Below are 167321 nucleotides of genomic sequence, written 5' to 3' on the forward strand. Positions count from 1 at the left end.
ATCCGAAGACCGACGAGGATAATTTGGCATTTGACAAGTGCACGCTGTTGAGTTCTCAAGGATCGGATGCTCCTCCCGCTCGGCTTCTCAGCTCTGCTCGAAGGGCAACTTCTCTATCTTACCCGGCGCGATCTCTGTGTCAAATCGGCCGAAGCGGAGTGACGAGATACGCCGGCCTCTTCCTTCCATGACAGAGGTCATGTTCTGGAGGAGGTGTTCGATGCTTGAGGGGGGCGCTCGGTGATCCCGGCGCTCGCTTCCCTTTGGGGCGAACAAGAGATAACTTACGCGGGATCCGGGGGTCGGGCAAATCTGGCCGCTCCCCCGGGCGTGTCGCGCTGCGACGAGACGACGTCGTCCAGGAAATCGCGGGTTGCAGCGAGGACGGACGCCGCGACGTCCACCACCGTTCTGCGGTCTCTCGACCGCTCGAACGAGTGGTCCGCGCCGTCCATCCACGCGATCGACGCGGCAGGACACGTCTCGACGATCGCATCCCAGCGCTCGGCCGGAAGGATGAAGGGGTCGCGACTCCCCGACACGAACAACTGGGGCACGGTGATGAGCGGAAGGTGCGCGGCGCGTTCCTTCTCCGGACGGCCGGGAGGGTGGAGGGGGTAGCCGAGGTAGACCAGCGCGTCGGGGTCGATCGTGTCCTCCGCCGCCGCCATCGACGCCATGCGTCCTCCGTAGGACTTGCCCATGGCGACGATCGGGGCGGTGCCACTCTCCAGTCGCGCGTGCTCGAACACCGCCGCCCACGCGAGGATCGAGTGCGAAGCGGGTCCCGGCATCCGTCGTCCCAGGACGCGGTAGGGGAAGTCGAACCGCACCGCGGTCATCCCGATGGCCGCGATCGCCGCGGCCATCGCGGCCATGAATGGGTGTGCGGCACCGGCCCCTGCACCGGGCGCGAGGATCACCGTCGCCCGGGGCGCCGGTGGCTCGACCCGCAGGACCGGAAGGGAGAGAGCTCCGGAGGGCAGCTCGACCACGCACGTCCGCGTGGATTCGACCGCCCTCACTTCGCTCATTCGCGCCGCCGCACGCCGCGCATCAGGCGCGGTCGTCGTCCGCCGCGGCCTCGGTGGATGCCGGCGGCGACGGCGTTACCCGTTCGCCGTAGCGCGGCGGCTCGGAATCCGCGGTGGGACGTGGGCCGACCGGCGCGGCAGCCCCGACTCCGAGCGCGTCGCGTGCGCGTGCGAGATCGGATGCCGGGACGGTCACGTCGTAGTGGTCGGCGACGACCTGGATCACCGACGCGTAGTCGCGCCTCTTCCGCACGAGCGAGTAGGTCGTCAGGCTCAGCAGCATCCCCAGGGCTATTCCCACGAAAAGGACACCCACGAAGACGGGAATCGGAAGCGTCGGAGACCCGATCACGAGTACCGCCGCGAAGAGCAGACCCAGGAGGAGACCGTTGACCGCTCCCGACCGGGCGGCGGTGGCGTAGCCGAGCCGCCCGGTCACGCGCTCGACCGAGCGCAGACCGGATCCGACGATGGCGATGTGACGCGCGGGGATGTCGGCCCCGATCAGCGTCGACACGGCTTTCTGCGCCGCCTCGTAGGTGCTGTAGCCGGCCACGGTCTGACCGACGTCGCCGGCGGACATCGCCGCCCTGCCGCCGAACATGCTCATCGCTCCATCCTCCCACGGGCCCGGGGCTACGCTGGGACGTGTGAGCACGCAAAGGGTCTTCGTCGCGCGTCTCGCGGGCTGCGCGGTGTTCGATCCGGCCGGGGACCGTCTCGGGAAGGTCCGCGACGTCGTGGTCATCTACCGCAAGGACGATCCCCCGCGCGTGGTGGGGCTCGTGGTGGAGATCCCGGGTCGTCGCCACGTGTTCGTCTCGATCGGCCGCGTGACCTCGATCGCCACCGGTCAGGTCATCACGACCGGCCTCATCAACGTCCGTCGCTTCCAGCAGCGCGGCGGAGAAGTCCGCGTGATGGCGGAGATGCTCGGCCGCACGGTGTACCTCCGAGACGGATCGAGTCGCGCCGTCATCGAAGACGTCGCCATCGAGCGCAGTCGCCTGGGCGAGTGGGACGTCGGCCAGCTCTTCCTGCGCCGGCCGCGTACGAGCGCCTCCCCCTTCGCCAAGGGGCCCACCACATTCGCGTCCTGGGCCGAAGTCCGCGAAGAGCAGACTCCGGGGCAGGCGCAGTCGGCGGAACAGCTCGTCGCCACGTTCTCCGACCTCAAGGCGGCGGATCTGGCGAACACGCTGCTCGACCTCCCCGAAGAGCGGCTGCTCGAAGTCGCCGAAGAGCTGCCCGACGATCGACTCGCCGACGCGCTCGAGGAGATGCCGGAGGACGAGCAGGTGCACATCCTCGAAGCCCTCGGCGACGAACGCGCCGCCGACATCCTGGACCAGATGGAGCCGGACGACGCCGCCGACCTTCTCGGGCAACTCCCCGAGGCGCGCTCCGAGGAGCTCCTCGACCTGATGGAGCCCGAGGAGGCGGAGGACGTGCGCGCCCTGCTGAAGTACGGGCCCGACACGGCCGGGGGCCTGATGACGAGCGAGCCGATCGTGCTCTCCGCCGACGCGACGGTCGCGGAAGCGCTCGCGCTCATCCGCCGACACGAGCTGCATCCCGCGCTGGCCGCCGCGGTCTTCGTCACCCTGCCGCCGTACGAGACGCCGACCGGACGCTTCCTGGGCACCGTCCACTTCCAGCGGATGCTGAGATATCCCCCGCACGAGCGGCTCGGTGCGATCATCGACGACACGCTGGAGCCGATCTCGGCCACCGCCAGCGCCGCCGAGGTGGCACGCATGCTCGCCAGCTACAACCTCGTCTCGGTTCCGGTGATCGATCAGGCCCGACGCCTGGTCGGAGCGGTGAGCATCGACGACGTGCTGGATCACCTGCTTCCCGATGACTGGCGCTCCAGCGACATCCCCGAGCCTGCGCGCGCCCCGTCGACGGCGGCCGTGCCGATCACTCCGAGGCGGCGATGATGGCCCGTTCCACGAAGCGACCGTCCCTGGACGCCCCTCGCGGCCGCGGGGGGATGCTCGCGCGCACCCCGCAGCCTTCCCGAGATCGATTCGGTCGGTTCACCGAATGGATCGCGCGGAACATGGGGACGCCGCTCTTCCTCCTGGCCCTCACACTCTTCTGCGTGGGATGGATCCTGTGGAACACCACGATGCCGGAGCCGTGGCGTTTCGACGACGCGGCGCTCGGCTTCACCGCCCTCACCCTCGTCCTCTCGCTCCAGGCGTCGTACGCCGCGCCGCTGATCCTCCTGGCGCAGAACCGACAGGACGACCGCGACCGGGTTCAGATCGAGCAGGATCGCCAACGGGCCGAGCGCAACCTCGCCGACACGGAGTACCTCGCCCGGGAGATCGTCGCCCTGCGGATGGCGCTGACCGACATCTCCGGGGACGTCGTGACCCGAGACGTCCTGCGCGCCGAGCTTCGAGCGATCCTCGACCGTCTCGACGGTGTGGCCCCCGACTCCGAGGAAGAGCGTCGATGACCTCGAGCACCGTCGCCGCGGTCACCGCCGCCGTCGGCGCGGTGATGGATCCCGAACTGCGGCGCCCGCTCTCCGAGCTCGACATGCTCCGCGCCATCAGCGTCGACGACGGCGTCGCCCGCGTCGAGATCGCCCTCACCATCGTCGGATGTCCGGCATCCGACCGCATCAGAGCGGATGTCGAGCACGCTGCGTCAGCCGTCGCCGGCGTGTCGGGCACCGACGTCTCACTCACCGTCATGACGCCCGACGAACGTCGCGCCCTTACGGATCGGCTTCGCGGTGGACGCGCCGCCCGCACGATGCCCTTCGGCGCCGACTCCCTGACGAGGGTCGTCGCGGTGACCAGCGGCAAGGGCGGCGTCGGAAAGTCCACGCTCACGGCGAACCTCGCCGCCGCCCTCGCGCAGCGCGGGTTATCCGTCGGTCTGATCGACGCGGACGTGCACGGCTTCTCCATCCCCGCTCTCCTGGGACTCGTCGATGACCGCGGCCGAGCGCCCTCCCCCACCCGGATCGACGACGTGATGCTGCCGCCGGTGGCGCACGGCGTGAAGGTGATCTCGATCGGAATGTTCCTGCGCCGCGAGGGCGAGGAGGGCGTGCTGCCCGCCGTGGCCTGGCGTGGTCCGATGTTGCACCGCACGGTGTCGCAGTTCCTGACGGATGTCCACTTCGGCGACCTCGACGTGCTCCTGCTGGACATGCCACCGGGAACGGGCGACGTGGCCATCTCCGTCGGCCAGCTCCTCCCCCACGCCGAGGTGCTCGTCGTGACGACGCCGCAGACGAGCGCCTCCGATGTGGCGGTCCGCAGCGGCCTCGTCGCACGCCAGACCGGTCAGCGGGTGATCGGTGTCGTGGAGAACATGGCGGCCATGACCCTCCCGGACGGGTCGGTCATGGAGGTCTTCGGCTCCGGCGGCGGCGCCGCTGTGGCCGCCGCGCTGTCGGTCGATCAGACCTCCGACGTTCCCCTTCTGGCGTCGGTGCCGCTCAGTCCCGCGCTCCGCGCGACCTCGGACGCCGGTTCTCCCATCGTGCTCGCCGCCCCGGACGAGCCGGCCGCACGTGCCATCGCGGCGCTCGCGGACGAGCTCGCCGGCGCTCGGCGCGGTCTGGCCGGTCGCTCCCTCCCGCTGCGGACGCGCTGACGCGGGACCATCCGGGAGCCGCCGGGATCCGCTCAGGTGGCCTCGTCGTCGAAAGGCGCCGTCTCACCCGCCGCCAGCCGTGACGGTACGGCGCGCTCCTCGCGATGCGCCTCGCCGGCAGCCCCCATGGCGGCGACGGCTCCGGCCGCCGCGGCCGCCTTCACCGTCGGGACCGGGGTGTCATCCAGCAGAGCCTCGCGGATAATGCGACGGGGGTCGTACTGACGAGGATCGAGCGTCCGCCAGTCGACGTCCTGGAAATCCTCACCCATCTCGTCGCGCACGCGCGTCTTGGCCGTGTTCATCCAGTCCTTCACCTGCCGGGTCAGGCGCCCGAGACCCTCCGCGTAGCGGGGAAGCCGTTCGGGTCCGATGACGAAGGCCGCGATCACACCGATCAGCAGAAGCTTCTCGATCGTGAGCCCGAAGAACATGCCTTCACATTACCGTCGCGCCTGCAGGCTGACGCCCGGGAGCGCCCCTAGGGTTGAACCGGAGGAACACCCATGGCAGGTCATGACGCGAACCAGAGGTTCGCCGACGAATCGACGCTCGAACCCGAGCACATCGCGCGTGCGCGCGCACACGCCCTCGAGCTCGGAGCCGCGCCTATCAGCGCCCCCGTCGGGGCTCAGTGCGCCGTGATCGCGGCGGCGTCGCAGGCGCTGAACATCGTCGAGATCGGAACGGGCGCCGGTGTGTCCGGGCTGTGGCTCCTGCACGGTTCTCCTCGAGCGACACTGACCACCATCGACAAGGAGCCGGAGCACCTCGGCGCCGCGCGTCAGGCATTCTCCGACGCCCGCATACCGGCCGCGCGTGCACGGTTCATCACGGGTCGCGCGGCGGAAGTGCTTCCCCGCATGAACGAGGCGTCCTATGACATCGTCCTCGTCGACGCGGACCCGGACGGCGTCATCGAGTACGTCGAGCACGGGCTCCGTCTCGTCCGCGCGGGCGGCACGGTCCTGGTGCCGCGCGTGCTCGGCCACGGTGCGGTCGCGGATCCGGTGCGTCGCGACCCCGTCACGAGCGCCTACCGCTCGCTGATCCAGGAGACGCAGAGCTCCCCCGCCGTCATCGGAGCGCTCTCCATCGTCGGCGAGGGTCTCCTTCAGCTCACCACGGTTCCCGCAGCCTGATCAGCGGCAAAGACGAACGGCCGGTCCCATGACCGGCCGTTCGTCTTTCCTGCTGATCAGGCTGCGCTGACGACGCCCCCCAAGACGTCATGAAGCTCCTTGGCCTCAGCGTCGTTCACGGAGACGACGAGTCGCCCACCCCCCTCGAGCGGCACGCGCACGATGATGAGGCGACCCTCCTTCACGGCCTCCATCGGCCCGTCTCCGGTTCTCGGCTTCATGGCTGCCATTGCGGCTCCTTTTCATCGATGTTCTGCGAAGCCAAGTTTATCCCTGAGCGGAGCCTGTGCCCGAACCCCGTCTACAGAACGTGACATCGCGTGCCAGTCACGGAACCTGCCAGGTCATGTTCCCGAGGCCGTACATGTTGTAGATCCACCACCACTGCCCGACGAGACAGGCGGCCAGGACGCTCCAGCGCCACGTGCGCGATCGCGGAACGGCGAACGCTCCCCACAGGGGCGAGAGCGGAACGAGAAGGCGGAAGATGCTGGACTGCGGGAAGAAGACGAGCAGCAGGTACACGATGTAGCCGACCGACCACAGTCGGATCTCGACCCCGAGTGCCCGCACCGGCTTCGCCCACAGCAGCAACGCGGCGATGGCGGCCACGAGCGCGACGAGAAGGACGTATCCCACAAGGGGATCGACTCGCCACATCCGGCCGAACCAGAACTCCACCGCCTCGAGGAAGCCGTGGAGGGGGACGAAGTCGGCCTCCCCCGGCATCCATATCCTGCGCCAGGCGAGCTCCGTGGCGAGATACGCGTCGGACCGGCCCGTCACGACGGCGGCGATGATCTGCCAGGCGAACCCGACGGCGGCTGCCAGCAGACCCGTGGCGATGATGTGGATGATCTCGCGCACCGGCAGCGGGTCCCTCTTGCGCTGCACCCACCGCCAGATCCCGTAGAGGGCGAGCATCAGGGAGAAGGCGAGGATACCGGGACGTGTGAAGCCCATGAGAGGGATGAGGACGTACAGCCACCCCCATCGCCGACGGATGAGCGCCCAGAGCGCGAGGAACAGCCAGAGGAGGTTCAGTGTCTCGGCGTACCCCACCTGGAACAGTGCGGCCAGCGGTCCGCAGGCGAAGAAGACCACGGCCCAGGTGGCGGCGATGACGCTCAGGCGGGTGCGCAGAAGGCGATAGAGGACGTAGCACGCGGCGTAGCCGGCGACCAGCGAGACGAGCAAGGCCCCCGCGGCCCAGTGCCCGAACGGCAGGCTCACCGTCTGCGCCAGGAAGGGGTAGACGGGCAGGAACGCCCACGCGTTCTCCGCCACGAGTCCGTCGTCCGTCAGCGGCAACGTGGTCGGGTACCCGACGACGGCGATGATCCAGTACCACCGCGCGTCCCACCCCAGGACGAGATCGCCGAGCGCAGGAGCGTCGCCGAAGCGCGAGGACGGGGTGGACAGGGACGCCGCGAGGATGAGGAAGGCTGTCGTGACCGCTCGCGCCGCGAGATAGAGGATGCCGATCCACAGGGCCGGCTGCACCGCGACGCGCGCGGCGAGAGCCCCCGGACGCACCGTCAGCCGGCGCTCAGCCACGCGCGCAGGCCGCGTTCGACCGCTTCGATCTGCGCGATCGGCACCCGCTCCTCGTCGTGGTGCGCCAGGTGCGGGTCCCCGGGGCCGTAGTTGACCGCCGGCACGCCGAGAGCGCTGAACCGCGCGACGTCCGTCCAGCCGTACTTCGGGCGCGGCTCGGCGCCGACGGCTCGGACGAAGTCCTGGGCCAGTTCGGCGTCGAGTCCCGGGCGCGCCCCTTCGGCGAGATCGATGATCTCGACGTCGAAACCGGAGAAGGCGTCCCGCACCACGCGTTCCGCCTCTGCGGCATCACGGCTCGGGGCGAACCGGTAATTGACCTCGACTCGACACTCGTCGGGAATCACGTTGCCCGCGATCCCGCCGGAGATCCGCACGGCGTTGAGCCCCTCGCGATACACCAGCCCGTCGACGGTGATCTCTCGGGCACGGTGCTCGGCGAGTCGGGTGAGGATGGGCGCGGCCGCATGGATCGCGTTCTCCCCGACCCAGGACCGGGCGCTGTGCGCGCGGACGCCCGTCGTGGTCACGAGCGCCCGCAGGTTGCCGTTGCACCCGCCCTCCACCTCGCCGTTGGAGGGCTCACCCAGGATCGCGAAGTCCGCTGCGAAGAGATCGGGGCGCGTCCGGGAGAGACGGGTCAACCCGTTGAGCTCGGCATCCACCTCTTCGTGGTCGTACCACATCCAGGTGATGTCCACCGTCGGATCGGTCAGTTCGGCCGCGAGCACCAGCTGGACGGCGACGCCGGCCTTCATGTCGACCGTCCCTCGCCCCCAGAGGACCTGCTGGCCGTCCACGACGCGATCCTGCGTCGGCACGTTGCCGTTGATCGGAACGGTGTCGATGTGCCCGGCGATCGCGACGCGCCGGTCCCGCCCGAGGTGGGTGCGGGCGACGATGGTGTCGCCGTCGCGATAGACCTCCAGGTGCTCGAGCGCCGACACGGCCTCATGGATGAGGTCGGCGAGCGTGGTCTCCTCACCGGACACGCTGGGGATGTCGCAGATGACGCGCGTGAGGTCGACGGAGGATTGCGTGAGATCGAGCGCGGGCATTGTCGAAGTCTACCGAGGGCGCGACGGGGATCTCCGAGGACCGTCCCCGACCGCTACCGTGGAGGCATGAGCGATGCGCGGTACATCTGGGGATGCGGTCTGGTCACGACGTCCGAGGACGGCACCGTCCTGGACACGTGGTACCCGCAGCCCGCGGAGGGCCGCATGCCCCGCGGCCGGCAGCCCGCACTGGTCTCGGGCGACCTCGAGCGGCATGCCGTGCCGGACCCGCGACGCGCGGTGGAGCTGGACGTGCGTGTCGTCGAGATCGATCTGGACGCGCCCCCTGCCTCGACGCCGGACGCCTACCTGCGCCTGCATGCCCTCTCCCATCGCCTGGTGGCTCCGAACGCGCTGAACCTCGACGGCATCTTCGCGCACCTGCCGATCGTCGCGTGGACGACGGCGGGGCCCATGCACCCCGATGACGCCACGCGCCTGCGCCCCTTCCTCCTCCGCGAGGGGATCCAGGTGCAGAGCCTGGACAAGTTCCCCCGTCTGCTCGACTACGTCTCCCCGGTCGGAGTCCGCATCGCCGACGCGTCGCGGGTGCGACTGGGGGCCTATCTCTCCCCCGGGACCACGGTGATGCACGAGGGCTTCGTGAACTTCAACGCCGGAACACTCGGGGCGAGCATGGTCGAGGGCCGCATCTCCCAGGGCGTGGTCGTGGGTGACGGCAGCGACATCGGTGGCGGCGCCTCGATCATGGGCACCCTCTCCGGCGGCGGCGCCCACGTCGTCTCCGTCGGTGCGCGCACGCTCCTCGGCGCCAACGCGGGCATCGGCATCTCCCTCGGGGACGACTGCGTCGTCGAAGCCGGACTGTATGTGACCGCAGGCTCCAAGATCGTCCTCGCGGACGAGGCCCCGGGCGACGACGGTCGCCGTCCGAGCGTCAAGGGTGCTGCGCTCTCCGGCCGGAACGGGATCCTCTTCCGGCGCAACTCCCTCACGGGTGCGGTCGAAGCCGTCCGGCGTGCCGGCGCCGGGGTGACGCTGAACGAAGCCCTCCACGCCTGATCGGCGTTCGATCGAAGGAGATCCCATGTCGGCGCGACTGTCGAAGAAGACGTACGAAGCCGAGCTCGCCCGACTGCAGGCGCGCCTCGTCGACATGCAGGCCTGGGTGCAGCACACCGGCGCCCGGATCGTGGTCATCTTCGAGGGACGGGACGCCGCGGGCAAGGGCTCGACGATCAAGCGCGTGGCCGAGTACCTCAATCCGCGCGTGACGCGGGTCGTGGCCCTGCCGACGCCGAGCGAGCGCGACCGGACGCGGTGGTACTTCCAGCGGTACGTGCCGCATCTGCCTGCCGCCGGCGAGATCGTCTTGATGGACCGCTCCTGGTACAACCGCGCCGGCGTCGAGCACGTCATGGGCTATTGCACGCAGGCCGAGTACCACCGATTCCTCCACCAGGCCCCCATCTTCGAGCGGATGCTGGTGGAAGACGGCATCGTCCTGCTGAAGTACTGGTTCAGCGTGTCGGATGTCGAGCAGGAGGCACGCTTCCGTTCGCGCTCGGAGGATCCGATGCGCCGATGGAAGCTCAGTCCCAACGACGTCCTGTCCATCACCAAGTGGGAGGACTACTCGCGCGCCAAGGACACGATGTTCATCCACACGGACATCCCCGAGGCCCCCTGGTTCGAGGTCGACAACGAGGACAAGAGGCGCGGACGGATCAACATGATCCACCACCTGCTGTCACGGATCCCCTACCGGGAGGTGGAACGGCCGGCGATCGAGATCCCGCCGCGACCGGCATCCGGCGGGTATGAGCGGCCGCCACGCGACGATGCCGGGCAGGTGCCCGACTACGCCGCGACCCTCGGCTGAGACCGCCGGATCAGCCGAGGCCGGGGTAGCCGCGCTCCGGCGAGCCGGTGTACAGCTGCTGAGGGCGGCCGATCTTGGTCTGCGGGTCGGTGACGGCCTCGCGCCACTGCGCCAGCCATCCGGGCAGCCGCCCGATCGCGAACAGCACCGTGAACATGCGCGTGGGGAAACCCATGGCCTTGTAGATCACGCCCGTGTAGAAGTCCACGTTCGGATACAGCCGGCGCTCGCGGAAGTAGTCGTCGCTCAGGGCGATCTCCTCGAGCTGCTTCGCGAGATCCAGGAGCGGGTCGTTCACGCCCAGGGCCTCGAGGACCTCGTCCGCGGACTCCTTGACGAGCTTGGCCCTCGGGTCGTAGTTCTTGTACACCCGGTGCCCGAAGCCCATGAGCTTCACGCCGTCTTCCTTGTTCTTGACCCGCTCGACGAACCGCTCGACGCTTTCGCCGGAGTCGCGGATGCGGCCGAGCATCTCCAGGACGGCTTCGTTCGCGCCGCCGTGGAGGGGTCCGTACAGGGCGTTGATCCCTGCCGAGATCGAGGAGAACTGGTTGGCGCCCGTGGAGCCCACCAGCCGGACCGTCGAGGTCGAGGCGTTCTGCTCGTGGTCCTCGTGGAGGATGAGCAGCCGCTCGAGGGCCCGCGACATCACCGGGTTGATCTCGTAGATCTCGCTCAGCACGCCGAAGTTCAGCTTGAGGAAGTTGTCGACGAACCCGAGGGAGTTGTCCGGGTAGAGGAAAGCCTGACCGATGCTCTTCTTGTGCGCGTAGGCCGCGATCACCGGGAGCTTCGCCAGCATCCGGATGGTGTTCAGCTCGACGTGCTCGGGGTTGTGGGGGTCGGACTCGCCCTCGTAGTACGTCGAGAGCGCCGCCGTCGCCGCCGACAGCACCGACATCGGGTGCGCGTTGTGCGGGAGCGCGGAGAAGAAGCGCTTCAGGTCTTCGTGGAGAAGCGTGTGACGACGGATCCGACCGTCGAACTCCGCCAACTGGTCTTCGGTCGGCAGCTCGCCGTAGATCAGCAGCCACGCGACTTCGAGGTACGTGCTGTTCTTCGCCAACTGCTCGATCGGATACCCGCGGTAACGGAGGATGCCCTCGTCGCCGTCGATGTAGGTGATCGCCGACTTCGTCGCCGCCGTGTTGACGAAGCCGTAGTCGAGCGTCGTGTGGCCGGTCTGGCGGGTGAACGTGGAGATGTCCACGCTGGGGATGCCGTCGGTACCGTGCAGGACGGGGAATTCCGCCGTGCGGTCGCCAATCGTGAGAGTGGCCTTGTCCTGTGTGGTGCCCGCTTCGCTCACGGCGCCTCCTCGCGATTGGTGATCGTGCCGGGGGTTCGCATACAGCCTAGTAGCCGCGCGCGCCTACTCCGGACATCGCCAATGCGAAGCCGGATCCGATGGAGGAACCCTCACAGATGAGCGGGCGCCGCGTGGCGAAGTCGTTCCGCCGCCGCCGCGATGCGCTCGTCGGAGGCCGTCAGGGACACGCGGACGTGCTCGGGAAAGTGCGGTCCGTAGAAATGCCCCGGCCCGGCGAGGATGCCGAGTTCGGCCAAGCGCGCCAGCGAGTCCCATGCGTCGCGTCCCTCGGTCGCCCACAGGTACAGACCCGCCTCGCTCCGATCCACGCGGAACCCGGCGCCCTGCAGTGCCGGCAGGAGCAACGCGCGGCGCCGTCCGTACAGGTCTTTCTGGATCCGCACGTGCTCGGCGTCGCCGAGCGCCGCGGTCATCGCCGCCTGCACGGGCGCGGGCACCATGAGGCCGAGGTGCTTCCGCGCCGCGGTCAGACGAGACACGACCGCCCGGTCGCCCGCGAGGAATGCCGCCCGGTACCCCGCGAGATTGGACTGCTTGCTGAGGGAATACACCGACAGCAGGCCCGAGAACGATCCATCGCGGACACGGTCGTCCAGCACCGACGGGATCGGCGCGCGATCCCAGGGCGCCTCCCACCCGAGCTCGGCGTAGCACTCGTCTGCGACGAGGAGCGCGCCCAGTTCGCGAGCCCGCGCGACCGCGGCGCGGAGCTCGGGGACGCCCCAGACCCGACCGTCGGGATTGCCGGGAGAGTTGATCCAGATGATCGCCGCGCCCTCGGGCCAGGCGGCCGGCTCATCGGCGGCCACCGCCGTCGCCCCGCACACCGTCGCCCCGACCTCGTAGGTCGGGTACGCCGCGCGCGGATGGACGACGATCTCACCCGGCCCGACGCCGAGGAGCAGGGGAAGAAGTGCCACCAACTCCTTCGACCCGATCGTCGGCAACACGTCCTCAGCCGCGAGCCCGGACACCCCGCGGCGCCGCCGATACCACTCGGCGACGGCCTCCCGCAGGGCGGGTGTGCCGATCGTCTGCGGGTAGGCGTGTGCATCCGTCGCACGCTTCAGCGCCGAGGCGACCACGTCCGGGGTCGGATCCACCGGCGATCCGATGGAGAGGTCGACGATGCCGCCGGGGTGCTCCTTCGCGCGCCGGGCGTACGGCGCGACGGCGTCCCACGGGTAGTCCGCGAGCTCGGTGACTCCCATCAGCGGCTCCGTCGTCGGATCAGTGGTCCTGCGGCGGCAATGCCGAGATCACGGGGTGGTCCTTGGCGATGACGCCCACCTTCGCCGCGCCCCCGGGAGACCCGATGTCGTCGAAGAACTCGACGTTCGCCTTGTAGTAGTCCTGCCACTCGCCCGGCAGATCGTCCTCGTAGTAGATCGCCTCGACCGGGCACACCGGCTCGCAGGCGCCGCAGTCCACGCATTCGTCGGGGTGGATGTAGAGCGAGCGCTCCCCCTCGTAGATGCAGTCGACGGGGCACTCGTCGATGCACGCGCGGTCTTTGACATCCACACAGGGCAGGGCGATCACGTACGTCACGGGTCGAGTCTAGTCCGGGAGGGCTCGGCCCGGATCCGTTCCGAAGCGCGCCGGCCACCCGGTGACCACCGCCACCACGAGCGGAAGTGCGAGAGTCCAGACGGTCCCGAGGATGCTCTGCGGAACGATCACCGATCCGCCGGGTCCTGCACCGGAGAAGACCAGTGCCGCCGTCATCATCCCGAGCCCCGCGGCCAGGGCGCCCCAGCGGTCGCCGGTCAGCAACCGGATCGAGGCGAGCAGGGCCGCGCACCCCAGAAGCGCGAGGACGAGTCCGAGCGGGACGGGCCCGAGCATGAACGCGTGCGCGATGGTCCCCGCCGAGCCGTAGACCATCCCGACGGCGGCGGCGATGAGCCAGCTGCCGAGGCGCGACCACGAGAATTCCACCGGGCAAGTGTACGGGCCTCAGACCATCAGGCCCGCCAGCCGCAGGAGCGCCGCCGTCGCCGCCGCCGCCACGACCACCACGAGGAACGGCGCGCGAAGCAAGAGCAGAACGGCGGCCACCAGCAGCGCGGGGATACGCGCATCGACGACGATCGCCTGGCCCGCGCCGACGGCTTGGACGCCGACGAGGGCGGCGAGGAGGGCGACGGTGAGCAGATCCGCCGTCCGAGAGGCGCGCGGCCCCTCCATCCACGACGTCGGAACGAGGTAGCCCAGGAGCTTAAGGGCGACACAGCCGAGCGCGGCGATGAGGATCGCGTTCCACAGGGTCACGGAAGCCCCTCCCGTTCGGGGACGTCCTCGGGTTCGGTGTCGGGAGCCGCACCCTCGCCGAAGAGATTCGTGAGTCCGACGACGACGGCGACCGACGCCGCGACGAGCACAGGGATGCCGGGCATGAGGGCGGGGGTCAGGACGGTGGCGACAATGGCCGCCGCACACCCCACCGCGATCGCCTGCCGTCGCCGCAGGCGCGGCCACAGCAGCGCGAGGAACGCGGCCGCCGCCGCGGCGTCCAGTCCGTAGGCGCGGGGATCGCCGAGGACATCGCCCAGGAGTGCGCCGGCCAGGGTCGAGACGTTCCATCCGATCCAGATCCCCACGCCCGTCACCCAGAACGCCACGCGACGAGCCCGCGGGTCGTCCTGCGCGAGGGCCACCGCGGTCGATTCGTCGATGGTGAACTGCGCGGCGGCGGCTCGGCGCAACGCACCCCCGCCCACCACCGGCGCCATCCTCACGCCGTACGCGACGTTTCGGACCCCGAGGAGGACGGACGACGCGATCGCCGCAGGTGCCGCGGCGATTCCGCCAGCGCCCACGACACCCACGAACGCGAACTGGGAGCCCCCGGTGAACATCACCAGGCTCAGGATGCAGGTCTGCCAGACGTCCAGACCCGCAGCGACCGCCAGCGCACCGAACGAGACCCCGTACGCGCTGGTCGCCAGGGCGACGCCGAGCGCCTCACGCCACGCGCGACGGACGGCATGGTCATCAGGCGGCTCGTCAGGAGATCGTGACAGTGAACGCACGTTCACTATTCTGAACGGCTCGATCACCGCGGTCAAGGCCGGGACGTTTGCCAGAATGAACGAGTGAGCACCATGGGAGCACGCATCGCCGACGCCGTGCGTCGGGAACGGGCACGTACGGGCCTGTCAGCCGCCGAGGTCGCGCGGCGTGCGGGTGTGTCCAAGGCGACGCTCTCACAACTGGAGTCGGGCTCGTCCAACCCGGGCGTTGAGACATTGTGGGCGGTGGCCACCGCCCTCGGCGTCTCCTTCGCCACGCTCGTCGACGCGCCCGCCACCGGTCCGACCCTCATCCGCGCACGACAGGAGGACGGCATCCGCGCCGCCGAAGCGCCGTACGAGGCCCTGCTGCTCTCCGCGGCGGCGCCCGGCGTCCGACGGGACCTCTACATCATCCGCGCCGAGCCCGGCAGCCCGCGCCTGTCCGATCCCCATCCGTCCGGCACCACCGAACATCTCGTGCTCCTCACCGGGCGGGCACGCGTCGGCCCCACCGATGCGCCGTACGATCTCGAACCCGGTGACTATCTCCGCTACCCCGGAGATGCTCCCCACGTGTTCGAAGCACTGGAATCTGCGACATCAGCCGTCCTCATCTCGGAGATGCGCTGAGCGGCGGAGAAGAACGACCCCGTGAGACAGCGACGACGACCGCGTCGGTCCGCGATCCTGATCGCCGCCGGGCTGTGCCTGACCCTCCCCGCGTGCACGGCCGAACCGGCGGCACCGGTCTCCACCGAGAGCGCGCCCGATCCTCTCGCCGCGGTCTTCGGCGCCGCCGTCGAGGAGGCGGACGTCCCCGGCGGTGCGATCGCCGTGCGGAGGGACGGCGAAACGCGGGTCGTCCCCGTGGGTGTCGCCGACGAGGCCGGCGCAGCCGTGACCGAGGACACCCTGTTCGCGTACCGCAGCGTGACGAAGTCGCTGGTGACCACGGTGGTCCTCCAGCTCGCCGACGAGGGGGTGATCGACCTCGATTCCCCCGTTCCCACAGCCGGAACAGGAGTCGACGGCGACGCGAGCGTCTCCGAGCTCGCGACGATGACCTCAGGCATCCCGAACTACTCCGCGCAGCCGGGTCTGGGTGGACTCCTGACCGCGCAGTGGGATCGGAGCTGGACGGACACCACCCTGTACGCGCTGATCGACGGGGTCCCGGCCTCTTTCGCGCCGGGGTCGAGCTACCAGTACTCCAACACAAACACCGTGCTCCTCGGTCAGCTCATCTCCGACCGTTCGGGCCGAGGGTGGGACGAAGCCGTCGCCGAGCGCCTGACCGACCCCTACGAGATGGACTCCGTCGTGTATCCGGGAGACCGGCTTCCGCCGCCGGGAACCGCGACGGGCTTCCAGATCGACGAGGACGGTACGGCCGAAGCCCTTCCGCCCGTCCGCGCCAGCGCGTTCTCCGCCGCCGGGGGTATGTTCGGAACGGCCGCCGACCTCGCGACCTGGGCGGAGATTCTCGGCACCGGTGCGGCGGTGTCCGCCGACGCCCACCGACTGCGCACCGAGGCGCTGGCCCCGACCGACGCGGATCCCGCGAGCCCGGAGTACGACGCCTACGGGTTCGGCATCGGTCGGCTCGACCGCTGGATCGGGCACACCGGCAGCGGGCTCGGGTTCCAGTCCCTCGCGATGTACCACGGCGACACCGGGACGGCGGTCGCGATCGTCGTCAACGCCACCGGGCCGGATTCCGATCTGCCTGCGCGCATCCTGCAGGATCTCGAGGAGGAGATCCTGCAGGAGCGCTGACGACTCAGACCGCGGCGTCCTGGCGCTTCAACCGCGAAGCCGCGCGCCCGCGCTCGGTGGCGTCGAGGACCACCTTGCGGATGCGCACCTTCTCGGGGGTGACTTCGACGCATTCGTCGTCCCGGGCGAACTCCAGGCTCTCCTCGAGGGTCAGGATGCGCGGGGGCGTCATCGACTCGAAGGAGTCCGAGGTCGACGAGCGCATGTTCGTCAGCTTCTTCTCCTTGGTGATGTTGACATCCATGTCGTCGGCGCGCGAGTTCTCACCGATGACCATGCCCTCGTAGACCTCTTCGGTCGGCTGGACGAAGAAGCTCATGCGCTCCTGCAGGGCGATCATCGCGAACGGCGTGACCACACCCATGCGGTCGGCGACGATCGATCCGTTCTGACGAGTCGTGATGGACCCGGCCCAGTCGTCGTAGCCGTGCGAGATCGCGTTGGCGATGCCGGTGCCGCGCGTGATGGTGAGGAACTCACTGCGGAATCCGATGAGGCCGCGCGAGGGCACGATGAACTCCATACGCACCCAGCCGGTGCCGTGGTTGGTCATGTTGTCCATGCGGCCCTTGCGGGCGGCCATCAACTGGGTGATCGCACCGAGGTACTCTTCGGGGGCATCCACCGTCAGGTGCTCGAACGGCTCCTTGAGCTTGCCGTCCTCACCGCGCCGGGTCACGACCTGCGGCTTGCCGACCGTCAGTTCGAAGCCCTCGCGCCGCATGTTCTCGACCAGGATCGCCAGAGCCAGCTCACCGCGGCCCTGAACCTCCCACGCATCGGGACGCCCGATGTCGACCACCTTGAGCGAGACGTTGCCGATCAGCTCGCGGTCGAGGCGGTCCTTCACCATCCGCGCGGTCAGCTTGTGCCCCTTGACCTTCCCCATGAGGGGCGAGGTGTTGGTGCCGATCGTCATGGAGATGGCGGGGTCGTCGACCGTGATCGCCGGGAGCGGGCGCACATCCTCCGGGTCGGCGATGGTCTCGCCGATGGTGATGTCGGGGAATCCCGCGATGGCGACGATGTCGCCGGGGCCGGCGTCGTCCGCCGGGTAGCGCTCCAGCGCCCGGGTCTTCAACAGCTCGGTGATGCGGGCGTTGCTCGTGGTGCCGTCCGCGCGCACCCAGGCCACGGTCTGGCCCTTCTTGAGAGTTCCATTGAAGACGCGCAGGAGCGCGAGCCGTCCGAGGAACGGGCTGGAGTCGAGGTTGGTCACCCACGCCTGCAGCGGCGCCTCGTCGTCGTAGGCCGGCGCGGGAACGTGCTCGAGGATCGCGCCGAAGAGCGGCTCGAGGTCGTCGTTGTCCGGAAGGGCGCCGTTCTCGGGCCGCGTGAGGGATGCCGCGCCGGCACGACCGGAGGCGTACACGACGGGCACGTCGAGCAGGGCGTCGACATCGAGGTCGGGGACGTCGTCGACGAGATCGGACGCGAGACCCAAGAGGAGATCGTGCGCCTCCTCCTCGACCTCGGCGATCCGGGCGTCCGGACGGTCGGTCTTGTTCACCAGCAGGATCACGGGAAGTTTGGCCTCGAGCGCCTTGCGGAGGACGAAGCGGGTCTGCGGGAGCGGGCCTTCGCTCGCGTCCACGAGCAGCACGACACCGTCGACCATCGACAGACCGCGCTCGACCTCGCCACCGAAGTCGGCGTGGCCCGGGGTGTCGATGACGTTGATCGTCACGGGCACGTCCGAGTGCGCGCCGTTGTACGTGATCGCGGTGTTCTTCGCGAGGATCGTGATCCCCTTCTCACGCTCGAGGTCGTTCGAGTCCATCGCGCGCTCTTCGACGTGCGCGTGCTCGCCGAAGGACCCCGTCTGACGCAGCATCGCGTCGACGAGAGTCGTCTTCCCGTGATCGACGTGCGCGACGATCGCGACGTTTCGGAGATCGGGACGGAGGGCGCGCGCCATGAGGGAATCCTTGATGAGTGAGGGGTGCACCCGGAACCGGGTGCACCCCATTCTACGCGCAGGCTGCGTGTAGCACGTTTCCGCCCGTCGGCGACGCGGATCAGCTGGCTTCGCGGTCCACCATCGCCGCGCGCGCTTCACGCCGCAGGCGCTGCTCCTCCGGGTCCGGAACCGGGACGGCCGAGATCAGGCGCTGCGTGTACGGATCCTTCGCCCCGCGCAGGATCTGATCGCGCGTACCGGTCTCGACGATCTTCCCGTGGTGCATCACACTGATGCGGTGGGCGAGGATGTCGACGACGGCGAGGTCGTGGCTGACGAACAGACACGCGAACTGCAGCTGCTGCTGCAGTTCCTGCAGGAGATCGAGGAAGCGGGCCTGGACCGACACGTCCAACGCGGACGTCGGCTCGTCGGCGACGAGAAGCTCCGGCGCGAGCGCGAGAGCGCGGGCGATGCCGACGCGCTGGCGCTGGCCTCCGGAGAGCTCATGCGGGAAGCGGTTGCGGTAGGAGGCGGGGAGCTCCACCTGGCTGAGGAGCTCCTCGACGCGACGATCAAGATCCTTCCCCTTCGCGACCCCCGCGAGGAGGATCGGCTCGCCGATGGACTGGCCGATCGGCATCCGGGGATTGAGGGAGGAGGCCGGGTCCTGGAACACGATGCCGGTACGACGGCGGATCGCGAACAGATCCTTCTGCGTGGCATCCGAGATGTCGGTGCCGACCGTCGTGAGACGCCCCTCCGCAATCGGGATCAGACCGATGGCCGCGCGTCCGATGGTGGTCTTGCCCGAACCGGACTCGCCGACGAGACCCATGATCTCGCCGGGATATATCTGCAGATCGATGTGCTCCGCAGCGCGGAAGGCCGGGATACGCCCCCGCTTCGGGTACTCGATCGCGACGTCCTCGAACGACAGCACCGGTGTGCGGGCCTCGGCGGGCCCGCCCGCGTCGCTCGCGCGCTCACGGATCGCCGAGATGGTCGGCACGGCGGATGTGTCGGAGACGACCTCCTCGGGCGCGTCGGCGTCGACGGGCTCGAGGACGCCGAGACCGAGGTGCGGGACCGACGCCAGCAGCTGCTGGGTGTAGGGGTGCTTCGGCGCGTGGAAGATCTCCTCCACACTTCCGGCCTCGACAACGACGCCGTTCTTCATCACCATGATGCGGTCTGCGAGGTCGGCCACGACCCCCATGTCGTGCGTGATCAAGATGATCGCCGAATCGAGCCGCTTGTGCAGGTTCCGCAGCAGATCGAGGATCTCGGCCTGCACCGTGACATCGAGGGCGGTGGTCGGTTCGTCGGCGATGAGCAGCAGCGGGTCGCACGAGATCGACTGGGCGATCATCGCACGCTGCCGCTGCCCGCCCGAGAGCTGATGGGGGTACTTGTGGAACGACTGCTCCGGGTTGGGCATCTCCACGAGACGCAGCAGCTCGATCGCTCGCTCCTTCGCGGCCGACGGAGCGAGCGCGCGGTCGTGCGAGCGCAGCGCCTCGGTGATCTGGAATCCGATCGTGTAGACCGGGTTCAGCGCCGTCATCGGCTCCTGGAAGATCACCGCGATGTCACCGCCGCGGAGCGCGCGGATCGTCGCGGGATCCGCGCCGCGGAGCTCACGGTCGAGGAGCTTCACCGAACCGGTGACGCGGGCATTCTCGGGCAGGAGGCCGAGCAGGGACATCGAGCTCGTGCTCTTCCCCGAGCCGGACTCGCCGACGATCGCGAGCACCTCGCCGCGGCGAACGGTGTAGTTCATGTCGACGGCGGCGGGGTAGAACTCCCCCTCGACCCAGAAATCGACGTTCAGACCCTTGACCTCGAGGATCGTCTCGGGAAGAGCCTCGTGCGAGGGGCGGCCGCCGGCGGCGGCATCCGTGGTGTCAGTCATGCGTGTGCATCCGATCTGGAAAGCTGGAGGTCATGTCGTTCCAAGAGGTCCACTATCGTCCGGCCTTCGGCCGTGTCCTCTCCGTCGTGACCATGGTGTTGTGTGCCGCGGCGATCGGCGCCCTCATCTGGGACGATCCGCTCAGCGCGTTGCGATACGCGTGGCCGCTGGTGTTCGTGGCGATCCTGGCGTGGGCGCTCTTCTGGCGTCCGGAGCTGCATGTCGAACCGCACGGGGTGACGGTCGTGAACGTGCTGCGCACGCACTTCCTGCCCTGGCCCGCGGTGCAGTCGATCGATACGCGGTTCGCGCTGACCCTGCAGACGCGGACGCAGCGTGTCCCCGTCTGGGCGACGCCCGCACCCGGCCGCCACCGCGCGCTCGGCCTTGCGAGCAAGGACTTCGACGGCGTCGGCGCCTCGGCGCGCGGACCGCTGGGGGAACTCCGTCCGAGCGACGCGGTGTCCACGCCGAGTGGGAACCTCGCCCAGACGATCCGCGGCCAGTGGGAAGAGCTTCGCGACGCCGGTCTTCTCGCCGCCGGGGAGGAACCCGGCGGCGAGAAGACGACGTGGCATGTCGGCACGATCATCGCCCTGGTACTCACCGCGGCGGCCGCAGTGCTGGGACTCGCGCTCTGAAGGACTCATCCTCAGCGCTCCGGGTCGAGCCGTCCGTGACCGGCGTCACCGGGCTCTTCGGGCCGCGGGTCGTGGTAGTTCTCCACGTCTCCCGTGTAGACCGCTTCGCCGGCGACCGTGACGGATGCCGAACCGGTGGCGCCGGCATCCTGGATCGGACCCGCAGGCGTCGACGAGCGACCCGCCCGGGCCATCGCCCGCTCGCTCGGCATCTTCTTCTGGCGGGGGTCGAACGCGTCGCGCAGACCGTCGCCGATGAAGTTGACGCAGAGGGCGATCGTGATGATGAAGATGCCGGGCCACCAGAACAGCCAGGGACGCGTGGAGAACGCGGCCTGGTTGTCGGAGACGATCTTCCCCAGTGACGTGTCGGGCGACACGACACCGAAGCCGAGGAAGCTCAGAGCCGACTCGAGGAGGATCGCGCCCGCCATGAGCAGCGTCGCGTTCACGACGATCACGCCGACCGCGTTCGGCAGGATGTGGCGGAAGATGATCCGCCGGTCCCGAGCACCCGAGACGCGCGCGGCATCCACGAACTCCCGCTCGCGAAGGGTCAGGAACTCACCCCGCACGAGACGCGCGAGTGTCGTCCACGCGAACAGACCGATCACGACGCCGAGGACGGCGGCGCCGAGATTGCCGAGCGCGTTTCCGAGCACGGCACCGATCACGATGAGCGGGATGGTGATGATGATGTCGGTGAAGCGCATCAGGACCGCGTCGGCGGCCTTGCGGTAGTAGCCGGCGACGGCGCCGATGACGACGCCGATCGCCGTCGCGACGACACCGGCGATGACCATGACCATGAGCGACTGCTGCGCCCCGCGCATCACGACCGCGAACGTGTCACGGCCGACCTCGTCCTGTCCGAACGGGTGGTTGCCGAACGCGAGACCCGCTCCCCCGAGGAACTCGGGGATGAGCGAGAGGGTCGGCACGCCGCGGTTCTCGATCGGCGGGATCTGACGCCAGTCGTACTGCCACCACCCCGGGATGCGGATCCCCCACAGGTCGATGCCGACCGAGGTGAAGGACAGGATCACGATGAAGGCGAGCACGATCATCGAGACCACCGCGCCGCGGTGTCGGAAGAAGCGGCGCCGAACGATCTGGCCTTGGCTCAGACCCTCCGTCTCGCGTTGCTCGATGGAGATCTCGGCGGTCGCCGAGGCCTCGCGGTTGTCGGTTTCTTCGGGAGCGTTGTTCACTCAGCTCACCTTGATTCTCGGGTCGAGGGCGGCGTAGATGAGGTCCGCGATGAGGTTGAAGAGGACGGCGAGAGTGCCGGTGACGACGAAGAACGCCATGATCGGGTTCGGATCCGACACACGGAGCGCGTCCACGAAGAGCCGGCCCATGCCGGTCCAGCCGAAGACCGTCTCGGTGACCACCGCCCCGCCGACGACCGCGCCCACGTCGAACGCGATGATCGTCGTGATCGGGATCAAGGCGTTGCGGAACGCGTGACGGACGACGACCGTGCGTTCGGTCAGACCCTTCGCCCGTGCAGTGCGGATGTAGTCCTGGTTCATGACCTCCAGCAGGCTCGCCCGCGAGTAGCGCGTGTACGACGCGAAGGAGATCAGGATGATCGCGATGGTCGGGAGGAGCAGGTGGGTGTAGAGGTCGATGCCCTGCACCCAGAAGTTCCCGCCGAGTCCCGGCGTCGACGCGCCGACCGTGGCGATCGGCCGACCCCGGATGCGGCTGGAGTTGGCGTAGACCTCCCAGTACGACATGTACTTGTCCAGCGCGATGAGACCGGCGGTCAGGATGCCGGTGAGGATGGCGGTGCGGATGACCGGCCCCCGATCCGGGCTGCCGAAGAACCAGCCGATGACGCCGGTGACGACGATCGTGAGCACGATCAGCAGGACGAACAGCCCGAGGGTCATCCCGTTGAGGATGCCGTTCATCATCGGGAAGTACAGCGCAATGCCGAGGACCGCCACCGTGAGCGCCGCGTAGAGCGACTTCCGGTTGCGAAGGCCTGTGGACACCGCGGTCACACCGATCGCGATCCCGATGGCGAGCGCCGCGTACACGACGATCCCGATGCTGGGATCGGCGAACCACTGCGTGACCGACAGATAGGTCAGCACGCCCGCGGTGGCGAGCGTCGCCGCCGCGAGGACGATGAGTCGCCTCTTCCATCTCCCGCCGATCAGCGACATCCACAGGACGCCCGCGATGAGGGATATCGCGATGATCGCCGGAACCGCGATCGTCGGATTCGCCAGCCAGCTGTTGAGCTGGATGGCGCCGTACTGCTTCAGCAGCACCGCGACCCAGAAGATCGGGAGGGAGAAGAAGAGGAAGGAGATGAGGGTGACGGTGTAGTCGAATCCGCTGTACTGGCGCAGTGCGGAGACGATACCCACCGAGATGCCCAGCACGATCGCCACGACCGTCGCCGTCGTCACCAGCGTCAGCGTCGACGTCAAGGCGTTGGCGAGGAGGGCGTTGACCGGCTGGTTCTGGATGCTGATACCGAAGTCTCCGCGGAAGAGTCCGCCGAGCCAGAGGAAGTACCGCAGCGGTGCGGGGACATCCAGGTTCAGAAGCCGCGTACGGGCTTCCATGAGCTCCGCCTTGTTGGGAGCGTTGGACTGGGCCAGCTCTTCCAGGGGGTCACCTGAGAGCGAGACCAGGATGTACATCAAGAAGGTCGCGGCGAAGAGCACGAACACAGACGCGATCAGTCGCCGGATGATGAATGAAGCCATGGTGTGGCTGCCTGCCAATCGATGAATCGGCCGGGCGCGCGGGAGCAGTTCGGTTCCGGCTCCTTCGCGCGGCCGCCGCGGAGTGAAGTCTAACGTGCGAGGGGTGCAGGTCCCCGAAAGGGACCTGCACCCCTTTGACCGTGGCGCGTGTCGGGATCAGACCCGACTCAGGCTGCGGTCGAGACGATCACTCAGCGGCGGCGTCCGTGACTTCCCAGTCCCACGCGTTCCAGAAGATGGTCGGCGCGAGAATCGACGGGTCGATGTTGGTCACTCGGTCGCTGAACGCGGTGACCTCGGGGAACTGGTAGATGGTGACGCCGTAGAAGTCCTCCCACAGCAGACGGTCCATCTCCACCTGAAGCTCGATCTGAGCATCCGCGTCGAACGTGGTGTTCAGCTCGGAGATGATCGAGTCGACCTCCGGGTTCGAGTAGAAGTTCAGGTTGTTGATTCCACCGGTGACGAACGTCGGCAGCGAGTTGGTCACACCGAGGCTCGTGGACTGCCAGCCGAACAGCGAGGCGTCGTAGGCGCCGGGGGTGCCGAGCAGGCCGCCCCAGTCCTCGGAGCCACAGTCGGTGACATTGAAGCCGGCCTCGTTCGCCGACTGCTGGATGAGGGCGAACTCGTTGACGCGACGCGGGTTGTTCGAGGCGTACAGGACGCAGACCTCGGTGTTGGTGACACCCGACTCCGCGAGGAGTGCGGCGGCACCCTCGATGTCGACGGCTGCATAGTCGGCCGAGGTGTTGTTCGCGGCGGCCTCGTCGTATCCGGCGGCACCGGGGACGAAGAGCTGCGAGTCACGGAGGATCGCGTCGTCACCGATGATCGGCTTGATGAGGGTGTCGACGATCTCCTGACGCGGGATGGTCTTCATGAACGCCTCGCGGACGAGGGGGTTCGAGAAGATGTTCTCCGGGTTGCGACCGTTGTCGAACTGCAGGTCGATGTGCTCGTAGGTTCCGCCGAGACCGGTGGTCACGGTGATGCCGTCGATGCCCTCGAGCGCCGTGGTGATGTCGGCGGTGGCCTGCGGCTGGATGATGTCGACCTCACCGTTCTCCAGGGCCTGGACCGCGGCGAGCGGGTCCGGGATGAAGCGGATGGTGATCTCCTCGATGTTCGCGGTGTTGTCACCGGCGTACTCGGGGTTGGCCGTCAGGGTGATGAACTGGTCAGCCTGGAAGTCGCTGATCATATATGGGCCGCTGGCGGTGACGAGCTCGAGGTCGTCGGGCATCGAGGTGAAGTTGAAGCCCGAGTTCCAGAACGAGGCCATCGGCGCGAGGGCCTCGGCGTCGTTGCCCTCGATCGCGTCGAGGACGGCCTGCTTGGCCTCGGCGTTGTCCTCGATGCCGAGGGCCTTCTTCGCCACGATGTGCGCGGGAAGCGGCGCGGTGAACACCAGGTCCCAGTCCACGAAGGGCTCGTTGAACGTCATGGTGATCGAGCGGCCGTCTTCGCCGACCTCGGGCGTCTCGGAGACGAGGCCCATGCCGGACTCGGGGGTCGCACCGGAGTCGAAGTAGACGACGTCGGTCGGGAACGCGTCGGTGAACTCGCCGGTCTCGGGGTCCGTGAAGTCGCCCGGGTTGAAGTCCGGGGTGTCCAGCGCGCGCGAGAGCGCAGCCCAGTTGAGCATGAGGTCGGCGGCGTCGATCGGCTCACCGTCGGACCACACCGCGTTCTCGTTGACCGTGTAGGTCACCGTGAGCGGGTCCTCGTTGACGAGCTCGTACGTGCCGAACGAGGTGTTCTCCACCAGCTCCGGGACGTTGTTGTAGTAGTTGAAGCCGTCGAGCACCAAGTAGTTGATGTTGTTGTTCGCGGTGGCGTTACCGAACGACGTGTTGCCGTTCATCGAGTAGAACGCCTGGTTCCACGCGGCCGTGATCGAGGAGCCCTCGACGAGACCGGAGTCGTCGCCGCCGTCCTCTGCCGGGGTGCACCCCGAAATCACGAGTGCGCCGACTGCGGCGAGTCCCACCGCGGTCGAGATGCGCTTCATTCTCACTGTTCCTCCTGTGCAGGTAGTGCGTGCACGCCCAGCAGAGCAGGACGGCGCGCGGATACCGAAACCCTAAGCGGGGGGTCTGGGATGGTCAAAACAGTGGTGGAAAACGTTACAGAGCCTTAACTCAACGCCGTCGGGATGTGACAATCTGACAAGGTGACCGCGATGGAACCCCCGATCGATGTGCGGAATCCCACGGATCCGCCGCGGGTCCGTCTGTGGTGGGAGATCGGTATCGTCCTGGCGCTCACAGTGGGACAGTCGGCGATCTACAGCGTGCTGTCGTTCGTCCGGACCGTACAGCGCGCCCTCGCGGAGAACGCCGCGATCGGTGATCAGAGCACGCAGCTGAATCCCTCGCGCGACGCCGCCGCTTTGTGGGATCTCACGTATCAGCTGCTCGGCATCTTCTTCTCGCTCTGCCTCGTGGCGCTCGTGGTGTACCTCTTGTGGGAACCCGGCTCGAATGCGCTGCGACGGATCGGCCTGGACTTCCGTCGCTTCGGCGGAGACCTGGGTCGCGGCATCCTGCTAGTGATCGTGATCGGTGTGCCGGGTCTGGCGCTGTATCTCGTCGGACGCGCCCTCGGGATCACGGTGGAGGTCGTGCCCTCGCCGCTCGACGCCGCGTGGTTCACCGTGCCGGTGCTGGTGCTCGCGGCGGTGCGCGCGGGCCTCCTCGAGGAGGTGATCCTCCTCGGGTACCTCTTCGACCGTCTCCGTCGCCTCGGCTGGTCGTGGTGGAGCATCATCATCGCCACCGCCCTCCTGCGCGCGGCCTACCACGCCTACCAGGGCGTCGGTGCGATCATCGGGAACTTCGTCATGGGCCTGGTGTTCGGCTGGTGCTACCGCCGGTGGGGCCGGGTCATGCCGCTGGTGATCGCGCACACGCTGATCGACGTCGTCGCTTTCGTCGGCTACCCCCTCGCCGTCGGCCTCTGGCCCGCCCTCTTCGGCCCTTCCTGACCGCCCCCTTTTCCCTCCCCCTGACCGCGAGACTGCATCCTCCCGTCGAGACTGCACGCGCCGCACGCCGTTTCGGCGGGAGGATGCAGTCTCGGTGACAGAGAGAGGGCGCGGCGAGCGTCCTCCACAGACGACGAGGGCGGGCTTCGCGCGCGAGGATGTCCACAGAATGCCGGGGATGCGGCATCCGCCCGACACGGCGGAGCCACACTCGGGCGATGGACCCCGTACTGACGCTTCCGTCACCTCCGCTCGCGCTCCACAGGGCCGCCGACCTCCACCGCCCGGCGGCGGCGGCGGCACGAGGGCAGTTGCACCGCGTCCGAGATGGCATCTACGCGGATGCCGAGGAGTGGGCGGAGCTGACACCGTGGCGCCGCTACCTCGCCCGCGTCCAGGCTGTCGCGATGACGCGCCCCGACGCGGTGTTCTGCCTGGAATCAGCGAGCGCTCTCCTCGGCCTCCCGGTCTTCGGCGACCCTCTCACCGTCCACACGCTCGGCGGCGCGACGGCCACGGGTCGGGAGTGCGGCGGGGTCCGGGTCCACGCGGGGTGCGGCGACAGGCGGCTCGTCTCCGCCGGCGGACGCACCGTGACATCGCTCGCTGACACCGCGGTCGACCTCGCGCGGCACCGGCATCCGGCCGTGGGCGTGGCGACAGCGGATGCCGCGCTGCGGCTGGACCCCACGCTGAGCACCGACATCCTGACCGCGATCAACGAGCAGCGCGAGAGCAGCCGCGGGCGTCGACGCGCGCGCGACCCTCTCCGCGAGGCCGACGCCGCGGCGGAGTCGCCGCTCGAATCGGTGAGCCGGTGCGTGATCCGCTGGCTCGGCTTCGCGCCCCCGATCCTCCAGAAGGTGTTCCGGACCGACGGTGTCCTCGACCGCGGCGACTTCTGGTGGCCCGAGTCGTCGGTGCTCGGAGAGGCGGACGGCGATCTGAAGTACGACGGGTCGCTCGGGGATCCGCTGCGCGCGCTCCGGCAGCGTCGCGATCGCGACATCCGCCTGTCCCGCCATGTCCGCACCGTCGCCCACTGGTCGTGGACGGAGGCGACGACGTTCGCCCCGCTGCGCGCCATCCTCCTCGGACACGGCATCCCGCTGGTGGCGGGGGAAGACACCGCCTCCCTCCTCACCCTGCGCCGCGCGCTCGCCCCGCGCTGACGCCCCCCTCCCCCTCCTAGATCAACGAGACTGCATCCTCCGGTCGAGAAGGCACACTCAGCACGCAGTCTCAACCGGAGGATGCAGTCTCGCGGTCAGCAGGAAGGCCGAAGGGTCAGGCGAAGGCCTCGAGGGGAGGGCAGGCGCAGACGAGGTTCCGGTCTCCGTAGGCCTGGTCGATCCGGCGCACGGGGGGCCAGTACTTCGTGCGCACCAGGTCCCGTTCGGGATAGACCGCCACCTCGCGCGAGTAGGCGTGATTCCATTCCCCCTCGATGACGGATGCCGCGGTGTGCGGCGCGTTCACCAGGGGGTTGTCCTCCGCCGGCCACTCCCCCGCGGCGACCCGATCCGCTTCCGTGCGGATCGCGACCATCGCGTCGACGAACCGGTCGATCTCGGCCAGATCCTCGCTCTCGGTGGGCTCGACCATGAGCGTCCCGGCGACCGGGAACGACATCGTCGGCGCGTGGAAGCCGTAGTCGATCAGCCTCTTGGCGACGTCGTCGACGGTGACACCGGTCTGCTCGCGAAGCGGCCGGAGGTCGAGGATGCACTCGTGGGCGACCAGCCCGCCGTCGCCCGCGTACAGGACGGGATAGTGGTCCTTCAGCCGCGCCGCGACGTAATTCGCCGCGAGCACCGCGGCCCCCGTCGCCTGGCGGAGGCCCTCAGCGCCCATCATCCGCACGTACGCCCACGAGATCGGCAGGATGCCGGCCGAGCCGGAGGGCGCCGACGACACCGGGCCGCCCGCGAAGACGGCCCCTCCCGCGTGCACCTCGGCCTGCGCGAACGGATGCCCGGGGAGGAAGGGCGCGAGATGCGCCTTCGCGGCGACCGGGCCCACCCCGGGTCCGCCACCCCCGTGCGGGATCGCGAAGGTCTTGTGCAGGTTGAGGTGCGACACGTCGCCGCCCAGGTCACCGAAGCGGGCGTAGCCGAGGAGCGCGTTGAGGTTCGCTCCGTCGACGTAGACCTGGCCGCCGGCGGCATGGACGGCGTCTGTGATCTCCACCACGTCATGCTCGTACACACCGTGCGTGGAGGGGTAGGTGATCATCAGCGCGGCGAGGTCCCCGGCGTGCGCGGAGATCTTCGCGCGCAGATCGTCCAGATCGACGTTGCCGGCCTCGTCGCACGCCACGACGACCACGCGCATGCCCGCCAGCACCGCCGATGCGGCGTTCGTTCCGTGTGCGGACGAGGGGATGAGGCAGACGGTGCGCCCCTCGTCCCCGCGCGAGCGGTGGTAGCCGCGGATCGCCAGGAGGCCGGCGAGCTCACCCTGCGAGCCGGCGTTCGGCTGCAGCGAGACGGCGTCGTACCCGGTCATCTCCGCCAGCCACCCCTCGAGCTGGTCGATCAGCGCGAGGTAGCCCCGGACATCGTCGGCGGGCGCGAACGGATGGACGCGCGCGAACTCCGGCCACGACACCGCGGCCATCTCGGTCGCCGCATTGAGCTTCATCGTGCAGGACCCGAGCGGGATCATGCCGCGATCGAGGGCGTAGTCGCGGTCCGCCAGCCGTTTGAGGAAGCGCATCATCGCGGTCTCGGAATGGTGGGAGCGGAAGACGGGGTGCGTGAGGATCTCGTCGTCCCGATGCATCTCGGCCGCGACGCCCGCGAGCGCCGGGGCCTCCTCCCAGGCCAGGCCGACCCCGAGTCCGCCGCCGTCCATGCGGCCCGCGATCGCCGCCGCGACCGCGGCCAGATCCCGTGCGTCCGTGGTCTCGTCGACGGAGACCGCGACCGTCATCCCATCCGCCGCCCAGAGCTGGTAGCCGCGTTCGCGGGCACGCGCGACGACCGCCGCCGCGTCGTCGACACGGACCCGAACCGTGTCGAAGAAGGCATCGCTGACCACGTCGACGCCGGCGTCCCGGAGCGCCGACGCCAGCGTCTCGGCCTTCCGCGCCACCGCCGATGCGATCCCGCGAAGGCCGTCCGGGCCGTGGTAGACCGCGTACATCGCCGCCATGACGGCCAGGAGCACCTGGGCGGTGCAGATGTTGGACGTCGCCTTCTCGCGTCGGATGTGCTGCTCGCGGGTCTGCAGCGACAGGCGATACGCCGGCTGCCCGGCGGCATCCTGCGAGACGCCGACGAGACGTCCCGGAAGCTGGCGTTCGAGCCCTGCGCGGACGGCCATGTACCCGGCGTGGGGACCGCCGAAACCGAGCGGCACGCCGAAGCGCTGCGTCGTGCCGACGGCGATGTCGGCGCCGAGCGAGCCCGGCGACCGCAGCAGAGTCAGGGCGAGCAGGTCGGCGGCGACGACACCGAGCCCGCCCGCCAGATGCGCCGCCTCCAGCACACCGGACGGATCCCACACCCGCCCGGAGGCACCCGGGTACTGGATGAACACCCCGAAGAGCTCGTCGGGCAGCGTCTCACCCGCCGCGAAGTCCCGCTCGAGGATGCGGATGCCGAGGGGCTCGGCCCGCGCATCGAGGAGCGCCCGCGTCTGCGGGAGGGCATCGGCGTCGACGACGAAGACGTCGCTGGCGACACGGGAGGCCCGGCGGGCGACCAGCATCCCCTCGACGACGGCCGTGGACTCGTCGAGCATCGACGCGTTCGCCGTTGAGAGCCCGGTGAGGTCGGCGACCATTGTCTGGAAGGTGATCAGCGCCTCCAGGCGCCCCTGGGAGATCTCCGGCTGGTACGGGGTGTACGCGGTGTACCAGGAGGGGTTCTCCAGCACGTTCCGCGAGATGACCGACGGCGTGATCGTGTCGTAGTAGCCGAGCCCGATCATCGGACGGGCGGACCGGTTGCGTCCGGCGAGCGCGCGCAGTTCGGCGAGGGCCTCGCTTTCGGATGCCGCCGGCGGAATGCCCGAGCCGTCCGTGGCGCGCTGTCGGATGGCGGCGGGCACCGCGCGGTCGACGAGCGCGTCGACGCTGTCGTAGCCGACCGCGTCGAGCATCGCGCGCTGAGCGGCGGCATCCGTGCCGATATGACGGTCGACGAAGGATGCCGGTGCCGACGGCAGGGAACGGTCGCTCACGCGTCGCCACCGGTCAGGGCGACGTAGGCGTCCCGGTCCATCAGGTCGGCCACGGTGGCGGGATCCACGCGGAGCCGCAGCAGCCACCCCTCGCCGAACGGGGCCGAGTTCACCAGCGACGGGTCGTCCACCACCGCGTCGTTCACCTCGAGCACCTCCCCGTCGAGGGGCGCGTAGAGCTCGCCGACGGACTTCGTCGATTCGATCTCGCCGCAGACCGCTCCCGCGGTCACGGGCGAGGCGACGGCGGGGAGTTCGACGAAGACGACGTCACCGAGCTTGTCTGCGGCGTAGTCGGTGATGCCGATCGTGGCGACGTCGCCGTCGAGGGCGACCCACTCGTGCTCGGCGGTGTACTTCAGTGCGGCGATGTCGGTCATTTCTTCCTCCGGTAGAAGGGCAGGGCGGTGACGGTCGCGGGGATCCGCGTCCCGCGGACGTCGATGGTCAGGGACGTGCCGGGCGCACTCCGCTCCGGCGAGACGAAGGCCATCGCGATCGGATGCCCGAGGGTGGGGCTCAGGGCGCCGCTGGTGATCTCGCCGACGCGATCCTCGTCGTCCAAGACGGCGTACCCGGCGCGACCGGCGCGGCGTCCCTCCGAGACGAGGCCGACCAGGACGGGCAGATCCTCGGACGCCGCCTCCAGCGCTTCCTTGCCGACGAAGTCCTGCTTGTCCGTCGCGACGGTCCGCCCGAGCCCTGCCTGAGTGGGCAGGACGTCCTCGGTGAGCTCGTGTCCGTGCAGGGGCATCCCCGCTTCGAGGCGCAACGTGTCCCGCGCGGCGAGGCCGGCCGGAACGAGCCCGAGCGGTGCGCCGGCGAGCGCGAGTGCGTCCCACAGCTCCGCGGCATCCTCGTTCGCCACGAGGAGTTCGAATCCGTCCTCCCCCGTATAGCCCGTGCGGGCGACGAAGAGAGGGCTTCCCTGGAACGCGGCCGTCGAGAAGGCGTAGGAGGGAAGGTCCGTGAGCGCCGGGCTCATCTGCTCGATGCCCCGCGTCGCCGCGACGATCTCCACGGCAGCGGGCCCCTGCACCGCGATGAGGCTCATCGTGTCGCTGATGTCGTCGATGGAGAGCTCCGTGGACGACGGCGCACGCGCGGGCAGCGCCTCCGCGACCGCCGCGCGGTTCCCGGCATTGGAGATCACCAGGAAGTGATCCTCCGTCAGGCGGTACGCGATCACGTCGTCGACGATCCCTCCCTGCGGGTTCAGCAGGAGCGAATACTTCGCCTTGCCGATCGGCATCGTCGAGAGTCGACCCGCGAGCGCGGCGTCGAGGAATGCTCCGGCATCCGCGCCGGTGATGCGGAACTCGGCCATGTGCGAGATGTCGAACAGGCCCGCGGCGGTGCGGACGGCGTGGTGCTCGGCGAGGTCGGAGCTGTAGCGGACGGGCATCGACCACCCGCCGAAGTCGGTGAAGGTCGCGCCGAGCGCGACGTGGCGGTCGTAGAGGGCGGTGCGCAGATCGGTCATGAGTTCTCCCGGCGTCGGGCGGGCCGACGTCGGATGACGCCGTCGAACTCCCCCTCTGTCATGAACCTGAGAGTTTCGCGCGACCCGCGCGAGGCGGGACCGTGCTTTCACCGTCGGCGGACCCCGCGGGCGGGATCGCTTTTCAGAGTCGGCCGACCGGGACGGTACGCGTACCTGAGAGATTGGCGGGGAGGCTTGCTCCTTCGGTGCCTGGCCGAAGCCAGGGCTCTCCCGTCCGGGTCGTGGGCCGGATGTGCAGTTGTGCGGCCAGCATAGCGCTCAGGTCGTGCAGCGTCCGGACGAAACGGCATCCGCGAGTCCCGGTGCCGCGTTGATCACGGGCGTGAGCTCGGTCATGGTCACCGCGTATCCGCGTTCGGCGTCGTCCTCGCCGCGGGCGAACACCACGCCGGCGACCTGTCCCTGCGCGTCGAGGAGCGGCCCGCCCGAATTCCCGGGACGCACCGCCGATTGCAGCGAATAGATGTCCCGGGGCGCGGAGCTGTCGCCGTAGATGTCGGGCACCGGCACGGTTCCCACCGACAGGACGCCCGCGCTGATCATCGTGAAGGGCCCGCCGAGCGGGTAGCCCTGCACGACCGCCGCCGATCCGGGGCTCAACGTGTCGACGGTCGGCAGCGGCGCCACCCCGAGGTCGTCGACGGCGATGACGGCGAGGTCGTCGACGGGGTCGAACCACACGATGCGTCCCTCCCGCGCGGCGATGCCGGGGAGCTCCACCACCGGCGCGTCGACGCCGGCGACGACGTGCGCGTTCGTGACGACCCGGTCGGGCGCGATGACGAACCCGGTGCCGGTTGAGCTGGTGCCGCAAGCGTACGCGGTGCCCGATACCCGAGCGACGGATGCCGCGGCCCGCGCGAGCTCGGGATCGTCGAGGTCCACCGGGGGCACGCTCGGCGGCGCCGTGACCTCCAGGAGCTCCCCGAGCCGCGGGAGGCCCTCATCCACGACGAGCCCACGGAGCTCCGCCATCGCCGCTGAGACGGGCTGCGGGGTGAGGCGGTCGATGGTGCGCAGCACGGCGGAGGACGAGACGGCGGAGGAGACCACCGGCATGCCCGTGGCCGCGATCGTCCCGCCCGCGAGGGACAGCGCGAGCGCGCCGACGAGCACGCCGGTGGCGGCACCGAGAAGCCGATCGATCGCGCGCAGCGGGGTCCGGTCGACGCCGCGTCGGACGAAGGCGCCGAGGGCGCCTCCGATGCTCGCGCCGAGGACCAGCACGAGCACGGTGCTCACGATGACGACGAGCGAGCGCCACTCCTGCCAGGGCCAGATGTCGTTGACCAGCGGGACGAGCCAGTATGCGCCCACTCCTCCGGCGGCGAGCCCCAGGAGCACGCCGACGCTTCCGGAGAGGCCGCGCGCCGCGCCGCCGATGAGGGCCGCGATCAGCAGCGCGATGAGGATGACGTCGACGACGATCATGGTCTCCTCCTGCACGCCGACGGAGAGCCCAGGGTACGCATGGAACCTGTGACGTTGCCGCACCGGCACCCGCGTTTGACCTTCTGGTCATGGCGACACTAAGATGATCGCGGAGATAGGGTCAAAATGACAAGAACTACCGTCGAAGACACGCCCGCCGTCGACGCCACCGCGGGCGATGCCACGCGTGTCGCCGTGTCGACGGTGATCTTCGCACTGCGCCCGGTCGAGCCCGACGGCCCGCTCGCCGTCACGCTCCCCCTCGTCCGGCGGACCCGCGATCCGCACGAGGGGCAATGGGCCCTCCCCGGCGGATGGCTCGATATCCGCGAGAGCCTCGGCTCCGCCGCGTCGCGCACCCTCGCCGAGACCACGGGCCTCGCCCCGAGTTACTTGGAACAGCTCTACGCGTTCGGCGCCGTCGACCGGTCCCCCACCCGTGTCGTGTCCATCGTCTACTGGGCCCTCATCCGCCCCGACGAGATCGTCGAGGACGGAATCGAGAACGTCGGCTGGTTCGGCGCGGAGGGACTGCCGCCGCTCGCCTTCGACCACAACGAGATCGTCGACTACGCGCTGTGGCGGCTGCGGAACAAGGTCGGCTACAGCCGCATCGCGCACGGCCTGCTCGGCGACGAGTTCACCCTCGCCGAACTGCGCGAGGTCTACCAGACGATCCTCGATCGCAAGCTCGACCCCGCGAACTTCCGACGCCAGGTGGAGAACTCCGGAACCCTCATCCCGACCGACCGCTACCGCACGGGGAGCCACCGCCCCGCACGGCTCTACCGCTACAACCAGGACGTCGAACTGGCCGATCGCGGCCCGCTGTCGACCCCGCACTGAAGAGAGCACGACATGCCCGCCGTCAACATCGCCCTGACGCCCCCGCCCGCCGGCCAGCCCTCCGTCGATCACCTCATCCAGGCGATCGTGTCGGGGGAATCCCTCGATCAGACGTGCAACACCGATCTGGCCGCCGCACCCTGGGATTTCGACGCGCGACCCGGCTACGGCCCGGGTTCGTCGATGGGGGACGTCATCCCGACGGATGCACCGCGCCAGGGAGAGCTGCCGGCCTCCTACCGGGACGCTTCGGAGGAAGAACTCGACGAGCGGATCCGCGCCGCCAAGGAAACCCTCGGCGACCGGGTCGTCGTGCTCGGGCACTTCTACCAGCGTCAGGAGGTCGTGCGCCACGCCGACTACGTGGGCGACTCTTTCCAACTCGCCAACGCCGCTCTGGAGCACCCGGACGCCGAGGCGATCGTCTTCTGCGGCGTGCATTTCATGGCCGAGACGGCGGACCTGCTCTCCCGACCCGACCAAGCGGTGATCCTCCCGAACCTCGCCGCGGGCTGCTCGATGGCCGACATGGCCGACATCGACCAGGTCGAGGAGTGCTGGGAGCAGCTCGAAGAGGTCTACGGCGACCTCGAGGCCGTAGACGCGACCGGGCGCGTCCCGGTGATCCCCGTGACCTACATGAACTCCTCCGCCGCCATCAAGGGATTCGTCGGTCGTCACGGCGGCATCGTGTGCACCTCCTCCAACGCGCGCACGGTCCTGGAGTGGGCCTTCGCCCGCGGCCGGCGCGTGCTGTTCTTCCCCGACCAGCACCTCGGTCGCAACACCGCGAAGGCGATGGGCGTGCCCCTCGAGCAGATGCCGCTGTGGAACCCGCGCCGTCCGTTCGGCGGCTCTGACACCCGGACCCTGGAAGACGCCCGCGTGATCCTCTGGCACGGGTTCTGCTCGGTGCACCGCCGGTTCTCCGTCGAACAGATCGCCGCGGCGCGGCGCGACCACCCGGGCGTGCGCGTCATCGTCCACCCGGAATGCCCGATGGACGTCGTCGACGCCGCCGACGAGGCGGGCTCCACCGATCACATCCGCCGCGCCATCGCCGCCGCCACAGAGCCGACGACCTTCGCCATCGGCACCGAGGTCAATCTGGTTCAGCGCCTGGCTGCCGACCACCCGCAGCACACGATCTTCTGCCTGGACCCCGTCGTCTGCCCGTGCTCGACGATGTACCGCATCCACCCGGGTTACCTCGCGTGGGTGCTCGAGGGCCTCGTCGCCGGGGAGGTGCGCAATCGGATCACCGTGACCGGCGAGGTGGCAGAGCCCGCACGGGTCGCTCTCGAGCGGATGCTCGCCGCCAAGCCCGCGGCGGCGTCTCCGGAGGTCGCCGCGGGGTGGGAGAACGCGTCATGACGTCCGGGCGGGCTCCGGTGCGCGTGGTCGTCGTCGGGTCCGGAATCGCGGGGCTGACCGTGGCCCTCCACGCCGCCGACGCCGGATGCCGGGTGACCCTGGCGACGAAGGACGTGCTCGAACACGCCAACACCCGCTACGCCCAGGGCGGCATCGCCGGGGTGATGTTCCCCGACGATCGCGCCGATGCGCACCTGCAGGACACCCTGATCGCCGGCGCCGGCCTCGGTGACCCGGCTGCCGTCCGCGTTCTCGTCGAGGAGGGTCCGGCCCGCATCCGTGAGCTCATCGCCCTCGGGGTCGCCTTCGATCGCGCCGCCGACGGCACGCTCGTCAAGGGCCTCGAGGCTGCGCACTCGTACCCGCGGATCCTGCACGCGGGCGGCGACGCCACGGGCACCGCGATCGAGCGGGCCCTCGTCGCAGCCCTCCGCACCGCCGAGATCCGCATCCTCGAGCACGCCTTCCTCGTCGACCTGATCCGCGACGGGGACCGCGTCGTCGGCGTCGACCTCCTCATCGGGGAGACGGACGACGCCGAAGGCCACCGACTGCGGCTGGATGCGGATGCCGTCGTCCTCGCCACCGGGGGCGCCGGCGAACTGTACGCCCATTCGACCAACCCCGACGTGGCCACCGCCGACGGCATCGCCGCGGCGCTCCGGGTGGGAGCGGCGGTCGCGGACCTGGAGTTCGTCCAGTTCCACCCGACGACCATCGCGGTCGGCACCCCGTTCCTCGTCTCGGAGGCGGTCCGCGGCGAAGGGGCGATCCTCATCGACGACGACGGCCGCCGGTTCGTCTTCGACGCCCACCCCGACGGCGAACTCGCACCCCGCGACGTCGTCGCCCGGGCGATCGCGCGTCGGATGGAGGAACAGGGGGGTCGTCCGGTCCTCCTCGACGTCTCGCCGCTGCACCCGTGCGACGCCAGCGCCCGAGCGTCGTACCTTGCGCGTCGCTTCCCCACGATCGACGCCGCCGTCCGCGAACGGGGCCTCGACTGGTCGCGCGAACCGATTCCCGTCACCCCCGCGGCGCACTATCTGATGGGCGGCGTCGTGACGGATCTCCACGGTCGTACGAGCGTTCCGGGGCTGTACGCGGTCGGCGAGACCGCGCGCACCGGCGTCCACGGAGCCAACCGCCTCGCGTCCAACTCGCTCCTCGAGGGTGCCGTCTTCGGCGCCCGCGCCGGCGACGTGATCGCCGGCGACGCCGACGAAGACGCGTGGACGGGACCGGGGATCGCGCCCGCGCCCGCAGCATCCGACTCCGCGGCATCCGACCCCTCGTCGTCGCCGTTCCCCGACCCCGTCCCGGCGTTCTCCCGTCCACTGCTGCAGCGAGCGATGTGGGACGGAGCAGGACTCGTCCGGGACGACGGCGGGCTCGCGCACACGGCGGCCCTCATCGCCGCGTGGCGCGCCCAGCCGAGAACGCCCCGCCGCGAGAAGGAGTACGAGGACGAGAACCTGCTCCTCGTCGCCGCCCACCTCGTCGCGGCGGCGCGGGCGCGCACCCTCTCGGTCGGAGCGCATTATCGTCGCGACACCGCGCCCACGCCCCGATCGCCCGCACCGAACCTCGTCGTGGAAGGAAGCAGCTGATGCTCACCCGATCGGTCATCGACCGCGCCGTCGCCCTCGCCCTGGAGGAGGACGCCCCCTGGGGCGACATCACGAGCGCGTTCCTGATCCCGGCGGACGCGACCGCGACAGCCGAGCTCGTCGCACGGGAAGGAGGCGTCTTCTCGGGTGGAGAAGTCTTCCGCGCCGCCTTCGCCCTGACCGATCCGCTTGTGACGGTCGACCTCCACATCTCGGACGGCGAGGCGTTCGAGGCCGGCGCTCACTTGGCCACCGTGACCGGCCCCGCGCGCGGGATCCTCACCGCCGAGCGCGTCGCGCTCAACTTCACCCAGCGGATGAGCGGCATCGCCACCCTCACCGCGCAGTACGTCGCCGAGACCGCGCTCACCGGCGCGCGGATCGCGGACACACGCAAGACCACTCCGGGCCTGCGGGCATTCGAACGTCACGCGGTGTCGTGCGGCGGCGGCCACAATCACCGGAGGACCCTCTCGGACGCGGTGATGGCCAAGGACAACCACCTCGCCGTCCTCCTCGCGGAGGGCCTGTCGGTCACCCAGGCGCTGCAGCAGATGATCGCCCGCCTGCCGCACACCACGCACGTGGAGGTGGAGGTGGACAGTCTGGATCAGATCGAGGCGGTGCTCGCCGCCGGGATCGGCACGATCATGCTCGACAACTTCTCTCTGGACGACCTCCGTCGGGGGGTCGAGATCGTCGGCGGCCGCGCGACCGTCGACGCGAGCGGCGGCGTGACCCTGGAGACGGTGCGGGCGATCGCCGAGACGGGCGTCGACGTGATCTCGGTGGGGGCGCTCACGCATTCCGCCCGCGCCCTCGACCTCGGGTTGGACGTCCGGGTCGATCGCGCCCCGGAACCGGTCTGAGGTGCTCTACCTCGACAACGCCGCGACGGCTCCCGTCCGCCGTGAGGTGCTCGAGGCGATGCTCCCCCACCTCGCCCACGGATTCGGGAACCCCTCCAGCCATCACACCGTCGGCGAGCGCGCCGCCGGTGTGCTCGCCGACGCCCGCGCGCGGGTGGCCGGGGTACTCGGCGTCCGCGCCGGCGACATCGTGTTCACCTCCGGCGGCACCGAGGCGAACAACCTCGCGGTGAAGGGGATCTCACTCGCCGCCCTCGCGCACCGCGAGCGCCGCCATCTGATCACCACGACGATCGAGCACGAGTCGGTGCTCGCCTCCGCGGATCACCTGCGACGCTTCCACGGATTCGACGTCACCTCCGTCACCGTGGGGGCCGACGGTCGCGTGGATCCTGATGCCGTCCTCGCGGCCGTCCGGGCGGACACGGCGCTGGTCACCCTCGGGTACGCCAACAACGAGATCGGCACCGTGCAGGACGTCCCGTCCGTGGCGTCGGCGTTGGCGGCGCGCGGCATCCCCCTCCATGTGGATGCCGTCCAGGCTGCCGGGTGGCTGCCGATCGACCGCCCGACGACCGGAGCGGACGCCCTGTCGCTGTCGGGCCACAAGATCGGCGCCCCCCAGGGGACCGGGGTCCTGGCGGTCCGCGGGCGTATTCCGCTCGAGCCCGTGCTGCACGGCGGAGGCCAGGAGCGCGGCCGTAGGAGCGGAACGGAGAACGTCGCGGGCGCCGTGGCGATCGCGACCGCCCTGGAGCTGGCCGAACGCGAGAGGGCGACGGATGCCGCGCGGGTGGGTGCCGCCCGGGACGCCCTCATCGCCGGTGTGCTCGACACCGTGCCGGCCGCGCGCCTCACCGGCCACCCGCACCACCGTCTGCCGGGCACGGCGAGCTTCGTGTTCCCCGGGTCGAGCGGCGAGGCGGTCCTGCTCGAATTGGAGCGGCGCGGCATCGTCTCCTCCAGCGGATCCGCGTGCGCGGCCGGCAGCGACGAGCCGTCCCACGTCCTCACCGCGATCGGTCTGGACGCCGATGTCGCCCGTACGGCCGTCCGCATCACCCTGCCGCACGGATTCACCGCCGCGATCCCCCCGATCGTGGATGCGGTGGCGGCGTCGGTGACGGCCGTACAATCGGGCGCGTGAGCCGCCCTCTCGTCACCGTCGTCGTCCCCGGATTCGACGTCGCCGACTTCGCCGCGGAGGCGGTGGCCTCTCTCGAGGCCCAGGAGATGCCCGCCTGGCGTGCGATCCTCGTGGACGACGCCTCCCGCGACGCGACCGGGGCGATCTTCGATGAGGCCGCCGCGCGCGATGCGCGGTTCACCGTGATCCGCCACGCGAGGCGACAGGGCCTGGGTGCGGCGCGCAACGCCGGGATCGACGCGGTGCGCACGCCCTTCCTCGCCTTCCTCGACGCCGACGACCGGATGACCCCGTCCGCCCTCCGCCGGTGGATCGAGACGCTCGAGCGCACCGGCAGCGATCTCGTCGTGGGGGCCTACGTGCGCCTGCGCCCCACCGCCGCCGGCGGGTATACGCCGGGCACGGTGCAGCCGTGGGTCGCACGATCGACCGTGCCCGCGCGCGAGGCTGTCAGCCTGCGCGAGCACCCGGACGTCTCGGGCAACATCGTGGCCTGGTCCAAGGCGAGCCGGACGGAATTGTGGCACCGCACCGGCATCCGTTTCCCCGTCGGACGGGCCTACGAGGATCAGGTCGTCGCCCAACAGCTCTACACGCGCGCGCGGACGATCGATGCGATCCCGGACGTCGTGGTGGAGTGGCGCGAGCGCGCCGACGGGAGTTCCATCACGCAGCGCAAGGACGCCTTGCCGATCCTGCGCGACTACCTCGACGCCCTCGGAGGCGGGCTCGACGTCCTCGCGTCCGCGGGCCAGACGGCGGCGATCCGCGCCCGCGTCGACCTGATCCGGGAGCTCGATCTGCCCCCGCTGATCGAGATTGCGCGCATTCACCCCGATGACGCCTACCGACGGCACCTCGGAACGTTCGTCCGTGCCCTCGATGACCGGATGGCGGTACCGCGGAGCACGGATGCCGCACGCGAGCGCGCCCTCGACGCAGCGCGCCTGTGGTGAGACGCAGACGCGGGAGACGACGAGCGACTCAGGCGCCGGGAACCGCCGGCGGAACCCACGCCGGCTCGGGACCATCCGCCGCGACGGACTCCGGCGCCGGGCTCTCATCGGTCCGCCCCTCCGGAGGTCGGTCCGCACGACGGTCCGGATGGTCCGCCGGTGCCTCCGCCTCCTCCGCCGCGAGGATGCGGGATGCGGCGAGCTGCTCCGCGGCGAGCTCCGCGTAGAGCCCTCCCGCCGCGATCAGCGACGCGTGCGTCCCCGACTCGACGATCCGTCCCCCCTCGACCACGTGGATGACGTCGGCGCCGATCACGGTGGACAGCCGATGCGCGATCGACAGTGTCGTCCGCCCGCGGGCGGCGGCGTCCAGCGCCTCTTGGACGACCCGCTCGCTCACCGTGTCCAGCGCCGACGTGGCCTCGTCGAGGAGGAGCACCGGCGGGTCCTTCAGCAGCACCCGCGCGATCGCGATCCGCTGCTTCTCGCCACCGGACAGCCGGTATCCGCGCTCGCCGACCACCGTGTCGTACCCGTCGGCGAAGCCCGAGATGACGTGGTCGATGTTGGCCGCACGACAGGCCCGGACGAGCTCGTCGTCGGTGGCGTCGGGCTTGGCGTACCGGAGGTTCTCGCGGATCGTGGCGTGGAAGAGGTACGTCTCCTGCGAGACGATGCCGACACTGTCGATGATCGACTCCTGCCGCAGCGCACGGACGTCCATCCCCGCGAAGAGGACCGCGCCCGCAGACGCCTCGTACATGCGGGGCGTGAGGTAGAGGATCGTGGTCTTGCCCGCGCCCGACGGGCCGACGAAGGCGACGTGCTGGCCCGGTTCGGCGACGAAGTCGATGCCCCGGAGCGTCGGGCGCGCGTCGGGAGCGGCATCCGGATAGCGGAAGACGACGTCGCGGAACTCGATACGCCCCACCGGCCCCGGCGCCTCGGCGACGTCACGGGCCTGCGGGGCGTCCCGGATCGCGGGGACGAGGTCGAGATACTCGAAGATCCGGGCGAAGAGCGCGGCCGAGGTCTGAAGGTCCAGCGCCACCCGCATGAGGCCCATCAGCGGCTGGAGCAGGCGGGCCTGCACGGTCGTGAAGGCGACGATCGTACCCGCCGTGATCGTGTCGTCGACGGAACCGGTGACGAGATATCCGGCCACCAGGTAGACCACGGCCGGGACGCTCGCCATCAGCACCTGCACGACCGCGAAGAAGCCCTGGCCGCTCATGGCGCGCCGTACCTGCAGGCGCACCTGGTTGCGGTTCTCCTCGGTGTAGCGCGCCGACTCGGTGCGCTGACGGTTGAAGGACTTCGACAGGAGGATGCCGGACACGCTCAGCGTCTCCTGCGTGATCGCGGTCAGCTCCGACAGCGATTCCTGCGTCTCGGCGGCGATCCGTGCCCGCACCTGTCCGACACGACGCTGGACGATCACGAGGAAGGGCATCAGGACGACGGCGATGATCGTGAGTCGCCAGTCGATGATGATCATCGCCACGAGGGAGGCGATCACGGTGACGACGTTGCCGAGGATGCTGGTGACGGTGTTGGTGAGGACGCCGGACACCCCGCCGACGTCGTTCTGCAGGCGCGACTGGATCACGCCGGTCTTGGTGCGGGTGAAGAAGCCGAGCTCCATCGCCTGGAGATGCTCGAACAGCCGCACCCGCAGGTCTCCGGTCACCCGATTGCCCACGGTCGAGGTCAGCCAGGTCTGCACGACGCCGAGCGCCGCCGACAGCAGGAACATCCCGACCATGATCAGGACCAGCCGCCACAGCAGCGGCACATCGGGTCCGCCGCCGGCAACCGGGAAGAGGGCATCGTCGAAGATCCGCTGCACGATGAGCGGCGGGACGACGGCGATCGCCGCACCCACGATGACCAGCACTCCGGTGAACAGGATGCTCCACCGGTACGGGCGGAAGAGGGCCACCACGCGCCGGCCGAGGTCGGGGATCTTCGGCGCCTGCGCGTTCGCCCGGCGCTGCGCGTCGGTGTCGATCGGCCGGAAACCCGGTCCGCCGCCGCGCATACCCATACTCACGGCGTCAGCCTAGTCACCGCGGATTCACCCGAGGTCGAGGACGAGATTCACCACCGTTCCGATGATGACCGCGCCGAACATGTACGCCAGCAGCGCCTGCGGGATGACCAGCCGTCGGATCTCGTTCGACCGGACACTCGTGTCCCCCACCTGGTAGCCCATCCCGACCCCCAGCGAGAAATAGGCGAAGTCCGAGTAAGCCGGATCCTCGCTCTGGTTGAAGTCGATGCCCGCCACCGGATCCGAGTAGTAGAGGTGGGCGACGCGCAGCATGTAGTCCGTCTGGATCAGCAGCCACGACGCCGCCACGCTCAGGAGGGCGATGGCCGCGAGGATCCACGAGGTCACCTCCCCCGCGCGATCGGTCTGCACGAGCACGACGGCGACCGCACCGAGACTGGCCACGCTTCCGACGAGGGCGGCGACCCGGGCCACCGACCGACCGGGATCCTCGGTCGTCGCGTGCGCGCGCGTCGCCGCGGCATCCATCGGCCACACGACCAGCACGACCCAGACGACGGCGGTGGCCGCCAGCGCCGCCCACCCGGCGAGGAGCGCGGCGGCGATCCCCAGCACGGGGACGAGGGCGACCGTGATCAGGATGCCGATCCCCGCGGCGGTCGACAGCCGGAGCACCACGGTGTGATGCGGGCGCAGATCGCTCATGGTTCGCATCGTTCCACGGATCCGGGAATGCCGTGTCGGAGCACGCCGTTATCCTGGGGGCTTGCCATCTCCGGGTGGCCCCGACGATCTCGAGGAGTTCCCGATGGCCGCACCCGCGACCGCCCCCGTCGCCGCGCCCGCGTCGGGTGCGACGATCACCCGTGAAGAGTCGCGCGTCATCTGGCTGCTGCTTGCGGCGGCGTTCGTCGCCATCCTCAACGAGACCACGATGGGGGTGGCGATCCCCCACCTGATCGACGACTTCGGGATCACCGCCGTGGCCGCGCAGTGGCTCACGACCGCGTTCATGCTGACGATGGCCGTGATCATCCCCATCACAGGCTTCCTGCTGCGGCGTTTCCCCACGCGGGTGATGTTCATCGCGGCGATGGGCCTGTTCTCCCTCGGCACCCTCATCGCCTTCCTCGCGCCCGGCTTCCCGCTCCTGCTCATCGCGCGCGTCGTCCAGGCCTCGGGCACCGCGATCATGATGCCCCTGCTCATGACGACGATCATGAACGTCGTGCCCGCCCACTCCCGCGGCCGCATGATGGGGCGAGTCAGCATCGTGATCTCGCTGGCGCCCGCCATCGGTCCGACCATGGCGGGGCTCGTCCTCGACACCGTCGGATGGCGCTGGATCTTCGGCATCGTCCTGCCGATCGCCCTCCTGGCGCTGGCGGCCGGAGCGATGTGGATCCGGAACCTGGGCGAGACCACGCGCGTCGCCATCGACATCCCCTCGGTCATCCTCTCCGGCTTCGGCTTCGGCGGTCTCGTCTACGGCCTCAGCCTGCTCGGGGGAGGCGGACACGGCGGAGCGGAAACGGCCGAGAGCGCCGCCGCCGACGCCACGACCGCGTCACTCACCCTCGCCGCAGCCCTCGGAGTCGGCAGCCTCTCGCTCGCCGCGTTCGTCTGGCGGCAGATCCGCCTGCAGCGGACCGACGATGCCCTGCTCGATCTGCGGGTGTTCCGCTCGCTCAACTTCTCCCTGTCGATCACGCAGATGGCGATCATGTCCCTGGCCTTCTTCGGGGCGATCACCGTTCTGCCCCTCTACCTCCAGCGCGTCGTCGGGATCTCCGCCCTCGAGACCGGCCTCATCGTGCTCCCCGGTGCCCTGGCCATGGGCCTCGCCGGGCCGATCATCGGGCGGATATACGACCGCTTCGGAACGCGGATCCTGCTCGTGCCGGGGGCCGTCATCACGAGCGCGATGCTGTGGACGTACACGACCTACACCGAGACCACCCCGGTGTGGTTCATCGCGGTCGCCCAGACGGTGCTGTCGCTGGGCCTCGCGCTGTCCTTCACGCCGCTGTTCACCGCCTCCCTCGGCTCGCTGCCGCGACGGTTCTACTCCTACGGCTCGGCGATCGTCGGCACCATCCAGCAGGTGGCGGGTGCGGCCGGAATCGCCCTCCTCATCGGGATCATGTCCGCCGTCACCGCCGCAGGCGTGTCCGCTGGGCTCGAGGAGGCGGCCGCAGGCGCCGCGGGCACGCGCGCGGCGTTCCTCGTGGCGGCGGTGCTCTCGCTCCCGCTTCTCATCGGCGCATTCCTCATCCGCAAACCCGCGGACGAGATCGCGGAGGACGCCCCCGTCATCGCCACGCACTGAGCCGGTCTTCGCCGCACCGGCGGATCGCGCCGGCTGGTGATCAGTGGTGGATGATCGCCTTCAAGAGGATGATCGCGCCGCCGAAGCCCGCTGTGATGGTCGCGCTCAGCAGACGCGTGTACCAGTGGTGGGTCCATTTGGCGACGGCGAGCCAACCCAGGATGCCGAGGATCACGGCGCACATCACGAGTGCCGTCCAGATGGCCAAGGTGTCATCGATCACTTCGGTGACACCCAGCAGAAGCACCACGAGCGGTCCCGCGGATGCGACCAGCATCCCCGCTGACTGTCGCGCCGCGGCTCGCAGGCTCCGGCGCATTCCGGAACGTCCGTCGGTCGCGGCGAGCCGACCCAGCGTCCCCGCGTACACGTGGGCGATGTAGAAGACGACGACCGTCACGGCGACGGTGAGGAAGGCGTTCACCGAGGTTCCGATCACCGATCCGCTGACGACGATCATCCCGGAGACGAGGATCAGTCCGTAGATGGCCTCCTCCGACATCAGAACGCGCGCGAGGCGCGGAGTGATCTGCAGTTGCGCGTCGGTCATCGCCGGAAGGCGGAGAAGGTCAGTCGCCGCTGGTGCCGCAGGCGCTTCCGCCGCAGCATCCGCCGCCGCCGGAGATGACGGCGAGGGGGGTCTTCTCATCCGCGTCGGTCGACGGGACGGAGGTGGTGGGGGTGGTGTCAGCACGCATCCCGCCATGCTACCCGCGGTCCCGGCGATCTGCATCCGTACCCCTTGATGTGGTCTGACCACAGGAGTAGCCTCCGATCAGGACGGCGTACGGCCGTCGGAGGATGTGAGTGACATGACCACGATGACGATCCCGGCACCCCGCGACGAGCGAGGGGTGCACCCCGAGGGCACGATGCGCGCCGCCGTGGTCGTGGCGCCAGACGCACCACTGGAGATCCGCGATGTGCCGATCCCCCGCCCCGGACCCGGCGAGGCGCTCGTCCGGGTCCTGACGAGCGGCGTCTGCCACACCGACCTCCACGCCGCGCGCGGAGACTGGCCCGTCGCCCCGAAGGCCGACCTGATCCCCGGACATGAGGGGTGCGGCGTCGTCGTCGAACTCGGCGACGAGGTGGACAGCCTGCGCGTGGGCGACCGCGTCGGCAACGCGTGGCTGTGGAGCGCGTGCGGCGCGTGCGAGTTCTGCCGGACAGGCAGGGAGACCCTCTGCCCGCACCAGCGCAACGGCGGCTATTCGGTGGACGGGAGCTTCGGCGAGTACATGCTCGTCGATGAGCGCTTCGCGGCGAGGATTCCCGACGGCGTCGACAGCGCCGACGTGGCGCCGATCCTGTGCGCCGGGGTCACGGTGTACAAGGGACTGAAGATGACCGAGACCGCGCCGGGCCAGTGGGTGGTCATCTCGGGGATCGGTGGACTCGGACACATCGCCGTACAGTACGCCCGGGCGATGGGAATGCGCGTCGCCGCCGTCGACGTCGACGAGGCGAAGCTGACCCTCGCGCGACACCACGGCGCCGAGGTCACCGTCGATGCCCGCCACACGGATCCGATCACAGCGATTCAGCAGCAGACGGGCGGAGCGCACGGAATCCTCGTGACCGCCGTGCACCCCGGCGCGTTCGCCCAGGCGACGGGGATGGCGCGCCGTGGCGGGACGGTCGTCTTCGTCGGACTTCCTCCGGGTGATTTCCCCGCGGACATCTTCGATACTGTGCTGCGCGCCATCACGATCCGCGGATCGATCGTCGGAACGCGCCAGGACATGGTCGAGGCACTGGACTTCTTCGCGCGCGGCGAGATCCACCCGACCGTGAAGACCGAGCATCTGGAAGACGTCAACGACATCTTCGCGCGCATGGAACGCGGTGCAATCGAGGGACGGGTCGTGATGCGCTACGCCGAGGATTGATCCGGATCGATCTGACCGCGCCGCGGATCGTCGCGCCCGGAGGACCCTAGGCTGAAGCCGGGCGCCGCCGCGGAAGGCTGACGCTCGTTCCGATGACGGGAGAACAACGATGCGCGCAACGATGAACGGTGTCGTCCTGGCGGACGCGCCCGAGGACCGGCTCCTCAAGATCGAGGGCAACTGGTACTTCCCGCCGGACACCGTGGACTTCTCCCTCCTCGCCGAGAGTCCGACGCCGTACACGTGCGCGTGGAAGGGCGAGTGCCAGTACTACTCGATCGTCCACGGCGACGACGTCCTCGCCGACAAGGCGTGGGCCTACCCGCATCCGTACCCGAGCGCGTTCGAGCGCGTCGGGACCGACTTCTCCGGCTACGTCGCCTTCGACCGGAGCGTGTCCGTCTCCGAGTGAGTCACCCCAACGCGTCGTCGGCGGTGCCGGAGCGCACGACGCCGTCGAGGTAGTACCAGCGGCCGCCCTCACGGACGAACCGCGAGCGCTCGTGGAGGACTCCGAGGTGCCCGGCCTCGAGATAGGTGGCGCGGAACTCCACGATCCCCTCGTGGTCGTCCGCGCACCCGCCGACGGTGTCGACGATCTGCAGGCCACGCCACCGCGGATTGCCGTCGAGGTCGAGGGACGCGGGCCTCGTGGAGGGATGCCAGGTCCGCAGCAGCCAGGACGCGTCGTCGGCACGGAACGCGGCGAAGCGCGAGCGCATCAGCGCCTCCGCCGTCGTGGGCTCCTCGTCTTCCACGCGACAACTCTCGCACGTCCGCCTTACACGTTCTGCCGCACGGGCGCATCCCGTTGACCCCGCCGGGTCCGGGTGGTGGTCTGGTCGGGACAGTGGCGTCCACGCGTGCGACGTCCGGAGAAGGAGCTCTCATGCCAGACCTGCCCCGCCCCGCTGACGACGAGACCGTGGCGACCGCCCCGTCCGCCGAAGCCGCCCTGGGCTCCACGACGGACACCGGCGCACCGGCGCCGAGTGATCGCAACAGCCTCACCGTCGGCGCCGACGGTCCGATCGTCCTGCACGACGTCCACTTCCTCAACCAGATGGCGCACTTCAACCGCGAGCGCATCCCCGAGCGGAACGTCCACGCGAAGGGATCCGGCGCCTTCGGCACGTTCGAGTGCAGTGGGATTTCTGGAGCCTCAACCCCGAGTCCGCGCACCAGGTCACCTACCTCATGGGCGACCGCGGCATCCCCGCCTCCTACCGCCACATGAATGGATACGGCTCGCACACCTACATGTGGGTCAACGCCGCCGGAGAACGGTTCTGGGTCAAGTACCACTTCCACACCGCGCAGGGGGTGAAGGGGCTGACGGACGCCGATGCGACGAAGATCGCCGGAGAGGATGCCGACGTCCATCGTCGGGACCTGTTCGAAGCGATCGAGCGTGGAGACTTCCCGTCGTGGCGCCTGTCGGTGCAGGTCATGCCGTACGAGGAAGCCGCCGGCTACCGGATCAATCCCTTCGATCTCACCAAGGTGTGGCCGCACGCGGACTACCCGCTCATCCCCGTCGGCACGATGACGCTGAACCGCAACCCGGAGAACTTCTTCGCCCAGATCGAGCAGGCCGCATTCGAGCCTTCGGCACTGGTTCCGGGCATCGGCTTCTCGCCCGACAAGATGCTCCTCGGGCGCGCCTTCGCCTACGCCGACACCCACCGCCATCGCATCGGCGCGAACTACCTGCAACTACCGGTCAACCGGCCGCGCGTGGAGCTGAACTCCTACACGCAAGACGGCCCCATGGCCTACGAGCACCGCGGAGACGACCCGGTGTACGCGCCGAACTCCTTCGGTCGCGGCTACGCCGACAACGTCGGCGTCGTGGATCCCGGGTGGGAGTCCGACGGCCCGATGGTCCGGGCCGCCTACACGCCCCGTTCCGACGACGACGACTTCTCCCAGGCCGGCGCCCTCGTCCGCGACGTGTGGGACGACGCGCAGCGGCAGGCGTTCGTCCGCACGGTCGCGGGCCACCTCCTCGGCGGCGTGAAGGGCGACGTCCTTCAGCGGGCGTTCGCGTACTGGAAGGCCGTCGACGAGAAGACGGGTGCCGAGATCGAACGCCTCGTGCGCGCGGATGCGGACCTCGGCGGTCCCGGCGGCCAGGACGATGCCGCGAAAGCGGACGCCGCGGCCCCCGTCGTCGAGCACGATACGCACGCGCGCGACTGATTGGAGCACGGCACTGCGCGCGGATCCGCCGTGAACGGTCCCCGGCGGGTCCACGCGCGCCTACCATCGGGCTGTGGGCATCGATGCGCGGGACGAACTCGCGGTGCTGCGTGCACGGGCGTACGGACCGGATGCGGATATCGCAGAGGACCCGGAGGCGCTCGCCCGGCTTCGCGAGCTCGAAGACGGTCTCATCGGCCCTGCGGCGCCACCGACCTCACCCGAGCACGCATCCTCCGACCGGGAACCCCCTCCGGATGCGGACGTCCCGCGGCCGGAGGGGACGACCGAGCACGACGCCCCCCACAAGCTCGGCCCAGGCGTCCGCGCGGTCCCCGAGGAAGAACCTTCGACGGAGGAGGGCCACCCGCGCACGCGTCGGCGCCGCGTCGCCCTGATGTGGACGGCATCCGTCATCGTGGCGGCGATGGTCTCCGCTGCCGTCGCCGTCTTCGCCACGAGGCAGTTCCAGGACGACACCGGCGGCGTCGCGACCCTCGGCCCGGACACCGAGTTCGTCTGGCCGCGGGCGTTCGGCGGCCCCGAACGCGCCGGCGATGCGTACGAGGTGTTCCACGGCATCCGTCCCCTCACCACGGACGACGCGCGGCGTACCGGCGCGAGCGACGAGTGCTTGTTCCTCCTGAGCGACGATCTGATCGACGACTCGGACTACTACTCCGGATCGATCTGGGGTTCAGGATGCGGTGCCGGCGCCTTCCCCGCCGTGGTCGCCATGAAGGTCACCGCCGGCATGCCGGAGGAACTTCGGGCCCGATTCCCCATCGGCACGTCCCTGCAGTTCACTCTCGTCGATGGCGAGATCTCGGTGCAGCGGGCCTGGGGTCCGGTGTCCTACTTCGGCGACCCGGATCCCGCCGAGACCCGCTGAACGGTCACCCGTTGTCCGACGACCCCGAGGACCTGTCGGGCAGGTACGGCTCGATCGCCGCGGCGAGCTTCGCCGGCGTCATGGACTGCAGCCACACGTGACCGGGACCGTGCAGCTGCGCAAGGAAGAGCGAGTCGCCGAAGACCCGGAGTTCGCGGATCGTGCCGGGCAGCTGTGCGGCGAACGCGACGAATCCGCCGCCCGGACCGGCGGTGTACTGCGTGAGGAAGAGCTGACCGCCGGTCGATCGTCGGTGCGTCTACGCCGATCTGCGGACGACATCACGACGGGTCGGGATCATCCCCTCTCGACCACGCGATGGCGATCAGGCGACGGAGGACGTCGAGGTCGATGTCGTCGAGTCGTCGGACGTAGACGCACCCGGCGCCCTCGGTGTATCGGCCGAGGGCGGGCAGGAGCCGCTCACCGTCCGGGAGATCCTTCAGCCCGTAGAGGGAGAGACTCGCCTTACGGGGCGAGAACGCGACCTTCGGCCAGACTCCACGGGTGCGCGGGTTGACGGGCGAGCGATAGGCGAAGCTCCCGAAACCGATCATCGACGGTCCCCACATCACCGGAGCGACGCCGGTCACCTCGGCGAAGATCTCCACGAGCTTCTCGCCGTCCTCGCGTCTGCGCACGGGGGTGACACGTCGGAGGAAGTCATCGACAGGTTCGTCGGTCGGTTGCGTCGGCATGCCTCGACAGTAGAGGCTCCGGCCGACACTCCCCCTCCCTTCCGACTAGCCTGGGAGAGCCCGCCCGGGCGACCACGACGACGGCAGGACGGCATCCGTGAAGCTCACCGATCTTCGACGATTCGTCGCTGTCGCCGAGACGCTGCACTTCCCGCGCGCGGCCGAGAGTCTCGGCGTCGGACTCCCCGCGGTCTACTCGGCCGTGGACCGGCTGGAAGAGGAGATCGGGCATCCGCTCTTCGAACGGAACGTCACGCCGACGCGGATGACGGCGGCGGGGGAAGCGCTGCTTCCGGAGGCACGCGCTCGGATCGCGGCGGCGCCGACGGCTCCATCGACACCTGCTCCCGCGGGAGGGAAGGCGAAGGCCTCCAAGGGCAAGGGGCGCGCGCCGATCGTCAAGGGCCAGCCGAAGCCGTACAAGAAGCGCCAGGGTCGCTGAGGGGTCAAGACCGTTCCTGCCTCCCACCCCCTACGCTGAGGCCCATGCGATTCGTCGCGTTCCTCCGGAACGTCAACCAAGGTCAGCACGGACAGCCGACCACAGACGACATCCGCGGCGCATTCGAGGACGCCGGATGCCGCGACATCCGAACCTTCCAGAGCAATGGAACCGTTCTGTTCGACGCGGACGATCCGGCGAGCGTCGTGCAGGTCGCCGAGGTCGCCGTCGCGGAGCGGTCGGGTCACGCGCGCGAGATCTTCTGGATTCCGCTCGGGCGTCTCACCGAGATCGCCGCGATTGCGGATGCGGATGCGCCCGGGCTCTACGAGGTGACCCTCCACAGCGGTGGGGACATCGCGGCGCACAGGAGTGGGGTTGCCGATCAGGCCCGCCGTCGACGCTGCACCGTCGTCGCCACCGGTGACGGGTGGGCGCTCGTCCGCAACGACGTCGTGCACCAGGGGAACGCGACACCGCTCATCGAGGCGGCCACCGGCGCCCGGGCGTCCTCGCGCGGCCTGCCGACGGTCATCCGCCTCATCGACCGCTTCGCCCGGTGAATCTGCTCGGCAGTCCGCTCAGTCCCAGTCGAGGTACTCCTCGATGATGACGGCCGTTTCGACAGGCTCCATCATCGGGAAGAGGTGCCCGGCACCCGGCAGCGTCTTCACGCTGGCTCGCTCCGGCGCCGTGGCCTGCAGGGTCTCGCCCGCTGAGGGGGGCGTCACGTCGTCGTCGGCACCCTGGATGATGAGGACCGGGATGACCGGCGCCAGCGCGACGTCGACGTCTTCGACGCCGAGGAGGAGGAGCCCGTTGAGGCGATCGGAGTGCGCCGCCGCGATCCGGCGAGCCAGCGTGCCACCCGCCCCGTGACCGCCGATCCACGTGCGCTCCAGCCCCACGTGGTCGATGACTGCCAGCGTCGACGCCACCGCGTCCGGCGCTTCGGGGTCGACGCCGATGCGGACGATGTGGAAGCCCGCCTCCTCGGCGAGGTAATGCGAGACCACACCGAGCGGGTTGCCGTCGAGTCCTCGTTCGGGGATCAGGACGAGCGAGACGGGTCCGTCGCCCTCGACGGCGAACGGGATCGCACGCCCCTCGGGATCGAAGATCTGGGTGTCGCTCACGGATGGTCCTCTCGGTGGGTGTGGATCTGGACGGGAGAAGGTCGCGTCAGTTGTTGAAGCGGAACTCGACGACGTCGCCGTCCTGCATGATGTAGTCCTTGCCCTCCAGGCGAGCCTTGCCCTTCGCCCGGGCCTCCGCGACCGACCCCAGGGCCACGAGGTCGTCGAAGGAGATCACCTCGGCCTTGATGAAGCCCTTCTCGAAGTCGGTGTGGATGACGCCCGCCGCCTGCGGCGCCTTCCAGCCCTTGCCGATCGTCCACGCGCGGGATTCCTTCGGACCGGCCGTGAGGTAGGTCTGGAGGCCCAGCGTGTCGAAGCCGATGCGCGCGAGCTGGTCGATACCCGACTCCGTCTGCCCGGTCGAGGCCAGGAGCTCGGCGGCGTCTTCGGGGTCGAGGCCGATCAATTCGGACTCGATCTTGGCGTCGAGGAAGACGGCGCGGGCCGGCGCGACGAGCGCTTCGAGCTCGGCGAGGCGCGCGGCATCCGTCAGCACGGCTTCGTCGACGTTGAAGACGTAGATGTAGGGCTTCGCGGTCATGAGACCGAGTTCCTTGATGGGTGCCAGGTCGAGACCGGCCTGCGAGAGCAGGACGCCGCGCTCCAACGCGTCCTTGGCCGCACCCGCGGCCTCGAGGACGGCCGGATCGGCTTTCTTCGTCTTGACCTCCTTCTCGAGGCGGGGGATCGCCTTCTCGAGGGTCTGGAGATCGGCGAGCATCAGTTCGGCGTTGATCGTCTCGAGATCGTTCTTCGGGTTCACCGCGCCGTCGACGTGCACGACGTCGTCGTCGGAGAACCCGCGGACGACCTGCGCGATCGCGTCGGCCTCGCGGATGTTGGCGAGGAACTGATTGCCGAGCCCCTCCCCCTCGCTGGCCCCCCGGACGATGCCGGCGATGTCGACGAACGAGACGGTGGCCGGCAGGATGCGCTCGCTGCCGAAGATCCCGGCGAGCGTCGTCAGCCGCGGGTCGGGCAGGCTCACGACCCCGACGTTCGGCTCGATCGTCGCGAACGGGTAGTTCGCCGCGAGCACGTCGTTCTTGGTCAGGGCGTTGAAGAGGGTGGACTTGCCTACGTTGGGCAGGCCGACGATGCCGATAGTGAGAGCCACGGGCGTCAAGTCTACGTGCGAGTCGCGCGCGCCCTCGTGCGCGTCACGCGCGGATGCCGCGGAATGCCTCCGTGCGGTATGGGAGGTCCACGACCTCGATCCCCGCTTCGCGGCGGCACTGCGCGTCGAACAGGTCGCTGACGCGATCGAGGATCGCCGTTCGCTCCTCCACGGATGCCGCGATCACGCGGCTCCGGGAGGCGACCATGTCGAGCAGCGTCTCACGGGTGAGGGTGCGCTCCCACCGCCACGTCCGCCGCTCCCACGGCCCGATGGGCGCGCCGGCGCGGACGTCGCCGGTCGCCAACATATCCTCCGCGTGGCTCCCGCCCATCGCCGCGGTGAGGGCGGCGACCCAGGCCACGGCATCCTCTCGGATGTTCCAGACCAGCCCCAGAACTCCGCCGCTGCGCAGGATCCGCCCCACCTCCGCGGCGGCCTCCGCCGGGTCGACCCAGTGCCATGCCTGGGCCATCACCACCGCGTCGACGGAGGCGTCGGGCAGCGGCATCCGCTCGGCGGCGCCCTGGAACGTGGGGACCCCGGGCACGCGGACACGCAGCTCGGCGAGCATGGCCGCGTCCGGGTCGACTGCGACGACATCGGCACCCGCCTCGCGCAGCACCCGGGTGAGCTTGCCCGTGCCGGCACCGAGATCGACCACGCGGGCGGTCCGCATCGGGCTCGCGACCGGCTCCAACAGCCACTGCGCGACCTCGAGCGGGTAGCCCGGGCGACCGGATTCGTAGACGCCCGCGACCGCGCCGAAGGAACGTGCGAGCGCATCATCGGCCATCCGCCGAGCCTACGGGTGATCCCCGCGCGGTTCAGGACCAGCGCGGCGCGCCTGTCGGGATCCGGCCGTCTCGCCGGAGAGGGTGAGGACGTGCCCCTGGACTTCACCGCGATCGACTTCGAGACGGCGAACTCCTCGAATGCGTCCGCGTGCGCCGTCGGCCTCGTCCGCGTGCGGGACGGCGAGGTGGTCGCGCAGACGGGATGGCTCATCCAGCCCCCGCCGGGACATGAGCGATTCTTCGAGCTGAACATCCGCATCCACGGGATCACTCCGGAGGACGTCGTCGACGCTCCGACGTGGAGCGCGCAGCTTCCGGCGCTCGCGTCCTTCATCGGCGACGACGTCGTGGTGGCCCACAACGCCGGATTCGACATGGCCGTCCTCCGGCGTGCGTGCGAGGCGACCGGAGACGACTGCCCGCCCCTGCGCTACGCGTGCAGCCTCCAAGTCGCCCGCAAGGTCTACCGGCTGGATTCCTACCGCCTGCCGTTCGTTGCTGCGGAGGCGGGATTCGCGGAGTTCGCGCACCATAACGCCACCGCGGACGCGCTCGCCTGCGCGCACGTAATGATCGACGTCGCCCGTCGCGTGGGAGCCGACGACGTCGAGGGTCTCGCCGTCGGTGCCGGCGTGTCGCTCGGTCGGATCGACCCGGCCCCGCGCACTCCCGTCCTCGCGCCGGTCTGACCCGCGGATGTCGGACCCCCCGGCCACGCTGGAACCATGGACGCATTCCTGATCTCCGCGGCGATCCTGATCGCCGTCCTCGTCGGCGCCGCCGTGGGATGGGCGGCCGGCGCCGCGCGCGCCCGAGACATGCTGCGCACGCGCGTCGCGACGGCGGAGGCGGAAGGATCCGCCACCCGTGCACAGCTCGAAAATCAGACCCGGCTCTACCGGGATCTCCTCGCTCAGGCCCGGACGGACCACGCGGCGCGCGAGGAGCGCGAACGGCGCGAGCAGTCGGTCCTGCGGGCCCTCGCCCCGGTCCAGGACACCCTCACCAGCATGCAGGCCAAGGTCGACACGCTCGAACGCGACCGCCAGGAGCAGTTCGGTGCCCTCGCCGAGCAGCTGCGGCGCGCTCATGAGTCCGATGAGGCCCTGCGCGCCACGACGGAGTCGCTCGCCGGGGCGCTCCGCTCCGGCGCCACGCGCGGTGTCTGGGGCGAGACGCAGCTGCGGCGCGTGGTGGAGGCGGCGGGACTGACCAGGCACATCGACTTCGATCTCCAGGCCTCGACGGACACGGATGCCGGGGCGGGGCGCCCCGACATGATCATCCGACTCCCCGGCGACAAGGCGATCACGGTGGACGCGAAGGTTCCGCTCGACGCGTTCCTCGAGGCCACCGCGCTCCCGGTGACCGCGACCGGTGACCAGGCCGCGCAGCGTCGACGCCTCATGGCCGCCCACGTGCGCGCCGTCCGGGCGCACGTGGACGCACTGTCGAAGAAGACGTACTGGGCGGGGGTGTCGTCGAGCCCGGAGTTCGTCGTGTGCTTCCTTCCCAGCGAGTCGCTTCTCGCTACGGCTCTGGACGAAGACCCGACGCTGTTGGAGTACGCCTTCGGTCGACGCGTCGCCCTGGCCTCCCCGGTGAACCTCTGGGCCGTGCTCAAGACCGTCGCCTACACGTGGACGCAACAGGATGTCTCGACCGAAGCGCGTGCGCTGTTCGACCTCGGCACCCAGCTGCACGAGAGACTGGGTGCACTCGCCGGCCACAGCAACGACCTGCGCCGCGCCATCGAGCGCACCGTCGACAGCTACAACCGATTCGTCGGTTCGCTCGAATCGCGGGTGCTGGTAACCGCTCGGAAGTTCCCCGGCATCGACGAGACCAGACTCGAGGCGCTGCAGGCGCCGCCGGTCGTCGATGCGTCACCGCGGCGCTTCACCGCGCCGGAGATGCTCGACGATGTGCCGTCTGCCGAGTCGGCGGCGGCCGTCGCCGACCTCGGAGACCTCCGTCGCCGACTGGCCGTCGACGGCGAATGATCCGGCGACCACGCCCCGGACGATGTCCTCAGGCGCCGCCGGGGACGAAGCTCAGGAGAGCGACCACGGCGAGAGAGACGCCGACGAAGGCACCCACCATCCACCACGGGCTGATCTCATGCCCCTCGGCGCGACGCACCCGCAGCAGGACATCAGGGCGACGCGCCGGATCGACGGCGTCGGCGATGACCGCGTGAGCGCCGGTTTGCGGCGCAGAACTCCCGGTCTGGATCGACATCGGCAACTCCCTCTGGGCTGTGAAAGATCGTTGCGTCCCCTTTGACACCGATCCCCATTGTTCCAGACGAGTCTGTGCGTCGCCGTCACGAAACAGTCACGACTGCGAGATCGCGATCAGAGCCACTTCGAGACGAGGTGCTCCGACGAGATCCGGCGGAGGGTCCCGGAGGTCCCCCGCAGCACGACGCTCTCGGTATAGACGTAGCCGCCCTCGCGGCGGACGCCCTTGACCAGCTCACCGTTGGTCACGCCGGTGGCCACGAAGATGGTGTTGCTGCCGGTGACGAGCTCATCGGCCTCGTAGACATGGTCGTCGAGCTTCAACCCGGCATCCCGTCCCTTCTGCTTCTCCTCGTCGTCGCGCGCCCACAGTCGTCCCTGCATGTGACCGCCGAGGGCTTTGATCGCGCACGCGGTCACGATCCCCTCCGGGCTGCCGCCGATACCGACGCACATGTCGGTCCGCGCGTTGTGACGAGCGGCGTTGATGCCGCCTGCGACGTCGCCGTCGCTCATGAGTCGCGTCCCCGCGCCCGCGTCGCGGATGTCCTGGATGAGCTGCGCGTGGCGAGGTCGATTGAGGACCGAGACGACGAGTTCGTCGACGGGCTTGCCGAGGGCCGCGGCCAGGCGGCGGATGTTCTCTCCGATGGGGAGCCGGATGTCGACGACGCCCACACCGGCCGGACCGGTCACGAGCTTGTCCATGTAGAACACCGTGGAGGCGTCGAGCATCGTCCCGTGCTCCGAGACGGCGATGACCGACAGCGCGTTGTTGCGGCCCTCCGCCGTGAGGGTGGTGCCGTCGATCGGATCGACGGCGACGTCCGCTCGGGGCCCCGTGCCGTTGCCGACGCGCTCCCCGTTGTAGAGCATCGGAGCCTCGTCCTTCTCACCCTCGCCGATGACGATCCGGCCGTCGAAGTTGACGGTGGTGAAGAACGCGCGCATCGCATCGACGGCCGCCTCGTCGGCGGCCTCCTTCGCGCCACGCCCGATGAACGGGACGGCGCGGATGGCGGCGGCCTCTGTCGCACGTACGAGTTCCAGCGCGAGGTTGCGGTCGGGATGCAGCGGGCTCATGTCAGCGGTCAGACTCACCATGGGTTCACCTTAGTCAGCGGGATGCTCGGAATCGGGGGCGGATCGACCGCGGGAGCACAAAGGATCGGCGATTCTTACGCAATCGCTCATTCTCGTGTTCCGCGGCCGTCCTGGCTCAGCCCGTCGCGGAGACCACGGCCCAGACGACGCTCGCCCCGGCGAAGCCGGCCAGTCCCAGCACCGTGGTGAGCACGGTCCAGCTGCGGAGCCCATCGGCGACGCTGAGACCGAGGTATCGGGTCACGACCCAGAAGCCGGAGTCGTTCACGTGAGAGAGCCCGAGCGCGCCGAAGGCGATCGCGAGTGTGATCGCGACGATCTGCAGAGAGGAGTAGCCGCCGTCGACGACGGCCTCGGAGAGGAGGCCCGCGGTCGTGAGGATCGCGACCGTCGCCGAGCCCTGTGCGGCGCGCAGGGCCAGCGACACCAGGAACGCCAGCAGCATGATGGGCAGCCCCGTCGCCAGCAGCGTGTCCGCCAAGGCCGTGCCGATGCCCACCGTGACCAGGAGAGCGAAGATCGGAGCGCCGATGAAGCCAAGCACGTCGCGGTGAGAGGATGCGCCGACGTGATGTCAAGGATGTGATCGTCGCCCGCCCGGGGCTCAGCGGGCGAGAACGAAGGCGTGCAGGTCGTCCATGGTCTGCTGCATGTGATGGTCCATGGCCGATCGGGCGCGATCGGGGTCTTCCGCCCCGCTCCGCATCCGCTCGACGCACTCCGCCAGCTCGTCCAGAGCGGCCGCGGTGAGGCGCCCCGCCGCCAATGCGGCGGCCTCCGTCTCGAACATCCGCCGCACCGACAGCAGCTGGGTGGCGACATCGCCGTCGTCCCCACGCGCCGAGCGGTACCGCAGGATCGCCGGGAGCGACTGCCACTGCTCGAGCGGCGTCACGATCGAACCGATCCCGGACGTCACGCGGACGATCCCCTGGGTCGTGAGGACCCGCAGCGCCTCCCGGACGGTGACCCGACTCACGTCGTAGGTCTCCCCGATCTCCGCCTCGCTGGGCAGCGCCGCGCCGACCTCGAGGTCGCCGGAGACGATGCGGTCCAGCAGCGCGTCGGCCACCTCGGCCACGAGCGACTTCCGCGCCATCCGGTGTCCCCTCTCGCCCGATCCGGTCGTCGTAGCCTACTGCCCGCACGCCGGACGCCGCGGTCGCGCGGTCGGGATCGCTACACTCGGGACCGTACCCTCACCTGCCGCACCCTTGAAGGAGCCGCCATGCCCGTCGCCACCCCGGAGCAGTATGCCGAGATGCTCGATCGCGCGAAGTCCGGTGGCTTCGCCTACCCGGCGATCAACGCCGCGAGCTCCCAGTCCGTCAACGCCGTCCTCCAGGGCCTGACCGAAGCGGGCTCCGACGGCATCCTGCAGGTCACGACCGGCGGTGCCGACTACTTCGCCGGCCACACCGTCAAGGCCCGCGCCACCGGCGCTCTCGCGTTCGCCGCGTACGTCCACGAGGTCGCCAAGAGCTACCCGATCACGGTGGCCCTGCACACCGACCACTGCCCCAAGCCCGCCCTCGAAGACTTCGTCCTGCCGCTCATCAAGGCCTCCGAGTCGGTCGTCGCGGACGGCGGGAACCCGATCTTCCAGTCCCACATGTGGGACGGCTCGGCCGTGCCGCTGGATGAGAACATCGACATCGCCAAGGAGCTGCTGCCGCGCCTCAAGGCCATCAACGCCATCCTCGAGGTCGAGATCGGCGTGGTCGGCGGCGAAGAGGACGGCGTGAAGCACGAAGGCTCCAACGACGCCCTGTACACCACCACGGCCGACGTCGAGAAGGCGGTCGACGCCCTCGGCCTCGGCGACCAGGGCCGCTGGCTCGCCGCGCTCACCTTCGGCAACGTCCACGGCGTGTACAAGCCCGGTAACGTCAAGCTCCGCCCGGAGCTGCTCGGCGAGATCCAGGAGGGCATCGCCGCGAAGTTCGGCACCGGCCCCAAGCCGCTCGACCTCGTCTTCCACGGCGGATCCGGCTCGACCGATGAGGAGATCGCCCTCGCCGTTGCCAACGGCGTCGTCAAGATGAACATCGACACCGACACGCAGTACGCCTTCACCCGCTCGGTCGCCGGTTTCATGTTCCAGAACTACGACGGCGTCCTCAAGGTCGACGGAGGGGTCGGGAACAAGAAGGCCTACGACCCCCGCGCGTGGGGCAAGATCGCGGAGTCCGCGATGGCCGCGCGCGTCGTCGAGGCCACTCAGCAGCTCGGCTCGGCCGGCAAGAGCCTCGCCGCCTGACCGCTTCCGAAGACGGATCGACCCGCGGCGCGCTTCAGCGCCGCGGGTCGATCATCGTCAGCCCCGCGGGCCGGGCATCCGGCATCCGCGGAAGGAGCTGTGCCGCCTCCGCGAGACCGACCGTGCGCTCGATGAGGTCCTGCGGGCGCAGCCGCCCGTCGCGGATGAGGGCGAGCATGCCCGGATAGTCCGCAGCGGCCATCCCGTGGCTCCCCAGCAGGTCGAGCTCCCATGCGATCGCGCGCGCCATCGGCACCGCGGAGAGCCCGGATTCCGAGGGGAGCAGCCCGATCTGCACGTGCCGTCCGCGCCGTCGGAGGCTCAGCACGGCGTCCGCGCACGTGGTTTCGCTCCCCACCGCGTCGATCGACACGTCCGCACCCTCGGACACCAGGGCGCGCACCGCATCCGGGATGCTCCGCCCATCGGCACGCACCGTGTGTCGGGCCCCGAAGCGCGCGGCGGCGTCGAGCGCCTCCTCCGTGCGGTCCACGGCGATCACGTGCGCCCCGAGGGCTCGCGCGATCATCACCGCGCTGAGTCCGACGCCCCCGGCGCCGACCACGACCACCCACTCCCCCTCCGCGACGCAAGCACGTGCGGTCAGCGCGCGATACGCGGTGGCGAAGCGGCATCCGAGCGCTGCGGCGGCCTCCATCGACACACCCTCGGGCACCGCCACCAGGTTCGTGTCCGCGGCGTGCAGCACCACGCGCTCGGCGAAGGAGCCCCAATGGGTGAATCCCGGCTGCTCCTGCTCGGGGCAGACCTGCGCCTCACCCGCCCGGCACCAGCGGCACCGCCCGCACCCGCAGACGAACGGGACCGTCACGCGATCCCCCACGCGCCACGTCCGCACCCCACCACCTACCGCGCTGATCACGCCGGCCAGCTCGTGCCCGGGGACGTGCGGGAACCGGATGTCGTCGTGACCCGCCCACGCATGCCAATCACTGCGGCAGAGACCCGTCGCGTGCACGTCGACGACGACGCCGCCGACCGGCGGCGCGGGCTCTTCGACGTCGCGCACGACGGGGGCGGCACGGACGTCGTCGACGACGACCGCCCTCACGGCGCGCGGTAGATGTCGAGCACCGTCGGCGCGCCCGCGGGCCGATCCAGGACGACGACGTCGTCGCCCGCCGTGATCGACCCCGTCCGTCGCACCCGAAGGTAGACGCCGAGACGTCGCTCGTCGGAGAAGCGTCGAACCCAGCCCCGCTCGTCGGCACCACCCACCCAGCGGGCGAATGTCTGACAGGGCGTGCGAGGCGACGTGACCTCCACCTCGACCCGGTCGCCGATGCGCCACCGCTCCCCCACGACACTGGCGTTCACATCGATGCCTTCGGTCCGGAGGTTCTCCCCGAAGAATCCGGGTGGGAGGTCCCGGCCCAGCGCGTCCGCCCAGTACGCGGCGTCCTCGTCCGCGTAGGCGTAGAGCGCCTTGTCGAGCCCGCCATGATGCTTGCGGTCCACCTGGACATCCCCGCGCGCACCGTAGGAACCGATCTTCACCGGCCCGGGCTGCGGGGTCTTGTCGATGGCGGTGACTCCCATCGAGCCGGCATCGCGGCGGAGTTCACGGACGGCACAGACGGCGAGCAGACGCGGCATGCGCCCAGCCTACGATCAGGGACCGCCGACGCCCACCAACGAGGACCAGAGAGCGGCGTCCGACATGAGCGGGACCATGACGAGAGCGCCGGCGGTGAGGCTGAACACGACGCCGCCGACGAGCGAAATCCACCATGACACCCGTCCTCGACGCATGGTCGCCCACGTCACGGCCGCCGTCAGCAGCCATCCGCCGATGAGGACGACCGCCGCGGCGATCCCCCAGGGCCGACCGGCATCCGCGTCACCGATCTCGGCGTCCACGCCCATCAGCTCGAACACCGACGTCATGTACGCGGCGTAGTCGACGAGGGCCGGTGCGGCCGAGATCACGTTGACGAGGCCGTAGGCCAGCAGGGCGAACGCCACGATCCGGTCGACGAGTCGCCCTCGCCCCGGAGACGTCGACGTCGCGCCTGCGGTCGGAGCCGCCGGAGCCGCCGTGGCCGACTCCGCACCCGCGGGAGCCACCCCCGCGTCGAGGCGTTCGGTCACGTCGGGCTGGCGGATGCGCGCGCGCTGCTCCTCGGCGGAGGCGTACTCTCCGAACTGCGGTCGGGGGCGTTCGTCCGTCACGCGCGCGTCCGACCGCCCAGGGCGCGCGGGTCGCGTTCGCCCTTCAACGGGGTCCGGAGCTCCTTGGGGAGGGAGAACATGAGGTCCTCCTCCGCGGTGCGCACCTCTTCCACATCGCCGTAGCCGGCCAGGGCCAGATCGCGCAGCACTTCCTGGACGAGCACCTCGGGGACCGAGGCGCCGCTGGTCACGCCGACGGTCTCGACCCCGTCGAGCCACGCCTGCTCGATCTCGTCGGCGTAGTCGATGCGATAGGCCGCCTTCGCGCCGTACTCAAGGGCGACCTCGACCAGGCGGACGCTGTTGGAGGAGTTCGCCGATCCGACGACGATGACGAGATCGGCATCCTTGGCGACCTTCTTGATCGCGACCTGACGGTTCTGGGTCGCGTAGCAGATGTCGTCCGACGGCGGATCCTGCAGCTGCGGGAAGCGTTCGCGGAGCCGACGCACCGTCTCCATGGTCTCGTCGACGGACAGGGTCGTCTGCGACAGCCACACCACGCGGGACGGGTCGCGCACCTCGACGGTGTCGGCCTCCTCGGGCGAGTTGACCACGGTGACGTGATCGGGCGCCTCACCGGCCGTCCCCTCGACCTCCTCGTGCCCCTCGTGGCCGACGAGGAGGATCTCGAAGTCGTCGCGGGCGAAGCGCACGGCTTCACGGTGCACCTTCGTCACGAGAGGGCATGTGGCGTCGATCGCCTGCAGGTTCCGATCCGCAGCCCCCTGCACAACCGCGGGAGAGACACCGTGGGCACTGAACACGACGTGCGCGCCCTCGGGGACCTCGTCGACCTCCTCGACGAAGATCGCCCCCGCCTGCTCGAGCTCTGTCACCACGTGGATGTTGTGGACGATCTGCTTGCGGACGTAGACCGGAGCCCCGTACCGCTCCAGCGCCTTCTCCACAGCGATGACGGCGCGGTCGACCCCGGCGCAGTATCCCCGAGGAGCGGCCAGGACGACGCGTTTGCGCCCGGGCACGGCGATATCCTGAAGCGGTTCCCGCCTCCGCGGTACGCGTGGGACGGGCATGCTCACAGGGCTGCGGCCGACGGTGCTGGTGCTCACCCCATGATTCTACGGGGACCGCGTCTGCACGGACCCCGAACGGATGCCGCACACCGGCGGAAGGACCCCATGACGAGCTTTCAGGCAGCCGACGCGGTACGGCCTCGCGACTCCTCGGCGGAGGCGCCCACCTCCGTCGCCCGCCTGAACGAGACGATCCGCGACTTCATCGCCTCCTGGGGCTCGGTGTGGGTCGAAGGAGAGATCACGGCGTGGAACGTCCGCGGCGGCGCGGTGTTCGGTCGCCTGAAGGACCTCTCCGGCGACGCGCAGATCTCCTTCCGCATCTGGTCGTCCACGCGCGCCCGCCTGCCCGCGGATCTGAAGGTCGGCGATCACGTGGTGGCGTGCGTCAAGGCCGACTACTACCCCAAGGGCGGCGACCTCTCCTTCGGAGTGTCGGCCATGCGGCACATGGGGCTCGGCGATCAGCTCGAACGGCTCGAACGCCTGCGCGCCACCCTGCGGGCCGAGGGGCTGTTCGATGCCGCACGCAAGAGGCCCCTTCCCTTCCTTCCGCATGTCGTGGGCCTCATCACCGGTGAGCGGTCGGATGCCGAGAAGGACGTGCACCGCAATGCCGAGCTCCGCTGGCCCCAGGTCCGCTTCCACACGCGCCACGTGGCCGTCCAGGGGGATCGCTGCGTCCCCGAGACCATCGCAGCGCTGAAGGCGCTGGATGCCGACCCGGAGGTGGACGTCATCATCATCGCCCGCGGCGGCGGCGACCCGCAGACGCTGCTCGGATTCAGTGACGAGCGTCTCGTGCGCGCGGTCGCAGCCGCGACGACCCCGGTGGTCAGCGCCATCGGGCACGAGAACGACCGACCGCTCCTCGACGATGTCGCCGACCTCCGCGCCTCGACACCCACCGACGCGGCCAAGCGGGTGGTTCCCGATGTCACCGAACAGCGCGCGCTGGTGGGCCAGTTGCGCAGCCGCCTGACGTCGCGCCTCACCCAGCGCATCGGGCACGACATCGCCCAGCTCGAGCAGCTCCGTTCCCGTCCGGTGCTGCGCGATCCGGCGGGCATGCTCGCCGGACGGGCGCACGACGTGGAACTCCAGGTCGCGCGCGGGCGCGAGCGGGTGCAGCGCGGCATCGACGTGCACGCACGGCGGATCGCGGAACTGCGGGCCACGTTGCGGGCCCTCTCCCCCGCGGCCACCCTGGCGCGTGGCTACGCCATCGCACATCGCGACGACGGCGTGATCATCCGCGACGCGGCGCAGGCTCCGAGCGGATCGACCATGGCCGTCACCGTCGCCCGCGGCACCCTCCGGGTGCGCTCGGAGGGTGAGATCCCGGAGGCGTCGGCGGCGGACATGAGCGACCGGGAGCGGATTTAGGATGGACCCCATGACCGAGACCACCGTCGCCGACGTGGCCGAGCTCTCCTTCGAACAGGCTCGTGACGAGCTGGTCCGCGTGGTCGCAGAGCTCGAGCAGGGCGCGCCGACGCTCGAGAAGTCCCTCGCGCTGTGGGAACGGGGCGAAGCCCTCGCGGCGCGCTGCGAAGAATGGCTGATCGGCGCGAAGCGCCGCCTGGACGCGGCGCGCGACGGCGCGGACGCGGAAGGGGCCGCGTGATGGCCGGCCGCCCGAATCGCGTGGTCGCCGAGATCGGCCGACCCGAGACCCCGCAGGAGACCGCGGACCGCAAAGCGGCGGCGTCGCGCACCTACCGCGCCAGTCAGACCACCCGGAACCTGATCGCCGCGTTGCTGGTCACCCTGGCGGTGGTGGCGGTGATCATCTTCATCGTGCCCCGCGGGCAGGTCCCCGAGCGACCGCCGATCGACGTCCCCGCCGCCGCGGCGAGCGCGTCGGCGGCCGAGGAGCGCCCCGTGATCGCTCCTGCCACGCCGCAGGGCTGGCGGGTCAACGTCGCCGCCGTCGAGGGGAACCTCCCCCGCGCCTGGACGATCGTCTACGCCACCGAGACCGGGTTCGTCCGCGTCGAGCAGGGGTTCGACGCCGACCCGGCCTGGCCGTCGCGCGAGCTCGCCGGTTCCGCCGTGGACGGCACGGTCGACATCGGCGGCATCACGTGGGACCGCTACGTGATCCGCAACCCCGAACGCGCGGGGAACATCACCTCCGCGATCTCGACCTCGGTGGGCGAAGACATCGTGATGGTGTTCGGTGCCGCCGATGACGAGACGATCCGCATCGCGGCCGAGGCGGTCGCCCCCGAGATCCTCACCCTTGCCGAGGAGGCGCAGTGACCCAGATCGACCCGTCCCCCACCCCCCGGCAGGTGTGGCGGGAGATGAAACGCGGAAACGCCCGGTTCGTCGCGGGCGAACCGCGGCACCCGCGACAGGACGTCGACCGTCGGCATGAGCTGGAAGGCGGACAGCGGCCGCGCGCAGCCCTGTTCGGCTGCTCCGACTCGCGCCTGGCCGCGGAGATCATCTTCGACAAGGGCCTCGGCGACCTGTTCGTCGTCCGCAACGCCGGTCAGGTCATCTCCGACTCGGTCGTGGGGAGCCTCGAGTACGCCGTGGCGGTCCTCGAGGTTCCGCTGATCGTCGTGCTCGGCCACGACGCGTGCGGCGCGGTGAACGCCGCGATCGAATCCACCGCCGCCGACGCGCCCGCCCTCCCCGCGCACATCTGGCGCCAGATCGCCCCCATCGTCCCCGCGGTGCGTCGCGTCATCCGCAACAGCGCCGGTGATCCGCAGGAACCGTCCGGGATCGACGCGGAAGAGGTCGGACGCGAACATCTGAAAGACACGATCGGCGAGCTCCTGCACTCCTCCGAGTTGATCAGCCTCGCCGTCGCCGACGGTCGGCTGGCCATCGTCGGCGCCAACTACCGACTCGGGGAAGGCACCGCCGTCCCCTCCGTCATCGTCGGCGACGCCGGCGACGACGAGTGACCCATCGACCATCGACCATCGACCATCGACCATCGACGACAGGAACAATGACGTGACCGACCTCGAGTACCGCATCGAGCACGACACCATGGGCGAGGTGCGCGTGCCCAAGAACGCGCTCTACGCCGCGCAGACCCAGCGCGCGGTGGAGAACTTCCCGATCTCCGGCGACAGCCTCGATCCCGCGCAGATCGGCGCGCTGGCCCGCATCAAGAAGGCCGCCGCGCTGGCGAACAAGGAGCTCGGAACCCTGGATGCCGCGATCGCCGATGCCATCGCCGCGGCCGCCGACGAGGTCATCAGCGGAATCCACGCCGATCAGTTCCCGATCGACGTCTACCAGACCGGCTCGGGCACGTCCTCGAACATGAACATGAACGAGGTGCTCGCGACGCTCGCGTCGGCGCGCCTGGGGGCGCGCGTGCACCCCAACGATCACGTCAACGCCTCCCAGTCCTCCAACGACGTCTTCCCGACCTCGGTCCACGTCGCCGTCACGCAGGAACTCATCGACGATCTCATCCCGTCGCTCGACCACCTCGCCGTCGCGCTCGAGGAGAAGGCGGAGCTGTGGAAGGGCGCGGTCAAGGCGGGTCGTACGCACCTGATGGATGCCACGCCCGTCACCCTCGGGCAGGAGTTCGGCGGGTACGCCCGCCAGATCCGACTCGGCATCGAGCGGGTGCAGTCCGTGATCCCTCGGGTCGCCGAGGTGCCGCTCGGCGGCACGGCCGTGGGCACGGGCATCAACACCCCTCCCGGGTTCCCGCAGAAGGTGCTGGAGATCCTGGTCGCCGAGACCGAACTGCCGATCACCGAGGCGAAGGACCACTTCGAGGCTCAGGCGAACCGCGACGCCCTGGTCGAGGCATCCGGCGCCCTGCGCACGATCGCGGTGTCCCTGACGAAGATCAACAACGACCTGCGCTGGATGGGCTCCGGCCCCAACACGGGCCTCGGCGAGCTCCACATCCCCGACCTGCAGCCCGGGTCGTCGATCATGCCCGGCAAGGTGAACCCCGTCGTCCCCGAAGCGACGCTCATGGTGTGCGCACGCGTCATCGGGAACGACGCCACCATCGCCTGGTCCGGCGCCTCGGGAGCGTTCGAGCTCAACGTCGCCATCCCGGTCATGGGGACGGCGCTGCTGGAGTCCATCCGTCTGCTGTCCAACTCGATGCGCGTTCTCGCGGACAAGACCATCCGCGGGCTGGAGGCGAACCTCGAGCGCGCCGCCGCGTTCGCCGGCATGTCACCGTCGATCGTCACCCCGTTGAACAAGCTCATCGGCTACGAGGCGGCCGCGGCGATCGCCAAGCACTCGGTCGCGCGCGGGATCACCGTGCGTGAGGCCGTGATCGACCTCGGATACGTGGAGCGCGGGGAGCTCACGCTGGAGCAGCTGGACGAGAAGCTCGATCTGCTGTCGATGACGCACCCCGGGTGAGCCGCCCATATCGGGACATGCGCCGTTCACGACGCCCGGTATCGGCCCGTGTCAGGATCCTCACCGCGATCCTGACCGTGGCCGGTATCGGGCTCGCCCTCGTCGGCGGGGTGACCTTCCTCGTCCAGCGGCAGCAGGTCCTCGCGGAGATCGACGATCGGCTCGGGAATCAGGTGGAGCGGCTGCACTCGATCGCCGCGGACGGTGATCCGGACGCGCCCTCGGGACCCGTCTCGCTCACCGTCGACCGGTACGCCGACGTCGATGCCTACCTGCAAGAGGTCGTCGCGCGCCTGGTCCCGGCCCGGACCGAGGCGTCGTTCGCCGTCGTGGACGGAAGCGCGCCGATCGCGTCGTCCACCCTCTCGGGATTCGACGTCTCCGACGACGAGGCGTTCGTCACCCGGGTGCGGGAGGATACCGCGGACGGGGGCATCCGCCGCGGAACTGCACTCACGGATGCCGGGACCCTGCGCTACATCGCCATCCCGGTCTCCGTCGAGGGCGACACCCGCACGGGCGTGTACGTGCGCGCCGTCGACCTCGACGCCTCATTGGCGCCTGTCACGACCGCGATGACGACCTACGTCGTGGCGGGGATCGTCGTCCTCGGAGTCATCGGAATCGTCGGCTGGTTCGTCACCGGCCGGCTCCTCTCCCCTATCCGCCACCTGCGGGAGACGGCCGCGGCGATCTCCCTGGAAGACCTCTCCGCGCGCCTGCCCACTGCGGGCAACGACGACATCTCCGATCTCTCGCGCACCGTGAACTCGATGCTCGATCGCCTCGAGGGATCCGTCGACACCCAGCGGCAGCTCCTGGACGACGTCCGCCACGAGTTGAAGACGCCGATCACCATCGTCCGCGGCCACCTGGAGCTCATGGATCCGCGGGATCAGGCCGACGCCGCCGCCGCCCGGGAGATCGGCATCGCCGAGCTCGACCGTCTCGCGCGGCTCGTCGAGGACATCGACCTCCTCGCCGCCGCGGAGGGCGAGCAGTACGCGATGGCATCCGTCAGATTGGACCAACTGACCGCCCGGCTCGGCGAACTGATCGCCGTCATCCCCGACCACCGCTGGAGCCTCGCGCACGTGTCGCGGGGACGGATCATCGGGGACGCGGACCGTCTCCTGCAGGCGTGGCTGCAGCTGGCCGACAACGCCGCGAAGTACACGCCACCCGGATCGCCGATCGAGGTGGGCAGTGTCCTGGACGAGCGGGGCGCGCGCCTGTGGGTTCGCGACCACGGTCCCGGCATCCCCCGAGCCGCTCGGCATCGCATCTTCCGACGGTTCGATCGCGCCGACACCAAGCGCGCCGTGGGAGGCTCGGGTCTGGGCCTGGCGATCGTGGATGCGATCGCCAAGGGCCACGGGGGCTCGTGCAACGTCGACGACACCCCCGGCGGCGGGGCGACGTTCACCATTCATCTGCCGCAGACAACCGTCGACCTGCCCGCACCGGTGCGGGCAGGAGACGTCGTGATGCAGCGAGAGGCCACCGCATGACGAGGATCCTGATCATCGAGGACGAACCCCGTATCGCGGCTTTCGTCAGCCGCGGGCTCGCGAACGCCGGATACGAGACCACCATCATCGACGACGGCGTCGAGGGGCTCGCGGCCGCACTCCGCGGCGACGGCGACCTCGTGCTCCTGGACGTCGGCCTCCCCGGCATCGACGGCTTCGACGTGCTGCGCGAACTGCGCGCGCGAGGATCGCTCGTCCCCGTCATCATGCTCACGGCGCGCTCCAGCACCAGAGACACCGTCGACGGCCTCGACGCCGGCGCGAACGACTACGTCGCGAAACCCTTCACCTTCGAGGAGCTCCTCGCGCGCGTCCGCTCCCGCCTCCGCGAAGCCGCACCCACGACGGGGGTGTCCGTCGGACACGGCGACGTGCACCTCGACATCCTCGCCCGCCGAGCCACGGTTGCCGGCCGGGAGGTCGATCTCTCGGCCCGCGAGTTCGCCCTCGCGGAGCAGTTCTTGCGCAACCCGGGCCGCGTCCTCACGCGAGAGCACCTTCTCCGCAGCGTCTGGGCCCTGGATTTCGATCCGGGCTCGAACGTCGTCGACGTGTACGTCCGGTACCTCCGCGGCAAGCTCGGGAGCGCGCGCATCGTGACCGTTCGCGGCGCGGGCTACCGCTGGGAGTGAGCGCGCCGGCGAGCCGACGGGTGGGGCGCGACGGAGCGCGACCCCACCCGTCCGGCCTCAGGCGAGCTCGCCCGCCTCGAGGAGGTCGGTGACGAGCGCGGCGATCGCCGAGCGCTCCGACCGGGTGAGGGTGACGTGGCCGAACAGCCCGTGCCCCTTGAGGGTCTCGATGACCGAGGCGATTCCGTCGTGGCGGCCGACCCGCAGGTTGTCCCGCTGGCCGACGTCATGCGTCAGCACAACGCGGGAGTTCTGGCCGATCCGGCTGAGCACCGTGAGCAGGACGTTCCGCTCCAGCGACTGCGCTTCGTCCACGATCACGAACGCGTCGTGCAGCGAGCGCCCGCGGATGTGGGTCAGCGGCATCACCTCGAGCAGACCCCGCTCCACCACCTCTTCGAGGACATTGGCGGACACCACCGAGCCGAGCGTGTCGAAGACCGCCTGCCCCCACGGGTTCATCTTCTCCTGCGCGTCACCGGGAAGGTATCCGAGCTCCTGGCCGCCGACGGCGTACAGCGGCCGGAAGACGATGATCTTCCGCTGCTGCTGCCGCTCGAGCACCGCCTCCAGGCCGGCGCACAGGGCCAGGGCGGATTTGCCCGTCCCGGCGCGACCCCCGAGCGAAACGATGCCGACATCGGGGTCGAGCAGAAGATCGATCGCGATGCGCTGCTCCGCCGAGCGTCCGTGGAGGCCGAACACCTCACGGTCGCCGCGCACGAGCCGGTACTCACCCGGACCGCTCACCCGGCCGAGGGCCGAGCCTCGCTCCGAATGGATGATGAGGCCGGTGTTCACCGGGAGCCCGCGCACGTCGTCTCCCGTTGCAACCTCGCTCTCGTAGAGGTCGCTGATCTCGTCGCCGGACACGTCGATGGTCGCGATGCCGGTCCACCCGGAATCGACCGCCTGTTCGGCGAGGTACTCTTCGGCGCTGATCCCGAGGGATGCGGCCTTCACGCGCATCGGGAGATCTTTCGAGACGACCGTGACCTCCTGGCCGCCCCCCGCCAGATGCAGCGCAACGGCGAGGATCCGCGAATCGTTGTCCCCCAACCGCATCCCGGCGGGAAGGACGGTGGGATCGGTGTTCCCCAGCTCGACGCGGAGCGTGCCGTCCTCGCCGACGGGGACGGGGAAGTCGAGGCGTCCGTGCTCGATGCGCAGCTCGTCGAGGTGGCGCAGAGCCTGACGGGCGAAGTACCCGATCTCCGGGTCGTGCCGCTTCCCCTCCAGCTCGGTGATCACGACGACGGGGATGACGACGCTGTGCTCGGCGAAGCGGAAGAACGCCCGCGGATCGCTCAGCAACACGGAGGTGTCCAGGACGTAGGTGCGCAGGTCCTGCGCCTCGTCGACCTCGTGTGCGCTTTCGTGCTGCCTGTGTGGTGCTCGTGTGGTCACAACCGACTCCCGCCCCGGGTGGGTTCCCACCCGGTTCTTCACGAGTCGACCGGAGGTCACGAGTCGCGATCCGAGAGGCCGACCCGATCGGGCGCCTTGCCCGATGCGATGAACGTACGACGTGCGGCCGCGCGCCTCCGCATCCGACACGCGGACGATTCGTTACGCGCAGATGAACTTCGCCGCACCGGCCGCGACGCGCCTCAGCTGCCGTAGCGGCGGTCGCGGCTCGCGTAGTCGCGGATGGCCCGGAGGAAGTCGACCTCGCGAAGATCCGGTCCGAGCGCCTCGACGAAATAGAACTCCGAATGAGCGCTCTGCCACAGGAGGAAATCGCTCAGGCGCTGCTCTCCCGAGGTGCGGATGACGAGGTCCGGGTCCGGCTGCCCGCCGGTGTACAGATGCTCGCCGATCTGCTCCGGAGTGAGACTCTCCGCGAGGTCCTCGAGGGAGCCGCCGGAGGTGCCGTGCTGGGCGATGATGCTGCGGACGGCGTCGACGATCTCGCCGCGCCCGCCGTACCCCACGGCGAGGTTGACGTGCAGGCCCGAGTGACCGCGGGTGCGCGCCGACGCATCGGCCAGGACGCGGGCGAGATCGGGCGGGAGCCCGTCGGCCCGTCCGACGTGCTGCACGCGCCAGTCGCGCTCGCGCGAGAGCTCCTCGGCAAGCTCGGCGATGATGTCGATCAGGTCGGACAGCTCACCGGAATCGCGCTTGCGCAGGTTGTCCGTGGAGAGCAGGTACAGCGAGACCACGCGGATTCCGACGTCGTCGCACCACCCGAGGAACTCCCGCATCTTCGCCGCGCCGGCGCGGTGTCCGTGGGCTGCCGAGTCGTACCCCAGCTGCCGCGCCCAACGACGATTGCCGTCGATCATCATCGCGAGGTGATGCGGAACGGTCTCGGGATCCAACCGCCGCCGCAGGCGGTTGATGTACAGCCGGTAGAGGGGCCCTCTGCCCTCGTTCGACGGGGTACGCGTCACCCCCCTACGCTACCCCGAGCGGGCGGGCACCGCAGTGTGGCACTCCATCCCACGAGCGCCGGAACCGGGTATGTGCCGCCCGAGGAATGCGGGCGCGCCGTACCCTGTTCCCATGAGTCGTCGACCGCGCGTTCCCGCCGCGCCCGAGGTTCCCGTCCTCCCCCTCATGGACGCCGCCGCCGTCGACGCGTCGTCGGAGGCGAAGCCCACCTGGCGCGGCTGGATCCATGCCGGGACGTTCCCCGTCGCGATCGCCGCGGGGATCGTGCTGATCGCGCTCGCACAGGGTCCTGCGGCCAAGTGGTCCTCGGCCGTGTTCATGGCGACCTCGCTCCTGCTCTTCGGCAACTCGGCCCTCTACCACCGCTTCTCGTGGGGTCCGAGGACCCGGGCGACGCTGAAGCGCATCGACCACGCCAACATCCTCCTGCTGATCGCCGGGACCTACACGCCCATCGCGGTACTCGCGCTCCCGCCGCAGCAGGGGGTGCTGCTGCTCTCCCTCGTCTGGGGCGGCGCCCTGCTCGGAATCCTCTTCCGCGTCTTCTGGCTGCACGCCCCGCGGTGGCTGTACGTCGCGCTGTACCTGCTCCTCGGCTGGGCCGCGGTGATGTACCTCGGAGACCTCTTCCGCGCCAATCCCGCGATGATGATCCTCGTCGCCGTCGGGGGGCTCCTCTACACCGCCGGGGCCGTCGTCTACGCGCTCAAGCGTCCCAACCCGTGGCCGGGCCACTTCGGCTTCCACGAGATCTTCCACGTGTGCACCGTCCTGGCGTTCCTCTGCCACTGGACGGCGTGCCTGCTGATCGCGTTGCAGCCGGCCTACAACGCCTGATCGTCGCGGTCTCCGCGCTCTCGGGCGCGCGCATCCCGCTCCGCTTCCTCGGCATCCAGTTCCTCCTGGATGTCGGCGCGCACGCGACCGCGGCGGATGCGTCGGGTCATGTCCGCCGCGAGGAGCACCACCGCGACGGTGACGAACACGATGATGCCGAAACCCCAAGGACCGGGCGTCACCAGCTCGGGGTCGACCGTCGGCACGGGGATGGGGGTGACGGAGGTGCCCGCAAGGAGGGCGAGCGGGAGATGCATGGGAGTCCGTTTCCGTCCGGGCAGATGCTGTGCCGCGGACCCGGGTGCGCAAGAGCGCCTAATCTGGAAGTCCCAGCCTATTCTTCCGACGGACCCCCATGACCACTCAGGAACAGCTCGACCAGCGCTACGGACGCCGCCGCACGGCATCGGCCCGGTGGGCCATCGGCGGAGCCGCCGCCGTCGGGGCGATCCTCGCGGGTCTGCTCGGATGGACGGTGGTGGCCGGCAGCATCGATGCGATCGACGTCCGTTCGACCGGCTTCGTCGTCGAGGATGACGGCCGGGTCACCATCGACTTCCAGCTCACCTCGCCCCCCGGCCGCTCCATCGCGTGCGCCCTCGAGGCGCAGGACGAGGAGCACGGCGTCGTGGGCTGGCGCATCGTGGAGTACGCCGCCACAGAGGACCACGCGCGGGCATTCCGCGAGAGCGTCCGGACGGTGTCGGAGGCGACGACGGGTTTTGTCAACGACTGCTGGGTGACGTAGTCTGGCGGCGTTGTGCTCCACCCACGCCCCGGCCGGTCCGGGGCGTTTGACATATCGCACAGCCACCGCCTACCGAAGGAGTCAGACGTGTCCAGCGATGCCCCCGTGACCTTCCTCACGCAGGACGCCTACGACCGTCTCGTCGCCGAGCTCGAACACCTGTCGACGACCGGCCGCGAAGAGATCGCCAAGCGCATCGAGGCAGCCCGCGAGGAGGGCGACCTCAAGGAGAACGGCGGATACCACGCCGCCAAGGACGAGCAGGGCAAGCAGGAGGCGCGCATCCGCACCCTCCAGTGGCTTCTGAAGAACGCCACCGTCGGCGATGCGCCGAAGAGCACCGGCACCGTCGAGCCCGGCACCGTGGTGACGGCGACCGTCGCGGGTGGGGAAGAGGTCTTCCTCCTCGGCAACCGCGAGATCGCCTCCGGGTCGGATCTCGACGTGTACAGCGAGGCGTCGCCGCTCGGGGCCGCGATCCTCGGATTGAAGGAGGGCGACACGACCTCCTACACCGCGCCCAACGGACGCGAGATCGCCGTCGAGATCGTCAAGGTGGAGACCTACACCGGCTAAGGCGATCAGCGCAGAACACACCACCACAATCAGGGGGCGAGCAAAGACCCACACCCTGACAGCGGCTTGCCGTTGCATGGTCACCTACAAGATCGGTCAGCAGGACGTCTAACCGGATGACGTTCCCGTAGTTCTGCGCATCCGAGGGCTTCCGGTGTGTCAGCCCACGTGCTCGACCCCTAAAGGGACAGTAGTCCACCCTCTCAGACCTCAATCCGCCCGCTGGCCGGCGATCGTACCTACAACAGCGCTCGCTCGCAGATTGGTTTTCAGGGGGGCGGGCGAGGCAATATCCGTTTCTGCAGCGATTGCGGATCTCGCAAGTAGTACAACTACGAGTGGTGTCCCTGCGGATTCCCGACCGGCGTATGTGAGCCGTTTCCCGGGCTTTGCGATGGCTCGTGGTGTCAGCCGAGTGACTTGGTGCGTCGCCGCTCGAGGAGGGTCGTGTTCTGGCGCTCGTCGAGCTTGACGGTGCCGTCTTCGGTCCACCCACGACGTTCGTAGAATGTCGCGGCACGATCATTGCCGTCGAGCACCCAGAGGTACGCCGACGCGAATCCTTCCTCGCAAAGCGCGGTTTCGACGGCCGCGATCAACGCATGTCCGACGCCCGTCGAGTACACGTCTGGACGTGCGTAAAGTGCCCATAGCTCGCCCTGTTCGCCTGCCCCCTCGTCCCGCCCGGCCCCGAAGGAAGCCCAGCCGACGATCTCGCCGTCGCGGTCAGCTACGATCGTGCGGCCCGCAGGGTGCGGGTCGGCAAGCATCGCCCGCGATCGACCTTCGCGCTGCTCGACAGACAGCTCATCGAGCATGTCATCGGGCAGCAGACCGCGATAGGCGGTCTGCCAAGAGGTGACATGCACGACTGCAATGCCGCGCGCATCGTCGACTTCGGCGGTCCGAATCTCTAGCGCCTGGCCCATACCTTTTGCGGCTCTTCGCGAATGAGGGTGTAGTCGGTTGAGCGCGTTGGTGGCCGGGTAGGGGTCGAGGTCTCCCGGATGATGGAAGTTCTTCACGCTTGCCATCCCGAAAGACCTCGACGTGCTCCACCCTACGTTCGCGCCCCCTGACCTGACCACGTTCTGCCGCCTGGACGAGCTCGGTCTTCAAGCCGTGGGGCAGATGATCGAGCCCGATCGGGCGACGATCGAGTGCCGCGTCGTCGACGACGACCCGTGGTGTCGCAAGTGCGGCGTGGAGGGCGCGCCGCGGGACACGGTGATGCGACGGCTCGCGCATGAGCCGTTCGGGCACCGACCGACAACGCTGCTGGTGCGGGTGCGCCGGTATCGGTGCGGGCACTGCCGACGGACCTGGCGGCAAGACACCAGCAGTGCGGCGGCGCCGCGGGCGAAGATCTCCCGCGGTGGTCTGGAGTGGGCGCTACGGGGCATCGTCGTCGACCATCTCACCGTGTCCCGCGTCGCCGCTGGTCTCGGGGTGTCCTGGAGTGCCGCGAACGCCGCTGTCCTCGCCGAAGGCAGGCGGCGGCTCATTGACGACCCGGCCAGGTTCGACGGGGTCACCACGATCGGTGTCGACGAGTCTCAATGACGTTGTCAAGCCGCTATCGCGGGTCTGGCGGGTGGTTCGAGGCTGAAGGGGCGGTTGTCGCGGAGGAGGGCCCAGAGGACGTCGACGCGTCGTCGGGCGAGCGCGATGATGGCTTGGACGTGGCGGAGGCCTTGGCTACGTTTCTTGAGGTAGAAGTCGCGGCTGGGCCCGTCTCGGACGATGCTGGTCTGGGCGGCGAGGTAGAACACGCGGCGTAGGCGTCGGCTGTATCGGTGGGGTCGGTGCAGATTCCCGGTCCGGCGGCCGGAGTCGCGAGGCACCGGGACGAGGCCGGCCGCGGAAGCGAGCCGGCCGGCGTCGGGGTAGCTGGCGAGGTCGCCGGCGACCGCGACGAACTCCGCAGCCAGGGTGATGCCGATGCCGGGCATGGACGTGATGATGTCGGCCTGGGGGTGTTCGGCAAACACGGCGGCTATCTGCCGGTCGATTCGGCCCAGGCGGTCATCGAGGGCGAGCAGCTGACCGGCGAGGTCGGCGATGATCTGCCCGGCGACGGCCTGTCCGGGTAGGGTCGCGTGCTGCTCAGCCGCGGCGGCTAACGCGGCGGCAGCGACCTGGTCGGCACGCCGAACGTTCCGCTTCGTCAACCACGCCCGCAGTCGTGCCGGGCCGAGCCGGCGCAGCGCGGCGGGGTCCTGGTAGCCGGTCAGCAGGACCAGTGCCCCGTGGTGCCGGGAGTAGTCGAAGGCGCGTTCCAGAACGGGGAAGACGCCGGTCAGCAGCTCGCGGAGGCGGCTGATCAGCCGGATCCGGTCAGCGACCAGATCCGCACGATGCGCGGTCAACAGGCTCAGCTCGACGCGGAGCCCGCTGGGCACCTCGATGGCGGCGAAGTCGCCGCGCACCCGAGAGATGTCAGCGATCATGAACGCATCCTTGGCATCGGTCTTGGCCTCGCCACGGTAGCCCGCGCTCATCGCGTTCACCGTCCGGCCCGGCACGTACCGCACCTTCTGCTCACGGCTGTCGAGCAGCGCCAACAGCAGCCCCGCTGGGCCGCTGGTCACATCGACCGCCCACGCCACATCGTCAGCCAGCCCGAGCGCGACATCGACCGCCGCCGCGATCGCGACCTCGTCGTTGACGATTTTCAGGGACCATACCTGGGCGCCGGTCTCGTCGACCGCTGAGGCCCAATGATGCCCCTTACCGATGTCGAATCCGACCCACACCCGCTGTCGCGAGCCGTGTCCTTGGTCGAGTTGCATTGTGAACCTCCAGTCGTCCGAATCGATGGACCGGCCCCCGTGGAACACCCCGCCGACAGCTCCGTAACAAGCGACCAGAACGCACGTCTCAATCAGTAGCCAGGGCGCCCCCCCGAGGGACCGGCCGGCCACTCATCAAAAGTCACCGCGGACAAGCACATCTCAGCCACGACCTGTCCCTCCGGGGCCGAGATACAACTTACGGAGCACGTCTGGCGTCACACCCGGCTCGGCGACAAGTACGTCACTGTGATCATCGACCTCACGCCTGCGAGGAACAAGACCGGGCCGGCGCGGTTGCTGGACATGGTCGAGGGCCGTTCGAAGGCTGTGTTCAAGCAGTGGCTCGCGGCCCGTCCGAAGGAGTGGGCGAAGGCGATCGAGGTGGTCGCGATGGACGGATTCGCCGGCTTCAAGACCGCCGCCGCCGAAGAACTCCCGCACGCCGTTCCGGTCATGGATCCCTTCCACGTGGTCCGCCTGGCCGGTGACGCGCTGGATGTCTGCCGTCGCCGGGTCCAGCAGGACACCACCGGGCACCGCGGCCTCAAGGGCGACCCGCTCTACAAGGCGAGGCGCACCCTCCACACCGGAGCGAGCCTGCTCACCGATCGTCAGCGGACACGCCTGGACGCGGTGTTCGCGAGCGAGGAGCATGTCGAAGTCGAAGCGACCTGGGGCATCTACCAGCGCATCGTCGCCGCCTACCGAGAACCCGACAAACAGAAGGGCAAGACCATGACGCGCGCCGTGATCGACGCCATCACCGGCGGCGTCCCGGCCGCGCTCGTGGAGGTTCGCAAGCTCGGCCGCACCATGCGCCAGCGCGCCGCGGACATCATCGCGTTCTTCGACCGACCCGGCACCAGCAACGGCCCCACCGAGGCGATCAACGGGCGGCTCGAGCACCTCCGAGGCTCCGCCCTCGGCTTCCGGAACCTGACCAACTACATCGCGCGCAGCCTGCTCGAGGCCGGCGGATTCAGACCTCGACTACACCCTTGATTGCGAAGAGCCAGTTAAGGAGCAATTCCCATGACAAAAGTGAATGACCGTCGCAAGGTCGCAGTAGCACTCGCGATAGGTGTCCTGTTCGCTGCATGTCTCGGCGTCGGCACGTCCGCCTCGGCAGATGAAATTCCGATCGATCAGCTACCCGAGTACCCTGCACTGGATGCCATGGCAAACCCTGACGGTTCTGCATCAGTAGCCGAGTTCACGATCGAGGCTGGTCAGTATCGAGGACCCGACGGGGAGAGGATCACGATCGCCGCGACAGCGTCCTACACGTGCATCCTCACAGTCGACAATCCGCACTGGTCGTCAGGCTCTCAGAGCGTGATTGCAAAACCACGAGTTGCTTGCAAGGGACCCGTGAGCACAATTCCGATTCGAGTACAGGGACTTCTAGGAAAAACCTCCGCCAACAGCATTCCCACGTTGCGGACCGTTGCCGAGTCAAACTACGTCAACAATGTCACCGTCAACAGTTCCACGGTTTTCGGGCCGCGACAGACGTGGTACGTGCCCCGCGAAGGTAGTGGAACTCGCATCAGTCGAGGCGCCTACTTTCGGGGTTCTGCGTCAGCGGCGGCATCCGCGCCGCTGCTCCCGTTCAATATTCCGAACGCAGCGTCGCAGTTCCTCTGGGTTCCGTGATGAAACTGTGATGACTCACGTTGGTTGAGGGTCAATCCTTCTCGGACTTGGCCCTCACCAGGCGAACAAGGCCGGTTCCCGTAGCAGACGTCGGATACTCCGCGTAGAGATCGAAGCTGCGGCCGTCCTCTCGGGCCCAACTCATCGCCTCTTCCACCGTCTTCGCGTTCGACAGTTGCCATTCCTCCGTAGCACCACCGCGCTCGACGAAATAGACGCGGTAAACCGGATCATCAATCTCCTGGTCCGCGGTACGTGGATCAACGGTTCGTGCCCGTACCTGCGAAGCGCTCATACATCCACTCTGACGCGGCTAAGCAAATGGTGCAACAGGGCACATACACGCGTCGATGCGTAAAGCCCTGGTCGTCGCTCCGCCGACAGCCCGCGCGCTCAGGCCTCCGTGCCGGCTCCCCGGCCTCCGTCGCCGGGGGCACCCCGGCCCGGGGCGGCCGGGGTGCGCGGGGGCCCGGAGGGCCCGCCTCCCCTTCACGACCGGTAGGCCCAATCGGGGGTGTGTCCGGCCTGAATGAACTGGCGGATGATGCGCGCGAATCCGTGTTCGGGGTCGATGTTCAAGGCCTCCTCGGCGTATGCGTCGGCGTGGGTGGAGCGACCGAGCGCCCACGACAGCCACGCGGCCACGGCGAGGGGGCCGGGCTTGATGTCGTCCGGGACGGTCGCGGCGACACGACGTGCGACCTCGAGCGCGCGGGTGAGGCGGGTGCTGTCGGGGCGGGGTGCGTCGCCCCAGATGATCGCGGCGAGCTCCTGCGGGTACTCCGCCCCGTTCTCCCACTCGTTTTGCGCGTCAGCGGCGCGGTCGCCGGTGAATCGGTCCGTTGCCCACGACACGATAGCGACGTCGCGGAGCGCGGGGCGGCTCATGGTGACGGCGAGGATCGCGCGGGCCTCGTCGGTGAGGATGTCGCTGGTGGCGGCGTTTTCGGCGGCGTCGAGGATACGCGCGTAGTCGAGGTCTGCGGGGTCGGTGCGAACCATCGCGGTGAGCATCGCGGCACGGTCGGCGGGGTCCACGTCGGGCAGGCGTGTCCCGTGGTGCTGGTCCCCCTCGACGGTGGGAAGGCCCGCGGGGGTGTCGGGGAGCGGCTCGGGGGTAGTGTCGGCGCCGACGATGCCCCATGCGTTCCCGGTGACGTAGAACGCTCCCATCAGGCGAAGGCCGCACACGGTGGCGTAGTGGGCGAACCGTCCCGCGATCGCGGCATCGGCGGGGGTGTCGGTGTACAACGCGACGGCAAATGCGTCCGCGCCCTCGACTTTGCACATCGCACCGGTAGCCATCCGCGCGACCGCATCGGTCCGGGCGGTGTCGGGCAGGTCAATCCGCATCGCACCCTTCGTGCGACCGTTCGAGAACGGGATGACGACGACCGAGTGCGTCGGGGTGTGCCCGAGCAACGCCGGGATCATGCTGAGGAACTGGCCTTCGGTGCTGGCAGAGACGATGTTCATGGTGCTCTCTCTTTCCCCTCCTCGTTGTTTTGCCGTGGAGGCACGAATGTGCCGAGCAGGGGGATCGCGCGGAACGCCACCCGAAGGGCGCGCAGCGCGAGAGTTTTTGGGCGATGTGAGGGAGCGTCAGCGACCGCGTCCGGAAAGTCTCGCCGGAGCGGCGGCGCAGCCGCTTGCGTGCAGCTCGAGCACCGCACGATGCCGAAGGCTCCACGGCAAACCAACGGCCCGCAGGGACGTGAACAGGCGCGGACGCGCAGCGCCCGTCAAAGGTCGGCCTCCGTGCCGACCCGCCGGCGTCCGTCGCCGGCGTGGCACCACACGACGGCCACCGTGGGCACGATCAGTGCCCCCGGCAGTCACCCAGCGCACCGACGCTCAACTCACTCCGGCCACGAGCCCGATGAAAGATAGGGCTAGCCACGATCTCACCCGCAAGGAATAATCGCCCGCAAGATGAAGCTCCGGAGGGGGATCAGCAAATGAAAGACCGCGATCAGCCCACAAGAACCCGCGGTCGCGTTCTTGCCGGACTTCTAGTGACAGGCTTTCTTATCGGACTCGCGCCCGCCGCCGCACAAGCGGGGCAGGCTAGCTCCAGTTGGGGCTATTTCACAGTCAATGGCGTTTCTTACAAGAATCAAGCGACGATCTCCACCTCAACGGGAAGTGCCGGGGCGTACACCTTTCTGGGGAGAACGAGCGGTTGCATCCCCTCAGGGTGGGGTGGCGCACGGGCACGCCTCTTCAACTCAGCAAACACCCTCATTCAGGAGAGCAGCATCCTCTACAACTCGGGATGCGTAATTGGGTTTGACCGGGTTACCTCTCGCTCGGGCGGCGGCACTTGGTACTCGTATGGCGTCACTTGGGGCTGGAACGGCTCCTCGTACAGCCCCAGTTACACGTTCAAGTCGCCCAACCAGAACTCTTAGGAGACCAGAATGAATCGCACAGCAGTGATCAAGACAGCTGGCGTTGGCGCACTGGTATTGGCACTTGGGGTTGCGGGTGGCGCGGCCGTCGCAACCGTCCCAACCCTTCTCGCTCCTCAGGGTCTGAGCGCTGGAGAAGAGATTGCGACCACACCGATGCCCGCGCCCAAGTACAGCATGAACGCTCAGGGAGAATCTTACGGAACAGTAGTCGACGCTCGTTCACCTGACGAGGAACCTGACCTCATACAGGCCGAAGCACGCAACGGCCAAGTGGGGTACGTACGAAAGTCTGAGCTAGACGCGGCCAATGGCTCGTCCGCGCTGAAGACATTCAAGTCGCCGGAGGAAGCGCTTGCTTGGCAGCGGGAGAACGAAGGTAAGGACGTTGTCATCCCTGTCTATCTCAACGACGGAGTCACGATCATCGGTGACTTTATCGTGACTTCAGAGCCTTCAAGAGAGTAAGGCCGGGGTGCCCGGCTCAGAGTCGACCGGAAAGCTTTCGTCGGCCTCGAACACGCTCGTCGCACGGTGGGTGGCGTTGCCTTCGCCTCACGGCGGGCGCGCTCGACGGCCACGGGGAAGTAGTCGAGATGGACTGCCGGGCGCGTGAGCGCCCGTCAAAGGTCGGCCTCCGTGCCGACCCGTCGGCCTCCGTCGCCGGCACGGGCACTCCGGCCCGGTGGCCGGGGTGCCCGTGCTGTCAGTCCTCGGGCTGGGCGTCGGTGTCGGTGTTCTCGGTGGGGAGCATCGCGGCGATGCGCTCGACGGGGGTGAGGATGTATCCCCAGGCGGCGAGGGTGTTGAGGTAGGCCGCGGTGCGCGCCTCGGGGTTCCGCCAACTCCACCGGCTGGTGCTCTCTTCGATGCCGCCGAGGACGAGAGCGAGGGTGACGTGCGCGGCGCGAGCGGGGTGGGCGGTGAGGTAGTCCGCGATCCGGGCCGATCCGTGTCCGTCCGTGATGCCGAGGATGCTCGCGGCGACGGTGTTTCCGTGGCCGAGGGCTTGGGCGATCACTCCCCCGGCGGTGGCAAGGCTGGTCGCGATGACCGTCTGCGCGTTCTTCGGGAGCGTCTTACGGGTAAGGAGTGTGGTGAGCCATTCGCGGCGGACGGTTTCGGCGGCATCCCACTCCTTGTTGTTGGCGATCAGGGTCTTCCGTTCGGCTTTCTGCTCATCCGTCATCGGGCCGGACGGTGCCGGGGTCGGGGCGGTGTAGTGGGCCGCGAGGGTGTACCCGTGGGCTTCGTGGTCCGTGAGGAAGTACGACAGGTGAGCGTCGTCCTCACCCCACACGGCGATGTACACGGCCACGCCGGTCTTCCCGGCCACGTCCTCGGGCTTGACCGGCTCACCGTCGGGGGTCCGGAGGTGGTGCAGGCTCACGTAGGCGGGGTCGGTATAGGGGCGCTCTTCAAAGATCGTGTGCCCCTTGGCGACTTCTGCCTCTGCGACGGTGGCGCGGGTGGCGTTGGCCTTCGCTTCTCGGCGGGCACGCTCGACGGCCACGGGGAAGTAGTCGGGCTCATCCAGCGCGGTCTGGGTGAGGGATTCCAGCACCTCGGGGTCGCCCTCGAACTCGATGAGCGTCGCGGCCTGGTCGAGTGTGAGGGTGCCGCCTGCGACCAACTCGGTTCCGGTGACGGATGCCGCCACGGCAAGGCCGGTCTTGATGGTGTCGCGGGTGGTGCCGGTGCGCTTGGCGATCTGGGCGACGCTGAGTCCTTCGATTTCCAGTTGCTTCCACGCCTGGACGCGTTCGTGGTCGCGCAGTGCGTCGCGGTGCTCGTTCTCGACCAACTGCTCGATGATGCGGCTGGCGGTGTCTTCGTCGTTGGCGTCGACGATGAACACCGGGACGGTGCTCAGTCCGACCTCCTGCGCGGCGCGGGTGCGGCGCTGTCCGTAGCGGACGTGGAGCGCTCCCCCGGTGTCGCGGGTGGCGACGATGGGCTGAAGGACTCCGTTCGTGCGGATCGAGTCGGTGAACTCCTTCCCGAGATTGACGTCCGTGCGGACGTTCGTCGCGATCGTCAGCGTCGCGGGGTCGACGTGCTCGATGGTGCCGGTGGCGGTGGTGGTGCTCATGATCTCTGGTTCCCTTTCCCCTCCCGTTGTTTTGCCGGAAGGCACGAATGTGCCGAGCAGGGAGGGGTGGCGCAGCGCAACCCGGAGGGCGCGGAGAGCGGGAGTTTCCGGGCGATGTGAGGGAGCGGGAGCGACCGCGTCCGGAAAGTCTCGCCGGAGCGGCGGCGTAGCCGCTTGCGTGCAGCTGCACCGACCGTACGATGCCGAAGGCTTCTGGCAGAACAACGGCCCGTAGGGACGTGTGAGAGTGTCGGGCGCGTGAGCGCCCGTCCGTGGCCGGCCTCCATCGCCGGCCCTATGGTCAAGTCCCGTGGCGTGGTGTCATTTCGTTGTTTCCTGAGGGTGGGTGATGGTCAGGCGGTGAGGTAGAGGTCGGGGCGTGCGGGTTCGGTGTGCTCGCGGAGGGTGTGGATGAGTTTGCGCATGGAGATGTCGGAGAAGTAGCGGCGTTCTCCGTATTGCCATTCCTCGTGTTGCTCTTGGAGGACTGCGCCGATGAGACGGGTGACGCTGTCGCGGTCGGGGAAGATCTGGACGACGTCGGCGCGGCGTTTGATCTCGCGGTTCAGGCGCTCGATGGGGTTGTTCGACCAGACTTTCTGCCAGTGTTCGCGAGGCAGGGGTGCGAACCCGGTCAGGTCCGGTTCGGCGGCATCGAGCATCTCGCTGATCTCGGGGAACGATGAGCGGAGGCTGTCGGTGACGGCCTTGTACTGCGCCGTCACTGACTCTGTCGTGGTCTGCGCGAAGATCGTCGAGATCAGCGCGTTGACCGGCTTCGAGCGGACGGATCCGAGCTTCTGGGTAACGTTGCGGGCGAAATGGACCCGGCATCTCTGCCATCCCGCTCCGGGCAGGATCGCCTTGACCGCGGCCTTCAGGCCGGCGTGCGCGTCGCTTGTGACCAGGGCGACGCCGAGTGGGTCGGCGTCGGTGGCGACTTTCAGCCCGCGGTCGCGGAGGCTGCGGAGGAACTCGGTCCAGAAATCCGTGGTTTCCGCGTCCCCGAGGGCCATCCCGAGGATCTCCCGGCGGCCTTCTCCGCTGACACCGGTCGCGACGACGAGGGCCTGGGAGACGACGCGGCCGCGGTGGCGGACGTCGAGGTAGGTGGCGTCGAGGAACAGGTAGGGGAACCAGGTGTGATCGATCCGGCGGTGAAGGAACTCCTGCACCGCTTCGTCGATCTCACTGCAGATGCGGGACACCGTGGAGCGGGAGATGCCGGTGTCGTTGCCCAGAGCGCGGACCAGCTGCTCGACCTTGCGGGTCGAGACCCCGTCGATCCAGGCTTGGCAGATCACCGCGTAGAGGGCCTTGTCGACCCGGCGGCGGGGGTGCAGCAGGCTCGGGAAGAACGACCCCTCCCGCAGCTTCGGAAGCGCGAGGTCGACCTCACCGGCTGGGGTCGCGAGCACCTTCGAACGAGTCCCGTTACGGCGCGTCGTCCGCTCCGGGGAGCGTTCGTAACGGCCGGCGCCGATCTTCGCCGTCGCCTCCGCATCGACAAGATCTTGCAGACCGGCCTGCAGCATTCGCCGGAACACGTCCTGATGCGCGAGGTCGGGATCGGCGAGGACTTCACCGATCAGGGTCGAGAGGGCAGACTGGTTCTGGGTCATCGTGGGATCTCTGCTTTGCTTCTTGCCGGAAACAACTGGTCATCCCACGATGGCCCTCCTACGTCAGCGACGACGAGGACCCCGCAGGAATTGACACCACGCTAAGGGACTCACCCCGGCCCTATCTGGAGACGTAGGGCGGGGTGTCTGGCGCTGCTTCTACGCTGTGCGGGTGGTGCAGCACTGGACGCCCTTGTCGCAGCTCGAGCGGACGCCGGAGCCGGGCGTGTGGTTGATGTTCGACAAGTCGCGACGCATCGCGATTGTGCGGGTGGTGACGGTGCGGGGTCGGCGTCTGTTGCGCTCGGTGACCTACGACCAGGACCCGGAGAAGCGAGTGCTCATCGGGTACTTCCCCGAGGACGCATTGCGGCTCGCCGCGGAATGCACCTGGTCCGAGTATGTGCGGGCCGTGGGCCCACCAACCAGCAATCGCCGTTGACACCAGCGAGGACACACCAACTGCAGGCCATCTATGGGGCGTCCATGCCGGCGGTGACACATCGCTCGAGGAGCTCGAGGGCGAACCAAGCATCGGACACCGTGAACTCAACCTCCTCGCCCGCTCGAGACGCCGCCGCCCGGAGAAGGAGATCAGTGAACTCGGGCCATCTCCCAGAGGCGAAGGATGCCGCCTCGGTCTTAGAAATGATGGAGTCTCGTTCCAACGTGGCAACGAGTCGGGCAGGGCCCAGCGCTATCCACTGCAAAGTGTCGGCGTCGATCGTTGCTGTCTTGGAGCGACCGGCGAGGCGTTCGCGAGCCTGCGCCGCAAGCGGTGCCCAGTACTCCGTCAGGTTGGATCTCGAGAACGCCTTCGCATCATCCAGCGCCGCTGGGAAACGCCGCGAACAGGGCACCCAGCGAAGGACTCCATCGTCGGATATGGTCCCTTCGATACCGCGCTGAAGTTGAAGCCAGGTCACGCAGGTCAGCTCACCGCCCCGTGCTTCGGCCGTCAGCTCTTCCCCTACAACCTGAGGGGCTGCGTCGACTTCGTCAGGGCCAGCTACCAACTGGGATTCCGTGAGATAGACGCCGTCGATCACGGTTCCCGTTTTCGTTGCCGCGTGCATGTCGGCGAGTGCTGCCCAGTCAGCCGACGCGACAGGCCGAGCGGTGATCAGCACAAGATCGACATCGCTGATCCCAGGTCGCCAGTCATCGAGAGTCGCGGAGCCGGTCAGGATGACTGCACTCAGCAAGCCCGGTAGCCGCCGGCGATGCTCTCGACAGTCGACTCCCGTCTTCACCGCAAAGGCCACTCCCCCGACTACAAGGAGAACACCGGCCACGACAACCCCAGCGAGAACAGCTGACCTGCGGAAGCGTGCCGGCCTTTTCGAAGGATCCGCACCAGAGGCGCAAGAGGGAGGCTCCGGGAGGAGATGGGCACGCGGGGCAACCCGACCCCCCGACCCTACGCATGCAAAAGTCGCTCCTAAGCCTCGAGATTGACGCCGACGGCCTCGAGGCCATCAATCGCCAGATTCGTCTGCAGAAGGGGCGCACAGGGCGCTCTCGTCGGTATGTTGTGTCGAGGGATACCAGTGAGCCGGAGGGCGGGGCGGGATCGCCCCATCCGCGCTCAGTCCGGGACGACGATCGGATCGAAGCCGGCCTGACGCAGCGTGTCCATGACGTGCGCCCGGTGCTCCTCGCCTCGCGTCTCCACGCTCAGCTGCAGGATGACCTCGCTGATCTGGAGCCCCTGACCGTGGCGCGTGTGCAGCACCTCGGTCACGTTGGCACCCGCAAGCGCGAGGAGCTCCGACACGCGGGCGAGCTGTCCCGGCCGATCGGGCAGCGGGATGCGCAGGGTCATGTATCGTCCGGAGGCGGCGAGCCCGTGGGCCACGACCCGCTGGAGGAGCAACGGATCGATGTTCCCCCCCGAGAGCACGACGGCGGTGGGACCGGCGGCGCGGATCTTGCCGGCCAGGATCGCCGCGACCCCGGCCGCCCCGGCAGGCTCCACCACCTGCTTCGCGCGCTCCAGCAGGACGAGCAGGGCGCGGGCGATGTCGTCCTCCGAGACGGTGACCACCTCGTCCACGTGGTCGCGGATGATCGAGAACGGCAGATTCCCGGGACGCGCCACGGCGATCCCGTCGGCGATCGTCGGACGGGTCTCCACGTCGACAGGGTGGCCGGCGGCGAGTGAGGTCGGGTAGGCGGCGGAATTCTCGGCCTGCACGCCGATGATGCGGATGCTGCGCCCCTCCGCCGCGGCGCGCGCCTTCACGGCGGCGGCGACACCGGCCACGAGGCCGCCTCCGCCGATGCTCATCACGATGGTGTCGAGATCGGGGAGGTCGTCCATGAGTTCCAGCCCGAGGGTCCCTTGCCCCGCGATGACGTCCGGGTGGTCGAAGGGGTGGATGAACACCGCGCCTGTACGCTCGGCGAAGTCCGCGGCGAGCCGGAGCGGCGTCTCGACCGTCGCCCCCTCGAGGATGACGTCGGCGCCGTAGCCGCGGGTGGCCAGCAGCTTCGGTACCGGCACCCCGAGCGGCATGAAGATCGTGGCCGGGATGCCGAGCGCCTTGGCGGCGAGGGCGACGCCCTGGGCGTGGTTCCCCGCCGATGCGGCGACGACACCGCGGGCGCGCTCCTCGACGGTGAGACGCGACAGGCGATAGGTCGCTCCGCGGATCTTGAACGACCCGGTGCGCTGGAGGTTCTCGAGCTTCAGATGCACGGGCACACCGAGGAGGTCGCTCAGATGGAGGGACTCGTCGAGGGGGGTGCGGGCGATGACGCCGTCGAGGACGCGTGCGGCATCCGCGAAGTCGGCGAGTGCCGGGATCGTGGCGTTCACGAACGGCCCTTCTTGGTTCGGGGAACGGTGCTCCAGATGAGGTCACCCTGAGGCGCATTCCCGGACTCCCAGGCGCGGGATCCGAGATACACCGCCACGACGTTGACGAAAGCCGCCAAGGGGACGGCGAACAGCGCGCCGGGGATGCCGGCGATCATCGCGCCGCCCGCGACCACGAGGACGACGGCCAGCGGGTGGACCTTGACGGCGGCGCCCATGAGGATCGGCTGGAGGATGTGACTCTCCACCTGCTGCACGACCAGGACGACGACGAGCATCCACAGCGCGATCCACGGCCCGTTGTACACGAGGGCGATGAACACCGCGATCGCCCCCGTGACGATCGCACCCACGAACGGGACGAACGCGCCGAGGAACACCAGTACCGCGATCGGGATCGCCAGCGGCACCCCGAGGAGGAACGCTCCGACACCGATGCCGACCGCGTCGATCGTGGCCACCAGAAGCTGGGTGCGCGCGTACATCACCACGGTCCGCCACCCCGCGCGTCCGGCACCGTCCACGGGACGGCGCGCGCGGCGGGGGAACAGGCGGAGGGTCCACTTCCAGATACCGCCGCCGTCGGCGAGGAGGGTGATGAGGATGAACAGGGCCAGGAGCGCTCCGGCACCCACGTGCCCGATGGTCGTTCCGAATGCGAGTGCTCCCGACCAGACGACGGAGGCCTGATCCTGCAGGAACTGCCATCCCTCGCCGAGGAGGTCGTCGATCTGCTGCGAGGTGAGGTGGAGAGGTCCGTCGATCAGGTACTGCCGGAACCGCTCGAAGGCCTCCACGGTGCGCGTCTGCACCCGGGGCAGCTCCCGGCTGATCTGCCACACCACGAGCCAGACCAGCGCGGAGACGACGGCCATGGTCGTCAGGAGCGAGATCACGATCGCGAGCCAGCGCGGGAAGCGGTGGCGGAGCATGAGCGTGAAGAACGGCCACAGGAGGGCGCTCAACAGGATCGCGACGAGGAGGGGGATCACCAGGAGCTTCAACTGGATGACGAGCCAGATGCCGACGCCGATGGCGGCGGCGATCAGCAGGAAACGCCAGGCGTAGGCGGTCGCGATGCGGAGACCTCGCGGAATCGAATCGGTGAGATCCGTGGAGACCACCCGACGTCGATCCCGGAAGGCGTCGAACAGCGAACCGCGCCGCGGGTCCTCGGAGCCGTCCATCCGGCCAGTCTAAGCGCGCCGCATACCGGATCAGACATGCGCCCTTGCCCCGCGGGCGGTTGCTAGCGTGAAGCCGTGCCTCGCAGATCCGTCGTCGCGCTCGTCGTGAGCGGCGCCGTCGCGCTCGCGATCACCGGAGCCGTCCTCCTTGCCGTCCTGCCGCCGCGTGCGGAGACGGCTGAGGACACCGCGCAGGCGTTCGCGGAGGCGCTGATCGCCGCAGACGGTCCCGCGGCCGTCGCGCTCGTCGTCGATCCTCCGGCGGCCGCCTCCCTCGCCGTCGAGGCGCTCGACGGCGCCTCCGCGGTGGACACCGCAGAGGTCGTGCTCATCGAGCAGACGGCCGAGCGGGCGACGTTCGATCTCACTCTCGGCCTGGCCGGGGACACCGCGACAGCCCGCCTGGTGCTCGTCGACGACGGCGACCGGTGGCGGGTCGCCGACGGGATGTGGGGCGTGCTGCGCGTGGAGACGACGCGCGGAGACGCCGTGCGTGTGGGAGGGGCTCGTGTCCCCGCCCCCGGGGAGGTGTCGCTCCTGCCCGGCCTCTACCCGGTGACGGCGGACCCCGAGGACCTCTTGGACGGGGCGACCGAGGCGGCGGTGTTCCCCGGGACGGATCAGGATGTCGCGATCGAGGCGATCCCGACCGAGGCGGCCCTCGAAGCCGCCCAGGGGGCGATCGCGGACTATGCCGCGGCCTGCACGGTCCCGGCGACGAGCACCCCCGCGAACTGCGGGATGCGCATCCCGTGGCCCGCGGACCTCGTCGCGCTCGACGACCTGCGGTTCCGCATCGACCGGATGCCGCGCGTGGAGGACCTCGACGCCGACACGTTCGTCGCGTCGGGCGGTGTGCTCATCGTCACCGCACGCGGCACCGACCGCGAGGGTGCTCCGCGGGACGTCACCTATCGCTCGGACACCTGGACGCTCCGCGGATCGTTCGCCGTCGGATCGGACGGCATCACCCTCACCGTGTGGTGAGGCGCCGACGACGGAGCGGGTTCCCCGGACGGCTCAGAACTGCACGCGAGGAGGCTCGGAGATCGCCGCCCCGTCGACCACCTCGAAGAACTCCCGCTCGTGGAAGCCCAGGTTGCGGGCGAAGAGGTTGTTCGGGAACACCTTGATCTTCGTGTTCAGTTCGCGCACGCCGCCGTTGTAGAAGCGGCGCGACGCCTGGATCTTGTCCTCGGTGTCCACGATCGCCTGCTGGAGCTGGAGAAAATTCTGGCTCGCCTGGAGCTGCGGATAGGCTTCCGCGACCGCGAACAGCGACTTCAGCGCCTGTTGCATGTGACCCTCGGCGACACCCGCATCCGCCGGGCCCGACGCGGACAGCGTCTCGGCGCGCGCGCGTGTGACGTTCTCGAAGACGGCCTTCTCGTGGGCGGCGTACCCCTTCACCGCCTCGATCAGATTCGGGAGGAGATCGGCCCGGCGCTTCAGCTGGACCGTGATGTCGCTCCACGCCTCGTCGACGCGCACGTTGAGCTGGACCAGCGAGTTGTAGGTCGCCCACAGATAGATGCCGGCGATGACGACGAGCGCCACCACGATCAGCACGGGGATCAGCCATTCCCACATAGCGCGAGACTCCGTTCGAGGTTTCCCTTCATCCTAGTCAGGCGCTTCTCGGGCCCGAAGTGCGCGGCACGACTCCCAGCCGTTACCCACCGAGGACGCGCTCGATGTAGGGGTTGGCGAACACCCGGTGAGGATCCCACTGGTCGCGCACCGCGACGAAGTCGGCGAACCGGGGGTACCGCGATGCCAGCACCGCCGCATCCTGCGCGTGCATCTTCCCCCAGTGCGGGCGACCACCCTCGGCGAGAAGGATCTCCTCGACGGCGTCGAAGTAGGCGCCGGGATCCTCCCGCCAATAGCGATGCACGGCGATGTAGCCGCTCTCGCGCCCGTGCGAGGTCGACATCCACGCCGCATCCGCGGCGGCCGTGCGCACCTCGATCGGGAAGGAGATCCGCCATCCGCGCCGCCGGATCAGATCACGCACCGCCTCGAACGCGGGCACGAGCCGCTCGATCGGGACGGCGTACTCCATCTCCGCGAAGCGGACCGACCGACGGGTCGCGAACACCGCCGCGGAGGCGTCGGAGAAGTCCCTGCCACCCCACGCCCGCGTCGACACACGGTTGAGGGAGGGGACGCTCGCGGGAAGCAGCGCTCCCGTCGCGCACGCCGCCCGGTGGAGCACCCCGCCGACCACGACGTCCTCGAGGAACCGCGCTCCGGCCGACAGCGGGCGGGTGGGCGTGTCAGCGGGGTGCCGCTGCTGGGACTTCGTCAGCGCGAGGTCCGTTCCCGGGAACCAGTAGAACTCGAAGTGGTCGTCCCGCTCGGAACGTCCGGCGAGGTCGTCGCAGACCTCCTGCAGGGGCTCGGGGCGCTCCTGCGCGGCCAGCACGAACGCCGGGACGCACCGCAGCGTCACCTCGACGATGACACCGAGGGCGCCCAGCGAGACGGCGACCGCATCGAGCAGTTCTCCGTCCTCCTCCGTGATCGTGACCCGTTCGCCGTCGGCGGTGACGAGGGTCATCCCGGCGACCTGGCTCCCCAGACCCCCGAACCGGATGCCGGTGCCGTGGGTGCCCGTGCTGATGGCGCCGGCGAGGCTCTGCCGATCGATGTCACCGAGGTTCTCCATCGCGAGACCGTACGGCGCGAGGAGCGCCGGGATGCGGTGGAGGCGCGTGCCCGCGGCGAAGGTCGCGAGGCCCCGTCCTCGGTCCACGTCGACGAGCCCCGAGAGTTCGTCGAGATCCAGCAGGATGTCGGGGGCGAGGGCGATCGCCGAGAAACTGTGACCGGCGCCCACCGCCTTCACACGCAGTCCGCGCCGGGCCGCGGCATCGACCGCGCGGCGCACCGCGTCCACCGACGGCGGACGCTCGACGCGACGGGGGCGCACCTGCTCGGTGCGACCCCAGTTCTGCCAGCGACCACCGGGGCGCGTCATGCGAACGACCGTCCCTCTCCGCGGTAGGTCGGCACCTCGCCGACGACCCGGCCCTCCGAGACGACCTGCAGTCGCTCGGCGTGCTCGCACAGCTCTCCGCTCTTGGCGTGGCGGAACCACACGCGCGAGCCGACGCGCAGGGATGCCGTCCCCCGCCCCGCGACAGGGGTCTGGACCTCCCCCGCGCCCTCCCGAGGGAGGAGATGGAGGCCGCTCGGCCACACCGGGGTCGGGAGCCGCGAGGCTCCCGCAGGCCCCGACGCCACCCACCCGCCACCGGACGCCGTGACGACGCCCGGTGTCGGCATCCGCACGACGTCGACGGCGAAGGCGGAGGCGGGCGCGGGACGGAAGCGGCGGTAGCCGTCGAAGAGATGACCGGCGAGCAGTCCGCTCCCCGCGGTCACCTCGGTCACAGCGGTGTCGGCTGCCGATGTCTCCAGCGACCCGGTGCCGCCGGCGTTGACGAATTCCAGCGGCGCCGCCGCCGCGACCGCGGCGACCACCGCCGCGCGTCGTTCCCGCAGCTCTGCGACGCTTCGACGCTGCATCCACCGGATCGCCGCCGAACCGGCATCCGCGACACCCGCCACCTGCGCCTCGTACATCATCACGCCGACGAGCCGGAACCCCGGCCGCGCGACCACGGCCCGCGCCAACCGCCCCGCCTCGGCCGGCTCGTGGACGGGCGAGCGCCGCACGCCCACGTGGCCGAGCGCGGGCGCGCGCCACGACGCGTCCACGTCGATCGCGAGACGGATCTCCGGGCGCGCCGTCGGTGGCACCACCGCGTCGATGAGGTCGAGCTGTGCCTCGTCGTCGATCATCAGCGTGATCTTCGCGGCGGCGTCCGGGTCGCCCGCGAGCCGGGCGAGGGCCGTGCGATCCGCTGTCGGATACCCCAGCACGATGTCGTCGTGGGATTCGGCGAGCCACAGCGCTTCGGCCAGCGAGTACGCGAGGAGCCCGCGGTACCCCGGGAGCGCCAGCACGGCGTCGAGGATGTCGCGGGAGCGGACGGACTTCGTCGCGACCCGGACGGGCACCCCCGCCGCACGGACGACGAGATCCAGCGCGTTGTGCCGGAGGGCGCCCAGGTGCACCGCCGCCACAGGGGCGGGAAGCGCGTCCACCGCACGGGTGAGGTCCGCCCAATAGCGCGGGGGGTCCTCCCACACCGGGTCAGCGGATGCCGCGGCGTCGAGGTCGAGTCTCATCGGACCCACCCTAGAGCCGCAGACCTCCCGAGTGTGCCCCCGGTGGGACTCGAACCCACACTGCAGCGATTTTAAGTCGCCCGCCTCTGCCGATTGGGCTACGGGGGCGCCGGCGCACCGACGCCGTCACGCTCCCCTCAGCGTCCCGCGGCGGCGGCGGCCTTGTCGGCCTCGACCTTCTCGGGCTGATCGGCGATCTTCCCCTGCTCGCGGGGCTCGGCGGGCGGCGTCACCGCGGGCTGGGCCGGCCTCGGACGGGCCGCGAACTCCTCGAAGACGTAGCGCGGGTTCTGGACCGTGGAGAGGTTCACGATGTCGCGACCAAGCCAGAAGTTGTTCCACCAGCCCCACAGGACGCGGAACTTCCGCTCCCACGAGGGCATCGCCAGGCCGTGGTAGCCGCGGTGCGCGAACCATGCCGGAAGCCCCTTGATCGCGATCTTGCCGGACTGGAACACCCCGATGCCGAGGCCGAGACCGGCCACCGCGCCGAGGTTCTTGTGGACGTACTCCTTCGGCTCCTCGCCGCGCAGGACCGCGACGAGGTTCTTCGCGAGCAGCTTCGCCTGGCGCACCGCGTGCTGGGCGTTGGGCACGCAGTAGCCGCCGACCCCACCGCCGGAGAGATCCGGGACCGCGGCGACGTCGCCCGCGGCCCATGCTCCCTCGAGGGGCGCCTCCGCCGTGCCGACCCGCAGGTCCGCGCGCGCACGGATGCGACCGCGCTCTTCGACGGGCAGGTCCCCGCCGCGCACGACCGTCGGGTTCGCCATGACGCCGGCGGTCCAGATGATCAGGTCGCTGGGGATCGTCTCCCCGGTGGACAGCTCGATGTTGCCGTCGATCGCTCCGGTGACCTGGGTGTCCAGGTGGACCGCCGCACCACGCTCGGCGAGGTTCTTCAGCACCCACTCGCTCGTCTTCAGCGACACCTCGGGCATGATGCGCCCCATCGCCTCGACGAGGTGGAAGTGCGTGTCCTCGAAACGCAGCTCGGGGTACTTCTTCAGGAGAGCAGAGGCGTAGGACCGCAGCTCGGCGAAGACCTCGATTCCGGCGAAACCGCCTCCGACGACGACGACGGTGAGGAGGCGGTCGCGCTCCGGACCCGCCGGGACGAGCGCGGCCTTGTCGAAGTTCGCCGTCAGACGGTCGCGGATGGCGACGGCCTCCTCGATCGTCTTCAGACCGATCGCGTTGTCGGCGATCCCCGGGATGGGGAACGTGCGGGAGACGGCGCCGGCGGTGACGACGATCTGGTCGTACCGGACCTGGTAGGGCTCCCCCACCGACGGGGTGATCGTGGCGGTCTTGTCGGCGTGGGTGATGCCGGTGACCTTGCCCGCGACGACCTTCGTCTTGGAGAGGTGCCGACGCAGCGCCACCACCGAGTGGCGCGCCTCGATGGAGCCGGCGGCGACCTCGGGGAGGAAGGGCTGGTAGGTCATGTAGGGCAGCGGGTCGACGATGGTGACCTCGGCTTCGCCCTTGCGCAGATGCTTCTCGAGCTTCCACGCCGTGTAGAAGCCCGCATATCCGCCGCCGACGATCAGGATCTTGGGCACAGTGTTCGTCACGGTGGGAAGTACTCCTCGGGTGTCAGCGGCTCGGCGTCCGGGACGCCAATCGGATGCGTCGGACAGCTGCAGTGACGCCGAGCGTGAACAGTATAGCGGTGGTGGTGAGAAGCGTCAGCGGAAGCGTCCCGTAGAGCACGGTCTCTCCCGTCGGGAGAAGGGGCGACACCGCGCGCCCCGCGGCATCCGCCGGAGGCAGCGGCTCGATCTCCACCGGTTCGCTGGGCACGCTCGGGGCCGGCCCACTGTCGGCGCGTCGATAGAGCCGGATCCACTCCGTCAGGCTCCCCATCGGGTTCGCCGTCACCGCGGGGACGTCGGCTCGCACGGCGGCGGCCGCGTCCACGAGGCCGCGACCGTAGAGCGGGTCCACCGGCTGCTCGGCGCCGGCGACCGGACGGGCGGTCGAGACGATCCGGTTGATGACGTTCGCCGCGTCGAGGTCGGGGTGAGCGGCGCGGACAAGGGCCGCGACACCCGCCACGATCGGCGCGGCACCGCTGGTGCCGTCCCAGACGACCACGCGTCCGTCCGCGGAGACCCCGAGCAGCCGTTCGCTGGGCGCCGCCACCCCGATGGTGATGCCCTGGGTGGACGCTTCCACGCTCGCTCGGCCTCGGGGGTCCACCCCGCCGACCGTGAGGACGCCCGGGATGGTCGCGGGCGCGCCGACGGCGGTGGTGCCGCTGCCGCGGTTGCCGGCGGCCACGACGACGACGACGTCGTGCTCGAACGCGTACAGGAACGCGTCGTCCCAGCTCGGATCCCAGTCCGGGGTGTTGGTGGTGAGCGACATGTTGATCACGTCGGCCCCGTTGTCGACCGACCAGCGGATCGCCTCGGCGATCTGCTCCACGAACGGCACCGTCGCGGCCGAGCCGAAGCCGACCGACACGGCCATGAGCTCGGCCTCGGGCGCGACGCCGATCATTCCCGTTCCAGGTCCCGTCCCGCGTGCCGCCGCGAGCGAGGCCACCCAGCTGCCGTGATTGCCGTCGACGGCGCCGATGGGAGTACGTCCGTCCGCCGACCCGATCCCGGACACGTCGGTGCCGGCGACGACGGCGCCCTGGAACTCCACCGGGCCGCGGCCGATGCCGGTGTCGATGACGGCGATGCGCACGCCGGCTCCGCGGGTGGTCCGCCAGGCATCCTCGATCCCGTAGTCGGCGAGCCAGTACTGCGCGTCGCGGACAGGGTCCACGGACGACGGAACGGGCGACGGGGTGGGGTCGGTCGCCGCGGACGCCGGTGCGACGCCGAGCGTGACGGCGAGTGCGGCCGCGGCCAGGCCGCCGCCGATCCGCCGCCCGAGCGCGATCATCCGCCCGGCGCCGGTTCTGCGCACACGCACACATCCGGCGACCAGGAGGACCGCTCCAGCGCGAGGTCGCCGATGGGGTTCACACCCGGGCCGGCGGCCAGCGCGTGGCCGGCGAGGGCGTGCAGGCACTTCACCCTCGTGGGCATCCCCCCGGCGGAGACGCCCTCGATCTCGGGAACGTCGCCGAAGAGGGTCCGATCCTCCAGATATGCGCGGTGCGCGGCCCGGTAGGCCTCGGCGACGCCCTCGTCGTGAAGCATCTCGGCGAACGCGGGCATCACCTGAGTCGCCTCGAGGGTCGACATCGCGGCCGTCGCCGCCGGATGGGTCAGATAGTAGAAGGTCGGGAAGGGCGTGCCGTCCGGGAGCCGCGGGGAGGTGGCCACCACCGTGGGATTTCCGCAGACGCAGCGTGCGGCGACACCGACGACGCCGCGCGCCGGGCGTCCGAGCTGCGCGCGGAGGACGACGAGGTCGCGGTCGCTCAGGGGTGCGAAGGGAGGCGTGGTCACGTCTTCGAGGGTAGCTGGGGGCGCCGGCGTCGACGAACCCCGACGCGTGTCACGGCTCCGTCGTCCGGGTCACCGTGCGCGAGAGACCCGCTTCGGTGATCGACCGCACCATCTGCCCCATCCAGTCGGTCCGGGTCGTCTGCACCTCGTCGCTGACGGCCGCGGGCTCCTGCGGCACATCCTGCGGCGGAAGATCGTTGTCGATGAGGTAGACCACCTCGCCCGGCGCCACGAAGTACAGTCGTTCCCGCGCCTGGGTGGTGATGTAGGCCGGGTCGGTCCAGCGCTCCCGCTGCGCCTCGAGGTCGGCGACGCGCTCCTCGCCCACCTCGACCGCCTCCTCCAACGCCGCCACGCGCTGACGCTGGTCGAGGTAGGTCCCGATGGTCGGCACCAGCACGAAGGCTGCGAGCACGACGAGTCCGAGCATGATGGCGGCGAAACCGGACGACCGGATGCCGGTGAGCCACGCCCGCACGTCCGGCGCCGATCGTCCCTCTCGTCGCGGACGTCGGGGGGGACGGGAAGGGGGAGCCGTCGTGTCCACCACGGCTCCCCCTCTCCTACGCTGTCCGGCGCGTATCAGCCCTTGAATCGGGGGAACGCTCCGCGCCCGGCGAAGACCGCCGCGTCGCCGAGTTCCTCTTCGATACGCAGAAGCTGATTGTATTTCGCGACGCGCTCGCTGCGCGCAGGCGCACCGGTCTTGATCTGACCGCAGTTGACCGCGACGGCGAGGTCCGCGATCGTGGTGTCCTCGGTCTCGCCGGAACGGTGCGACAGCATGGAACGGTAGCCGTTCTGGGTCGCCACGGCGATCGCGTCGAGCGTCTCGGACAGGGTTCCGATCTGGTTGACCTTCACCAGCAGCGCGTTCGCGACGCCGAGGTCGATGCCGCGCTGCAGACGCTGCGGGTTGGTGACGAAGAGGTCGTCGCCGACGAGCTGGACCTTCGATCCGATCGCGTCGGTCAGGCCCTTCCACGCGTCCCAGTCGTCCTCGGCCAGGGCGTCCTCGATCGTGACGATCGGGTAGTTGGCGACGAGGTCGGCGAAGTAGTCGGTGAGCTTGTCAGCCGACCAGGCCTTGCCCTCGACGGTGTAGACACCCTCCGAGAAGAACTCGGTGGCGGCGACGTCGAGGCCGACGGCGATGTCGGTGCCCGGGGCGAACCCGGCCTTCTCGATCGCCTTCATCAGGAAGTCCAGGCCTTCGCGGTTGCTGGGCAGGTCGGGCGCGAAACCGCCCTCGTCGCCCAGCGCCGTGTTGAAGCCGGCCGCCTTCAGCTCGCTCTTGAGCACGTGGTAGATCTCCGTGCCCCACCGCAGGGACTCGGAGTAGGTCTCCGCGCCGATGGGGGCGAGGAAGTACTCCTGGAAATCGATGCCGTTGTCGGCGTGCTCGCCGCCGTTGATGACGTTGAACAGCGGAACGGGGAGGACGTGGGCGTTGGGGCCGCCGAGGTAGCGGAACAACGGCAGGTCCGCGGCGTCCGCGGCGGCCTTGGCGACGGCGAGGGAGACGCCGAGGATGGCGTTGGCCCCGCACCGCGACTTGTTCTCGGTGCCGTCGGTCTCGATGAGGATCTCGTCGACGACGCGCTGCTCGCTCGCCTCGACGCCCTCGATGGCGGGGCCGAGCTCGTCGATGACGGCCGCGACGGCCTTGAGCACGCCCTTGCCCGAGTACCGGCTCTTGTCGCCGTCCCGCAGCTCGTACGCCTCGAAGGCACCGGTGGATGCGCCCGAGGGCACCGCGGCACGCTGGACGACACCGTCATCGAGGAGCACCTCCACTTCGACGGTCGGGTTTCCGCGCGAGTCGAGGATCTCGCGTGCGCCTACAGCCTCGATCAATGCCACTGGGTGACTCCTTGTGTCGTGGAGGGGTGATGTCCGGGGATGAGTGGATATCGGGAGCGTCGTCGGTCCGAGACCACTCTAGAGGCGCGGGGCCGTCGCCGCAGGAGGGTCACACCACCACGGCGACGGCGAAGCCGTCGTAGCCCTTCGCGTCGAGCGTCTGGAGGGCGGTGGCCTCGAAGCGCGGATCGCGGGCGAGGACTTCCAGACCCTGCCGCGTCCCCACCACATCGGGTCGGGAGTTCGTCGGATCGGCGACCGCGCCGCCGCGGCCGATGTTGTCGACGATCACCACGGTGCCCGGGCGGCCCAGTCGCGCGGCCCAGTCCAGGTAGGCGGCGTTGGACTCCTTGTCGGCGTCGATGAAGACGAGGTCGAACGGAGCCTCACCGGACAGGGTGGGGAGGACGTCGAGCGCGCGCCCCTCGCGGATCTGCACGCGCCCACCGAGGCCGGCACGATCGAGATTCGCCCGGGCGAGTCGTGCGTTCGCGGGCTCGGCCTCGATCGAGATCACGAGACCGTCGTCGGGGAGCGCGCGGGCGAGCCAGATCGCCGAGTACCCCCCGAGCGTGCCGATCTCGAGGATCCGCCGGGCTCCGGAGATCCGCGCGATCAGATGCAGGAACTTCCCGTTGACCGGCGCGACCTCGATCGCCGGCAGGCCCGCCGCCCGCTGCGCCGCGACGGCGGCGTCGAGAGCCGGGTCCTCCCCCACGAGCAGCGCCGACAGATAGGCGTCGACGCGACGCCAGGTCGCGGAGTCGATATCGGATGCCATCGCCTCAGCCAACCGGCCCCGGACGGTCCCCGTCAACCCGCACGGCGTGGAGGGCTTGGATGATCGCCGGGATGAACGCCTCCGCCGTGCGCCGGTACCCCGCAGCCGAGGGGTGAAAGCGGTCCATCGCGAACATCTCCTCCGGGCGGGAGAGGAAGACGGGCCCGACGGTCGCGCGCAGGGACACCACCACGCCCCCGGCGCGCGCCGCCTCCCGCGCTTGGGCGAAGGCGAGGCGACGCGACAACCGGCCCGCGAGCGTGCGGAGCGGCTGCGGGACCGGCCGCAGCGCCACGAGGTCAGGACACGTGCCCACGATCACCGGGATGCCGCGCTCCCGCAGCGCCCGCACCGCCTCGGCGAGATGCGCGGCGGAGCGCATGACCGGCCGTCGATGGGTGACGTCGTTGCCGCCGACGACGATCACCGCGGCATCCGGTCGGAGCCCGCGCGGCAGCCGAGCGACCTGACCGGCGAGCGCGGAGGACTCCGACCCGACCTGCGCAAGGGTGTGCAGGTGAACCGGCCGATCCAGCGCGCGGGAGATGCCCTTCGCCAGACGTCCGCCGAGAGTCTCCTTGGGGCGGGAGGCGCCCAGTCCCGCCGCGATCGAGTCTCCGAGCAGCACCAGATGCAGCGGCGCGCCGCGGCGCCGTGCACCCCAGACCCGGTCCGCGTCGAGCGCGTCCTCCCCGAGAGGCTTCCCGATGCGTCGGCGCGCGACGGCCGCCTGGCGGGCGAGCGTCGTGCGCGCGAGGAGGGTGAGGATCACCGCTCCCCCGGACACCCGGATGAGTGTGCGGGTGCCCTGCATCCCCGAAGTGGACCCCATGCAGACGTCGCGCGGGTGAACGGAAGGCGACCACACGTGCGCGCCCGCCGGGGCTCAGCTCAGAGGCCGCTGCTCCAGTGCGTCGACATCTTGGTCCGCCGAGAGGGTGACGAACGACCGGTAGCCGTCGGCGGCAGCGCGCTCCAGGAGTGCCTTGAGGTTCTTCGGGCGCTGCTCCACTCGCACGCGGGCCCCGCCGTCGAGCAGTCGTGTCTTCGCCGCCAGCAGCTGCGCCAGCGGCACGTCGCGGTCGTGGATGAGCACGACGGCCGGCGCGCGGCTCTCGCCGTGTTCTTCGAGCAGGTCCACGATGCGCTCGAATCCGATCGAGAAGCCCACGGCCGGGACGTCCTGACCGAGGAACCTCCCGATCATGCCGTCGTATCGGCCGCCGCCGCCCAGCGAGTACGTGACGGCGGGATGGGCGAGCTCGAAGATCGTTCCGGTGTAGTAGCCCATTCCCCGCACGAGGAAGGGGTCGAAGACGACGGGCGCTGTCCCGGTCCCGCGCGCGGCGGCGACGGCCGCGCCGATCCCGGCCACGTGCCGGATGATCTCTTCGTCGATTCCCTCGGGGAGCGCCGCCCGGATGCGTTCCTCGCCGAACGGGAGCTCTGCGGCGGACGCCGGGCGGGCGAGGAACGCGGCGAAGGCGGCCACCGCATCCGCTCCCGCACCGCGCTCGAGAAGCTCGCGCTCGACGCCGTCGGGTCCGATCTTGTCGAGCTTGTCGATCGTGATCAGGACGCCGGGACGCTCGGCCTCGGCGAATCCGAACTGCGCGAGCATGGCGTCCAGGATGCGTCGATCGTTGACCCGGATCTCCGCCCCCGCGAGCCCCAGCGCATCGAGGGTGTCCAGGGTCGCGACCGCGAGCTCCGCCTCGGCGCGCGCGGAGGGATCGCCGATGATGTCGATGTCGCACTGCACGAACTGGCGGTACCGACCCTTCTGCGGACGTTCGGCTCGCCAGACGGGCGCGATCTGCACGGCCCGGAACACCGCGGGGAGCACGCCGCGGTGGGTGGCGTAGAACCGGGCCAACGGGACGGTCAGGTCGTAGCGCAGCCCGAGATCGGTCAGCGACGCGGGATCCTCGGCCGCGGCACGCACCGCGTCGGCGTCGAGTCCGCGGCGGAGGACGTTGTACGCGAGCTTCTCATTGTCGCCGCCGATTCCCGCGTGGAGGCGGCTGTACTCCTCCATCACCGGCGTCTCGATCTCGTCGAAACCGTGCGCGCGATAGCGGTCGCGGATCGTGGCGAGCACGCGCTCGCGGCGGGCCTTGTCGGCGGGGAGGAAGTCGCGCATGCCGCGCGGGGCGTTCACGGAGGGCACCGGACCATCTTCCCAGGTAGTGGCGCGCGACGCGCGTCAGACCGTGCCGGCGCGGCCTTCCTGGGCACGGATGTCGTCCGTGAGGGACCGCAGACGGCTGCGAAGGGCGCGCTCGGCGTCCCAGCCCTCCGCGCGTGCGACGGCGACCAGGGCGAGGAGCGCCTCACCCAGCTGGTCCTCGCTCGCCGGAGCGCCGGGAGCGGTTGCGGGCGCCGCCGTCCCGGGCACCGAGGCCGCCTTGCCGAGCAGCTTCTGAGCCAGGGCGAGCGACGGCATCCGCGCGCTGACGCCGTCCAGGACGCTCGTGCGCGCACTCTTCTCCGCGGCCTTCGCGGCGTTCCAGTGGACGAGCACCTCTTCGGGCGTCGTCGCGACCGCGTCGCCGAACACGTGCGGGTGGCGGCGGATCATCTTCTCCGACAGCCCCCGCGCGACGTCGTCGATGTCGAACGCCTCGCCCCGCTCTCCCGCGGCGATCTCGGCATGGAAGAGCACCTGCCACAGCAGGTCGCCGAGCTCTTCGCGCATCTCGGCGGCATCCCCCGTCTCGATCGCCTCGATGAGCTCCGCGCTCTCCTCGATCAGGTACGGCACGAGGTCGCGATGGGTGATGCGCCGGCTCCATGCGCACCGCTCACGTACCAGGTGCATCGTCTCCACCGCCGCGCGCACGGCATCCGTCGGCTCGATCACCGGGGCACCTCGATCGCCTGATGACGGTGGTGCCGCGCGCGGAGGGAGACGAGCACTCCGGCCAGCACGAGGGAGATCATCGACCCGCCGAGAACGCCGAGCGTCGCCTCGTCGCGCAGGAGCGGCTCATCCGCGAACGCCAACTCCGACAGCAGCAGCGAGACGGTGAAGCCGATCCCGCCGAGCGCTCCCGCCGCGAGGAGGTCGGCGAAGGACAGGTGCGGCGCGACGCCGCGGTTGCCGATCCGCAGAGAAAGCCACCCGGCGACGCTGATTCCGATCATCTTGCCCACGGGAAGCGCCAGGAGGATGCCCCAGAACGCCGGCGAGAGCTGCGTCGGCGTCACCTGCGGGATGACCACGAGCGCGGCCGAGAAGGCGAACAGCGGCAGGATGAGGCCGTTGACCCACGGCTCGAGCGAATGCCGGGCCCGAAGCGCCGGCTGCTGGGCCATCGCGAGGCCCAGAGCGACGCCGGCGAGGGTCGCGTGCACACCGGAGAGATACGTCAGGACCCAGGCCAGGATGCCGAGGGCGACCAGGACGCCGATGAGCAGCGGGCGCGCCGGGGTGTCCATCCGCCTGCTGAGCACACCGAAGATCACCACGGTCAGCGCTGCGAGGGCCAGCAGCCCCAGGTTCAGGTCGCTGGTGAAGAGCACGGCGATGAACACGATGCCCACGATGTCGTCGAGGATCGCCAGGGCGAGGAGGAAGATCCGGATGCCGGAGGGAAGCCCTCGACCGAACACGGCCAGCACCCCGAGGGCGAAGGCGATGTCGGTCGCGGTCGGGATCGGCCAGCCCCGGGACGCGTCCGAGGATCCGGCCACGAGCAGGAACACCGCGATCGGCGTCACCACCCCGCCCGCCGCGGCGATCGCCGGCTGCAGCGCCTTGCGCGCGGAGTTCAGCTCCCCTGCGGTGAGCTCGAACTGCAGTTCGACGGCGACGATGAAGAAGAACACGGCCAGGAGCCCGTCCTGGACCCAGTGGCCGAGCGACATCTCGAAGACCCCGGGGATGCCGAGGTAGGTGTGTTTAGCGGCGTCGACCGCGGGCCCGATCGGCGAATTGGCAACGATCAGACCCAGAACGGCTGCGGAGAGCAACATGACGGCGGGAAAACGCGCCGAGCGCAGGAGCGACATCGAGTGCGAGTGTAGCCCCGTCGTCACACAGCGCCCGCCGTGACGAACGCGTCTCGCCGCGGCGCTAGCGTGGAACCCATGCGTGAACTGACCAACACCGAGGCGATCGATCTCGTGGGGCGCTTCGAAGCCGGTCAGGAGACACCCGAACGTATGCGCGCCGATGTGCGGATGCTGGGATCGCTCCTGGGCAAGGTGCTTCGCGAGAGCGGCTCCCCCGGCCTGTTCGAGGACGTGGAGCGCCTTCGCGCCGCGACGATCCAGGCGTACACCGACGAGACGCCGGAGGCCTTCGCGCGCGCCGCCGCGATCGCGGACTCGTTCAGCGTCGCGCGTGCCGACGAGGTCGCCCGCGCCTTCACCTGCTATTTCCACCTCGTCAACCTCGCTGAGGAGCACCAGCGCGTGCGCGTCCTGCGGGAGCGTGACGGCCGCCCCGAGCGCGAGAGCGCGTCCGACTCCGTCGCGGCGGCGTTCGTCCGCCTGTCCGCGGAGGTCGGCGATGAGACGGCGCTCGAGCGGCTGCAGGCTCTGCGCTTCCATCCCGTCTTCACCGCGCACCCCACCGAGGCCCGTCGCCGGGCGGTGTCCTCCAGCATCCGGCGTCTGGCGAGCCTGCTCGACGAGCACGAGACCTCGCGGCGCAACGGCGCCGATGAGCGTCGCGCCGAGCGGCGGATGCTGGAAGAGGTGGACACGCTGTGGCGTACGGCCCCGCTCCGTCCGGAGAAGCCGTCCCCGACCGACGAGGTGCGCGCGGTGATGGCGGTCTTCGACGAGACCCTGTACACGGCGATCCCGCACGTCTACCGACGCGTCGACGACGCACTGCAGGGTCCCGGTGCGGGCAACCGCGCGCCGGTCGTGAAGCCGTTCGTCCGCATCGGCTCGTGGGTCGGCGGCGATCGCGACGGGAATCCCTTCGTCACGGCGTCGGTGACCCGCAAGGCCGCGAAGATCGCGAGCGAGCACGTCCTGATCGGTCTCGAGCGGACCGCGGAGCGGATCGGGCGGGGCCTGACGCTGGATGCCGCCTCCACTCCGCCGAGCGAGGCTCTGCTCGCGCTCGGACGGCGCCTCGCCGCCGCGGACGAGGAAGCCGCCGGCGAGATCGCCCAGCGCTCGCCCAACGAGCCCTACCGCCGCATCGTCCTCCTCATCGCGAGGAAGCTCGCCGCGACCCGGGCCCGCGATGCGGATCTCGCGTACCGCGATCCCGAGCACCTCGTCGCCGATCTCCGGGTCATCCAGGATTCCCTGGTCCAGGCCGGAGCCGCCCGACAGGCCTACGGACACCTGCAGCAGCTGCTGTGGCAGGTGGAGACCTACGGATTCCACCTCGCCGAGCTGGAGGTCCGCCAGCACTCGGCGGTCCACGCCCGGGTCCTCGCGGAGCTCGAGGCCGGGGGCGAGCGCAGCGAACTCGCCGATGAGGTCCTCGACGTCTTCCGCTCCGTGGCATTCCTCCAGGAGCGCTACGGACCCCGCGCGGCCGGACGCTACATCGTGTCGTTCACGCAGTCGGCCGAGGACCTCGCCGCCGTGCACCGCCTCGCGCGTTTCGCCGTCGGCCCCGAGGGGACGCCGCCGGTGCTGGATGTCATCCCCCTGTTCGAGACGTTCGCCGACCTGCAGGCGGCCCCGGGGATCCTCGCCGAGATCGTCGAGCACCCCGAGTTCGCCTCGCGCCTGGAGGCGACGGGGCGACGACTGGAAGTCATGCTGGGGTACTCCGACTCGTCGAAGGACGTCGGCCCCGTCGCGGCGAACCTCGCGCTTTATCAGGCGCAGGCGGCGATCTCCGCGTGGGCGCGGGAGAGCGGCATCGAACTCACCCTCTTCCACGGCCGCGGCGGTGCGCTCGGACGCGGCGGCGGCCCGGCCAACTCCGCGATCCTCGCCCAGCCCCCGCATTCCGTGGACGGGCGGTTCAAGCTCACCGAGCAGGGCGAGGTCATCTTCGCCCGGTACGGCGACCCCGCGATCGCGATGCGTCACATCGACCAGGTCGCCGCGGCGATCCTGACGGCGTCCGCGCCGTCGAACGAGGAACGAAACCGCGCCGCGGCCGACAAGTACGCCGAGGTCGCCGCGACCATGGACGTCGCCTCGCGCGAGCGCTTCTTCTCGCTCGTCAAGGCCCCGGGCTTCGCCCCGTGGTTCGCGCGCGTCACCCCCATGGAGGAGATCGGCCTGTTGGCCCTCGGCTCGCGCCCGGCCCGTCGCGGTCTGTCGGTGGAGTCGCTCGCCGATCTGCGCGCCATCCCGTGGGTCTTCGCCTGGACGCAGGCACGCATCAACCTGGCCGGGTGGTTCGGCCTGGGCTCCGCCCTGGACGCCGTGGGAGACGAGGGTCTTCTGCAGCGCGCCTACGCGGAGTGGCCGCTGTTCCGCACGATGGTCGACAACGTCGCGATGAGCCTGGCGAAGACGGATGACCGCATCGCCCGGCAGTACCTCGATCTGGGAGACCGCGACGATCTCGCCGAGCTCGTGCGCTCGGAGATGGTGCTGACGCGCGAATGGGTGATCCGTGTCACCGGCGGGACGGAGCTGCTGGCGGGTAAGCCCGTGCTCCAGCGCGCCGTGAAGATGCGCAGTCCCTACGTCGACGCCCTCTCGCTCCTCCAGCTGCGGGCCCTGCGGGCGCTCCGCGCCGCGGACGAGGGAGCCCCGGTGGATCCGGAGCAGCAGCGTCTGCTGCTCCTGTCCGTCTCGGGGGTCGCGGCGGGTCTGCAGAACACCGGCTGAGCCGGTCGGCCGTTCCGCGCCGGCTCAGCCGAGCGGTCGGTCGTCGGCGTGCCGGGCGAGGCTCCGTCCGTAACGCTCGGTCAGCTGCACCATCAGATCCGGCGTCTGGCGATCCAGACCGAACACGTAGCCGGGGAAGTCGAGTTCGCGCTGTGCCGCCTCGATCTCCTCGTGACGCTCGGCGGGGAGGATCCGCATCGGCGCACCGACGGCCACCCAGCCGATCGGCACCACCGTTTCGGGCGGGAGCGTGGTGCGCAGGTGGACGATCGCTCCGATGCGCACGTCGCTGCGCGCCCCGATGTGCGCACCGTTGAAGACCCGCGTCCCGGTGGCGAGGAACACCTCGTCCTCGATCGTCGCCCCCGAGACGCTCGCGAGCGGTCCGATCAGCACGTGGTCGCCGATGTGGACCGGGTTGGTCGCCGTGGAGCGGATCAGCGCATTCTCCATCACGATCACGTGCGAACCGAGGGTGAGTGCGCCGCCCTCCGCCGTGATGACCGCACCGTGCAGGATCTGACAGTCGGGTCCGATCACGACGTCGCCGCTGATCACCGCGGACGGCGCCACGACGGCGTCGGGATGGATCCGGGGCTCGGCCCCGAGGTGTGCGAACTGCATCGTCCCCTCCTCGTTCCCCGACAGCGTACGCCTACCCCGCGGTCTGCTCCGGCTCCGGCCACAGCTGATCCAGAAGCTGCGCCACCCACGCCACCAGCGCCGCATCCGTGAGGATCGCGCCGTCCGCGGTCGGCAGCGGCACCACGAGCGCGTCGCCCCCGGCGAGGAGCTTCGCCTTCGGGTACAGGCGCTGCAGGCGCACGCGCATCGAATCGGGGAGGTTCGCGGGCGCGATCCGGAGGTTCGGGCCCATCGCCACGACGTCGGCGAGCTGGGCGCGCGCGGCCCGTCGGCGCAGGTGGGCGATCGAGAAGAGCCCCTCGACCTCCTCCGGCGGTGCGCCGTAGCGGTCGGCGAGTTCCTCGCGGACGAGGGCGATCGCGCCCTCCTTCGCGGTGGCCGACGCCGCGGCGGAGAGCTTCTGGTAGGCCTCGAGGCGGAGCCGCTCGCTGTCGATGTACGAGTCGGGGATGCGCGCCTCGACGGGGAGCTCCAGGCGCAGCTCGGCGGGCCCCTCGGTCTCCTCGCCGCGGAAGGTCGCGACGGCTTCGCCGATCATGCGCAGGTAGAGGTCGAAGCCGACCCCCGCGATGTGACCGGCCTGCTCGGCGCCGAGGAGGTTTCCCGCTCCGCGGATCTCGAGGTCCTTGAGCGCGACCTGCATCCCGGAACCGAGGTCGTTGTTGACGGCGATCGTCTCCAACCGATCGGCCGCCGTCTCGGACAGCGGCTTCTGATCGTCGTAGAGGAAGTAGGCGTAGGCGCGTTCGCGCGCGCGCCCGACGCGACCTCGAAGCTGGTGGAGCTGGCTGAGTCCGTACTTATCGGCGCGGTCGATGATGATCGTGTTCGCGTTGGCGATGTCCAGACCCGTCTCGATGATGGTCGTCGAGACGAGGACGTCGGCCTTGCGCTCCCAGAAGTCGTCCACCACCTGTTCGAGCTGATGCTCGCCCATCTGCCCGTGCGCCACGGCGATGCGTGCCTCCGGTACGAGCTCGGCCAGATCGGCCGCCACCCGCTGGATCGACTGAACGCGGTTGTGCACGTAGAACACCTGCCCCTCGCGCAGGAGCTCCCGTCGGATCGCCGCGGCGATCTGCTTGTCGTTGCGCGCTCCGACGTAAGACAGGATCGGATGCCGGTCCTCCGGAGGGGTCGCGAGCGTGGACATCTCCCGGATGCCGGTGACGGCCATCTCCAGGGTCCGGGGGATCGGCGTCGCGCTCATCGCGAGGATGTCGACGTTGGTCTTCAGCTTCTTCAGGGCATCCTTGTGCTCGACGCCGAACCGCTGCTCCTCGTCGATGATCATCAGTCCGAGATCCTTGAAGACCACCTGCTCGGTGAGGATGCGGTGGGTGCCGATGACCATGTCGATCGTGCCGTCGGCAAGGCCCGCGACGATCTCCGTGGCCTGCTTGTCGGTCTGGAAGCGCGACAGCGCCCGGACCTTCACGGGGAATCCGGCGAAGCGCTCGGTGAAGGTCTCGGTGTGCTGCTTGACCAGAAGCGTGGTGGGCACGAGCATCGCGACCTGTTTGCCGTCCTGGATGGCCTTGAAGGCCGCGCGCACGGCCACCTCGGTCTTGCCGAACCCGACGTCTCCGGAGAGCAGGCGGTCCATCGGGACCGGCTTCTCCATGTCGGCTTTGATCTCGTCGATCGTCTGGAGCTGATCGGGGGTCTCGGCGAAGGGGAAGGCCTCCTCCAGCTCCCGCTGCCAGGGCGTGTCTGGTCCGAACGCGTGACCCTTGGCCGACATCCGCGCCGAGTACAGCTTCACCAGCTCGACCGCGATGTCGCGGACGGCCCGGCGCGCCTTGCCCTTCGCGGCGGCCCAATCGCTGCCGCCCATCTTCGACAGCGTCGGCGCCTCTCCCCCGACGTAGCGCGAGAGGAGGTCCAGCTGGTCGGTGGGCACGAAGAGACGGTCCCCCGGGTAGCCGCGCTTGGACGGCGCGTACTCCAGCACGAGGTACTCGCGCGTCGTCTTCACCGCGTTGCGCCCCCCGGAGGAGACCTCCCGCTGAGTGAGCTCGATGAAGCGGCCGATACCGTGGGTGGCGTGGACGACGATGTCGCCGGGCTTCAGCTGCAACGGGTCGACGACGTTCTTCCGCCGCGATGCGAGCTTCTTCACCACCCGCTGGTCGCCGCCGATGGTCCGCCCGTAGAACTCCGACTCGGTGAGGACCGCCAGGCGCGCGTCGGCGACTTCGAAGCCACGCTCGAGTTCGGTCACGACCGCGTGGACGACCCCCGGCTCCGGGAGCTCGGCGAGATCGGACACCACGCGCGCGGCCGTGCCGTGCTCGGCCAGGACGTCGCGGGCGCGCTCGACGAGCCCCGCGCCGGAGGCGGCCACCACGACCCGCCAGCCGTCGGCGAGGAGCCCCGCGACGTGCTCGATCGCGCCGTCGACGTTGCCGTGGAAGGAGGGCACCGGAGCACCGAGCACACGGATGGTCGCCGACCGCTCCAGCGCGACGTCGATGTCGATGTCGATGAGACCCTCCGCGAGGGCATCCGCCGCTCCGGAATCGAAGGTGCTGAGGGTCCACCACACGTCCCCGCGCTCCGCGGCGGCGGCACGGAGAGCGGGAAGGGAGAGGAAATCGCCCGCTCCGAGATCGACCGGCGTCTTGGCCCCTGCCGTCGCCGCGCTCCATGCCGCATCGAGGAACTCGCGGTTCGTGTCGCTGAGCGTGATCGCCCGGGTGATGGCGCGCTCCGGCTCGACCAGCACGACCGCGGCCCGTTCGGGCAGATAGTCCGCGAGGCTCACCAGTCGATCGGCGACCGCGGGCAGGAGCGACTCCATGCCCTCCACGGGAATGCCCTCGGACATCTTCTCCAGCATCGACCGCAGGCCCGGGAACGACTCCGTCAGCCCCGCCGCGCGCTCGCGCACGGCGTCGGTGAGCAGCAGTTCGCGGCTGGCGATGAGGGAGACCTCCGCGATCTCCCCGGGGAGGGAGCGCTGGTCGGCCACGGAGAACGCGCGGATCTGATCGACCTCGTCGCCGAAGAACTCCACGCGGAAGGGGTGTGCCGCCGTCGGCGGGAAGACGTCGAGGATTCCACCGCGCACGGCGAACTCGCCCCGGCGGGACACCATGTCCACGCGGTGGTACGCGAGTGTCACCAGCTCGCGCGCCACGTCGGCGAGATCGTGGGCGCGGCTCCCCGCCGTCAGCACCACGGGGCGGATGTCGGTGAGCCCGGCGGCCAGCGGCTGGACCGCGGCCCGCACGGAGGCGGTGATCACCAGCGGCGTGGTCCCGGACCACTCCGCGATCCGCCCGAGGGCCTCCAGGCGCCGGCCCACGATCTCGGCACTCGGGCTCAGCCGCTCGTGCGGGAGGGTCTCCCACGCGGGGAAGTGCAGCATCTCGGCGCCGGGCACGAGGGAGCGCAGCGCCGGACCGAAGGATTCCGCGCGGCGCCCGGTGGGCGCGATGACGAGGACGACGGGCGGGTGTCCCGCCGCACGTCGTCGTTCGAGGAGAGCGGCGACGAGGGGGGCGTCCAGGCCTTCGACGAGCGAGAAATCGGCGTCGACGGATGCCGCGGCGACGGCATCCCGAAACGATTCGGCCTGTTCGAGGGCGCGGAGGATCCCGGGAACTGTCACCGCAGAAGTCTACGGGGCCGCGCCTAGGATGAGAGCCGTGAGCGACCAGATCCCCTCTCCCCCGCCCGGACCGACGCCCGCACCCTCGGGCGCGGACGCGGGGGGCGGGCGGTACGCACCGCCCCCCGGGTACGCGCTCGCCCCGGCACCGGTCGCTCCCTACGGCAATCCGCTGCGTCCGTCCGACTCCCCGTACGGCGTGCCCGTCGCCGGCCCGCCGCCCGCGGCCGCCGCGACGCTCGGCATCATCGCCTTCGTGCTCTCCCTCGTCGCCGCCGTCGGCACCTCGATCGTGGCGGCCGTCGCCGCGTACCGGGTCGGTCTCGGCGCCGGACGCCGCCTCTTCGACGACGCGATGGTCGGTTCCTTCGACTGGTCCTTCCTCGCACCCGTGCGCGGGGACGTGCTGTGGACGGAGATCGCCTTCTGGACCGGCACGGCGCTCGGTATCTGGGCCCTTGTGCAGGGCATCATCGCCATCGTGAAGCGGCGAGGACGGGGCTTCGGCATCGCCGCCGTCGTCATCGCCTGCCTCGGTCCCGTGGTCTTCGGAGTCGTCGTGCAGAGCCTCCTCGCCGCCGGGCTGGCGGCGGGCACGGGCCTGACCGGCTGACCTTACCGCGGCGCGATCTCGTCAGGGACGCGGCGCGTGATGCTTCTGCTGCGCGGCCACCAGACCCGCATCCACGATGTCCTCGACGGCGTCGGCGGCTTCGGAGACGTGCAGCGGCAGGTTCGCGCGCTCGGCGGCGGAGAACGGGTCCAGCACCCAGTCGGCGGGGTCCTGGCGTCCCGGCGGGCGGCCGATTCCGACGCGCACGCGGACGAAGTCGGGGCTGCTGAGCGCCTTCGCCACATCGCGCACGCCGTTGTGTCCACCGTGCCCGCCGCCGGTCTTGAGCTTGAGCGTGTCGAACGGGATGTCGAGCTCGTCGTGCACGACGATGGTCCGCTCCGGGCCCACGCCGTAGAAGCGCGCGAGCCCGGCGACCGGTCCGCCCGAGACGTTCATGAAGCTGTTGGGCTTGCCGAGGACGAGCTTCGCCGCACCAGGACGCAGCCAGGTCTCCGCGACCCGGGCACCGGCCTTGTGCGCGCGGAACGCCACACGGCGTCGCGCGGCGAGCTCATCGAGGACCATCTGGCCCACGTTGTGCCGGGTCGCCTCGTACCGCGGACCGGGATTGCCCAGTCCGATGACCAGCCAGGTCTCCGCCATCACCCACCCCCTCTACGCGACGACCCGCCCGCGACGATGTCGGGGGCGGGTCGCTGCGTGACGAAAAGTCCTTACTCGGACGCGCCTTCGGCCTCGGCCTCTTCGGCCTGCTCGGCGGCGACCTCGGCGTCAGCCTCGGCGATCTCCTCTTCGGCGGCGAGGGTGTCGACCGGGACCGAGACGGCGACGATGAGCGTCTCACCGTCGACGGCGAGGCTCGCGCCCTTCGGGAGCGTGAGGTCGGCGGCGGTGATGCGCGTGCCGTCCTCGAGCCCCTCGACGTCGACCTCGACGTTCTGCGGGATGTGGGTGGCCTCCACCTCGAGGGCGATCGTCGCGGCGTCGAGGTTGGCGATGGTGCCGGGGAAGGGCTCGCCCACGACGACGACGGGGACGTCGACCTGGACCTTCTCGCCCTTCTTGACCACGAGCAGGTCGATGTGCTCGATGATCTGGTGCACCGGGTCCTTCTGCACGTCCTTGACGAGCGTGAGGTGCTGCGTGCCGTTGACGTCGAGCTCCAGCAGGGCGTTCGCGCGACGGATCAGCAGCGACACCTGGTGCCCGGGGAGGGCGACGTGCACGGGGTCGGTTCCGTGACCGTAGATGACGGCGGGGATCTTGCCGGCGGCGCGGAGGCGGCGGGCGAAGCCCTTTCCGAAGTTCTCGCGAAGCTCGGCGTGGACCTTGGTGTCGGTCTCAGTCGACATGTTCTCTCCTCACGGGCATGGCCCGTCTTGATCGAGGGCCCGCGCGTGCGGCCGGCCCAGGGGTCTGCGGGGATCTCTCGTCGCTCTCGCGCACGTGAGGCACGCCGACAGCCTGCGCCACCCGCGTCGATCACGGTGACCGCACCCGCACCTGCGGGCGTCGGTCTCCCTCGCCGAGGATCCAAGGATCCACTCTACCAGCGCCGCCGGTAGCATGGAGGACGCCCCCTAGCTCCCGGAGGAACACCCATGGAATACGGATTCGCCTCGCACCTCGTCCTGTGGTCGATCGTCGCCCTCAGCGCGGTGGGACTCGTGGCCACGCTGGGAGCGTCGTGGGCGATGGTGAAGGGCGCGGCCTACAAGGACTGAGCGCCTGCGGCCGGAGTGTCCCCCGGCCAGACGGCGACGACGACCTTCCCCGACCGCTCGGAATCCCGCGCGACGGCGAACGCGCCTTCTGCGTCGTCGGCGGGGAGGACGTGGGTGATCACCTGCTCGATCTCCGGACGCCGGTCGAGCAGGTCGACTGCCGCATCGATCTCCTCCGCGAAGCGGAACGTCCCGACGAACGTCACCTCCTTCGAGATGAAGGGGGCGAGATTGACCGGTCGCGCCTCGTCGGGAACCATGCCGACCTGCACCACGACCCCGCGCGGACGCACCGCGGCGAGGGCCGCTGAGATGGATGCCGCGACGCCGGAGCATTCGAGCACCACATCGTAGGAGCCGGCATCCAGCGTCTCGGCCGAGACATCGACGACGCGGTCGGCACCGAGGGCCGAGGCCCGAGCGAGCGGCCCCGGGAGCACGTCCGTCGCGGTCACCGAGCCCGCACCCGCGTCGATCGCGGCAGCGACGGCCAGCAGACCGATCGGGCCGGAGCCGGTGACGAGGACGCGCGCACCCGAGACCTCCCCCGCACGGGACAGGGCGTGCAACGCCACGGCGAGCGGTTCCGCGAGGACCGCGCGACGCACAGGCAGGGACCCCGGGAGGACGCGGACCATCGCGCGATCGACCACGAGGTGCTCGGCGAGCCCTCCCTGGGTGTGCGGCCACGTGGATGCGCTCCCCAGGTAGGCCCCGTTTGGCCACAGGTGCGGGGCGTCCGGCAGGGACGGTGCCGGGTCGCCGAAGGTCGCCGGATGAACGGTGACGGGCGTTCCGGCGGGCCAGCGACCGGAGGGATCCCGGTCGATCCGCCCCGACACCTCGTGACCGGGGATGAGGGGTTCGCGCACGACGTACGCGCCGTTCGCGCCCTCGAAGTAGTAGTGCAGGTCAGACCCGCAGATCCCGACGTAGTCGATCCGGACGCGCACCTGGTCGGGGCCGGGTTCGGGGGTGTCGACCTCGCGGACGACGAGGGTCTGCCGGGCGTCGATGAAGGCGGCGCGCATGGGGGTCCTTTCGGGATCAGACGACGGCGGTCATCCCGCCGTCGACGAAGAGGTTCTGGCCCGAGACGAAGCTCGAGGCATCGGAGACGAGGAAGAGGAGGGCGCCGTCGAGCTCGGCGAAGTCGCCCCAGCGACGCGCGGGCGTCCGCTCGGTGAGCCAGGCGGTGAACGCCTCGTCCTCGACGAGAGCCGCGTTCATCTCGGTGGCGAAGTAGCCCGGCGAGAGGGCGTTGACCTGGATGCCGTGGCGGGCGAGGTCCGCGGCCATGCCCTTCGTGAGCTGGGCCACCCCACCCTTGGACGCGGAGTACGGGGCGATGGTCTGGCGGGCGAGGTGCGACTGGACGGACGCGACGTTGACGATCTTCCCCGAGCCGCGGGCGATCATCGCCGGAGCGACGAACCTCGAGACGTAGAACACCCCGGAGAGGTTGGCGGCGATCACGTCGTCCCAGTCCGAGACCGCGAAGTCCTGGATGGGCGCGCGGCGCTGAACGCCGGCGTTGTTGACGAGGATGTCGGGGGTGCCGACCTGCTCGAGGAGCGCGGAGACGCCGCGCTCAACGGCCGCGGCATCCGTCACATCGAACGCCACCGCGTGCGCCGGCCGACCGGACAGCGCCTCCGCCTCGGCGCGCGTGCGCTCGACCGCGGCCGCGTCGCGACCGTGGACGACCACGCGGGCTCCGGCGCGGGCGAGCGCCAGAGCAAGGGAGCGGCCGAGACCCCGGGAGGATCCGGTGACCAGCGCGAGCCGGTCGGAGACATCGAAGAGCGAGGACATGGATTCTCCCGGGGTCGAAGGCGGTGGGTGGGGGCGCCGGATCAGAGCATCGAGCCGACGGCGAAGACGATGAGCACCAGCCCGAACGCGAAGACCGATTCGATCGCCTGCTGCACGGTCCAGGTCTTCAGAGTGGTCTTGACGTCCATCCCCATGAGGCGACCGACCAGCCAGAAGCCGGAGTCGTTGACGTGACCGGCGAACACGGAACCGGCGGCGGTCGCAAGGGTGATCGCGGCGATCTGGACGGGGTTGAAGTCGCCGGCGATGACGGCCGGAGCCGCCAGTCCCGCAGCCGTCACGAGGGCGACGGTGGCCGAGCCCTGGGCGAGACGGATGACGACGGCGATGATGTAGGCCGCGACGATGATCGGCAGGCCGAGGTCCGCGAGCGAGTCGGCGAGCGCGTCACCGATGCCGGACGCGCGGAGCACCGCACCGAACATGCCACCGGCTCCGGTGATGAGGATGACCGAGGCCACGGGGCCGAGGGCGGAGTCGACGATCTTCTCGAGCGCCGTGCCGTTCTCACCGCGGCGACGGCCGAGGACCACGATCGCGACGAGGACGGTGATGAGGAGGGCCACGGCGGAGTTGCCGAGCAGGACCAGCACCTGCACCCACGTGCTGTCGATCGAGACGAAGCCCGCGGAGGCGAGGGTCGTGAGGCCCGTGTTGAGGAAGATCAGGAACATCGGCAGCAGGAGCAGGAGGATGATCGTCCGCGGCTTGGGCGGGTTGGTCGGCTGGTCCTCGTCGAGCTCTCCGAAGAGGTTCGGCACGGGAAGCGGGATGCGCGCGGCGATGAACTTCCCCCACAGGTAGCCGGAGACGTACCAGACCGGGAAGGCGATGACGAGGCCGATGAGCAGGACGATGCCGAGGTTCGCTCCGTAGAGCTCGGACGCCGTGACGGGCCCGGGGTGGGGCGGCAGGAAGACGTGCATCACCGAGAACGCGGCGGCGGCGGGGATGCCGAACAGCAGGACGTTGTTCTTCGACACGCGCCGTGCGATCGCGAAGATGATCGGCAGCATCATGACCAGGCCCGCGTCGAAGAACATCGGGAATCCGAGGATCAGCGAGGCGATACCGAGGGCGAACGGCGCGCGCTTCTCGCCGAAGACCTCGACGAACTTGTCGGCGAGGGCCTTGGCGCCTCCCGAGTGTTCGATCAGCCTCCCGAGCATGGCGCCGAGTGCCACGAGGAGGGCGACGGTGCCGAGCGTGGCGCCGAACCCTCCGGTCAGGGTCGTCGCGATCGCACCGATCGGCACACCCGCGACGAGCGCGGTGAGCAGCGACACGATGATCAGCGTCAGGAAGGCGTGCACCTTGAAGACGATGATCATCACGAGGATGAGCGCGATCGCGCCGGCAGCGACGCCGAGCAGCGGCAGGGTCCCCAGGGTCTGGGTCCAATCTTCCATCGAGATCTCCGTTGATGAGAGGAATGGGAGCACCCCCGGGGGGTCCGTGCTCCCGCGTTAGGATTCGAGCGGTGTCGGCGCGAACCGCGGGGGCACGTCGACGACCGTGAGCATCCTCACACAAAGATCGTATCTTTGGCAACATGTCGTCATACCTTTCGGAAGGAGCGGCGTGGCCCAGGCATCCCACGGACCGGTGCTCGACGCACTCGGCGTCCGCATCGCATCCGGCGCCCTCGCGCCGGGGTCCGTCCTGACCCTGGCGGGCCTCGAGACGGAGTACGGCGTGTCGCGCACCGTGATCCGCGAGGCCGTGCGCGTGCTCGAGGCGATGGGGATGCTCTCCTCCCGGCGCCGTGTGGGCATCACGGTGCGCCCCGTCGCGGAGTGGAGCGCGCTGGACACGCGGCTGATCGATTGGCAGTTGCGCGGACCCCGCCGGGATCAGCAGCTCATCGTCGTCACGGAGCTGCGCGCGGCGATCGAACCCATCGCCGCCCGGCTGAGCGCGCAGCGCGCGTCCGACGTCCAGCGCGCCGAGATCGTGCGCCTCGCCGCGCGCCTGGAGGAACTCGGCAACGCCGGCGAGGGGGCGTCGGAGGAGTATCTCGACGTCGACGTCGCCTTCCACGACCTCATCCTCGACGCCAGCGGCAACCTGATGCTCGCCGCGACGAAGGCACCCATCGCCGCGGTCATCGCGGGGCGCTCGCACCTGGGCCTGACTCCCGGCGTCCCCTACTCCGAAGCGCTGCACAACCACGTGGCGACCGCCGACGCGATCGCCCGGGGCGACGCCGACGGCGCGGAACTGCACACGCGTCGCTACGTCGAAGCCGTCCTCAGCGAGGTGCGCGGCGTGCGCTGACCAGCCCCTCCGGCTCGTCGCCTCGGACGAGGGCGATCACTGCTGCGACCGTCCCCTCGGCCATGCGCGTGACGGCCTCGGCGGTGTGGCCCGCGCTGTGGGGAGTGGAGACGACCCGCGGATGCCCGATGAGAGGCGACGCCGAGGGCGGTTCGCTCTCGTAGACGTCCACGGCGACCGCGTGCAGCTGTCCGGCGTCGAGGGCGGCACGCGCCGCCTCCTCGTCGAGGATCCCGCCACGCGCGGTGTTGATCACGATACCCCCCGGCGGGAGCAGCGCGAGTCTCGTCGCGTCGAGGAGGTGCCGCGTCGTGGGGACCAACGGCACGTGCACGCTCACGACGTCGCTGGTCGCGCACAGGTCGTCCAGGGCCCGCGGCGTGACGCCGGCCGCGGCGATCTCCGCATCGGGAAGGAGCGGATCCCATGCGGATACGCGCATGCCGAGTCCTCGCGCGAGCGCCGCGACGTGGCGGCCGATCGCCCCGAACCCCAGGACACCGAACGACCGGCCCCCCAGCTCGATCCCGCGTCCCCGCGGCCACTCCCCCGCGCGCACACCGGCATCGAGGACCGGGATGCCGCGCGCCGCCGCGAAGGCGAGGGCGATCGCCATCTCGGCCACGGCGGCCGCGTTCGCACCGGCGGTGCGCGTCACCGCGACCCCGCGGGCCTGCGCCGCGTCGAGGTCGACGTTGTCGACGCCCGCCCCGTAGCGCGCAATGAGGCGGAGTCGATCCGCGCCCGCGAGGGCGGCGGCGTCGAACTCGTCGAGCCCGGCGATCACCGCATCCACGCCGACGAGGGCGCGCGCGACCTCGTCGGAGGTGAGCGGCCGCCCGACGTCGTTGAAGACCAGCTCGGCGTCCAGATCCCGCAGGGGTGCCAGTGCCGGATGGTCGCGGTCCGCGCTCAGGGAGGTCGGCGTCACCAGGACCCTCATGCCGCGCCCTCCGCCCCGGGGAGGCTGCGGGTGTACTGCTCGAGGTAGCGGGCGAATCCGGCGTCGTACTGCGTACGACGCGCGGGATCGGGGTGGAGGATCTCCGGCTCGGCGCTGTCCAGCGCCGGATGCGTCTGCGGGAGCCCCGATGCGCGGAGGCCCATCCGGACGGCGCCGGTGATGGAGCTGTGCTGGCGCGGGGAGACCTCCATCGGCACCCCGAAGACGTCCACGGTCAGTCGTGTCCAGAACGGGGATGACAGCACCCCTCCCGACAGCACGATCCGGCGCGGGGCGCCGTTGAGCGCGGTGAGTTCTTTGAAGCAGTGGTAGAGCGAGAAGACGATCCCCTCCAGAACCCCCTGGTACATGTCCACGCGCGAATGCTGAGGGCGCAGCTCCACCAGTCCGCCACGGCGCTGGTCCTGCCAGCCGGGGCTGCGTTCGCCGAACAGGAACGGGAGGAAGACCGGGAGGTCCTCGCGGTCCGCGGAGAGCTGCGGCTCGATCTCCGCGTAGTCGATCGATGCGCCGAAGAGACGCTCCCGCGCCCAGTCGACGCAGTTCCCGCACCCGGAGGTGGCCGCACCGCTGAGCGCGCCGAGGGGCGAGCGGTACGACCAGGTGCTGAGGGTGGGCGACAGCGACGGATGCCGCGTGGAGAAGCGCAGCGCCCCGCTCGTCCCCATCGAGAAGGTCATGTCCCCCGGTTCGGTGGCGAGGTCGCCGATCTGGCTGAGACCGCCGTCCGGCCCCGGCGTGAGGACGGGGATCCCCGGGCGGAGCCCCAACAGCACCGCCGCTTCCGCGGTGAGCGGGAAGGATTCGTCCGGGGCGCAGAGCGGAGGAAGCTGCACGCCCGCGAGACCGAGACGGTCGATGACCTCGGAGTCCCAGTCGACGGTGTGGGCGTTCAGCAGCCCGGTGCCCGAGGCGAGGGAGGCGTTCATCCGCACCTCGCCGGTCAGCCGCGCGAACACCAGCGTCGGCTGGTCCAGCATCCGCCGGCCGGCGAGCGCCACTCCCGTCTCGGCGAGGTGGCGGAGTTTGAATGCGGGATAGACCGCATTGACCATGCACCCGGTGCGCTCGTGGAACCACCAGGTGAAATCGGCGTCCGCACGGAGGCGCGCGCAGAGGTCCTGCGCGCCGGTGTAGGGCCATTCCATCACCGGGGTGACCGGCGACAGATCCGCCTCGCGGAGCGTCAGGCCGTGCCACGTGCCGCTGAGGACGATGAGATCGACGGGACGTCCGGATGCCGCCTGCCGACCGAGCGCCATGAGCTGGGTGTAGATCGCGTCGCCGTCACGGACCGCGCTGTCGGGGCCGTCCACCTCGAACCGGCGGCTGCGGACGGAGGTCTCGCCGCTCTCCGTGTCGAACAGCATCGTCTTGGCCGAGGTCGTGCTGGCTTCGAGGGCGAGAATGAGCATGGTGTCCTGATCCGTCGTCGGGAGGGCAAGGGCGGCGCATCGTCGCCGCGCGGCCAATGATATGATCATTTCGCCTTCCGCGCGAGACCGCTCGAGCGGACGAAGGAGATGATGTTGTCCCCCGTGTTCGCCGACCTCGCCCGTCACCGCGTCGTTCCCGTGGTCACCGCCCGCACCGCCGAGGAGGGGCTCCGCATCGCCGACGCCCTCGCCGAGGGAGGGCTGCCGGTCGCGGAGATCACGTTCCGCACCGCCGCCGCGGCCGACGCCATCGCCGCGGTCGCCCGGGAGGGCGGCGTCCTCGTCGGTGCAGGCACGGTGCTGCGCGCCGACCAGGTCGATGAGGCCGTGGACGCCGGCGCACGCTTCGTCGTGTCACCGGGAACGAGCGCGGAGGTCATCGAGCGCTGCCGGCATCACGGCATCCCGGTCCTCCCCGGAGCGGTCACCGCCACCGAGGTGCAGACGGCGCTCGCCCTGGGCGTCGATGCCGTGAAGTTCTTCCCCGCCGCGACATCCGGCGGCATCCCCGCCCTCCGCGCCCTCGGCGCCCCCTTCTCCGGCCTCGGATTCGTCCCCACCGGCGGCATCGACGAGGCCACCGCCCCCGAATACCTCGCGGTGCCCTCGGTCCTCGCCGTCGGCGGCTCGTGGATGCTGCCCGCCGACGCGATCGACGCCGGCGACTGGGACCGCATCACAGACCTCACCCGCCGGGCCGTCACACGCACCCGGAGCCCCGAGGACACCCCACTACGCTAGGACCGGTCCCGGGAGCAGCCCCTGACGCTGCGGATGCCCGGTCGGCACGCACGAGGAGAGGTATGAACACCACCAGCACGAGCAACGACCACGACGAGGCGCCGGGTTCGGCCGATCTCCACGAGGGCGCTCCGGCGCCGGAGGACGTTCCCCGCCCCGCCCCCGAGCCGACCGGGACCGATCACCCCGCCGAGGCGCGCGCGAACATCGGCGTGGTGGGTCTTGCGGTCATGGGATCCAACCTCGCCCGGAACCTCGCGTCGCGCGAGGGGAACGTCGTCGCGGTCTACAACCGTTCCCGCGCCAAGACCGACGAGCTCGTCGCCGATCACCCGGAGGCCGGGTTCGTGCCCGCCTTCTCGTACGACGAGTTCGCCGCGAGCCTCGTCCGTCCCCGCACCGCGGTGATCATGGTCAAGGCCGGCGGCCCCACGGATGCCGTCATCGACGCGCTCGTGGAGGTGTTCGAGCCGGGTGACATCATCGTCGACGGCGGCAACGCCCTGTTCAGCGACACCATCCGCCGCGAGAAGGCCGTGCGCGACACGGGCATCAACTTCGTCGGCATGGGCGTCTCCGGCGGCGAGGAGGGCGCGCTCCTCGGGCCGTCCCTCATGCCGGGCGGCTCCGACGAGTCCTGGATCACGCTCGGACCGATCCTCCGCTCCATCGCCGCCGTGGCCGAGGGCGAGCCCTGCGTGACCCACATCGGACACGACGGTGCGGGCCACTTCGTGAAGATGGTGCACAACGGCATCGAGTACGCCGATATGCAGCTGATCGCCGAGGCCTACGACCTCATCCGCCGCGGGACCGGCAAGAGCCCCGCCGAGATCGCGGACGTCTTCGCCGAGTGGAACCGCGGCGAGCTGGAGTCCTACCTGATCGAGATCACCGCCGAGGTCCTCCGCCAGGTCGACGCCGAGACGCAGAAGCCCCTCGTGGACGTCATCCTCGACCAGGCAGGCGCCAAGGGCACCGGCGCGTGGACCGTGCAGACCGCGCTGTCGCTCGGTGTTCCGGTCTCCGGCATCGCCGAGGCCACCTTCGCACGGTCCCTCTCCAGCCACCCCGAGCAGCGGTCCGTCTCCCGCGACCTCCCCGGCCCCGCCGACGCCCTCGACGTGTCCGACGCGGACGCATTCATCGAGGAGGTCCGCCTCGCGCTGTACGCCTCGAAGATCGTCGCATACAGCCAGGGGTTCGACGAGATCCGCGCGGGAGCGGCAGAGTACGGCTGGAACATCGACCTCGGCGCGGTGTCGAAGATCTGGCGCGGGGGATGCATCATCCGCGCCCAGTTCCTCAACCGCATCGCCGACGCGTATGCCGCCACCCCCGACCTGCCGGTGCTGTTGACCGCACCCTACTTCGTCGAGGCCCTCGGTCGCGGCCAGGACGCGTGGCGACGCATCGTGCAGACCGCCGCCGGCGCCGGCATCCCCGCCCCCGCGTTCTCGTCCTCGCTGGCCTACTACGACGGCCTGCGCGCCGAGCGCCTGCCCGCCGCGCTCATCCAGGGTCAGCGCGACTTCTTCGGCGCGCACACCTACAAGCGCATCGACAAGGAGGGCACCTTCCACACCCTGTGGTCCGGCGACCGCACCGAGATCGAAGCCGAAGACACCCACTGAGCCGTCCCCGGCTTCGTCGACGCCCGCCTCCGCCCCGCGCGAGGCGGGCGTCGCGTTAGGGTCGGACGATGGCGAGCATCCTCTTCATCGGAGGCACAGGAATCATCAGCGCGGCGTGCGTCAGGGACGCCGTGGCCGCAGGACACCGGGTGACGGTGCTGAACCGCGGGCGGGGCAGCCGAGCGATCCCGGACGAGGTCGAACGTCTGGACGCCGACGTCCGTGATCGCAACGCCGTCCGCGCGGCCGTCACGGGACGCCGCTTCGACGTCGTGGCCCAGTTCCTGGCCTTCACCCCGGACCAGGTGCGTGCCGACGTGGAGCTGTTCGAGGGGCGATGCGGCCAGTACGTCTTCATCAGCTCCGCCTCGGCCTACCAGACCCCGCCCTCGCGGCTTCCGGTGACGGAGTCCACGCCGCTGCGCAATCCGTTCTGGCAGTACTCCCGCGACAAGATCGCCTGCGAGGACCTGCTCGTGGCGGCGTACCGGGACCGCGGGTTCCCGGTGACGATCGTTCGCCCGTCCCACACCTACGACGAGCGGGCCCTTCCGACGCTCGGGGGCTGGACCGACATCGCACGGATGCGGGAAGGCCGGCCCGTCCTCGTCCACGGCGACGGCACGAGCCTGTGGACGATCACCCACAGCGACGACGTCGCCGTCGCCTTCACCGGGCTCCTCCAGCATCCCGCCGCCGTCGGCGAGGCGTTCACGATCACCGGCACCCACGCGCCCACGTGGGATCAGATTTACGAGTGGCTCGCCGACGCGGCGGGTGTCGCGCATCCCGATCTCGTCCACGTCGCGTCCGAGACGATCGCAGCGGCGGCGCCCGAGATCGGTCCGACCCTCCTCGGCGACAAGGCGCACTCGATGGTGTTCGACGTGTCGAAGGTGCGGGCGCTCGTGCCGGGGTTCCGGACGACCGTCACCTTCGACGAGGGCGCGCGCCGCATCCTCGCCTACTTCGATGCGCATCCGGAGGAACAGGAGAGGGACGCCGACCACGACGCCCTGTCGGACCGCCTGGCCGCGCACGCCCGCGCCGTGGTGTGACTCAGCCGCGCTGCTCCCGCACCACACCGCGCTCGAGCCGCAGGCGACGGTGCGCCCGTCGAGCCACGGCGGAGTCGTGCGTGACGACCACCATCGTGAGCCCCTCGGCACACAGGCCCTCCATCAGCTGCAGGATCTCGTCCCGCGTTCGCTCGTCGAGATTCCCCGTCGGCTCGTCGGCGAGGAGGACCCTCGGCTTCTTCACGAGCGCGCGCGCGATCGCCACACGCTGTTGCTGACCGCCGGAGAGTTCACCGGGTCGATGGTCCGCGCGCTCGGCGAGGTCGACCTGCGCCAACGCCGCGCGGACCCGTTCTTCCCGCTCGGCACGCGCGAGTCCCAGCGGCTCGAGTCCGACGTCGACGTTCTCCGCCGCGGTGAGGGTGGGGATGAGGTTGAACGCCTGGAACACGAACCCGATGTCCTGCGCTCGGATGCGCGCGAGCGCGGCGCGGGGCTCGCGTGCCAGATCCGCTTCTCCGAGGAGGACACGCCCCGATGTCGGGGAGTCGAGGGCACCGAGAATCTGGAGAAGGGTTGATTTCCCCCCTCCGGTCGGCCCCTGGACCGTCGCGAACTCGCCCGCGGCGATCGTCAGGTCCACGGCGTCGAGGGCGGTGACCGATCGCCCCTTGCCGGTGTAGACACGGGTCACCCCCTCCAGTCGGTACACGGGGGTGGTCTCGTGCTCGCGCGCGTCGGATACGGTCAGGTCGGGCTGCAACGTGTCGGACATGGGGAGGTCTCCTGTTCGGGGGTGTCGGGTCGAGTGGTCGGAGGCCGAGGTCATGCCGCGGACCGCAGGGCTTCGGCGGGCCGCAGCCGCGCAGCGCGCCATCCGCCCGCGGCGCCGGCGAGCAGACCGCCGAGCACCGCGATGCCGACGGCTGCACCGATGACCGCCGGCGTCACCGGCGCGGTGAGGACGATCTCGGTCTGCGCGGCGATGGCGTCGGCGAAGCCCCCGGGGCCTCCCCGGCCGCCGGGTCCGGCAGCGGGCGACTCCGCGGTGGTGGTGAAGCTGGGCGCCGCAACGGCGATGACGGCGATCGCCCCGAGGCCGAGGGCGAGACCGGCGAGTCCGCCGAGCAGACCCTGGACGAAGGACTCCCCCGCCACCTGACCGACGACCCGGCGATCCGACCATCCGAGCGCCTTCAGCGTGCCGAGTTCCCGTGTGCGCCGGGTGACCCCCGACACGGTGAGGAGGACGGCGAGGATGAGCGCCACGGCGAGGGCGATCACCGAGAGCCACGTTCCGAGCGACGCGATGAGAGCCGATGCGCTCGAGAGTGACCCCGAGACGCCGGCGGCGAGATCCGAGGGTGCACTGATCGTGGCCTCCAGCAGCACCTCTTCGAGCTGCGCGTGCACCTCGCCGATGTCGTCGACGGATGCCGCCTGCACGTAGACCGTGGACACCACAGAACCGACTCCGGCGAGGCCCTGAGCGACATCGAGCGGGATGTAGACGTCCGAGGCGGTGTCCGCGGCAGACGAGGTCGAAGCGACCACGCCGATCACCTCGAACGCCGTGCCGCCGATCTCGATGTCGTCACCGACGGCGACCTCGACCGACGCCGCGTACGTGGCGTCGACAACGGCGACCGCGGCTCCGGCATCCGTGGCTTCCATCGCACGCCCCGCATCCACCGCGACGGCCGACAGGGGTCCCACCGCCGTGACGGCCGGATCGATCCCGAGGACGGTGAAGGAGTCGCCGCGACGATCGCCGTCTGCTTCTTGCGTCCAGCGAGCTCGCGCCGGAGATACGTGCCGTACATGCTTCTCCTTCCGGCGGGTCCTCACCCGTCCGTCGGGTCGACCGTAGGATCGCGCCTGATGAGCGACCACGGCGGCGGTCATGCGAACGCTATGTGCGAGCTGCTCGACTCACAGGAGAGGCATAGGTGCGGCCATAGGAATCCCATAGATGAGACGGAACACTGGGATCCATGACCGCACCCGCACCCGCCCTCACCCGCCCCGACGGATCCGCGTTGCGCGTCCTCGTCGTCGACGACGAGCAGATGCTCACCGACCTGCTGTCGATGGCGCTGCGGATGGAGGGGTGGGATGTCCGGACGGCCGGTAGCGGCTTCGAGGCGCTTCAGGGTGCACGCGACTTCCAACCCGATGCGATGGTGCTCGACGTGATGATGCCGGACCTCGACGGAATGGCGGTTCTGCAGCGGCTGCGACAGTCCGGCGACGACGTGCCCGTCCTCTTCCTGACCGCCAAGGACGGCGTCGGCGATCGCATCGCCGGTCTCACCGCGGGCGGCGACGACTACGTGACCAAGCCCTTCAGTCTGGAAGAGGTGGTGGCGCGCCTGCGGGCGCTCATGCGCCGCGCGGGCACCGCCCTCACCAGTGGCACGGAACCGATCCTGCGCGTCGCGGACCTCACCCTGAACGAGGACAGCCACGAAGTCGAACGCGCGGGCGTGGAGATCGAGCTGACCGCGACGGAGTTCGAGCTCCTGCGGTATCTCATGCGCAATCCGCGCCGCGTCGTGTCCAAGGCCCAGATCCTCGATCGCGTGTGGAACTACGACTTCGGCGGACGGTCGAGCGTCGTGGAGCTGTACATCTCCTACCTGCGGAAGAAGATCGACGCGGGCCGCGAGCCGCTCATCCACACGGTGCGCGGGGTGGGGTACATGATCAAGGCGCCGCAGTGACGGTCCCCGCCGCCCGGAAACGGCCGGGGGTGCGCGGGAGCCTGCAGACGCGCCTCATGGTGACGGTCATCGGGATGGTCGCCCTCATCCTCACCCTCGTCGGCATCGCCACGGGCGCGGTCCTGGGGCGCATCCTCGATGCGAACCTGAACACGCAGCTGGCCAACGCCGTCAGCAGCGTGACGGTGCGCCTGGACCCCGGCGCGACCGCCGCCGACATCCTCGCCAGCGGCCGCCAGCCCGAGGGCTTCGTGTTCGTCCTGCAGGGCCCGTCCGGGCTGTCGGGCGCGTACGTGTCGGGCCCGCAGCAGGTCACCGAGCTGAGCGCGGACGACATCGACGAGATCCTCGCCCAGCTCGACCGCTCCGGCATCTCCACGGTCGAGATCCCCGGCGAAGGCGATCATCGGGTGTTCCTCAGCGCTCAGCCCGGCGGACTGTTCTTCCTCGCCGGTCTCCCCGTCGCCCCCGTCACCGCGACCCTCGGCCAGATCTTCACCACCGTCGCCCTGGTCACCACGGGCGGACTGCTCCTGCTCGGCGTGGCGATCGCCGTCGTCATCCGTGCGGGCCTGCGACCCCTCCGGACCGTGGCCGACACCGCGTCCCGCGTGGCGGCCATGCCGCTGTCCGAGGGGGAGGTGAGCCTCACCGCCCGCGTCCCCGAGGACCAGGTGGACCAGTACTCCGAGATCGGCCGGGTGGGTCACGCCCTCAACACCCTCCTCGAACACGTCTCGCGCTCACTGAGCGCGAGACAGCGCAACGAAGAGCGGATGCGGGCCTTCGTCGCCGACGCCAGCCACGAGCTGAGGACGCCGCTGGCCTCCATCCGCGGCTACTCCGAGCTGTCGCTGCGCGCGATCAGCCAGCATTCGGACGCCGCGGGCGAGACCACCCAGGCCTCCCTGGAGCGCATCCAGGCGCAGTCGCTGCGCATGACGGCCCTGGTCGAGGATCTCCTGCTCCTCGCCCGTCTCGACGAGGGCCAGGAGCTGGTCTTCGGCTCGGTCGATCTCACCCGACTCGCCCTCGAGGCCGTCGAAGACGCCCGCCCCACCGGACCCGATCACCGGTGGATCCTGGACACCGAGCCGGAGCCCGTGGTCGTCGCCGGAGACGCCGGCCGCCTCCACCAGGTCGCGGCGAACCTCCTCGCCAACGCGCGCACCCACACACCGGCGGGGACGACCGTCACCGTCGGTGTGTCGCGGGACCGGGGCGATGCGGTCCTGAGCGTCCACGACGACGGGCCGGGGATCGACCCGGCCCTCGCCGAGGAGCTCTTCGAACGGTTCTCCCGCGCCGACCGGTCCCGAGCCCGCCAGACGGGCGGGACGGGCCTCGGCCTCTCCATCGCGCGCGCGATCGCCGAGGCGCACGGCGGCAGCCTCTCGGTCCGGAGCGCACCGGGCGACACCACCTTCGAGCTGCGCCTCCCGGCGCGACCGAGCACTCCGGCGCCGTAGCCGCGGAACGCGTCGGCGGTCGATGTCCGCGGAACGCGTCGGTGGTCAGTATCCGCTGAACGCGTCGGTGGTGAGCGACCGGGCGCGCTCCAGCGCCGGCGCGAGGTCGGCGATGAGCCCCGCCGGCCCCGAGACGTACGCGTGCCGCCCCGCGATGTCGGGTACGACCGAGAGGAGTCCGTCGGCGTCCAGACGCACTCCGCGGGCCCAGGTCCAGTGGCCGGGCAGATCGGCCGGACGATCGCGCGTGAACACGATGACCGGGATCCCACTCGCCTCGATCTCGTCCCGATAGGCGAGCTCGGCGGCGTCCGACGCGACGTACACGAGGACGATGTCGCGCTCCTCCCCCGCCAGACGAAGGTGGCGCAGCTGCGACACGAACGGAGTGACACCGATCCCCGCCGCCACCATGAGCACCGGTGCGCCCGAGCGCCTGGGGAGGACGAAGTCACCCCACACCCCGGTGATCGCCAGCGTCTCCCCCGGCTCGACCTCGGCGAGAGCCTTCTTGAACGTGCTGCGCGGCGCCCCTTCCCGGGGCTCCTTGAACGCCACGCGCAGCACCGGCAGATCCTCCGGCGCCGAGGCGATGCTGAACTCTCGCCGTGTGCCGCGCGCGTCGGGTCGCCGATGCGGCACTTCGAGCTCCAGATACTGGCCGGGCACGAACGACACCCGGTCGGCGACGCGGAACGTGAGTTCCCGAACCGTCGGCGTCCGCGCCACCCGGGACTGGAGCGCCAGGCGCACGGCGGTGCGGACGGCCAGGGCGAAGGCCACCGCGTTGCCGATGAGGAGGGCCCGCTCCTGCCCGAGACTGATCGCTCCCACGTCGATCGGCCATCCGGCGAGGAATCCCACGACCCCGGCCACGAGGAACTGCTGACCGCGACGGGGCGGCATGGTGAGGGGTTCGGAGAGCATGAAGGCGCCCAGGAACAGGAACGGCGAGGACCACAGGATCGGCCAGAAGATGTCGGCGACCTCGACGGCCTGACCCACCGCCTGATATGCCGCCGAGGTGCGCACCAGGGCCACGGAGACCGCGACGACGAGGAAGACCGCGATGACGCGGACCTTCTCGGTCCGCCAGAGCACCACCAGGCCCAGCACGATCACGGGGGCGGCGAGCGCGGGCGTCCCCACCCACCACGAGGACGCGCCGAGCTCCGGCCATGCGACCGCGAGAAGGGTGATCGCGGTGGCTCCCACGGCGGCGGGGTTGAACAGGTGACGCCCGCGCCACGCCAGCACGTACTTCGATGCGGACGCGATCGCCCCGGCGATCGCGAGTCCGCCGAGCGCCGCAGGATCGAGGGTCGGTCGGAGCACGAAGAGCAGGATCAACGCGGTGATCAGCGACGACTCCACGCGCCACGGCAGACCCAGCAGCCGACGTGCGCCGGCATCGACGCCGGCGCACGCCAGGCCGAGGACCGCGGCGGACACGACGATCTCCGCCGCGGTCGGCGAGACGAGCCCCCACAGCGACAGCGCGAGGGAGATGAGCGCGAGCGCCGCGAGGGCGAAGAAGGCCGTCCGGTACATCGATATGCGCCCGAGCCCGGCGAAGACCCGATTCCCGGCGGCGGTCAGCGCGGTGAGCATGGTGCGGAACTCCCTCGTGTCATGTGTTCACGCTCCTGCGGCGTGTGAACAGCTCGGCCGGGCATCCGGGCGAGCTGTTCACACGCCCGTCGGTGAACATGCGGACCCAGGCGACACCCCACCGCGCCGCCAGCTCCGCACCCCCGTCGAAGAAGAGGGCGGTGCTTGCCGCGTCCGCGCGCATCGCGCTGTCGGAGACCGCCCACGTCGCCGCGACGCTGTCGATCGGCTCGCCGGTGCGGGCGTCCAGGACGTGGTGGAGCCCCTCTCCCCAGGCGCGCCGGTTGGTCGCGGAGGCGCACAGCGCGGCATCCGTGACCTCCCAGACCCCGACGACGCGCGTGGAGTCGTACGGATGCTCGAGGCCGATGCGCTCCGTCGATGACCACACGCGGATGTCGCCGCCCGCGTCGACGGTCGCCGAGGCTCCCGTCTCGGAGGTCACCGTCTCACCCACGATGTCGACCAGGCGACCCTTGCCCAGCGCGCCGACGTCGAGCAGCGCTCCGGGGGCCGCACGGAGTCGACCGTCGGCGATCGAGACGGCGGCCGTCCACGCGGACGGGGCCGGCACGGTCACGCCCGTGGGGGTGAGCCGGTAGGCGGGGTCGTATCCGAGGGCCGACAGCGAGGCCGCGACGAGGGGATTGACCGCACCCGCCGTCGCGTGGGAGAGCTCCTCGTACAGCGCGAGCATGGGTGCGGCATCCGCCGGGGCCGGGGCCGACCCGCCTGTGGCAGCCAGGGCGGACACCAGGGAATCCGAGCGGAAGCGCGACCACGTGCGGTCGAAGGCGTCCATCATCTCCTCCACGCGCGTGCGCAGGGCGCCGGAGAGGGGCTGCGGGGTCTCGATCTGCCATCGGGTGCCGATGGCGTCGAACCGCCAGACCTCGCTCACACGCGGCTCAGCCCGCGGCCTCGGACGTGATGGTCTCGAGCGCCTGGTTGAAGCCCCCGCTGGTGAGAGACGAGCCCGCGACGCGCGAGACCTGCACGTCGTCGATGTTCCGGCCGACCACCTCGTCGGAGATGCCGCCGATGAACTGCTCCTGGTAGCGCTGGGACTCCGCCTTCTGCGGGTCGCCGACGACCTCGACGGCCGTGATGACGTCGTCCGCGAGGGTGAGGGTCACTTCGATCGACTCGACCGATTCCGGCGTCGCGTACGACCCCTCCGCCGTGTAGGTGCCGTCGGCATAGGGGCCGGACGCGGATCCCCCACCCCCCTCGACCGAGGTTCCGCCGTCGGTGCCGGCGTCCGTGGTCGCGGGAGAGCACCCCGACAGGAGCGCGGCACCGGCGACCGCGGCAACGGCGGCGGAGACGCGGACGGGACGGGGAGCGAGGGCGGTACGGATCATCGTGCGGTCCTTCCACGGCGGGGCCTCCGCCGGGCGACGGAAGCGCAGGCTTCCATCCTCACATCGGACTCTATGGGCGGGCCCGGAGAGCCCGACCTGGCGGTGTCGTCTCAGGCGGCGCCGTCGAACATGCTCGTGACCGAGCCGTCCTCGAAGACCTCGTGGATCGCCCGCGCCAGGAGCGGAGCGATCGGCAGGATCGTGAGGCTCGGGAAGCGCTTGGCGTCGGGGATCGGGACGGTGTCGGTGACGACGACCTCGTCGATCGCGGGGCTCTGCAGGCGCTCGGCCGCCGGGTCGCTGAAGATCGCGTGGGTGGCGGCGACGATCACACGCGTCGCGCCGTTGGCCTTGAGCGCCTCCGCGGCCTTCACGATCGTGCCGCCGGTGTCGATCATGTCGTCCACGAGGAGGCAGACGCGGCCCGAGACGTCTCCGACGATCTCGTTGACGGTCACCTGGTTCGCCACGTTCGGGTCCCGGCGCTTGTGGATGATCGCCAGCGGCGCGCCGAGGGAGTCCGACCACGTGTCGGCCACGCGGACGCGCCCGGTGTCGGGCGAGACCACGGTCAGCTGGGCGCGGTCGTCCGCGCTCAGTGTCCGCTGGAAGTACTCCAGGAGGACGGGCTTGGCGAAGAGGTGGTCGACCGGGCCGTCGAAGAAGCCCTGGATCTGGGCCGCGTGCAGGTCGACGCTCATGACGCGGTCCGCGCCGGCGGTCTTGAGCAGGTCCGCGACGAGGCGGGCGCTGATCGGCTCGCGCCCGCGACCTTTCTTGTCCTGGCGGGAGTAGGGGTAGTACGGAGCGACGACGGTGATCCGCTTCGCGGACGCGCGCTTGGCGGCATCCAGCATGATCAGCGTCTCCATCAGCCACTCGTTCACGGGCGGACCGAAGCTCTGGATGAGGAACAGGTCGCATCCGCGGATCGACACCTGGAAGCGCGTGAGCATCTCGCCCGATGCGAACGTGCGGTACTCGGTGGGGACGAGCTCGGTTCCGAGGGACTGCGCGACATCCGCGGCGAGGGCGGGGTGCGAGGACCCCCGTGCCACGACCAGACGCTTCTTCGTCTTCGCGATCAGCCCCGGGGCGATCTCGTTGTCCCGATCGAGCTCAACCGTTCTGTTCTTGCGACCCATCGTCCGCTTTCTGTGCGGACCGAGCCGTGGCCGCGGCCTGCGCGGCACCGGTACCCGGTCGGTTCTTCTCGACCCAGCCGTCGATGTTGCGCTGGGGGGCGACGCTCAGGGCGAGAGCCCCCGGGGGGACATCCTTGCGGATGACGGCTCCCGCTCCGGTCTTGGCGCCGTCTCCGATCCTAACGGGCGCGACGAAGACGTTGTGCGAGCCCGAGTGGACTTCGTCCCCGATCTCGGTGCGGTGCTTGGTGACATCGTCGTAGTTGGCCGTGATCGCGCCCGCGCCGAGGTTGACGCCGCGCCCGATGGTGGTGTCGCCGATATAGGACAGGTGCGGCACCTTGCTGCGCGCGCCGATGGTGGAGTTCTTGGTCTCGACGAACGTGCCGATCTTCCCGCCCTCTCCGAGTTCGGTGCCGGGACGCAGGTAGGCGAACGGGCCGACGGTGGCGTTCGCACCGATGACGGCGAGGGTCGCATCGGTGCGGGTGACGGTCGCGTTCGCGCCGACCTCGCAGTCCACCAGGGACGTGTCGGGGCCGATCGTCGCCCCCTCGTCGACCACGGTCGCGCGGAGGATGTGCGAGCCGGGCAGCACCGTCACGTCGGGGGCGAGGGTGGCCGTGACGTCGATCCACGTGGTCGCGGGATCGAGGATGCTGACGCCCTCGCGCTGCCAGTGACGCACCGTGCGGGCGTTGAGCAGTCGGGCGGCGTCGCTGAGCTGGACGCGGTCGTTCACGCCCAGCGCGCTGTCGGCGTCGGGTGCGGCCACCGCGGCAACCGCGTCCCCCGCGGTGCGCAGGAGCGCCACCACGTCGGTGAGGTACTTCTCGCCCTGCGCGTTGGCGGTGCCCACCCGCGCGAGCTCGCTGCGCAGGCGCGCGGCGGCGAAGACGTAGACACCGGCGTTGATCTCGGTGACCGCGGCCTCCTCGGCGGAGGCGTCCTTCTGCTCGACGATCCGCGAGACCGAGCCGTCCGCGGAGCGCAGCACGCGACCGTAGCCGGTGGCGTCGTCCAGGACCGCCGTCAGCAGGGTGGCGGACGCGGCGCCCGCCCGGTGGGCGTCGAGGATCGAACGCAGGGTCTGCTCCTGCAGAAGCGGCACGTCGCCGGAAAGGACGAGGACGTCGCCGTCGAAGTCCTCGAGGGCGCCGAGGGCGAGCTCGACGGCGCGCCCGGTGCCGGGCACCTCGTCCTGGTCGACGATCCGGACGCCCGGCAGATCATCCGCCACGGCCCGCGCGACGAGGTCGCGCTCGTGGCGGACCACGGTCACCACGGCGTCGGGTTCGAGGGCCGCCGCCGTCGCGAGGACATGCCCGACGAGGGTCCGTCCTCCGATGCGGTGGAGGACCTTCGGCAGCGCGGACTTCATGCGCGTGCCCTGGCCGGCGGCGAGGACGATGACGGCCAGGGGCGCGTCCGAGGAGGGGTGTTGGGTCATGCTCCGCCGCCAGGATTCGAACCTGGTCCTCACAGCTCCAAAGGCTGTCGTGCTGCCGTTACACTACGGCGGACCGCGGCCCTGCGGGTCGCCCGTCAAGTCTGCCAGACCCGGCGCGGCCATAATGGAGGGATGGCTGGCCAGACCGACGAGGTGGACCGGATCGTCGGTGCCTGGAGCACCCAGCGACCGGACCTGGATTTCTCCCCGCTCGAAGTCCTCTCGCGTGTCGACCGCCTCTCCCGGCACCTCGACCGCGCCCGCCGGGAGGCGTTCCGCCGGAGCGAGCTGGAGCCGTGGGAGTGGGACGTCCTGTCCGCCCTCCGCCGCGCCGGCGAGCCTTTCCAGCTCAGCCCGAAGCAGCTGCTCCAGCAGACGCTGGTGTCGTCGGGGACGATGACCAACCGGATCGACCGGCTCGTGGGACGGCGCCTGGTGCGGCGCGAAGCGGATCCCGATGACGGACGCAGCGTGCTGGTCACCCTGACCGAGGAGGGACGGACGCGGGTGGATGCCGCGATCACCCGACTGGTGGACGCGGAGGCGCTCCTTCTGGCCGCGCTCTCCCGCGCCGATCGGGAACGCCTGGCGGGTCTCCTGCGCAAACTGAGCCTCGGTTTCGACGGCTGACCGTCCCGGGCGCCCGCCCGCGTGTCAGCCGATCTGCTCGGACAGCGCGAACCAGCGCTCTTCGACCTCGTCGCGCTCGCTCTCCCACGCGCCGATGCGCTCCATCTCGCGCCCGAGCCCGACATAGTCGGCCTGGTCGTGCTCGGCGAGGGCCGCCTTCGCCGCGGCGATCTGTTTCTCCAGCTTCTCCAGCCGGCGCTCGAGCGCGGCGCTCTCCTTCTGCGCGGCGCGCAGGTCCGCACCGGACAGACCCGAAGCGCCGTCAGGCCGAGCGTCCCTGCTCCCGGCCTGCGGCTCCTCGCGCTGGCGCTGGCGCAGGCGGAGGTACTCGTCGACGCCGCCCGGGAGGTGCCGCACCCGACCCCCGAGGATCGCGTACTGCTGATCGGTGACGCGCTCGAGGAAGTACCGGTCGTGGGAGACCACCAGCAGCGTGCCCGGCCAGGAATCGAGCAGATCCTCCATCGCGGCGAGCATGTCGGTGTCGAGATCGTTCGTCGGCTCGTCGAGGATGAGCACGTTCGGCTGCTCGAGCAGGATCAGCAGCAGCTGAAGGCGCCGCTTCTGCCCCCCGGAGAGATCCTTGACCGGTGTCGACAGCTGTGCACTGGAGAACCCCATGCGCTCGAGAAGCTGTCCGGGCGTCAGCTCCTGCTCCTTCGAGCCGCTCCCGAAGCTGTAGGTCGTGCGGAGTCCGGCGATCACGACCCGCACGGGATCGTCCAGATGCTGCTCGAGCTCGTCGAGTCGCTGCGTGAGCGTGGCCACCCGCACGGTCTTGCCGCGCTTGACCCGACCCGTCGTCGGCTCGATCTCTCCGGAGACGAGACCCAGCAGCGTGGACTTCCCCGCGCCGTTCACGCCGAGGATGCCCGTGCGCTCCCCCGGCGCGATCCGCCATTCGAACGGGTGCAGCACCTCACGGCCGTCGTAGGAGACGCCCGTGTCGAGGAGGTCCACGACATCCTTGCCGAGCCGGGAGACGGCGAGCGCCCGAAGCTGGGTCGCGTCGCGGATCTCCGGCTCGTCGGCGATGAGGGCGTTGGCCGCATCGATGCGGAACTTCGGCTTCGACGTGCGCGCGGGCGCGCCGCGGCGCAGCCACGCGAGCTCTTTGCGGGCGAGATTCTGGCGGCGCGCCTCGATCGCCGCCGCCTGCCGGTCGCGCTCGACGCGCTGCAGGATGTAGGCGGCGTAGCCGCCGTCGAAGGGTTCGACGATGCGGTCGTGGACCTCCCACGTCCGCGTGCAGACCTCGTCGAGGAACCACCGGTCGTGGGTCACGACGAGCATCGCGCCGGACCCGGCGGGCCACCGGCGCCGGAGGTGGTCTGCGAGCCAGGCAATGGCCTCGACGTCGAGGTGGTTGGTGGGCTCGTCGAGGAAGATCACGTCGTGGTCGCCGACGAGGAGCGCCGCCAGCGCCACGCGGCGTCGCTGGCCGCCCGAGAGGTCGACGACGGGCGCGTCCCACGCGAGATCGCCGAGGAGCCCCGCGATCACCTCGCGCGTGCGCGCATCGCCCGCCCATTCGTGCTCGGGGGTGTCGCCGACGACCGCACGGGCGATGGTGTGGGTGTCATCGAGGGTGTCGCCCTGGTCGAGGACCCCGACGCGGACACCACCACGGACCGTGACGCGGCCGGCATCCGGCGCGAGGCGACCCGCGAGCATCGCGAGCAAAGAGCTCTTGCCGTCTCCGTTGCGGCCGACGATGCCGATGCGGTCCCCCTCGTCGACGCCGAGGGAGACGGCGTCGAAGACGACCTTGGTCGGGAATTCCAGGTGCAGGGCCTCGGCCCCCAGCAGATGTGCCATGACTTCCCCAGCGTAGGCGAGTCCTCCGCTCTCGCCCGTCGCGTTGCCCTACCGATACCCCAGGGGGTATACTCGGAGAGCCGCCGGGACGCCGGGTCCCGGCACGAGGAGGACACCTGTGCGCATCGTGATCGTGGGCGGCGTCGCCGCTGGAATGAGCGCCGCCGCGCGAGCCCGGCGGCATGACGAGTCAGCCGAGATCGTCGTCCTCGAGCGCGGACCGGAGGTGTCGTTCGCGAACTGCGGCCTCCCGTACCACGTCAGCGGCGAGATCGCCGATGCCGACGCGCTTCTCCTCCACACCCCGGCCTCCCTCCGAGCCGCTCTGAACCTCGACGTCCGCTGCGGCCACGAGGTGTCGGCGATCGAGCCCGACGGGAGGACCGTGACAGTCGTCTCGGCGGCCGGGGCCGACACCCTCTCCTACGACGCGCTCGTCCTCACCCCCGGCGCGAGCGCCCTGCGGCCCCCCTTGCCGGGACTCGACTCGGACCGCGTGAGCACCCTCCGCACGGTGGCGGATGCCGTGGGCCTGCGCGCACGCGTGGACGACGGTGCGCGGCGGGCGGTGGTCCTCGGCGCCGGGTACATCGGACTGGAGGCAGCCGAAGCCTTCCACCACGCAGGACTCGAGGTCGACGTCGTCGAGATGGCCGCGCACGTCCTCCCCCCGCTGGAGCGCGAGCTCGCCCACCTCCTCGACGCCGAACTCCGCCGACTCGGCATCCGCGTGCACGCGGGCATCGCCGCCGAGCGGATCGAACCCGGCGCGGAGGAGGACGTCGTCGTCCTCGCCGACGGGTCACGGGTGCCCGCCGACGTCATCGTCCTGTCGGTCGGGGTCCGCCCCGACACCGCCTTCGCGGTGGACGCGGGCCTGGCGCACGAACGGGGCGCCATCGTCGTGGACGACCGCGGTCGCACCAGCATCCCGGGAATCTGGGCCGCAGGGGATGCGACCGTGAGCGTCGATGCGGTGACCGGTGCGCGGCGCCCGATCGCCCTCGCCGGCCCCGCGAACCGCGCGGGGCGACTCATCGCCGACGACATCTTCGGGCACGGCACCGGACGTCCGATCCCCACGGGCCTCGGCACCGCCGTGGTCCGGGTCGGCTCCCTCACGGCGGCGATGACCGGAGCCAACCGCGCCACCCTCGACGGCGCCGGCATCGCCCACCACACCCTGCACCTTCACCCGAACCAGCACGCGGGCTACTTCCCCGGCGCCTCCCCCGTGCACCTCATCGTGCACGTGGCCGCCGACGACAGCCGCATCCTCGGGGCGCAGGCGGTCGGCGCGGAAGGCGTCGACAAACGCATCGACGTCTTCGCCACCGCGATCCGGGCGGGGCTCACGGCGATGGACCTCATCGACCTCGACCTCGCCTACTCGCCTCCCTACGGCCAGGCGAAGGATCCGGTGAACCTCACCGGCATGGTCGCCGAGAACGTCGCCGAGGGGCGACTGCGCCTGTGGTACGCCGCCGACCTGGACGCCGTGGCCGCCTCGAGCCTGATCCTCGACGTCCGCACCCCGGCCGAGTTCGCGTCCGGGCACATCCCCGGAGCCCTCAACATCGCGCACACGGAGTTGCGCGCACGCATCGACGAGGTGCACGCAGCGGCCGCCGGGCGGCCCGTGCGGGTCCTGTGCGCCGCCGGGGTCCGCGCCAACATCGCCCACCGGATCCTGGTCGGGAACGGGCTGGACTCCGCGTCGCTCTCCGGCGGCATCCAGACCCTCCGGCACTGGTACGGTGCCGAGATCGACCGGATCCTCACCCCCGACACCACCACCGAAGGAGCACGCGCATGATGATCACCGGCACCCCCGAGGAGCAGGCCGCGACGCGCAGACGCATCGTCAACCGTCTCAAGCGCGCACAGGGCCAGCTCGCCGGTGTGATCACCGCCGTCGAGAACGGCGGCGCGTGCCGGGACGTCGTGACCCAGCTCGCGGCGGTGGGCAGCGCCCTGGACCGGGCGGGTTTCGCCATCGTCTCGGCCGCCATGCGCGACTGCGTCGCCGACCCCGACGCCACCCGCGAGGCCGAAGGCCTCACCCAGGAGGAGCTGGAGAAGCTCTTCCTCACTCTCGCCTGATCCGCGCGCTGCCGATCAATACCAGATCGACAGCCGCGGAGCCGTCGGCCAGGCGAAGATCCGGCCGGCGGCGTCGGCATCCGTCGAGCGGATCCGACCGGCGTACGCGAGCGTGGTCGCCGACACCCCGCCGAGGAACAGTGCGGAGAGCTCCTCGACTCCGAGCGCGAGGCCCACGGCATCGGCAGGGATGTCCTCCGGCGCGAGCGGCGTGACGGCGGCGGCACCGTCGTCAGCCACCCGCAGGAGCCATCGCCCCTCGGCGTACCCCAGCGGGTCGGACACCTCCAGCACGACCGCTCCCGGCGCACCGTACCGACGGGACGAAAGACAGGGTGCGACGTCGAGGATGCGGACGTACTGGTGATCTCGGACGGACACCGTCGCCGCGCGCTGATCGGCGATCATCCAGCGCAGGGGCTCCTCCACCGACAGCTGATCGGCGGTGATCTCGGCGATGAGGTCCAGCGACAGCACGAAGCGCCACAGCGCCGCATACGCGTCGGGGGTCTCCGCGAGGAGATAGTGCACGTGGGCTCGCGACGCGGCGAAGTCCGCCTCGTTCTCCTGCACCGTGTAGACCAGCGCGCCGCGCACCTCGCCTTCGTCGTCGGTGTACTGCACCGCCCGTCGCTGCTCGGCCTTCTCGAGGTCGGGCCGCGTCCCCGCGATCGCATCCCAGTGACCGCCCGGCACATCCACCTCGCCGGGGACCGCGCGGCGGATGCGCTCGTGCACCGTCGCGAGGAGCTCCCGGACACGCTCGCGGGAGATGAAGTCGACCCGACCGGAGGGCGTCGGGCCGATCCAGCCCGCGCGACGCGCGTCGATCCGCCAGGAGGCACCGAAGGCGGCCGGGGCGAAGCCGTAGCGGCCGTACAGCGGCGATTCGCTGACCGTCAGCATCGCAACGGGGAAACCGGTCGATCGCGCGACGTCGAGCTCCCCCTCCAGCAGAGCGCGCGCGATCCCGCGACGTCGGTGCGTCGGAGACACGGTCACCGAGGAGATGGCGCACGCCGCGATCGCGGCGTCCCCCGGCACGGAGAGCTCGCCGCGCCAGGAAGCGAGCGTCGCCACCGGCGCGTGCGGGTCCGGTGCGGACGGGTCGTAGACCCCGGTCGCCCGGCGGTAGGCGGAGCGCTCCCGCACCGCCTCGATCTGCGCGGGGCTGCGGATGCCGTCGAGGAAGCCGCGCGCGACGACCTGCAGCCAGGCCGGGAAGCCGTCGTCCGTGCCGGGCACACGACGCAGCTCAAGGCCGCGGGCGGCGAGGCGGACCGCGGAGGCTTCCGAGACGTCGGTGGCGTGCAGGTCGCGGGAGAGGGAGTCGTCGATCACCCCTCGATGCTACGCACCGGCCCCGACGTCCCCGGGGTCAGGCCGAGAGGACGCGGGCTCCGGCGACCGGGCCGTGCACGTGAAGGGCGGTCAGGCCGGCCGCGGACAGCACGATCTGGAGCTCGAGCGCCGCCTCCGACCCCGCCGCGAGGAAGGCCAGGGTCGGTCCCGAGCCGGACACCATGCCCGCGAGGGCCCCCGCCTCCGTGCCGAGGTCGAGCACCCGCGCGAGGTCGGGACGCAGCGAGAGCGCCGCCTGCTGCAGATCGTTGCGCAGCTGCCCGGCGAGGACCCGGGGATCCCCGGTCCGCAGCGCCTGGAGCACCTCGGGGGCGGCCGCGGGCGCGGTGGCCTCGGCTGCGTCGCCGCGGGCGCGCATCTCGTCGAGATGACCGTAGACCGCGGGGGTCGACAGGCCGCCCTCGGCGGGCACGATGACCCAGTCGAGGCGGCCGGTGGCGAGCGCCGGACTCAGCTCGTCGCCACGTCCCGTCCCCACCGCCGTGCCCCCCATGAGCGCGAAGGGCACGTCGGCACCGAGCCGGGCGGCGAGGGCGTGCAGCGTCGTGTGCGCAAGGCCCGCACCCCACAGCGCGTCGCAGGCGACGAGCGCGGCCGCGGCATCCGCCGATCCGCCTCCCATTCCCCCGGCGACCGGAACGTCCTTGACGACCTCGAGGTGCACGCCGCCGTCGTACCCGATCTCCGCCGCGAGCATGCGCGCCGCACGCAGGGCGAGGTTGCGGTCGTCAGCGGGGACGCCCGAGACGTCGACCGAGCCGCGGACGGTCATCGAGAATCCCGGTGCGTGCGTGGCCCGGATCTCTTCGTACAGCGACACCGCCTGGTACACCGAGGCCACGTCGTGGTAGCCGTCGGGCTGGACTCCTCCGACCTGGAAGAAGACGTTGAGCTTGCCGGGGGCGCGCACGCGCACCGCCGCCGAGCGCGCCGCGTCGGTCATCGCGTGGCCGAATCCGACCAGAGGTCCACATCGATGCCGTCGGAGAGGGCGTCGATGCGCTCGATCTCCTCGATCGTGAACGCGGGACCGTCCAGCGCCGCGAGATTCTCGTCGAGCTGCGCGGGTCGCGAGGCGCCGATGAGGGCGGAGGCGACCACCGGATCTCGCAGGACCCACTGGATCGCCATCTGCGCGAGGGTCTGCCCGCGCTCCCGCGCGATCAGGTCGAGGCTCTGCAGCTGACCGCGCTGGTCGTCGGTGAGGGTCATGCCGCGCAGCGACCCGCGGTCCTGAGCGCGGTCGACCGGTCCGTCGCCGAGGTACTTGTCGGTGAGGAGCCCCTGGGCCAGCGGCGTGAACGCGATCGCCCCCATGCCCTCCTGACGCAGGACGCCGGTGAGGGAGTCCTCGACCCAGCGGTTCAGGATCGAGTACGCCGGCTGGTGGATGACCAACGGGGTGCCGAGCGACCGCGCGACCGCGACCGCCTCGACCGTGCGCTCGGCGCTGTAGGAGGAGATCCCGACGTAGAGGGCCTTGCCCTGACGCACGAGGGTGTCCAGTGCCCCGATCGTCTCCTCGATGGGCACGGTGTCATCGACGCGGTGCGAGTAGAAGATGTCGACGTAGTCGACGCACATGCGGCGGAGGGACTGCTCGGCGCTCGCGAGGACGTACTTCCGCGACCCCCCGTCGCCGTAGGGGCCCTCCCACATCTCGTACCCCGCCTTCGACGACAGGATGAGCTCGTCGCGGTACGGCGCGAAGTCCTCGCGCATCATCCGACCGAAGTTCGTCTCGGCGCTGCCGAAGGGCGGCCCGTAGTTGTTGGCGAGATCGAAGTGGATGATCCCCCGGTCGAACGCGTGCCGCAGGAGCGTGCGCTGATCGTCGAACGGGATGTTGTCGCCGAAGTTCCACCACAGGCCCAGGGAGATCGGCGGAAGGACGAGTCCCGACCCACCCACCCGCCGATACGCGAGACGGTCGTAGCGGTCCTCCGCCGCGGTCCACGGGCGATGCAGGTCTCCTCCGCGCGAACGCGGTCGCGGTGATTCGGTCACCGCCCCAGGCTATCCACTCCGCCGCGGAGCGGCACGGGGTGCGGCGAAACCTGCGCGTAACGACGGGCGCGTATCGTTGCTCAGTCGGACACGCACACCCGCGACATCCGAGAAGGAGGATTCGTGACCACACTGTCGGCTCTCCCCGCGCGCACCCACACCTGGACGACGCTGCTGGCCCGCCCGGACGTCGTCGTCGACGCCGGGATCCTGCATCTCGTCCATGACGACCTCGCCCCGCACGATGCGCGCATCGCGGACCTGCTGTTCGTCGCGGATGTGCTGCGGGATGCCGGGATCGACGCGGTGCTCATCCGACACTCCCGCTTCCTCCCGGCCCTCGTGGTCGACATCGACGACGCCGAGCGGGCCTTCACGGCACTGGCGGACGCCTGCGGACGCGAACCCCTCTACGTCAAGACGAAGGGCGCGCCGCCGACCCTCGTCGCCGACGGCGCCCCGTTCGCGCAGACGCCGGCCACCGTGCGCCTCTACCGCCCGCGGATCACCCCGTCCGGAAGCCTCCGCTACGGCGCGTCGCTGGCGGCGCACGTGGAGTTCTGGCGTTTCGGCGACGAGACGATCGAGGCCCCGCGGGACAACACCCTCACCCGTCGCACCACCGCGACGGCGGACGTGTCCTTCGTCGAGATCGAGCGGTACGGCCGCACCTGGCGGACGATCTCCGGGATGTTCGACCCGCAGCCGCAGGAGGTCACCGAGGACGTGGACATCGTCTTCTCGTGGGTCGACGGCTCCGCGTCGGAGTTCCAGCGGCAGCGTGCCGCACAGATGGCGGAGTACGTCGTCGGCGAGGGCGACGACGGACCGGCCCGCTACCGGCACGTGGACGAGCTGCGCTATGCGCTCCGCAGTGTCCACATGTACGCGCCGTGGGTGCGGCGCATCTTCATCGCCACCGACTCCCCCGTGCCGGCGTGGCTGGACGAGCACCCGAAGGTCACCGTCGTGCGGAGCGAAGAGTTCTTCGCCGACCCGGAGGTGCTCCCCACGCACAACTCGCACGCCGTCGAGGCCCAGCTGCACCGCATCCCCGGCCTCGCGGAGCACTTCCTCTACTCCAACGACGACATGTTCTTCGGCCGCCTCGTCGAACCGGAGATGTTCTTCACCCCCGGCGGCGTGACGAAGTTCGTCGAGTGCGACGTCCGGATCGGGGCGGGGCCGACCGCGGTGCACCGCAGCGGACACGACAACGGTCTGCGGGTCAATCGCGCGCTGCTCGCCGAGCGCTTCGGCCGGACGATCGTGCGCGACCTCGAGCACTGCGCCACGCCCCTGCGCCGCAGTGTGATGTCCGAGCTTGAGGCCGCGTTCCCCGAGGACTTCGCCCGGACGGCGGCCTCCCGTTTCCGTTCGGCGACCGACATCTCCGTCACCAACAGCCTCTACCACTACTACGCGATGATGACGGGCCGGGCCGTGTCCACGCGCGCGCCGCGCGTCCGCTACGTGCAGACGACCCTCGCGCGGGGGCTGCGCCAGATGGATCGGCTCGCCGACGGAGCGGATGTCGACATGTTCTGCCTCAACGACGGGGGCAACGCCGAGGTCCCCGAGGAGGTGCGGGTGCAGACCCTGCGGGCGGCACTGGAGCGGATGTTCCCCGTCCGGGCCCCGTGGGAGCGGCAGGAGCTCAGCGCAGCAACGTCGTCCGTCCGCGCGGCGCATCCCGTCGCGCAGCACTGACGGGGCCGACACCCGCTTCCCGCAGGCGGCGCTGCGCCTCCCCCGGGTCGATGAACTCCAGCGTCCGCGGAGCGTCGACGGGGACGACCGAATGGACCACGGTGTCGTCGTAGACGTGCACCAGGTTGAACGCCTGCGCCCCGTCCTGCGGCCGCGTGCCCCCCGTGGGGACCGTCAGGTCCTGCGCGTAGCACGTGGATGAGGCGACGGACACCGGGATGCCGGCGACCGTGGCGAACGTGGAGTAGTGGAGGTGCCCGGCGATGATCGCCCGCACGTCCGTTCCCCGCACCACACGGGCGAACGCGCGCTGATCCCGCAGCTCGACGCTCGAGGCGAGCGGCAGGACGCTCGGGACGGGCGGGTGGTGCATCGCGATGATCGTGCCGAGCGGCGCGGGCGTGGACAACACGTGGGCGAGCCATGAGAGCTGCGCCTCGGAGATCTCGCCGTGATGGTGACCGGGGACGGTCGAATCAAGCGTGATCACACGGAGTCCGTCGAGCTCGTCGACCCGGTCGTAGACGCCGGTGTCCGAGGCGTCGCCGTCGACGAGCTCCGCGCGGAACGCGCCGCGGTCGTCGTGGTTCCCCATCACCCAGAGCACGCGTGCCGACAGCGATGCCGCGAGGGGTTCGACCATGCGGCGCAGCTGCGCGTAGGCCGCGGGCTCGCCGAGGTCGGCGAGGTCACCGGTGAAGACCACCGCGTCGGGGCGGACACCGGAGGAGGCGATGACGCGGAACGCCCGTTGCAGTCGGTCGGCGGCGTCGACCGTGTCGAACAGACGGGCGCCTTCGGCGCGCAGGTGTGTGTCGCTGATGTGCAGGAGAACGCGTTCGGGCGCCGGGTGCTCTGCGGTGCGCATGGCCCGAATGTTACCGGCATGTTTCGTCGTCCCGGCCGACGGACAGGCCGGAAAGGGTGAACGTTCGGCGAACGTTCCCGTCCGATGACCGTGCTTTCGACTCCGGAGTCAGCGGAATGCTCGGCTGACCGCACTGCCGGTCTGGAACAGGGTGATCCACACGACGAACTTCTGAACGGAGCGGAGCGGGTACACGACGAGCATTCGCCAACCCTGGCGTCGAGACCACGACCTCGTGATCTGGACCTGGGTACCGCCCACCGTGGCCGCCAGGGTGAACTCCGTCAGAATCGGACTGCCCTGTGGAGCGTCGGGGTAGGCGAAACTCCACGCGATCCGCTCCGGTCGATGGGCTGCGACGAGTTCGATGCTGCGGCGGCGGAACCGGGGCTTCACCGTCAGCGGCTTCCCATCCGGACGACGGACCGGCGCGAGGCCTCGCCAGACCATGCCGGGTATGGGGTCCTGGTCTCCGTGGTCGATGGTGCCGATACTCATCTCCCAATCGGGGATGGCCCTCGGGTCCACGAGAAACCGCCACACCTCCTCGATCGGCGCCGCAACGAATGTTTCGATCGACCCCGTCACACGACCCTCCGTCTCTCCCGACGTCGTCGCCGTTCCTTCGACGGGGACGTCGAACGGGGCGAGGCGGTCGAGCACGGCCCGGGGCGTCGCGCCGAGGCGGTCGAGGATGCTGGCGATCAGGCCACTGGGTTCGGTGACGAGTTCTCGGAGCACCGCCGCAGCGTCGCCCTTGTCGTCTCTGGAGATGGAGCGCGCGATCAGGTCGGAAGCGCGCTTGCTCCATTCGTATCCGTCCGTCTCGTGGAAGACGATTCGTCCGGCCTCAGGGAATGACGCCTCGATGCCGAGCGATGCCAGCTGGGCCGCCCGTTCTTCCTCGACAGCGCGGCGGGCGCCGTCGAGGTCGATGCCCATGCTGCGCAGCGCACCTCCCGCGGGTTGATCGCTGATGACGAGGGCGAGAAACAGGTGCTCGAGGTCCGCGACGCGAAGGCCTGCTCGCGATGCCTCCTCCATCGCGGCGAGGGAGAGAGATTGAGTGGTCTGAGCGGCGCGAACGAACCTGCTCATGCGTTCCTCCTGAGGATCGGGATCGTGGGGTCGACGCGTTTGGAGTGCTTCTTGTGCACGGCTTGCCGGGTCACTCCCAGTGCGTCCGCGATGTCCTGCCATTTCATCCCCGCCCGGAGCGCGGCCTCGACTTGCCTGAGCTCCAAGGTGTCCGCGAGGACGCGCAACGCCGCCACTGCCCGCAACCCTGCTTTCGGGTCGCTGGTGTCGGATGCCACTGCCGCGATCTGGGAAGACTGCATGCCGTCAACCTATGTTGCTACGAAGGTGCTGTCAACCTAGGTTGCACCGGTCCCTGCGCCCGATCCCGACGGGCACGTGCGGTGGCCTTCAGGGGCGTCGCTCAGGCGGGCCCGACGATCTCGGCGATGCGGACGAAGTCCTCCACCGAGAGCTCCTCGCCGCGCGCGGTCGCGGCCACCCCCGCGGCTTCGAGCTGAGCGGATGCCGCAGCCGCGGATCCGCCGAGCACACCGGACAGCGCCTGCCGGAGCATCTTCCGACGCTGTTGGAAGGCGGCGTCCACCAGCGCGAACGTCCGTCGCCGCAGCTGCTCGGATCCGCGCGGTGTCGCGTCGCGCCGGAACGCCACGAGAACGCTGTCGACGTTCGGGACGGGCCAGAAGACCTGTCGCGAGACCGTGCCGGCCAGACGCCATGCTCCGTACCAGGCGGCCTTGACGCTCGGGGCGCCGTAGATCTTCGACCCCGGGGGCGCCGCCAGACGCTCCCCGACCTCCGCCTGCACCATGACCACCCCGCGCTCGAGGTATGGGAACGACTCCAGGAAATGCAGGAGCACCGGGACAGAGACGTTGTACGGAAGGTTCGCCACGAGCACCGTGGGTTCGCCCGGGAGCTCGCGGACGCGGAGGGCGTCGGCGTCCACGACCGTGAGCGCGTCTGGTGCGACGCCGTGGGCGACGGCTGTCTGCGGGAGCCGCGCGGCCAGGCGGTGGTCGATCTCGACAGCGGTCACCGACGCACCGGTCTCCAGGATGGCCAGGGTGAGCGACCCGAGCCCCGGCCCGACCTCGACCACCCGCTCGCCCGCGCGCACACCGGCGACCTGGACGATCTTGCGGACGGTGTTGGCGTCGACGACGAAGTTCTGCCCCAGCTTCTTGGTGGGGGTGACCTCGAGTTCGGCCGCGAGCGCGCGGATCTCACCGGCGCCGAGAAGCTGGACGGGCATGCCCTCCACCCTAGTTGCGCGCCGAAGCTCCCCCCTCGCGATGGGACGGACTACGGTTCCGGATATGACATCTCCCCTGCCCACGTCCGCGTTCTCGATGAAGAGTCCCTTCGGTCGTCGTGCGGTGGCCCTGTCCATCGCCGCCGCGGTGGGCGGGTTCCTGTTCGGCTTCGACTCCTCCGTCATCAACGGCGCGGTGAACTCGATCGAGACCCAGTTCGGTCTGACCTCGATCACCACCGGATTCGTGGTGGCCGTGGCCCTCCTCGGCTGCGCCTTCGGCGCGGTCCTCGCCGGCATCCTGAGCGACCGGTGGGGGCGCCTGCGGGTGATGCTCATCGGTGCGGTGATGTTCTTCGTCAGCGCCCTCGGCTCGGGTCTCGCCTTCACCGCGATCGATTTGACCTTCTGGCGGCTCGTCGGCGGCATCGGCATCGGCATCGCCTCGGTGGTCGCCCCCGCGTACATCGCCGAGGTCGCGCCGCGTCAGATCCGCGGGACGCTCGGCTCGCTCCAGCAGCTCGCGATCACCCTCGGCATCTTCGCCGCGCTCCTGTCCAACGCCGTCCTCGCCGGTGTCGCCGGCGGTGCATCGGACACGCTGTGGCTGGGGCTCGAGGCCTGGCGGTGGATGCTGCTGGTCGAAGCGGTCCCCGCGCTCGTGTACGGTCTCCTCGCGCTGAAGATGCCCGAGTCGCCGCGATTCCTCATCGCCAAGGGCAAGCCCGACGAGGCCCGCGCGATCTTCGCCAAACTCGTCCCCGAGGTCGACCTCGATCAGACGATGCGGGAGCTGCAGCAGCGGATCGTCACCGACCAGAGGAACGCCGGGGTGTCGCTGCGCGGCCCGCGGTTCGGACTCCAGCCGATCGTGTGGGTCGGCATCATCCTGTCGGTGTTCCAGCAGTTCGTCGGCATCAACGTGATCTTCTACTACTCCACGACGCTGTGGCAGTCGGTCGGGTTCGACGAGTCGTCGTCCTTCGGGATCAGCGTGTTCACCTCGGTGATCAACGTCCTGGTCACGCTCGTGGCGATCTTCCTCGTCGACCGCGTGGGCCGCAAGCCCATACTCCTCAGCGGGTCCCTCCTCATGGCGGTCTCCCTCGGCACGATGGCGCTGTGCTTCGCCTTCTCCACCACGGATGCCGAGGGCGCGGTGTCGCTCCCGGCGCCCTGGGGGCCGATCGCGCTCGTCGCCGCGAACCTCTTCGTCATCGGGTTCGGCGCGTCGTGGGGACCGCTGGTGTGGGTCCTCCTCGGCGAGATCTTCCCGAGCCGGATCCGCGGCAAGGCGCTCGGCGTCGCCGCCGGCGCGCAGTGGATCGCCAACTTCCTCATCACCGTGAGCTTCCCCGCGATGTCGTCGTGGTCGCTTCCGGTCACGTACGGGATGTACGCGGCGTTCGCGGCGCTGTCCTTCTTCTACGTGCTCCTGCGCATCCCCGAGACCAAGGGGATGGAGCTCGAGCAGACCGAGACGCTGTTCGTCCGTCAGCCGAAGGCGCCGTAGACCGCGAGGGTGTTCGCGGCGATCTGCGCGCACAGCTCGTCCAGCTCGACGCCGAGCTCGGCGGCGAGGAAGCGCACGGTCAGCGGGATCAGGTAGGGGGCGTTGGGGCGTCCCCGGTGCGGCGTCGGGGTCAGGAAAGGCGCGTCCGTCTCGACGAGGATCCGCTCGAGAGGGGTGACGGCGAGGGCGTCACGGAGGTTCTGCGCGTTCTTGAACGTGACGTTCCCGGCGAAGGACAGGTAGTAGCCGCGGTCCGCGGCGATGCGCGCCATGGCGGCGTCGCCGGAGAAGCAGTGGAACACCGTGCGGTCGGGTGCGCCGACGCGCTCGAGGGTGGCCAGCACCTCGTCGTGGGCGTCGCGGTCGTGGATCTGCATCGCGATGTCGTGCGTCTTGGCGAGGGCGATGTGCGCCTCGAAGCTCTCGTACTGGGCGGGAAGGCCCTCCGCCTCGGTGCGGAAGAAGTCCAGCCCCGTCTCGCCGATGGCGCGCACGCGGGGCTGCGCGGCGAGCTCGTCGATCACCGCGATCGCCTCGTCGAGGCGTCCCGCGGCGTGGTACGCCGGCGCCTCGTTGGGGTGGATCGCCACCGCCGCCAGAACCCGCGGATGGGATGCCGCCGCCCACGCCGACCACCGGCTGGAGTCGATGTCGCCCCCGGCTTGCACGACGCCGATGACCCCGACCTCCTCGGCGCGGGCGAGCTGCGCGGACAGGTCGAGCGGCTCGTCCCCGTCGACGATCTCGAGGTGCGCGTGGTTGTCGTACACCGGCACCGGGAGCGGCTCGGGAGCCGCGGGCCATCGGACGTCGCGACGCCCCTCCTGCGTGCGTTCGCGCACGTAGCCGCTCGGATCGCTCATCGTCAGGCGGACTGCTCCACCCGGGGGAACAGCGGCGCGAGACCGTTGACGCTCGTCCCGGGGCGGAGGACCCCCCAGGCGCCCGCCTCGCGGATCGGCTGATCCTGCAGACGCCCGATCGTCTCGGCGGCACCGAGCGCGATCCAGAGCTTCTCGGTGGACTCCGGCATCACCGGCGACAGCAGCACCGCCAGCGCGCGCAGACCCTCGGCGGCCGTGTAGAGCACCGTCTCCAGGCGCGGCCGACGCTCGGGATCCTTGGCGAGCGCCCACGGCTCGTTCTCTGTGATGTAGAGGTTCAGCGCGTCCACGATCGTCCAGATCGCCGCGATCGCCTCGTCGACCCGGAATCGCTCGATCGCGGCATCCGCGGCCGCCGCAGCCTCGGCCACGACGCGCTGGATGCGCAGATCGCCCTCCTCGTAGGAGGCCGCCGGCGGGATCACGCCCTCGAAGTAGCGCTCGATCATCGCCGTGGTGCGCGAGGCGAGGTTGCCGAACCCGTTGGCGAGCTCCGCCTGGTACCGGGCCGACAGGTCCTCCCACGAGAACGATCCGTCCTGTCCGAACGCGATCGCCGAGAGGAAGTAGAAGCGGTACGCGTCGGAGCCGAAGACGTCGGTGATCTCCGTCGGCGCGATGCCGGTCAGCTTCGACTTGGACATCTTCTCGCCGCCCACCAGCAGCCAGCCGTGGGCGAAGACCCCCCGGGGCACCTCGACGCCGGCGGCCATCAGCATCGCCGGCCAGATGACGGCGTGGAAGCGCAGGATGTCCTTGCCCACCACGTGGTACGCCGGCCAGCGGCGGTCGAACTCGTCCTGTTCGGCGCCGTATCCGACGGCGGTTGCGTAGTTCAGCAGCGCGTCGACCCACACGTAGATGACATGCGACTGGTCCCACGGGACGGTGATGCCCCAGTCGAACGTGGACCGCGAGATCGACAGGTCCTTCAGACCGTTCTTGACGAAGGAGACGACCTCGTTGCGGGCGGACTCGGGCCGGATGAAGTCCGGCTGGGTGGCGTAGAGCTCCAGCAGCCGGTCGCCGAACTCGCTGAGCTTGAAGAAGTAGTTCTTCTCCTGGAGGAGCTCGAGCGGCTTGGAGTGGATCGCGCAGACCTTGAGCCCCTCGAAGGGCCCGGTGCCGTCGATGATCTCGGACTCGGTCTTGAACTCCTCGCAGCCCACGCAGTAGAGCGCCTCGAACTCGCCCGCGTAGATGTAGCCACGGTCGTGGATCGCCTGGACGAACTTCTTCACGCGCTCCTCGTGACGCTCCTGCGTCGTGCGGATGAAGTCGTCGTTGGCGACGTCGAGGGTCTCCAGCAGGGGGAACCAGGACTCGGAGACGAGCTTGTCGACCCACTCCTGGGGCTGGACGCCGTTGGCCGCCGCGGCGCGCATCATCTTCTGCCCGTGCTCGTCGGTGCCGGTGAGCATCCACGTGTCGTCACCGGCCTGACGGTGCCAGCGCGCCAGGGTGTCGACGGCGACCGTGGTGTACCCGTGCCCGATGTGCGGGACATCGCTCGGGTAGTAGATCGGCGTCGTGATGTAGAAGGATCGGCCGGTGCTCACCAGGGAATTCTAGTTCGGTCCCGCGGACGCCCCGTCGCCGTGACGATCCGGCGACGCCAGCGCCGCCTGATACAGATCGCGGCGCGTGTGGCCGGTATGCGCGGCCACGTCCACCGCCGCCTCCTTCAGACGGATGCCGGAGGCGACCTGCGCGCGCACCTGCGCGACCGCGTCGGCGAAGGAGATCTCGCGGGCGGGCGCCCCCTCGACCACGAGGACGACCTCCCCGCGGATCCCGTCCCGCGCCTGCTCGGCGACCTCGGCCGCGGTCCCGCGCAGGACCTCCTCGTACATCTTCGTGAGTTCCCGAGCGAGCGCCACCCGGCGGTCGGGACCGAACACCTCGGCGATGTCGGTCAGCGACGCCGCGACGCGCGACGGCGAGTCGAAGAAGACCATCGTCCGCGCCTCGGCGGCCAGCTGGCGGAGCACGGTGCGACGCTCCCCGGACTTCCTTGGCAGGAATCCTTCGAACGCGAACCGGTCGGTGGGGAGCCCCGACAGCGCGAGGGCGGTGAGGACGGCGCTCGGCCCCGGCAGGGCGGTCACGCCGACGCCCGCCGCGATCGCGGCGGCGACCACGCCGTACCCGGGGTCGCTCACGGTCGGCATCCCGGCGTCGCTCAGCAGCAGCACGTCCGCGTCGCGCGCGAGCTCGATGATCTCGCTCGCCCGCTCCTTCTCGTTGTGGTCGTGGAGCGCCACGAGGCGCGGGCGATGGGTCACGCCGAGGGCGGCCAGGAGGCGCTGCGTGGTGCGGGTGTCTTCGGCCGCGACGACCGGAACGGTGCCGAGGGCCTCCACGAGCCGCGCCGAGGCGTCCCCCAGATTGCCGATGGGGGTCGCCGCGAGGATGATCACCGCTCCAGCCTAGACTTGGCGGGTGACGCACGCCCGGCTCGAGACGCACGCGGGGGCGCCGCGACCGAGCGTCTACGACCGGTGGCGGATCCGCCTCGGAGAGCCGCGGATCCTCCGCATCGCGGAGTGGGTCGCCCCGCTGCTGATCACCGTCCTGGCCGGCATCCTCCGGATGTGGAATCTCGGCCATCCGCACGCCCTGGTGTTCGACGAGACGTACTACGTCAAGGACTCCTGGAGCCAGTGGAACCTCGGCTACTCGGCGACCTGGCCCGACGACGTCGACGACCGCTTCGCCGCCGGCGAGACGGGACTGTTCGGCTCGGACGGCAGCTTCGTGGTCCACCCTCCGCTCGGCAAGTGGATCATCGGCGCCGGGATGGCGCTGTTCGGCGCGGATTCCACGGCGGGCTGGCGGATCGGCGTGGCGGTCGTGGGGACCCTCACCGTCCTCGCCGTCTACCTGCTCGCCCGCACGCTCACCGGGTCCGTCGTCTTCGCGTCCGTCGCCGGCCTCCTCATGGCGATCGACGGCATGGCCATCGTGATGAGTCGCGTGGCGCTCCTCGACGGACTCCTGACCTTCTTCCTCGTCCTGGCCTTCTGGTTCGTCGCCCTCGACCGCGCGCAACAGGATCGTCGGGCCGCGGCCCGGCGCCTCCTCGACGAGGACGCCGACCCCCCGGCGTGGGGGCGACTCAGCGTCGACCGCCCCTGGGTGCTCGCGGCGGGCGCGGCGCTGGGCGCCGCGAGCGCGGTGAAGTGGTCGGGTCTGTACGTGCTCGCGGCGGTCGGGCTGTATCTCGTCGTGGTGGACGCCCTCGCGCGCCGGCGCGCGGGCGTGACGTTCTGGCCGAGCGACGCGGTCTTCCGGCAGGGACCGGTGACCTTCCTCCTGCTCGTTCCGATCGCGGGCCTGGTCTACGTGATGTCGTGGAGCGGCTGGCTCCTCACGTCCGGGGGATACGGCCGCACGACGGGCACGGTCCCGGCACCGCCGGGGGATCTTGTCGGGGCCCTCGCGAACCTCTGGACGTACCACCAGGGGATCTACGGCTTCCACGTGGATCTGTCCACGCCGCACAGCTATCAGAGTCCCGCGTGGGCGTGGCTGTTCCTCCTCCGTCCGACGGCGATGTACACCTCCAGCTCCGCAGCGGGCGACGCCGGATGCCCCGGCCCGGGCGACTGCATCGCCACGATCTCGAGCATGCCGAACCCGGTGATCTGGTTCGCCGGCGTCATCGCCGTGGGCTACCTGCTCGTACGCCTGGTGCGCCGGCCGGCCGCGGGGCCGGCCCTCGCCCTCCTCGGCGTCGCGGCGACATTCGTGCCGTGGCTGCTGTACCCGGAGCGGACCACCTTCCAGTTCTACGCCGTGGCGATGCTGCCGTTCATGATCCTCGCGCTGACCTACGCCCTCCGCGACGTCCTCGGCCCCCCGGATGCCGGTGCCCATCGGCGCACGACGGGATTCGGCCTGGTCGCGGTCTTCCTCATTGCGGCGATCGCGATGTCGGCGTTCTGGTACCCGATTCTCACCGCCGTCACGGTTCCCTACGACTTCTGGCGGATCCACTACTGGTCGGTCGGCGCGATCTGACGCGCCGACCGACCAGGAGTCGGAACCGCTGCCGGGAGCGGAGTCAGTTGACCTCGTCCGGATGGGCGCTGACCCGGCCCGAGCCGTCGCCCGGATCCATCGCGTCGATCGCGGCGATCTCGTCGGCGCTGAGGGTGAAGTCGAGCACGTCGAGGTTCTCGGCGAGGCGCTCGCGGCGCACCGACTTCGGGAAGACGATGAAGCCCTTCTGCAGGTGCCAGCGCAGCACCGCCTGAGCGGGGGTCTTGCCGTGGGCGGCGGCGGCGGCGGCCACGGGCGCGGCGCCGAACAGGTCGTACTTGCCCTGGCCGAGCGGACCCCACGACTCGATGGCGACACCGTGGTCGGCGGCCCAGTCGGTGATCTCGCGCTGCTGGTAGGCCGGGTGCAACTCGATCTGGTTGACGGCGGGGACGACGCCGGTCGCCTCGACGATGCGCTCGAGGTGCGGGACGAGGTGGTTCGAGACGCCGATGCTGCGCGTGAGTCCCGCGTCGCGGAGGGTCACCATCTGCTCCCACGCGTGGACGTAGTCGTCCTTGGCGGGCGTCGGCCAGTGCACGAGGTACAGATCGACCTGCTCGAGGCCGAGACGGCCGAGGCTCTCGTCGATGGCCCGACGCGGTTCGTCGTCGTGATGGCGGTCGTTCCAGAGCTTCGTGGTGACGTAGAGCTCGACGCGCGGGATGCCGCTCTTCGCGATCGCCGCGCCGACGCCCTCCTCGTTGCCGTAGATGGCGGCGGTGTCGATGTGGCGGTAGCCGAGCTCGAGGGCCTCGGTGACGGCGCGCTCCGCGTCGTCGGCCGGAACCTTGAACACGCCGTAGCCGAGCTGGGGGATGCGGTGACCGTCGTTCAGGGTCACCGTGGGAATCGAATCGGTCATGCCGACACCCTAGGACGGGGTCCGCAAGCTCGCGGGGCGGAGACATCGCCCCCTCCGCACGATACGATCGAAGGCTATGTCTTCGCCCGCGCCCGTGATCTCCTATCCGCCGGAGCTCCCCGTCAGCGCCGCGCGGGACGAGATCGCCGACGCCGTCGCGCACCATCAGGTCGTGATCGTCGCGGGCGCGACCGGCTCGGGGAAGACCACCCAGCTGCCGAAGATCTGCCTCGACCTCGGCCGGCAGAAGATCGCACACACGCAGCCCCGCCGGATCGCGGCCCGAACGATCGCCGAGCGCATCGCCGAAGAGCTCGCCGTCCCGCTCGGGACGACCGTCGGCTACAAGGTGCGCTTCACCGACAACGTCTCCGCCGACACCTCGATCGCGCTGATGACGGACGGCATCCTCCTCAACGAGATCCACCGCGACCGGCTTCTCTCGCGATACGACACGATCATCGTCGACGAGGCCCACGAGCGTTCGCTCAACGTCGACTTCCTCCTCGGGTACCTGCGCCGCCTGCTCCCCCGACGCCCCGACCTCAAGGTCATCATCACCAGCGCGACGATCGACCCGGAGAGCTTCGCCGCGCACTTCGCCGCCGCCGACGGTACGCCCGCCCCGATCATCGAGGTGTCCGGGCGCACGCACCCGGTCGAGGTCCGCTACCGGCCCCGCGAGGCTCCAGCCGAGGCCGACGGCGAAGGCGACTCCGGCGATGATGTGGACGGCATCCTGCGGGCTCTCCGCGAGCTCGATCGCGAACCCGCCGGGGATGTCCTGGTCTTCCTTCCGGGCGAGGCGGAGATCCGCGACGCGGTGGATGCCGTACGCGGCATGTACGCCAAGGATGCCGCCCCGACCGAGGTGCTGCCCCTCTACGGGCGTCTCAGCGCCGCCGACCAGCATCGGGTGTTCGAGCGCTCGAGCGTCGCCGGCGTCCGGCGCCGGGTGATCCTGGCCACCAACGTCGCCGAGACGAGCCTGACGGTGCCCGGCATCCGCTACGTCGTCGACACCGGGACCGCGCGCATCTCGCGCTACTCGGCACGCAGCAAGATCCAGCGGCTCCCGATCGAACCGATCTCTCAGGCCTCCGCGCAGCAGCGCTCCGGTCGCGCGGGCCGCACGAGTCCGGGTGTGGCGATCCGCCTGTACGGCGAGGACGACTTCCTCACCCGCGACGAGTTCACCGACCCCGAGATCCTCCGGACCTCCCTGGCGGCCGTCATCCTGCAGATGCTCGCGCTCGGGTTCGGCGACATCGAGCGCTTCCCCTTCCTCACGCCCCCGGATTCCCGCGGGGTCAAGGCCGCGTTCGACCTCCTCCGCGAACTCGGCGCGGTGTCCTCCGGCACACGCGGGGAGAACCGGCTCACCGACATCGGTCGCGAGATCGCCCGGCTCCCCATCGATCCGCGGTTCGCCCGCATGCTGCTCCAGGCCCGGAAGGACGGAGTCCTCCCCGCGGTGCTGGCGATCGTGTCGGGCATGTCGATCCAGGACGTGCGCGAGCGCCCCGAAGAGCGACGGGAGGAGGCGGATCGCCTCCACGCGCGCTTCACCGATCCGACGAGCGACTTCCTCTCCCTCCTGAACCTGTGGAATCACCTGCGCGAGAAGCAGGACGAGCTGGGGTCGAGTGCCTTCCGCAGGCTCTGCCGCGCCGAGCACCTCAACTACGTCCGGGTGCGCGAGTGGTCCGACGTCCATCGACAGCTCACCCAGCTCCTGCGCCCCACCGGGGACGAGCGTCGCGACCCCCGCGATGCACCGGCGGATCCGGATGCCGTCCACCGGGCGATCCTGTCCGGCCTCCTCTCCCACATCGGCATCCTCGACGAGCGCTCCTCCGCGAAGGGCGTCCCCGCGCGCGGCACCGGTCGCGGCAAGCCGCCGGGCGCGGAGTACCTCGGCGCGCGCGGCGCGCGGTTCGCCATCTTCCCCGGGTCGGGGCTGAAGAAGAAGCGCCCCGCCGCGCTCATGGCCGCCGAGCTCGTCGAGACCTCGCGGCTGTTCGCCCGGACGGTCGCCGAGATCGACCCGGCGTGGGCCGAAGCCCTCGCGGGGGATCTCGTCCGCCGCCAGCTCAGCGAGCCGCACTGGTCGCAGACCGCGGGAGCGGCGTCGGTCTACGAGAAGGTCACCCTCTTCGGCGTCGAGATCATCGCGCGCCGGCGGGTGCAGCTGGCCCGATTCGACCGTCCCCTGGCCCGCGAGATGTTCCTCCGCCACGCGCTCGTCGACGACGAGTGGGACCCGAGCGGCCTCGACAAGCGCGCGAGCGCGTTCCACCGTCGCAACCACGAGCTGCGCCGCCGTCTCGAACGGCTCGAGGAGCGCCAGCGCCGGCGCGACATCCTCGTCGGCGACGAGGCGGTGTTCCGCTTCTACGACGCCCGCGTCCCGCGCGACGTGTTCGACGTCCGCTCGTTCGAGGCGTGGTGGAAGGAGCACTCCCTCCGCGCTCCGCGGCTGCTCGACATGAGCGAGGCCGATCTCGTCGACGAAGCCTCCCGCGGGGACGAGCGCGACTTCCCCGGGCGGTGGACCCAGGGCGACCAGGTGCTCACCCTCGCCTACCGCTTCGAGCCGGGCGCGGAGGACGACGGCGTCACCGTCGTGGTGCCCATCGCCCTCCTCGCCACCCTCCGCCCCGACGGATTCGACTGGCAGGTCCCGGGCATGCGGGACGAGCTGATCACGGCGCTCCTGCGCGTGCTCCCCAAGGCGATCCGTCGACACGTCGTCCCCGCCGGGGACTGGGCGGGCACCTTCGCCGCGGAGCTGCGGGGTCAGGGACCGGAGGATCACGACGGGCTCCCGCCGGAGTCCCTCCGCGCGGCCCTCGCGCGACGGATCCAGCGCGTGGCGCACCAGCCCGTGACCGCCGACGACTTCGAGTCCGATCGCGTCCCCACCCACCTGCAGGTCACCTTCCGCGTCGTCGACGGGCGCGGGCGCGTGCTCGGACGCGACACGGATCTCGCCGCCCTCCAGTCCGCGCTCTCCGCCCGCGCCCGCGAGGAGGTGTCCCGCTCGCTCTCCCGGCCCGCCGCGGCCACGCCGTCCGCTCGGGGCGGCGCCCCCCGCGCCGGCGCGCGGAAGGATGCCGCGCCGGGCGACGCGCCGGCCTTCACGGAGCAGTCCGGCCTCACTTCCTGGCCGTCCGAGACCCTCCCCGAGGTGGTCGACACCCGCGTCGCGGGCGGTGTCGTCCGCGGGTATCCGGCAATCGTCGACGACGGATCGACGGTGTCGCTGCGCGTAGAGTCCACGCCCGAGCGCGCACGGGAGGCCACGCACCGCGGCATCCGTCGACTGCTGCTGCTGGCGGTGCCCTCCCCTGCGACGTATGTGCTGGACCACCTCACTTCGACCGAGAAGCTCGCCCTCGCCGCCTCGCCCTACCCCTCGGCGAAGGCGCTGGTGGAGGACGGCCGTGTCGCCGTCGCCGACGCGATGCTCCGCCAGGCCGCTCCGGACGGCGTGCTCCGCACCCGGGCGGAGTTCGAGCGGGTGCGGGACGCCCTGTCGGCGGTCGTCGTCGACGAGACGTTCCGGGTGGTCTCGCTCGTGGCGAAGATCCTCATCGCGGCGCGCGACGTCGAACGCGGCATCCGTGATCGGAACTCCCTCACGCTCCTCTCCGCCCTCGGCGACGTTAAGACGCAGCTGGCGGGGCTGGTGTTCCCCGGCTTCGTCGCCCGCACCGGCACGGCTCGGCTCGCTCATCTGCCGCGCTACCTGCGCGCGGCGCGGGAGCGTCTGGACGGCATGGCCGACAACCCCGGCCGCGACCGTCAGCGGCAGACCGAGTTCGAGCGGGCGGCCGCCCTCTACGCCGATGCCGGCGGCGTGCTCCCCCTTCCCGAGAACGCTCCTCCCGCGCTCACGAGCGCGCGGTGGCTGCTCGAGGAGTACCGGGTGAGTCTGTTCGCCCAGGGCCTCGGGACGGCCGAGCCGGTGTCGCTGCCGCGCATCCAGAAGGCGCTGCGTCCGGACGCGGGATCCCGCTGACGCGCGTCACGCCGGTCGCACCACGCCCTCCGGCGTCGGCCCGGTCGCCACGAGCCGACCCGGCGTCCGCGACCAGGCGCTCCACGACCCCGGGAAGAGGGTGACCTCGATTCCGGCGAGTTCACCCGCGAGGACGGCGTGGCTGGCGGCGATCCCCGATCCGCAGGACGCGGCCACCGGCACCGTGCCGTCGGCGCCGGCCGCGGCGAAGAGCGCCCGCAGCCGCGCCGGCTCGGCGAAGCGTCCCCGATCGATCAGGGCCGTCGTGGGAAGATTCACCGCGCCCGGGATGTGACCGGCCACGGGGTCCATCGGCTCGCTCTCGCCGCGGTAGCGCTCGGCGGCGCGGACGTCCAGGAGGACGCCGTGCGACGACCACCGCGCCGCCTCCTCGATGTCGATCGTGCCGCCGTCGATCGCGTCGAGGGCGATGTCCCCCGCCGCGGGAAGCACGTCGCCGGTCTCGAGGGCGCGTCCGGCGTCCGTCCAGGCGCGCAGGCCCCCGTCGAGCACGCGCACGTCGGCGACGCCACTCCGGGTGAGCAGCCACCACGCACGCGCCGCCGCCACGGAATCGATGTCGTCGTAGACCACGACCACATCGCCGCGCGAGATGCCCCAGCGCCGCGCGGCCCGCTGGAGGTCGGCGGTCTCGGGAAGCGGATGCCGACCCTCCTCCGGTTCGCCCCGTCGGGAGAGCTCCCGCTCCAGGTCGACGTACACCGCCCCGGGCAGATGACCGGCGACGTAGTCGGGCCGGCCCTCGGGCCGGTCCAGGCGCCACCGCACGTCCAGCAGACGGACGGGGGCACCCTCGTCGAGGAGCGCGGACAGGTCGGCGGGCGAGATCAGCAGGGCCATGGCGTCATCGTCCTCCTCGACCGGTCCCGAGCACAGCACCGCGCGCAACAGTTCGACATCCCCACGGCGATCACCGGCGCAGCACCTTCCGCGCGAGCGCGTTCCCCAGGAACTGCACCGCCTGGACGATCACGATGATCACGAGGACCGCGGCCCACGTGACCGCGAGATTGAACTGACGGAATCCGTAGACGATCGCGAACTCCCCGAGTCCTCCGGCGGCGACGGCGCCCGCGATCGCGGTCATGTCCACGAGGGCGACGAGGATGAAGGTGTACCCGAGGATGAGCGGTCCGAGCGCCTCGCGGGGTACGAGCCGGAAGAGGATGCGCGACCGGCTCGCCCCGGCGGCCCGCGCCGCTTCGATGACGCCGCGATCGACCGTCAGCAGGTTCTGCTCGACGATCCGGCTGATGGCGAACATCGAGGCGAGGCTGATCGCGAAGATGCCGAACTCGGGTCCGATTCCGGGGATGCCGATCCCGCGGGCCAGCGGCTGCACGGCGGCGAGGAGGATGACGAACGGGATCGGCCGGAAGAAGTTCACCACCACGTTCAGCACGCCGAAGACCGCGCGCTGCGGGAAGAGGCTGCCGGGGCGGGTGGCGTACAGCGCGAGGCCGAGCAGGAGCCCGGCGAGACCGCCGAAGAGGAGCGCGATCGACACGACGTAGAGCGTCTCGAAGGTCGCCGCCCAGAGCTCCGGCAGCAGGGTGAGGAGCCTATCCACGGTTCACCTCCTCGGTCAGCGGCGCGAATCTCGACGCGCGCTCGATCGCCCGCTCGACGGAGGACGCCTCGCCGTCGACGGCCAGGGTGAGGTGTCCGAAGACACGGCCGCGGATGTCGTTGATCCCCCCGTGGATGAGCTCGAAGCGCACCCCCTCCGCGCTCAGCGCGGCGAACACCTCCGACTGCGTCACGTCGCCGTCGCGGACGGTGAAGGTCACGATCCGCCCCGGATGCCGCCGCCGCAGCGTCTCCCACTGCTCACCGCGGGGGACGTCCTCGATGATGCTCGCCACGAACCGTCGCGTGGCCGCGTGCTGCGGGGCCGAGAGGATGTCGAAGACGTCGCCGCTCTCGATGATCCGGCCGTTCTCCATCACGACGACGCGGTCGGCGAGTCGCCGGATGACGTCCATCTCGTGCGTGATCACCAGGATCGTGATGCCCAGCTCGCGGTTGACACGCTGGAGGAGGTCCAGCACCTCCTGGGTCGTGTCGGGGTCCAGGGCGCTGGTGGCTTCGTCCGCCAGCAGGATGCGGGGCGTGGTCGCCAGCGCGCGGGCGATCCCGACGCGCTGCTTCTGCCCGCCCGAGAGCTGCTCCGGATACGCCCCGGACTTCGCCGACAGGCCGACGAAGTCCAACAGCTCCGCCACGCGCTCGCGGATGACCGCACGCGGACGACCGGCGACCTCCAGCGGGTAGGCGACGTTGCCGGCCACCGTGCGGGAGCCGAACAGGTTGAACTGCTGGAAGATCATCCCGATGTCGCCGCGGAGCGCGCGGAGGTCCTTCTCGCGAAGGCCCGTGATGTCGCGCCCGTCGACCTCGATCGTCCCGGAGGTCGGCTTCTCGAGGGCGTTGACGAGGCGGAGCACCGTGCTCTTGCCCGCACCCGAGTAGCCGATGATCCCGCACACCTCGCCCGCGGCGATGGTCAGCGACACGTCGTCGACCGCGAGCGTGCGCGGTGCGCCCTTCGCCGTCGGCGGGTAGGACTTGGTGACGCGCGCGAGGCGGATGAGGGACGCGGTCACTGGTTCGCGCGGATGTCGTCCTCGACGTCGGTGAGCGACGCGACGAGGTCCGACGCGGGGGTCGTGACGAACACCGCGGTACCTCCCGATGCTTCCTGCAGGCCGTCGAGGACCGCCTGGTCGGTCTGGAAGATCTCCACCAGACGCTGGTAGGTGGGGTTGTCGGCATCCTCCGCCTTGGCCGCGAAGATGTTGACGTAGGGAACGGCGTTCGGGTCGGACGGGTCGTCGGTGGCGATCGCGTCGTCGAAGCTGAGCCCGGCGTCCGTGACGAAGTCGTTGTTGATGATCGCCGCGGCGACATCGGGGAGGGAGGTCGCGGTGAAGGCGGCGTCGAGGGCCTCGACCGTCACCTTCGACTCCGGCAGGACATCGGCGACCGTGGAGAAGATCGACCCGCCGTCCTCGAGCTCGACGAGTCCGGCGGACTGCAGGACGAGGAGTCCGCGGGCCTGGTTGGACTCGTCGTTGGGAACCGCGACGGTCGCCCCCTCGGGGATGTCCTCGACGGAGTCGTATTGGCTGGAGTACAGCCCGAGCGGATAGATCGCGGTCGCGCCGATCGGCTGCAGGTCGTCGGCGCTGCTGACGTTGTAGGTGGCGAGGTAGATGATGTGCTGGAACTGGTTGAGGTCCAGCTCATCGGCCGACAGTGCGGGGTTCGGCTGCGTGTACTCGGTGAAGTCCACCAGCTCCACCTCGATGCCCTCGGCGGCCGCGGCTTCCACGTAGGTCGCCCAGTAGGGGTCTCCGGCGCCGACCACACCGATGCGGACCGGCCCGTCGCCGCCGCCCTCGCCGGCGGAGTCGGAGGCGGTCGATGCGCATCCGCTGACGCCCAGGACGACGGCGAGCGCGAAAGCGGTGACGGACAGCGGCTTGATGACGGACATGGTGCTCCTCGTGGTTGTCGGGCACCACGCGCGCGGACGGACGACCGCGGTGGCGGGTGGATCACACCCGCTCGCCTCATCGCGGTGCCTCCGGCAGGTTAGGCACGCCGTCTCGCGCGCCGAAACCGCGCCGTAACATGCCGACACCCGCGGGCTTCGGCGGCCGGCGGGTGTCGGCGGGCGCAGCCCTCTCAGGACGCGCGGATCAGCGCTCCGTAGAACGCGATGCCGCGCAGCCACACGCCGACTCGGATGCGCTCGTTCGGCGCGTGCAGGGCGTCGCGCTCGGCGCGGGTGAGGTGGAACGGGGTGAAGCGGTAGACGTGCTCGCTGATCCCGGTGAACCAGCGGCTGTCACTGGCTCCGAGCTGCAGGTAGGGCGTGGTGACGACATCCGTCCCGAGGGTGTCGGCGACCGCCGTGGCGATCCGCCGCCACGGCTCGCCACGCCACGGCGAGACCGGGGAGGGGTCGCCCCCCTGGCGCAGCTCGACCTCCACCGCCGGATCGCCGATCACGCGGCGCACGCGCGCGATCGCCGCCTCCACCGTGTCGCCGGTGAGCAGGCGCACGTTCACGGTCGCCCGCGCGCGCGTGGCGAGGACGTTCTCCCCCACCGCCCCGGCCAGCTCGGTCACGACCGCGGTGGTGCGGACGATCGCGTTCGTCTCGGGGCCCGCGAGCGGGAGGGCGCGGGCGAGCAGCGGTGCGGTGACCGCGAGGTTCGCGAGGAGGGGCCGCAGCGGCCCGCGCGCGTGCGGGGCCAGCGTCGCCAGCATCGCCCGCACCGGCGGGGCCAGGCGCACGGGGAACGGATGCCGGTGCAGTCGCCCGATCGCGCGGGCGAGCCGCGCGGGAGCCGGAAAGGACGGCGGCGTCGAGGCGTGGCCGCCGGCCTCGTGGACGGTGAGGGTCAGCGTCATCACACCGCGCTCGGCCACCCCGACCATGGCCGTGGGCACCCCGACACCGGGGAGGACCCCCTCGACCACCGCGCCGCCCTCATCGAGGACCAGGGCGGGCCTGATGCCGCGCTCCTGGAGCACCGTCGCGATCGCCCGGGCGCCGTCACCGGCGGTCTCCTCGTTGTGTCCGAACGCGAGATAGACGTCGTGGGCGGGGACGACGCCGTCCGCGAGCGCGACCTCCACCGCCTCGAGGATCGCCACGAGGGCGCCCTTGTCGTCGATCGCGCCGCGGGCGTGGATCTCGGCATCCGCCCCTTCGCCTGAGATCTCGGCCGCGAACGGCGGATGCCGCCACTCGGTCGGATCGACCGGGACGACGTCCTGGTGGGCCATGAGCACCAGCGGACGCTCGGGGGTCGTGCCGCGCCAGCGGTACAGGAGTGCGTGCCCGGCGACGACCTCGCGCTCGAGCTCGTCATGCACGCGCGGATAGAGCCGCGCGATCGTGTCGTGCAGGAGATCGAACGCGACGGTGTCGACGAGCGACTCGTCGACATGCGAGACGGTGGGGATCCGCAGGATCTCTCGGAAGCGCTCGATCGGGGTGCTCACCCTGCGAAGCCTAATTCGCCACGCCCCGCCCGCTACCCTCGGAGGATGACCGCATCCGCATCCCCGAGCCTTCGCTGGGGCATCCTCGGCCCCGGCGGCATCGCGCACGCCTTCATCCGCGACATCCGTCTCGCCGGCCGCGACGTCGTCGCCGTCGGATCGCGCGATCGTGAGAAGGCCGCGGCCTTCGCCGAGCAGTACGCGATCCCCCGCGTGCACGGCAGCTACGAGGACCTCGTGGCCGACCCCGAGGTCGACATCGTCTACATCGCCACGCCGCACCCGTTCCACCACGCCCAGGCCCTCCTCGCCCTGAACGCCGGCAAGCACGTCCTGGTGGAGAAGCCCTTCACCCTCACGGCCGCCGAAGCCGCCGAGGTGCGCGACGTCGCCGCCGAGCGGGGGCTGCTGGCGATGGAGGCGATGTGGACGCGCTACCTCCCGCACATGGCGCGCATCCGCGAGATCATCGCCGCCGGGACCCTCGGCGAAGTGCGCGCGGTCATGGCCGACCACACGCAGCTGCTGCCGTCGGATCCCACCCACCGCCTGAACGCCCTGGAGCTCGGGGGCGGCGCGCTGCTGGACCTCGGGGTGTACCCCGTGTCGTTCGCGTGGGACATCCTGGGTGAACCGATCTCGATCGCCGCCTCCGGACGCCTCGGCGAGACCGGCGCCGACACCGAGGTCGCCACGATCATGGTGCACCCCTCCGGGGCCGTGTCCACATCGCTCTCGGCCTCCCGGGCGTCGGGACCGAACGTCGCCCACATCATCGGCACCGAGGGGCGGATCGACATCGACCGCGTCTGGTACAACGCCACCTCGTTCCGCGTGATCGGCCCCGACGGCACGGTCATCGAGGAGTACCGCTCCGAGATCTCCGGGCGCGGGATGCAGTTCCAGGCGCTCGCGGCGGAGGCGTACATCGCCGACGGCACCCTCGACAGCGCTCTGCTCCCGATCGACGAGACGGTGGCGATCATGGAGACCCTCGACGAGATCCGCGGCCTCATCGGCGTGCGCTACCCGTCGGAGGAGGAGGACTGATGGCTCCCGCTCCCGGCGCCCGCGTGGCGGTGTATCTCGACTTCGACAACATCGTGATGTCCTGGTACGACCGGGTACACGGACGCAACGCCTACTCCCGCGACCGGCAGAAGATCGCCGCCGACGCCACGGATCACGAGATCGCCGAGCGGTTGACCGCGGCGACCATCGACGTCGGCGCCATCATCGACTACGCCACGTCCTTCGGGACGCTGGTGACCACGCGCGCCTACGCCGACTGGTCCGCTCCCGTCAACGCCGAGTACCGCTCCCAGCTCGTCGCTCGAGCGGTGGACCTCGTCCAGCTCTTCCCGGCCGCCGCCTATGCCAAGAACGGCGCGGACATCCGTCTGGCGGTGGATGCCGTGGAGGACATGTTCCGCCTTCCCGACCTCACCCACGTCGTCATCGTCGCGGGAGACTCGGACTACGTCCCGCTCGCGCAGCGGTGCAAGCGCCTCGGACGCTTCGTCGTCGGGGTCGGGGTCGCCGGCTCCACGGCGAAGTCCCTCGCCGCCGCGTGCGACCAGTTCGACTCGTACGACGCCCTCCCCGGCGTCGCCGTCCCCGCGAGCGCGGAGAAGGAGTCCACCCCCACGCGCCGACGCGGGCGGAAGGCGGCATCCGATCCCACCGCCGATCTCCTGGAGCGCGCGCTGCGGCTGGAGAGCGACAAAGAGGATGCGGAGTGGCAGCACGCCTCGGCGGTGAAGAGCCTGATCAAGCGGCTCGACCCGTCCTTCAGCGAGAAGGCCCTCGGTCACAAGAGCTTCTCGGAGTTCCTCAAGGCCCATCCCGCCGTCGCCGAGACCGACGAGGCCGAGAACATCGTCCTGGTGCGGCTCGCGGCCGACCGCCGCTGACGCCCGCACCGGCGAGCGGTACAGTGTGTCCCGTGGCACGCCGTACTCCTCCGCCGGGCTCGCAGACCTCCCTGCGAGAGGCGAACCGTGCGCGCGTGATCGAGTCGCTGAAGCGCCACGGGCGTCTGACGCAGGTGGAATTGGCCGGAAGCACGGGTCTGTCGCCGGCCACGGTGTCGAACATCGTCAAGGAACTCACCGCCTCGGGGCTGCTGCACACCTCGTTCACGTCCCGCAGCGGTCGGCGCGCGACACTGGTCTCACTCGCGCGTCAGGTCGGGCTCGTCGCCGGAGTCCACTTCAGCTCCCGACACCTGCGCATCGCCATCGCCGATGCCACGCGCACCACCGTCACCCAGACCACGCTTCCGCTCCCCCTGGACCACCGACACGACGCGGAGCTGGACCGGCTGAGCCTCCTACTCGGCGACATGATGGAGTCCCTCGGCGGATCGGTCACGGATCTCCTCGCGGTGGGTCTCGCCCTCCCCGCACCGATCGATCCGCGCACGGGGATGGTCTCCACCCCCGGGCTCCTCCGCGGCTGGGAGGGCGTCGACGTCGCCGAGAGCCTCACCTCCCGCATCGGCCGCCCCGTGCACGTGGACAGCGAAGCAAACCTCGGCGGTCTCGCCGAGGCCCGAGAGGGCGCCGGCCGTGCATCGCGCTCGTCGGTGTTCATCCGCATCGGCCACACCATCAGCGCCGGAATCATCGTAGACGGCGATCTCTTCCGCGGGGTCAACGGCAAGGCCGGGCAGATCGGGCACGTCACGCTCGACGAGAACGGCCCCATCTGCCGGTGCAGCAACCGCGGATGCCTCGAGACTTATGCGGCGGGCCCCGCCCTCCTCTCGCTCTTCCCGCCCGGCGAGGGGATGCAGCGCCTGGGCGATCTCCTGCAGGCCGCCGAATCCGGCGACGGCAGCTCGCGACGCGTCATCGCCGACGCAGGCCGCCACATCGGCGTCGCCGCGGCGAGCCTGTGCAACCTCTTCGACCCCGAGCTCATCATCGTCGGCGGCGAGCTGGGACTCGCGGGCGAACTCCTCATGGCTCCCATGCGCCACTCGCTGGAGCGCACGGCGCTCGCCTCCGCCGACGGTCTCCCCGAGATCGTCGAGGCCTCGTTCGGCGAATGGGCCGAGACCCGCGGGGCGATCGCGACGGCCCTCGACCAGGTCGCCGTCGACGCCCAGACCCTGCCCATCACGGCCTGACCCGTGCGCCCCTCCCGCCTGCATCCGGCGGCCGTCCTCGCGGCGACCGCGCTGACGGCCGCCCTGCTCACCGCGTGCGCACCGGCCGCCGACGACGAGGGAACGATCGCCCTCCTCCTCCCCGACGCCAAGACCGCGCGGTACGAGACGTTCGACCGCCCTGTGTTCGAAGAGCGGGTCGCGGAGCTCGGCGACTTCCGCGTGCTGTACTCCAACGCCGATCAGGATGCCGCCAAGCAGCAGCAGCAGGCGGAGTCCGCCCTCGCGGCGGGGACGGACGTCCTCGTGCTCGACCCGGTCGACGGCAACGCGGCGGTCTCGATCGTCGCCGCCGCCAACGCCCAGGGCGTTCCCGTGATCGCCTACGACCGGATGATCTCCGGCGGGGAGCTGGCCTACCACGTGTCCTTCGACAACGAGAAGGTCGGACAGCTGCAGGCCGAGACCCTCGTGGCGGGGCTCGACGCCGCCGAGCGGGAGGATGCCGGCATCCTGATGATCAACGGCTCCCCGACCGACAGCAACGCGGCCCTCTTCCGGGCGGGGGCGCGGGAGGTGCTGGACGCCGCCGCGGTGACCGTGCTGGCCGAGTACAGCACACCGGATTGGAGCCCCGACAAGGCCCAGGAGTGGACCGCGGGCCAGATCTCGCAGTTCGGCGACCGCATCGCCGCGGTGTACGCCGCGAACGACGGGACCGCGTCCGGAGCGGTGTCGGCCCTGAAGGCCGCGAACGTCGCGCCGTATCCGCTGGTGACGGGGCAGGATGCCGAGCTCACGGCGCTGCAGCGGATCCTCACCGGGGACCAGTACATGACGGTCTACAAGGCGATCAAGCCGCAGGCGCGACTGGCGGCGGAGGTCGCCGTGACGCTCGTCCGCGGGGATGAGGTCACCGCACCCACGGAGATCGACGGCGTCCCGACGACCCTCCTCGAGCCGGTCGCGGTGACGGTGGACACCATCGCCGACACGGTGATCGCCGACGGATTCTGGAGGGTGGAGGACATCTGCACGCCGGCCTATGCGGCCGCGTGCGCCGCCGCCGGTCTACGGTAGCCAGGTGGCAGCGGACATGGCGACGACGCATCCCCGACCTCGGCGCACCCGGGAGCGGGTCCTGACGATGACGGGCATCCGCAAGCGGTTCGGCGCCGTGAAGGCGCTCTCGGACGTGGATTTCTGGGTCAACGAGGGCGAGGTCGTCGCGCTCGTCGGCGACAACGGCGCGGGCAAGTCGACGCTGGTGAAGGTTCTCGCGGGGGTCCACCCCCCGGATGCCGGTGAGATCGTGTTCGACGGCCGGAGCGTGCAGATCGCCAGCCCCGCCGACGCACAGGACCTCGGGATCGCCACCGTCTTCCAGGACCTCGCGCTGTGCGACAACCTCGACGTCGTGGCGAACCTGTGGCTGGGTCGCGAGCGCCGCGACGGCGTGCTGCTGGACGAGGTCGACATGGAGCAGCGCACGTGGAGCCTCCTGCGCGAGCTGTCGGCGAAGATCCCCTCGGTCCGCGTGCCCGTGGCCTCGCTCTCGGGTGGTCAGCGGCAGACCGTCGCGATCGCCCGCTCCCTCGTGGGAGAGCCTCGCGTGGTGATCCTCGACGAGCCGACGGCCGCCCTCGGGGTGGCCCAGACCGCCGAGGTCCTCAACCTCATCGAGCGGCTGCGCGAACGCGGTCACGGGGTGATCCTCATCAGCCACAACATGGCCGATGTGCTCGCCGTCGCCGACCGCGTGGTCGTCCTCCGCCTCGGTCGCAACAACGGCGAGTACAACGTCGCCGACGTCACGAGCGAGACGCTGATCGCCGCGATCACGGGAGCGGGCGACTTCGGTGCGCGTGCCCGACCGATGCCGCCCGAGCCGGTCGAACCGGCCGAACCACCCGTTCCGGTCATCCCTCTCCGCCCGCGCGGATCGCACCCGCGCCCCGGGCACGGAGGCGGCGAGTGACGGCCGCCGACGACCGCGGGGCGCTCGGCGCCCTCCCGCCGAGCGGCGGCATCCGTCAGAGTCTCGACCTGTTCGTCGCGCGGATCCGCGGCGGTGACCTGGGTGCGGCTCCCGTCATCGCCGGCCTCATCGTGATCTGGATCGTCTTCCAGGCGCTGAACCCGGTCTTCCTCTCCAGCACGAACCTCGTGAACCTCACGATGCAGAGCGCCGCGATCGGCACGATCGCCCTCGGGATCGTGCTGGTGCTCCTGATCGGCGAGATCGACCTGTCCGTGGGATCGGTGTCGGGGCTCGCCGCCGCGGTGCTGGCGGTCGGGTTCGTCCAGCTCCAGTGGCCCCTGGTCGTGGCGCTCCTCGCTGCCGCGGGGGTCGGGGTGATCATCGGCCTGCTCTACGGGTTCCTCGTCACGACCTTCGGTCTCCCGAGCTTCGTGGTGACCCTCGCGGGGCTCCTTGCCTTCCTCGGCGTGCAGCTGTGGGTCCTCGGCCCGTCGGGATCGATCAACCTTCCGTTCGACTCCTGGATCGTGCAGTTCGCACAGCAGATGTTCCTTCCCGCGTGGGCCTCCTACGTCGCCGTCGCCGTCGCCGTCGGCCTCTATGCGGCCAGCCTCGCCCGGCGGGCGCGGCGACGCGCGGCCGCCGATCTCGTCCACCAGAGGCCGGTCGAGATCGCCGTGCGCACGGCGGTGCTCGCGGCGGTGCTGGCCGTCTCGGCGTGGTACCTCAACCTGTCGCGCGGCGTCGGGGTGATGTTCGTGTTCTTCCTGGTCCTCGTCGTGGGGATGCACATCGCCCTCACCCGCACCCGGTGGGGCCGTGCGGTCTACGCGGTCGGCGGGTCGGTAGAGGGTGCGCGGCGTGCCGGCATCCGGGTCGACCGGATCTACCTGTCCGTCTTCGCGATGTGCTCGACCCTCGCCGCTATCGGTGGACTGCTCGCCGCCGCCCGCCTCGCGGCCGCGAACCAGAGTTCGGGCGCCGGAGACACGAACCTGACCGCCATCGCCGCCGCCGTGATCGGCGGTGCGAGCCTGTTCGGCGGGCGCGGCAGCGCGTTCTCCGCGCTCCTCGGCATCCTCGTGATCGGCTCCATCGCGTCCGGGCTGACCCTGCTGAACCTGGATTCATCCGTTCAGTTCATGATCACCGGCGCCGTGCTCGTCCTCGCCGTCATCGTCGATTCGATTTCCCGGCGCACCCGCGCCGCCACCGGACGCGCCTGATTCCGCGCGAACGCATCGCCCTTGGGTTCAGGGGGCGAAGCCGTTCGGCGCGTTATCGGGCTCTTCGGACAT

Annotated in this window: 157 protein-coding genes, 2 tRNA genes, 4 pseudogenes and 2 riboswitches; of the genes and pseudogenes, 65 read left to right on the top strand and 98 right to left on the bottom strand. The window is 70.3% G+C overall.

Going from position 1 to position 167321, the window contains the following annotated elements:
• Window positions 1-284: 284 nt before the first annotated feature.
• Window positions 285-1034: an alpha/beta hydrolase family protein gene (locus LTL01_RS12185; RefSeq protein ID WP_236968753.1), complete on the bottom strand. Its 750-nt coding sequence runs from the start codon at window positions 1032-1034 to the stop codon at window positions 285-287.
• 22 nt (window positions 1035-1056) lie between these two features.
• On the bottom strand, window positions 1057-1644 hold the full coding sequence (locus LTL01_RS12190) for a YflT domain-containing protein (protein WP_236968754.1): 588 nt from the start codon (window positions 1642-1644) through the stop codon (window positions 1057-1059).
• A 40-nt stretch (window positions 1645-1684) separates the two neighbouring features.
• Here LTL01_RS12190 and LTL01_RS12195 point away from each other — a divergent pair, with 40 nt between their 5' ends.
• Genes LTL01_RS12195 through LTL01_RS12205 form a run of 3 tightly spaced genes read left to right on the top strand, consistent with a single transcriptional unit; the run spans window position 1685 to window position 4658 of the window.
• The gene (locus LTL01_RS12195) at window positions 1685-2977 is read left to right on the top strand and encodes a magnesium transporter MgtE N-terminal domain-containing protein (RefSeq protein WP_236968755.1); all 1293 of its coding nucleotides are present in this window, start codon (window positions 1685-1687) and stop codon (window positions 2975-2977) included.
• The gene (locus LTL01_RS12200) at window positions 2977-3504 is read left to right on the top strand and encodes a DUF1003 domain-containing protein (RefSeq protein ID WP_236968756.1); all 528 of its coding nucleotides are present in this window, start codon (window positions 2977-2979) and stop codon (window positions 3502-3504) included. Before LTL01_RS12195 ends, LTL01_RS12200 begins: the two co-directional genes overlap by 1 nt.
• The gene (locus LTL01_RS12205; RefSeq protein WP_236968757.1) at window positions 3501-4658 is read left to right on the top strand and encodes a P-loop NTPase; all 1158 of its coding nucleotides are present in this window, start codon (window positions 3501-3503) and stop codon (window positions 4656-4658) included. Before LTL01_RS12200 ends, LTL01_RS12205 begins: the two co-directional genes overlap by 4 nt.
• Window positions 4659-4690: 32 nt before the next feature.
• Here LTL01_RS12205 and LTL01_RS12210 read toward each other — a convergent pair whose 3' ends face one another.
• Entirely contained in the window at window positions 4691-5092 is a 402-nt protein-coding gene (locus LTL01_RS12210; RefSeq protein WP_236968758.1) for a twin-arginine translocase TatA/TatE family subunit, read from the bottom strand.
• Window positions 5093-5164: 72 nt separating this feature from the next.
• On the opposite strand from LTL01_RS12210, the gene LTL01_RS12215 reads away from it, so the two are divergent.
• The gene (locus LTL01_RS12215; protein ID WP_236968759.1) at window positions 5165-5800 is read left to right on the top strand and encodes an O-methyltransferase; all 636 of its coding nucleotides are present in this window, start codon (window positions 5165-5167) and stop codon (window positions 5798-5800) included.
• Between the two features lie 56 nt (window positions 5801-5856).
• Here the strand turns inward: LTL01_RS12215 and LTL01_RS12220 are convergent, their stop codons facing one another.
• From LTL01_RS12220 to dapE, 3 genes are all read right to left on the bottom strand, one after another.
• Window positions 5857-6030: a DUF3117 domain-containing protein gene (locus tag LTL01_RS12220; RefSeq protein WP_064485917.1), complete on the bottom strand. Its 174-nt coding sequence runs from the start codon at window positions 6028-6030 to the stop codon at window positions 5857-5859.
• A gap of 97 nt (window positions 6031-6127) precedes the next feature.
• Window positions 6128-7357 (bottom strand): putative hexosyltransferase, encoded by a 1230-nt coding sequence (locus tag LTL01_RS12225; RefSeq protein WP_236968760.1) that lies wholly within the window; start codon window positions 7355-7357, stop codon window positions 6128-6130.
• Entirely contained in the window at window positions 7339-8415 is a 1077-nt protein-coding gene (gene dapE, locus LTL01_RS12230; RefSeq protein ID WP_236968761.1) for a succinyl-diaminopimelate desuccinylase, read from the bottom strand. Before dapE ends, LTL01_RS12225 begins: the two co-directional genes overlap by 19 nt.
• A gap of 66 nt (window positions 8416-8481) precedes the next feature.
• Here dapE and dapD point away from each other — a divergent pair, with 66 nt between their 5' ends.
• Window positions 8482-9438 carry a 2,3,4,5-tetrahydropyridine-2,6-dicarboxylate N-succinyltransferase gene (gene dapD / locus LTL01_RS12235; protein ID WP_236968762.1) on the top strand — a complete coding sequence of 319 codons (957 nt, stop codon included), beginning with the start codon at window positions 8482-8484 and terminating at the stop codon, window positions 9436-9438.
• Window positions 9439-9463: 25 nt separating this feature from the next.
• Complete coding sequence (ppk2, locus tag LTL01_RS12240; RefSeq protein WP_197272953.1) at window positions 9464-10258, top strand: polyphosphate kinase 2; 795 nt, start codon at window positions 9464-9466, stop codon at window positions 10256-10258.
• Between the two features lie 10 nt (window positions 10259-10268).
• Here ppk2 and LTL01_RS12245 read toward each other — a convergent pair whose 3' ends face one another.
• From LTL01_RS12245 to LTL01_RS12270, 6 genes are all read right to left on the bottom strand, one after another.
• Window positions 10269-11567 carry a citrate synthase gene (locus tag LTL01_RS12245; protein ID WP_236968763.1) on the bottom strand — a complete coding sequence of 433 codons (1299 nt, stop codon included), beginning with the start codon at window positions 11565-11567 and terminating at the stop codon, window positions 10269-10271.
• Between the two features lie 110 nt (window positions 11568-11677).
• On the bottom strand, window positions 11678-12799 hold the full coding sequence (gene dapC, locus LTL01_RS12250; RefSeq protein WP_236968764.1) for a succinyldiaminopimelate transaminase: 1122 nt from the start codon (window positions 12797-12799) through the stop codon (window positions 11678-11680).
• A 19-nt stretch (window positions 12800-12818) separates the two neighbouring features.
• A complete protein-coding gene (gene fdxA / locus LTL01_RS12255; protein WP_053547188.1) occupies window positions 12819-13139 on the bottom strand; it encodes a ferredoxin in 321 nt (106 codons plus the stop codon).
• Window positions 13140-13148: 9 nt separating this feature from the next.
• Window positions 13149-13529 (bottom strand): DUF6113 family protein, encoded by a 381-nt coding sequence (locus LTL01_RS12260; RefSeq protein ID WP_236968765.1) that lies wholly within the window; start codon window positions 13527-13529, stop codon window positions 13149-13151.
• 18 nt (window positions 13530-13547) lie between these two features.
• Entirely contained in the window at window positions 13548-13862 is a 315-nt protein-coding gene (locus LTL01_RS12265; protein ID WP_236968766.1) for an AzlD domain-containing protein, read from the bottom strand.
• Entirely contained in the window at window positions 13859-14623 is a 765-nt protein-coding gene (locus tag LTL01_RS12270) for an AzlC family ABC transporter permease (RefSeq protein ID WP_372461346.1), read from the bottom strand. The genes LTL01_RS12265 and LTL01_RS12270 overlap by 4 nt, the downstream gene beginning before the upstream one ends.
• Before the next feature lie 72 nt (window positions 14624-14695).
• Between LTL01_RS12270 and LTL01_RS12275 the strand changes: the two genes are divergently transcribed.
• Both LTL01_RS12275 and LTL01_RS12280 read left to right on the top strand, forming a co-directional pair.
• Complete coding sequence (locus LTL01_RS12275; protein WP_272878079.1) at window positions 14696-15235, top strand: helix-turn-helix domain-containing protein; 540 nt, start codon at window positions 14696-14698, stop codon at window positions 15233-15235.
• Window positions 15236-15256: 21 nt separating this feature from the next.
• The gene (locus LTL01_RS12280) at window positions 15257-16381 is read left to right on the top strand and encodes a serine hydrolase domain-containing protein (protein ID WP_236968768.1); all 1125 of its coding nucleotides are present in this window, start codon (window positions 15257-15259) and stop codon (window positions 16379-16381) included.
• A 4-nt stretch (window positions 16382-16385) separates the two neighbouring features.
• Here LTL01_RS12280 and typA read toward each other — a convergent pair whose 3' ends face one another.
• Window positions 16386-18299, bottom strand: coding sequence for a translational GTPase TypA (typA, locus tag LTL01_RS12285; protein ID WP_236968769.1), 1914 nt, complete (start codon window positions 18297-18299; stop codon window positions 16386-16388).
• A 100-nt stretch (window positions 18300-18399) separates the two neighbouring features.
• Window positions 18400-20196 (bottom strand): dipeptide ABC transporter ATP-binding protein, encoded by a 1797-nt coding sequence (locus LTL01_RS12290; protein WP_236968770.1) that lies wholly within the window; start codon window positions 20194-20196, stop codon window positions 18400-18402.
• Window positions 20197-20228: 32 nt separating this feature from the next.
• Here LTL01_RS12290 and LTL01_RS12295 point away from each other — a divergent pair, with 32 nt between their 5' ends.
• On the top strand, window positions 20229-20837 hold the full coding sequence (locus LTL01_RS12295; protein WP_236968771.1) for a PH domain-containing protein: 609 nt from the start codon (window positions 20229-20231) through the stop codon (window positions 20835-20837).
• A gap of 11 nt (window positions 20838-20848) precedes the next feature.
• On the opposite strand, the gene LTL01_RS12300 is transcribed toward LTL01_RS12295, so the two are convergent.
• The 3 genes from LTL01_RS12300 to LTL01_RS12310 all read right to left on the bottom strand — a co-directional run bounded on the left by LTL01_RS12300 (window position 20849) and on the right by LTL01_RS12310 (window position 25580).
• Window positions 20849-22048: an ABC transporter permease gene (locus tag LTL01_RS12300; protein WP_236968772.1), complete on the bottom strand. Its 1200-nt coding sequence runs from the start codon at window positions 22046-22048 to the stop codon at window positions 20849-20851.
• Window positions 22049-23566 carry an ABC transporter permease gene (locus LTL01_RS12305; RefSeq protein WP_053547183.1) on the bottom strand — a complete coding sequence of 506 codons (1518 nt, stop codon included), beginning with the start codon at window positions 23564-23566 and terminating at the stop codon, window positions 22049-22051. It lies immediately after the preceding gene.
• 187 nt (window positions 23567-23753) lie between these two features.
• A complete protein-coding gene (locus LTL01_RS12310) occupies window positions 23754-25580 on the bottom strand; it encodes an ABC transporter family substrate-binding protein (protein WP_236968773.1) in 1827 nt (608 codons plus the stop codon).
• Between the two features lie 171 nt (window positions 25581-25751).
• On the opposite strand from LTL01_RS12310, the gene LTL01_RS12315 reads away from it, so the two are divergent.
• Entirely contained in the window at window positions 25752-26555 is an 804-nt protein-coding gene (locus tag LTL01_RS12315; RefSeq protein WP_236968774.1) for a CPBP family intramembrane glutamic endopeptidase, read from the top strand.
• 218 nt (window positions 26556-26773) lie between these two features.
• Window positions 26774-27727, top strand: a complete 954-nt coding sequence (locus tag LTL01_RS12320) for a hypothetical protein (RefSeq protein ID WP_053548917.1) — start codon at window positions 26774-26776, stop codon at window positions 27725-27727.
• A gap of 115 nt (window positions 27728-27842) precedes the next feature.
• On the opposite strand, the gene gcvP is transcribed toward LTL01_RS12320, so the two are convergent.
• The 4 genes from gcvP to LTL01_RS12340 all read right to left on the bottom strand — a co-directional run bounded on the left by gcvP (window position 27843) and on the right by LTL01_RS12340 (window position 33678).
• Window positions 27843-30662: an aminomethyl-transferring glycine dehydrogenase gene (gene gcvP, locus LTL01_RS12325; protein WP_236968860.1), complete on the bottom strand. Its 2820-nt coding sequence runs from the start codon at window positions 30660-30662 to the stop codon at window positions 27843-27845.
• Window positions 30663-30739: 77 nt separating this feature from the next.
• Window positions 30740-31123, bottom strand: a complete 384-nt coding sequence (gene gcvH, locus LTL01_RS12330; protein ID WP_236968775.1) for a glycine cleavage system protein GcvH — start codon at window positions 31121-31123, stop codon at window positions 30740-30742.
• Window positions 31120-32226 (bottom strand): glycine cleavage system aminomethyltransferase GcvT, encoded by a 1107-nt coding sequence (gcvT, locus tag LTL01_RS12335; RefSeq protein ID WP_236968776.1) that lies wholly within the window; start codon window positions 32224-32226, stop codon window positions 31120-31122. The genes gcvH and gcvT overlap by 4 nt, the downstream gene beginning before the upstream one ends.
• A 45-nt stretch (window positions 32227-32271) precedes the next feature.
• Window positions 32272-32378, bottom strand: a riboswitch (glycine riboswitch).
• Window positions 32379-32470, bottom strand: a riboswitch (glycine riboswitch).
• 35 nt (window positions 32471-32505) lie between these two features.
• Window positions 32506-33678, bottom strand: a complete 1173-nt coding sequence (locus tag LTL01_RS12340; RefSeq protein ID WP_236968777.1) for a MarP family serine protease — start codon at window positions 33676-33678, stop codon at window positions 32506-32508.
• 126 nt (window positions 33679-33804) lie between these two features.
• On the opposite strand from LTL01_RS12340, the gene LTL01_RS12345 reads away from it, so the two are divergent.
• Genes LTL01_RS12345 through LTL01_RS12370 form a run of 6 tightly spaced genes read left to right on the top strand, consistent with a single transcriptional unit; the run spans window position 33805 to window position 40480 of the window.
• Entirely contained in the window at window positions 33805-34524 is a 720-nt protein-coding gene (locus LTL01_RS12345) for an NUDIX hydrolase (RefSeq protein WP_236968778.1), read from the top strand.
• 12 nt (window positions 34525-34536) lie between these two features.
• Window positions 34537-35898, top strand: coding sequence for a quinolinate synthase NadA (nadA, locus tag LTL01_RS12350; RefSeq protein WP_236968779.1), 1362 nt, complete (start codon window positions 34537-34539; stop codon window positions 35896-35898).
• On the top strand, window positions 35895-37508 hold the full coding sequence (gene nadB / locus LTL01_RS12355; protein ID WP_236968780.1) for an L-aspartate oxidase: 1614 nt from the start codon (window positions 35895-35897) through the stop codon (window positions 37506-37508). The genes nadA and nadB overlap by 4 nt, the downstream gene beginning before the upstream one ends.
• The gene (nadC, locus tag LTL01_RS12360; protein ID WP_053548912.1) at window positions 37508-38377 is read left to right on the top strand and encodes a carboxylating nicotinate-nucleotide diphosphorylase; all 870 of its coding nucleotides are present in this window, start codon (window positions 37508-37510) and stop codon (window positions 38375-38377) included. Before nadB ends, nadC begins: the two co-directional genes overlap by 1 nt.
• 1 nt (window position 38378) lies before the next feature.
• Window positions 38379-39524 (top strand): cysteine desulfurase family protein, encoded by a 1146-nt coding sequence (locus LTL01_RS12365; RefSeq protein WP_236968781.1) that lies wholly within the window; start codon window positions 38379-38381, stop codon window positions 39522-39524.
• On the top strand, window positions 39521-40480 hold the full coding sequence (locus LTL01_RS12370; RefSeq protein ID WP_236968782.1) for a glycosyltransferase family 2 protein: 960 nt from the start codon (window positions 39521-39523) through the stop codon (window positions 40478-40480). Before LTL01_RS12365 ends, LTL01_RS12370 begins: the two co-directional genes overlap by 4 nt.
• Window positions 40481-40508: 28 nt before the next feature.
• Here the strand turns inward: LTL01_RS12370 and LTL01_RS12375 are convergent, their stop codons facing one another.
• Together LTL01_RS12375 and LTL01_RS12380 are read right to left on the bottom strand one after the other, a co-directional pair.
• Window positions 40509-42527, bottom strand: a complete 2019-nt coding sequence (locus tag LTL01_RS12375; RefSeq protein WP_236968861.1) for an ABC transporter ATP-binding protein — start codon at window positions 42525-42527, stop codon at window positions 40509-40511.
• A gap of 30 nt (window positions 42528-42557) precedes the next feature.
• Window positions 42558-43199 carry a DUF1345 domain-containing protein gene (locus tag LTL01_RS12380; RefSeq protein ID WP_236968783.1) on the bottom strand — a complete coding sequence of 214 codons (642 nt, stop codon included), beginning with the start codon at window positions 43197-43199 and terminating at the stop codon, window positions 42558-42560.
• Between the two features lie 103 nt (window positions 43200-43302).
• Between LTL01_RS12380 and LTL01_RS12385 the strand changes: the two genes are divergently transcribed.
• A complete protein-coding gene (locus LTL01_RS12385; protein WP_236968784.1) occupies window positions 43303-44823 on the top strand; it encodes a DHA2 family efflux MFS transporter permease subunit in 1521 nt (506 codons plus the stop codon).
• A 40-nt stretch (window positions 44824-44863) separates the two neighbouring features.
• Here the strand turns inward: LTL01_RS12385 and LTL01_RS12390 are convergent, their stop codons facing one another.
• Complete coding sequence (locus LTL01_RS12390; RefSeq protein ID WP_236968785.1) at window positions 44864-45373, bottom strand: hypothetical protein; 510 nt, start codon at window positions 45371-45373, stop codon at window positions 44864-44866.
• Window positions 45374-45392: 19 nt separating this feature from the next.
• The gene (locus LTL01_RS14735; protein ID WP_257730661.1) at window positions 45393-45521 is read right to left on the bottom strand and encodes a hypothetical protein; all 129 of its coding nucleotides are present in this window, start codon (window positions 45519-45521) and stop codon (window positions 45393-45395) included.
• A 114-nt stretch (window positions 45522-45635) separates the two neighbouring features.
• Between LTL01_RS14735 and adhP the strand changes: the two genes are divergently transcribed.
• Together adhP and LTL01_RS12400 are read left to right on the top strand one after the other, a co-directional pair.
• Window positions 45636-46715, top strand: coding sequence for an alcohol dehydrogenase AdhP (gene adhP / locus LTL01_RS12395; RefSeq protein ID WP_372461348.1), 1080 nt, complete (start codon window positions 45636-45638; stop codon window positions 46713-46715).
• Window positions 46716-46824: 109 nt separating this feature from the next.
• Window positions 46825-47127 (top strand): DUF427 domain-containing protein, encoded by a 303-nt coding sequence (locus tag LTL01_RS12400; RefSeq protein ID WP_236968786.1) that lies wholly within the window; start codon window positions 46825-46827, stop codon window positions 47125-47127.
• A 1-nt stretch (window position 47128) separates the two neighbouring features.
• On the opposite strand, the gene LTL01_RS12405 is transcribed toward LTL01_RS12400, so the two are convergent.
• Window positions 47129-47473, bottom strand: a complete 345-nt coding sequence (locus LTL01_RS12405) for a YchJ family protein (RefSeq protein ID WP_236968787.1) — start codon at window positions 47471-47473, stop codon at window positions 47129-47131.
• A 131-nt stretch (window positions 47474-47604) separates the two neighbouring features.
• On the opposite strand from LTL01_RS12405, the pseudogene LTL01_RS12410 reads away from it, so the two are divergent.
• Window positions 47605-48917 (top strand): annotated as a pseudogene (locus LTL01_RS12410) (catalase).
• A gap of 73 nt (window positions 48918-48990) precedes the next feature.
• Window positions 48991-49809: a hypothetical protein gene (locus LTL01_RS12415; protein ID WP_236968788.1), complete on the top strand. Its 819-nt coding sequence runs from the start codon at window positions 48991-48993 to the stop codon at window positions 49807-49809.
• Window positions 49810-50090: 281 nt separating this feature from the next.
• Here the strand turns inward: LTL01_RS12415 and LTL01_RS12420 are convergent, their stop codons facing one another.
• A complete protein-coding gene (locus LTL01_RS12420) occupies window positions 50091-50507 on the bottom strand; it encodes a DUF1801 domain-containing protein (RefSeq protein ID WP_236968789.1) in 417 nt (138 codons plus the stop codon).
• A 97-nt stretch (window positions 50508-50604) separates the two neighbouring features.
• On the opposite strand from LTL01_RS12420, the gene LTL01_RS12425 reads away from it, so the two are divergent.
• Entirely contained in the window at window positions 50605-50949 is a 345-nt protein-coding gene (locus LTL01_RS12425) for a LysR family transcriptional regulator (protein ID WP_236968790.1), read from the top strand.
• A 44-nt stretch (window positions 50950-50993) separates the two neighbouring features.
• Complete coding sequence (locus LTL01_RS12430; protein WP_236968791.1) at window positions 50994-51512, top strand: DUF1697 domain-containing protein; 519 nt, start codon at window positions 50994-50996, stop codon at window positions 51510-51512.
• A gap of 18 nt (window positions 51513-51530) precedes the next feature.
• On the opposite strand, the gene LTL01_RS12435 is transcribed toward LTL01_RS12430, so the two are convergent.
• Genes LTL01_RS12435 through LTL01_RS12445 form a run of 3 tightly spaced genes read right to left on the bottom strand, consistent with a single transcriptional unit; the run spans window position 51531 to window position 54001 of the window.
• The gene (locus LTL01_RS12435; RefSeq protein WP_236968792.1) at window positions 51531-52085 is read right to left on the bottom strand and encodes an alpha/beta fold hydrolase; all 555 of its coding nucleotides are present in this window, start codon (window positions 52083-52085) and stop codon (window positions 51531-51533) included.
• Window positions 52086-52131: 46 nt separating this feature from the next.
• Complete coding sequence (gene ychF / locus LTL01_RS12440; RefSeq protein ID WP_236968793.1) at window positions 52132-53205, bottom strand: redox-regulated ATPase YchF; 1074 nt, start codon at window positions 53203-53205, stop codon at window positions 52132-52134.
• 43 nt (window positions 53206-53248) lie between these two features.
• Window positions 53249-54001: a class I SAM-dependent methyltransferase gene (locus tag LTL01_RS12445; RefSeq protein WP_236968794.1), complete on the bottom strand. Its 753-nt coding sequence runs from the start codon at window positions 53999-54001 to the stop codon at window positions 53249-53251.
• A gap of 90 nt (window positions 54002-54091) precedes the next feature.
• Here LTL01_RS12445 and LTL01_RS12450 point away from each other — a divergent pair, with 90 nt between their 5' ends.
• Both LTL01_RS12450 and LTL01_RS12455 read left to right on the top strand, forming a co-directional pair.
• Window positions 54092-54691 (top strand): 3'-5' exonuclease, encoded by a 600-nt coding sequence (locus tag LTL01_RS12450; protein WP_053548921.1) that lies wholly within the window; start codon window positions 54092-54094, stop codon window positions 54689-54691.
• A gap of 36 nt (window positions 54692-54727) precedes the next feature.
• The gene (locus tag LTL01_RS12455) at window positions 54728-56005 is read left to right on the top strand and encodes a DNA recombination protein RmuC (RefSeq protein WP_236968795.1); all 1278 of its coding nucleotides are present in this window, start codon (window positions 54728-54730) and stop codon (window positions 56003-56005) included.
• Window positions 56006-56033: 28 nt separating this feature from the next.
• Here the strand turns inward: LTL01_RS12455 and LTL01_RS12460 are convergent, their stop codons facing one another.
• From LTL01_RS12460 to LTL01_RS12475, 4 genes and pseudogenes are all read right to left on the bottom strand, one after another.
• A complete protein-coding gene (locus tag LTL01_RS12460; RefSeq protein ID WP_053548895.1) occupies window positions 56034-56243 on the bottom strand; it encodes a hypothetical protein in 210 nt (69 codons plus the stop codon).
• Between the two features lie 116 nt (window positions 56244-56359).
• Entirely contained in the window at window positions 56360-57349 is a 990-nt protein-coding gene (glpX, locus tag LTL01_RS12465; RefSeq protein WP_053548894.1) for a class II fructose-bisphosphatase, read from the bottom strand.
• Between the two features lie 115 nt (window positions 57350-57464).
• Window positions 57465-57860: pseudogene (locus LTL01_RS12470) on the bottom strand (GntT/GntP/DsdX family permease); the annotation flags it as partial.
• 93 nt (window positions 57861-57953) lie between these two features.
• The gene (locus LTL01_RS12475; RefSeq protein WP_236968796.1) at window positions 57954-58448 is read right to left on the bottom strand and encodes a FadR/GntR family transcriptional regulator; all 495 of its coding nucleotides are present in this window, start codon (window positions 58446-58448) and stop codon (window positions 57954-57956) included.
• 129 nt (window positions 58449-58577) lie between these two features.
• Here LTL01_RS12475 and fbaA point away from each other — a divergent pair, with 129 nt between their 5' ends.
• The gene (fbaA, locus tag LTL01_RS12480; protein ID WP_236968797.1) at window positions 58578-59609 is read left to right on the top strand and encodes a class II fructose-bisphosphate aldolase; all 1032 of its coding nucleotides are present in this window, start codon (window positions 58578-58580) and stop codon (window positions 59607-59609) included.
• A 34-nt stretch (window positions 59610-59643) separates the two neighbouring features.
• On the opposite strand, the gene LTL01_RS12485 is transcribed toward fbaA, so the two are convergent.
• From LTL01_RS12485 to LTL01_RS12500, 4 genes are read right to left on the bottom strand one after another with little or no spacing between them, the layout of a single operon-like run.
• Entirely contained in the window at window positions 59644-60681 is a 1038-nt protein-coding gene (locus LTL01_RS12485; protein ID WP_236968798.1) for a zinc-binding dehydrogenase, read from the bottom strand.
• Entirely contained in the window at window positions 60678-61226 is a 549-nt protein-coding gene (locus LTL01_RS12490) for an MOSC domain-containing protein (RefSeq protein ID WP_236968799.1), read from the bottom strand. The genes LTL01_RS12485 and LTL01_RS12490 overlap by 4 nt, the downstream gene beginning before the upstream one ends.
• Window positions 61227-61241: 15 nt before the next feature.
• Entirely contained in the window at window positions 61242-61802 is a 561-nt protein-coding gene (locus tag LTL01_RS12495) for a DUF6264 family protein (RefSeq protein ID WP_236968800.1), read from the bottom strand.
• Window positions 61799-62839: a 4-hydroxy-3-methylbut-2-enyl diphosphate reductase gene (locus LTL01_RS12500; RefSeq protein WP_197273030.1), complete on the bottom strand. Its 1041-nt coding sequence runs from the start codon at window positions 62837-62839 to the stop codon at window positions 61799-61801. Before LTL01_RS12500 ends, LTL01_RS12495 begins: the two co-directional genes overlap by 4 nt.
• 105 nt (window positions 62840-62944) lie before the next feature.
• Here LTL01_RS12500 and xseA point away from each other — a divergent pair, with 105 nt between their 5' ends.
• The 7 genes from xseA to LTL01_RS12535 are packed head-to-tail and all read left to right on the top strand — an operon-like array spanning window position 62945 to window position 69374.
• Window positions 62945-64225 carry an exodeoxyribonuclease VII large subunit gene (gene xseA / locus LTL01_RS12505; RefSeq protein WP_236968801.1) on the top strand — a complete coding sequence of 427 codons (1281 nt, stop codon included), beginning with the start codon at window positions 62945-62947 and terminating at the stop codon, window positions 64223-64225.
• Between the two features lies 1 nt (window position 64226).
• Window positions 64227-64466, top strand: coding sequence for an exodeoxyribonuclease VII small subunit (locus tag LTL01_RS12510; protein ID WP_082334804.1), 240 nt, complete (start codon window positions 64227-64229; stop codon window positions 64464-64466).
• Window positions 64466-65104, top strand: a complete 639-nt coding sequence (locus tag LTL01_RS12515; RefSeq protein WP_053548887.1) for a DUF4245 family protein — start codon at window positions 64466-64468, stop codon at window positions 65102-65104. The genes LTL01_RS12510 and LTL01_RS12515 overlap by 1 nt, the downstream gene beginning before the upstream one ends.
• A 44-nt stretch (window positions 65105-65148) precedes the next feature.
• The gene (locus LTL01_RS12520; protein WP_053548919.1) at window positions 65149-65763 is read left to right on the top strand and encodes a carbonic anhydrase; all 615 of its coding nucleotides are present in this window, start codon (window positions 65149-65151) and stop codon (window positions 65761-65763) included.
• Window positions 65764-65815: 52 nt separating this feature from the next.
• Window positions 65816-67210, top strand: coding sequence for a class II fumarate hydratase (locus LTL01_RS12525; RefSeq protein WP_053548886.1), 1395 nt, complete (start codon window positions 65816-65818; stop codon window positions 67208-67210).
• 17 nt (window positions 67211-67227) lie between these two features.
• Window positions 67228-68721, top strand: coding sequence for a sensor histidine kinase (locus LTL01_RS12530; RefSeq protein WP_236968802.1), 1494 nt, complete (start codon window positions 67228-67230; stop codon window positions 68719-68721).
• Window positions 68718-69374, top strand: a complete 657-nt coding sequence (locus LTL01_RS12535; protein WP_053548884.1) for a response regulator transcription factor — start codon at window positions 68718-68720, stop codon at window positions 69372-69374. Before LTL01_RS12530 ends, LTL01_RS12535 begins: the two co-directional genes overlap by 4 nt.
• Before the next feature lie 57 nt (window positions 69375-69431).
• On the opposite strand, the gene phoH2 is transcribed toward LTL01_RS12535, so the two are convergent.
• Window positions 69432-70781 carry an RNA 5'-3' helicase PhoH2 gene (phoH2, locus tag LTL01_RS12540; protein WP_236968803.1) on the bottom strand — a complete coding sequence of 450 codons (1350 nt, stop codon included), beginning with the start codon at window positions 70779-70781 and terminating at the stop codon, window positions 69432-69434.
• A 203-nt stretch (window positions 70782-70984) separates the two neighbouring features.
• Window positions 70985-71770, bottom strand: a complete 786-nt coding sequence (locus LTL01_RS12545; RefSeq protein WP_053548883.1) for an isoprenyl transferase — start codon at window positions 71768-71770, stop codon at window positions 70985-70987.
• 112 nt (window positions 71771-71882) lie between these two features.
• On the opposite strand from LTL01_RS12545, the gene trhA reads away from it, so the two are divergent.
• Window positions 71883-72608: a PAQR family membrane homeostasis protein TrhA gene (gene trhA, locus LTL01_RS12550; protein WP_053548882.1), complete on the top strand. Its 726-nt coding sequence runs from the start codon at window positions 71883-71885 to the stop codon at window positions 72606-72608.
• Here the strand turns inward: trhA and LTL01_RS12555 are convergent.
• The gene (locus LTL01_RS12555) at window positions 72596-72865 is read right to left on the bottom strand and encodes a hypothetical protein (RefSeq protein ID WP_053548881.1); all 270 of its coding nucleotides are present in this window, start codon (window positions 72863-72865) and stop codon (window positions 72596-72598) included. The two genes, trhA and LTL01_RS12555, sit on opposite strands and share 13 nt — an antisense overlap.
• A 98-nt stretch (window positions 72866-72963) precedes the next feature.
• Between LTL01_RS12555 and LTL01_RS12560 the strand changes: the two genes are divergently transcribed.
• Window positions 72964-73356 carry a DUF4307 domain-containing protein gene (locus tag LTL01_RS12560; RefSeq protein ID WP_053548880.1) on the top strand — a complete coding sequence of 131 codons (393 nt, stop codon included), beginning with the start codon at window positions 72964-72966 and terminating at the stop codon, window positions 73354-73356.
• Between the two features lie 87 nt (window positions 73357-73443).
• A complete protein-coding gene (gene greA / locus LTL01_RS12565; protein WP_236968804.1) occupies window positions 73444-73932 on the top strand; it encodes a transcription elongation factor GreA in 489 nt (162 codons plus the stop codon).
• A gap of 407 nt (window positions 73933-74339) precedes the next feature.
• On the opposite strand, the gene LTL01_RS12570 is transcribed toward greA, so the two are convergent.
• On the bottom strand, window positions 74340-74966 hold the full coding sequence (locus tag LTL01_RS12570) for a GNAT family N-acetyltransferase (RefSeq protein WP_236968805.1): 627 nt from the start codon (window positions 74964-74966) through the stop codon (window positions 74340-74342).
• Between the two features lie 16 nt (window positions 74967-74982).
• Here LTL01_RS12570 and LTL01_RS12575 point away from each other — a divergent pair.
• A pseudogene (locus LTL01_RS12575) lies at window positions 74983-75486 on the top strand (transposase); the annotation flags it as partial.
• 14 nt (window positions 75487-75500) lie between these two features.
• On the opposite strand, the gene LTL01_RS12580 reads toward LTL01_RS12575, so the two are convergent.
• Window positions 75501-76724 carry an IS110 family RNA-guided transposase gene (locus tag LTL01_RS12580; RefSeq protein WP_236968806.1) on the bottom strand — a complete coding sequence of 408 codons (1224 nt, stop codon included), beginning with the start codon at window positions 76722-76724 and terminating at the stop codon, window positions 75501-75503.
• Between the two features lie 192 nt (window positions 76725-76916).
• Between LTL01_RS12580 and LTL01_RS12585 the strand changes: the two are divergent.
• Together LTL01_RS12585 and LTL01_RS12590 are read left to right on the top strand one after the other, a co-directional pair.
• Window positions 76917-77729, top strand: a pseudogene (locus LTL01_RS12585) (ISL3 family transposase); the annotation flags it as partial.
• Between the two features lie 30 nt (window positions 77730-77759).
• Complete coding sequence (locus LTL01_RS12590; protein WP_236968807.1) at window positions 77760-78383, top strand: hypothetical protein; 624 nt, start codon at window positions 77760-77762, stop codon at window positions 78381-78383.
• 31 nt (window positions 78384-78414) lie between these two features.
• Here LTL01_RS12590 and LTL01_RS12595 read toward each other — a convergent pair whose 3' ends face one another.
• Both LTL01_RS12595 and LTL01_RS12600 read right to left on the bottom strand, forming a co-directional pair.
• Window positions 78415-78678, bottom strand: coding sequence for a hypothetical protein (locus LTL01_RS12595; RefSeq protein ID WP_236968808.1), 264 nt, complete (start codon window positions 78676-78678; stop codon window positions 78415-78417).
• A gap of 194 nt (window positions 78679-78872) precedes the next feature.
• On the bottom strand, window positions 78873-79859 hold the full coding sequence (locus tag LTL01_RS12600; protein ID WP_236968809.1) for a DUF4192 family protein: 987 nt from the start codon (window positions 79857-79859) through the stop codon (window positions 78873-78875).
• A 944-nt stretch (window positions 79860-80803) separates the two neighbouring features.
• Here LTL01_RS12600 and LTL01_RS12605 point away from each other — a divergent pair.
• The gene (locus LTL01_RS12605; protein WP_197273019.1) at window positions 80804-81262 is read left to right on the top strand and encodes a hypothetical protein; all 459 of its coding nucleotides are present in this window, start codon (window positions 80804-80806) and stop codon (window positions 81260-81262) included.
• A 238-nt stretch (window positions 81263-81500) separates the two neighbouring features.
• Here the strand turns inward: LTL01_RS12605 and LTL01_RS12610 are convergent, their stop codons facing one another.
• Together LTL01_RS12610 and LTL01_RS12615 are read right to left on the bottom strand one after the other, a co-directional pair.
• Window positions 81501-82886, bottom strand: coding sequence for a ParB/RepB/Spo0J family partition protein (locus LTL01_RS12610; protein WP_236968810.1), 1386 nt, complete (start codon window positions 82884-82886; stop codon window positions 81501-81503).
• Between the two features lie 353 nt (window positions 82887-83239).
• The gene (locus LTL01_RS12615; RefSeq protein WP_236968811.1) at window positions 83240-84508 is read right to left on the bottom strand and encodes an IS256 family transposase; all 1269 of its coding nucleotides are present in this window, start codon (window positions 84506-84508) and stop codon (window positions 83240-83242) included.
• A gap of 172 nt (window positions 84509-84680) precedes the next feature.
• On the opposite strand from LTL01_RS12615, the gene LTL01_RS12620 reads away from it, so the two are divergent.
• Window positions 84681-84950: a hypothetical protein gene (locus LTL01_RS12620; protein WP_156305250.1), complete on the top strand. Its 270-nt coding sequence runs from the start codon at window positions 84681-84683 to the stop codon at window positions 84948-84950.
• Between the two features lie 31 nt (window positions 84951-84981).
• On the opposite strand, the gene LTL01_RS12625 is transcribed toward LTL01_RS12620, so the two are convergent.
• The 3 genes from LTL01_RS12625 to LTL01_RS12635 form a co-directional block, all read right to left on the bottom strand.
• Window positions 84982-85713: a hypothetical protein gene (locus LTL01_RS12625; protein ID WP_156305251.1), complete on the bottom strand. Its 732-nt coding sequence runs from the start codon at window positions 85711-85713 to the stop codon at window positions 84982-84984.
• A 383-nt stretch (window positions 85714-86096) separates the two neighbouring features.
• A complete protein-coding gene (gene ilvA, locus LTL01_RS12630) occupies window positions 86097-87329 on the bottom strand; it encodes a threonine ammonia-lyase (protein ID WP_053548711.1) in 1233 nt (410 codons plus the stop codon).
• A complete protein-coding gene (locus LTL01_RS12635; RefSeq protein ID WP_053548712.1) occupies window positions 87326-88516 on the bottom strand; it encodes an AI-2E family transporter in 1191 nt (396 codons plus the stop codon). Before LTL01_RS12635 ends, ilvA begins: the two co-directional genes overlap by 4 nt.
• 75 nt (window positions 88517-88591) lie before the next feature.
• On the opposite strand from LTL01_RS12635, the gene LTL01_RS12640 reads away from it, so the two are divergent.
• Window positions 88592-89503, top strand: coding sequence for a hypothetical protein (locus tag LTL01_RS12640; protein ID WP_053548713.1), 912 nt, complete (start codon window positions 88592-88594; stop codon window positions 89501-89503).
• 33 nt (window positions 89504-89536) lie between these two features.
• Here LTL01_RS12640 and LTL01_RS12645 read toward each other — a convergent pair whose 3' ends face one another.
• From LTL01_RS12645 to LTL01_RS12710, 14 genes are all read right to left on the bottom strand, one after another.
• A complete protein-coding gene (locus LTL01_RS12645; RefSeq protein WP_053548714.1) occupies window positions 89537-90106 on the bottom strand; it encodes a LemA family protein in 570 nt (189 codons plus the stop codon).
• An 82-nt stretch (window positions 90107-90188) separates the two neighbouring features.
• Entirely contained in the window at window positions 90189-91499 is a 1311-nt protein-coding gene (locus tag LTL01_RS12650) for a D-arabinono-1,4-lactone oxidase (protein ID WP_236968812.1), read from the bottom strand.
• Window positions 91496-92716 (bottom strand): alanine racemase, encoded by a 1221-nt coding sequence (locus LTL01_RS12655; RefSeq protein WP_236968813.1) that lies wholly within the window; start codon window positions 92714-92716, stop codon window positions 91496-91498. The genes LTL01_RS12650 and LTL01_RS12655 overlap by 4 nt, the downstream gene beginning before the upstream one ends.
• 34 nt (window positions 92717-92750) lie before the next feature.
• Window positions 92751-92824: transfer RNA gene (locus LTL01_RS12660), tRNA-Leu, on the bottom strand.
• 29 nt (window positions 92825-92853) lie between these two features.
• A complete protein-coding gene (locus LTL01_RS12665) occupies window positions 92854-94281 on the bottom strand; it encodes an NAD(P)/FAD-dependent oxidoreductase (protein WP_236968863.1) in 1428 nt (475 codons plus the stop codon).
• A gap of 34 nt (window positions 94282-94315) precedes the next feature.
• Window positions 94316-95617: a S8 family peptidase gene (locus tag LTL01_RS12670; RefSeq protein WP_236968864.1), complete on the bottom strand. Its 1302-nt coding sequence runs from the start codon at window positions 95615-95617 to the stop codon at window positions 94316-94318.
• Entirely contained in the window at window positions 95614-96129 is a 516-nt protein-coding gene (locus LTL01_RS12675) for a DUF501 domain-containing protein (protein ID WP_236968814.1), read from the bottom strand. The genes LTL01_RS12670 and LTL01_RS12675 overlap by 4 nt, the downstream gene beginning before the upstream one ends.
• A 49-nt stretch (window positions 96130-96178) precedes the next feature.
• A complete protein-coding gene (locus tag LTL01_RS12680; protein WP_236968815.1) occupies window positions 96179-96607 on the bottom strand; it encodes an FtsB family cell division protein in 429 nt (142 codons plus the stop codon).
• A gap of 104 nt (window positions 96608-96711) precedes the next feature.
• The gene (eno, locus tag LTL01_RS12685; protein ID WP_053548718.1) at window positions 96712-97992 is read right to left on the bottom strand and encodes a phosphopyruvate hydratase; all 1281 of its coding nucleotides are present in this window, start codon (window positions 97990-97992) and stop codon (window positions 96712-96714) included.
• A gap of 109 nt (window positions 97993-98101) precedes the next feature.
• Window positions 98102-98773: an O-methyltransferase gene (locus LTL01_RS12690; protein WP_053548719.1), complete on the bottom strand. Its 672-nt coding sequence runs from the start codon at window positions 98771-98773 to the stop codon at window positions 98102-98104.
• A 4-nt stretch (window positions 98774-98777) separates the two neighbouring features.
• Window positions 98778-99587 carry an SGNH/GDSL hydrolase family protein gene (locus LTL01_RS12695; protein WP_236968816.1) on the bottom strand — a complete coding sequence of 270 codons (810 nt, stop codon included), beginning with the start codon at window positions 99585-99587 and terminating at the stop codon, window positions 98778-98780.
• A gap of 72 nt (window positions 99588-99659) precedes the next feature.
• The gene (gene hisS / locus LTL01_RS12700) at window positions 99660-100916 is read right to left on the bottom strand and encodes a histidine--tRNA ligase (protein ID WP_236968865.1); all 1257 of its coding nucleotides are present in this window, start codon (window positions 100914-100916) and stop codon (window positions 99660-99662) included.
• Between the two features lie 63 nt (window positions 100917-100979).
• Window positions 100980-101594 (bottom strand): nucleoside triphosphate pyrophosphohydrolase, encoded by a 615-nt coding sequence (locus LTL01_RS12705; RefSeq protein WP_082334784.1) that lies wholly within the window; start codon window positions 101592-101594, stop codon window positions 100980-100982.
• A 38-nt stretch (window positions 101595-101632) separates the two neighbouring features.
• Complete coding sequence (locus tag LTL01_RS12710) at window positions 101633-102787, bottom strand: Na+/H+ antiporter NhaA (protein ID WP_236968817.1); 1155 nt, start codon at window positions 102785-102787, stop codon at window positions 101633-101635.
• 78 nt (window positions 102788-102865) lie between these two features.
• Between LTL01_RS12710 and LTL01_RS12715 the strand changes: the two genes are divergently transcribed.
• Window positions 102866-105538: a phosphoenolpyruvate carboxylase gene (locus LTL01_RS12715; RefSeq protein WP_236968818.1), complete on the top strand. Its 2673-nt coding sequence runs from the start codon at window positions 102866-102868 to the stop codon at window positions 105536-105538.
• Between the two features lie 24 nt (window positions 105539-105562).
• On the opposite strand, the gene LTL01_RS12720 is transcribed toward LTL01_RS12715, so the two are convergent.
• Window positions 105563-106162, bottom strand: coding sequence for a gamma carbonic anhydrase family protein (locus LTL01_RS12720; protein WP_236968819.1), 600 nt, complete (start codon window positions 106160-106162; stop codon window positions 105563-105565).
• 31 nt (window positions 106163-106193) lie between these two features.
• Window positions 106194-109799, bottom strand: a complete 3606-nt coding sequence (gene mfd / locus LTL01_RS12725) for a transcription-repair coupling factor (RefSeq protein ID WP_236968820.1) — start codon at window positions 109797-109799, stop codon at window positions 106194-106196.
• Window positions 109800-109827: 28 nt separating this feature from the next.
• Between mfd and LTL01_RS12730 the strand changes: the two genes are divergently transcribed.
• Entirely contained in the window at window positions 109828-110412 is a 585-nt protein-coding gene (locus LTL01_RS12730; RefSeq protein ID WP_372461349.1) for a hypothetical protein, read from the top strand.
• A 21-nt stretch (window positions 110413-110433) separates the two neighbouring features.
• Here the strand turns inward: LTL01_RS12730 and pth are convergent, their stop codons facing one another.
• Both pth and LTL01_RS12740 read right to left on the bottom strand, forming a co-directional pair.
• Window positions 110434-111018: an aminoacyl-tRNA hydrolase gene (gene pth, locus LTL01_RS12735; RefSeq protein ID WP_236968822.1), complete on the bottom strand. Its 585-nt coding sequence runs from the start codon at window positions 111016-111018 to the stop codon at window positions 110434-110436.
• A gap of 71 nt (window positions 111019-111089) precedes the next feature.
• The gene (locus LTL01_RS12740) at window positions 111090-111728 is read right to left on the bottom strand and encodes a 50S ribosomal protein L25/general stress protein Ctc (protein WP_236968823.1); all 639 of its coding nucleotides are present in this window, start codon (window positions 111726-111728) and stop codon (window positions 111090-111092) included.
• 249 nt (window positions 111729-111977) lie between these two features.
• Between LTL01_RS12740 and LTL01_RS14740 the strand changes: the two genes are divergently transcribed.
• Complete coding sequence (locus tag LTL01_RS14740; RefSeq protein WP_257730662.1) at window positions 111978-112100, top strand: hypothetical protein; 123 nt, start codon at window positions 111978-111980, stop codon at window positions 112098-112100.
• Here the strand turns inward: LTL01_RS14740 and LTL01_RS12745 are convergent.
• The 3 genes from LTL01_RS12745 to LTL01_RS12755 are packed head-to-tail and all read right to left on the bottom strand — an operon-like array spanning window position 112088 to window position 115345.
• The gene (locus tag LTL01_RS12745; RefSeq protein WP_236968824.1) at window positions 112088-113131 is read right to left on the bottom strand and encodes a zinc-binding dehydrogenase; all 1044 of its coding nucleotides are present in this window, start codon (window positions 113129-113131) and stop codon (window positions 112088-112090) included. The genes LTL01_RS14740 and LTL01_RS12745 overlap by 13 nt on opposite strands.
• 16 nt (window positions 113132-113147) lie before the next feature.
• A complete protein-coding gene (locus LTL01_RS12750; RefSeq protein ID WP_053548729.1) occupies window positions 113148-113915 on the bottom strand; it encodes a glucose 1-dehydrogenase in 768 nt (255 codons plus the stop codon).
• 41 nt (window positions 113916-113956) lie between these two features.
• Window positions 113957-115345 carry a GntP family permease gene (locus tag LTL01_RS12755; RefSeq protein WP_236968825.1) on the bottom strand — a complete coding sequence of 463 codons (1389 nt, stop codon included), beginning with the start codon at window positions 115343-115345 and terminating at the stop codon, window positions 113957-113959.
• Window positions 115346-115517: 172 nt separating this feature from the next.
• On the opposite strand from LTL01_RS12755, the gene LTL01_RS12760 reads away from it, so the two are divergent.
• On the top strand, window positions 115518-116213 hold the full coding sequence (locus LTL01_RS12760; protein WP_082334776.1) for a FadR/GntR family transcriptional regulator: 696 nt from the start codon (window positions 115518-115520) through the stop codon (window positions 116211-116213).
• Here LTL01_RS12760 and LTL01_RS12765 read toward each other — a convergent pair.
• Window positions 116188-117144: an NAD(P)-dependent oxidoreductase gene (locus tag LTL01_RS12765; RefSeq protein ID WP_236968826.1), complete on the bottom strand. Its 957-nt coding sequence runs from the start codon at window positions 117142-117144 to the stop codon at window positions 116188-116190. The two genes, LTL01_RS12760 and LTL01_RS12765, sit on opposite strands and share 26 nt — an antisense overlap.
• Before the next feature lie 8 nt (window positions 117145-117152).
• Window positions 117153-118592: a gluconokinase gene (locus tag LTL01_RS12770; RefSeq protein ID WP_236968827.1), complete on the bottom strand. Its 1440-nt coding sequence runs from the start codon at window positions 118590-118592 to the stop codon at window positions 117153-117155.
• 111 nt (window positions 118593-118703) lie between these two features.
• Between LTL01_RS12770 and eda the strand changes: the two genes are divergently transcribed.
• The 3 genes from eda (at window position 118704) to LTL01_RS12785 (ending at window position 122046) form a co-directional block, all read left to right on the top strand.
• Window positions 118704-119354: a bifunctional 4-hydroxy-2-oxoglutarate aldolase/2-dehydro-3-deoxy-phosphogluconate aldolase gene (eda, locus tag LTL01_RS12775; protein ID WP_064319538.1), complete on the top strand. Its 651-nt coding sequence runs from the start codon at window positions 118704-118706 to the stop codon at window positions 119352-119354.
• A gap of 62 nt (window positions 119355-119416) precedes the next feature.
• Window positions 119417-120988 (top strand): NADP-dependent phosphogluconate dehydrogenase, encoded by a 1572-nt coding sequence (gene gnd, locus LTL01_RS12780; RefSeq protein WP_272878075.1) that lies wholly within the window; start codon window positions 119417-119419, stop codon window positions 120986-120988.
• A gap of 68 nt (window positions 120989-121056) precedes the next feature.
• The gene (locus LTL01_RS12785) at window positions 121057-122046 is read left to right on the top strand and encodes an SDR family oxidoreductase (RefSeq protein ID WP_236968828.1); all 990 of its coding nucleotides are present in this window, start codon (window positions 121057-121059) and stop codon (window positions 122044-122046) included.
• Window position 122047: 1 nt separating this feature from the next.
• On the opposite strand, the gene LTL01_RS12790 is transcribed toward LTL01_RS12785, so the two are convergent.
• Together LTL01_RS12790 and LTL01_RS12795 are read right to left on the bottom strand one after the other, a co-directional pair.
• Window positions 122048-122782, bottom strand: coding sequence for an ABC transporter ATP-binding protein (locus LTL01_RS12790; RefSeq protein ID WP_236968829.1), 735 nt, complete (start codon window positions 122780-122782; stop codon window positions 122048-122050).
• Between the two features lie 50 nt (window positions 122783-122832).
• The gene (locus tag LTL01_RS12795; RefSeq protein WP_236968830.1) at window positions 122833-123912 is read right to left on the bottom strand and encodes an ABC transporter permease; all 1080 of its coding nucleotides are present in this window, start codon (window positions 123910-123912) and stop codon (window positions 122833-122835) included.
• A gap of 89 nt (window positions 123913-124001) precedes the next feature.
• Here LTL01_RS12795 and LTL01_RS12800 point away from each other — a divergent pair, with 89 nt between their 5' ends.
• Window positions 124002-124730 carry a response regulator transcription factor gene (locus LTL01_RS12800; protein WP_053548735.1) on the top strand — a complete coding sequence of 243 codons (729 nt, stop codon included), beginning with the start codon at window positions 124002-124004 and terminating at the stop codon, window positions 124728-124730.
• The gene (locus tag LTL01_RS12805; RefSeq protein ID WP_308195189.1) at window positions 124727-126199 is read left to right on the top strand and encodes a sensor histidine kinase; all 1473 of its coding nucleotides are present in this window, start codon (window positions 124727-124729) and stop codon (window positions 126197-126199) included. The genes LTL01_RS12800 and LTL01_RS12805 overlap by 4 nt, the downstream gene beginning before the upstream one ends.
• 45 nt (window positions 126200-126244) lie before the next feature.
• On the opposite strand, the gene LTL01_RS12810 is transcribed toward LTL01_RS12805, so the two are convergent.
• The 6 genes from LTL01_RS12810 to LTL01_RS12835 form a co-directional block, all read right to left on the bottom strand.
• A complete protein-coding gene (locus LTL01_RS12810; protein WP_236968831.1) occupies window positions 126245-127810 on the bottom strand; it encodes an FAD-dependent oxidoreductase in 1566 nt (521 codons plus the stop codon).
• 19 nt (window positions 127811-127829) lie between these two features.
• Window positions 127830-128711: an FAD:protein FMN transferase gene (locus LTL01_RS12815; protein WP_236968832.1), complete on the bottom strand. Its 882-nt coding sequence runs from the start codon at window positions 128709-128711 to the stop codon at window positions 127830-127832.
• Window positions 128712-128718: 7 nt separating this feature from the next.
• Window positions 128719-129174 carry an FMN-binding protein gene (locus LTL01_RS12820; protein WP_236968833.1) on the bottom strand — a complete coding sequence of 152 codons (456 nt, stop codon included), beginning with the start codon at window positions 129172-129174 and terminating at the stop codon, window positions 128719-128721.
• Between the two features lie 110 nt (window positions 129175-129284).
• Window positions 129285-130319 (bottom strand): ribose-phosphate diphosphokinase, encoded by a 1035-nt coding sequence (locus LTL01_RS12825; protein ID WP_053548739.1) that lies wholly within the window; start codon window positions 130317-130319, stop codon window positions 129285-129287.
• A complete protein-coding gene (gene glmU / locus LTL01_RS12830; protein ID WP_236968834.1) occupies window positions 130294-131769 on the bottom strand; it encodes a bifunctional UDP-N-acetylglucosamine diphosphorylase/glucosamine-1-phosphate N-acetyltransferase GlmU in 1476 nt (491 codons plus the stop codon). The genes LTL01_RS12825 and glmU overlap by 26 nt, the downstream gene beginning before the upstream one ends.
• A 1-nt stretch (window position 131770) precedes the next feature.
• A tRNA-Gln gene (locus tag LTL01_RS12835) sits at window positions 131771-131842 on the bottom strand.
• A 59-nt stretch (window positions 131843-131901) separates the two neighbouring features.
• Here LTL01_RS12835 and LTL01_RS12840 point away from each other — a divergent pair.
• Window positions 131902-132399 carry a MarR family winged helix-turn-helix transcriptional regulator gene (locus LTL01_RS12840; RefSeq protein WP_236968835.1) on the top strand — a complete coding sequence of 166 codons (498 nt, stop codon included), beginning with the start codon at window positions 131902-131904 and terminating at the stop codon, window positions 132397-132399.
• 24 nt (window positions 132400-132423) lie between these two features.
• Here the strand turns inward: LTL01_RS12840 and LTL01_RS12845 are convergent, their stop codons facing one another.
• The gene (locus LTL01_RS12845; RefSeq protein WP_236968836.1) at window positions 132424-134217 is read right to left on the bottom strand and encodes an ABC-F family ATP-binding cassette domain-containing protein; all 1794 of its coding nucleotides are present in this window, start codon (window positions 134215-134217) and stop codon (window positions 132424-132426) included.
• A 118-nt stretch (window positions 134218-134335) separates the two neighbouring features.
• Here LTL01_RS12845 and LTL01_RS12850 point away from each other — a divergent pair, with 118 nt between their 5' ends.
• Both LTL01_RS12850 and LTL01_RS12855 read left to right on the top strand, forming a co-directional pair.
• Window positions 134336-136033: an FAD-dependent oxidoreductase gene (locus LTL01_RS12850; protein ID WP_236968837.1), complete on the top strand. Its 1698-nt coding sequence runs from the start codon at window positions 134336-134338 to the stop codon at window positions 136031-136033.
• Window positions 136030-136320, top strand: a complete 291-nt coding sequence (locus LTL01_RS12855; protein ID WP_236968838.1) for a metal-sensitive transcriptional regulator — start codon at window positions 136030-136032, stop codon at window positions 136318-136320. Before LTL01_RS12850 ends, LTL01_RS12855 begins: the two co-directional genes overlap by 4 nt.
• 15 nt (window positions 136321-136335) lie before the next feature.
• Here the strand turns inward: LTL01_RS12855 and LTL01_RS12860 are convergent, their stop codons facing one another.
• From LTL01_RS12860 to LTL01_RS12870, 3 genes are read right to left on the bottom strand one after another with little or no spacing between them, the layout of a single operon-like run.
• Window positions 136336-137661: a GNAT family N-acetyltransferase gene (locus LTL01_RS12860; RefSeq protein ID WP_236968839.1), complete on the bottom strand. Its 1326-nt coding sequence runs from the start codon at window positions 137659-137661 to the stop codon at window positions 136336-136338.
• A gap of 37 nt (window positions 137662-137698) precedes the next feature.
• On the bottom strand, window positions 137699-138625 hold the full coding sequence (locus tag LTL01_RS12865; RefSeq protein WP_236968840.1) for a 4-(cytidine 5'-diphospho)-2-C-methyl-D-erythritol kinase: 927 nt from the start codon (window positions 138623-138625) through the stop codon (window positions 137699-137701).
• On the bottom strand, window positions 138622-139689 hold the full coding sequence (locus tag LTL01_RS12870) for an aldo/keto reductase (protein ID WP_053548743.1): 1068 nt from the start codon (window positions 139687-139689) through the stop codon (window positions 138622-138624). The genes LTL01_RS12865 and LTL01_RS12870 overlap by 4 nt, the downstream gene beginning before the upstream one ends.
• A 123-nt stretch (window positions 139690-139812) precedes the next feature.
• Between LTL01_RS12870 and LTL01_RS12875 the strand changes: the two genes are divergently transcribed.
• On the top strand, window positions 139813-141399 hold the full coding sequence (locus LTL01_RS12875; RefSeq protein WP_236968841.1) for a stealth family protein: 1587 nt from the start codon (window positions 139813-139815) through the stop codon (window positions 141397-141399).
• Here the strand turns inward: LTL01_RS12875 and LTL01_RS12880 are convergent.
• The 4 genes from LTL01_RS12880 to rsmA all read right to left on the bottom strand — a co-directional run bounded on the left by LTL01_RS12880 (window position 141347) and on the right by rsmA (window position 144560).
• On the bottom strand, window positions 141347-142267 hold the full coding sequence (locus LTL01_RS12880) for a phosphodiesterase (protein ID WP_053548745.1): 921 nt from the start codon (window positions 142265-142267) through the stop codon (window positions 141347-141349). The genes LTL01_RS12875 and LTL01_RS12880 overlap by 53 nt on opposite strands.
• A 108-nt stretch (window positions 142268-142375) precedes the next feature.
• Entirely contained in the window at window positions 142376-143365 is a 990-nt protein-coding gene (locus tag LTL01_RS12885) for an SRPBCC family protein (protein WP_236968842.1), read from the bottom strand.
• Entirely contained in the window at window positions 143362-143607 is a 246-nt protein-coding gene (locus LTL01_RS12890; protein ID WP_236968843.1) for a hypothetical protein, read from the bottom strand. The genes LTL01_RS12885 and LTL01_RS12890 overlap by 4 nt, the downstream gene beginning before the upstream one ends.
• A gap of 101 nt (window positions 143608-143708) precedes the next feature.
• The gene (rsmA, locus tag LTL01_RS12895) at window positions 143709-144560 is read right to left on the bottom strand and encodes a 16S rRNA (adenine(1518)-N(6)/adenine(1519)-N(6))-dimethyltransferase RsmA (protein ID WP_236968844.1); all 852 of its coding nucleotides are present in this window, start codon (window positions 144558-144560) and stop codon (window positions 143709-143711) included.
• Window positions 144561-144624: 64 nt separating this feature from the next.
• On the opposite strand from rsmA, the gene LTL01_RS12900 reads away from it, so the two are divergent.
• Window positions 144625-146073, top strand: a complete 1449-nt coding sequence (locus LTL01_RS12900) for a sugar porter family MFS transporter (RefSeq protein WP_236968845.1) — start codon at window positions 144625-144627, stop codon at window positions 146071-146073.
• Here the strand turns inward: LTL01_RS12900 and LTL01_RS12905 are convergent.
• From LTL01_RS12905 to rsmI, 3 genes are read right to left on the bottom strand one after another with little or no spacing between them, the layout of a single operon-like run.
• Entirely contained in the window at window positions 146055-146936 is an 882-nt protein-coding gene (locus LTL01_RS12905) for a TatD family hydrolase (protein WP_236968846.1), read from the bottom strand. The genes LTL01_RS12900 and LTL01_RS12905 overlap by 19 nt on opposite strands.
• 2 nt (window positions 146937-146938) lie before the next feature.
• Window positions 146939-148516 carry a methionine--tRNA ligase gene (gene metG, locus LTL01_RS12910; protein WP_236968847.1) on the bottom strand — a complete coding sequence of 526 codons (1578 nt, stop codon included), beginning with the start codon at window positions 148514-148516 and terminating at the stop codon, window positions 146939-146941.
• A gap of 9 nt (window positions 148517-148525) precedes the next feature.
• Window positions 148526-149377 (bottom strand): 16S rRNA (cytidine(1402)-2'-O)-methyltransferase, encoded by an 852-nt coding sequence (gene rsmI, locus LTL01_RS12915; protein WP_236968848.1) that lies wholly within the window; start codon window positions 149375-149377, stop codon window positions 148526-148528.
• A gap of 22 nt (window positions 149378-149399) precedes the next feature.
• On the opposite strand from rsmI, the gene LTL01_RS12920 reads away from it, so the two are divergent.
• Window positions 149400-150980 carry a dolichyl-phosphate-mannose--protein mannosyltransferase gene (locus LTL01_RS12920; protein WP_236968849.1) on the top strand — a complete coding sequence of 527 codons (1581 nt, stop codon included), beginning with the start codon at window positions 149400-149402 and terminating at the stop codon, window positions 150978-150980.
• A 43-nt stretch (window positions 150981-151023) separates the two neighbouring features.
• Here LTL01_RS12920 and LTL01_RS12925 read toward each other — a convergent pair whose 3' ends face one another.
• Window positions 151024-151866 carry an aldo/keto reductase gene (locus tag LTL01_RS12925; protein WP_236968850.1) on the bottom strand — a complete coding sequence of 281 codons (843 nt, stop codon included), beginning with the start codon at window positions 151864-151866 and terminating at the stop codon, window positions 151024-151026.
• 76 nt (window positions 151867-151942) lie between these two features.
• On the opposite strand from LTL01_RS12925, the gene hrpA reads away from it, so the two are divergent.
• Window positions 151943-155890: an ATP-dependent RNA helicase HrpA gene (gene hrpA, locus LTL01_RS12930; protein WP_236968851.1), complete on the top strand. Its 3948-nt coding sequence runs from the start codon at window positions 151943-151945 to the stop codon at window positions 155888-155890.
• Between the two features lie 6 nt (window positions 155891-155896).
• Here hrpA and LTL01_RS12935 read toward each other — a convergent pair whose 3' ends face one another.
• The 5 genes from LTL01_RS12935 to LTL01_RS12955 all read right to left on the bottom strand — a co-directional run bounded on the left by LTL01_RS12935 (window position 155897) and on the right by LTL01_RS12955 (window position 160930).
• On the bottom strand, window positions 155897-156751 hold the full coding sequence (locus LTL01_RS12935) for a sulfurtransferase (protein ID WP_236968852.1): 855 nt from the start codon (window positions 156749-156751) through the stop codon (window positions 155897-155899).
• A 70-nt stretch (window positions 156752-156821) separates the two neighbouring features.
• Complete coding sequence (locus LTL01_RS12940) at window positions 156822-157481, bottom strand: methionine ABC transporter permease (protein ID WP_236968853.1); 660 nt, start codon at window positions 157479-157481, stop codon at window positions 156822-156824.
• A complete protein-coding gene (locus LTL01_RS12945; RefSeq protein ID WP_236968854.1) occupies window positions 157474-158517 on the bottom strand; it encodes a methionine ABC transporter ATP-binding protein in 1044 nt (347 codons plus the stop codon). Before LTL01_RS12945 ends, LTL01_RS12940 begins: the two co-directional genes overlap by 8 nt.
• Complete coding sequence (locus tag LTL01_RS12950) at window positions 158514-159410, bottom strand: MetQ/NlpA family ABC transporter substrate-binding protein (RefSeq protein WP_053548757.1); 897 nt, start codon at window positions 159408-159410, stop codon at window positions 158514-158516. The genes LTL01_RS12945 and LTL01_RS12950 overlap by 4 nt, the downstream gene beginning before the upstream one ends.
• Window positions 159411-159601: 191 nt before the next feature.
• Window positions 159602-160930, bottom strand: a complete 1329-nt coding sequence (locus tag LTL01_RS12955; RefSeq protein WP_236968855.1) for a M20/M25/M40 family metallo-hydrolase — start codon at window positions 160928-160930, stop codon at window positions 159602-159604.
• 45 nt (window positions 160931-160975) lie between these two features.
• On the opposite strand from LTL01_RS12955, the gene LTL01_RS12960 reads away from it, so the two are divergent.
• From LTL01_RS12960 to LTL01_RS12985, 6 genes are read left to right on the top strand one after another with little or no spacing between them, the layout of a single operon-like run.
• On the top strand, window positions 160976-161980 hold the full coding sequence (locus LTL01_RS12960; protein ID WP_236968856.1) for a Gfo/Idh/MocA family protein: 1005 nt from the start codon (window positions 160976-160978) through the stop codon (window positions 161978-161980).
• Entirely contained in the window at window positions 161980-162843 is an 864-nt protein-coding gene (locus LTL01_RS12965; RefSeq protein WP_236968857.1) for an NYN domain-containing protein, read from the top strand. The genes LTL01_RS12960 and LTL01_RS12965 overlap by 1 nt, the downstream gene beginning before the upstream one ends.
• Window positions 162844-162875: 32 nt before the next feature.
• A complete protein-coding gene (locus LTL01_RS12970) occupies window positions 162876-164063 on the top strand; it encodes an ROK family transcriptional regulator (protein WP_082334778.1) in 1188 nt (395 codons plus the stop codon).
• 3 nt (window positions 164064-164066) lie between these two features.
• On the top strand, window positions 164067-165122 hold the full coding sequence (locus tag LTL01_RS12975) for a sugar ABC transporter substrate-binding protein (protein WP_236968858.1): 1056 nt from the start codon (window positions 164067-164069) through the stop codon (window positions 165120-165122).
• Between the two features lie 16 nt (window positions 165123-165138).
• Window positions 165139-166020, top strand: coding sequence for an ATP-binding cassette domain-containing protein (locus LTL01_RS12980; RefSeq protein ID WP_236968868.1), 882 nt, complete (start codon window positions 165139-165141; stop codon window positions 166018-166020).
• A gap of 50 nt (window positions 166021-166070) precedes the next feature.
• On the top strand, window positions 166071-167249 hold the full coding sequence (locus tag LTL01_RS12985) for a sugar ABC transporter permease (protein WP_236968869.1): 1179 nt from the start codon (window positions 166071-166073) through the stop codon (window positions 167247-167249).
• Window positions 167250-167321: the final 72 nt, after the last annotated feature.

Origin of the sequence: Microbacterium aurantiacum (assembly GCF_021654035.1) — a bacterium.
GTDB lineage: Bacteria > Actinomycetota > Actinomycetes > Actinomycetales > Microbacteriaceae > Microbacterium > Microbacterium aurantiacum.

Excerpts from the sequence above, each read along its gene's own strand:
- LTL01_RS12185 (WP_236968753.1), bottom strand. The coding sequence starts at position 1,034 with ATGAGCGAAGTGAGGGCGGTCGAATCCACGCGGACGTGCGTGGTCGAG.
- LTL01_RS12190 (WP_236968754.1), bottom strand. The coding sequence starts at position 1,644 with ATGAGCATGTTCGGCGGCAGGGCGGCGATGTCCGCCGGCGACGTCGGT.
- LTL01_RS12200 (WP_236968756.1), top strand. The coding sequence starts at position 2,977 with ATGGCCCGTTCCACGAAGCGACCGTCCCTGGACGCCCCTCGCGGCCGC.
- LTL01_RS12205 (WP_236968757.1), top strand. The coding sequence starts at position 3,501 with ATGACCTCGAGCACCGTCGCCGCGGTCACCGCCGCCGTCGGCGCGGTG.
- LTL01_RS12210 (WP_236968758.1), bottom strand. The coding sequence starts at position 5,092 with ATGTTCTTCGGGCTCACGATCGAGAAGCTTCTGCTGATCGGTGTGATC.
- LTL01_RS12215 (WP_236968759.1), top strand. The coding sequence starts at position 5,165 with ATGGCAGGTCATGACGCGAACCAGAGGTTCGCCGACGAATCGACGCTC.
- LTL01_RS12220 (WP_064485917.1), bottom strand. The coding sequence starts at position 6,030 with ATGGCAGCCATGAAGCCGAGAACCGGAGACGGGCCGATGGAGGCCGTG.
- dapE (WP_236968761.1), bottom strand. The coding sequence starts at position 8,415 with ATGCCCGCGCTCGATCTCACGCAATCCTCCGTCGACCTCACGCGCGTC.
- dapD (WP_236968762.1), top strand. The coding sequence starts at position 8,482 with ATGAGCGATGCGCGGTACATCTGGGGATGCGGTCTGGTCACGACGTCC.
- ppk2 (WP_197272953.1), top strand. The coding sequence starts at position 9,464 with ATGTCGGCGCGACTGTCGAAGAAGACGTACGAAGCCGAGCTCGCCCGA.
- dapC (WP_236968764.1), bottom strand. The coding sequence starts at position 12,799 with ATGGGAGTCACCGAGCTCGCGGACTACCCGTGGGACGCCGTCGCGCCG.
- LTL01_RS12275 (WP_272878079.1), top strand. The coding sequence starts at position 14,696 with ATGGGAGCACGCATCGCCGACGCCGTGCGTCGGGAACGGGCACGTACG.
- typA (WP_236968769.1), bottom strand. The coding sequence starts at position 18,299 with ATGGCGCGCGCCCTCCGTCCCGATCTCCGAAACGTCGCGATCGTCGCG.
- LTL01_RS12290 (WP_236968770.1), bottom strand. The coding sequence starts at position 20,196 with ATGACTGACACCACGGATGCCGCCGCCGGCGGCCGCCCCTCGCACGAG.
- LTL01_RS12295 (WP_236968771.1), top strand. The coding sequence starts at position 20,229 with ATGTCGTTCCAAGAGGTCCACTATCGTCCGGCCTTCGGCCGTGTCCTC.
- LTL01_RS12305 (WP_053547183.1), bottom strand. The coding sequence starts at position 23,566 with ATGGCTTCATTCATCATCCGGCGACTGATCGCGTCTGTGTTCGTGCTC.
- LTL01_RS12310 (WP_236968773.1), bottom strand. The coding sequence starts at position 25,580 with ATGAAGCGCATCTCGACCGCGGTGGGACTCGCCGCAGTCGGCGCACTC.
- LTL01_RS12315 (WP_236968774.1), top strand. The coding sequence starts at position 25,752 with ATGGAACCCCCGATCGATGTGCGGAATCCCACGGATCCGCCGCGGGTC.
- LTL01_RS12320 (WP_053548917.1), top strand. The coding sequence starts at position 26,774 with ATGGACCCCGTACTGACGCTTCCGTCACCTCCGCTCGCGCTCCACAGG.
- gcvP (WP_236968860.1), bottom strand. The coding sequence starts at position 30,662 with ATGCTCGACGCGGTCGGCTACGACAGCGTCGACGCGCTCGTCGACCGC.
- gcvH (WP_236968775.1), bottom strand. The coding sequence starts at position 31,123 with ATGACCGACATCGCCGCACTGAAGTACACCGCCGAGCACGAGTGGGTC.
- gcvT (WP_236968776.1), bottom strand. The coding sequence starts at position 32,226 with ATGACCGATCTGCGCACCGCCCTCTACGACCGCCACGTCGCGCTCGGC.
- LTL01_RS12340 (WP_236968777.1), bottom strand. The coding sequence starts at position 33,678 with ATGATCGTCGTCGACGTCATCCTCATCGCGCTGCTGATCGCGGCCCTC.
- LTL01_RS12345 (WP_236968778.1), top strand. The coding sequence starts at position 33,805 with ATGACAAGAACTACCGTCGAAGACACGCCCGCCGTCGACGCCACCGCG.
- nadA (WP_236968779.1), top strand. The coding sequence starts at position 34,537 with ATGCCCGCCGTCAACATCGCCCTGACGCCCCCGCCCGCCGGCCAGCCC.
- nadB (WP_236968780.1), top strand. The coding sequence starts at position 35,895 with ATGACGTCCGGGCGGGCTCCGGTGCGCGTGGTCGTCGTCGGGTCCGGA.
- nadC (WP_053548912.1), top strand. The coding sequence starts at position 37,508 with ATGCTCACCCGATCGGTCATCGACCGCGCCGTCGCCCTCGCCCTGGAG.
- LTL01_RS12375 (WP_236968861.1), bottom strand. The coding sequence starts at position 42,527 with ATGGGTATGCGCGGCGGCGGACCGGGTTTCCGGCCGATCGACACCGAC.
- LTL01_RS12380 (WP_236968783.1), bottom strand. The coding sequence starts at position 43,199 with ATGAGCGATCTGCGCCCGCATCACACCGTGGTGCTCCGGCTGTCGACC.
- LTL01_RS12385 (WP_236968784.1), top strand. The coding sequence starts at position 43,303 with ATGGCCGCACCCGCGACCGCCCCCGTCGCCGCGCCCGCGTCGGGTGCG.
- LTL01_RS12390 (WP_236968785.1), bottom strand. The coding sequence starts at position 45,373 with ATGACCGACGCGCAACTGCAGATCACTCCGCGCCTCGCGCGCGTTCTG.
- LTL01_RS14735 (WP_257730661.1), bottom strand. The coding sequence starts at position 45,521 with ATGCGTGCTGACACCACCCCCACCACCTCCGTCCCGTCGACCGACGCG.
- adhP (WP_372461348.1), top strand. The coding sequence starts at position 45,636 with ATGACCACGATGACGATCCCGGCACCCCGCGACGAGCGAGGGGTGCAC.
- LTL01_RS12400 (WP_236968786.1), top strand. The coding sequence starts at position 46,825 with ATGCGCGCAACGATGAACGGTGTCGTCCTGGCGGACGCGCCCGAGGAC.
- LTL01_RS12420 (WP_236968789.1), bottom strand. The coding sequence starts at position 50,507 with ATGCCGACGCAACCGACCGACGAACCTGTCGATGACTTCCTCCGACGT.
- LTL01_RS12430 (WP_236968791.1), top strand. The coding sequence starts at position 50,994 with ATGCGATTCGTCGCGTTCCTCCGGAACGTCAACCAAGGTCAGCACGGA.
- LTL01_RS12445 (WP_236968794.1), bottom strand. The coding sequence starts at position 54,001 with ATGGCCGATGATGCGCTCGCACGTTCCTTCGGCGCGGTCGCGGGCGTC.
- LTL01_RS12455 (WP_236968795.1), top strand. The coding sequence starts at position 54,728 with ATGGACGCATTCCTGATCTCCGCGGCGATCCTGATCGCCGTCCTCGTC.
- LTL01_RS12460 (WP_053548895.1), bottom strand. The coding sequence starts at position 56,243 with ATGTCGATCCAGACCGGGAGTTCTGCGCCGCAAACCGGCGCTCACGCG.
- glpX (WP_053548894.1), bottom strand. The coding sequence starts at position 57,349 with ATGGTGAGTCTGACCGCTGACATGAGCCCGCTGCATCCCGACCGCAAC.
- LTL01_RS12475 (WP_236968796.1), bottom strand. The coding sequence starts at position 58,448 with ATGGCGCGGAAGTCGCTCGTGGCCGAGGTGGCCGACGCGCTGCTGGAC.
- fbaA (WP_236968797.1), top strand. The coding sequence starts at position 58,578 with ATGCCCGTCGCCACCCCGGAGCAGTATGCCGAGATGCTCGATCGCGCG.
- LTL01_RS12490 (WP_236968799.1), bottom strand. The coding sequence starts at position 61,226 with ATGCCGCGTCTGCTCGCCGTCTGTGCCGTCCGTGAACTCCGCCGCGAT.
- LTL01_RS12500 (WP_197273030.1), bottom strand. The coding sequence starts at position 62,839 with ATGCCCGTCCCACGCGTACCGCGGAGGCGGGAACCGCTTCAGGATATC.
- xseA (WP_236968801.1), top strand. The coding sequence starts at position 62,945 with ATGACGAGCTTTCAGGCAGCCGACGCGGTACGGCCTCGCGACTCCTCG.
- LTL01_RS12510 (WP_082334804.1), top strand. The coding sequence starts at position 64,227 with ATGGACCCCATGACCGAGACCACCGTCGCCGACGTGGCCGAGCTCTCC.
- LTL01_RS12515 (WP_053548887.1), top strand. The coding sequence starts at position 64,466 with ATGGCCGGCCGCCCGAATCGCGTGGTCGCCGAGATCGGCCGACCCGAG.
- LTL01_RS12520 (WP_053548919.1), top strand. The coding sequence starts at position 65,149 with ATGAAACGCGGAAACGCCCGGTTCGTCGCGGGCGAACCGCGGCACCCG.
- LTL01_RS12530 (WP_236968802.1), top strand. The coding sequence starts at position 67,228 with ATGCGCCGTTCACGACGCCCGGTATCGGCCCGTGTCAGGATCCTCACC.
- LTL01_RS12535 (WP_053548884.1), top strand. The coding sequence starts at position 68,718 with ATGACGAGGATCCTGATCATCGAGGACGAACCCCGTATCGCGGCTTTC.
- trhA (WP_053548882.1), top strand. The coding sequence starts at position 71,883 with ATGAGTCGTCGACCGCGCGTTCCCGCCGCGCCCGAGGTTCCCGTCCTC.
- LTL01_RS12555 (WP_053548881.1), bottom strand. The coding sequence starts at position 72,865 with ATGCATCTCCCGCTCGCCCTCCTTGCGGGCACCTCCGTCACCCCCATC.
- LTL01_RS12560 (WP_053548880.1), top strand. The coding sequence starts at position 72,964 with ATGACCACTCAGGAACAGCTCGACCAGCGCTACGGACGCCGCCGCACG.
- LTL01_RS12570 (WP_236968805.1), bottom strand. The coding sequence starts at position 74,966 with ATGGCAAGCGTGAAGAACTTCCATCATCCGGGAGACCTCGACCCCTAC.
- LTL01_RS12580 (WP_236968806.1), bottom strand. The coding sequence starts at position 76,724 with ATGCAACTCGACCAAGGACACGGCTCGCGACAGCGGGTGTGGGTCGGA.
- LTL01_RS12590 (WP_236968807.1), top strand. The coding sequence starts at position 77,760 with ATGACAAAAGTGAATGACCGTCGCAAGGTCGCAGTAGCACTCGCGATA.
- LTL01_RS12595 (WP_236968808.1), bottom strand. The coding sequence starts at position 78,678 with ATGAGCGCTTCGCAGGTACGGGCACGAACCGTTGATCCACGTACCGCG.
- LTL01_RS12600 (WP_236968809.1), bottom strand. The coding sequence starts at position 79,859 with ATGAACATCGTCTCTGCCAGCACCGAAGGCCAGTTCCTCAGCATGATC.
- LTL01_RS12605 (WP_197273019.1), top strand. The coding sequence starts at position 80,804 with ATGAATCGCACAGCAGTGATCAAGACAGCTGGCGTTGGCGCACTGGTA.
- LTL01_RS12610 (WP_236968810.1), bottom strand. The coding sequence starts at position 82,886 with ATGAGCACCACCACCGCCACCGGCACCATCGAGCACGTCGACCCCGCG.
- LTL01_RS12615 (WP_236968811.1), bottom strand. The coding sequence starts at position 84,508 with ATGACCCAGAACCAGTCTGCCCTCTCGACCCTGATCGGTGAAGTCCTC.
- LTL01_RS12635 (WP_053548712.1), bottom strand. The coding sequence starts at position 88,516 with ATGGACGGCTCCGAGGACCCGCGGCGCGGTTCGCTGTTCGACGCCTTC.
- LTL01_RS12645 (WP_053548714.1), bottom strand. The coding sequence starts at position 90,106 with ATGTGGGAATGGCTGATCCCCGTGCTGATCGTGGTGGCGCTCGTCGTC.
- LTL01_RS12650 (WP_236968812.1), bottom strand. The coding sequence starts at position 91,499 with ATGACGCGCCCCGGTGGTCGCTGGCAGAACTGGGGTCGCACCGAGCAG.
- LTL01_RS12655 (WP_236968813.1), bottom strand. The coding sequence starts at position 92,716 with ATGAGACTCGACCTCGACGCCGCGGCATCCGCTGACCCGGTGTGGGAG.
- LTL01_RS12670 (WP_236968864.1), bottom strand. The coding sequence starts at position 95,617 with ATGATCGCGCTCGGGCGGCGGATCGGCGGCGGCCTGGCCGCGGCCGCA.
- LTL01_RS12690 (WP_053548719.1), bottom strand. The coding sequence starts at position 98,773 with ATGGCATCCGATATCGACTCCGCGACCTGGCGTCGCGTCGACGCCTAT.
- LTL01_RS12695 (WP_236968816.1), bottom strand. The coding sequence starts at position 99,587 with ATGCAGGGCACCCGCACACTCATCCGGGTGTCCGGGGGAGCGGTGATC.
- hisS (WP_236968865.1), bottom strand. The coding sequence starts at position 100,916 with ATGCGCGACTTCCTCCCCGCCGACAAGGCCCGCCGCGAGCGCGTGCTC.
- LTL01_RS12705 (WP_082334784.1), bottom strand. The coding sequence starts at position 101,594 with ATGCACCTGGTACGTGAGCGGTGCGCATGGAGCCGGCGCATCACCCAT.
- LTL01_RS12710 (WP_236968817.1), bottom strand. The coding sequence starts at position 102,787 with ATGTCGCTCCTGCGCTCGGCGCGTTTTCCCGCCGTCATGTTGCTCTCC.
- LTL01_RS12715 (WP_236968818.1), top strand. The coding sequence starts at position 102,866 with ATGCGTGAACTGACCAACACCGAGGCGATCGATCTCGTGGGGCGCTTC.
- LTL01_RS12720 (WP_236968819.1), bottom strand. The coding sequence starts at position 106,162 with ATGCAGTTCGCACACCTCGGGGCCGAGCCCCGGATCCATCCCGACGCC.
- LTL01_RS12730 (WP_372461349.1), top strand. The coding sequence starts at position 109,828 with ATGAGAGCCGTGAGCGACCAGATCCCCTCTCCCCCGCCCGGACCGACG.
- pth (WP_236968822.1), bottom strand. The coding sequence starts at position 111,018 with ATGGCGGAGACCTGGCTGGTCATCGGACTGGGCAATCCCGGTCCGCGG.
- LTL01_RS12740 (WP_236968823.1), bottom strand. The coding sequence starts at position 111,728 with ATGTCGACTGAGACCGACACCAAGGTCCACGCCGAGCTTCGCGAGAAC.
- LTL01_RS14740 (WP_257730662.1), top strand. The coding sequence starts at position 111,978 with ATGGAATACGGATTCGCCTCGCACCTCGTCCTGTGGTCGATCGTCGCC.
- LTL01_RS12745 (WP_236968824.1), bottom strand. The coding sequence starts at position 113,131 with ATGCGCGCCGCCTTCATCGACGCCCGGCAGACCCTCGTCGTCCGCGAG.
- LTL01_RS12750 (WP_053548729.1), bottom strand. The coding sequence starts at position 113,915 with ATGTCCTCGCTCTTCGATGTCTCCGACCGGCTCGCGCTGGTCACCGGA.
- LTL01_RS12755 (WP_236968825.1), bottom strand. The coding sequence starts at position 115,345 with ATGGAAGATTGGACCCAGACCCTGGGGACCCTGCCGCTGCTCGGCGTC.
- LTL01_RS12770 (WP_236968827.1), bottom strand. The coding sequence starts at position 118,592 with ATGCTCATTCTCGCCCTCGAAGCCAGCACGACCTCGGCCAAGACGATG.
- eda (WP_064319538.1), top strand. The coding sequence starts at position 118,704 with ATGTTGTCCCCCGTGTTCGCCGACCTCGCCCGTCACCGCGTCGTTCCC.
- gnd (WP_272878075.1), top strand. The coding sequence starts at position 119,417 with ATGAACACCACCAGCACGAGCAACGACCACGACGAGGCGCCGGGTTCG.
- LTL01_RS12785 (WP_236968828.1), top strand. The coding sequence starts at position 121,057 with ATGGCGAGCATCCTCTTCATCGGAGGCACAGGAATCATCAGCGCGGCG.
- LTL01_RS12790 (WP_236968829.1), bottom strand. The coding sequence starts at position 122,782 with ATGTCCGACACGTTGCAGCCCGACCTGACCGTATCCGACGCGCGCGAG.
- LTL01_RS12795 (WP_236968830.1), bottom strand. The coding sequence starts at position 123,912 with ATGACCGCCGCCGTGGTCGCTCATCAGGCGCGATCCTACGGTCGACCC.
- LTL01_RS12800 (WP_053548735.1), top strand. The coding sequence starts at position 124,002 with ATGACCGCACCCGCACCCGCCCTCACCCGCCCCGACGGATCCGCGTTG.
- LTL01_RS12810 (WP_236968831.1), bottom strand. The coding sequence starts at position 127,810 with ATGCTCACCGCGCTGACCGCCGCCGGGAATCGGGTCTTCGCCGGGCTC.
- LTL01_RS12820 (WP_236968833.1), bottom strand. The coding sequence starts at position 129,174 with ATGATCCGTACCGCCCTCGCTCCCCGTCCCGTCCGCGTCTCCGCCGCC.
- LTL01_RS12825 (WP_053548739.1), bottom strand. The coding sequence starts at position 130,319 with ATGGGTCGCAAGAACAGAACGGTTGAGCTCGATCGGGACAACGAGATC.
- glmU (WP_236968834.1), bottom strand. The coding sequence starts at position 131,769 with ATGACCCAACACCCCTCCTCGGACGCGCCCCTGGCCGTCATCGTCCTC.
- LTL01_RS12840 (WP_236968835.1), top strand. The coding sequence starts at position 131,902 with ATGGCTGGCCAGACCGACGAGGTGGACCGGATCGTCGGTGCCTGGAGC.
- LTL01_RS12845 (WP_236968836.1), bottom strand. The coding sequence starts at position 134,217 with ATGGCACATCTGCTGGGGGCCGAGGCCCTGCACCTGGAATTCCCGACC.
- LTL01_RS12855 (WP_236968838.1), top strand. The coding sequence starts at position 136,030 with ATGATGATCACCGGCACCCCCGAGGAGCAGGCCGCGACGCGCAGACGC.
- LTL01_RS12865 (WP_236968840.1), bottom strand. The coding sequence starts at position 138,625 with ATGACCGACGCGGCGCGCTCGGCGGCGGTGCGCGTGCGCGCCCCCGGC.
- LTL01_RS12880 (WP_053548745.1), bottom strand. The coding sequence starts at position 142,267 with ATGCGCACCGCAGAGCACCCGGCGCCCGAACGCGTTCTCCTGCACATC.
- LTL01_RS12885 (WP_236968842.1), bottom strand. The coding sequence starts at position 143,365 with ATGAGCAGGTTCGTTCGCGCCGCTCAGACCACTCAATCTCTCTCCCTC.
- LTL01_RS12890 (WP_236968843.1), bottom strand. The coding sequence starts at position 143,607 with ATGCAGTCTTCCCAGATCGCGGCAGTGGCATCCGACACCAGCGACCCG.
- rsmA (WP_236968844.1), bottom strand. The coding sequence starts at position 144,560 with ATGCCCGTCCAGCTTCTCGGCGCCGGTGAGATCCGCGCGCTCGCGGCC.
- LTL01_RS12900 (WP_236968845.1), top strand. The coding sequence starts at position 144,625 with ATGACATCTCCCCTGCCCACGTCCGCGTTCTCGATGAAGAGTCCCTTC.
- LTL01_RS12905 (WP_236968846.1), bottom strand. The coding sequence starts at position 146,936 with ATGAGCGATCCGAGCGGCTACGTGCGCGAACGCACGCAGGAGGGGCGT.
- LTL01_RS12925 (WP_236968850.1), bottom strand. The coding sequence starts at position 151,866 with ATGACCGATTCGATTCCCACGGTGACCCTGAACGACGGTCACCGCATC.
- hrpA (WP_236968851.1), top strand. The coding sequence starts at position 151,943 with ATGTCTTCGCCCGCGCCCGTGATCTCCTATCCGCCGGAGCTCCCCGTC.
- LTL01_RS12935 (WP_236968852.1), bottom strand. The coding sequence starts at position 156,751 with ATGGCCCTGCTGATCTCGCCCGCCGACCTGTCCGCGCTCCTCGACGAG.
- LTL01_RS12950 (WP_053548757.1), bottom strand. The coding sequence starts at position 159,410 with ATGTCCGTCATCAAGCCGCTGTCCGTCACCGCTTTCGCGCTCGCCGTC.
- LTL01_RS12960 (WP_236968856.1), top strand. The coding sequence starts at position 160,976 with ATGACCGCATCCGCATCCCCGAGCCTTCGCTGGGGCATCCTCGGCCCC.
- LTL01_RS12965 (WP_236968857.1), top strand. The coding sequence starts at position 161,980 with ATGGCTCCCGCTCCCGGCGCCCGCGTGGCGGTGTATCTCGACTTCGAC.
- LTL01_RS12980 (WP_236968868.1), top strand. The coding sequence starts at position 165,139 with ATGGCGACGACGCATCCCCGACCTCGGCGCACCCGGGAGCGGGTCCTG.